This is a genomic window from Xanthomonas sp. DAR 35659, assembly GCF_041242975.1.
Classification (GTDB): Bacteria; Pseudomonadota; Gammaproteobacteria; order Xanthomonadales; family Xanthomonadaceae; genus Xanthomonas_A; species Xanthomonas_A medicagonis.
Genome location: NZ_CP162488.1, coordinates 1,236,683 through 1,464,367 on the forward strand (window position 1 = coordinate 1,236,683; position 227,685 = coordinate 1,464,367).

192 protein-coding genes, 1 tRNA gene and 3 pseudogenes (2 of these 196 only partly in view) are annotated in these 227,685 nt (G+C 69.0%); 112 read left to right on the forward strand and 84 right to left on the reverse strand.

Annotated elements, in window-relative coordinates; translation table 11 throughout:
• The 19 genes from AB3X07_RS05275 to AB3X07_RS05365 form a co-directional block, all read left to right on the forward strand.
• Positions 1-148 carry the 3' end of a YicC/YloC family endoribonuclease gene (locus AB3X07_RS05275; protein ID WP_369943393.1) on the forward strand. The gene continues 713 nt to the left of window position 1, outside the view, so the window shows 148 of its 861 coding nt (coding positions 714-861); its start codon lies beyond the left edge, outside the window; its stop codon occupies positions 146-148.
• Positions 149-550: 402 nt separating this feature from the next.
• Complete coding sequence (locus AB3X07_RS05280; protein WP_369943395.1) at positions 551-1,141, forward strand: hypothetical protein; 591 nt, start codon at positions 551-553, stop codon at positions 1,139-1,141.
• A gap of 376 nt (positions 1,142-1,517) precedes the next feature.
• Positions 1,518-2,093, forward strand: coding sequence for a hypothetical protein (locus AB3X07_RS05285; RefSeq protein WP_369943396.1), 576 nt, complete (start codon positions 1,518-1,520; stop codon positions 2,091-2,093).
• An 11-nt stretch (positions 2,094-2,104) separates the two neighbouring features.
• Positions 2,105-3,685, forward strand: coding sequence for a phospholipase effector Tle1 domain-containing protein (locus AB3X07_RS05290; protein ID WP_369943398.1), 1,581 nt, complete (start codon positions 2,105-2,107; stop codon positions 3,683-3,685).
• A 635-nt stretch (positions 3,686-4,320) separates the two neighbouring features.
• The gene (locus AB3X07_RS05295; RefSeq protein WP_369943399.1) at positions 4,321-5,718 is read left to right on the forward strand and encodes a hypothetical protein; all 1,398 of its coding nucleotides are present in this window, start codon (positions 4,321-4,323) and stop codon (positions 5,716-5,718) included.
• A 463-nt stretch (positions 5,719-6,181) separates the two neighbouring features.
• The gene (locus AB3X07_RS05300; RefSeq protein WP_369943400.1) at positions 6,182-6,643 is read left to right on the forward strand and encodes an RNA polymerase sigma factor; all 462 of its coding nucleotides are present in this window, start codon (positions 6,182-6,184) and stop codon (positions 6,641-6,643) included.
• Positions 6,644-6,729: 86 nt separating this feature from the next.
• On the forward strand, positions 6,730-6,972 hold the full coding sequence (locus tag AB3X07_RS05305; RefSeq protein ID WP_369943401.1) for a RebB family R body protein: 243 nt from the start codon (positions 6,730-6,732) through the stop codon (positions 6,970-6,972).
• 25 nt (positions 6,973-6,997) lie between these two features.
• A complete protein-coding gene (locus AB3X07_RS05310; protein ID WP_369943402.1) occupies positions 6,998-7,882 on the forward strand; it encodes a hypothetical protein in 885 nt (294 codons plus the stop codon).
• 12 nt (positions 7,883-7,894) lie between these two features.
• Complete coding sequence (locus AB3X07_RS05315; RefSeq protein ID WP_369943403.1) at positions 7,895-8,425, forward strand: hypothetical protein; 531 nt, start codon at positions 7,895-7,897, stop codon at positions 8,423-8,425.
• A 98-nt stretch (positions 8,426-8,523) separates the two neighbouring features.
• The gene (locus tag AB3X07_RS05320) at positions 8,524-8,865 is read left to right on the forward strand and encodes a RebB family R body protein (protein WP_284567340.1); all 342 of its coding nucleotides are present in this window, start codon (positions 8,524-8,526) and stop codon (positions 8,863-8,865) included.
• A 270-nt stretch (positions 8,866-9,135) separates the two neighbouring features.
• Entirely contained in the window at positions 9,136-9,837 is a 702-nt protein-coding gene (locus AB3X07_RS05325) for a hypothetical protein (RefSeq protein WP_369943404.1), read from the forward strand.
• A 347-nt stretch (positions 9,838-10,184) separates the two neighbouring features.
• Positions 10,185-10,811, forward strand: coding sequence for a guanylate kinase (gene gmk / locus AB3X07_RS05330; protein ID WP_369943405.1), 627 nt, complete (start codon positions 10,185-10,187; stop codon positions 10,809-10,811).
• Between the two features lie 112 nt (positions 10,812-10,923).
• On the forward strand, positions 10,924-11,223 hold the full coding sequence (gene rpoZ / locus AB3X07_RS05335) for a DNA-directed RNA polymerase subunit omega (RefSeq protein ID WP_254460572.1): 300 nt from the start codon (positions 10,924-10,926) through the stop codon (positions 11,221-11,223).
• Between the two features lie 103 nt (positions 11,224-11,326).
• Positions 11,327-13,498, forward strand: coding sequence for a RelA/SpoT family protein (locus tag AB3X07_RS05340; RefSeq protein WP_369943406.1), 2,172 nt, complete (start codon positions 11,327-11,329; stop codon positions 13,496-13,498).
• Between the two features lie 232 nt (positions 13,499-13,730).
• The gene (locus AB3X07_RS05345) at positions 13,731-14,114 is read left to right on the forward strand and encodes a RidA family protein (protein ID WP_369943407.1); all 384 of its coding nucleotides are present in this window, start codon (positions 13,731-13,733) and stop codon (positions 14,112-14,114) included.
• Between the two features lie 9 nt (positions 14,115-14,123).
• Positions 14,124-16,280, forward strand: coding sequence for an ATP-dependent DNA helicase RecG (gene recG, locus AB3X07_RS05350; protein ID WP_369943408.1), 2,157 nt, complete (start codon positions 14,124-14,126; stop codon positions 16,278-16,280).
• A 273-nt stretch (positions 16,281-16,553) separates the two neighbouring features.
• Complete coding sequence (locus tag AB3X07_RS05355) at positions 16,554-17,492, forward strand: nucleoside hydrolase (protein ID WP_369943409.1); 939 nt, start codon at positions 16,554-16,556, stop codon at positions 17,490-17,492.
• Between the two features lie 130 nt (positions 17,493-17,622).
• Positions 17,623-17,865, forward strand: coding sequence for a type B 50S ribosomal protein L31 (locus AB3X07_RS05360; RefSeq protein ID WP_369943410.1), 243 nt, complete (start codon positions 17,623-17,625; stop codon positions 17,863-17,865).
• A gap of 293 nt (positions 17,866-18,158) precedes the next feature.
• A complete protein-coding gene (locus tag AB3X07_RS05365; protein WP_184411971.1) occupies positions 18,159-19,448 on the forward strand; it encodes a citrate synthase in 1,290 nt (429 codons plus the stop codon).
• Between the two features lie 68 nt (positions 19,449-19,516).
• Here the strand turns inward: AB3X07_RS05365 and AB3X07_RS05370 are convergent, their stop codons facing one another.
• From AB3X07_RS05370 to AB3X07_RS05380, 3 genes are all read right to left on the reverse strand, one after another.
• Entirely contained in the window at positions 19,517-20,335 is an 819-nt protein-coding gene (locus tag AB3X07_RS05370; protein ID WP_369943411.1) for a DMP19 family protein, read from the reverse strand.
• A 55-nt stretch (positions 20,336-20,390) separates the two neighbouring features.
• The gene (locus AB3X07_RS05375) at positions 20,391-21,038 is read right to left on the reverse strand and encodes a hypothetical protein (RefSeq protein WP_369943412.1); all 648 of its coding nucleotides are present in this window, start codon (positions 21,036-21,038) and stop codon (positions 20,391-20,393) included.
• A 156-nt stretch (positions 21,039-21,194) separates the two neighbouring features.
• Entirely contained in the window at positions 21,195-23,624 is a 2,430-nt protein-coding gene (locus tag AB3X07_RS05380) for a penicillin-binding protein 1A (protein ID WP_369943413.1), read from the reverse strand.
• Between the two features lie 218 nt (positions 23,625-23,842).
• Between AB3X07_RS05380 and AB3X07_RS05385 the strand changes: the two genes are divergently transcribed.
• The 11 genes from AB3X07_RS05385 (at position 23,843) to AB3X07_RS05435 (ending at position 36,136) form a co-directional block, all read left to right on the forward strand.
• Positions 23,843-24,901, forward strand: coding sequence for a pilus assembly protein PilM (locus AB3X07_RS05385; RefSeq protein ID WP_369943414.1), 1,059 nt, complete (start codon positions 23,843-23,845; stop codon positions 24,899-24,901).
• The gene (locus AB3X07_RS05390) at positions 24,901-25,668 is read left to right on the forward strand and encodes a PilN domain-containing protein (RefSeq protein WP_369943415.1); all 768 of its coding nucleotides are present in this window, start codon (positions 24,901-24,903) and stop codon (positions 25,666-25,668) included. The genes AB3X07_RS05385 and AB3X07_RS05390 overlap by 1 nt, the downstream gene beginning before the upstream one ends.
• Positions 25,665-26,339 (forward strand): type 4a pilus biogenesis protein PilO, encoded by a 675-nt coding sequence (locus tag AB3X07_RS05395; RefSeq protein WP_369943416.1) that lies wholly within the window; start codon positions 25,665-25,667, stop codon positions 26,337-26,339. The genes AB3X07_RS05390 and AB3X07_RS05395 overlap by 4 nt, the downstream gene beginning before the upstream one ends.
• Positions 26,336-26,875, forward strand: coding sequence for a pilus assembly protein PilP (locus AB3X07_RS05400; RefSeq protein ID WP_369943417.1), 540 nt, complete (start codon positions 26,336-26,338; stop codon positions 26,873-26,875). Before AB3X07_RS05395 ends, AB3X07_RS05400 begins: the two co-directional genes overlap by 4 nt.
• Positions 26,876-26,895: 20 nt before the next feature.
• Positions 26,896-28,797: a type IV pilus secretin PilQ gene (locus AB3X07_RS05405; RefSeq protein WP_369943418.1), complete on the forward strand. Its 1,902-nt coding sequence runs from the start codon at positions 26,896-26,898 to the stop codon at positions 28,795-28,797.
• A 174-nt stretch (positions 28,798-28,971) separates the two neighbouring features.
• A complete protein-coding gene (locus tag AB3X07_RS05410; RefSeq protein WP_369943419.1) occupies positions 28,972-29,991 on the forward strand; it encodes an AAA family ATPase in 1,020 nt (339 codons plus the stop codon).
• Positions 29,992-30,092: 101 nt separating this feature from the next.
• Positions 30,093-31,049 carry a DUF58 domain-containing protein gene (locus AB3X07_RS05415; RefSeq protein ID WP_369943420.1) on the forward strand — a complete coding sequence of 319 codons (957 nt, stop codon included), beginning with the start codon at positions 30,093-30,095 and terminating at the stop codon, positions 31,047-31,049.
• Entirely contained in the window at positions 31,046-31,495 is a 450-nt protein-coding gene (locus AB3X07_RS05420; protein ID WP_369943421.1) for a DUF4381 family protein, read from the forward strand. Before AB3X07_RS05415 ends, AB3X07_RS05420 begins: the two co-directional genes overlap by 4 nt.
• A 2-nt stretch (positions 31,496-31,497) precedes the next feature.
• Positions 31,498-32,523: a VWA domain-containing protein gene (locus AB3X07_RS05425; RefSeq protein WP_369943422.1), complete on the forward strand. Its 1,026-nt coding sequence runs from the start codon at positions 31,498-31,500 to the stop codon at positions 32,521-32,523.
• Complete coding sequence (locus AB3X07_RS05430) at positions 32,520-34,334, forward strand: vWA domain-containing protein (protein WP_369943423.1); 1,815 nt, start codon at positions 32,520-32,522, stop codon at positions 34,332-34,334. Before AB3X07_RS05425 ends, AB3X07_RS05430 begins: the two co-directional genes overlap by 4 nt.
• On the forward strand, positions 34,331-36,136 hold the full coding sequence (locus AB3X07_RS05435; RefSeq protein ID WP_369943424.1) for a BatD family protein: 1,806 nt from the start codon (positions 34,331-34,333) through the stop codon (positions 36,134-36,136). The genes AB3X07_RS05430 and AB3X07_RS05435 overlap by 4 nt, the downstream gene beginning before the upstream one ends.
• A 188-nt stretch (positions 36,137-36,324) precedes the next feature.
• Here the strand turns inward: AB3X07_RS05435 and fos are convergent, their stop codons facing one another.
• Positions 36,325-36,735 carry a fosfomycin resistance glutathione transferase gene (gene fos, locus AB3X07_RS05440; RefSeq protein ID WP_369943425.1) on the reverse strand — a complete coding sequence of 137 codons (411 nt, stop codon included), beginning with the start codon at positions 36,733-36,735 and terminating at the stop codon, positions 36,325-36,327.
• A 146-nt stretch (positions 36,736-36,881) separates the two neighbouring features.
• On the opposite strand from fos, the gene AB3X07_RS05445 reads away from it, so the two are divergent.
• Both AB3X07_RS05445 and tkt read left to right on the forward strand, forming a co-directional pair.
• Positions 36,882-38,165: a dicarboxylate/amino acid:cation symporter gene (locus tag AB3X07_RS05445; RefSeq protein ID WP_369943426.1), complete on the forward strand. Its 1,284-nt coding sequence runs from the start codon at positions 36,882-36,884 to the stop codon at positions 38,163-38,165.
• Positions 38,166-38,419: 254 nt separating this feature from the next.
• Positions 38,420-40,420 carry a transketolase gene (tkt, locus tag AB3X07_RS05450; protein WP_369943427.1) on the forward strand — a complete coding sequence of 667 codons (2,001 nt, stop codon included), beginning with the start codon at positions 38,420-38,422 and terminating at the stop codon, positions 40,418-40,420.
• A gap of 199 nt (positions 40,421-40,619) precedes the next feature.
• On the opposite strand, the gene AB3X07_RS05455 is transcribed toward tkt, so the two are convergent.
• From AB3X07_RS05455 to AB3X07_RS05485, 7 genes are all read right to left on the reverse strand, one after another.
• On the reverse strand, positions 40,620-41,291 hold the full coding sequence (locus AB3X07_RS05455) for a DUF2894 domain-containing protein (RefSeq protein WP_369943428.1): 672 nt from the start codon (positions 41,289-41,291) through the stop codon (positions 40,620-40,622).
• Positions 41,281-41,931, reverse strand: coding sequence for an OmpA family protein (locus tag AB3X07_RS05460; protein WP_369943429.1), 651 nt, complete (start codon positions 41,929-41,931; stop codon positions 41,281-41,283). Before AB3X07_RS05460 ends, AB3X07_RS05455 begins: the two co-directional genes overlap by 11 nt.
• The gene (locus AB3X07_RS05465; RefSeq protein ID WP_369943430.1) at positions 41,928-44,384 is read right to left on the reverse strand and encodes a DUF802 domain-containing protein; all 2,457 of its coding nucleotides are present in this window, start codon (positions 44,382-44,384) and stop codon (positions 41,928-41,930) included. The genes AB3X07_RS05460 and AB3X07_RS05465 overlap by 4 nt, the downstream gene beginning before the upstream one ends.
• Before the next feature lie 10 nt (positions 44,385-44,394).
• Positions 44,395-45,126, reverse strand: coding sequence for a DUF3348 domain-containing protein (locus AB3X07_RS05470; protein ID WP_369943431.1), 732 nt, complete (start codon positions 45,124-45,126; stop codon positions 44,395-44,397).
• 290 nt (positions 45,127-45,416) lie between these two features.
• On the reverse strand, positions 45,417-46,151 hold the full coding sequence (locus AB3X07_RS05475) for a M23 family metallopeptidase (protein WP_369943432.1): 735 nt from the start codon (positions 46,149-46,151) through the stop codon (positions 45,417-45,419).
• 4 nt (positions 46,152-46,155) lie between these two features.
• Positions 46,156-47,115 (reverse strand): L,D-transpeptidase family protein, encoded by a 960-nt coding sequence (locus tag AB3X07_RS05480; protein WP_369943433.1) that lies wholly within the window; start codon positions 47,113-47,115, stop codon positions 46,156-46,158.
• A 162-nt stretch (positions 47,116-47,277) separates the two neighbouring features.
• Positions 47,278-49,227 (reverse strand): acetyl-CoA hydrolase/transferase C-terminal domain-containing protein, encoded by a 1,950-nt coding sequence (locus tag AB3X07_RS05485; RefSeq protein ID WP_369943434.1) that lies wholly within the window; start codon positions 49,225-49,227, stop codon positions 47,278-47,280.
• A 110-nt stretch (positions 49,228-49,337) separates the two neighbouring features.
• On the opposite strand from AB3X07_RS05485, the gene AB3X07_RS05490 reads away from it, so the two are divergent.
• Genes AB3X07_RS05490 through AB3X07_RS05500 form a run of 3 tightly spaced genes read left to right on the forward strand, consistent with a single transcriptional unit; the run spans position 49,338 to position 51,785 of the window.
• Positions 49,338-49,706 (forward strand): BlaI/MecI/CopY family transcriptional regulator, encoded by a 369-nt coding sequence (locus AB3X07_RS05490; RefSeq protein WP_369943435.1) that lies wholly within the window; start codon positions 49,338-49,340, stop codon positions 49,704-49,706.
• The gene (locus AB3X07_RS05495; RefSeq protein ID WP_369943436.1) at positions 49,696-51,198 is read left to right on the forward strand and encodes a TonB family protein; all 1,503 of its coding nucleotides are present in this window, start codon (positions 49,696-49,698) and stop codon (positions 51,196-51,198) included. The genes AB3X07_RS05490 and AB3X07_RS05495 overlap by 11 nt, the downstream gene beginning before the upstream one ends.
• Positions 51,195-51,785, forward strand: coding sequence for a hypothetical protein (locus tag AB3X07_RS05500; protein ID WP_369943437.1), 591 nt, complete (start codon positions 51,195-51,197; stop codon positions 51,783-51,785). Before AB3X07_RS05495 ends, AB3X07_RS05500 begins: the two co-directional genes overlap by 4 nt.
• Before the next feature lie 121 nt (positions 51,786-51,906).
• Here the strand turns inward: AB3X07_RS05500 and AB3X07_RS05505 are convergent, their stop codons facing one another.
• The 8 genes from AB3X07_RS05505 to AB3X07_RS05540 all read right to left on the reverse strand — a co-directional run bounded on the left by AB3X07_RS05505 (position 51,907) and on the right by AB3X07_RS05540 (position 56,791).
• Entirely contained in the window at positions 51,907-52,464 is a 558-nt protein-coding gene (locus AB3X07_RS05505) for a flavin reductase family protein (protein ID WP_369943438.1), read from the reverse strand.
• 67 nt (positions 52,465-52,531) lie between these two features.
• The gene (locus AB3X07_RS05510; protein ID WP_369943439.1) at positions 52,532-53,149 is read right to left on the reverse strand and encodes a molybdenum ABC transporter ATP-binding protein; all 618 of its coding nucleotides are present in this window, start codon (positions 53,147-53,149) and stop codon (positions 52,532-52,534) included.
• A gap of 61 nt (positions 53,150-53,210) precedes the next feature.
• On the reverse strand, positions 53,211-53,906 hold the full coding sequence (gene modB / locus AB3X07_RS05515) for a molybdate ABC transporter permease subunit (protein ID WP_369943440.1): 696 nt from the start codon (positions 53,904-53,906) through the stop codon (positions 53,211-53,213).
• Positions 53,907-53,915: 9 nt separating this feature from the next.
• The gene (gene modA / locus AB3X07_RS05520) at positions 53,916-54,701 is read right to left on the reverse strand and encodes a molybdate ABC transporter substrate-binding protein (RefSeq protein ID WP_369943441.1); all 786 of its coding nucleotides are present in this window, start codon (positions 54,699-54,701) and stop codon (positions 53,916-53,918) included.
• A gap of 19 nt (positions 54,702-54,720) precedes the next feature.
• On the reverse strand, positions 54,721-55,224 hold the full coding sequence (locus tag AB3X07_RS05525; RefSeq protein WP_369943442.1) for a hypothetical protein: 504 nt from the start codon (positions 55,222-55,224) through the stop codon (positions 54,721-54,723).
• Positions 55,225-55,242: 18 nt separating this feature from the next.
• Positions 55,243-56,076, reverse strand: a complete 834-nt coding sequence (locus AB3X07_RS05530) for an MBL fold metallo-hydrolase (RefSeq protein WP_369943443.1) — start codon at positions 56,074-56,076, stop codon at positions 55,243-55,245.
• Complete coding sequence (locus AB3X07_RS05535) at positions 56,073-56,423, reverse strand: ArsR/SmtB family transcription factor (protein WP_369943444.1); 351 nt, start codon at positions 56,421-56,423, stop codon at positions 56,073-56,075. Before AB3X07_RS05535 ends, AB3X07_RS05530 begins: the two co-directional genes overlap by 4 nt.
• A gap of 5 nt (positions 56,424-56,428) precedes the next feature.
• Complete coding sequence (locus AB3X07_RS05540) at positions 56,429-56,791, reverse strand: rhodanese-like domain-containing protein (RefSeq protein WP_369943445.1); 363 nt, start codon at positions 56,789-56,791, stop codon at positions 56,429-56,431.
• Positions 56,792-56,926: 135 nt separating this feature from the next.
• On the opposite strand from AB3X07_RS05540, the gene AB3X07_RS05545 reads away from it, so the two are divergent.
• The 4 genes from AB3X07_RS05545 (at position 56,927) to trxC (ending at position 62,244) form a co-directional block, all read left to right on the forward strand.
• A complete protein-coding gene (locus AB3X07_RS05545; protein WP_369943446.1) occupies positions 56,927-58,024 on the forward strand; it encodes an efflux RND transporter periplasmic adaptor subunit in 1,098 nt (365 codons plus the stop codon).
• 1 nt (position 58,025) lies between these two features.
• Entirely contained in the window at positions 58,026-61,244 is a 3,219-nt protein-coding gene (locus AB3X07_RS05550; protein ID WP_369943447.1) for an efflux RND transporter permease subunit, read from the forward strand.
• Positions 61,245-61,330: 86 nt separating this feature from the next.
• Positions 61,331-61,810 (forward strand): OsmC family protein, encoded by a 480-nt coding sequence (locus AB3X07_RS05555; RefSeq protein WP_369943448.1) that lies wholly within the window; start codon positions 61,331-61,333, stop codon positions 61,808-61,810.
• Entirely contained in the window at positions 61,807-62,244 is a 438-nt protein-coding gene (trxC, locus tag AB3X07_RS05560) for a thioredoxin TrxC (protein WP_369943449.1), read from the forward strand. Before AB3X07_RS05555 ends, trxC begins: the two co-directional genes overlap by 4 nt.
• Before the next feature lie 123 nt (positions 62,245-62,367).
• On the opposite strand, the gene AB3X07_RS05565 is transcribed toward trxC, so the two are convergent.
• The 3 genes from AB3X07_RS05565 to AB3X07_RS05575 all read right to left on the reverse strand — a co-directional run bounded on the left by AB3X07_RS05565 (position 62,368) and on the right by AB3X07_RS05575 (position 64,654).
• Positions 62,368-63,180, reverse strand: coding sequence for a S1/P1 nuclease (locus AB3X07_RS05565; RefSeq protein WP_369943450.1), 813 nt, complete (start codon positions 63,178-63,180; stop codon positions 62,368-62,370).
• A 105-nt stretch (positions 63,181-63,285) separates the two neighbouring features.
• Positions 63,286-63,906: an OmpW/AlkL family protein gene (locus AB3X07_RS05570; protein WP_369943451.1), complete on the reverse strand. Its 621-nt coding sequence runs from the start codon at positions 63,904-63,906 to the stop codon at positions 63,286-63,288.
• A gap of 118 nt (positions 63,907-64,024) precedes the next feature.
• Positions 64,025-64,654 carry an OmpW/AlkL family protein gene (locus AB3X07_RS05575; protein WP_369943452.1) on the reverse strand — a complete coding sequence of 210 codons (630 nt, stop codon included), beginning with the start codon at positions 64,652-64,654 and terminating at the stop codon, positions 64,025-64,027.
• Between the two features lie 158 nt (positions 64,655-64,812).
• Here AB3X07_RS05575 and gap point away from each other — a divergent pair, with 158 nt between their 5' ends.
• Positions 64,813-65,814: a type I glyceraldehyde-3-phosphate dehydrogenase gene (gene gap, locus AB3X07_RS05580; protein WP_369943453.1), complete on the forward strand. Its 1,002-nt coding sequence runs from the start codon at positions 64,813-64,815 to the stop codon at positions 65,812-65,814.
• 90 nt (positions 65,815-65,904) lie between these two features.
• On the opposite strand, the gene AB3X07_RS05585 is transcribed toward gap, so the two are convergent.
• Together AB3X07_RS05585 and AB3X07_RS05590 are read right to left on the reverse strand one after the other, a co-directional pair.
• Positions 65,905-66,363, reverse strand: a complete 459-nt coding sequence (locus tag AB3X07_RS05585; RefSeq protein ID WP_369943454.1) for a hypothetical protein — start codon at positions 66,361-66,363, stop codon at positions 65,905-65,907.
• 50 nt (positions 66,364-66,413) lie between these two features.
• A complete protein-coding gene (locus tag AB3X07_RS05590; protein ID WP_369943455.1) occupies positions 66,414-66,899 on the reverse strand; it encodes a hypothetical protein in 486 nt (161 codons plus the stop codon).
• 259 nt (positions 66,900-67,158) lie between these two features.
• Between AB3X07_RS05590 and AB3X07_RS05595 the strand changes: the two genes are divergently transcribed.
• Positions 67,159-67,632: a hypothetical protein gene (locus AB3X07_RS05595; protein ID WP_369943456.1), complete on the forward strand. Its 474-nt coding sequence runs from the start codon at positions 67,159-67,161 to the stop codon at positions 67,630-67,632.
• Between the two features lie 319 nt (positions 67,633-67,951).
• Here AB3X07_RS05595 and AB3X07_RS05600 read toward each other — a convergent pair whose 3' ends face one another.
• Positions 67,952-68,734 (reverse strand): TetR/AcrR family transcriptional regulator, encoded by a 783-nt coding sequence (locus AB3X07_RS05600; protein WP_369943457.1) that lies wholly within the window; start codon positions 68,732-68,734, stop codon positions 67,952-67,954.
• A gap of 17 nt (positions 68,735-68,751) precedes the next feature.
• Here AB3X07_RS05600 and AB3X07_RS05605 point away from each other — a divergent pair, with 17 nt between their 5' ends.
• The 5 genes from AB3X07_RS05605 (at position 68,752) to AB3X07_RS05625 (ending at position 72,912) form a co-directional block, all read left to right on the forward strand.
• Entirely contained in the window at positions 68,752-69,846 is a 1,095-nt protein-coding gene (locus tag AB3X07_RS05605) for an alkene reductase (RefSeq protein WP_369943458.1), read from the forward strand.
• A 68-nt stretch (positions 69,847-69,914) separates the two neighbouring features.
• The gene (locus AB3X07_RS05610; RefSeq protein WP_369943459.1) at positions 69,915-70,703 is read left to right on the forward strand and encodes an SDR family NAD(P)-dependent oxidoreductase; all 789 of its coding nucleotides are present in this window, start codon (positions 69,915-69,917) and stop codon (positions 70,701-70,703) included.
• Positions 70,704-70,743: 40 nt separating this feature from the next.
• Positions 70,744-71,529 (forward strand): SDR family NAD(P)-dependent oxidoreductase, encoded by a 786-nt coding sequence (locus AB3X07_RS05615; protein WP_369943460.1) that lies wholly within the window; start codon positions 70,744-70,746, stop codon positions 71,527-71,529.
• A 4-nt stretch (positions 71,530-71,533) separates the two neighbouring features.
• Entirely contained in the window at positions 71,534-71,908 is a 375-nt protein-coding gene (locus AB3X07_RS05620) for a hypothetical protein (protein ID WP_369943461.1), read from the forward strand.
• Positions 71,905-72,912 (forward strand): NADP-dependent oxidoreductase, encoded by a 1,008-nt coding sequence (locus tag AB3X07_RS05625; protein WP_369943462.1) that lies wholly within the window; start codon positions 71,905-71,907, stop codon positions 72,910-72,912. Before AB3X07_RS05620 ends, AB3X07_RS05625 begins: the two co-directional genes overlap by 4 nt.
• 28 nt (positions 72,913-72,940) lie before the next feature.
• Here AB3X07_RS05625 and AB3X07_RS05630 read toward each other — a convergent pair whose 3' ends face one another.
• Entirely contained in the window at positions 72,941-74,017 is a 1,077-nt protein-coding gene (locus AB3X07_RS05630) for a methyl-accepting chemotaxis protein (protein WP_369943463.1), read from the reverse strand.
• A gap of 231 nt (positions 74,018-74,248) precedes the next feature.
• On the opposite strand from AB3X07_RS05630, the gene AB3X07_RS05635 reads away from it, so the two are divergent.
• From AB3X07_RS05635 to pyk, 5 genes are all read left to right on the forward strand, one after another.
• Positions 74,249-76,987 (forward strand): DUF2339 domain-containing protein, encoded by a 2,739-nt coding sequence (locus AB3X07_RS05635; RefSeq protein WP_369943464.1) that lies wholly within the window; start codon positions 74,249-74,251, stop codon positions 76,985-76,987.
• Positions 76,984-78,348 (forward strand): DUF3999 domain-containing protein, encoded by a 1,365-nt coding sequence (locus AB3X07_RS05640; protein WP_369943465.1) that lies wholly within the window; start codon positions 76,984-76,986, stop codon positions 78,346-78,348. Before AB3X07_RS05635 ends, AB3X07_RS05640 begins: the two co-directional genes overlap by 4 nt.
• Before the next feature lie 252 nt (positions 78,349-78,600).
• The gene (locus AB3X07_RS05645; protein WP_369943466.1) at positions 78,601-79,776 is read left to right on the forward strand and encodes a phosphoglycerate kinase; all 1,176 of its coding nucleotides are present in this window, start codon (positions 78,601-78,603) and stop codon (positions 79,774-79,776) included.
• Complete coding sequence (locus AB3X07_RS05650; protein ID WP_369943467.1) at positions 79,773-80,414, forward strand: HAD-IA family hydrolase; 642 nt, start codon at positions 79,773-79,775, stop codon at positions 80,412-80,414. Before AB3X07_RS05645 ends, AB3X07_RS05650 begins: the two co-directional genes overlap by 4 nt.
• A gap of 337 nt (positions 80,415-80,751) precedes the next feature.
• A complete protein-coding gene (pyk, locus tag AB3X07_RS05655) occupies positions 80,752-82,218 on the forward strand; it encodes a pyruvate kinase (RefSeq protein ID WP_369943468.1) in 1,467 nt (488 codons plus the stop codon).
• 152 nt (positions 82,219-82,370) lie between these two features.
• On the opposite strand, the gene AB3X07_RS05660 is transcribed toward pyk, so the two are convergent.
• The 5 genes from AB3X07_RS05660 to AB3X07_RS05680 form a co-directional block, all read right to left on the reverse strand.
• Entirely contained in the window at positions 82,371-83,846 is a 1,476-nt protein-coding gene (locus AB3X07_RS05660) for a DHA2 family efflux MFS transporter permease subunit (protein WP_369943469.1), read from the reverse strand.
• Between the two features lie 22 nt (positions 83,847-83,868).
• Positions 83,869-84,675, reverse strand: coding sequence for an oxidoreductase (locus AB3X07_RS05665; RefSeq protein WP_369943470.1), 807 nt, complete (start codon positions 84,673-84,675; stop codon positions 83,869-83,871).
• 40 nt (positions 84,676-84,715) lie between these two features.
• Positions 84,716-87,784 (reverse strand): efflux RND transporter permease subunit, encoded by a 3,069-nt coding sequence (locus AB3X07_RS05670; RefSeq protein ID WP_369943471.1) that lies wholly within the window; start codon positions 87,782-87,784, stop codon positions 84,716-84,718.
• The gene (locus AB3X07_RS05675) at positions 87,781-88,887 is read right to left on the reverse strand and encodes an efflux RND transporter periplasmic adaptor subunit (RefSeq protein WP_369943472.1); all 1,107 of its coding nucleotides are present in this window, start codon (positions 88,885-88,887) and stop codon (positions 87,781-87,783) included. The genes AB3X07_RS05670 and AB3X07_RS05675 overlap by 4 nt, the downstream gene beginning before the upstream one ends.
• 78 nt (positions 88,888-88,965) lie before the next feature.
• On the reverse strand, positions 88,966-89,583 hold the full coding sequence (locus tag AB3X07_RS05680) for a TetR/AcrR family transcriptional regulator (RefSeq protein ID WP_369943473.1): 618 nt from the start codon (positions 89,581-89,583) through the stop codon (positions 88,966-88,968).
• An 88-nt stretch (positions 89,584-89,671) separates the two neighbouring features.
• Here AB3X07_RS05680 and AB3X07_RS05685 point away from each other — a divergent pair, with 88 nt between their 5' ends.
• Positions 89,672-91,126, forward strand: a complete 1,455-nt coding sequence (locus AB3X07_RS05685; RefSeq protein WP_369943474.1) for an efflux transporter outer membrane subunit — start codon at positions 89,672-89,674, stop codon at positions 91,124-91,126.
• A 365-nt stretch (positions 91,127-91,491) separates the two neighbouring features.
• On the forward strand, positions 91,492-92,496 hold the full coding sequence (locus AB3X07_RS05690) for a class I fructose-bisphosphate aldolase (RefSeq protein WP_184411910.1): 1,005 nt from the start codon (positions 91,492-91,494) through the stop codon (positions 92,494-92,496).
• Positions 92,497-92,621: 125 nt separating this feature from the next.
• Here the strand turns inward: AB3X07_RS05690 and AB3X07_RS05695 are convergent, their stop codons facing one another.
• Complete coding sequence (locus AB3X07_RS05695) at positions 92,622-93,509, reverse strand: LysR family transcriptional regulator (RefSeq protein WP_369943475.1); 888 nt, start codon at positions 93,507-93,509, stop codon at positions 92,622-92,624.
• 162 nt (positions 93,510-93,671) lie between these two features.
• Between AB3X07_RS05695 and AB3X07_RS05700 the strand changes: the two genes are divergently transcribed.
• Positions 93,672-94,808 carry an epoxide hydrolase family protein gene (locus AB3X07_RS05700; RefSeq protein ID WP_369943476.1) on the forward strand — a complete coding sequence of 379 codons (1,137 nt, stop codon included), beginning with the start codon at positions 93,672-93,674 and terminating at the stop codon, positions 94,806-94,808.
• A gap of 358 nt (positions 94,809-95,166) precedes the next feature.
• On the opposite strand, the gene AB3X07_RS05705 is transcribed toward AB3X07_RS05700, so the two are convergent.
• The 4 genes from AB3X07_RS05705 to AB3X07_RS05720 form a co-directional block, all read right to left on the reverse strand.
• Complete coding sequence (locus AB3X07_RS05705) at positions 95,167-95,850, reverse strand: response regulator transcription factor (RefSeq protein WP_369943477.1); 684 nt, start codon at positions 95,848-95,850, stop codon at positions 95,167-95,169.
• 763 nt (positions 95,851-96,613) lie between these two features.
• A complete protein-coding gene (locus tag AB3X07_RS05710; protein WP_369943478.1) occupies positions 96,614-102,289 on the reverse strand; it encodes an MBG domain-containing protein in 5,676 nt (1,891 codons plus the stop codon).
• 13 nt (positions 102,290-102,302) lie between these two features.
• The gene (locus tag AB3X07_RS05715; RefSeq protein WP_369943479.1) at positions 102,303-104,000 is read right to left on the reverse strand and encodes a ShlB/FhaC/HecB family hemolysin secretion/activation protein; all 1,698 of its coding nucleotides are present in this window, start codon (positions 103,998-104,000) and stop codon (positions 102,303-102,305) included.
• 258 nt (positions 104,001-104,258) lie between these two features.
• Positions 104,259-104,804: an O-acetyl-ADP-ribose deacetylase gene (locus AB3X07_RS05720; RefSeq protein ID WP_369943480.1), complete on the reverse strand. Its 546-nt coding sequence runs from the start codon at positions 104,802-104,804 to the stop codon at positions 104,259-104,261.
• A gap of 126 nt (positions 104,805-104,930) precedes the next feature.
• On the opposite strand from AB3X07_RS05720, the gene AB3X07_RS05725 reads away from it, so the two are divergent.
• Entirely contained in the window at positions 104,931-105,452 is a 522-nt protein-coding gene (locus AB3X07_RS05725) for a hypothetical protein (protein WP_369943481.1), read from the forward strand.
• Positions 105,453-105,621: 169 nt separating this feature from the next.
• Here the strand turns inward: AB3X07_RS05725 and AB3X07_RS05730 are convergent, their stop codons facing one another.
• Complete coding sequence (locus AB3X07_RS05730) at positions 105,622-106,128, reverse strand: methyltransferase family protein (protein ID WP_369943482.1); 507 nt, start codon at positions 106,126-106,128, stop codon at positions 105,622-105,624.
• Positions 106,129-106,445: 317 nt separating this feature from the next.
• Between AB3X07_RS05730 and AB3X07_RS05735 the strand changes: the two genes are divergently transcribed.
• The 14 genes from AB3X07_RS05735 (at position 106,446) to xdhC (ending at position 123,123) form a co-directional block, all read left to right on the forward strand.
• Positions 106,446-107,552 carry a nucleoside hydrolase gene (locus AB3X07_RS05735; protein ID WP_369943483.1) on the forward strand — a complete coding sequence of 369 codons (1,107 nt, stop codon included), beginning with the start codon at positions 106,446-106,448 and terminating at the stop codon, positions 107,550-107,552.
• 141 nt (positions 107,553-107,693) lie between these two features.
• Positions 107,694-109,148 carry an AtzE family amidohydrolase gene (locus tag AB3X07_RS05740; protein WP_369943484.1) on the forward strand — a complete coding sequence of 485 codons (1,455 nt, stop codon included), beginning with the start codon at positions 107,694-107,696 and terminating at the stop codon, positions 109,146-109,148.
• The gene (locus AB3X07_RS05745) at positions 109,148-110,728 is read left to right on the forward strand and encodes a gamma-glutamyltransferase family protein (RefSeq protein WP_369943485.1); all 1,581 of its coding nucleotides are present in this window, start codon (positions 109,148-109,150) and stop codon (positions 110,726-110,728) included. Before AB3X07_RS05740 ends, AB3X07_RS05745 begins: the two co-directional genes overlap by 1 nt.
• Before the next feature lie 186 nt (positions 110,729-110,914).
• Positions 110,915-111,844 carry a LysR family transcriptional regulator gene (locus AB3X07_RS05750; protein WP_369943486.1) on the forward strand — a complete coding sequence of 310 codons (930 nt, stop codon included), beginning with the start codon at positions 110,915-110,917 and terminating at the stop codon, positions 111,842-111,844.
• Positions 111,845-112,320: 476 nt separating this feature from the next.
• Entirely contained in the window at positions 112,321-113,541 is a 1,221-nt protein-coding gene (locus tag AB3X07_RS05755) for an allantoate amidohydrolase (protein WP_369944659.1), read from the forward strand.
• A 52-nt stretch (positions 113,542-113,593) separates the two neighbouring features.
• On the forward strand, positions 113,594-114,790 hold the full coding sequence (locus tag AB3X07_RS05760; protein WP_369944660.1) for a pyridoxal-phosphate-dependent aminotransferase family protein: 1,197 nt from the start codon (positions 113,594-113,596) through the stop codon (positions 114,788-114,790).
• The gene (gene puuE / locus AB3X07_RS05765; protein ID WP_369943487.1) at positions 114,787-115,677 is read left to right on the forward strand and encodes an allantoinase PuuE; all 891 of its coding nucleotides are present in this window, start codon (positions 114,787-114,789) and stop codon (positions 115,675-115,677) included. Before AB3X07_RS05760 ends, puuE begins: the two co-directional genes overlap by 4 nt.
• Complete coding sequence (gene hpxZ / locus AB3X07_RS05770) at positions 115,674-116,054, forward strand: oxalurate catabolism protein HpxZ (RefSeq protein ID WP_369943488.1); 381 nt, start codon at positions 115,674-115,676, stop codon at positions 116,052-116,054. The genes puuE and hpxZ overlap by 4 nt, the downstream gene beginning before the upstream one ends.
• Positions 116,051-116,542 (forward strand): 2-oxo-4-hydroxy-4-carboxy-5-ureidoimidazoline decarboxylase, encoded by a 492-nt coding sequence (uraD, locus tag AB3X07_RS05775; RefSeq protein ID WP_369943489.1) that lies wholly within the window; start codon positions 116,051-116,053, stop codon positions 116,540-116,542. Before hpxZ ends, uraD begins: the two co-directional genes overlap by 4 nt.
• Positions 116,539-117,981, forward strand: a complete 1,443-nt coding sequence (locus tag AB3X07_RS05780) for an FAD/NAD(P)-binding protein (RefSeq protein ID WP_369943490.1) — start codon at positions 116,539-116,541, stop codon at positions 117,979-117,981. Before uraD ends, AB3X07_RS05780 begins: the two co-directional genes overlap by 4 nt.
• Positions 117,945-118,310 carry a hydroxyisourate hydrolase gene (gene uraH, locus AB3X07_RS05785; protein WP_369943491.1) on the forward strand — a complete coding sequence of 122 codons (366 nt, stop codon included), beginning with the start codon at positions 117,945-117,947 and terminating at the stop codon, positions 118,308-118,310. Before AB3X07_RS05780 ends, uraH begins: the two co-directional genes overlap by 37 nt.
• A 2-nt stretch (positions 118,311-118,312) precedes the next feature.
• On the forward strand, positions 118,313-119,779 hold the full coding sequence (gene xdhA / locus AB3X07_RS05790; protein WP_369943492.1) for a xanthine dehydrogenase small subunit: 1,467 nt from the start codon (positions 118,313-118,315) through the stop codon (positions 119,777-119,779).
• On the forward strand, positions 119,772-122,099 hold the full coding sequence (xdhB, locus tag AB3X07_RS05795; protein ID WP_369943493.1) for a xanthine dehydrogenase molybdopterin binding subunit: 2,328 nt from the start codon (positions 119,772-119,774) through the stop codon (positions 122,097-122,099). The genes xdhA and xdhB overlap by 8 nt, the downstream gene beginning before the upstream one ends.
• The gene (gene xdhC, locus AB3X07_RS05800) at positions 122,089-123,123 is read left to right on the forward strand and encodes a xanthine dehydrogenase accessory protein XdhC (protein WP_369943494.1); all 1,035 of its coding nucleotides are present in this window, start codon (positions 122,089-122,091) and stop codon (positions 123,121-123,123) included. The genes xdhB and xdhC overlap by 11 nt, the downstream gene beginning before the upstream one ends.
• 526 nt (positions 123,124-123,649) lie before the next feature.
• On the opposite strand, the gene cysK is transcribed toward xdhC, so the two are convergent.
• Together cysK and cobA are read right to left on the reverse strand one after the other, a co-directional pair.
• Complete coding sequence (gene cysK, locus AB3X07_RS05805) at positions 123,650-124,609, reverse strand: cysteine synthase A (RefSeq protein ID WP_369943495.1); 960 nt, start codon at positions 124,607-124,609, stop codon at positions 123,650-123,652.
• Between the two features lie 25 nt (positions 124,610-124,634).
• Complete coding sequence (cobA, locus tag AB3X07_RS05810; RefSeq protein WP_369943496.1) at positions 124,635-125,852, reverse strand: uroporphyrinogen-III C-methyltransferase; 1,218 nt, start codon at positions 125,850-125,852, stop codon at positions 124,635-124,637.
• A gap of 166 nt (positions 125,853-126,018) precedes the next feature.
• On the opposite strand from cobA, the gene AB3X07_RS05815 reads away from it, so the two are divergent.
• The 3 genes from AB3X07_RS05815 to AB3X07_RS05825 all read left to right on the forward strand — a co-directional run bounded on the left by AB3X07_RS05815 (position 126,019) and on the right by AB3X07_RS05825 (position 128,549).
• Positions 126,019-127,002, forward strand: a complete 984-nt coding sequence (locus tag AB3X07_RS05815; protein ID WP_369943497.1) for a LysR family transcriptional regulator — start codon at positions 126,019-126,021, stop codon at positions 127,000-127,002.
• A gap of 327 nt (positions 127,003-127,329) precedes the next feature.
• Entirely contained in the window at positions 127,330-127,884 is a 555-nt protein-coding gene (locus AB3X07_RS05820; RefSeq protein WP_369943498.1) for a hypothetical protein, read from the forward strand.
• Between the two features lie 77 nt (positions 127,885-127,961).
• Positions 127,962-128,549, forward strand: a complete 588-nt coding sequence (locus AB3X07_RS05825; protein WP_369943499.1) for a phospholipid scramblase-related protein — start codon at positions 127,962-127,964, stop codon at positions 128,547-128,549.
• A 387-nt stretch (positions 128,550-128,936) separates the two neighbouring features.
• Here the strand turns inward: AB3X07_RS05825 and AB3X07_RS05830 are convergent, their stop codons facing one another.
• From AB3X07_RS05830 to AB3X07_RS05855, 6 genes are all read right to left on the reverse strand, one after another.
• Positions 128,937-130,136, reverse strand: a complete 1,200-nt coding sequence (locus tag AB3X07_RS05830) for a GAF domain-containing sensor histidine kinase (RefSeq protein WP_369943500.1) — start codon at positions 130,134-130,136, stop codon at positions 128,937-128,939.
• A gap of 70 nt (positions 130,137-130,206) precedes the next feature.
• Positions 130,207-130,881, reverse strand: a complete 675-nt coding sequence (gene arsH / locus AB3X07_RS05835) for an arsenical resistance protein ArsH (RefSeq protein WP_369944662.1) — start codon at positions 130,879-130,881, stop codon at positions 130,207-130,209.
• 47 nt (positions 130,882-130,928) lie between these two features.
• A complete protein-coding gene (arsC, locus tag AB3X07_RS05840; RefSeq protein ID WP_369943501.1) occupies positions 130,929-131,354 on the reverse strand; it encodes an arsenate reductase (glutaredoxin) in 426 nt (141 codons plus the stop codon).
• Positions 131,355-131,383: 29 nt separating this feature from the next.
• The gene (locus AB3X07_RS05845; protein ID WP_369943502.1) at positions 131,384-131,719 is read right to left on the reverse strand and encodes an ArsR/SmtB family transcription factor; all 336 of its coding nucleotides are present in this window, start codon (positions 131,717-131,719) and stop codon (positions 131,384-131,386) included.
• Between the two features lie 105 nt (positions 131,720-131,824).
• Entirely contained in the window at positions 131,825-132,808 is a 984-nt protein-coding gene (locus AB3X07_RS05850) for a DUF6976 family protein (RefSeq protein ID WP_369943503.1), read from the reverse strand.
• Between the two features lie 11 nt (positions 132,809-132,819).
• Positions 132,820-133,041, reverse strand: a complete 222-nt coding sequence (locus AB3X07_RS05855; RefSeq protein WP_369943504.1) for a hypothetical protein — start codon at positions 133,039-133,041, stop codon at positions 132,820-132,822.
• Between the two features lie 312 nt (positions 133,042-133,353).
• Between AB3X07_RS05855 and AB3X07_RS05860 the strand changes: the two genes are divergently transcribed.
• The 3 genes from AB3X07_RS05860 to AB3X07_RS05870 all read left to right on the forward strand — a co-directional run bounded on the left by AB3X07_RS05860 (position 133,354) and on the right by AB3X07_RS05870 (position 137,341).
• Positions 133,354-133,725 carry a DUF2946 family protein gene (locus AB3X07_RS05860; RefSeq protein WP_369943505.1) on the forward strand — a complete coding sequence of 124 codons (372 nt, stop codon included), beginning with the start codon at positions 133,354-133,356 and terminating at the stop codon, positions 133,723-133,725.
• A 113-nt stretch (positions 133,726-133,838) separates the two neighbouring features.
• Positions 133,839-135,854: a TonB-dependent receptor gene (locus AB3X07_RS05865; protein ID WP_369944663.1), complete on the forward strand. Its 2,016-nt coding sequence runs from the start codon at positions 133,839-133,841 to the stop codon at positions 135,852-135,854.
• Positions 135,854-137,341 carry a PepSY-associated TM helix domain-containing protein gene (locus AB3X07_RS05870; RefSeq protein WP_369943506.1) on the forward strand — a complete coding sequence of 496 codons (1,488 nt, stop codon included), beginning with the start codon at positions 135,854-135,856 and terminating at the stop codon, positions 137,339-137,341. Before AB3X07_RS05865 ends, AB3X07_RS05870 begins: the two co-directional genes overlap by 1 nt.
• A 362-nt stretch (positions 137,342-137,703) precedes the next feature.
• On the opposite strand, the gene AB3X07_RS05875 is transcribed toward AB3X07_RS05870, so the two are convergent.
• The 3 genes from AB3X07_RS05875 to AB3X07_RS05885 all read right to left on the reverse strand — a co-directional run bounded on the left by AB3X07_RS05875 (position 137,704) and on the right by AB3X07_RS05885 (position 142,149).
• A complete protein-coding gene (locus AB3X07_RS05875; RefSeq protein WP_369943507.1) occupies positions 137,704-138,444 on the reverse strand; it encodes a phosphoadenylyl-sulfate reductase in 741 nt (246 codons plus the stop codon).
• The gene (gene cysI / locus AB3X07_RS05880) at positions 138,441-140,162 is read right to left on the reverse strand and encodes an assimilatory sulfite reductase (NADPH) hemoprotein subunit (protein WP_369943508.1); all 1,722 of its coding nucleotides are present in this window, start codon (positions 140,160-140,162) and stop codon (positions 138,441-138,443) included. Before cysI ends, AB3X07_RS05875 begins: the two co-directional genes overlap by 4 nt.
• A 118-nt stretch (positions 140,163-140,280) precedes the next feature.
• A complete protein-coding gene (locus AB3X07_RS05885; RefSeq protein WP_369943509.1) occupies positions 140,281-142,149 on the reverse strand; it encodes an assimilatory sulfite reductase (NADPH) flavoprotein subunit in 1,869 nt (622 codons plus the stop codon).
• Between the two features lie 81 nt (positions 142,150-142,230).
• Between AB3X07_RS05885 and cysD the strand changes: the two genes are divergently transcribed.
• The 10 genes from cysD to AB3X07_RS05935 all read left to right on the forward strand — a co-directional run bounded on the left by cysD (position 142,231) and on the right by AB3X07_RS05935 (position 158,144).
• On the forward strand, positions 142,231-143,265 hold the full coding sequence (cysD, locus tag AB3X07_RS05890; protein WP_369943510.1) for a sulfate adenylyltransferase subunit CysD: 1,035 nt from the start codon (positions 142,231-142,233) through the stop codon (positions 143,263-143,265).
• Complete coding sequence (gene cysN, locus AB3X07_RS05895; protein ID WP_369943511.1) at positions 143,265-145,259, forward strand: sulfate adenylyltransferase subunit CysN; 1,995 nt, start codon at positions 143,265-143,267, stop codon at positions 145,257-145,259. Before cysD ends, cysN begins: the two co-directional genes overlap by 1 nt.
• A gap of 158 nt (positions 145,260-145,417) precedes the next feature.
• A complete protein-coding gene (locus AB3X07_RS05900; RefSeq protein ID WP_369943512.1) occupies positions 145,418-148,102 on the forward strand; it encodes a M1 family metallopeptidase in 2,685 nt (894 codons plus the stop codon).
• Positions 148,103-148,260: 158 nt separating this feature from the next.
• Complete coding sequence (locus AB3X07_RS05905) at positions 148,261-148,686, forward strand: hypothetical protein (protein ID WP_369943513.1); 426 nt, start codon at positions 148,261-148,263, stop codon at positions 148,684-148,686.
• A gap of 144 nt (positions 148,687-148,830) precedes the next feature.
• Positions 148,831-149,934 carry an efflux RND transporter periplasmic adaptor subunit gene (locus tag AB3X07_RS05910; protein WP_369943514.1) on the forward strand — a complete coding sequence of 368 codons (1,104 nt, stop codon included), beginning with the start codon at positions 148,831-148,833 and terminating at the stop codon, positions 149,932-149,934.
• On the forward strand, positions 149,931-153,056 hold the full coding sequence (locus AB3X07_RS05915) for an efflux RND transporter permease subunit (protein ID WP_369943515.1): 3,126 nt from the start codon (positions 149,931-149,933) through the stop codon (positions 153,054-153,056). The genes AB3X07_RS05910 and AB3X07_RS05915 overlap by 4 nt, the downstream gene beginning before the upstream one ends.
• A gap of 65 nt (positions 153,057-153,121) precedes the next feature.
• The gene (locus AB3X07_RS05920) at positions 153,122-153,676 is read left to right on the forward strand and encodes a GNAT family N-acetyltransferase (protein ID WP_369943516.1); all 555 of its coding nucleotides are present in this window, start codon (positions 153,122-153,124) and stop codon (positions 153,674-153,676) included.
• Between the two features lie 145 nt (positions 153,677-153,821).
• Positions 153,822-155,279 (forward strand): alanine/glycine:cation symporter family protein, encoded by a 1,458-nt coding sequence (locus tag AB3X07_RS05925; RefSeq protein ID WP_369944665.1) that lies wholly within the window; start codon positions 153,822-153,824, stop codon positions 155,277-155,279.
• A 499-nt stretch (positions 155,280-155,778) separates the two neighbouring features.
• Positions 155,779-156,618: a TrmH family RNA methyltransferase gene (locus AB3X07_RS05930; protein ID WP_369943517.1), complete on the forward strand. Its 840-nt coding sequence runs from the start codon at positions 155,779-155,781 to the stop codon at positions 156,616-156,618.
• On the forward strand, positions 156,615-158,144 hold the full coding sequence (locus AB3X07_RS05935; protein WP_369943518.1) for a carboxylesterase/lipase family protein: 1,530 nt from the start codon (positions 156,615-156,617) through the stop codon (positions 158,142-158,144). The genes AB3X07_RS05930 and AB3X07_RS05935 overlap by 4 nt, the downstream gene beginning before the upstream one ends.
• A 382-nt stretch (positions 158,145-158,526) precedes the next feature.
• Here AB3X07_RS05935 and AB3X07_RS05940 read toward each other — a convergent pair whose 3' ends face one another.
• The 6 genes from AB3X07_RS05940 to AB3X07_RS05965 all read right to left on the reverse strand — a co-directional run bounded on the left by AB3X07_RS05940 (position 158,527) and on the right by AB3X07_RS05965 (position 162,987).
• Entirely contained in the window at positions 158,527-159,588 is a 1,062-nt protein-coding gene (locus AB3X07_RS05940; protein WP_369943519.1) for a LacI family DNA-binding transcriptional regulator, read from the reverse strand.
• A gap of 57 nt (positions 159,589-159,645) precedes the next feature.
• A complete protein-coding gene (locus AB3X07_RS05945) occupies positions 159,646-161,055 on the reverse strand; it encodes a M28 family peptidase (RefSeq protein ID WP_369943520.1) in 1,410 nt (469 codons plus the stop codon).
• Between the two features lie 84 nt (positions 161,056-161,139).
• Positions 161,140-161,358, reverse strand: coding sequence for a hypothetical protein (locus tag AB3X07_RS05950; RefSeq protein ID WP_369943521.1), 219 nt, complete (start codon positions 161,356-161,358; stop codon positions 161,140-161,142).
• An 8-nt stretch (positions 161,359-161,366) separates the two neighbouring features.
• A complete protein-coding gene (mscL, locus tag AB3X07_RS05955; RefSeq protein ID WP_369943522.1) occupies positions 161,367-161,786 on the reverse strand; it encodes a large-conductance mechanosensitive channel protein MscL in 420 nt (139 codons plus the stop codon).
• A 102-nt stretch (positions 161,787-161,888) separates the two neighbouring features.
• Positions 161,889-162,596, reverse strand: a complete 708-nt coding sequence (locus AB3X07_RS05960) for a fumarylacetoacetate hydrolase family protein (protein WP_369943523.1) — start codon at positions 162,594-162,596, stop codon at positions 161,889-161,891.
• 118 nt (positions 162,597-162,714) lie between these two features.
• Positions 162,715-162,987, reverse strand: coding sequence for a hypothetical protein (locus AB3X07_RS05965; protein WP_369943524.1), 273 nt, complete (start codon positions 162,985-162,987; stop codon positions 162,715-162,717).
• Positions 162,988-163,185: 198 nt separating this feature from the next.
• Here AB3X07_RS05965 and AB3X07_RS05970 point away from each other — a divergent pair, with 198 nt between their 5' ends.
• On the forward strand, positions 163,186-163,527 hold the full coding sequence (locus AB3X07_RS05970) for a Rieske (2Fe-2S) protein (protein WP_369943525.1): 342 nt from the start codon (positions 163,186-163,188) through the stop codon (positions 163,525-163,527).
• A gap of 47 nt (positions 163,528-163,574) precedes the next feature.
• Here the strand turns inward: AB3X07_RS05970 and AB3X07_RS05975 are convergent, their stop codons facing one another.
• From AB3X07_RS05975 to thiS, 4 genes are all read right to left on the reverse strand, one after another.
• Positions 163,575-165,443: an SLC13 family permease gene (locus tag AB3X07_RS05975; protein WP_369943526.1), complete on the reverse strand. Its 1,869-nt coding sequence runs from the start codon at positions 165,441-165,443 to the stop codon at positions 163,575-163,577.
• 66 nt (positions 165,444-165,509) lie between these two features.
• The gene (trmB, locus tag AB3X07_RS05980; RefSeq protein ID WP_369943527.1) at positions 165,510-166,295 is read right to left on the reverse strand and encodes a tRNA (guanosine(46)-N7)-methyltransferase TrmB; all 786 of its coding nucleotides are present in this window, start codon (positions 166,293-166,295) and stop codon (positions 165,510-165,512) included.
• Positions 166,296-166,305: 10 nt separating this feature from the next.
• Positions 166,306-167,100, reverse strand: a complete 795-nt coding sequence (locus tag AB3X07_RS05985; protein WP_369943528.1) for a thiazole synthase — start codon at positions 167,098-167,100, stop codon at positions 166,306-166,308.
• Between the two features lie 65 nt (positions 167,101-167,165).
• Positions 167,166-167,366 carry a sulfur carrier protein ThiS gene (gene thiS, locus AB3X07_RS05990; RefSeq protein WP_369943529.1) on the reverse strand — a complete coding sequence of 67 codons (201 nt, stop codon included), beginning with the start codon at positions 167,364-167,366 and terminating at the stop codon, positions 167,166-167,168.
• Between the two features lie 158 nt (positions 167,367-167,524).
• Between thiS and AB3X07_RS05995 the strand changes: the two genes are divergently transcribed.
• The 5 genes from AB3X07_RS05995 to AB3X07_RS06015 all read left to right on the forward strand — a co-directional run bounded on the left by AB3X07_RS05995 (position 167,525) and on the right by AB3X07_RS06015 (position 172,427).
• Positions 167,525-169,345, forward strand: a complete 1,821-nt coding sequence (locus AB3X07_RS05995) for an autotransporter domain-containing protein (RefSeq protein ID WP_369943530.1) — start codon at positions 167,525-167,527, stop codon at positions 169,343-169,345.
• A 253-nt stretch (positions 169,346-169,598) separates the two neighbouring features.
• Positions 169,599-169,672, forward strand: a tRNA-Gly gene (locus tag AB3X07_RS06000).
• 306 nt (positions 169,673-169,978) lie between these two features.
• On the forward strand, positions 169,979-170,620 hold the full coding sequence (locus AB3X07_RS06005; RefSeq protein WP_369943531.1) for a DUF1629 domain-containing protein: 642 nt from the start codon (positions 169,979-169,981) through the stop codon (positions 170,618-170,620).
• Between the two features lie 252 nt (positions 170,621-170,872).
• The gene (locus AB3X07_RS06010; protein WP_369943532.1) at positions 170,873-171,514 is read left to right on the forward strand and encodes a DUF1629 domain-containing protein; all 642 of its coding nucleotides are present in this window, start codon (positions 170,873-170,875) and stop codon (positions 171,512-171,514) included.
• Positions 171,515-171,785: 271 nt separating this feature from the next.
• The gene (locus AB3X07_RS06015; RefSeq protein WP_369943533.1) at positions 171,786-172,427 is read left to right on the forward strand and encodes a DUF1629 domain-containing protein; all 642 of its coding nucleotides are present in this window, start codon (positions 171,786-171,788) and stop codon (positions 172,425-172,427) included.
• Positions 172,428-172,468: 41 nt separating this feature from the next.
• On the opposite strand, the gene AB3X07_RS06020 is transcribed toward AB3X07_RS06015, so the two are convergent.
• On the reverse strand, positions 172,469-172,741 hold the full coding sequence (locus tag AB3X07_RS06020) for a hypothetical protein (RefSeq protein ID WP_369943534.1): 273 nt from the start codon (positions 172,739-172,741) through the stop codon (positions 172,469-172,471).
• 252 nt (positions 172,742-172,993) lie between these two features.
• Between AB3X07_RS06020 and AB3X07_RS06025 the strand changes: the two genes are divergently transcribed.
• Both AB3X07_RS06025 and AB3X07_RS06030 read left to right on the forward strand, forming a co-directional pair.
• A complete protein-coding gene (locus AB3X07_RS06025; protein ID WP_369943535.1) occupies positions 172,994-173,824 on the forward strand; it encodes an alpha/beta fold hydrolase in 831 nt (276 codons plus the stop codon).
• Between the two features lie 151 nt (positions 173,825-173,975).
• The gene (locus tag AB3X07_RS06030) at positions 173,976-176,087 is read left to right on the forward strand and encodes a phosphocholine-specific phospholipase C (RefSeq protein ID WP_369943536.1); all 2,112 of its coding nucleotides are present in this window, start codon (positions 173,976-173,978) and stop codon (positions 176,085-176,087) included.
• Positions 176,088-176,314: 227 nt separating this feature from the next.
• Here AB3X07_RS06030 and AB3X07_RS06035 read toward each other — a convergent pair whose 3' ends face one another.
• The gene (locus tag AB3X07_RS06035) at positions 176,315-178,615 is read right to left on the reverse strand and encodes a TonB-dependent receptor family protein (protein ID WP_369943537.1); all 2,301 of its coding nucleotides are present in this window, start codon (positions 178,613-178,615) and stop codon (positions 176,315-176,317) included.
• A 278-nt stretch (positions 178,616-178,893) separates the two neighbouring features.
• On the opposite strand from AB3X07_RS06035, the gene rimK reads away from it, so the two are divergent.
• The 4 genes from rimK to AB3X07_RS06055 all read left to right on the forward strand — a co-directional run bounded on the left by rimK (position 178,894) and on the right by AB3X07_RS06055 (position 182,530).
• Entirely contained in the window at positions 178,894-179,787 is an 894-nt protein-coding gene (gene rimK / locus AB3X07_RS06040; protein ID WP_369943538.1) for a 30S ribosomal protein S6--L-glutamate ligase, read from the forward strand.
• Positions 179,788-180,052: 265 nt separating this feature from the next.
• Positions 180,053-180,511, forward strand: coding sequence for a hypothetical protein (locus AB3X07_RS06045; protein WP_369943539.1), 459 nt, complete (start codon positions 180,053-180,055; stop codon positions 180,509-180,511).
• 14 nt (positions 180,512-180,525) lie between these two features.
• Positions 180,526-181,203: a response regulator transcription factor gene (locus AB3X07_RS06050; protein ID WP_369944666.1), complete on the forward strand. Its 678-nt coding sequence runs from the start codon at positions 180,526-180,528 to the stop codon at positions 181,201-181,203.
• Positions 181,196-182,530: a sensor histidine kinase gene (locus AB3X07_RS06055; RefSeq protein ID WP_369943540.1), complete on the forward strand. Its 1,335-nt coding sequence runs from the start codon at positions 181,196-181,198 to the stop codon at positions 182,528-182,530. The genes AB3X07_RS06050 and AB3X07_RS06055 overlap by 8 nt, the downstream gene beginning before the upstream one ends.
• A 95-nt stretch (positions 182,531-182,625) precedes the next feature.
• Here the strand turns inward: AB3X07_RS06055 and coaE are convergent, their stop codons facing one another.
• From coaE to AB3X07_RS06070, 3 genes are read right to left on the reverse strand one after another with little or no spacing between them, the layout of a single operon-like run.
• Positions 182,626-183,246, reverse strand: a complete 621-nt coding sequence (gene coaE, locus AB3X07_RS06060; RefSeq protein ID WP_369943541.1) for a dephospho-CoA kinase — start codon at positions 183,244-183,246, stop codon at positions 182,626-182,628.
• 12 nt (positions 183,247-183,258) lie between these two features.
• A complete protein-coding gene (locus AB3X07_RS06065) occupies positions 183,259-184,122 on the reverse strand; it encodes a prepilin peptidase (RefSeq protein WP_369943542.1) in 864 nt (287 codons plus the stop codon).
• Between the two features lie 6 nt (positions 184,123-184,128).
• Positions 184,129-185,388, reverse strand: coding sequence for a type II secretion system F family protein (locus tag AB3X07_RS06070; protein WP_369943543.1), 1,260 nt, complete (start codon positions 185,386-185,388; stop codon positions 184,129-184,131).
• A 387-nt stretch (positions 185,389-185,775) separates the two neighbouring features.
• Here AB3X07_RS06070 and AB3X07_RS06075 point away from each other — a divergent pair, with 387 nt between their 5' ends.
• From AB3X07_RS06075 to AB3X07_RS06090, 4 genes are all read left to right on the forward strand, one after another.
• Positions 185,776-186,177, forward strand: a complete 402-nt coding sequence (locus AB3X07_RS06075; protein WP_369943544.1) for a pilin — start codon at positions 185,776-185,778, stop codon at positions 186,175-186,177.
• Positions 186,178-186,253: 76 nt separating this feature from the next.
• The gene (locus tag AB3X07_RS06080) at positions 186,254-186,676 is read left to right on the forward strand and encodes a pilin (protein ID WP_369943545.1); all 423 of its coding nucleotides are present in this window, start codon (positions 186,254-186,256) and stop codon (positions 186,674-186,676) included.
• 49 nt (positions 186,677-186,725) lie between these two features.
• A complete protein-coding gene (locus AB3X07_RS06085; RefSeq protein ID WP_369943546.1) occupies positions 186,726-188,618 on the forward strand; it encodes a hypothetical protein in 1,893 nt (630 codons plus the stop codon).
• Positions 188,619-188,714: 96 nt separating this feature from the next.
• Positions 188,715-189,875 carry a DegT/DnrJ/EryC1/StrS family aminotransferase gene (locus tag AB3X07_RS06090; protein ID WP_369943547.1) on the forward strand — a complete coding sequence of 387 codons (1,161 nt, stop codon included), beginning with the start codon at positions 188,715-188,717 and terminating at the stop codon, positions 189,873-189,875.
• Here AB3X07_RS06090 and AB3X07_RS06095 read toward each other — a convergent pair.
• From AB3X07_RS06095 to AB3X07_RS06120, 6 genes are read right to left on the reverse strand one after another with little or no spacing between them, the layout of a single operon-like run.
• Complete coding sequence (locus AB3X07_RS06095; protein ID WP_369943548.1) at positions 189,861-191,096, reverse strand: hypothetical protein; 1,236 nt, start codon at positions 191,094-191,096, stop codon at positions 189,861-189,863. The two genes, AB3X07_RS06090 and AB3X07_RS06095, sit on opposite strands and share 15 nt — an antisense overlap.
• Positions 191,096-191,791 carry a class I SAM-dependent DNA methyltransferase gene (locus AB3X07_RS06100; protein ID WP_369943549.1) on the reverse strand — a complete coding sequence of 232 codons (696 nt, stop codon included), beginning with the start codon at positions 191,789-191,791 and terminating at the stop codon, positions 191,096-191,098. Before AB3X07_RS06100 ends, AB3X07_RS06095 begins: the two co-directional genes overlap by 1 nt.
• Positions 191,788-192,708 (reverse strand): hypothetical protein, encoded by a 921-nt coding sequence (locus AB3X07_RS06105; protein WP_369943550.1) that lies wholly within the window; start codon positions 192,706-192,708, stop codon positions 191,788-191,790. The genes AB3X07_RS06100 and AB3X07_RS06105 overlap by 4 nt, the downstream gene beginning before the upstream one ends.
• Positions 192,701-193,849, reverse strand: a complete 1,149-nt coding sequence (locus AB3X07_RS06110; protein WP_369943551.1) for a glycosyltransferase — start codon at positions 193,847-193,849, stop codon at positions 192,701-192,703. Before AB3X07_RS06110 ends, AB3X07_RS06105 begins: the two co-directional genes overlap by 8 nt.
• Positions 193,846-194,571: a class I SAM-dependent methyltransferase gene (locus tag AB3X07_RS06115; RefSeq protein WP_369943552.1), complete on the reverse strand. Its 726-nt coding sequence runs from the start codon at positions 194,569-194,571 to the stop codon at positions 193,846-193,848. The genes AB3X07_RS06110 and AB3X07_RS06115 overlap by 4 nt, the downstream gene beginning before the upstream one ends.
• Position 194,572: 1 nt before the next feature.
• A complete protein-coding gene (locus tag AB3X07_RS06120) occupies positions 194,573-195,430 on the reverse strand; it encodes a glycosyltransferase family 2 protein (RefSeq protein WP_369943553.1) in 858 nt (285 codons plus the stop codon).
• 151 nt (positions 195,431-195,581) lie between these two features.
• Between AB3X07_RS06120 and pilB the strand changes: the two genes are divergently transcribed.
• Entirely contained in the window at positions 195,582-197,321 is a 1,740-nt protein-coding gene (gene pilB / locus AB3X07_RS06125; protein ID WP_369943554.1) for a type IV-A pilus assembly ATPase PilB, read from the forward strand.
• Here the strand turns inward: pilB and AB3X07_RS06130 are convergent.
• From AB3X07_RS06130 to AB3X07_RS06145, 4 genes are all read right to left on the reverse strand, one after another.
• A complete protein-coding gene (locus tag AB3X07_RS06130) occupies positions 197,308-197,643 on the reverse strand; it encodes an addiction module antidote protein (protein ID WP_369943555.1) in 336 nt (111 codons plus the stop codon). The genes pilB and AB3X07_RS06130 overlap by 14 nt on opposite strands.
• The gene (locus AB3X07_RS06135; protein WP_369943556.1) at positions 197,640-197,942 is read right to left on the reverse strand and encodes a type II toxin-antitoxin system RelE/ParE family toxin; all 303 of its coding nucleotides are present in this window, start codon (positions 197,940-197,942) and stop codon (positions 197,640-197,642) included. The genes AB3X07_RS06130 and AB3X07_RS06135 overlap by 4 nt, the downstream gene beginning before the upstream one ends.
• Before the next feature lie 238 nt (positions 197,943-198,180).
• Complete coding sequence (locus tag AB3X07_RS06140; protein ID WP_369943557.1) at positions 198,181-199,569, reverse strand: sigma-54-dependent transcriptional regulator; 1,389 nt, start codon at positions 199,567-199,569, stop codon at positions 198,181-198,183.
• Between the two features lie 75 nt (positions 199,570-199,644).
• Positions 199,645-201,258, reverse strand: a complete 1,614-nt coding sequence (locus AB3X07_RS06145; RefSeq protein WP_369943558.1) for a sensor histidine kinase — start codon at positions 201,256-201,258, stop codon at positions 199,645-199,647.
• A 308-nt stretch (positions 201,259-201,566) separates the two neighbouring features.
• On the opposite strand from AB3X07_RS06145, the gene sucC reads away from it, so the two are divergent.
• From sucC to AB3X07_RS06160, 3 genes are all read left to right on the forward strand, one after another.
• Complete coding sequence (gene sucC, locus AB3X07_RS06150) at positions 201,567-202,736, forward strand: ADP-forming succinate--CoA ligase subunit beta (protein ID WP_010342227.1); 1,170 nt, start codon at positions 201,567-201,569, stop codon at positions 202,734-202,736.
• A gap of 22 nt (positions 202,737-202,758) precedes the next feature.
• Positions 202,759-203,634 carry a succinate--CoA ligase subunit alpha gene (gene sucD, locus AB3X07_RS06155; protein ID WP_026144653.1) on the forward strand — a complete coding sequence of 292 codons (876 nt, stop codon included), beginning with the start codon at positions 202,759-202,761 and terminating at the stop codon, positions 203,632-203,634.
• Between the two features lie 342 nt (positions 203,635-203,976).
• Positions 203,977-206,076: a pyrroloquinoline quinone-dependent dehydrogenase gene (locus AB3X07_RS06160; protein WP_369943559.1), complete on the forward strand. Its 2,100-nt coding sequence runs from the start codon at positions 203,977-203,979 to the stop codon at positions 206,074-206,076.
• A 156-nt stretch (positions 206,077-206,232) separates the two neighbouring features.
• Here the strand turns inward: AB3X07_RS06160 and AB3X07_RS06165 are convergent.
• Positions 206,233-206,496: pseudogene (locus AB3X07_RS06165) on the reverse strand (transposase); the annotation flags it as partial.
• Between the two features lie 264 nt (positions 206,497-206,760).
• Between AB3X07_RS06165 and AB3X07_RS06170 the strand changes: the two are divergent.
• Positions 206,761-208,398, forward strand: coding sequence for an NAD+ synthase (locus AB3X07_RS06170; RefSeq protein WP_369943560.1), 1,638 nt, complete (start codon positions 206,761-206,763; stop codon positions 208,396-208,398).
• A gap of 196 nt (positions 208,399-208,594) precedes the next feature.
• On the opposite strand, the gene egtD is transcribed toward AB3X07_RS06170, so the two are convergent.
• Both egtD and egtB read right to left on the reverse strand, forming a co-directional pair.
• The gene (gene egtD, locus AB3X07_RS06175; RefSeq protein ID WP_369943561.1) at positions 208,595-209,578 is read right to left on the reverse strand and encodes an L-histidine N(alpha)-methyltransferase; all 984 of its coding nucleotides are present in this window, start codon (positions 209,576-209,578) and stop codon (positions 208,595-208,597) included.
• A complete protein-coding gene (gene egtB, locus AB3X07_RS06180) occupies positions 209,575-210,864 on the reverse strand; it encodes an ergothioneine biosynthesis protein EgtB (RefSeq protein WP_369943562.1) in 1,290 nt (429 codons plus the stop codon). The genes egtD and egtB overlap by 4 nt, the downstream gene beginning before the upstream one ends.
• A 152-nt stretch (positions 210,865-211,016) precedes the next feature.
• On the opposite strand from egtB, the gene AB3X07_RS06185 reads away from it, so the two are divergent.
• Entirely contained in the window at positions 211,017-212,213 is a 1,197-nt protein-coding gene (locus AB3X07_RS06185) for an aminotransferase class V-fold PLP-dependent enzyme (protein WP_369943563.1), read from the forward strand.
• Positions 212,214-212,681: 468 nt separating this feature from the next.
• Here the strand turns inward: AB3X07_RS06185 and AB3X07_RS06190 are convergent, their stop codons facing one another.
• From AB3X07_RS06190 to AB3X07_RS06215, 6 genes and pseudogenes are all read right to left on the reverse strand, one after another.
• Positions 212,682-214,130 (reverse strand): glycine betaine ABC transporter substrate-binding protein, encoded by a 1,449-nt coding sequence (locus tag AB3X07_RS06190; RefSeq protein WP_369943564.1) that lies wholly within the window; start codon positions 214,128-214,130, stop codon positions 212,682-212,684.
• A 194-nt stretch (positions 214,131-214,324) separates the two neighbouring features.
• Positions 214,325-215,062 carry an ATP-binding cassette domain-containing protein gene (locus AB3X07_RS06195; RefSeq protein ID WP_369943565.1) on the reverse strand — a complete coding sequence of 246 codons (738 nt, stop codon included), beginning with the start codon at positions 215,060-215,062 and terminating at the stop codon, positions 214,325-214,327.
• Positions 215,063-215,114: 52 nt separating this feature from the next.
• Positions 215,115-215,492: pseudogene (locus tag AB3X07_RS06200) on the reverse strand (hypothetical protein); the annotation flags it as partial.
• A gap of 270 nt (positions 215,493-215,762) precedes the next feature.
• Positions 215,763-216,344, reverse strand: a pseudogene (locus AB3X07_RS06205) (hypothetical protein); the annotation flags it as partial.
• A gap of 122 nt (positions 216,345-216,466) precedes the next feature.
• Positions 216,467-216,925, reverse strand: coding sequence for a VOC family protein (locus tag AB3X07_RS06210; RefSeq protein WP_369943566.1), 459 nt, complete (start codon positions 216,923-216,925; stop codon positions 216,467-216,469).
• Between the two features lie 410 nt (positions 216,926-217,335).
• The gene (locus AB3X07_RS06215; RefSeq protein ID WP_369943567.1) at positions 217,336-218,214 is read right to left on the reverse strand and encodes an outer membrane protein assembly factor BamD; all 879 of its coding nucleotides are present in this window, start codon (positions 218,212-218,214) and stop codon (positions 217,336-217,338) included.
• 115 nt (positions 218,215-218,329) lie between these two features.
• On the opposite strand from AB3X07_RS06215, the gene rluD reads away from it, so the two are divergent.
• From rluD to AB3X07_RS06235, 4 genes are all read left to right on the forward strand, one after another.
• Entirely contained in the window at positions 218,330-219,337 is a 1,008-nt protein-coding gene (rluD, locus tag AB3X07_RS06220; protein WP_369943568.1) for a 23S rRNA pseudouridine(1911/1915/1917) synthase RluD, read from the forward strand.
• Positions 219,338-219,533: 196 nt separating this feature from the next.
• Positions 219,534-220,307 (forward strand): peptidoglycan editing factor PgeF, encoded by a 774-nt coding sequence (gene pgeF / locus AB3X07_RS06225; RefSeq protein WP_369943569.1) that lies wholly within the window; start codon positions 219,534-219,536, stop codon positions 220,305-220,307.
• A complete protein-coding gene (locus tag AB3X07_RS06230) occupies positions 220,292-220,834 on the forward strand; it encodes a DUF4166 domain-containing protein (RefSeq protein ID WP_369943570.1) in 543 nt (180 codons plus the stop codon). Before pgeF ends, AB3X07_RS06230 begins: the two co-directional genes overlap by 16 nt.
• A 4-nt stretch (positions 220,835-220,838) precedes the next feature.
• On the forward strand, positions 220,839-221,264 hold the full coding sequence (locus AB3X07_RS06235; RefSeq protein WP_369944668.1) for a thiol-disulfide oxidoreductase DCC family protein: 426 nt from the start codon (positions 220,839-220,841) through the stop codon (positions 221,262-221,264).
• A 294-nt stretch (positions 221,265-221,558) separates the two neighbouring features.
• On the opposite strand, the gene AB3X07_RS06240 is transcribed toward AB3X07_RS06235, so the two are convergent.
• Both AB3X07_RS06240 and AB3X07_RS06245 read right to left on the reverse strand, forming a co-directional pair.
• The gene (locus tag AB3X07_RS06240) at positions 221,559-223,418 is read right to left on the reverse strand and encodes a methyl-accepting chemotaxis protein (protein WP_369943571.1); all 1,860 of its coding nucleotides are present in this window, start codon (positions 223,416-223,418) and stop codon (positions 221,559-221,561) included.
• 320 nt (positions 223,419-223,738) lie between these two features.
• Entirely contained in the window at positions 223,739-226,168 is a 2,430-nt protein-coding gene (locus tag AB3X07_RS06245; RefSeq protein ID WP_369944669.1) for a glucose/quinate/shikimate family membrane-bound PQQ-dependent dehydrogenase, read from the reverse strand.
• A gap of 534 nt (positions 226,169-226,702) precedes the next feature.
• Here AB3X07_RS06245 and AB3X07_RS06250 point away from each other — a divergent pair.
• Positions 226,703-227,685, forward strand: the 5' portion of a protein-coding gene (locus AB3X07_RS06250; protein WP_369943572.1) for an N-acetylmuramoyl-L-alanine amidase. It continues 58 nt past the right edge of the window; the window shows 983 of its 1,041 coding nt (coding positions 1-983); the start codon lies at positions 226,703-226,705; its stop codon lies off the right edge, out of view.

Sequence of the window (227,685 nt, forward strand, 5' to 3'; positions counted from 1 at the left end):
CCGGCGCCTGGACTTCCTGCTGCAGGAGTTCAACCGCGAGGCCAACACCCTGGGCTCCAAGTCGGTGGACAGCCGCACCTCCAATGCGGCGGTCGAATTGAAGGTGCTGATCGACCAGATCCGCGAGCAGGTGCAGAACCTGGAGTAGGGGCTGGATCGGACAGCTCTCGACGCTATCCCGGAGACGGCTGCAGAGGCCAGGCAGGTTGGCGCATCGCATGCTCTCCGCGGACGGAAGGGCCTGCTTACGAGGTGAGTTCGCCGGCCCGTGGAGGCTTCGACGGCGCCGAAGCTCGACAAGCCGAGCTGAAGGACGTGGTGGGGTCTTCGGTCGGAGTGCGTCGTCAAGCGAACTGCCGACGAATGCGCCGTCGCGATGTGCCGGCGTCATGCCGCCAAGTTGACGCGCATGGATCGCGCGCCTAGCGTAGCCGTTCCGCCGGGCCGGGACAGGGCCCAAGCCACTCCGGGTGGAGTGCGTCCATTCCTGGAATCTGGAGATTTTATGCCGTGTTCTCCCCGGCGTTCAGTTGCGTCTACAAGCATTAGGATGCGTGGCCTGTCTACGTTTTTCGCCGCGTCCTTTTTCCTCGTTGCAGGGTGCCAAACCGCGATGTCCAACCAAGCGACGGCCATCGTGTCCACGCGTGATCCTGAGACCTATCCCCTGCATTTCAAAAGGCACAACTTTGAGGCGTACTGTTACAACACCCGGGATTGCCAAGTGATCTATGCCGGCGTGAATCAAAGCGCGTATGCCACGGGCAAGCCGGCCAGTGCGCCGCCGTCTCCCGATTACCGCAAGAAGTGGCCGTTTGCGTCCCACATCGGCATTCAGAACTTTCCCGAGCCCGCGCGAGTGTCATGGACCGCACTCTCTGGAGAAAGGCTGGAGGCGAGTATCGACCTGGGCGCGATTTTCAAGGAAGAGCTTGTGCTGCATGAAGTGCCCGAAGACGATATCAAGGAGCAGGCCTTCAAAGGGCCGGTGCCGTCGCCGAGCATCTATCTGGAGGTCAATGATCGGACGATCAGCATCTACATGAAAGCGTTGATCCCGACCAAGCATGAGCAGATCCCCGGCGACAAAAATAGCCACTTCCGGAGCGATGTCGTCAACGCCTGGAGCAAGACTTACTGAGGGAGCAGGGCATGGTGGTCGTCGGCTGCTATGACGAGCGCCGGACGGAGGGGCCAGCATCGCGGACATGGGAACTTCGACAGCGCCGAAGCTCGACGAACCAAGCTGAAGGATGCGGTGGGGCCTTCGACCGGGTGGCGTCGTCTAAAGAAGTTCCGACGCATGCGCCATCGCGCCACCTCGCTGGCGTCATGCCGCCAAGTTGACGCGCATGGATCAAGCGCCTACCGTAACCATTCAGCCGGGCCGGGATAGGGTCCAAGCCACTCCGCTGGGAGTGTATGCAACATGCCATCCATGGAATCTGGAGACGTTTATGCCGTGTTCTCCCCGGCGTTCAGCTGCATCCACAAGCACCAGGACACGTGGCCTGTCGATGTTTCTCGCCGCGTCCTTTTTCCTCATTGCAGGGTGTCAAACCGCCATGTCCAACCAAGCGACAGCCACCGTGTCCACGCGCGACCCTGAAACCTATCCTCTGCATTTCAAGCAACACAATTTCGAGGCGCACTGCTACAACACCCTGGATTGCAAGGTCATCTATGACAATGCGAATCAGACGTTGTATGGCACCGGAAAGCCTTCGCCGGCGCCGCCTTCGGATGACTACAGAGAAAAATGGGGCGGCGCTTCTTACATCGGCGTCCGAAATTTTCCTGGCCCTGTCCAAATTGACTGGACTTCGCGGGACGGCGAGGCGCACCGCGCCCAGATTGATCTCAGCGAGATATTCAAGGACGAACTGATTCTTCACCGTACGCCTATTGAAGAAATTCCCGAGAAGGCCTTCAAGGGCCCCGCGGGTGAACCCGACATCTTCGTCGAGGTGAACGATAGAACCGTCACCGTCTACATGAAGATGTTCATCCCGACCAAGGCGCCTCAGATCCCCGGGAACAAGAACAGCCGCTTCCGCGATGACCTGATCAAGGCATGGAGCCGTACGTACTAAGGAGAAGTCCCATGGGTGGCAAGAAGCATGACGGTGAAGCGCACAGTCCAGAAAGCGACGGTCTCCTAAGCGACGGTGTATCGTATTACCCGGCGAGTGTCGAACAGTTGGCTTCGTATCCTGAGGCGAGTAAGTCACTTGGGGATTTCAAGGCGCCGCTCTTGTTCGAGCACGGTAACTCGAACCAAAAAATCTTCGTCGCTGCATTCGACGGCACCGGGAACGATGCAGACAAGGATCCGGCTCACGCGACGAATGTCGCCATGGTCCGTAGCCAGATTCTTGCTCAGAAGAATGCAGGCAACGACCAAGTCGCGGTCGGGTATGTGCCTGGACCCGGCACGCAAGATGGTTTCATTGCCAGGACAACGGATGGTGCCAGGGGACACACCTACGACGCGCGTTTGGAGCAGATGTATCAGCAGTTGATGAGGCAGGCTAGTCGATGGCGTAACGAGAATCCCGATGTGCGGATCTCCGTAGCCGATCTGGGCTTCAGCCGCGGAGCCGAACAGGCGGCGGGATTCGCGCGTCTGGTCCATGAACGGGGGATCCAAGATCCTGCCGCAGCCCAATACCAGCGCGATCGTGAGGGAAACCTGGTTGGATCACCTACCTTCAACCCCGACATCCCGCCGATCGTGCCGCCGGGCCAGGTCGCGCAGGCGGTGGCCCTGTTCGACCCCGTCGGCACCGGTGTTCCTGTCGACGAGAAAGATCGTCGCCTGCCGCCGTCGGTGATTTCCGGCGTGCAGATCATCGCGGCCGACGAGCGCCGCGGTCTGTTCAAGTCCACCCACATCATCGATCCCGGCGTCAGCGAGGACGGCCGCTTCCTGGGCGTGACGGTGGCCGGGGCGCATTCGGATATCGGCGGCAGCTATCACCGCGATGGCCTGGCCATTCGCAGCGGCAACCTGATGACCGATTACCTCAATTCGCTGAGCGATCAGCCCTTCCTGGAAAAGCGCGCCGAACCGTTGGAGCCGGGCCGCAACGTCGTGCACCGCTCCGAGGAAGGCATGCTGCTCTACCGGCTTGGGAGCAAGGTGGATCGTCAGTCAGAGGACGGCTACATCGAACGTCTGGTGCCCAAGGACATGGTGGACAAGGTCAAGGACGCCTACAACGCCGAACCCGTCGACCCGGCACTGAAGGGGCGCTTCGACTATCGCCCAGTGAAGATCGGGGAAACGCCCCCGAGCCAGCCGGCGGAGCGGCTTGCGCAACAGTCCGAGATCGCCGCGCCCACGCCGGCGTTGAGCGGCAAGGACTGGGCGCTGCACGATGCCCTGCGCGAACGCATGCCGCAGCAACATGGTGGGGAGGATCGCCTGATGCAACTGACCTTGAGCGCACGCCAGGCCGGCATCGACGCCGAGAGTCTGAAAGGGGTGCAGGAGGCCAACGGCAAGCTCTGGGTCGTCGGCCAGACGCCGGGCTTCCGCGCGGCGGTGGATCTGGCGCAGCCAGCGCCGGCGGTCCAGGAGTCGGCGCGCGGGCTCAATGAGTTCGAGCGCACACGTCAGCAGGATGCCGAGGTCCAGTCGCGCCAGCAGGACCATGCGCCGCCGCAACAGCGCATGCAGTAGGCCAGTTCGGCCGCCGGGCTGATCCGGCAGCAAGCGACTCGCTGTCGGTAGCGAGCGTCGCAATCGCAAGGCGCAGGCGCAGCGCCTGACACTTGTGGCGTCCAAGGCGCCGAAAACGCCGCCGAGCCGGCGATCGGCAGCGTACAACGCGCCATTCATGTCGCGGTGCGCGCCGAGCGGGACAGCGGCGCGCGCACACAACCGGCGGCGTCTTCGAGTAGCCTCGCCGCTGCAGTCGTTCCCGCATTCGCCAGCGCCACGTAGGCGCCGATGACGAGGATGGTGCGATACCGCCGTCGGCCTGTTACACGTCGTAGTCCGGGGCGATGGCTCCCTGGTCGAGCGCCGCTACAACGGGCTTGACCGCCCTCGGCGGCAACGTCGCGACACCGGCGTCGCATTCTGCGGCGATGCGAGCGCGCTGGCGCAGTTCACGCACGCGGGCTTGCCGCGTCTTCCTGCATAGCACGCCGGCCATGGCGCGACGCCGTCCGCGCCCCAGGCGCGGACCCATCGACCGTAACGGTGCGTGCCCATGCCTCGCCGACGCCGCTTCCATCGCGCGCATGCCGCTGCCGGCCTGGCGCGGCCGTGGGCGACCGTCGGCAGGCGATACCGACCCAAGGAGACGCACTATGAGCGCCATCGTGATCTATGGAGACGCCGTACAGGAAGCCCGCAACCGGATTCGGTCGATGCAGGTGTCCGTGATGTTCAAGACGCTGGACCGGATGACCTTCGCCGAGGGCAAGCAGCATGCGGCGCTGCTGGCGAACGCGATTCTGTCGCCGCAATTGCAGGCGGAAAACCCGGGCGCCGCGGTCAACCTCGAACGCGCCAGGGACCGCATCCGGAACTTCTATTCGAACGACTACGTGCAGGAGGTCTTCGCCCTGGGCGACGCGATCCGCGACCTGGGCGAATACATCGAGAACGGCGGTGCCGGCGCGGCGGTCAAGGAGTTCGAGAACAATCTGCGCAACAAGCCGGCATTCGACAAATCCAGCAATCGGGCGCGGCAGGAAGCGGCGGGCTACGCGCTGAGCGAGTGGCCGCCGCTGGGCATCTTCAAGAATCGCCTGCTCGACCGTAGCGTGGTCAAGTACATGGAGCGCTTCTACGGGCCGTATATCGGCGCGGACATTTCCGGAACCACCACCGACGGCCTAGCGGTGCTGGCGTTGCTGCAGACCGTCATCGACGGCGGCGGACGCCTCGCCGAACAGGCCCAGGCGCAGGCGGCGCTGGGCTGGGAGTTGCCGCCGATCGCGACCATGGTGCTGCAGTACCACCACTCGCTGCTGGAATGCGGCCTGGCCCTGGCGCTGAAGAACAGCGCGGTGCAGAGCGGGCAGGACGCCCCGGTGCTTGGCAAGTTCGACTACTACGATCTGTCCACGCTCGCCGATTCGCGTGTGTTTTCGCCGGTGCTCAAGGTCGGCACTAGCGTACTCAAGCGCGAGTTGGCCGGGCGCCGGCTGGTGGTGCTGCGCGACGCCATCGACATCCAGTCCAGCCCCTACGCCGATTGCGAGGTCGCCTTGCTGGTGGACGGTGCCGACGCGGTGTTCGATATCGGCGCGCAGTACGAGGTCTTCGCCGGGCTGCGCAAGGTCCAGGTGATGAGCGGCGATGGCGTCTATCGCAATGGCGATCCGAGTCTGCTGCAGGTGGCCGAATACTACGCGGCGGATCTGGACGTGCCACCGCTCCACGGCGATGCCGCCGCGGCGCGCAGCCTGGCGAAAATGAACTCGGCGGAACTGAAAGGATTGCCGGGTCTGGCGTTCGACAATCTGGACCGAGCGCTCGCCACCTTGCGGCCGCCACCGCCGGTGGGCGCGCAAGCGGAGCCGGCACCGCCGGTGCTGGCCGCGCCACCCGCTTCCGGCGCCGATGCCGATCCTGATTCCGAGAACTCCGCCGACGGACAGGGGGCTGCCGTGCCTGACGCGGGCAACGACCTGCTATCCAGGTTGAGTGGGATGCAGCCGGCGCAACTGGCTGCGCTGCGCAGGCTGCTGAGCAACTGAGGTGCATGCGGGCGCCCGCAGTGCGGTGCGCCCGTTGTTCGATGCCTCGTGCCGCCGCCGGTCTGCATGGGCGAAGGGCTGCGCAGACCGACGCCGACTCGCACCGCATCTGGTCGGATCCGCGCGCCATGCGTGTGCCACGCTGCACGCGCGCCGCCCGGGCTGCGCTGCCGAGAACGGCGCGATGGCCTTGCTGCGAATCGCGGCCTGCACGCATGCCGCCGCCGCGTCGATGGTTCCCTCGAGCACCGTGGGCGAGCGAATGCCGTAGACAAGTTTTCACAGGCTTCCGGGCCGCACGTCATTTCCCACCGAAGTTCCCGGCATATACGCCGCCACGGACAGGGGAAAGGGAAATGCTCGATAGCGATGCGTCCGTAGGTACGCCGTCCGGCAGCCGCCGGAGGAGATCTGGCAAGGATGGGTGCAATGCGCGAAGGTGCTGCGGGGCAGGGCGATCCGCTTGACCAACGGCAACATCGACGAGGCGGAAGACATTCTGTCCTCGACCATCCTCAGGACCGCCAATCACGTCTTGCTGCACCGGATGCGGGTGCGCGAGCCACGCTCGTTCTTCCTGTGCGCGCTCAACAACGAATTCATCAGCCGTTGCCGCGAGCACGCCTACGAACGCCGTTTGCGCGATTTCCATGCCGACGTGTACAGCGATCTGCTTGCGCCGGATGTCGATCCGGAAAGCGGCAGCGTCGAGAGCACCTGGTCGAACCAGGATGCGCTGGCGCTGGTGGAGCAGACAGTGGCGCGGCTGCCGCCGGAAGGTCGCGAGTTGTTCCGGCTGCGCTTTCGCGAGGATCGGTCCACGGCGGAGATCGCCGCGGTGCTGAACATCTCGCCGACGCTGGTACGCAAACGTGTCCAATTGCTGCGCGAGAAACTGCGTAGCGCGCTGGCGGCCGCGCAATGAGTGCACGCTGACGTTTCACACTCTGGCCGCCGCCGCGTCCAGTGATACGCCCCAGTCAATCCGCCGCTTACCGAGGAATCGATGCCATGGCAGACCAGAACGTCAATGCGCAGGTGACCGATGCAGTGACCCAGACCAACGTCAAGGTGGTGGCCGAAGCGCCGGCACAGGCGATCGCCTCGCTGTATCAGGTGGTCAGCCATGCCACGGGACTGTCGGTGCAGAACGCGGTGCACAGCCAGCAGGCGATGAACCAGATCACCACCGCGATCGTGTCCAAGGCCTGCCAGTTGATCATGGAAGTGGCCGACGGCGGTAGCAAGCCCTAGTCGCTAATCACTGGAGATCTCCGCCATGAGTTGGATAGATCGGCTCTGGAATCGCAAGCTGCCGCTCGCCGGTGTGCCGTCCACCGAAGCGGCATCGCCGGCAAGCGACGACACTCCCGCGCCCGGCACGACCGATCCGGCGCCGGCCGCCGCGCCGGTCGAGCCTGCCGCTTCCGCCGTCGACGATGTGCCGCCGATGCAGGATGAAAACACGGGCGCCGCCATTGCGCCGCAGGCATCGGTGCCTCCAACCGATACGGTGGCCGATGGCGACGCGGACGTTGCCGATGCTCCTGTCGCCAGAGCGGCTTCCATCGCCGCCGCCAATCATGGCGCCGCCGCGGTCGATGCACCGAACGCGGTCGCGGATGGCTCCGATGCCATGGCCAGCGCCAGCGCGAACGCCAGCGGCGACGCCGCGCCAGGCGGGGCAGCAACCACAGGCGCCGCGGGAACCACAGCAGCGGCAAGCAGCACGGGAGCTGCAGGAACGGCGGGAACGACGCCCGGCGGCGCCAGTCCCCCCGCGTCGGCGCCAGTAGACACGTCCGCACTCAACCAGAAGATTGTGCAGGCGGTCGACTTCAGCAACGCGCAGACCGTGCAGTATCTAATGCCGGCGATGATCCAGACCCCGCCCGACGTGATGGCCACGCAGAGCGCGGGGCTGGCGGTGCAGGACGCGGCGAGCTACATGAACGCGATCATGCAGATCGCGTTGGCGGCGCAGGCGGTGATCGCCAAGAAGGCGGCCGAGGGGCCGGTCCAGGCGGCTGCGGAAATCCCGGTGCTGCTGGAAATGCAGAAGATGGTCGCGTCCGCGGTCGAGGTCTACGGCAACGTCAGCCAGGTCGCCGGCACCTCCGCCAAGACCATCGGTAACGCGGTTTCCTCCATCACCAGCGGATAAGGAAGCGTCTGTATGGATCCCACGCATGCCAAGGCGGTCAAGCAGGGCGCCAGCGATGCCGCGCTGTCCCATCTGTTGTCCGCGCAGAGCCAGGTCGAGCAGGCACGCGGTCGCTACCAGGGGTTGCGCGCGTTGCTGCCGTCGATGCTGATGGAAGCGGTGCGCCTGACCCAGGACGAACAACGCGCGGCGGTCGCCGGCCAGTTGGGCCGGGATGCGGCCAATGGCCTGACCCAGCACGCCGAGCATGCATTGCAGCAATTGACCAGGGCGCTGCGCGGCGATCACGAGGCGATGGCGGCGCTGACCCGGCAACTGGATGGCGAGGCCGTACGCATCCATCCGCTGCCCACGTCGACCACGCAACCCGCTGACGACGGTCGTCATGACGACGAGGCGCAGCGCGTCGTCGCGGCGTTGCGCGGCGCGATCGTCGCCGAGGTCGCGCAGGCGATCGAGCTGCAGTTGCAGCCCTTGCGCGCCCAGGTCGAGGCCTTGCTGGCGCAACTGGGCGCCGCAGCGACGCCCTCCGATTCGCGGTGATCGCCATGCCGCGCGAGTTCACACCGTTCCCGCTGTTGCGTCTTTTAAGAGCCGAACGCCTCCGGCTAAACGAGGCCTATCCCGAAGGAGTAGCAACCATGCCCGAGCCCTTGACCGTCAATCCGATGGTGACCGATGCCGTCACCCAGTCCAATGTGAAAGTGGTGGGCGAAGCCCCCGCCATCGCCATCAGCACCCTGTACCAGACGATGGCGCATTCGACCGGCATCCTGCTGCAGAACGCGGTGGCCGCGCAGCAGCAGCAGAACACGCTGGCGCAGGCGGCCACCAACCAGGGCGTCATGCAGATCTACAGCGTCGACACCATGTCCGGTGCCGGCGCCACGGAGAAGGTTGGCCAGTCCGGCGTCGCCGACAACCTGACCAGCCTGCTCACCGTGCTGCAGGCGTTCAGCGGCAACAACGGCGGGCGTGGCTGATCGCGCTACCCCTGCGTTGCCAGGCTCCTTTCCGGGATCCGGAAAGGAGCCTTTCTGTCGTGTCTGGCCGCTGCGCCGAACCTGCCGCATCGACCGCGATCGCGGCGCTGGCGCCCGATCGCTCACGGCCGGCGCGCGCCGGTCGCCGCGCGGCCGCCATCCCTTCGCTGGCCCCGATGGCGGCGCACCGACAGCGCGCGCGACGTCGCCGATCCACGTCACCAGCCGGCCGCGCTGCGCGATGCCGGCCCGGCAGGCGCGGAGGGCGAGATGAGTTCGCGCTGGCGGGAGTCCCGCGCGCAGCTGTCCGCGCATGTGCAAGGCTTGCTCAAGCTCGCCACCACCGCCCTGCCGGCGCTGTACCTGTCCGGTCGCATGTTCGCTGACGCCTACTGGTCGGCACTGGGCATGGGCGCCTTGCCGCGCAGCTACGCCAGCGACGACTACATCTACATGGGCCTGCTGGCGCTCACATGGAGCGCGGCTTCGCTGTTCGGCATCGGCCACGATCAGTGGCCGGCGGTGGTGGCGCTGGGAGGCTTCGGCCTCGGCCTGGCGGCGCTGCTGGGCTGGCATCTGCTCGGTGCGCTGCGCCATTGGCTGCGGCGGCGCGCCGTGGCGCACCCGGCCGGTGGCGAACGGCGCATCTCGGTGGAGACCTTGGTGCTCGCGTTCGCGATGGTGGTGACGCCGCTGGTGCTGGCGGCATTGGCGGCGCGGCAGGAAGGCACCCGCCACGCCAGCCAGCGCATGCGGCAACTGGCCGTCGCGGCGCACTCCGGCGGCATCGCCACGCGCGCGGACACGGCCAGTGCCAGCGCCGGGATACTCGACTGCAACGGGCGCTGGTGCGTGGTGTGGCAGCAGGGTCGGCCGGTCGCCTTGCCGATCGACACGATCCTTTGCATCCACGCGCGACCTGCACCGGCCGATGCGGCGTCCGCGCCGCTCGTGCGGGCGTGTTCGCCCTAGCCGGTGGGTCGCCGCGCCGCGTCGGCGCATCGAGCGGCAGGCGCGGCGAAGCCGGCGCTCGGTGTGATCGCGCATGGGGGCGGCCCCCCAATGGCAGCGACGAGCGCGGTGCTCGATCGAGCGCAATGGTCCGCCGTCGTGCCGGCGGTCGCGGCGGCGCCGGGGCAGGCCGCCGCTGGCCGAGCCGATCCCGGCATCGTGGCAAAGCGCTTTTCGATCATGCCGTTACGTGGCATGGCGGACACGCCCGGGAGCGGTGACCGGTGCCGACGACGGACCGCCGCGCTTGCGGTGGCCGCTGGGACTGGTATCGTGCGCCGCCCGACCGTCGACGCGAGACCCGAGCGATGCGTGGCACTCTCTACATCGTGGCGGCCCCTTCCGGCGCCGGCAAGAGCAGCATCGTCAACGCCACCCTGGCGCGCGACGCGCAGATCGCCCTGTCGATCTCGTTTACCTCGCGCGCGCCGCGGCCGGGCGAGCGCCATGCCGAGCACTACCACTTCGTCTCCGCCGACGAGTTCCAGAGCATGATCGACGCCGGCGACTTCTTCGAGTACGCCCGCGTGCACGGCGACTGGAAGGGCACCGCGCGGCAGTCGGTGGAACCGCAGCTGGCGGCCGGCCGCGACGTGTTGCTGGAGATCGACTGGCAGGGCGCGCGCCAGGTCCGGGCCAAGGTGCCGGACGCGGTCAGCGTGTTCATCCTGCCGCCGTCGCGCGAAGCGCTGGAACAGCGCATGCGCAAGCGCGGCCAGGACAGCGAGGCGGTGATCGCGCAGCGGCTGGCCGCCGCGCGCGAAGAGATGTCGCACTACGCCGACTTCGACTATGTGATCGTCAACGAGGACTTCGACACCGCCGTGGACGAGATGTGCGCGATCTTCGTCGCCAGCCGCCTGCGCCGGCTGCCGCAGCAACAGCGCCACGCGGAGCTGATCGCAGCGCTGCTGTTGGAACAGCCAACTGGCTGATTCCAAAGGAAACTGAACGGGGTCGGGTTGATTTCGGCCGGCCTGCGCCCTACAATCGCCGCCCTTTCCCTCATTCGAGTGCGCGGCCGTCGCCGGCCCGCCGGGAGCCCGCATGGCCCGCATCACCGTAGAAGATTGCCTGGAAGTCGTTAACAACCGTTTCGAGCTGGTCATGATGGCGTCCAAGCGCGCCCGCCAGCTGGCCAACGGCGTGCAGGCCACGCTCGACAACACCGAAGCGGCCGACAAGCCCACGGTGCTGGCGCTGCGCGAGATCGCCGCGCGCAAGATCGACAACGCGCTGATCGACGAAGTCGAGAAGGCCGAGCGCGAGCGCGCCGAGCGCGAGGCGCTGGAGTGGGCCGCGGCCGAGGTCGTGGCCGACGAGGACATGTCCAAGAACGACGACTGATCGCGCCCGCCGCGGTCGTTGCGTTGCCGAAACAGCCCGCACCCGCGGGCTGTTTCGCTTTGGCGGGTTTGCCGTCCACGCGCCGCTGGCATAGTCTTCGCGCATGAACCCAGGCCCTTCCGCCCAGGTCGCCCACGCCGCGCCGTCGCCGGCCAGCGAGGCGGTCCCCGATTACGTCCTGCAACTCGAGCGCAGCGCCAGCTATCTGCCGGCCGAGCAGATCCCGCTGCTGCGCCGCGCCTGGGAAGTGGGCGCGGCCGCGCATGCCGGACAGACCCGCAAGTCGGGCGAGCCCTACATCACCCACCCGGTGGCGGTGGCCGGCGTGCTGGCCGAACTCGGCCTGGACGTGGAAGCGCTGATCGCGGCGATCCTGCACGACACCATCGAGGACACCCCGCTGACCCGCGCCGAACTGGCCGCCGAGTTCGGCGAGGCGGTGGCCGAACTGGTCGATGGCGTCACCAAGCTGGACAAGCTCAAGTTCCGCGACCGCCAGGAAGCGGCCGCCGAGAGCTTCCGCAAGATGCTGCTGGCGATGTCGCGCGACCTGCGCGTGATCATGATCAAGCTCGCCGACCGCCTGCACAACATGCGCACGCTGGGCGCGCAGAGCGCCGAGGCGCGCAGCCGCATCGCCCGCGAGACCCTGGAGATCTACGCGCCGATCGCCCAGCGCCTGGGCATGAGCCTGATGAAGTCCGAGCTGCAGAACCTCGGCTTCCGCGCCCTGCATCCGTGGCGCCACGCGATCATCGAAAAGCACATCCGCAGCCAGCCGGTGGTGCGCCGCGAGTCGATGGCGCAGGTGGAAGTGCAGTTGTCGCAGCGCCTGGCCAAGGAAGGGCTGGAACACCGTCTGGTCAGCCGGATCAAGACGCCGTGGAGCATCTACAACAAGATGCGCGACGAGAACAAATCCTTCGACCAGGTGATGGACGTGTTCGGCTTCCGCCTGGTGGTGCGCGGGGTGCCCGACTGCTACCACGCGCTCGGCGCGGTGCACGCCACGTTCAAGCCGCTGGATGCGCGCTTCCGCGACTTCATCGCCATTCCCAAGGCCAACGGCTACCAGTCGTTGCACACGGTGCTGTTCGGGCCCTACGGTTCGCCGATCGAGGTGCAGATCCGCACCGAGGAGATGGATCTGATCGCCGAACGCGGCGTCGCCGCGCACTGGACCTACAAGTTCGGCGGCGATTCGCCTAACAGCGCGCAGAGCCGCGCGCATGCGTGGATCGTCGAACTGATCGAATCGCAGCGCGCCGCCGGCTCGTCGTTGGAGTTCCTGGACAACGTCAAGGTCGACCTGTTCCCGGACGAGGTCTACCTGTTCACGCCCAAGGGCAAGATCCTGGCGCTGCCGCGCAACTCCACCGCGCTGGACTTCGCCTACGCGGTGCACACAGACGTCGGCAACCGCGCGGTGGCCTCGCGCGTGGACAAGAAACTGGTGCCGTTGCGCACCAAGCTGGTCAGCGGACAGACGGTGGAGGTGATCACCGCGCGTTCGGCCACGCCCAAGCCGCAGTGGCTGGAGTTCGTGGTCAGCAGCAAGGCGCGCACCGCGATCCGCCACCAACTCAAGCAGCTCGAGCACGAGGACGCGGTGCAGCTCGGCCACCGCATGCTCGACCGCGCGCTGGAGGCGATGGACAGCTCGCTGGAGCGGTTGCCGAAGGGGCGCCTGGATTCGTTCCTCAGCGAGCACCGCTATCCGCGCCTGGAGGCCTTGCTGGCCGACATCGCGCTGGGCAACTGGATGCCGAACCAGGCCGCGCAGGCGCTGATGGCGTACGCGGAACTGCGTGGCGGCGGCCACTCCAAGCACTCGCAGGAAAAGATTCTGATCAACGGCACCGAGCGCGGCGTGGTCAGCTTCGCCAACTGCTGCCAGCCGATTCCCGGCGACGACATCATGGGTTACCACACTGCCGGCAAGGGCATCGTGGTGCACCGGCTGGACTGCCCGAACCTGGCCGAACTGCGCAAGTCGCCGGAGCGCTGGGTGCCGATCGGCTGGGACACCAGCGTCATCGGCGACTACGACACCGCGCTGGTGGTGGACGTGGAGAACCGCACCGGCGTGCTGGCGCAGCTGGCCGCGGCGATCGCGCAGAGCCAGTCCAACATCGAGCGCGTGGACTACCTGGACCGCGACTTCAACGCCGCGGTGCTGCGCTTCAACATCCAGGTGCGCGACCGCAACCACCTGGCCGAAGTGATGCGCCGGCTGCGGCGCCTGCATGCGGTGCAAAGCGTGCGGCGCCAATAGGGGGTGCCGGGATTCGGGAAGCAGCGTGCCGGACGAGACACGCCTTTCGTGTAGGAGCGGCTTTAGCCGCGACGCTTTATCGGTAAGGCGCCGCGGCTAAAGCCGCTCCTACAGAAGGCCTGAGCTCGGCCAGCCTCGCGACTCCCCAATCCCGAATCTCCAATCCCGAATCCCGAATCCCCAACCTCGCGGGCCGGCTAAACTAGGCGGACCTTCTTCCAACGGAGTCGCCATGTCCCGCCAGATCATCCACACCGAACAGGCGCCGGCCGCGATCGGCCCGTACTCGCAGGCGGTGCGCGCCGGCAATACCGTGTATTTCTCCGGCCAGATCCCGCTGGATCCGGCCACCGGCGAGATCGTGGCCGGCGACATCGGTGCGCAGGCGCGCCGCGCGTTCGACAATCTCAAGGCCGTGGCCGAAGCGGCCGGCGGCTCGCTGGACCGCATCGTGCGGCTGGGCCTGTACCTGACCGATCTGTCGCAGTTCGCGCAGGTCAATGCGGTGATGCAGGACTACTTCCAGGCACCGTTCCCCGCGCGTTCCACCATCGAAGTGTCCGGCCTGCCCAAGGGCGCCGGGTTCGAGGTCGATGCGGTGATGGTGCTCGACTGACCCTGGCCCGTGCCGCGCGTGCAGAGTCCGGCGCCGGCGCTGTCGGCGGCAGGCGAGGCGCCGTTGTCGGCGCTGCCGGGCGTCGGCCCCAAGGTCGCCGAGAAATTCGCCGCGCGCGGCCTGCTGACCCTGCAGGACCTGTGGCTGCACCTGCCGCTGCGCTATGAGGACCGCACCCGGCTGACGCCGGTGGCGGCGCTGCAGCCGGGGATTCCGGCGCAGGTCGAGGTGCGGGTGGAAGCGGTGGATCGCGGCTTCCGCTATCGGCCGATGCTGCGCGTGGCGGTGGCCGACGACTCGCGCGGCACGCTGGTGCTGCGCTTCTTCCAGTTCCGCGCCGCGCAGGTAGCGCAATTCGCGGTGGGAGCGCGGCTGCGCGCGTTCGGCACGCCCAAGCCGGGCCAGCATGGCCTGGAGATCGTGCATCCGAGCTACCAGATCCTCGGCGCGGAGACCGCCGCAGGCCTGGAGGATCGCCTGGATCCGGTGTATCCGGCGGTCGAGGGCATCGGTCCGGCGACGCTGCGCAAGCTGATCGGGCAGGCGCTGGATCGGTTGCCCGGCGAGGCGTCGCTGGAGCTGTTGCCGGCGGCCATGCTGGCCGAACTCGGCCTGCCGTCGCTGCGCAGTGCGCTGCTGATCGCGCACCGCCCGCCGCCGCAGGCCGACCTGGCCGCGCTCGCCGCGGGCCTGCACCCGGCACAGCAGCGGTTGGCGCTGGAAGAACTGCTGGCGCACCACCTGAGCCTGCGCCGGCAGCGGATCGCCCTGCAACAGCAGCGCGCGCCCTCGCTGCGCGGGCGCGGCCTGCTGGCCAAGCGCCTGCAGCAGTCGCTGCCGTTCCGGCTCACCGGCGCGCAGCAGCGCGTGTTCGCGCAGATCCGCGCCGACCTGGAGCGGCCCTCGCCGATGCTGCGCCTGGTGCAGGGCGACGTCGGCAGCGGCAAGACCGTGGTCGCGGCGCTGGCGGCGATGCTGGCGGTGGACAAGGGCAAGCAGGCGGCGCTGGCGGCGCCGACCGAACTGTTGGCCGAGCAGCACCTGGCGAACCTGCGCGCCTGGCTGGAGCCGCTGGGCATCCGTGTCGCCTGGCTGGCCGGCAAGGTCACCGGCAAGGCGCGCACCGCGGCGCTTGCGCAGATCGCCTCGGGCGAGGCGCAGGTGGTGGTCGGCACGCATGCGCTGATGCAGACCGCGGTGGCCTTCCACGACCTGGCCCTGGCCATCGTCGACGAGCAGCACCGCTTCGGCGTGCACCAGCGGCTGGCGTTGCGCGACAAGGGCGCCACCGGTGCCGGCGTGCCGCATCAGCTGGTGATGACCGCCACCCCGATCCCGCGCACCCTGGCGATGGCCGCCTACGCCGACCTGGACGTGTCGGCGATCGACGAGCTGCCGCCCGGGCGCACGCCGGTGCAGACCATCGTGCTCAGCGCCGAACGCCGTCCGGAGCTGGTGCAGCGCATCCGCGCGGCCTGCGCCGAGGGGCGCCAGGCGTACTGGGTCTGCACCCTGATCGACGAGGCCGAGGACGGCGACAAGCCCGCGCCAGGGCAGGGCGCCGGCACCGGCAACCGCATCGACGCCAGCGCCGCGCAATCCACCTTCGAGACGTTGTCGGCGCAGTTGCCGGAGCTGAAGGTGGGCCTGGTCCACGGGCGCATGAAGCCGGCGGAGAAGCAGGTGGCGATGCGCGCGTTCAAGCAGGGCGAGATCGATCTGCTGGTCGCCACCACGGTGATCGAGGTCGGCGTCGACGTGCCCAACGCCTCGCTCATGATCATCGAGAACGCCGAGCGCCTGGGTCTGGCGCAATTGCATCAGTTGCGCGGCCGGGTCGGGCGCGGCGCGGCCGCGTCCAGTTGCGTGCTGATGTACCAGGCGCCGCTGTCGGCGATGGCGCGGGAGCGGCTGCAGACCATGCGCCAGACCAATGACGGTTTCGTCATCGCCGAAAAGGATCTGGAGTTGCGCGGCCCGGGCGAACTGCTCGGTACCCGCCAGACCGGACTGGCCGCGTTCCGCGTCGCCGATCTGGCGCGCGATGCCGGGCTGCTGCCGCGCGTGCATGCGCTGGCGGACCGGCTGTTGGACGAATCGCCAAGCCTGGCCGACCGCATCGTCGCGCGCTGGGTGGGCGGCGCGGCGCGGTTCGCGGGGGCATGAGGGCCGGGATTCGGCATTCGGGATTGGGGATTCGCAAAAGCGGCATCGCTACGTCTTCGTTCGTACAGGGGCTTCAGCCGCGATGGGGCTTTCCTGGTGACGCCGGTCGCGGCTGCAGCCGCTCCTAAGGACGGAGCGCGGTGGCGCCGCCTTGCGAATCCCCATTTCCGGCTTTCAACAGCCGCAGGCTGGTCATCCCCAATCCCCGCTCCTTCCCATGCCCGCCCCGCGATGCCAGACTCGGCGGCCGAACGGACTGACGAAGAATCACGCATGAGCGACAAGATTCCCTTGCTGATCGATACCGATCCCGGCGTGGACGACGCCCTGGCCCTGTTGATGGCCTTCGCCGACGACCGCCACGCCGTGGTCGGCCTGACCATCGCCGCCGGCAATGTCGGCCTGCAGCACACCGTGCGCAATGCGCTGAAGCTGTGCGAAGTGGCCGGGCGCGAGGACGTGCCGGTATTCGCCGGCTGCGCCGATCCGCTGCTGCATCCGGCGGTGGACGCCGCCCACGTGCACGGCGTGGACGGCTTCGGCGACGTCGGCCTGACACCGGCGGCGCGCGCCGCCGAGGCCGAGCATGCGGCGCTGGCGATCCTGCGCCTGTCGCACCAGTACGCCGGCACGCTGCTGCTGGTCGCGCTCGGGCCCCTGACCAACATCGCGCTGGCGCTGAAGCTGGATCCGACCCTGCCGCAGCGGGTGCGCCGTTTCGTGGTGATGGGCGGGGCGATCACCTGCCACGGCAACATCACCCCGGCCGCCGAATTCAACATCGCCTTCGACCCGGAAGCGGCGCACATCGTGTTCTCCGGCTTTCCGCAGATCGAGGTCGCCGACTGGGAGGCCACCGTCGCCCATGGCCTGCCGCATCGCGAGGTCGAGCAATGGCTGGCGGCCGATGCCGACAAGGCGTGCTTCTACGAGCAGATCTCGCGCAAGACCCGGCTGTGGTCGGAGGATTCGCGCGGCGAGCACTGGTATGCCGCCGATGCGCTGGCGATGGCCTGGGCGCTGCAGCCCGAGGGCGCGCTGGAGGTGCAGGCGCGACCACTGCAGGTGGAACTGGCCGGGGTGCACAGCCGCGGCGCCACCCTGGTCGACTGGAACCGCCAGCTCGGCCTGCCGGACAACACGACCCTGTTGATCCGCTACGACCAGGCCCGTTTCCAGGCGCTGGCGCGCGCGGCGGTCGGGGCGGGCTGAGCCTGCCGCCCCGCCTCCCAGGGAGCGGTGGCTGGCGGCTACATGCAGCGTGTGAATTACACGTTGCGTGTAGGGCGCCAAGGCTGGTATAGTTTCCCTCTTGTCCAGCAGCCCCCTACGGTGCGAGCCCATGAAGGCCGACATCCATCCCCAGTACCGCGACGTCGTGTTCCACGATGTCACCTCCGATTTCAAGATCCTGACCCGTTCGACCATGTCCTCGAAAGAGACGGTCAAGTGGGAAGACGGCGAAGAGTATCCGCTCGTCAAGGTCGAAATTTCCTCGGCTTCGCACCCGTTCTACACGGGCAAGCACAAGGTCATCGACACCAGCGGCCGCATCGACAAGTTCCAGAAGCGCTACGCGCGCTGATCGAACCGTCGAAGTGGTGAAGACGGCCGCGCCCTGCGCGGCCGTCTTTTTTGCGTTTCCGACTTGTCCTCGCTGCCCGGCCACACCGGCGGCTTGCGCACACCTTCCCGTCTTTGGCGATGGCGAGGGTGCAACGCTGTGTTCCCGCCGACCCCATCCGGCGGCGTGTGGACGAGCAACGACTCAAATGCTGCTGTGCGATAATGGCGCGATCCGTGGTTATTGCCGTGGACTTCCTTCACGCGTCTGTTCGCAAAGTACGGGCAGGCGCCTTCCACTGAGGAGCGCACACTGTGTCCGATCTTGATCAGGTCACGCTCAACGCCGGCGACAAGTCGGTCGTTCTGCCGGTACTCAAACCCACCTTGGGCAACGATTGCGTCGACATTTCCAAGTTGACCAAGGAAACCGGGCTGTTCACCTACGACTCGGGCTTCACCGCGACCGCCAGCTGCAAGTCGGCGATCACCTACATCGATGGCGACAACGGCGTGCTGCTGTACCGCGGCTACCCGATCGAGCAACTGGCCGAGAAGTCCAACTTCCTCGAAGTGGCCTATCTGCTGATGAACGGCGAGCTGCCCACCGCCGACGAGTTCAAGAAGTTCGACCACGAAGTGACGCATCACACAATGATGCACGAGTCGCTGAAGAACTTCCTCGGCGGCTTCCGCCACGACGCGCACCCGATGGCGATGATGGCCGGCACCGTGGCCTCGCTGTCGGCGTTCTACCACGACACCCTGGACCTCAACGATCCGGAGCAGCGCCGCCTGGCCGCGATCCGCCTGATCGCCAAGGTGCCGACCATCGCCGCCGCCGCCCACCGTTACTCGATCGGCTGGCCGATCCGCTACCCGCGCAACAACCTCGGCTACGTCGAGCGCTTCCTGCACATGATGTTCGAGGTGCCGAGCGAGCAGTTGGAGATGAATCCGGTCGTGGCCAAGGCGCTGGACCTGCTATTCATCCTGCACGCCGACCACGAGCAGAACGCCTCGACCTCGACCGTGCGCCTGGTCGGTTCCACCGGCGCCAACCCGTACGCCTCGGTCGCCGCGGGAATCACCGCGCTGTGGGGCCCGGCGCACGGCGGCGCCAACGAAGCCGTGCTGAAGATGCTGGAAGAGATCGGCACCGCCGACAACGTCGAGAGCGCCGTGGCCAAGGCCAAGGACAAGAACTCGAGCTTCCGCCTGATGGGCTTCGGCCACCGCGTGTACAAGAACTTCGACCCGCGCGCCAAGATCATCCGCGAGATGACGCACAAGGTGCTGGGCGAGCTGGGCGTCAACGACCCGCTGCTGGAAGTGGCGCTGAAGCTGGAAGAGGCCGCGCTGAAGGACGACTACTTCGTGCAGCGCAAGCTGTACCCGAACGTCGACTTCTACTCGGGCATCATCTACAAGGCGCTGAACATCCCGGTGGAGATGTTCACCGTGATGTTCGCCATCGCCCGTACCGCCGGCTGGGTTTCGCACTGGCTGGAGCAGCAGGTCGACCCGGAAATGAAGATCGGCCGTCCGCGTCAGATCTACACCGGCTACGACAAGCGCGACTACAAGGCCGACGGCCAGCGCTGATCGCGCCCTGTCGCGTGACCGGAAACGCCCCGCGCCGCGGGGCGTTTTCGTTTGTGCCGCCGCTGCCGCTACGGCTCTTCGGGCGCTTCGACCTGCGCGATCACCGCGTGGCTGTCGGCATCGTGCATGCGCGCGATGCCGTCGAGATCGAGCAGGTAGAAGTGGCCGCGATCGGTGAGGAAATGCCAGGCCAGGACCTGCTGGCTGCCGTGCGGGTGGCTGGGGTCGCCGGCGGTCACCCGATCCAGCGCATGCCCGCTCTCGGCGCACAGGCGCCGGATCAGCTTCATGTAGCGCGGCTCGTTGGCCAGCGCCGCGGCGACCCGCGCCGGGCGGTCGGGCAGGGCGGCGGCGCGACGTTCCACTTCGGCCTGCATCTGCGGGATCGACAACACCACCAAGTGCGGATGCGTGCGCAACCAGGCCGAGTTCAGCGCGATCAGGTCTTCCTCGTCCGCCAGCGCATAGAAGGCGCCGCTGTGCCGATCGAGCGCGTCGCGCGCGGGGTTGTCGCCGAAGTAGTCGCCCTCCATGAAGGCCTCCAGCGTGGCGTCGTCCATCTGCTCCAGCAGCGCGCGGCTGGCCGCGTACAGCGCGGCGTGCCGCGGCGCCTGCATCGCGTCGAGCCCGCGGCCGACCTGGTCGAGCACCTCCGGGTCGGCGTTGCAGTTGTAGACGAACTGGGCGAAGCCGCCGTTGTTCACCTGGGCCACGTAGAAGTCCACGTAGTAGCTGCACATCGCGTCGGCGGCGATCTCGTCCGGACGCAGCCACTGGTCGAGCTGGGCATTGATGAAGCTGATGTTGGACTGGATCAGCGCGTAGGCGTCGTCGCTGTCGAAACTGTCGCGCGAGACGACGATGGCGGTGGGCGCGATGGCGGGCATGCAGCGGTATCCGGTGGCGGCAGGGAGATGCCGCGCCGAGTATGCCGCGTGCGGCTCAGCCGCGCTGCTGGTAGTCGGCGATGTCCTGCTCGGTCAGCAGTTGGCGCAACTGGCTCTCGGAGGCGCGCCGCATCGGCTTTTCGTCGACCTGCGACAGCGGCGCCTGGCGCAGCGCGTCGTAGGGCAGCACCGTGAGGTCGAAGGTCAGTTCCTCGGCGGCGAACAGCCACACCGGAAACTCCTCGCTGCGTTCGCGATCCAGGCGCAGCCGGCGCGTGCGCGACTCGGCCGGGATCCGGTGGTCTTCGAGGAAGCGCGCCACCGCGTCGGCATCGTCGCTGTGCAGATGCAACTGCACCGGACTGTTGGCATCGGCGGTGCCCTCGTGCACCGGCCCGACCAAGCGCGGCGCGAAGCCGTGCAGGAAGTCCATCGCGCGCAAGGCGGCCTCGCGGCGCAGGCGCAGGCCGCCGGCGTGGTCGGGCCCGGCGAACAGCCGCTGATACTCGCGTAGCGCGTCCTCGATCTCGCGGTTGCGCGGCAGCGAGGCGTCGTCGTGGATGCCGAGCCGGTCGGCGGCCTTCAGCTTGGCCTGGTGGAAGTCGCGGATGCCGCCCTCGGCCATCAGCCGGGCGGCCTCGTGGGCCAGCCGGCGGCGGCGTTCGTGCGTGCGGGTCTGGGCATGTTGCCGAGCGTGGTGCATGGGGCCACCTCCCTGAAAGCCTGCCCCGACTGTACAACAGCCCCGTGACGCCGACATGCATCGCCGGCGTCGCTGCCGCCTGCGGCTGGCGCCGACGTCAATGGCGGCCGCACCCAAGGGCCGCCATGCTGTCCCGATTCCCGATTCCCAGCCCGATCAGAAGATGTCGAACGCCGCGTCGTCGGTCTTCTGGTCCTGCAGGCCGTAGTCGAACTCCTGGATGCGGTCCATGTCCTCGACCTTGACCCATTCGGTGGCGCCGTTGAGGGTGGCCTGGACCATGCCGGCCGGCGGATCGTTGCTGGCGATCGGCTTGTCCTTCAATGCCACGCGCATGTAGTCGATCCAGATCGGCAGCGCCGCCTTGCCGCCGTACTCGCGGTAGCCGAGCGAACGGAAGTCGTCGCGGCCGACCCACACCGTGGTCACGTACGGGCCGCCGAAGCCGGAGAACCAGGCGTCGCGGTGGTCGTTGGTGGAGCCGGTCTTGCCGCCGACGTCGACGCGGCCGAGCACCTTGGCCGCGGTGCCGGTGCCGCGCTGGACCACGTCGCGCATCATCGACACCAACTGGTAGGCGGTGCGCTCGTCGATCGCGCGCGGCGCCACCTTGGCTTCCGGATCGGTCGCGGGCGCGGTCTCGGCCGGCGCCGCTGCCGCGGTCGCCTCGGGCTTGGGCGCCGGCGGCGGCGTGGCGGCGCCGAAGTTGAAGCCGTCCACCACCTGGCTGGCCGGGGCGACGCTGCCGCCGACGCTGCCGCAGCTGCGGCAGGCGGTGGGCGGATGCTCCTGGAACAGCACATTGCCGTCGCGGTCGGTGACCTTGTCGATGATCCAGGGGTCCACCCGCGAGCCGCCGTTGGCGAACACCGCATAGCCGCGCGCCACCGACAGCGGAGTCAGCGAGGCGGTGCCCAGCGACATCGACAGGTTGGGCGGCAACTCGGCTTCCTGGAAGCCGAACTGGCTGATGTACTTGCGCGCGAAATCCACGCCGATGCTGTCGAGCAGGCGCACCGAGACTAGGTTGCGCGACTGCACCAGCGCCTCGCGCAGGCGCATCGGGCCGCGGAAGCCGCCGCCGTCGTTCTGCGGCGACCAGGTCTTGCCGCGGCGGTCGCGGAACACCACCGGCGCGTCGAGCACGATCGAGGCCGGGTTGAAGCCCTTCTCGAACGCGGCCGCGTACAGGAACGGCTTGAAGCTGGAGCCCGGCTGGCGCCGCGCCTGGGTGGCGCGGTTGAACTTGTTGCCGGCATAGCTGAAGCCGCCGACCAGGGCGCGCAGCGCGCCGTTGCTGGCGTCCAGCGAGACCAGTGCCGACTGCCCGCGCGGCAACTGGGTCAGTTCCCATTCGTCCGGCTTGTCGCCGGCCTGGACCCGCACCAGGTCGCCGCGCTTGAGCAGGGTGGCCGGGCTGCGCCCGGTCCAGCGGCTGGACGCGACCGGCAGCACCAGTTCGGTCTTGTTGCCCAGCACCACGGTGGCGCTGCCGTCGTTGCCGGTGGCCGCGACGATGGCCGGCAGCATGCCGCCCTGCGCGTAGACCCCGGCCAGGTGGCTGGCCAGCGCGGCGGCGTCGGCGTCGGCGGCCACGTCGAAGTGCTTCTCCACGCCGTTCCAGCCATGCCGCCGGTCGTAGATCACCAGGCCCTTGCGTACCGCCTGGTTGGCCGCGGTCTGCAGTTCGGCGTCGATGGTGGTGGTGACGTGGTAGCCCTTGTCGAGCACGTCGCCGCCGAAGCGGGCGATCATTTCCTGGCGCACCAGCTCGGCCACGTACGGCGACTCGACCTCGACCGGGCGCTCGTGCGGCGCGGCGTGCATCGGCACCGCCTTGGCAGCGTCGGCCTCGGCCTGGGTGATGTAGCCCAGCGCGGCCATGCGGCTGAGCACGTAGTTGTCGCGGCGCTGCTTGGCGCGCTCGGGGTTGCTGATCGGGTTGCCGCTGGAGGGGAACTTGGGGATGCCCGACAGCGAGGCCATCTCGTCCAGGCTCAGCTCGTTGAGCTTCTTGCCGTAGTAGTACTCGGCCGCCGCGGCGATGCCGTAGGCGCGGTTGCCGAAGAAGCTCTTGTTGAGGTACAGCTCGAAGATCTCGTCCTTGCTCAGCTCGGCCTCGATCTTGCGCGCCAGCAGGATCTCGGCCAGCTTGCGGGTGTAGCTGTACTCGGAACTCAGGAAGAACTGGCGGGCGACCTGCTGGGTGATGGTGGAGCCGCCCGGCACGCGCTTGTCGCTGGTGGTGGCCAGCAGCCACACCGCGCGCGCGATGCCTTTGTAGTCGACGCCGCCGTGCTGGTAGAAGCGCGCGTCCTCGGTGGCCAGGAACGCCTGCTTCAGCCGCTCCGGCACGTCCTTCATCGTGATCGGATAGCGCCGGGTCTCGCCGAACAGCGCCATCAGCTTGCCGTCGCTGGCATAGACGTACATCGGCTCCTGCAGTTCCACCTGGCGCAGCGTCTGCACGTCGGGGAGCTTGGAGGAAACGACGTAGTACAGCCCGCCGGCGGCGGCGGCTCCGACCAGGACGAGGACGACACACGTGACCAGCGCCCAGCGCAGCCAACGACGAAAACGGGGCATCGACAGAGATTCCGATTGCAGATTTCTTGGGCGCAGAGTATAGAGTACGCCGGGGAACGGCTGGGGCCGATTCCGGGGATGCGAAGGGTTTGCCGCCACAGGACATGCCGCGACCGGGGGGCGCGACGGGTCTGGGGTGGTTGCCAATTGCAAAAAATTCGTTATTAATGCGCGGACGCAAGAGTAGCGTCCAAGTGCCCGTCGGCAGGGGAAAATCCGTGGGGCTTATCCCAAAGAGTCAGCAACCGCTGATCGGCGTCGATATCAGTTCGACCGCCGTCAAGCTGTTGCAGCTGTCGCGTAGCGGCAACCGGTTCCGCGTGGAGCACTACGCCGTGGAGCCCTTGCCGCCGAACGCCGTGGTCGAGAAGAACATCGTCGAGGTCGAGGCCGTGGGCGAAGCGATTCGCCGCGCCGTGACCCGGTCCGGCACCCGCGCCAAGCATGCGGCCGCGGCGGTGGCCGGCTCGGCGGTGATCACCAAGCTGATCCCGATGCCGGCCGAACTGGACGAGAACGAGCTGGAAGCGCAGGTCGAACTGGAGGCGGTGAACTACATCCCGTACCCGATCGACGAAGTGAACCTGGATTTCGAGGTGCTGGGCGTGATCCCCAACAACCCCGAGATGGTGCAGGTGCTGCTGGCCGCGTCGCGCTCGGAGAACGTGGAACTGCGCCAGTCGGCGCTGGAACTGGGTGGCCTGGTCGCCAAGGTGATGGACGTGGAGGCCTTCGCGGTCGAGAACGCGTTCGCGCTGGTCGCCAGCGAACTGCCGGTGGCGGCCGACGGCGTCGTCGCCCTGGTCGATATCGGCGCGACCATGACCACGCTCAACGTCCTGCGCGGCGGCCGCAGCCTGTACAGCCGCGAACAGGTGTTCGGCGGCAAGCAACTGACCGACGAAGTGATGCGCCGCTACGGCCTGACCTACGAGGAAGCCGGCATGGCCAAGCGCCAGGGCGGGCTGCCGGAAAGCTACGAGATCGAAGTGCTGGAGCCGTTCAAGGAAGCGACGGTGCAGCAGATCAGCCGCCTGCTGCAGTTCTTCTATGCCGGCAGCGAGTTCAACCGGGTCGACCATATCGTGCTGGCCGGCGGCTGCGCGGCGCTGGCCGGCTTGCCGGAGATGGTCGAGGAGCAACTGGGGGTGGCGACCGTGGTCGCCAACCCGCTGGCGCAGATGACCCTGGGGCCGAAGGTCCAGGCGCACGCGCTGGCCCAGGACGCGCCGGCGCTGATGATCGCCACCGGCCTGGCTCTGAGGAGCTTCGACTGATGGCAAGAATCAACCTGCTGCCCTGGCGGGCGGAGCGACGCAAGCAGCGCGAGCGCGAGTTCTACTCGATGCTGGGCATCGCCGCCCTGGCCGGCGTGTTGCTGGCGGGGCTGATCTGGTTCTACTACGACGCCCAGATCACCGGACAGAACGCGCGCAACGCCTACCTGCAGACCGAGATCGAGAAGGTCCAGGCGCAGAACAAGGAAATCGACAAGCTCGACGAGCAGAAGCGGCGCCTGCTGGCGCGCAAGCGTGTCATCGAGGAACTGCAGGCCAAGCGCTCGCAGATGGTGCATCTGTTCGACTCGCTGGTGCGCACGATCCCCGACGGCGTGGTGCTGACCGCAGTCAAGCAGGAAGGCGACATCCTGACCCTGGAAGGCCGCTCGCAGTCCAATGCGCGGGTCAGCGCCTACATGCGCAACCTCGAGGGTTCGGGCTGGATGACCAATCCCGAGCTGACGGTGATCGAGGCCAAGGCCCAGGACAAGGAGGCCAGGGGCCCGATCGTCGACGCCAAGGCCCTGCCGTACGCGTTCACCCTCAAGGTCAAGCTGCCGGTTCCGGGCGATACGACGGAGACGCTGCCGGGCGCTGCCGCGCCGGCTCCCGGCGCGCCGGGTACGCCAAGCGCGCCAGGTGCCATGCCGACGGCGCCCGCCGCCGCTCCCGCGCCTGCCGCCCCGACCGCCCCGGCGACGCCGCCGGCCGCCGCGCCGGCCACGCCCGCCGCCAAGCCAGCGCAACAGGGACCGGCGTCATGAGCAAGAAATTCAACGTCAAAGACCTGGACTTCAACAACATCGGCAACTGGCCGCAGCAGGCCAAGATCGGCTTCTGCGTGCTGGTCACGCTGTTCATCCTGATCCTGTCGTGGTTCCTGCTGATCAGCGACAAGCGCGACGAACTCGCCTCGCTGGAGCAGAAGGAAACCGAACTGCGCGGCACGTTCGAGAAGGAGCAGAGCCGCGCGGTCAACCTGGGGCCGCTGAAGCAGCAACTGGCGCAGATGGAGCAAGTGCTGCAGCAGATGCTGCGGCAGTTGCCGAGCAAGACCGAGATGCCCGACCTGATCATCGACATCTCGCAGACCGCGCTGTCCAGCGGCCTGGCCAACGAGCTGTTCCAGCCGGGTCCGGAGTCGCCGAAGGAGTTCTACGCGGAGAAGCCGATCGCGCTGCGCATGGTCGGCAGCTACCACCAGTTCGGCGCCTTCGTCAGCGGCGTGGCCTCGCTGCCGCGGGTGGTGATCCTCACCATGCACGACATCAACCTCAAGCCCAAGGACAAGAAGGCCGGCATCACCGCGCGCGGCGAGCTGGAACTGTCCGGCACGGTCAAGACCTACCGCTATCTGGACGACAAGGAAATGGCGGACCAGGAGAAGGCGGCGGCCGCGGCGAAGAAGGGTTCCAAGAAAGGCGGTGGCGCATGAAGCGGCGTTCCAAGGCGGTCCGATGCCTGGCGGGGCTGGCGCTGGTGGCGCTGCTCGGCGCGTGCGGTCGCAGCGTGACCAGCACACCGGGCGATGCCCCGAACCTGGAGAACTGGGTGAAGGAAGTGCGCGCGCGGCCGGCGCAGCCGCTGGAGCCGCTGCCGGTGATGCAGCAGTTCGAGACCTTCGAATATGCGGCGCAAGGGCTGCGTGATCCGTTCAGCGATGCCTGGACCAGCCCGGACGGCAACAACGGCCTGCGCCCGGACCCGAACCGGCGCAAGGAACCGCTGGAACAGTTCCCGCTGGACGGGCTGAAGATGGTCGGCACGCTCGGCAACGGCGGCGGCCTGGTGGCGCTGGTGATGGCGCCGGACAAGGTGACCTACCGGGTCCGTCCCGGCATCTACATGGGGCAAAGCGATGGCCGCGTGACCGGGGTGCACGAGGATCGCATCGATTTGATTGAACTGGTGCCGGATGGCGCTGGCGGTTGGCTGGAACGTCCGGCCGCCGTAGCGCTGGACGATCAATGATTGATTATGGGGATAGCACGATGACTTTTTCCAAAGCCCTGAGCCTGCGTCCCATCCGGCGCCACGCGACGGTGCGGCTATGCGCATTGGGGTTGGCGGCGATGCTGGGAAGCGCGGCCGTGGCTGGCGGTGCGCTGGCGGCGGCGCCCGCGCCTGGCCCTGCCGCGGCGGCGCCGCAGGCGGCGGCCAAGCTGACGGTGTCGAAAATCGATTTCAAGCGCGGCGATGGCGATGCGGGGCGACTGATCCTGCAGTTCAGTGGCGCTGGCGCCAGTCCCGACCTGCGCACCCAGGGCAATAGCGTGGTGGTGGATGTCGGCAACGCGGCGTTGCCGGCGGAGCTGCAGCGCCCGCTCAACGTCACCGACTTCGCGACCCCGGTGCAGCGCATCGACGCCAAGCCGTATGCCGGCGGCGCGCAACTGGTGCTGAGCACCAATGGCGCCTTCGAGTCGCTGGCCTACCAGTCCGGCAACGAGTACGTGGTGGAAATCTCGCCTCGCGCCGCGGCGCCGGCGGTGGGCGCGGTGACCACCGCCACGGTCAGCCAGGCGGCGGCGCAGGTCGCCGCGCGCGGCTACAGCGGCCGGCCGGTCACGTTCAACTTCCAGGACGTGCCGGTGCGCACGGTGCTGCAGCTGATCGCCGAGGAATCCAACCTCAACATCGTCGCCTCCGACACCGTGCAGGGCAGCGTCACCCTGCGCCTGGTAAACGTGCCGTGGGACCAGGCGCTGGACATCGTGTTGCGCGCCAAGGGCCTGGACAAGCGCCGCGACGGCGCCGTGGTGTGGGTCGCGCCGCAGCAGGAGCTGGCCAAGTTCGAGCAGGACAAGGAAGACGCGCGGATCGCGATCGAGAACCGCGAGGACCTGAGCACCGACTACATCCAGATCAACTACCACAGCGCCACCACGATCTTCAAGGCGCTGACCGAAGCCAAGGGCATCGGCGGCAGCGGCGGTGGCGGCGGTGGTGGCGGCGGGGGTAGCGGCCAGAACGACAATGGGTTCCTGTCGCCGCGCGGCCGCATCGTCGCCGACGAGCGCACCAACACGCTGATGATCAGCGACATCCCGAAGAAGATCGCGCAGATGCGCGAGCTGATCAACGTGATCGACCGGCCGGTCGACCAGGTGCTGATCGAGGGCCGCATCGTCATCGCCACCGACACCTTCGCCCGCGACCTGGGTGCCAAGTTCGGCATCGGCGGCACCCACACCTACAGTGGCAATACCGCGACCGTCGGTAGCGGTGCGACCGGCGGCGGCACCGCTGCCACGCGCGGGCTCAATGTCAATCTGGGTGGAACGACCTTCACCTCCGCGACCAGTATGCCGAGCTTGGCCTATACATTGCTGGGAACCAACTTCAACTTGGATCTGGAATTGTCGGCGCTGCAAGAAGAAGGCCGTGGCGAGGTGATCTCCAATCCGCGCATCGTGACCTCCAACCAGCGCGAGGCGGTGATCAAGCAAGGTAAGGAGTTCGCCTACGTCACCATCACCGGTGGCACCGCCGGGACCGCGGCGACGCCGAACGTGCAGTTCAAGGAAGTGCTGCTGGAGCTGAAGGTCACCCCGACCATCACCGACGACAATCGCGTCTTCCTCAACATGAATGTGAAGAAGGACGAGATCGAACGTTTCGTGATCCTGGAGAACTACGGCACCGTCCCCGAAATCAACCGCCGCGAGATCAACACCGCGGTGCTGGTGGACGACGGCCAGACCGTGGTGATCGGTGGTGTGTACGAGTTCACCGACCGCAGCAGCATCTCCAAGGTGCCGTTCCTGGGCGATATCCCGTTCCTGGGCAATCTGTTCAAGAAGCGCGGCCGCAGCAAGAGCAAGGCCGAGCTGCTGATCTTCGTGACCCCGAAGGTGATGCGCGTGGCCAAGCGCGGGCCTGCCGGCGGTTGAGAAGGGCCGCCGCATCTGGCGGCGGACGCACCATGCCATGCGGGTATTGCGACGGGAGAAGCGGGCGCTTCTCCCGTCGTCGTTTGTGCCGGCGGATGAGGAAAATCTGAATTTGCGACCCGCTTCTTGGGAGCCGGCAGAACCATTTCACCGCCGATCGGTCAAACTCGGCGCATGGACACCACACCCTCGAGCATCGATTCCTCTCCCGCCGCGGCCGAACAGCAGCGCCTCCACGCCGCCTTCCTGGCCCTGCGCGAGGGCCTGACCGAGACCATCGTCGGCCAGTCCGCCTTGGTGGAACGGCTGCTGATCGCGTTGCTCGCCGATGGCCACCTGCTGGTCGAAGGCGCGCCCGGCCTGGCCAAGACCACCGCGATCCGAGCGCTGGCCTCGCGGCTGGAGGCGGACTTCGCCCGCGTGCAGTTCACCCCGGACCTGCTGCCGGCGGACCTGACCGGCACCGAGGTGTGGCGGCCGCAGGAAAGCCGCTTCGAGTTCCTGCCCGGGCCGATCTTCCATCCGATCCTGCTTGCCGACGAGATCAACCGCGCGCCGGCCAAGGTGCAGTCGGCGCTGCTGGAGGCGATGGGTGAGCGCCAGGTCACCGTGGGCCGCCACACCTATGCGCTGCCGAAACTGTTCCTGGTGATGGCGACGCAGAACCCGATCGAGCAGGAGGGCACCTTCCCGCTGCCGGAAGCGCAGTTGGACCGGTTCCTGATGCACGTGCGGATCGGCTATCCGGAGGCTGCGGCCGAGGCCGAGATCCTGCGCCTGGCGCGCGAGCGCGCCCGCGAGACCCTGGACCATGGCGAGACCGCGCCGCCGCGCATGCCGCTGGAGGATGTCTTCGCCGCGCGCCGCGCGCTGCTGTCGCTGCACATGGCGCCGCCGCTGGAGCGCTACCTGATCGAGCTGGTGCTGGCCTCGCGCGATGCCAGCGGCTACGACGCGGCGCTGGCGCGGCGCATCGCGTGGGGCGCGAGCCCGCGCGGTTCGATCGCGCTGGAGCGGTGCGCGCGGGCGCGCGCCTGGCTGGCGGGACGCGACTTCGTGACCCCGGACGACGTGCGCGCGGTGGCGCCGGATGTCCTGCGCCACCGGGTGCTGCCCAGTTACGAGGCCACCGCCGAGGGCTGGGATGGCGGTCGCCTGGTCGCCGCGCTGTTGGATCGGGTGCCGCCGCCTTGAGCGAGCGGCGGCACGAACGCGCGCGGCGGCGGCGCCATACGCCGGTGTGTCTTGGCATGCACCGCGCCGGCGTCGGCGCGACGCGGGCGAGGTAGCGCGCGATGGCCGTGCACACACTGCCATCGCAGACACCGCGCGCCGAACCCGCCAGCGGCGGCGACGGCGTTCGGCCGAGCCTGGCCGAACTGGTGGCGTTGCGCGCCAGCGTGGCGCGGGTGCCGCCGCCGCGGCGCGGGCGCCATGGTCTCAGCGGCAGCGCGCCGGCGGCGCAGCGTGGGCGCGGCATGGAGTACGCCGAGTCGCGCGAGTACGTGGCCGGCGACGACGTGCGCCATATCGACTGGCGGCTCACCGCGCGCAGCGGGCGCACCCACACCAAGTTGTTCCAGGCCGAGCGCGAGCGGCTGAGCCTGATCGTGGCCGACACCGCGCCGGCGCTGTATTTCGGTACCCGTGTGCGCTTCAAGTCGGTGCAGGCCGCGCGCGCTGGCGCGGTCGCGGCATGGACCGCGCAGCGCCAGGGCGATCGCCTCGCCGCGCTGCGTGGCAGCCGCAGCGAAGCGCCGGTACCGCCGGCGGCTGGGCCGCGCGGCGCGTTGCGCGTGCTCGATGCGCTGGCGCGCTGGTACGCGCAGCCGCCGCACGAGGACGCGGGCCTCGGCGTGGCGCTGGAGCATGCGGCCAAGCTGCTGCGGCCAGGATCGCGGCTAGTGGTACTGGCCGATCCCGGCAGCGCCATCGCCATTCCCGCGGCGCGCTGGGCCGGGCTGGCGCTGCACAACGATGTGGTGCTGCTGTTGCTGGCCGACGCGCTGGAGCTGCAGCCGCCACGCGCGGCGCTGCCGTTCTGGGCCGAAGGCCGCCGGGTGGAGGTCGACCTGCTGGCGACCAGCGCGCAGCAGCGTTGGCATGCGCAGTTCGTCGCGCCGCTGGAGCAACTGGCCGCCGAACTGCCTGGCCGTGGCGTGCAGGTGCGCGTGCTGCGCAGCGACGCGGCCAGCGAATCGTGGCTGCTGCCGGCGCCGGCGCCGGCGCCGGGCGCGAGCGCGGCACGATGACCCCGCAACAGTTGCCGCTGCGCGACGTGCACCTGCCGCCGGCACCGCCATGGTGGCCGCCGGCGCCCGGCTGGTGGCTGCTGGGCGCCGCGCTGCTGCTGGCGCTGGGCGTCACCTTGGGCATCTGGGCGTGGCGGCGTGCGCGCCTGCGCCGCTGGCAGCGCCAGTTCGATGCGGCGTTGGCCGCCGACACCGCGCCGGCGCAGGTGGCGGCGATGTCGGAACTGCTGCGGCGCGCGGCGCGGCGCCGCGACCCGGCGGCCGCGGCGCTGCAGGGCGAGCCGTGGCTGCGTTTCCTCGACGGCGGCAAGCGCCAGGAGTTTTCCGCCGGTCCGGGCCGCGTGCTGCTCGACGGTGGCTATCGGCGCGAACTGGATCCTGCGCAGGTGCAGGCGCTGCTGCCGCTGGCGCGGCGCCGCTTCCTCGAACTGATGGGGGGGCGTTGAGCATGGCGACGCTCGGCATCGTCCCGCTGCACTGGCAGGACCTGGGCGATCTGCTGACCGGGTTCGCCTGGCCATGGATGTGGCTGGCGTTGCCGTTGCCGCTGCTGGCGCGCCTGCTGCCGGCGCAACGCGGCAGCGCGCCGGCGTTGCGCGTGCCGTACGCGGCGCAATTGCAGGCGGTGGCCGCGGCACCGGCGCGCGGCGGCCTGTGGCGGGTCGGCCAGTGGCTGGCGTGGCTGGCCTGGATCTGCCTGTGCGCGGCGGCGGCGCGGCCGTTGCAACTGGGCGAGCCGCTGTCGCCGCCGCAGCAGGCGCGGCAGATGATGCTGGCGGTGGACCTGTCCGGCAGCATGAGCGAGCCGGACATGAGCCTGGGCGGGCGCACGGTGGACCGGCTGACCGCCGCCAAGGCGGTGCTGGCCGACTTCCTCGACCGCCGCGACGGCGACCGCATCGGCCTGCTGGTGTTCGGGCAGCAGGCCTATGCGCTGACCCCGCTGACCGCCGACCTGGCGACGGTGCGCGACCAACTGCGCGACAGCGTGGTCGGTCTGGCCGGGCGCGAGACCGCGCTCGGCGATGCGATCGCGCTGTCGGTCAAGCGCCTGCGCGAACAACCGCAGGGCGACCGCGTGCTGATCGTGCTGACCGACGGCGTCAACACCGCCGGCGTGCTGGAGCCGACCAAGGCCGCGGAACTGGCCAAGGCCGAGCGCGTGCGCGTCTACACCATCGCCTTCGGCGGCGCCGGCGCCTATTCGCTGTTCGGCCTGCCGCTTCCCGCCGGCGGCGACGACCAGGTCGACGAGGACACCTTGCGCAAGATCGCGCAGGACACCGGCGGGCGTTTCTTCCGCGCCCGCGACACCGACGAACTGGCCTCGATCTACGCCGAACTGGAACGCCTGGAGCCGGTGCGCTCGGCCGGCCCGGCGGTGCGTCCGCGGATCGAGCGCTATGCGTGGCCGCTGGCGGCGGCGCTGGGACTGGCGCTGCTCTCGTTCATCTGGCCGTGGAGGCGCCAATGAACACGGTGCTCGCCGCGCTGGACGCCTTGCATCTGCTGCGCCCGCAATGGCTGTGGGCGCTGCTGTTGCTGCCGCTGCTGGGCTGGAGCTGGTGGCGCCGGCGCCGCCGCCGCAACGTCTGGCGGCGCGCGGTCGACGCGCATCTGTTGCCGCATCTGCTCGCCAAGGAGGATGGCCGGCGCTCGCTGTCCGGGGTGTGGTGGGCGGCGCTGGGCTACACGCTGGCGGTGCTGGCGCTGTCCGGGCCGAGCTGGCGCCAGGAACAGCAGCCGCTGTGGCAGTCGCGCACGCCGCTGGTGATCGCGCTGGACCTGTCGGCGCGGATCGAGGCCGGCGACCTGCCGCCCTCGCGCCTGCTGCAGGCGCGCGCCAAGCTGGCGACCCTGCTGCGCGAACGCGCCGGCGGCGAGGTGGCGTTGCTGGCCTACGCCGGCGAACCCTACACCGTGGCGCCGCTGACCGACGACGCGGCCAACGTGGCCTTGTTCCTGGACGCGCTGTCGCCGCAGGTGATGCCGGTGCCTGGGCAGCGCAGCGACCTGGCCATCGACTGGGCGGCGCAATTGTTGCGCCAGGCCGGTTTTGCCCGTGGCGACATCCTGCTGCTCAGCGACCAGGCCGACGCGTCTGCGCGGCAGGCGGCCGCGCGCGCGGCCGGGCAGGGTTACCGCGTGTCCGTGCTGGGACTGGGCACCGCGCAGGGCGCGGCGTACCGCGATGGCAACGGTGGCATCGGCCACGCGCAGCTGGATGCGGGCGCGTTGCAGGCGCTGGCCACCGCCGGCAACGGCCGCTACGCCACGCTGGCCCCGACCGATGCCGACCTGCGCGCGCTGGACCTGCTGCAGCCGGCGCAACAGGACGCGACGAGCAGCGGCGAGCGGAGCGGCCGGGTCTGGCTGGACCAGGGCTACTGGCTGCTGCCGCCGTTGCTGCTGCTGGCGCTGTTCGCGTTCCGCCGCCGCAGCGGTGCCGCGTTGCTGCTGTTGGCGCTGTTGCCGCTGGCAGCGCCGCCCCAGGCGCAGGCCGCCAGCGGCGCGACGGCTGGCGCCGCCGCCGCCGGTACTTTGTGGCGGCGTCCCGACCAGGTCCAACAGCAGCGCCTGGATGCCGGCGTGCAGGCCTATCGCAAGGGCGACTTTGCCGCCGCACAGAAACAGTTCGAAGGCATCGACAGCGACCAGGGCTGGTACAACTTGGGCAACGCGTTGGCCCGGCAGGGCCGCTACGACGACGCCATCGAGGCCTACGACAAGGCGCTGCAGCGGCATCCGCGGATGCCCGATGCGCTCGCCAACCGCGCCGCGGTGGAGGCCGCGCGCAAGCGCCAGTCCGAGCAGAATCCGTCCGCGCAGAACAAGCCGGGGCAGCAGGGCAAGGACACGCCGCAGCAGGACCAGAAGGGCCAAGCGCAGCCCGGTGCCGGCGGTACCCCCAAGGACCAGCAGAAGGGGCAGGCCACGCCGCCGCAGCCTGGCGCGCAGGGTCAACCTGGGCAGAAGGATGGGCAGTCGCCCCAGCCGCAGACGCCGAAGGATGCGCCGCCGCCGACGCCGCCCAAGCCCGGCGATGCGCAGGCGCAGCAGCAGGCCGACGCCGCGCAGCGCCAGCAGATGCAGCAAGCGATGGCGGCGCAGCAAGGTGCGGCCGGCAAGCAGGCGGCCGCGGGCGCCGCCACGGAAACGCCGCAGCAGCGCGAACAACGCCAGGCGGTGGAGGCGTGGTTGCGGCGCGTGCCGGACGATCCGGGCAACCTGCTGCGCGCCAAATTCAGGCTCGAACACGAACGCAGGCAGCGGGAAGGACCATGATCGAACGCAAGCAACGCCGCCGGCGCGGTTGCGCGTCCCCCCCGTTCGCGCGGCTGGCCGCCGTAACCCTGTCGGCTGTCCTGGTGCTGCTGGCCGCGCTGCCGGCCGCGGCCGCGACCCGGGCATGGCTGGACCGCGACAACGTGGACGCCGGCGAGGGCGTCACCCTCAACATCGAGACCGACCAGGCCCTGGTCACGCCGGAGTACGCGCCGCTGCAGGCGCAGTTCGCGCTCAGCAACGCGGTCAACAGCCGGCAGATGGAGGTCATCAACGGCAAGGTCTCGGTCAAGTCGCTGTTCGGCGTGGTGCTGACGCCGCGGACCACCGGCACGCTGGAGGTCCCGGCGCTGCGCGTCGGCAACGAGCGCACCGCGCCGCTGCGGCTGCTGGTCGGCGTGACGGCGCCGACGCCGGCGCCAGTGCCGGCGCAATCGCAATCGCAATCGTCGGCCGACAACGGGGGGGGCGCCGATCCGGGGCAGATCGGTAATGCCGACGTCTTCGTGCAGACCCAGGCCGACGACGCGCAACCGTACGTGCAGCAGAGCGTCGGCGTGGTGGTGCGGCTGTACCTGGGCGTGCCGCTGACCTCGGGCGAACTGGACCTGGATCCCCCCGTCGGCGCCGCGCTGCAGCGCCTCGGTGACGACATCCAGAGCCGTCGCGAGATCAATGGGCGCATGTTCACCGTGGTCGAGCGCCGCTTCCTGCTGGTGCCCGAGCGCAGCGGGCCGCTGACCTTGCCGGGCGCACGCTTCCGCGGACGCGGCCCGACCGGCTTTTTCGACGACTACTTCGGCCGCGGCGGCGACCTCAACGCGCGCAGCGCCGCGCAGACCCTGCAGGTGCGCGCGCAACCGGCCAACGCACCGCAGCCGTGGCTGCCGCTGCACGACCTGCGCCTGCGCTACACCGCCACGCCGCAGCGCGCGGCGGTGGGCGAGGCGGCCGACATCGTGGTCGAGGCCAGCGCGCGCGGCGCCACCCAGGCGCAGTTTCCGGAGCTGCCGACGCCCAGCGTCGACGGCGCGCAGGTGTTCGCCGAGCCGCCGCAGTTCGACCAGAAATTCGTCAACGGCAGCCCGCAACTGAAGGTCACCCGGCGCTATTCGATCGTGCCGCAAGCGCCTGGCCCGTTGCGGGTGAGCGGCTTGCGCATGCCGTGGTGGGACGTGCAGGCCGGTGCCGCGCGCGAAGCCAGTGTGCCCGATTTGACGCTACAGGTGCTGCCCGGGCGCGCCGCAGCCGCCGCGCCCGCGCCGCCCTCCAGCGCAGCAGCGCCGAACGTGGACGCGGCGCCGGCCGGCAACGCGGTGACGCCGACGTCGACGGTGGCCGGCCTGCTCGGCGCGTCCCCGCTGTGGATGGGATTGGCGGCGGTGTTCGCCGGCCTGTGGCTGGCGACGCTGCTGTGGGCGTGGCGTCGCGCGCGCCCGCCCCGCGCGGCGGCAGGTGTGCAGGCCGCCAGCGCCGCGGCGACCGCGCCAGCGCCGCGCGCGCGCTACGGTCTGCCCGATCTGCGCAAGGCACTGGATGCCGGCGGCCTGGACGAGGTCGCCGCGATCCTGTGCAGCCAGGCGGGCGTCGCCGACCTCGATGCGCTGCTGCCACGGCTCGACGACGCGGCGCAGCGCGAGGCGGTGTTGCGCCTGCAGCGCGCGCGCTGGGGCGGTGCAGGCGATGTGCCTGGCGCGCGTGGCGCACTGCGCGAGGCGTTCTGGGACGGGCCGCGCCTGCGCGCCGCGCCGCGCAAGCCGGCCAGCGACGAACTGCCGCCGTTGTACCCGCGCGACGCCTGAGGCGCGCACGGGGCACGCCGACTGCCGTTCCCGCGCGCGCGCCGCGCCGCAGGGGACACGGCCGGTGCCCGTCCGCGTGCGCAGTGCGCCGCGCCGCGTCGTTCGCGTTCTGCAGTGAGGGCGTCCAGCGCCTGATACGCCCGGGCGCCACGCGCCATCGTGCGCCGCGACCGCGTGGCAGCACGGCTTCAGTCGAAAAACTGCATCCCCGCATACGGGCGTTCCCGGCAGGCCGCCAGTCGCGACTGCAGGTCGCCGACGTGCGCCTCCAGGCGATGGCCGTCCGGATCGAGAAAATACAGCGATTCGCCCTCGCTGCGGTTCTGTTGCCATCGTTGCGCGCCAGCGGCCTGCAGGCGCTGTTCGAAGCCGGCCAATGCGGTGTGCGGGATCGAGAACGCGTAGTGCGTGTAGTCCGGCTGCGGCGCCGGGCGCCGCTGCGGATCCAGCGACAGGCACAGCCACAGTGCATCCAATGTCAGGTAGGCGCCCGTATCCCAGCGTGCCCTGAGCACGAACCCAAGCGTATCGCGGTAAAACGCAACGCTGCGCGGCAACGCGCGCACGGCAAGGGTGAGGTGGTTGAGACCGGTCAGCATCGCGCGTCCATGGGGGCGGGACACCGGAGTCTAGGGCAGCCGCCGTCGCTGCTGCGCATATCATGTCGCCCGGCGCGCGGTGACGCGCTTGCCGTGCGCCGGTGCCGGTTTGTTAAGCTCGCCGTTCTTCCCTGCAGGCGCACACGATGACCGACACCCCCGTGAAGGCCAAGGCCGGCATGCCGTTGCATTGGAAAATGGCGATCGGCTTCGCGCTCGGCCTGGTGCTGGGCCTGGCGGTGCACATGAGCGTGGGCGGCGACGCGCCGTGGGTACAGACGCTGACCTCCTACCTGACCACGCCGTTCTCCAAGCTGTTCCTCAGCCTGATCTTCATGCTGATCGTGCCGCTGCTGTTCTCGGCGCTGGTGATGGGCATTTCCGAGATGGGCGACATCCGCGCGCTGGGCCGGATCGGCTGGAAGACGCTGGGCTACACGGTGGTGCTGTCCGGCATCGCGGTGCTGCTCGGACTGGTGCTGGTCAACGTGCTCAAGCCGGGGATCGGCGTGGACCGCGAGCTGGCGCAGCAATTGCTGCAGCAGAACGCCGAGCGCGCCTCGCAGATCGTCGACCAGAGCCGGGAGCAGCCGCGCGGCATGGACATGCTGTTGTCGATCGTGCCCGACAACGTGGTCGCCGCCGCCTCCAGCAATGGCGCGATCCTGTCGCTGATGTTCTTCGCGGTGATGTTCGGCGTGGGCATGGTGCTCAGCGACGACGCCAAGGTGGCGACGCTGCGGCGCGGCATCGAGGGCATCTTCGAGATATCGATGACCCTGATCGGGCTGGTGATCCGCCTGGCGCCGTATGCGGTGGCCTGCTTCATGTTCAACCTGGCGGCATTGTTCGGCTTCGAACTGCTGGTGCGGTTGGGCGCCTATGTCGGCGTGGTGGTGCTGGCGCTGGGCCTGCACATGGTGGTGACCTACGGGCTGGCGGTGCGCTTCGCCGGGCGCTCGCCGCTGGGCTTCTTCCGCGGCACCCGCGAAGCCACGGTGATGGCGTTCTCCACCGCCTCCAGCAACGCCACCTTGCCGACCGCGCTGCGCGTGGCCGATGAGATGGGCCTGCCGCACAAGGTGTCGCGGTTCGTGCTCACGGTCGGCGCCACCGCCAACCAGAACGGCACCGCGCTGTTCGAGGGCGTGACGGTGATCTTCCTGGCGCAGTTCTTCGGCGTGGAGTTGAGCATCGCCCAGCAGTGCATGGTGATGCTGGTGTGCATCCTCGGCGGCATCGGCACCGCCGGCGTGCCGTCCGGCTCGCTGCCGGTGGTGGCGCTGATCTGCGCGATGGTCGGGGTGGACCCGGTCGGCATCGGCATGATCCTGGGCGTCAACCACTTCCTGGACATGTGCCGCACCGCGCTGAATGTGACGGGCGACCTGGCGCTGACCACGCTGGTGGCGAAGGGCGAGGAGGGGTGAGGGGCAGGGATTGGGGATTCGGGATTGGGGATTGGTAAAGACGCAGCGCCGCGGTCTGATCCGCCAGACGCTGTAGGAGCGGCTTTAGCCGCGACAGGCGCTATCGGTAATGCCTGTCGCGGCTAAAGCCGCTCCTACAGCTCTGGCGACCTGCGCACCCGTGCCGTTGCGAATCCCCACTCCCGAATCCCCACTCCCCGCCTGTGGGACAATAGGGGGCCCGACGCCTCGCGCCCGCTTCCAACAGACCCTTCATGACGACGCCCACCCGCCGCCAACTCGCCAATGCGATCCGTTTCCTCGCCGCCGATGCGGTCGAGGCCGCCAAGTCCGGCCATCCGGGCATGCCGATGGGCATGGCCGACATCGCCGAGGTGCTGTGGAACGATTTCCTCAGCCACAACCCGAACAATCCGAAGTGGTTCAACCGCGACCGCTTCGTGCTCTCCAACGGCCACGGCTCGATGCTGCAGTACGCGCTGCTGCACCTGTCCGGCTACGACCTGCCGCTGGACCAACTCAAGCGCTTCCGTCAGCTGCACAGCAAGACCGCCGGCCATCCCGAGCGCAGCGAGACCCCCGGGGTGGAGACCACCACCGGTCCGCTCGGCCAGGGCTTCGCCAACGCGGTCGGTTTCGCGCTGGCCGAGAAGCTGCTGGCGCAGCGCTTCAACCGCCCCGAGCACCAGATCGTCGACCACCGCACCTGGGTGTTCATGGGCGACGGCTGCATGATGGAGGGCATCTCGCACGAAGCCGCCTCGCTGGCCGGCACCTGGGGCCTGGGCAAGCTGGTCGCGTTCTGGGACAACAACCATATCTCCATCGACGGCAACACCGCCGGCTGGTTCAGCGACGACACCCCGGCCCGCTTCGAGGCCTATGGCTGGCATGTGCTGCGCGATGTCGATGGCCACGATGCCGACGCGATCAAGGCGGCGATCGAGGCCGCCATCGGCGAGAGCGACAAGCCGACCCTGATCTGCTGCCGCACCACCATCGGGTTCGGTGCGCCGAGCAAGGCCGGCAAGGAATCCTCGCACGGCGCGCCGCTGGGCAAGGACGAACTGGAAGGCGCGCGCAAGGCGCTGCAGTGGCCGTACGGCCCGTTCGAGATCCCGCAGGAGATCTACGACGGCTGGCGTGCCGGTGGCGCCGGCACGCTGCGCCAGGCCGAGTGGGAGCAGGCGTTCGACAAGTACGCCAAGCAGTACCCGGCCGAGGCCGCCGAGCTGACCCGCCGCTCGCACGGCGAGCTGCCGGAGGACTTCATCGCCCAGGCCGACGCCTATATCGCCAAGCAGGCTGCCGAAGCGCAGACCATCGCCTCGCGCAAGGCCTCGCAGATGGCGATCGAGGCGTTCGCGCCGCTGTTGCCGGAACTGGTCGGCGGCTCGGCCGACCTGGCGCATTCCAACCTGACGCTGTGGAAGGCCAGCAAGTCGGTCGCCAGCGACGACCCTAACGCGAACTACGTCTACTACGGCGTGCGCGAGTTCGGCATGACCGCGATCGCCAATGGCCTGGCGCTGCACGGCGGCTTCATCCCGTTCGACGCCACCTTCCTGGTGTTCAGCGACTACGCGCGCAACGGCGTGCGCATGAGCGCGCTGAACCCGGCGCACGCGATCCACGTCTACACCCACGATTCGATCGGTCTCGGCGAGGATGGCCCGACCCACCAGCCGGTGGAGCATCTGGCCTCGCTGCGCTACATCCCCAACAACGACGTGTGGCGTCCGTGCGACACGGTCGAGTCGGCGGTGAGCTGGAAGGCCGCGATCACCCGCCAGGACGGCCCGAGCTGCCTGGTGTTCAGCCGCCAGAACCTGCCGTTCCAGGCGCGCAGCGACGCGCAGATCAAGCAGATCGAACGCGGCGGCTACGTGCTGGCCGATGCCGAGGGCGGCGTGCCGGACGTGATCCTGATCGGCACCGGTTCGGAAGTGGGGCTGGCCGTGGAGGCGAAGAAAACCCTCGATGCCGCGGGCCTGAAGACGCGCGTGGTGTCGATGCCGTCGACCGATGTGTTCGACCGCCAGGACGCGGCCTACCGCGAGTCGGTGCTGCCGAACGCGGTGCGCAAGCGCGTGGCGGTGGAGGCCGGCGTCACCGGCTTCTGGCGCAAGTACGTCGGCCTGGATGGCGCGGTGGTCGGTCTCGATACGTTCGGTGCGTCGGCCCCGGCCGACGAGCTGTACAAGTACTTCGAGATCACCGCCGAGCACGTGGTCGCCGCGGCGAAGGCGTTGTAAGCGACGCGCGCCGCAACGTAAGAACGGGAAGGGCCGGCGTAAGCCGGCCTTTTTCGTATGCGCATCGATCGCATCGCGGACGCGGTCCCAATCGGGTGCCTTTGTAGGAGCGGCTTCAGCCGCGACAGGATCCATCGGCAACGCCTGTCGCGGCTGAAGCCGCTCCTACAGGGGCGATGGTGGCGCTCGGTTGCGCGAATCAGCTTCGCTTGCGCGGCTTGCCGCGCGCTGGCTTCTTGCCGGTCGCGGCCTGTGCGTCCTGCCGGGAGGCGAGTGCGCCGTCCTCATGCATCCGTTCCAGCCACGACAGCGTGTCCACGTAGGCCAGGAAGTGCTGCAGATAGCCCGGCGACAGCGTGCGCATCAGTGCCAGCGCGCGGTGCACCAGCACGCCGGAATTGAGCGGCCCGGCGTCGGAGGGGGCCTGCTGCATCGATTGCCGCAATTGGCTGCGACCGTGCAAGTGGGTCCACAGCCGACGCGCGTCGTCGAGCGCGGGCAGCGGCGCGAATGCGGCCGCTGCGGCGGGCGGTGCATCGCCGTCTGGCGCGTCCAACGCGTTCGGCATGGCCGACGGGAACGCCGCCAACAGTTCACCAAGCGGGCTGCGCGGCGTAGTGGATGCCGCGTCGGCGCGAGTGGCCGCATCGGCGGTGCTCGCCTCGTCCGCCAGCTTGGTCAGTTCGTCGGCATAGGCCGCAAGGCGTGCGCTCAACCGCTGTTCGAGCAGGTGCCGCGCCTGTCCCTGCTGCGCGTCGGTGCGGCGTGCCAGCGCCTCGATGAAGCGCCAGCGCAGCGGGTCCAGGCGCGCGCCGTGCTGCGCCCGCCATGCCGTGACGCGATCGCCCGCCGATGTCGCCTTATCGCGCATGCCGAACCGGCGCGGACTTGCCCAGCTTCGGGACCGGCGCCATCTCCACGCGCCGGTTGCTGGCGCGCCCGGCCTCGTCGACGTTCGGGCTCACCGGTTGCTGCGAACCGAACGCGGCGGCGAACACCGCATCGGCCGGCACGCCTTCCTCGATCAAGGCGCGGGTCACGGTGAGCGCGCGCTGCGCCGACAGTTCCCAGTTGTCGGCGAACTGGCGGTTGCTCTCGCGCACCTGACGGTCGTCGGTAAAGCCGCTCACCATCAGGATCTCCTCGCGCCCCTTCAGGTAGCCGGCCAGCGGCGCGGCCACGCTCTTGAGCAGGTCGCGGCCCTCCGGCTGCAACTGGTCCGAGTTCAACGCGAACAGCACGCTGCCGCGGATGCCGATGCGGCCATCGACCAGGGTCACCCGGCCCGCCGCCAGCGGCGCGGCCAGCGCCTGTTCCAGGGTCTTGCGCTGCCGCGCCTCGGCCTGCCGCTGCCGCACTTCCTCGTCCAGCTTGTGCGAGAGCTGCAATTGCACACCGATCACGCCGATCAGGATCAGCACGAACGCGCCCAGCAGCACCGACATCAGGTCGCCGAACACGGCCCAGATCGGCGCGCCCGATTCGGGATCGATTTCCAGTTCGCCGCTCATGCCGCGTCGGCTCCGCCGTGGGCATGATGACCGGGCAACTGGCGCAGTTCCGCGATGATCTGCTTCTGCGACAGCAGGCTCAGGTCGATCACCTCACGCGCCTGCGCCACGTAGTAGGCCAGTTGCTCGTCGCTGCGCGCCAGCGACTTGTCCAGGGCCTGTTCGATGCTCTGCAGGCGCTCCACCAATGCCGCGTTGGCGTGGCCGAACGCGTCCACCGCGCCGCCGAGCGCATCGCCCAGGCTGGCGACCTCGGTGGCGCCGGCCGCGACCTGCGCGGCGACCTCGCCGAGCTTGCCGGTCTCGGCCTCGAGATGGTCGCTGAAGCGCGTGCCGACCCGGTCGAGCAGGTTTGCCGAGGTCGTGACCAGGGCGTCCACCGCCGCACGTTGCTCGGTGGAAGCGTGGTTCACCGCTTCGAGCAGGGTGTGCAGCGTCTCCAGCAGGCGGCTGCGTTCCTCCAGCATCGCGGTATCGCGGACCATGCTCTCGGAGAGCGTCTGCCGCAGTTCGGCGACGACGTCGGCGGCGGCCTTCGGCGCTGCCGAGGCGGTCTGCACCAGGCGCGAGATCTCGGCGATGGTGGCGCTGGCGTGTTCCTGGGTCTGCGCCGCGATCGCGCCGGCGGTGCGTTCGAGGGTGTCGCAGATGGCCTGCTGCCGCTGCGCGAGGCGTTCGTCGTTGCGCGCGGCCTCCGCGTTGAGGTCGGCGACTAGCGTGGCGAAGGTGGCCGCCCACGTCGCCAGGCGCGCCTCGTCGCGCGCCTGCAGCGCGTCCTGCAGGTCCGCGTGCGACTGCTGCATGCGGTCGAGCAGCGCCGCGGCGCGTTCCTCCAGCGCGGCCGTGGCCGCGCTCAGCGCCTGCGCGTTGTGCTCGGCCAGCGCGGCATTGATCGCATCCTGGCGCGACAGCGCCGCGTTCCAGGCCTGCGTCGCGCCGTCGGCGGCGCTGTCCAGGCGCAGGGCGACCGCGTCCAGCGCCTGCGCGTTACGTGCCGCCAGGCGGTCGTTGAGGGCTTCCTGGCGCGCCAGTGCATCGGTCCAGGCTTGCTTCGCGGCGTCCGCCGCAGTGTCCAGCCGCGTCGCGACCGCGTCCAGCGCCTGCGCGTTGCGCGTCGCCAGGCGGTCGTTGAGGGCTTCCTGGTGCGCCAGTGCATCGGTCCAGGCTTGCTGCGCGGCGTCCGCCGCGGTGTCCAGCCGCGTCGCGACCGCGTCCAGCGCCTGCGCGTTGCGTGCCGCCAGGCGGTCGTTCAGGGCTTCCTGGCGCGCCAACGCATCGGTCCAGACTTGCTTGGCGGCATCCGCGGTTGCATCCAGCCGTGCCGACACGGCATCGAGCAGCCCGCTGGAGCGCGCGGCGAAGCCGTCGCCCGCCGCCTGCAGCGCGCCACGCAGATCCTGGACCAGCGCCTGGTTGCTGCCGCGTTGCTCGGCCAGCGCGGCCTCCCAACTGTGGCTGGCGCGCTCGGCGGCCTTGTCGAAGCCGGCGCTCAGGCCATCCAACTGACGCTGCACCGCCTGGCCGACCTGTTCGTGCAGCGCCACGGTCTCGCGCGCCAGACCGGCCAGCGTGGCCTCCACCACGGGTTGCAGCGCGGCGCCGAGCGCGCGCGCGTTCTCGGTCACGCCGGCCTGCAGCGACTGCTCCAGCGCAGCGGCCAGGCGCGTGTAGGCGGCTTCGGTGCGTGTGTGGAAGGCGTCCTGGTGGCTGGCCAGCCGTTCGCCGCTGGCGAGGCCCTGCTGTTCGATGCCCGCCGCCATCGCCTGCAGCCGGTCGATCAGCGCCGGCATCAGCTCGGTCTGGCGTTGCAAGAGTTTGAACGCTTCGGCGCGTTGGAAGGCCTGCGAATGGGCATGCAGCGTGGTCGCGATCTGCAGGTCCAGCGCCTGCACCGCCTGCGCGCGTTCGCGCCGGCACAGCGCGGCGAGCAGGCCGAGCATCGCCGACGTGGCGACGCCGGCGATGGAGGTGCCGAACGCGAAGCCCAGGCCCTTGACCGGGGCGGCCAGCGAGTCGCGGATGGCCTGCAGGTCGGTCGCGCTTTCCAGCGCCAGGCCGGTGCCGCGCAGGGTCGCCATCATGCCCAGGAAGGTGCCCAGCATGCCCAGCAGGACCAGCAGCCCGACCAGGTACGGAGTCAGCCCCGGCGCCGGCAGGGCCACGCGTTCGCCCTCGATGCGCAGGCGCACCGCGTTGCGCAGGCTCGGGTCCAGGCGCTGCAGCCAGCCGCCCAGGTCGGTCTGCGCGGCGGCGGTGTCGTCCACCGCCTGGGCCAGGCCGGCGGTGGCCTGCCGGTAGCGGTACAGCTCCAGCGCGCCGGCCACGTAGCAGGCGCCGATCAACAGCGCGAAGCACACGCCCAGCGGATTGGAGCCGAGATAGCCCGCGCCGATCCAGCACACGGCGGCGAGGCCGGCCAGGAAGACGACGGAATGGGAGATGGTCTTGAACATGAGGTCTCGGTCAGCGGGGGCTCAGCGCTGCCAGCAGCGCGTCGATGGGATGGAAGCGCACGTCCAGCTCGGCGCGCAGGACATCGCGCATGTCCTGGCGGAACCGCTTCAGCCAGGCGCCTTGGTGCGTCGTCGGGGTGGCGGCGTCCGCCGCGGTGGCGCCGTCCGGTGGGGTCTGCGCGGCCTGGCGCAGGCGTTCGAAATGCCGCTCCAGCAGCGTTGGGACCGTGGCCAGCAGGGCGTGCTCGCGCGGGCTCAGGGTCGATTCCATGACCGCGTCCACTTCCGCCAGCCGCGCCATGTCGGCCGAGCGCCGCGCCAGCGTGTCGCGCAACTGGCCGCGCAGGCGGCCGGTGGCGGTCAGCATCGAGCGCTGCAGCGACAGGTAGCGCTCGCGCAGCGGTGCGTAGTCGCTCGCCGCGTCGGCCTCCGCCGCCTGGCCGTGGCCGCGCGGCTTGCCCGCAGCCCTGGTGAAATCGGCGCCGATGGCGTCCTCCAGCGTCGCGCGCACCCGTGCGCATTCGCCCGCGTCGGTGTCCGCGAACGGGGCCTCGGCGTCGATGGCCGGCAGCTTGCCGTCCAGCGCGCGGGACACGGCGACGGCGCGCGTCCAGTCGATCCATTGGCCGAGGCGGTCGGCCAGCACAGGGCTGGACGGCGCGATCTCGGCTTCGGTGAGACGTGCGAGGAGGCGAATGAACGCCGGGCCCGGGACAGGCGGCCGTGGAAGAGCTTTCGCCATGCGTCTGCGCAAAGCGCGCAATTTTACACGCGAATGACATCCGGGGCCGGGAAATGCCGCGCGGGTCGGTGCGCGCCGACCTGCGCGGTCCGCTGCGGTTCAAGCAGCGGCGAGGGGGGTGGGCGCACCGGGGCGCTGGATGGCGGTCCCGCGCGCCGACGGTGGCTGCGCAGGAGGCAGGCTGGACGGGCGATCCAGAGGTCTGGCCGATGCGCGCCGGATGCGGTCGGCCTGTCTGCGCAGCCTGGCCATCGTCACGCCGCTCCAGCGCCGCCCTCCGCGGCGTCGCGCTACAACTGCTGCTCCCCGCGCAGGACGGGATAGGGATTGAGCGATTCGCCCTTCCACCACTGCCGTTCCGGGCCGAGCCGGTGGATCTCGAAATGCAGGTGCGGCGCGCCGGGGTCGGCGTTGCCGGTGCTGCCGACATAGCCGATCACCTGGCCGCGGCGGATCGCCTGTTGCTCGGCCAGCCCGTCGGCATAGCGCTGCAGGTGCGCGTAGTAGTACGCGTAGCGGCCGCTGGGCTCGAACTGGTACACGGTGAGACCGCCGCGCTCGCTGTCGAACAGCTTCTCCACGCTGCCGTCGGCCACCGCCAGCACCGGCGTGCCGGCGGGCGCCAGGATGTCGATCGCATCGTGCTGGCGGCCCTGGCTGCGGGCGTCGGTGAAGGTGTCCTGCAACTGGTCGCGGCGCACGCCCTGCACTGGGATCAGCAGCGCGGCGGAAGCGCTGTCGTCGGATCCCATGCCTGCCGCAGGCGCGGCGGCGGGCGGGAACGGTGCGGCCCCCGCCGCGGCTGGCGCAGGCGAAGGATTCGCCGTCGCGGCCTCGGTCGGGGTTGGTGCGGCTGCCGGTGCAGAATCGGCCGCGGCACCTGCCGCCGCGGCCACTGCCGGTGTGCCCGCGGCGACGGCGCTCGGCGTGGGACTGGGGCGCACCTGCACCACGCCATCGCGCAGCAGCCAGACACCCAGTGCCGCCGCGGCCACCAGTCCCACCAAGCTCAGCACGGTGCGCATGCGCTCACTCCTGCATGGTGACCGGCACCGAGGCGTTCACCGCCGCGGTCACGGTCAGTGCGTCCCAGTTGGTCAGGCGCACGCAGCCATGCGATTGCGCCTTGCCGACCCGTGCCGGCTCCGGGGTGCCGTGCAGGCCGTAATGGTCCTTGGACAGGTCGATCCACACCTCGCCGACCGGGTTGTTCGGCCCGGCCGCCAGCGTCGCCTTCTTGTCCGACTTGTCGGCATCCCAGAACAGCTTGGGGTTGTAGTGGAAGGTCGGCTGCCGCACCACGCCCTTGATCTTCCAGTCGCCGATCGGCAGCGGGTCGTGCTCGCTGCCGGTGGAAGCGGGGAACTGCGCCAGGATCGCGCCGTTGGCATCGAGCAGGCGCACGGTGGAGTCGGATTTGTCGACCAGCACCCGGGCCGCCTTGGGCAAGGCGGCGGTGCCGAGCACGTTCGGCACCTGCACGCTGGCGCCGGCCTGGGCGAAATCCACCGTCGGATTGAGCGCGCGCAGCAGCGCGGGCGCGGCGTGGAAGCGTTCGCCCAGGCGTTCTTCCACCGATTCGAAGCCCAGCGCCGGCAGCTTGGCCTTCTCCGCGGTGTCCTCGGGGATCTTGGGGAACGGACCGGCGATGTCCTCCGCGGTGAGCGTGTAGGCGACCAGCGCCGGGGCGGTGTCCTGCGCCAGCGCCTGCCAGGTGGCGTCGTCGAGTTCGCCGCTGGCGGGCAATCCGCGCGCGGCCTGGAACCCGGATACGGCGCGGCGCTGGTTGGAGCCGGCCTGGCCGTCGATTTCGCCCGGCGAGAAGTGCGCGCGGTCCAGCAGCACCTGCGCGCGCAGCAGCGAACGCTCGCCACTGTCCGGTACCGGCGCCGCGGCGGCGGCCTTGGCGGGCGGTTGCGCCACGGCGCTGCCGGCGGCGCAGGCCAACGCGGCGGCCAGGCAGGCGAGGGGAAGCGAACGTCGGGACATCGGCGGCTCCGGTGGAAGTTGGCTCCACCATGCCCGCGTGCGGCGACTAGCCCGCGTGAAATCGCTGGCTGCGGGATGACCGCGCCCGCCGATCCCGCTCAGCCGGTGCGCCGCTGCGGCCGCGCCGGCCGCGCGGTCCACGGCGCACGCTCCGCCGCGACATCAGCCCGCCGCGGTCCGCCGCAGCGCGTAGGCCAGCAGCCGCGCCTGCACGCGCTCGCCGAGCCCGCGCGGCGCCTCCAGCGCCATGCGCTGCAGGCACGCCGCATCGCCGGCCTCGCGCGACAGCAGCGCGCGCGCCACGGTGGCGAGCCTGGCGCCGCGGCCTGCCGTGCTGCGCTTGAGCCAGGCCAGCGCGCGCAGCAGGCGCTGCTCGACCGCGGTGAAGTCGCTGCCCAGCGGATAGTCGGGCAGGGTGCCGTCGGCACGGAACGGCGCCAGCGCGGCGCGGACCCGCTCGGCCGTGTTGCGCTGCCAGTGCGCCGGCGCGACGAACGCGGCGCCGAGCTTGCGCGCCTGCCTGGCCTGCTGCAGCAAGGCCGGCTGGAACGCCGCGTCGGCCAGGCCGGTCATCGTGGTCACGCAATCCTCGTCGGTCAGGCCGCGCAGGTCGGCGATGCCGTACTCGTTGATATAGAGGTCGCGCAGGTGGCGCGGGATGGTGGTGTGGCCGTAGTTCCAGCGCAGGTTGGACTGCAGCGCCTTCCCTTCGCCACGGGTGGCGCGGAACATCAGCACGCTGCGCGCGTCGTCCAGCGCATGCGCCATCGCCACGAAGTTGTACTGGCCACCGACGCCCGACACCACGCGGCCGTCGTCCAGTGCATCGGACACCGCCGCGCCGAGCGCGGTGGCCATCATGCAGGAGTTGAAGAAACGCGCCTCGCGCCGCTGCAGGCGGCGCAGCGCTTCGTCGCCGTAGAGCTGGTTGATCGCGCTGATCCGGTGCATGCCGATGCCGGCGCGCGCCTCCGGCGCCATCTCGCGCAACCAGGCGTAGAACTCGGGCGAGCCGAGGTAGAACGCGCCCTGCAGGTATTCGCCGTCGCGCTGCAGCCGCGCGTGGTCGTCGGCGTCGGCGCGGCCGTCGGCCATGCGCTGCATCAGCTCGGCATCGTCGAGCACCTTGCGCCGGATCACGCCGCACTGGACCAGTTGCCGGAAGCCTTCGTTGAGCATCTCGCTGCAGCCGAACAGGCCGACCGAGAACGGCGCCAGTCCGCCGCACTCGCGCACCGCCGGATGCGTCTCCAGCGCCGGATCCAGCGCCGCCAGCACCTGCCGGTAGCGCGCGTTGTCGGTGTGCCGCAGCACCAGCGCGTGGCACAGCGCATCGGCCAGGGTGCCGATGCCGATCTGCAGGGTGCCGCCATCGCGCACCAGGGTGCTGGCGTACAGGCCGATCGCGTAGTCGGCATCGGCCACCGGTTGCCGCGGCAGGCCGAACAGGCGCGGGTACGGGCCCGGCGGGCCGACCACCACGTCGAAGAACGTCGCATCCACCACCGCGCAGCCGCCGATCCACGGCAGCTGCGGATCGATCTCGGCCACCAGCAACGGCCGCGGCAGGCCGCGCCGGCGCACCGCGTCCAGCGTGTCCTGGGTGATGTCGTTGTTGCACGAGAACGACAGGCGCGTGCCGCCGGGTTCGCGCGCGACCTTCTGCACGATCAGGTTCGGCGCGCGCTGCGCCACCGCGTCGGCGGCATGGGTGTAGTTGAGGCTGGTGTAGCCGCGCTGCGCCTGCGCCGAGTGCAGCAGCCCACCGGACTGCATGTAGAACTCCTCGACCTGGATGTGCGCCGGCAGCGCGTCGCGCTGCATGGCCTGCACGTACTTGAGCTTGGGGAAATCGTCGCCGAAATGGCGCTGCACGAACGGGCGCGCGAAGCGTCCTTCCAGGCCGTCGCCGCCGGCCGCCGGCGGGTTCAGCGACAGGGCGGTGTACAGCTGCATCGGCCGCGCCGGATCGGCGGCGACCCGGTCGTAGAGCGCATTGAGCAGGCGGTGCGGCTTGCCGATGCCCAGCGGCGCGCCGATGCGCAATGCGCCGGGAATGCGGTGCAGGATCAGGTCGACGGTGGCGTCGAGGTCTTCGAGGTGGTCGGTCATCGGCATAGCTTAGGCGAGCGCCGCGCTCGCATGCGTCCGCGGTGATGCAAGGCACTTGACAGTCGCATCGTTTACTCGTGTAATCGAAAAAAATTACAGGTGTAAACGGAATGACGATCAGCGATGCCGAAGCCGTGGTGATGCAGGTGCTGTGGGAGCGGCACCCGCTCGGCGCCGAGGAGGTGTTCGCGGCCCTGGCCGGGCACGGCGGCTGGGCCGAGCCCACGGTCAAGACCCTGCTCAATCGCCTGCTCAACAAGGGCGCCATCCGCGCCGACAAGCAGGGTCGCCGTTATCTCTATACCCCGTTGCTGGCCCGCGAGCAGTGGGTGCAGCAGCAAAGCGAAGGCCTGCTCGAACGCCTGTTCGGCGGCCGTGTCGCGCCCTTGGTGGCGCACTTCAGCGAACGCGGCAAGCTGAGCGATGCCGATATCGCGGAACTCAAACGACTGATCCAGGAGCTTGACGATGAGCGTTGAAACGTTCGTGGCAGGGATGTGGGCGACGGCGCTGGCCGGCAGCGCGGCGATCGTGGCGGTGCTGGCGGTGCGCGCGCCGTTGCGGCGCCTGTTCGGCGCGGGGCTCGCCTATGCTGCCTGGGCCATGGTGCCGCTGGCGATGTTCGCGGCGCTGCTGCCTGGCGACGCGCGTCCGTCGTTGCCGTCGTTGGCGCTGCCGCAGGTGTGGGTGGGCGCGACGCAGACGACGGGCATGGCCGGCACACCGATGCCGGGCGCGGACCGGTACGCCGCAGCGTGGTTGTTTGCGCTTTGGCTGCTGGGCGCCACGGCGATGGCCGTGACCCTGTGGCGGCAGCAGCGGCGCTACCGGCGCAGTCTGGGGCAGCTATCGCCCGGCACCGACGGGGTGCTGTACGCGCAGCATGCGCTGCATGGTCCGCTGGTGCTCGGCGCGTGGCGCCCGCGGATCGTGGTGCCGCTGGATTTCGCGCAGCGCTATCCGACTGCGCAGGCGCAACTGGTCCTGGACCACGAGCGCACCCATATCGCCCGCGGCGACACCCGCCACAACCTGGTGCTGGCCGCCTTGCGCTGCGTGTACTGGTTCAATCCGCTGTTGCACTGGGCCGCGGCGCGGTTCCGCTTCGATCAGGAACTGGCCTGCGACGCGGCGGTGCTGGCGCGGCATCCGGCCTCGCGCCGCAGCTATGCCGAAGCGATGCTGCAGACCCAACTGGATGCGATCGCATTGCCGGTCGGCTGCCACTGGCAGGCCGGGCAGACCTTGCGCCAGCGCATCGCGCTGCTGCAACGGCCGGCGGTGCGCGGTTGGCGGCGGCGTGCCGGCATCGCCGTGGTGGCGACGCTGGCGCTGTGCGGGGCCACGGCGGCCTGGGCGTTGCAGCCGCTGCCGGCGTCCTCGTTGGCGAGCAGCGACCGAGCCGCCGGGCTGGCGAAGGCGCAGGTGCCCGACACGGCCGCGCGCGCCTCCGGCGATCAAACACGTTCCGCGCCCGCATACGCTTGGGCCGCCGACGCGGCGGCAGCCTCGGCCAAGCGCGGGACGACGCCGGCCACGCCGCTGGCGATGAATCCACCGGTCTACCCGCGCGAGGCACTGGACAAGGGCGTTTCGGGGAAGGTGCTGCTGCTGGTCGATGTGGACGCGGCCGGCCGCGTCAGCGACGTCGCCCTGTCCGGGCACGGCAGTGGCGATGCCGTGCTGGATCAGGCGGCGATGGCGGCGGCCCGGCAGTGGCGCTTCGTGCCGGCGAAAGCGCGTGGGCGGGCGATCGCCTCGCGGCTGAAGATTCCGGTCAACTTCGACCTGGGGATGCAGCCGGCGGATGCGCCGCCGGGCATGGCCAATGCCGCTCGCTACAACTGGTATCTGCTGGACATGGATGGCGACCCGCGTGACTACCGTTGCGACATCCTCTACACCCCCGGGACCCTGGGCGGAGGCGATCCCCTGTACTGCGGTTTCGCGGTCAAGGTGGCCACGCGATGAGCCTGCGCTGGGTCGGCGTTGCCTTCGCCAGCCTGTGTCTGGTCGGCTGCGCCAGCCAACCGCCGCGCGAGCAGGCGCAGCGGCTGGATTCGGTGGATCAGCGTCTGCTCGCGCCGGGCGGCGATGGCGCCGCCGCTGGTTCGATCACGCCCTACAGGATGCAACCGCAGCAGGTGTTCCGCATGCCGCAGCCGCTGGACGCGGCCACGCCGCAGTTGCCGTCCGATTCGCCGCGACAAACATTGGCGCCGACCACCGTGTGCGTGCGTGTGATCCTGACCGCGCAGGGCGCGGTGCAGCGCAGCGAGCCGCTGCACGATCGCGAGGACTGCAACGCCGGGGCTTTGGCGGACAACGCCGATCTGCTGCAGGCGGTGCAGCAGCAGATCGCGCACTGGCGCTTCGTGCCGGCGGCGATCTGCACGTACACCGATCCGGCGCAACGTCCGGCGGTGGCGGATCGTTGCGACGCTGCGGCCTCGATCGAGGAAGTGCCGGTGACCTTGGCCTATGCGTTCACGTTCGAAGTGCGGCAGGGCAAGGCCAGTGTGCAGGCTGGAGATTTGGGGGGACGTGGGGCGCGTTGAGTGAAGGCGTCGGCGGAGAGCGTAGTGGAAGTGCTTTAGTGCAGGGTCCCCGGTTGAGGCGCCGGTTGTCTGTGAGTGTCTGTCGCGGCTGAAGCCGCTCCTACAGGAGCGCGGGGCTCGGCTACAGCATCTGTGGCTTGAACAGGCGGCGCCGCGAGATCTCGGCACCGGACAGCATGAACTTGCCGTCGCCGCGGTAGTGCAGGGTTTTGGGCAGTTTCGGCGACACGGCGACGTGCGCCTTCACCACTTCCCAGACGAACAGGTTGTGCCGGGCAATGCCGCGGCCGTCGTGCAGGCGGCACTCGAAGCTGGCATAGCACTCGGCGATCAGCGGCGCCTGCACCTGGCTGCCGGCCACCGCGGTCAGGCCGAAGTGGGCGAACTTGTCCACCTGCGCGCCGCTGCTGTTGCCGATGCCGACCACGGTGTCGACCAGGTCCGCGGTGGGCAGGTTGATCGTGCATTGCCGGCTGCGCCGGACCAGGTCGAAACTGTGGTTGGCGCTGGAGATGCAGCAGGCGATCAGCGAGGGCGAGAACTCCAGCACCATGTGCCAGCCCAGGGTCATGATGTCGCGCTGCCCGTTCCATGCCGAACCGACCAGCACCACCGGGCCGGGTTCGAGGAAACGGCGCACCTGCTCGGTCGGATAATCGTGTTTGCGGTAGCGGCGCATGGGGGCGTCCTCGCGGTGGCGACGCGACCAGTCTGGCCGGCGACGGTGAACGCCGCGTCGGCGCGCGCTACTCCAGCCGATGCACCGCATCGGCGATGCGTTCCACTTCCTCGGCCTGGTGGCTCACGTAGAGCATCGGCAGTCTCACTTCATCGCGTACCCGCTGCAGGTACGGGATCAGTTCGGCGCGGCGCGGCGCGTCCAGCGCCGACAGCGGTTCGTCGAACAGCAGGATCGCCGGCTGCGCCAGCAGGGCGCGGCCGATCGCCACGCGCTGCGTCTCGCCACCGGACAGGTTGCCCGGGCGCCGTCCCAGCAGCGGCGCGATGCCGAGCAGGTCCACCACCGCATCGAAGCCGAAGCGCGCGGCCTCGCCGCGGCCATGGCGGCCGTAGCCGAGGTTGCGGCGCACGTCCATGTGCGGGAACAGCCGCGCGTCCTGGAACACGTAGCCGATGCGGCGCCGATGGGTGGGCACGTCGATGCCGGCCGCGCTGTCGTAGAGCACGCGCTCGGCGATGACGATGCGCCCGCTGTGCGGCCGCAGAACGCCGGCGATGGCATTGAGCACGCTGGTCTTGCCGGCGCCGGACGGGCCGACCAGCGCGATCACGCGCGCGGCCTCCTCGATCCGCAGGCGGCGCTGGAAGTGGCCGCGGCGCACGTCGATGTCGATGCTCAGCATCGGCGCGTCCCCGGCTTCGACGCGCTTGGCGGCGCATGCGAGGACACCGAGCGAAACCGGCTCATGCGTCGGCCTCCGGCGCGCGCTGGCGCCGCACCAGCCATTCCGACAGCAGCAGCGCGGCCAGCGAGATCGCCAGCGCCACCGCCGCCAGCCGCCAGATGCCGGCTTCGCCGCCGGGCACTTGCAGCAGGCTGTAGATCGCCGACGACAGGGTCTGGGTTTCCCCGGGAATGTTGGAGACGAAGGTGATGGTGGCGCCGAACTCGCCCAGCGCCTTGGCGAAGGCCAGCGCGGTGCCGGCGACCAGGCCGGGCCAGGCCAGCGGCAGAGTGATGGTGAAGAACACCCGCCAGGGCGCGGCGCCCAACGTGGCCGCGGCCGCCTCCAGGCGCCGGTCGGTGGATTCGAGCGACAGGCGGATCGCGCGCACCATCAGCGGAAACCCCATCACCGCGCTCGCCAGCGCCGCGCCGGTCCAGCGGAAGGCGACCTGCACGCCCAGGTGCTCGAGCAGCCAGGCGCCGACCGGCCCCCGCGTGCCGAGCACGATCAGCAGCGCATAGCCGGTGACGATCGGCGGCATCACCAGCGGCAGGTGCAGCAGCGCATCCAGCAGCGATTTGCCGGGGAACCGGCGCCGCGCCAGCAGCCAGCCGCAGGCCACGCCGAACGGCAGGCTGCCCAGTGCCGCGACCAGCGCGACCTTGACGCTGAGCGCGATCGCGGTCAGTTCCTGCGGGGTGAATGCGAACAACGGCGAAGCTCAGTGCACGAGCGAGAAACCACGGCGCTGGAAGATCGCCTGGGCCGGCGGCGTCCCCAGCCAGCGCACGAAGTCGGCCGCCGCCGGCTGCTTGCTCGCGCGCAGCGTCGCCACCGGATACACGATCGGTGCATGGCTGTCGGCGGGGAACACCGCCACCACCCGCACCTTCGGCTCGGCCTTGGCGTCGGAGCCGTAGACGATGCCCAGCGGCGTCTCGCCGCGCGCCACCAGCATCAGCGCGCTGCGCACGCTCTCCGATTCGGCCAGGCGCGCCTGCACGCCGTCCCATTGCCCCAGCGCCTGCAGCGCGGCGCGCGCGTACTTGCCGGCCGGCACGCTGCTGGTCTGCCCGACCGCCAGGCGGCCCTGCGCGCCAAGCGCCACGGCGAGCGCACCGCGCTTGCGCAGATCCACCTTGATCGTGCTGGACGCGGGCGCCACCAGCACCAGCGTGTTGCCGAGCAGGTTGCGGCGCTGCGCCGGATCGACCAGCTGGCGCTGCTGCAGATAGTCCATCCACTCCAGGTCGGCGGAGAAGAACACGTCCGCCGGCGCGCCCTGTTCCACCTGCCGCGCCAGCGCCGAACTGGCCGCGTACGACACCTGCACGGGCGTGCCGCTGGACCGCTGGTAGGCGGCTGCGGCTTCGTCCAGCGATTCCTTCAGGCTGGCGGCGGCGAACACGGTCAGCGGCGCGGAGGCCGGTTGCGCCCAGGCCGCCGGCGCGGACACGCCGATGGCGAGCGAGAACAGGCACAGCAGGCGGCGTAGCAGTCGGGACATGGCGAGGCTCCTGGAAAAATCAGGGGGTGACGACGGCGATCGACTGTACCTGCCGCACCCAGCGCGCGGGCCGTTGATCCTGCGGCACGATCAGGCGCAGCGGGCCGTCCTCGGCAGCGAGCGGCTTGTCGTCGCAACGATCGACCAGCAGCACGCGGCGCGCGCCCAGCGTCGGGTCCAGTTCGGCCAGGGTGAACACGGCGGCGTAGCCGTCGCGCGCGGCGACTTCGACCCGCCGCTGCAGCTGGGCGCCGCGCAGCGGCTCGGTGGGCATGGCGTGCTGTGCCTGCAGCACGGCGCGTAGCGCCACGCCTTCGCAGTCCAGCGGCTGGCCATGCGCCTGGGCGCTGACCCGCTCGCGCGGCAAGGTGCCCAGCGCGGCGTCATCGAGTGCGATCCGCAGCACGCCGCTGGCCGCTACGGTAGCGGCAACGTCGGCGTGCGCGGGGCGGTCATGCGCGGCCTGCGCCTGCACAGCGGCCAGCGCCAGGCCAAGAACGGCGAAAAGGCGGGATCGGGACATGCCCGCATCCTACCGCCTTCACCGCGGTGCGGCGTGCAGGTCGTCGATGCGGCCGGCCTGGATGTTGGCGCGCACCGACGGCTGCATCAGCCGCGGCGGTGCCAGCGTCGCATCGCGCGCCTGGCGCAGCGCGACGAACGCGGCTTCGTCCACGCCGTCGCGCACGTGGATGTTGTCGCGGCGCTGCGCGCCGATGCTGGTTTCGCAGGCCACCGCGCGGCCGCCGGCGCCGTAGTCGTGGCAGACGAACACACGGGTGGCGGCGGGCAGCGCGTACAGCGTCTGGATCGAGCGGAACAGCGTCGCCGCGTCGCCGCCCGGGAAATCGCAACGCGCGGTGCCGCTGTCGGGCATGAACAGCGAATCGCCCGGAAACAGCGCATCGCCGATCAGGTAGGCGACGCTGTCGTCGGTATGCCCGGGCACCGCGATCACCCGCGCCTGCAACTGGCCGATCGCGAAGCGCTCGCCGTCGGCGAACAGGTGGTCGAAGCCGCAGCGCGCGTCGTCGTCTTCCGCGGCCAGGCCGAACTGCGGCGCGAAGCGCGCACGCACCTGGCGGATGCCGGCGCCGATCGCCAGCGTCGCCAGCGGCCAGCGCCGCTTGAACCATTGCGCGGCGGAGACATGGTCGGCGTGGGCATGGGTTTCCAGGATCCAGCGCAGCTGCAGGCCGCGCGCGGACAGCAGCTCGGCCAGGCCCTGCGCCGGCGCATCGGCCACCGCCGCGGTCTGCGGCTCGAAGTCGAACACCGGGTCGATCACCGCGGCGTCGCGGCCGTCCTCGACCACGTAGCTCCAGGTGCCGGAAGCGGCGTGGTGGAACGGGTGGACGTGCGGGACGTGGCTCATGGCGTGACCTTGGCGGGGAGGGAAGCGCCGGCGCCGCAGTAGATGGCGTGCAAGGTATCGAGGATGCGCTGCGCCGGGCCCGGGGCCAGCGAATAGTAGATGGTCTGTCCGTCGCGGCGGGTCTGCACCAGGCCGTCCTCGCGCAGCAGCGCCAGGTGCTGCGACAGCGCCGACTGGCTCAGGTCCACGCGCGCGTTGAGCTCGCCCACCGACTGTTCGTGATCGACCAGCAGGCACAGCAGCAGCAGCCGCTTTTCGTTGCCCAGCGCCTTCAGCAGGCGCGCGGCCTCGGTCGCGTGCGCCTGCATGGCCTCCGCATCCAGCGTGGGCGTCGCGCGCCGCGCCATCGCGATCAGAACGCGACCGGCAGGCCGGCGGCGGTCCAGCCCAGGAAGCCGCCGTGCAGCGAGCGCACCGCGCTGTAGCCCATCTGCTGCAGGCTCAGCGCCGCCAGCGTGGACCGGCCGCCGCTGGCGCAGTACAGCAGGATCGGGTGGTCGCGGCGGGCCAGGGCCGGGTCGCTGTCCAGGTGGAACTCGAGGATGCCGCGCGGGATGTTGATCGCGTTGGGCAGGTGGCCGACGGCGAACTCGCCGGGTTCGCGCACGTCGATGATCCATTCGCCCGGCAGCGGCCTGGCCGCGGCATCGGTGTCGATTTCGTGGATCTGCGGGCGCGCCCGGTCGACCAGGGCTTGTGCGGAGGAGTGGGGCATGGGGGGCTCCGGTGGATGAATGGCGCCAATCATATCAGTTGACTCTAATATAAGAAAATTCTAATTTATCTCGCAGCCAGCGATCGGTCGCCGGCCGCGACCGCTCCGGTCGCATCCTCGTCCTGGAGTCTCCGCGTGAAGCCGTTTGCCGTCCCACTCGTCCTGGCCGCGTGCCTGTCGCTCGCCGCCTGCGGGCACGAATCCCCCGCCGCGTCCGCGCCGCCGCTGCCCGCCCTGCGGACCGACGTGGTGGCCTATGCGCCAGCCCCGTCGCGTGCCTGGGATGGGGTGGTCGCCGCGGTGGAGCACGCCGACCTGACGGCGCAGACCGCCGGGCGGGTGCGCGACGTGGCGGTGGACGTCGGCGATCGCGTCGCCGCTGGCCAGGTATTGCTGCGGCTCAGCGCGGTGGAGCAGCGCGCCGGCGTGGACGGCGCCCAGGCGCAGTTGCGCGCCGCCGCGGCCAGTGCCGACGAGGCCGAGGCCAGCTACCGCCGCTACGCCGCGCTGGCCGCGGCGCAGTACGTGTCACGGGCGCAGCTGGAGCAAGCCCGCGCCACCCGCGATGCGGCGCTCGCGGCGCGCCAGTCCGCCGCGGCGCAGTTGGCGCAGGCGCGGCAGCCGGCCGATTACACGGTGATCCGGGCACCGTTCGCCGGCGTGGTCAGCGCGCGCCGGGTGCAGCCGGGCGAAGCCGTGGCCGCCGGCCAGGCGTTGCTGGCGCTGTACGCGCCCGGCGCGCAACGCATCGAGGTGCAGGTGCCGCAGTCCGATGCCGCGGCGATCCGCGCAGTGCCGCGCGCGCAGGTGCGGCTGGACGACGGCCGCACGCTGGCGGTGGCGCAGGTGGTGGTGTTCCCGACCGCCGATCCGGACAGCCACAGCGTGACCGTGCGCGTACCGTTGCCGGTGCTGACCCCGGCACCTGCGCCGGGGACCACCGCCAAGGTCGCCTTCGCCGCGCCCGCCGACACCGACGTGGATGCCGGTGCCGGTGCCGACGCGGCCGCGGTGTGGATGCCGCGTGCGGCGCTGCTGCAGCGTGGCGAACTGAGCGCGGCCTATGTGCTTGCCGGCGACCGCCTGCAGTTGCGGCAATTGCGCGTCGGCCGGCAGGAGCCGCAGCGGGTCGAGGTGCTGAGCGGGCTGAAGGCCGGCGAGCGCGTGGCGCGCGATCCGGTCGCCGCCGGGCAGGCGCTGGCCGCGCAGCGGCGCGCGCTGGCGGAGCGCTGAGATGGCCGCGCGTCTTGGCGTGTCCGGCCGCCTGGCGGCGCTGTTCCAGGCTAATCCTCTGACCCCGTTGCTGGCCTTGCTCGGGCTGCTGCTGGGCCTGGCCGCGGTGGCGATCACGCCGCGCGAGGAAGAGCCGCAGATCGACGTGACCATGGCCAACGTGTCGGTGGCCTTCGCCGGCGCCGATGCGCGCGAGGTGGAGCAACTGCTGAGCACGCCGCTGGAACAGAAGCTGGACGAGATCGAGGGGGTCAAGCACGTGTATTCGGTCAGCCGCCCGGGGCTGGCGCTGCTGACCGTCGAATTCCAGGTCGGGGTGCCGCGGCAGGCGGCGCTGGTGCGGCTGTACAACCAGGTCTACTCCAACCTGGACGCATTGCCGCCCGGCGCGGGCGCGCCATTGGTCAAGCCCAAGGGCATCGACGATGTGCCGGTGATGGCGGTGACCCTGTGGAGCGACGACCCGCAGCGCAGCGCGCTGGACCTGGGCGCGGTCGCGCACACCCTGGAAACCGAGCTCAAGCGCATCCCCGGCACGCGCGACATCTACAGCATCGGCGCGCCGCAACGGGTGTTGACGCTGACCCTGGATCCGGCGCGGCTGGCGGCCTACGGCTTGACCGTGTCCGACCTGAGCCAAGCGCTGCAGGCGGCCAATGCGGTGCGCCAGCTCGGCGAGCGGATCGGCAGCGACCGCGCGGTGCCGGTCGTGGCCGGGACCTTCCTGGCCGATGCCGACACCGTGGCGGCGCTGGTGATCGGCATGCACGACGGCCAGCCGCTGCGGCTGCGCGACGTGGCCCAGGTCCGCCCCGGCGCCGACCTGCCGTCCAGCTACGTGTGGTACGGCGCGCCGGCGGCGCGCGGCGGTCCGGCGCAGGGCCGCGCGCCGGCGGTGACCCTCGCCATCGCCAAGCAACCCGGCCGCGACGCCGCCGCGATCACCCGCGCCGTCGCCACGCGCCTGCAGCAACTGCAAGGGCAGACCATTCCGCACGGCGTGCATGCCGCGATCACCCGCGACTACGGCGCCAGCGCCGACGCCAAGGCCGCCAAGTTGATCCACAAACTGGTGTTCGCGACCGGCTCGGTGGTGCTGCTGGTGCTGTTCGCGCTGGGCTGGCGCGAGGCCCTGGTGGTCGGCAGCGCGGTGGTGCTGACCCTGGCGCTGACCCTGTTCGCGTCGTGGGCGATGGGCTTCACCCTCAACCGGGTGTCGCTGTTCGCGCTGATCTTCTCGATCGGGATCCTGGTGGACGACGCCATCGTGGTGGTGGAGAACATCCACCGGCATATGCGCGCCGGCGGCAAGCGCCTGCACGAGGCGATCCCGCCGGCGGTGGACGAGGTCGGCGGGCCGACCATCCTCGCCACCCTGACCGTGATCGCGGCGCTGATGCCGATGGCCTTCGTCAGCGGGCTGATGGGGCCGTACATGCGACCGATCCCGGTCAATGCCTCGGTCGGCATGCTGCTGTCGCTGGCGATCGCGCTGACCGTGACCCCGTGGCTGGCGCTGAAGCTGCTGGCGCGGCATGCGCCGCCAGCCGCCGCCGACGGCGAGGCGACGGCCGCGTCGCCGCGCCTGCAGCGCCTGTTCTCGCGCGTGCTGCATCCCTTCCTCGCCCCCGCGACCGGCGCGCGGCGGCGTGGCTGGCTGTTCGCCGCGGTCGCGGCGCTGCTCGTGCTGGCGGTCGCGCTGGTGGGGCTGCAATGGGTGGTGCTGAAGATGCTGCCGTTCGACAACAAGTCCGAACTGCAGATCGTGGTGGACCTGCCCGAGGGCAGCACCCTGCAGGCGACCGATGCGTTGCTGGCCGACCTGGCGGGCGTGCTCGACCGCGATCCGGACGTGCGCGACTACCAGGCCTATGCCGGCACCTCGGCGCCGGTCAATTTCAACGGCTTGGTGCGGCAGTACTTCCTGCGCAGTGGCAACAATGTCGGCGACCTGCAGGTGAACCTGCTGGACCAGCATCTGCGTTCGCGCCACAGCCACGCCATCGCGCGCGCCCTGCGTGGGCCGTTGACGGCGGTCGCGCGCCGCCACGGCGCGGTGTTGAAAGTGGTGGAGGTGCCGCCGGGCCCGCCGGTGCTGGCGCCGCTGGTGGCCGAAGTGTACGGCCCCGACGACGCGCGCAGCCGGCGGCTGGCGCTGGCGCTGGAACAGCGCTTCCTGCGCACGCCCAACGTGGTCGATGTCGATACCAGCGTGGAGAGCGCCGCCAGCCGCGAGGTGCTCGTCGTCGACCGCGTGCGCGCGGCGCGGCTGGGCGTGACGCAGGCGGCGATCGCCGAGGCGCTGGCGGTGGCGGTACAGGGCGTGGATGCGACCTGGCTGCACGATGGCGCGTCCAAGTATCCGCATCCGGTGCGGCTGCGCCTGCCGGCCGCGGACCAGGCCGGCGTCGCGCGCATGCTGGCGCTGCGCGTGCGCGGCGGCGACGGCCAACTGGTGCCGCTGTCGGAACTGGTCTCGGTGCAGCGCATGCCGTGGGACGGCGCGATCTCGCACAAGGACCTGCGGCCGGTGGTGTACGTCACCGGCGACGAGGCCGGGCGCCTGGACAGCCCGCTGTACGGCATGTTCGACCTGGTCGGGCAACTGCGCCGGCACAGCGTCGACGGTCAGCGGCTGACGCAGCATTTCATCGCGGCGCCGGGCGACAGCGCCGACTTCGCGGTGAAATGGGACGGCGAATGGCAGATCACCTACGAGACCTTCCGCGACATGGGCATCGCCTACGCGGTCGGCCTGCTGTTGATCTACCTGCTGGTGGTGGCGCAGTTCCGCAGCTATCTGCTGCCGCTGGTGATCATGGCGCCGATTCCGCTGACGGTGATCGGCGTGCTGCCGGGGCATGCGCTGCTCGGCGCCCAGTTCACCGCCACCAGCATGATCGGCATGATTGCGCTGGCCGGCATCATCGTGCGCAATTCGATCCTGCTGGTGGACTTCATTCGCCACGCGCTGGCGCAGGGGCGCAGCGCCGAGCAGGCGCTGGTGGAGGCCTGCGCGGTGCGCGCGCCGCCGATCGTGCTGACCGGGCTGGCGGCGATGCTGGGGGCGGTGTTCATTCTCGACGATCCAATCTTCAACGGCCTGGCGGTGTCCCTGCTGTTCGGCATCCTGGTCAGCACGGCGCTGACCCTGCTGGTGATCCCGTTGCTGTACTACCCGTTGGCGCGCCGCGCCGCGGCGGCCACCACGGCGGCGTGACGGCGATGCGCAGGCGCGTCCACGCCGTCTTTGCGGCGCCGGCGTAGAGTCGGCGTTCCCGTTTTCGCCCGTTTCCGGAGACCTGCATGAGCATCGGCGACCCGATCCGCGTCACCCTCGAACAGGAGGCGGATTTCGCGTTCCGCATCCGCTTCGACGAAACCGACCTGGCGCCGCTGCTGGGCGACGAAACCGCGCCGCTGGGCCACGCGCGCGGCCCCAATCCGTCGCGCCTGTTGCTGGCCAGCATCGCCAATTGCCTGGCCGCCAGCCTGCTGTTCGCGCTGCGCAAGTTCAAGAACGATCCGGTCGGCGTGGTCGCGCACATCACCGCCACGCCGATGCGCAATGCCGAGGGCTTCTGGCGCATTCCGCAGGCGTCGGTGGAGCTGCAGTTGCCGGACGGCAACCAGGACTACGCGCAGTTGCAGCGCATCCTCGACCAATTCGAACAGTTCTGCGTGGTCACGCAGAGCGTGCGCCAGGGCATCGACGTGCAGGTCACGGTGAAGGATGCGCACGGCAATGTCCTGCTCGGCGACAAGAGCATCGAGGCCGGCGCGTGAGCGAGCCGCTGCACGTCGCCTGCCCGCACTGCCAGGCGCTGAACCGGGTGCCGGCCGAGCGTCTGGCGGCGGCGCCGCAGTGCGGCCGTTGCCACCGCGCGTTGTTCGTCGGCGCGCCGCTGGCCTTGACCGCGGACAGCTTCGCCGCCCACGCCGAGCGCAGCGATCTACCCTTGCTGGTGGATGTCTGGGCGCCGTGGTGCGGCCCGTGCCGGACCATGGCGCCGCAGTTCGAAGCCGCCGCCGCGCAACTGGAGCCGCAGCTGCGCCTGGGCAAGCTGGATACCGAGGCGCAGCCGGCGCTGGCGGCGCGGTTCGGCATCCGCAGCATTCCGACCTTGATCCTGCTGCGGCATGGCCGCGAACTGGCGCGGCACAGCGGTGCGATCGGCGCCGCCGACATCGTGCGCTGGGCGCGGGCGAACGCGGGTTAGGCCGAGTCGCAGGGGGAATTCGCCCGAACCCTGTAGGAGCGGCTTCAGCCGCGACAGGCCTTACCGACAGATCCTGTCGCGGCTGAAGCCGCTCCTACAGAAAGCAAAAACAGGTTTCGCGCGTTACTTGCCCAGTGCCGCGTTCAGCGTCGCCGCCAGGTCCGCGCCGGCCTGGCGCAGTTGCGCTTCGGCCACCGGGCGCCAGGTCGTGACGTAGTCCGCCGGCAGCTTGGCGCCGGGCGGATAGAAGCCCGGGCGCAGCATGATCCGGCACGAGGCCTCGGCCCAGGCCGCGGCCGGCGGCGGCAGCGCACGGCCCGCCGGCGAGGGCGCCGGCAACGGCTGCGCCTGCAATTGCGCCAGGTACTGCGCCTCGTCCAGGCCGCGGCTGCGCAGCAACCCGCTGTCCCACAGCGAGTGCAGGTTGCTGCCCTTGCCCTCGAACTGGATCTGGAAGGTGTTGGCGCCCTTGTCGTGCGCGTAGCCGGCGTGCAGCGGTTGCTGGATGTCGCCGGCGAAATGCACCACGAACTTCAGCGCCTGCGCGCGTGCGGCCTGCGGCTGGCTGCGATCGGCGAGGATCGCGGTCTGGCGATGCAGCGCCTCGACCACGCAGTTGCCGTCGGGGCAGTCGCGGGTCTGTTCGTAGTGGCACTGGTGTTCGCCGAGGTTGACGTAGTGCCATGGACCGCTGCGCTTGCCCAGCTCCGGGTCGTGTTCGCGCAATTGGTCGGCCCAGTTGGCGACGCCGGCCAGGGTCGGCTCGGCTTCGCCCTGCAGCAATTGCTGGACCTGCGCGCGCGCCTGCGGGGTGAGTTGGGCGTCGGCCAGGTCGGCGACCAGACGATGGCCCAACTGGCCCCAGGCGAAGGCGGCGGACGGGGCGGCGGACAGCGCCGCGGCGAGCGCGGCGGAAACGAAGACGGAAGATTTCATGCGCCGATTCTAGCCGGCGCCGATGACCGTCCCGCGGCGCTGGCGCGCCGTCGTTGCGCCGCCGCTAAGCCTCGCCGCGCGGCGAGGCGTAGCGAAGGCCGCGGATCAGAAGTACATCAGGTAGGCCACGCCGTAGGTGATCGGATTGAGCTTGGCCTCGCCGAGCTTGCCGCCGTTCACTTCCACGTCGCTGCGCATGTTGGTCCAGCGCGCGTCCACGCGCAGCGCGCCGCGCTCGCCGACGGCGAAGTCCACGCCGGCATGCACCGCGGGACCGAAGCTGTCCTTGAACTTGACGTCCTCGCGGGCGAACGCGCCCTTGCCGTCGGTGCCGAGGAAGGTGGTGTAGTTGATGCCGGCACCGACGAACGGGGAAATGTCGCCGTTGCCGTTGAAGTGGTACTGCAGCGAGAACGTCGGCGACAGCGCCCAGGCGCGGCCGATGTCGCCGCCCTGGTCGAGGCCGATCTTCTGCTGCCCGGCCAGGGCCTGGATTTCCAGGCCGAGGTTGCCGCGGAAGAAGTATTCGTAGCTGAACGAAATTGCCGGGGCGGTGTCCGCGCTGAACTTCTGGTCGGTGCCGGTCAGCGTGCCGTTGGAGGAGCTGGGCACCATGCCGTGGATGCCGTAGCTGGTGGTGTAGTGCCCGGCCGATTGCGCGGCGGCGGGCAGGGCGACGGCAGCGAGGGCGGCGACGGCGAGACGGCGGAACAGGCGTGGCTTCATTGGGGACCCCGGTGGACGGCGAGTGGGCGGATGCGAATCCCAGTGCCGGCCCGGCGGCGGCCGATCCACATCCTTGTGGAGCGTAGTCTGCCAGAGAAGCGGCGCCGCCGTGCAGCCCTCAGAACTTCATCACATAGGCCAGGCCGTAGACCAGCGGATCGATCTGCGCGGTGCCCATCTTGGTGCCGTTGACCTTGACCTTGCTGTCGATGTCGGCCCAGCGCAGGTCCACCCGCAGCGCCGACTTGTCGGTCAGGGCGACGTCCAGGCCCACGTGCGCGGCCAGGCCCCAGGAATCCTCCAGCTTGAGCTTGGTGCCGGCCAGCGCGCCGGTGGTGTCCTCGCTGAAGAAGGTGGTGTAGTTGATGCCGGCGCCGACGAACGGGGACACCTTGCCGGCGCTGTTGAAGTGGTACTGCAGCGAGACCACCGGCGGCAGCTGCTTGGTGCTGCCGACCTTGCCGACGCCCTTGACGTCGATGTCATGCTTGAACGGCAGCGCGGCCAGCACCTCGATGCCCAGGTCCTGGTGCACGAAGTATTCGAAGGTGACGGTCGGCTTGATGTCGCTGCCGATGCTCAGCGGCAGCGTGCCGCCGGCCAGCTTGCCGTTGTCGGACTTGGGGTTGACCTGGTGGGCGCCGATGCCGACGGTCCAGTCGCCCTGCGACTGCGCCAGCGCCGGCAGCGCGCACAGGGAGAGGGCGGCCGCCAGGCCGGACAACAGGAGGGGAGAGGTCTTGCGCATGGTGGGGTCTCGGTTGGGTGTGGGCGCAGTGTCGTGCCGCGCGCGCCGCACCGCCTTGATCCTGATCAAACCGCGTGCCGGGCGCGGCACGGCCGGCCTGATAGAATGGCGTCCCCCTTCCATCCGCCGCGTCTGGCGCGGCCGCAGGAGCTACTGAAATGGCAATCAAGGTTGGCATCAACGGTTTCGGTCGCATCGGACGCAATGTGCTGCGCTCGGCGGTACAGAATTTCGGCAGCGACATCGAGATCGTCGCCATCAACGACCTGCTCGAGCCCGACTACCTGGCCTACATGCTGCAGTACGACTCGGTGCACGGCCGCTTCGACGGCGAGGTGTCGGTCGACGGCGATCACCTGGTGGTCAACGGCAAGAAGATCCGCCTGACTCAGGAGCGCGATCCGGCGGCGCTGAAGTGGGGAGAGGTCGGCGCCGAGGTGGTGATCGAATCCACCGGCCTGTTCCTGACCAAGGACACCGCGCAGAAGCACATCGACGCCGGCGCCAAGAAGGTGATCCTGTCGGCCCCGTCCAAGGACGACACGCCGATGTTCGTGTACGGCGTCAACGACAAGACCTATGCCGGCCAGGCGATCGTCTCCAATGCCAGCTGCACCACCAACTGCCTGGCGCCGCTGGCCAAGGTGATCAACGACAAGTGGGGCATCAAGCGCGGCCTGATGACCACCGTGCACGCCGCCACCGCGACGCAGAAGACCGTGGACGGCCCGAGCAACAAGGACTGGCGCGGCGGCCGCGGCATCCTGGAGAACATCATTCCGTCCAGCACCGGCGCGGCCAAGGCGGTCGGCGTGGTGATCCCGGAACTGAACAAGAAGCTGACCGGCATGAGCTTCCGCGTGCCGACCTCCGACGTGTCGGTGGTCGACCTGACCGTGGAGCTGGAGAAGCCGGCCACCTACGCCGAGATCTGCGCCGAGGTGAAGGCGCAGAGCGAAGGCGCGCTGAAGGGCATCCTCGGCTACACCGAGGACAAGGTGGTGGCCACCGACTTCCGCGGCGACGCGCGTACCTCGATCTTCGACGCCGATGCCGGCATCGCTCTGGACGGCACCTTCGTCAAGCTGGTGTCCTGGTACGACAACGAATGGGGCTATTCCAACAAGTGCCTGGAAATGGTCAAGGTGGTGGCGAAGTAAGCCGCCACGCCGCCCACAAAAAAAGCGCCCTCGGGCGCTTTTTTTGTGCTTGCCGGGCGGCGCGGACGCAGTGGCCGGCCGGCGTTGCGCTCACTCGGCCTCGATGCGCATGTCCTCGCCGCTGCCGGTGACCTTGACCCGGCTGCCGACCGCCAGCCCGGCCACTTCGGCGCTGGGCTTGGACACCACCGTCTGCGACTTGTTGTCGAAGCGGATCTTCACCATGTAGTGCGCGGCCGGGCCGTTGCCGACGATCTTGGAACTGACGGTTTCGCCGGCGACGGCGCCGGCCGCCGCTCCGGTGGTCACGCCCATCGAGCTCTTGCTCTTCATGCCGAGCAAGCCGCCGGCCAGGCTGCCGAGGTTGGCGGCGACACCTTTGACTTTCTTGGTTTGCTCGGGCACGTCGTCGCCCTTGTTGTCGATCGGCTCCAGCGCCACGATCTGGCCGTGGCGCGGTCCGGCGGCCAGCGCCGGCACGGCCAGCGCCAGCAGCGTCAATGCGATCGCCGACCAGGCGAGACGGGCGAGCGGTTTCTTTGCGGTCATGGTATTGCCCCTGTGGGTAGGAATCGGAACCCGGCTTGCGTGCGCGGGGTCTACTTCTTTGTCTTCGGCCGGCCCCAGCCGCGGAAGTACGGCTTGCACTTGCTGCCGGCGAAGTCGTAGCGGGTGATGATGCCTTCGGCATTGGCGATGAAGGTGACCTCGCAATGGTGCTCGGCGGGCACGAACACGGTCTGGCTGCGCTGGTTCTGCTCGAAGATCGGCGTGGCCGCCACGCCGTTGCCGCCGGGGCTCATGCCGACGATGTTGCCCTGTTCGGTCCAGTAATCGGTCCGGTAATGCGCCTCGATACCGAAGTTGTAGGTGTAGGCGGTCTCGTGGGTCTCGGTGTTCTCCGAGGTGTATAGACCGCGGTCCACCGGCCATTGCATCATCAGCTCGGCGGCGTCGTGGCCGATCCAACTGCGGGCGATGTCTTCGGGGCTGCCGAACATGTCGGCGGAGGCCGTGGCGGTCGCGCCCAGCAAGCCGAGGGCGCATAGCGCGGGCAGAAGGTGACGGTGGCGAAACATGGGCATTGCGGGAGACGTCCTTGGCGGTGCTGCGATGATGCTGGGTCCGTTGCGCAGCCGTGATAGGCATCACGACGCGCTTGCGCGATTTCTACCACGCCGTCCCGGTGTCGGCAAGCGTCGGTCCTGGATGCGGTTAATGCCGATTCGGTCGTGGACATCGGCGGCGACGCGTGCACTAATGCGCTGCTGCCAGCGGATGTTCCCGCGCTGGTGTTGCAGGCGATGGACAAGGGGGCACTCAATGGATGCAAGGAGCGAGAAGATGCAGATCAACCGTGGATGGGCCGGCGCGCTGGTGCTGGGCCTGGCGCTGGTGGCCGCGCTGCCGATGGAGGCAATGGCCAAGAAACAGAGCGGCACGCCGAGCTGGATGAACGCCGATGGCGAAGTGATCGATTCCTCGAAGGTCGAAGCCGGTTACGGCGAGACCGTCAAGGGCGTCAACGACTACGAGGGCGAGATCACCGGCAAGCCGGCACCGGGCAGCAAGTTCACCCAGCTCAAGATCGGCATGCCGATGAAGCAGGTGACCGACCTGATCGGCGAACCCACCGACCAGGGTTCGTACGTCACCGGCAAGGCCTTCATCCCGTTCTTCTACGGCGGCGATCGCTACCGCTACGAACTGGCCTACAAGGGCCAGGGCCGACTGGTGTTCGCCGGCAAGTCGATGGGCAGCGGCGGCAACCTGATCTGGATCATCCACAATAAGAACGACAGCGGCTACCGCGAGTAAGCGGACGCACCAGCACAGCCCGGGCTGCGTCGCGCGCCCGGGCTTTTTTGTGCCTGGAAACAGGCGGTCGCACGCCCGCTGGCGGCTTGCGCCACGGATGCGGCGGACCCATGGCGGCCGCCCGCGATGCGGATGCAGGTGCCAGGCATGCCGCTGTACTTACAGGGCCCTCACCGGCGCGCTTCACTGGGCGCCGCACTCGTCGCGCAGCGCATGGGCGTGGCGACGCGTTTGCGAGCCGGCAGTGGCGCGGCCTCGGCGGAGCGCCTTCGGCGAGCGCTGGCGACAAGCGCGCCGGCGCCCCGTCGGGCTGCCGCGATCAGGTTCCGCTGCGCGTGCCCGCCGCCGGGGCCGTATCCAGCGCCGCGAGCAGGTTGGCGCGGCACACCGCGAGGATCTCGTCCGCCAGTGGCGAATCGTCCGGGCAGGCGCGGGACATGACGATCGCGCCGAGGGCGTGCGCCAGCATGTCCAGGCGCCTGGCGCGCGCATCGCCGTGGCTGGCGCCGGCCGCTGCATCGTCCTCGCGCTGCAAGGCCGACAGCATGCCTTCGACGCCGTCCGCGAACGCGGCGCGGACCGCCTCCGGCTCGCGCGCGGCGTCGCCGCCCAGCGCGGCCATGGTGCAGCCCGTCGCGCGGGCATCGCGGTGTTCGCGCGAGACGTAGCGGCGCACGAACTCCGACGAATCGACCCCGCCCACCTGCGCCACGGTCTGCGCGATCCCGCAGGCCGTCGCCTCCGCCATCAGGTCGGCCTTGGACGGGAAATGCTTGTAGAAGCCGCCGTGGGTGAAACCGGCGGCGGCCATCAGGTCGGCGACGCCGATCCCCTCGTAGCCGCGCTCGCGGAACAGCGCGGACGCGGTTTCGACGATGTGCGCCCGGTTTGCCTGTGCCTGCGCCTTGCTGACCTTCATCGCGGATGCCTCCGGCGTAGTTGTTTCAAGCGCAAGGATACATTGATGTTGTTCATCATCAAAATATTGACAAATAAGATTACGATCATCATCATTGCGTGGCTTGTTTCGAATCGCCTGTTCCGGTGCCACCCGGCCGATCGCCACGACCCGTCGCCGCGACGCCGATGCGCCTTCCTCCATCGAGGACCACCGCCGCCATGTCCGACACCGCACTGTTCACGCCTTACACGCTGGGCCCGCTGACGCTGGCCAACCGCATCGTCATGGCGCCGCTGACCCGCAACCGCGCCGGCAAGGGCCTGGTGCCCGGCGCGCTGGCCGCCACCTACTACGCGCAGCGCGCGTCCGCCGGCCTGCTGATCACCGAGGCGACGCAGATCTCGGTGGACGCGCAGGGCTACCAGGACACGCCGGGCATCTACACGCCGGCGCAGATCGAGGGATGGCGCGCGGTCGCCGATGCGGTGCACGCCAAGGGTGGACGCATCTTCATGCAGCTCTGGCACGTCGGTCGCGTCTCGCACGTGGATCTGCGGCCGGGCGGGACCGCGCCGGTGGCGCCGTCGGCGATCCCCGCCGCCGCCAAGACCTTCGTCAACAACGGTTTTGTCGACGTCTCCGCGCCGCGTGCGCTGGAGCGCGACGAGCTGCCGCGCATCGTCGACGACTTCCGCCAGGCCGCGGTCAACGCCATCGCCGCCGGCTTCGACGGCGTGGAGCTGCATGGCGCCAACGGCTACCTGCTGGAGCAGTTCATCAAGGACGGCGCCAATCAACGCACCGACGCCTATGGCGGTTCCATCGAAAACCGCGCGCGGCTGCTGCTCGAGGTCGCCGCGGCGGTGGCGCAGGCCATCGGCGCCGAGCGCACCGGCGTGCGCATCTCGCCGGCGTCGCCGGCCAACGGCATCTCCTGCAGCGATCCGCAGCCGCAGTACGACTTCCTCGCCGAGCGGCTCAGCGCGCTGGGCATCGTCTACCTGCATGTGGTGGAGGGCGCCACCGGCGGGCCGCGCGACGTGGCGCCGTTCGACTACGCGGCGCTGCGCAGCCGCTTCAAGCAGACCTATCTCGCCAACAATGGCTACGACCCGGCGCTGACCAGCGCCAGCCTCGCCGCCGGCCGCGCCGACCTGTTCGCCTTCGGCCGCGCGTTCATCGCCAATCCCGACCTGGTCGAGCGCCTGCAGGCCGGCGCGCCGCTGGCCGCGCCGGATCCGGCCACGCTCTACGGCGGCGGCGCCAAGGGCTATACCGATTACCCGACGCTGGCCGAGAGCGCCAGCGGTTGACGCCGCCCCGCATCCCCTTCCGCATCCCCGCGGCCGCACCCTCCCTTTGATCCGAAGAGACCACGCGCATGAACGCTACTTCCACCGTCCTCATCACCGGCGCCTCCACAGGCATCGGCGCCGTCTACGCGCAACGCTTCGCCCAGCGCGGCCACGACCTGGTCCTGGTCGCACGCGACAAATCCCGCCTGGACGCGCTCGCCGCGCGTCTGCGCGAGCAATACCAGGTCGCGGTCGATGTGCTGCAGGCCGACCTCACCGCAACGGCCGACCTGGCCGCGGTCGAAGCGCGCCTGCGCGACGACGCGCGCATCGGCATCCTGATCAACAACGCGGGCATGGCCCAGTCGGGCGGTTTCGCCGAGCAGAGCGCGGACGGCGTCGAACGCCTGCTGGCGCTCAACACCATGGCGCTGACGCGGCTGGCGCTGGCGATCGCGCCGCGGCTGGCGCAGTCCGGCGTCGGCGCGATCGTCAACATCGGCTCGGTGGTCGGCCTGGCGCCGGAATTCGGCATGACCGTGTACGGCGCGAGCAAGGCCTTCGTGCTGTTCCTGTCGCAGGGCATGAGCCTGGAACTGGCGCCCAAGGGCGTCTACGTGCAGGCGGTGCTTCCGGCGGCCACCCGGACCGAGATCTGGGAGCGCGCGGGCATCGACGTCAACACGCTGCCCGAGGTGATGGACGTGGAAGAACTGGTCGATGCGGCGCTGGTCGGCTTCGATCGCCGCGAGCTGGTGACCATCCCGCCGCTGCACGACGCCGACCGCTGGGACGCGCTCGACGGCGCCAGGCAAGCGCTGCTGGGAAGCATCCGGCAGGCCAATGCCGCCGAACGCTACCGGCCGGCCGCCTGAAGGCCGCGGCGCCGCACCTGTCGTCACCGAGGCCACCATCATGGAAACGCAACGCGATTGCTGGGTACTGATCACCGGCGCATCGAGTGGATTCGGCGAGGAGTTCGCCAGGCAGTACGCGGCGCGCGGCCACAAGCTGATCCTGGTCGCGCGACGCCTGGACCGGCTCGATGCGCTGGCGCAGGCGCTGCGGCAGCAGCACGGGGTCGAGGTCCTGGTCGAGCAGGTGGATCTGGCGCAGATCGACGCCGTGCGCCGGCTGCATGCCGACCTGCACGCGCGGGGCATCGAGGTCGAGGTGCTGATCAACAATGCGGGGCACGGGTTGCAGGGGCCGTTCCTGGCCGCTGAACTGGAGCCGGTGCTGTCGATGATCCAGCTCGATATCGCCAGCCTGACCGCGATGACGCACCTGTTCGGCCAGGACATGCGGCGGCGGCGGCGCGGCAAGATCCTGCAGGTGGCCAGCCTGCTGGCCTACCAGGGCGTGGAGGACTTCGCGGTGTATTCGGCCGCGAAGGCCTACGTGCTGCGCTTGGGCGAGGCGCTGCATCGCGAGTTCGCGCGCGATGGCGTCGGCGTCACCACGCTGTGCCCGGGGTTGACCGACACCGGCTTCGCGCGCGTCGCCCAGCAAAGGATCACGCCGCGGTTGAATGCCTTGATGATGCAGACGCCGCCGGTGGTGCGCGCCGGTATCCGCGCGCTGGATGCCGGCCGCATCAGCGTCGTGCCCGGGTTGCTCAACAAGGCGAATGCGGTGTTCATGTGGGCGACGCCGCGCTGGATCCACCAGGCCGTGCTCTCCCGCATCCTCAACCGGTAACCGTATGCGCCTGGGTTTCCGCTCGCTGTCGGTCTGGGTCTCGGTCCTGTTCATGGCACTGGCCTGCGTGTGGATGTTCTCGCCGGGCGCGATGCTGGCGAACTGGAACATCGGCGCCTCGCCGTCGGCCGACCTGGTGGCGCGAAGAGGCGCGGCGCTGTACGCAGGCATGAGCGTGATGTTCTTCATGGCGCGCGGCGCGGCGCCATCGCCGGCGCGTTCGGCCTTGGTGGCGGGGATCGTCACCGCCTGTTCGGTGCTGGCGGTGCTTGGCATCGTCGAGCTCGCCAGCGCTCACGCGGGCCGCGGGATCCTGGTCGCCGTCGCGCTCGAAATCCTGCTGGCGCTCGCATTCGTTTTCGTCGGGGAAAAATCATGAAAGCGTTCTTCATCGAAGGCTATGGCGACAAGCACCCGGGCCGGATCGGCGAGCTGCCCGAACCGGAGGTGGGCGACGACGATGTACTGGTCGAAGTGCATGCCGCCGGCGTCAACCTGCTCGACGCGAAGATCCGCAAGGGCGAGTTCAAGCTGATCCTGCCGTACCGCTTTCCGCTGGTGCTGGGCAACGACGTGGCCGGCGTGGTGTTGCGGGTCGGGGCCGGCGTGCGCCGCTTCAAGCCGGGCGACACGGTGTATGCGCGTCCCGAGCAGACGCGCATCGGCAGCTTCGCCGAGCGCATCGCGGTCAAGGAAAGCGCGCTGGCATTGAAGCCCGCCAACCTCGGCATGGAAGAGGCCGCCTCGGTGCCGCTGGTCGCGCTGACCGCGTGGCAAGCGCTGGTCGAGACGGCGCGTCTGCAGAAAGGCCAGAAGGTGCTGATCCATGCCGGCTCCGGCGGCGTCGGCAGCATCGCCATCCAGCTCGCCAAGCACCTCGGCGCCTTCGTCGCGACCACCACCGGCACCGCCAATGTCGCCTGGGTCAAGGCGCTGGGCGCCGACCTGGTCATCGACTACCGGACGCAGGACTTCGAGACCCTCGTGCACGGCTACGACGTGGTCCTGAACAGCCTGGGCAACGACGTGCTGGAGAAATCCCTGCGCGTGCTCAAGCCAGGCGGCACGCTCATTTCCATCTCCGGCCCGCCGGACCCTGACTTCGCCGTGCGACAAGGCCTGGCGTGGCCGCTGCGGCTGGCGATCCGTCTGCTGAGCGGCGGCATCCGCAGGAAGGCCCGGCGGCACGGGGTGGACTACGCCTTCCTGTTCATGACCGCCAACGGCGAGCAGTTGCGCGAGATCGGTGCGCTGATCGAGGCCGGCAGCATCAGGCCGGTGCTGGATCGGGTGTTCCCGCTGGAGGAGGCGGCGCAGGCCCTGGCCTACGTCGAGAGCGGACGCGCCAAGGGCAAGGTGGTGATCGAGGTCCGCCAGCGCTGAGCGTGGGGCGCTTCGCGCGCGTGTCGCGCTACAGCGCCTGCAGGATCAGCGAGTGCCAGCCGGTGCGGTAGGTCTCGTAACCGGGCGAGGCGGCATGCGCGATGCAGTGCGGGCGCCCGCCCAGATCGCTCAGTACGGCGCCGCGCGGCTGCTTGAACAGCGCGTCGCGGCCGGGGAAATCGAGACGGTCCTGCAGCATGCGCCCAGCCGAATCGGCCAGCACCTGGCCGTGCTGGTCGACAATGCATACCCGGCTGCGGCCCCATTCCTGCTCCGACAGCGGCGTGCGCTGCACCACCGTCTGCGCCAGCGCGTCCCAGCGGAACACGATGCCGAGCACGCCCAGCACGCGGCCGTCGACACGGCCGCCCTCGCGCACGGTACAGGCGTACACCAGCACCCGTTCGCCATCGGCCAGGGGGCTGGCATGCACGTCCTGGAAACCGAACTGCTCGCCGCTGCGGGTACGCACGGCCTCCTCGAACCAGGCCTGCCCGGACACGTCGCTGCCGACCGAGGCGTAGTGTTGCGGCCGGCCGTTGGCGAGGATGCGGCCGTCGTTGCCGGCCAGCACCAGATCGAAATACACCGTGTACGAGTCCAGGATCTGGCCCATGCGCCGCGCGGCGTAGGCCAGTTCGGCGGCGTCGCGGCCGGGCCGCGCGGCGGCGACGATGGCCGCGTCGGTCGCCCACCAGCGCACGTCGCAACTGCGCTCGTAGAGGTTGCGGTCGATCAGGTCGATGTTGCCCAGCGCCAGTTCGCTCAGGCGGGTGTCGCGCACGTTGTCCTGCAGCCGCTGCAGGGTGTGGCCCATGTCGGTGCTGGTGCTGGCGGCGACCCTGTCCAGGTCCTGGGTGGCCTCGGCGACGCGCCGCGACAGCACGTCCATTTCCTGCGCGATCACGCTGAAGCCGCGCCCGGCCTGGCCGATCCGCGCCGATTCGATGCGTGCGTTCATCGAGATCACATGGGTGGTGCGATTGATTTCGTCGATGCGCTGCAGCGACCGGCGCAGCTGTCCGAGCAACTGGTCGGACAGGCCGACGACGGCGCGGATGTGGTCGTCGATGCCTGGTTCGGCGGGGATGGCGGGCAGGTTCATTTCGCGCTGTCGATGGGAGGGGAGGGGGCCGCAGACGCAGACGGGATAAGGCAAGTAGCGGCCGGGCGAAGGCGCGCTTGAGCGCGGCCGCGACGTCCGCCCCGGTCGGGTGGGCGGTGCCGCGCGCGGCCGCGGCAACGGCGATCTCGTCTACCATCTTCGCCAGGTCCGGCGTCGCCGGGCCGCTGGCGCGCCTGCCATGGCGCCGTGTCGCCTCGGAGAGGATGCCGGATGGAGTCGTTGATCGTGTTGGGGGTCTTGGCGGTGCTGGCCGTGCCGGTGCTGCTGATCGTGGTGCTGGTGATGCTGGGCGGCGTGCGCCGGCGGGTGGCGGCGCTGGAAGGGCAGGTGGCGCAGCTGCGCGGCAACGCGGTGCAAGCACCGTTCGCGGGCACGACGGTCGCGGCCGAGCGCGACGCGGCCACCGCCGACCTCGGCGCCGACGCCGGACCCCGCGCCTGGCCCGAGCATCCCGCCGATGCGGTGGCGCCGGCCACGGTGGCGCCGACCGCACCGGTGTCGCCACCGCCTGCGCCACCGCCGCTTCCGCAGACCATGCCGCAGCCGCAGCCATACGCGGCGCGCGGCGCCCAGGCCGCCGACGCGGCGGACGCCGCGGGCGTGCAAGCGGGTCCGCCGCCTGTCGCGGCGCCGCCGCGCGGCCCGGATCCGGTGGAGCGGCTGTTGGGCGGCATCAAGCGCTGGTTCACCGAAGGCAACGTGCCGGTCAAGATCGGCATGCTGGTGCTGTTGGCCGGCGTCGCCGCGCTGTTGAAATACGCCGGCGACCAGGGCTGGCTGCGCATGCCGATCCAACTGCGCTATGCCGGCATCGCCGCCGCGGCGCTCGCCGGCCTGGGCTTCGGCTGGCGCCAGCGCACCCGCAAGCGCAGCTTCGCGCTGGCCCTGCAAGGCGGCGCGATCGGCGTACTGCTGCTGACCGTGTTCGCCGCGTTCAAGCTGTCGGGCCTGATTCCGGCCGGCGCCGCCTTCGGCCTGAGCATCGTGCTGGTGGCGGGCATGTGCGTGCTGGCGGTGGTGCAGGAATCGCGCACGCTGGCGGTGCTGGCGACGCTGGCCGGATTCCTGGCGCCGATCTGGCTGTCCACCGGCAGCGGCAACCATGTCGGCCTGTTCTCCTACTACGCGGTGCTGAACGCGGCGGTGTTCGCGATCGCCTGGTACCGGCCATGGCGGGTGCTCAACCTGCTCGGGTTCGCCTTCACCTTCGGCATCGGCACGCTGTGGGGCGTGCTGCAGTACCAGCCGGCGAAGTTCGCCAGTACCGAGCCGTTCCTGCTGCTGTTCTTCGCCTTCTACCTGCTGATCCCGATCCTGTACGCGCGCCGGCAGCCGGCCGAGCGCGGCGACCTGATCGACGGCAGCCTGGTGTTCGGCACGCCGCTGGTGGCCTTCTCGCTGCAGGCGGGCCTGCTGCGCGGCGAAGGCCTGCCGCTGGCGCTGTGCGCGCTGGGCCTGGCGGCGCTGTACGCGCTGCTGGCGGCCGCGCTGCTGCGGCGCGCGCGCTTCGCGGTGCTCGGCCAGGCCTACGCGGTGCTGGCGGTGGGCTTCGCGACGCTGGCGGTGCCGTTGGCGCTGTCGGCGCGCGCCACCGCCAGCGTGTTCGCGCTGGAAGGCGCCGGCCTGGTCTGGCTGGGCTTGCGGCAACGGCGCTGGTTGCCGCAGCTCAGCGGCGCCGGCCTGCAGATGGCGGCGATGCTCGGCTTCGCGTTCGGGCTGGACATGGCCGGGCACGACACCCATGCGGTGGCCAATGCCACGTTCATGAGCGGCGCGCTGATCGCCGTCGCCGGCTTCGCCAGCGCCTGGAGCTACCGCCGCGCGGGCGCCGTCCTGCCGGCGCTGGGCTACTACCTGTGGGGCCTGGCGTGGTGGTGCGCGATCGGGGTCGCCGAGATCGCGCGCTTCGTCGAGTTCGCCGCGCGCGCCGATGTCTGGCTCGCCTTCGTCGCGCTGACCGGCTGGCTGGCGGCCGAAGTGCATCGGCGGCAGCCGGCGCGCGCGCTGGCGGCGACCACGCTCGGCGCGCTGTTGCTGGCGCTGCCGTTGGCGCTGTTGCAGGCCGATGCGCACGGGCAGCCGTTCGCCGGGCATGGCGTCTGGGCCTGGGCGCTGTTCGCGGCGCTGGGCGTGCGCAGCCTGATCTGCCTGCGTGGCAGTGGCGGCGGCGTGGCCAAGGCGGCGCAGTTCGTGTGGTGGCTGCTGTGGCCGGCGGTGCTGGCGCTGTCGGGCATGTGGCTGGCGCAGCGCTTCGCCTTGGCCGAAGGCTGGCAGTGGGCCGTGCTGCTGGCACCGTGGCTGCTGGTGGCGGCGCTGTCCCTGCTGCGCTGGCGCTGGCTGGCCGCGCCGCTGGGCGCGCCGTTCGATCCGTGCCGCGGTGCGCTGCAGGGCAGCTATTTCGGCCTGCTCGGGGTGGCCTGGCTATGGACCCTGTGCGTACCTGGCTCCAGCGCGCCGTTGCCGTGGGTGGCGGTGCTCAATCCGCTGGAACTGAGTCAGCTGCTGGTGCTGGTATTGGCGGCGCGCTGGCTGTGGTCGCCGACCGCGCCGGCGGCGTTGCGCGCGCGCCGTCTGCCGCTGCTGGCCGGTGGCGGCTTCCTTTGGATCACCAGCGTGACCCTGCATGCGGTGCATTACTGGGGCGGCGCGCCCTGGCACGGACTGCTCGCCGACGGCGTGGCGCAGACCAGCCTGACCGTGGCGTGGAGCGTACTCGGCGTGCTCGGCTGGGTGCTCGGCTCGCGGCGCCGGCAGCGCGGCCTGTGGCTGGCCGGTGCGCTGCTGATGGCGGTGGTGCTGGGCAAGTTGCTGCTGGTGGACCGCGGCAACCTCGGCAACGTCGCCGGCATCGCCTCGTTCATCGCCTACGGCCTGCTGTGCACCGTGGTCGGCTACTTTGCGCCGGCGCCGCCGCGCGCCACCGAACCGGCCGAGGAGGCCCATCCATGAAACGCCTGATGCTTCCCGCGCTGCTGCTGGCCCTGTCGCCGCTGGCGGCATCCGCCGCCAGCCAGCGCAGCGACTATGCGCGGCAATGGCCGCTGACCCTGCAGGATCCGGATGCCGGCGCCTATCGCGTGCAGCTCGACGACGCGGTGTACCGCAGCGCGCATCGCGCGTCGCTGGGCGACGTAGAAGTGTTCAATGCCGCCGGCGACGCCTTGCCGTCGGCGCTGTTCGCCGCCGAACAGGCGCAGGCCACGCCACGCCGGCAGACGCTGCCCTGGTTTCCGCTGCCGCCAGCGACCGCCGCCGGCGACGACGGCCTGGAACTGATCGCCGAACGCGACGCCGACGGCAGCGTGCGCCGCATCCGCACCCGGGTCGGCGGCACTGCCGCGAGCGCCAGCGAGGCCGGATGGCTGATCGATGCCAGCGCGCTGCGCGAACCGCTGCGCGCGCTGTCGCTGCAATGGGACGCCGATGCGCAGCCGCGGCAGGGACGGTACCGGGTCGAGGCCAGCGACGATCTGCGCGACTGGGAGTTGCTGGTGCCCGAGGCGACGCTGGTCGACCTGAGCAACCAGGGCAATCGCCTGCGGCAACTGCGCATCGCCCTGGACAGCCGCGCGCGCTACCTGCGGCTGCTGCCGCTGTCGCCGGCACCGCTGCCGCGGCTGACCGGCGTGGAGGCCGAACTGGCCCCGGCGCCGGTCGTCGCCGACTGGCACTGGCAGCAGTTGGATGCGCTGCAGGCCGATCCGGCGCAGCACAGCTTCGAGTTCGCCTCCCCCGGCCGCTACCCGGTCGCGCAGCTGGATATCGCGCTGCCCGGCAACAGCGCGATCGAATGGCGCGTGCAGAGCCGCGACGACGCCGAGGCGCCCTGGCAGGACCGCGCCGGGCCGTGGGTGGCCTACCAGGTCGGCAGCGGCGCCGGCCGTTCGCCGCCGCAGGCGCTGGCGCAGCCGGTGCGCGATCGCTACTGGCGGTTGCTGGCCACGCAGGATCCGGGCCGGCAACGGCCGGCGCTGCGCCTGGGCTACCAGCCCGAATCGCTGATCTTCCTCGCCCAGGGCACGCCGCCGTACGCGCTGGCCGCCGGCAGCGCGCGCACCCAGCGCGCCGACACGCCGCTGGCGGCCACCCTGCAGGCGCTGCGCGAGCAGCGCGGGCCGCAATGGGCGCCGGCCACCGCCAGCCTCGGCGTGGCGACCCCGCTGGCCGGCGCCGCCGCGTTGCAGGCGCCCGCGCCGGCGCGCGACTGGAAGACCTGGCTGCTGTGGGGGCTGCTGGTCGCCGGCGCGCTGCTCGTGCTGGGTTTCGCCTTCAGCCTGTTGCGCAGGCCCGCGGCGAACGACGCGGGTTGAGCGATCCGCCGCCGCGCCGTTGCGCGCGGCGGTGTTGGCGCGCGTGCGCGATCGGCTCGGCGCCGACGGCTGCGCGCGCAAGCGTCGCGCGGGCCGCGATTTGCCGCTGCGCGGCAAACGCCGGACAATGCGGAGCTTCGTCGCCAGCGCGCGATGGCCGCGGGCGCCTCCACCGGGCGTTGCGCCACTGCCGCCCACGCTGCGCGCAGGACGTCCTTTTCCTCAGCAACCCCACGATAGCGAGCAACCCACATGCCCATCCTGCGAATGACCGATCTCGACCTGTCCGGCAAGCGCGTGCTGATCCGGCAGGATCTCAACGTGCCGATCGACAACGGCCAGATCACCTCCGAGCAGCGCATCCTGGCCTCGGTGCCCACGCTGAAGCACGCGCTGGAGCAGGGCGCGGCGGTGATGGTGACCTCGCACCTGGGCCGCCCCAAGGAAGGCGTGTGGACCCAGGAGGATTCGCTGGAGCCGGTCGCCATCCGCCTGGCCGCGCTGCTGGGCGTGGACGTGCCGCTGGTCCGCGACTGGGTCGACGGCGTGGACGTGCAGCCCGGCAACATCGTGTTGCTGGAGAACTGCCGCATGAACGTCGGCGAAGGCAAGGACGATGAGGCGCTGGCGAAGAAGTACGCCGCGCTGTGCGACGTGTTCGTGATGGACGCGTTCGGCACCGCGCACCGCGCTCAGGCCTCGACCCACGGCGTGATCAAGTTCGCTCCGGTGGCGGCGGGCGGCCCGCTGCTGATGGCCGAGCTGGACGCGCTGGCCAAGGCGCTGGAGCACCCGGCCAAGCCGCTGCTGGCGATCGTCGCCGGCAGCAAGGTCTCCACCAAGCTGGAACTGCTGTCCAACCTGGTCAACAAGGTCGAGCAGTTGATCGTCGGCGGCGGCATCGCCAACACCTTCATCGCCGCGGCCGGGCATCCGGTCGGCAAGTCGCTGTGCGAGCCGGACCTGCTCGACACCGCGCGCCAGATCGTCGCCGACGCCAACGCGCGCGGCGCCGCGATCCCGCTGCCCACCGACGTGGTGGTGGCCAAGCAGTTCATGCCCGACGCCGAGGCCACGGTGAAGGCGCTCACCGACGTCGCCGACGACGACCTGATCCTGGACATCGGCCCGCAGACCGCCGCGCACTACGCCGAGCTGATCGCCAAGGCCGGCACCGTGGTCTGGAACGGCCCGGTCGGCGTGTTCGAGTTCGATGCCTTCGGCAAGGGCACCGAAACCCTGGCGCGCGCCATCGCCGCCTCGCCGGCGTTTTCCATCGCCGGCGGCGGCGACACCCTGGCCGCGGTCGACAAGTACGGCATCGCCGAGCAGGTCAGCTACATCTCCACCGGCGGCGGCGCGTTCCTGGAATTCCTGGAAGGCAAGACCCTGCCGGCGGTGGCCGCGCTGCAGGCGCGCGCGGCGTGAGCGCGGCGACCCTGTTCTTCGATCTGGACGGCACCCTGGTCGATTCGGAGATCGGCATCGTCGGCAGCATCGCACATGCCTTCGCGCAACTGGGGCAGCCGGTGCCGACGCCGGACGCGTTGCGCGACTGGATCGGTCCGCCGTTGCGCGACAGCTTCCATGCGCATTTCGCCGATCCGGCGCTGGTCGAACAGGCGCTGGCGCTGTACCGCCAGCGCTACGACGCGCAGGGCTGGCGCGAACACACCGTGTTCCCGGCCATCGGCGCGGCGGTCGAGGCGCTGGCCGCCGCCGGACACCGCTTCGCGGTGGTGACCTCGAAGAACGAGCGCTTCGCCCGGCGCATCGTCGAGACCTTGCCGTTCGCCGCGCATTTCGAAGAGGTCGTCGGCGCCAGCGACGACGGCCTGCGCCGCTTCAAGTCCGACCTGATCGCCGAGGCGCTGCGGCGGCTGTCGCTGCAGCCGGCGCAGTGCGTGATGATCGGCGACCGGCGCATGGACATCGAAGGCGCCAATCACCACGGCATGCGCAGCATCGGCGTGCTGTGGGGCTTCGGCGACGCCGCGGAGCTGCGCCAGGCCGGCGCCGGCGCGTTGGCGCAGGAGCCGGCGCAGTTGCCGCAATTGCTGGCCTGAGGCGGAAGGTTGGGCCTGGGTGGCGCGGCGGCGCCGTCTGGTCGCCTCCTCCTCCTCCTCCTCCATGGGCCGCGACCGCGTCCCGATGCCATGACGACGTGCCTGCGCGCGTTGCTGCAGAAGTGGCGACAGTGGCCAACCCAGGCACGGTCTGCCGCCCATGTGGCGCATGGCGCGCGTCGCGCGTGAACATCCATGAACACGCGGCCAAGTCCGCATACTGTCCCGCACTGTCCGCAAGACATGCGCGAATCGGTGGCGGTCTATAGCGATTCGCCATCCTGCGGTCGCGGCGCCTGTGCTAGGTTTAGCGGCTTTTCCACGGAATGATGCCGTCATGATCGAACGCCAGCGCCGCACCAAGATCCTCGCCACCCTCGGCCCGGCGACGGATCCGCCGGGTGTGCTCGAGGACCTGTTCCGCGCCGGGGTCAACGTCGTGCGCCTGAACTTCTCGCATGGCGACCCGTCCGGCCAGGCCAAGCGCGCCGCCGAAGTGCGCGCCGCCGCGCAGCGCGTGGGCAGCGAAGTGGGCATCCTGGCCGATCTGCCAGGCCCGAAGATCCGCATCGAGCGCTTCGCCGCCGGCAAGGTGTCGCTGAAGGCCGGCGCGCGCTTCGACCTGGTCGCCGACGCCAATGCGCCGGCCGGCAACGAACACGAGGTCGGGGTCAGCTACCTGGGCCTGCCCAACGACGTCAAGCCGGGCGATGTGCTGCTGCTCGACGACGGCCTGCTGCAGCTGCAGGTGGTCGAGGTCGACGGTGCGCGCATCGTCAACACCGTGCTCAACGACGGCGTGCTGTCCGACCGCAAGGGCCTGAACAAGCAGGGCGGCGGCCTGTCGCTGGGCGCGCTGACCAAGCGCGACGAGGAACTGATCGGCATCGTCGCCAAGATCGGCGTGGACTTCATCGCGGTGTCGTTCTGCCGCAACGCGCAGGACATGCACGACGCGCGCCGCATCGCCCAGTCGCACGGCTGCAACGCCGCGCTGGTATCCAAGATCGAGCGCACCGAGGCGATCGAGAACCTGACCGAGATCGTCGAGGCCTCGGACGTGGTGATGGTCGCGCGCGGCGACCTTGGCGTGGAGATCGGCGACGCCGAGCTGCCCGGCCTGCAGAAGAAGATCATTCGCGAGTCGCTGGCGCAGAACAAGGTGGTGATCACCGCCACGCAGATGCTGCAGTCGATGGTCGAGAACCCGATCCCGACCCGCGCCGAGGTGCTGGACGTGGCCAACGCGGTGATCGACGGCACCGACGCGGTGATGCTGTCGGCCGAGACTGCCGCCGGCGCTTACCCGGTCAAGGCGGTGCAGGCGATGGCGCGGATCTGCTTGGGCGCCGAGCGCCAGTTCGAGATGGATACCGACTTCGAGGCCGCGCAGCGCAACCTCGAGCGCGCCGACCAGGCGATCGCGATGGCGACGATGTTCCTGTCCGAGCACATCGGCCTGAGCGGCGTGGTCACCCTGACCGAATCCGGCGGCACCCCACGCTTCCTGTCGCGGTTCCGTTCGAAGATGCCGATCTACGCGTTCACCCGCCACGACGGCGCGCGCCGCGGCATGGCGATGATGCGCGGCGTGTTCCCGATCAACTTCGACAGCCGCGGCCTGACCCCGCGCGAAGCGGCGCGTGCGGCGATCCGCCTGCTGGTCGAGGCCGAGCGCATGGGCCCCGGCGACCGCGTGGTGTTCACCAGCGGCGAACACATGGAAACCCACGGCGCGACCAACACCCTGCGCCTGCTCGAAGTCGGCCCCGACGGCCGCGCCAGCGGCCTGGGCGAGCTGTAACCGCGCCGGCGTCGCCACGCCGGCCCACGACCGCGCGCTGCCTGCCTGGCAGCGCGCGGTTTTTTTGCCCCGGCTCCAGCGCGGCACTTCGCTGGACGTGCGAACGAGACAGGGAGACGCCGGCAGCACACAGTGCCTCGGCACGCCGGTCCCTAGGGTTTTTCCGGGCTCGATGACGGCGGGCGGGATGTGGCAATGGCCGCGGGCGATGTGTTGACGGGCAGGCACAGCGCCGCGGTGATCAGTGCCAGGCTCATGTGACACAGATAGATCGCATCGAAATCCGAACGCTGCAAGCTGCCGCTGCCGAGCAGCAGCACGGTCAGCGCCACCCCCATGACCGAGCCGATTTGCCGTACCGCCTGATTGACGGCGCCGCCGACGGCGTAATGCTCTGCCGGCAAACGGCTCACCGCGGCGCCGGACAGTGACGGCATGACCATGCCCACTCCGATCCCGCTCAACAGCATCCCAGGCAGCCACTGCGTCACATAGGCCGGTTCGGTGCCAGGCACCAGAAAGAACCAGACGGCGCTGGCCGCATAGATCAGGCAGCCCGCCAGCAGCAGCGGGCGGTGTCCATGCCTGGCCGCCACCCGGCCCGAGAGCGCCGCCGCCGGAACGACCATCAGCGGCCCCGGCGCCATCGCCACGCCCGCCAGCGGCAACGGATATTTCCAGATCGCATTCATGTAGAAAAAGAACGCGAAGAACATCATCGCGAACGCGATGCCAAAGCTGAACGTGGCGAGATTGACGTAGCGATAGGTCGCGTTGCGAAACAAGCGCAAGTCGACCAGTGGGGCAGGGGCGATCCTCGCCCAAACGACAAACCCGACGATGCTCGCCAGTCCGATGCCCGCAGCCGACAGCAGGTTCTGCTGCGACCAGCTAGGCGACTGCGCTTGCACGATGGACAACGCCAACGCGCCGATGCCGACGACCAGCAGACACATGCCGACCAGGTCCAGCGGGCGCCTGGTGGTTGGCTGCCTGGATTCCTGCAGCAGCGCCGCGCCGCACCAGATGGAGAAAATTCCCAATGGAACATTCAGGTAGAACGCCCATTGCCAACCAAGCGCGGCGATCACGAACGATCCCATGCTGGGACCCACGGCCGCAGCCAGGCCGCCGACCGCGCCCCATAGACTGACCGCGACGGCGCGCTTGCTGAGCGGAAATGCCGCCAGCAAGAGCGACAGCGATGCGGGCGTGAGCAATGCGGCGCCCATCGCTTGCAGGCCCCGGGCAATGACCAGCCATTGCACGCTCGTGGCCAAACCACAGGCAACGGAGGCCGCCAGGAACAGCGCGACGCCAAGGAGAAATATCTTCTTGCGTCCATGCGTGTCCGCCAATCCACCCGAGGGGATCAACATCGCGGCATAGACCACGGTGTACGCATTGATCACCCACGACAGGTCTGCTGCGCTGGCCTGCGCAAATCCCGCCCGCAAGGCGCTGAAGGCGGCAAACAGCAGCGTGCCGTCCATCGAGACAAGAAACACCGCCATGCTCACCACCCAGAACACGGGCCACGGCGAAGCGGTGCTGGGTGGCTCGCCAGGCAAGGCTTGGCCCTTCGCGTGGGCCATGGCGTTGTTCGAGTCGCTTTTCGCGTTTTGCATGGTAGGTCGCCGCGGCGTCACCTCAGGCCAATCCGAAGGTCTTTCTCAGGCCTCTTTCGACCGGGCCGGCAGGCATGAATCGGCGCAGTTTGGCCAGCAGCGCGGCCTCGCCGTTGGGCGTGCGGCGCATCTTCCAGGTTCCCAGCGCCGCATCGAGGATCGTGCCGGCCACGCCCTCCGGATCGGGGGCGTTCAGGACATTCTTCTGAATGGCTTGGGACGCGATACCACACTCCCTGCTGTAGTCGGCGATCTTGGACGCCGTCTGCGGCGCATTGAGATCCAGGTTGGTCTTGGTAAAGGACGGCTCCACAAGCGTCACGCGAATCCCGAATTGGCGGACCTCGTGGTCCAGCGTTTCCGAGAGGCCTTCGATGGCGTGCTTGGAGGCGGAATAGAGCGCCATGTAGGGTGCGGGCAAAAAGCCCAGCACCGAGCTGACGTTGACGATCCGGCCGTAACGTCGCTCGCGCATGTGCGGCAGCACCGCCTGGATCGTGCGCAGCAGGCCGAAAAGGTTGGTGTCGAACAACGTCTGGGCTTCCGCGATCGACGTTTCTTCCATTGCGCCGAGCAAGGTCACACCCGCGCTGTTGATCAGCACGTCGATACGGCCGGCTTGCGCAATGATGTTCCGGATGCCGCGTTGCACCGATGCTTCGTCGCGAATATCCATCTCGACGAGCACAACGCCGGCTATCGCCTGCGCTGTTCCGACATCGCGGACGGTTCCGAAGACCTGGCAGCCTTGTTTGGCGAATTTCACCGCAGCGGCGCGCCCGATGCCCGATGACACGCCGGTGATGACAACGACCTTGGAGGTTTCCATGGCAGTTCCTTTCGTGGGTTGAACGGGGGGGAGAAAACGGTCAGTCTTGCGAAGGAACTGGCTTGATCTTGAACCAGATGGAATACATGGCCGGCAAAAACACCAGCGTCAGAATCGTCCCGGCGAGCGTGCCGCCGATCAGCGTGTAGGCCAGCGTTCCCCAGAACACCGAGTGGGTCAGCGGGATGAAGGCCAGGATCGCGGCCAGGGCCGTCAATATCACCGGTCTTGCGCGTTGCACGGTGGCTTCGACGACCGCATTGAACGGACGCAATCCTTCCTGTTCGTTGTGATGGATTTGCCCGATCAGGATCAGCGTATTGCGCATCAGGATGCCCGACAGCGCGATCAGGCCGACCAGCGCATTGATGCCGAACGGTTGCTGGAAGATCAGCAAGGTTGGCACCACGCCGATCAAGCCGAGCGGACTGGTGGCGAAGACCATGACCATGGCCGCGATCGAACGCACCTGCAAGATGATGACGAGCAGGGTGAGCGCGATCATGATCGGGAACAGCGGCAGCATCGCCGTGGTGGCCTTGCCGGCCTCTTCGATCGAACCGGCCTGTTCGATCCGGTAGCCGGAGGGAAGCTTCTGGATGATCGGTTGCAACTGCTTCAACACCGCGGTGGAAACGTCCGGCGGCTGCAAGCCTTCGGCGATGTCGCCGCGCACCGTGATGGTCGGCGTGCGGTCGCGGCGTCGCAGGATCGGATCTTCCGTGCGGACATCGACGCTGCCCACCTGCGACAGCGGAATGCGTTGGCCCGCCGATCCGACCAATGTGAAGCCGGCGATCTTCGCCGGATCGAGACGGATGTCGCCGGCGGCGCGGCCAATCACCTGCACCGAGCGGATATCCTCGCGCACCTCGGTCAGCGGCGCCCCGCTCAGCAGGAATTGCAACTGCGAGGACACGGCGGTGGAGGTCAGCCCGACGGCCTGGAGTCGATCCTGATCGAGCGTGAGGTGCAAGGTCGGAACACGCGGCCCCCAATCCGTGTTGACGGTGCGCATCATCGGACTGGCGTGCATCACGCTTTCGACTTCATTCGCGATCGCGCGCAGCTTGTCCGGGTCCGGCCCCATCACGCGGTACGCGACGGGAAACGGCGAGGGCGGGCCGAACACGATCTGGGTGACGCGCACCCGCGCCTCGGGCGCCAACCCGTCGGCCACCGCCCGGCGCAGCCGGAACTTGAGGGCTTCCCGCTCCTTGTCGTCGCCGGCGAGGACCACGATCTTGGCGAACGCCGGGTCGGGCAGTTCGGGCGCCATGGCCAGGAAGAAGCGAGGCGCGCCCTGGCCGACGTAGGACGTGACGATCCTGGCTTCCTTCTGCTTCGCCAGCCAGGCTTCGACCTTCGCCGCCGCGGCGCTGGTTTGCGCGATGGAGGTGCCGTATGGCATCTGCACTTCGACCAGCACCTCAGGTCGATCGGACGTGGGGAAGAACTGCTTTTTGACCAGGCCCATGCCGACGACAGCCAGCACGAACGTGCCGACCACGGCGCCGGCGACCAGCCATTTGCGTGCGATGACGCGCTCGAGCACCTGCCGGAAGCGGTTGTAGTTGCGGGTGTTGTAGATGGCCTCGTGTCCGCCCTCGACTTTCTTGATATCGGGCAGCAACTTCACGCCCAGGTACGGCGTGAACGCCACCGCCACCACCCAGGAAACGATCAGCGCGATGCCGACGATCCAGAACATGTTGCTGGTGTATTCGCCTGCCGTGGAACGGGCGAATCCATTGGGCATGAAGCCGATGGCCGTGACCAGCGTGCCGGAAAGCATTGGCGCCGCGGTGTGGCTCCAGGCGTAGGCGGAGGCTTTGCTGCGGCTGTAGCCTTCCTCCATCTTCACCACCATCATTTCGATGGCGATGATGGCGTCGTCCACCAACAGGCCCAGCGCCAGGATCAGCGAGCCGAGCGTGATGCGGTCGAAGTTCTTGCCGGTGGCCGCCATGATCACGAACACGGCCGCCAGCGTCAGCGGCACCGCTGCCGCGACCACGATGCCGACGCGCCAGCCCATGCTGAGAAAGCACACCACCATCACGACCAGCAGCGCGACGAAGAACTTGACCATGAACTCGTCCACCGCCGAGCGGATATTGACGGCCTGATCGGTGACGTTGGTCAGTGCCATGCCCAGCGGCAGTTCGGCATTGATCCTGGCGACTTGCGCCTCGAGTGCCTTGCCGAGATCAAGCCCATTCCAGTCGTCGCGCATCACCACGCCCAGCAGCAGCGTCGGCTCTCCGTTGTTGCGCACCAGGAAGGTGGCCGGATCTTCATAGCCACGCTCGACGGTCGCCACATCCGACAGCTTCAGGGTCCGGCCTTGCGCCACGACCGGGGTCTGGCGGATCTTCTCCAGGTTGTCGAACGCACCATCGACGCGAACGAGGACCTGCGGTCCCTTGGTCTCGATGGAGCCTGCGGGCGTCAGCACATTCTGGCTGTTGAGCGCGGCAAAGATGTCCTGCGGAGCGACGCCCAGCGTGGCCAGGCGATCGTGGGAGAACGAGACGAAGATGCGTTCGGATTGTTCCCCGATGATGTTGACCTTTTTCACCCCCGGAACGTGCAGCAACTGCTGGCGCAGCGATTCCGCATCGCGCGCCAGTCGGCGCTGCGGTTCGCCTTTGGCCTTGAGCGCAAAGAGGGCGAACGTCACATCCGCATACTCGTCGTTGAGCATCGGGCCGATGACGCCGGCAGGCAGTTTCTTGGCCTCGTCCCCCAGCTTCTTGCGCGCCTGATAGAACTCTTCCTGGATCGCCGAGGGCGGCGCGCTGTCGCGCAGGGAGAGCATGGTGACGGCCAGGCCGGGGCGCGTGTAGGTTTCCGCGCGGTCGTACCAGCGCAATTCCTGCAGGCGCTTTTCCAGCGGTTCGGCGACCTGATCCTGCATTTCCTGCGCCGTTGCGCCCGGCCAGGCGGTAATGACGGTCATCTGCTTGATTGTGAACGGCGGGTCTTCCGCGCGTCCGAGCTTGAAGAACGCGAGGATGCCGGCCACCGAGACCAGGAAGATCAGGAACAGCGTGACGGAACGCTCGCGGACCGCAAGCGCCGAAAGATTGAAGCGCCCCTCGCTCATGGACGCTCTCCGGCCGCCATCGCGTCGCCCTGGCCCATCGGCCTGACCGCCTCGCCTTCGCGAAGCAGGTGCGCACCGAGCGATGCCACCTGGTCGCCGACCTTGAGATCACCTTTCACCTGCGCCACGTCGTCCGACAGGCCTAGCACCTGCACGGGGCGCCACACCGCTTTTGCAGGCTTGCCTTCGATGGTCCACACACCCGGCCCCTTGCCTGGATCGAACAATGCGCCGATCGGGACCTGCAGCGATGGCGTGGATGCCTCGCCGTCCTGGATAGCGACGGTGACGGTGGCGCCCAACGGCGCCTGCGCCAGTGCACCGCCGAGCACATACCTGGCTTCGTAAGTGCGGGTCACACGATCCGCGGCATCGGAAAGCTGCCGCAGCGTTGCCGGTTCGGCGGACTGCCGGTTGCCGTACAGCGTCGCTTGCGCGGTCGATCCTATGACTGGCCGCAGCGTCTCGGGCAGATGCACGATGGCTTCGCGCTGGCCGGCCCGTGCCAGGCGCACGACCGGCTGCCCGGCGCTCACCACTTGCCCCGGCTCGGCAAGCGTCTCGACCACGACGCCATCTGCATCGGCAAGCAGGAGCGCATAGCCCGACGCATTCCTGGCGACGTCGGCCTGCGCTTCGGCGGCCTTGAGTTGCGCGCGCGCGGAGTCGGCCGCGGCTTTGATTTGATCGTATGCGGATGCCGACACAGCGCCTTCGGCGACCAGGTCGCGGTAGCGCGCTTCATCGTCGGCGGTTTGTTTCGCGCGCGCTCGCGCCGCGGCCACCGCTTCCTGTTGCGCTTGCGCCTGCAAGCCGAGGTCGATTGGGTCCATCCGCATGAGCGGCTGGCCGCGCCGGACGGTCTGCCCCGTATCGACGAGGCGTTCCAGCACCTTGCCCGAGACGCGAAAGCCCAGGTCGCTTTGAACCCGGGCCGCCACGACCCCGCTGAACGCGCGCGACGTGGCGGGTGCACCCTCGACGGTCCCGATCCTGACTAGCGGAGCCTCCGTGCGCGGGTCGGAGGGGTGGCCGTCACCGCATGCCGTCAGGGCAAGCGGCAACAGGCAAACGGCAAAGGAAGCGAGCTGGCGCCGGAACATGGGAACCCTTCTTGGCGAAGAAAACGTGTTCCCATCTTATACTTGTGACCAATCTAGTCAATAGTCACATCGTTCGGATTACGGTGCCAGGCTGCGCAGTATCAGGTTGGATAGCTGGGCCGTCGCCTCGGCCGCGTTGTCCAGGTTGTGCTGCAGCTGCAGCGGATTGATGTACGGACGCATGACCAAGTAGATGGCATTGACCGTTTCATCCAGCGGGGTCTTTCGCTCGAATTCCCCCGCTTGGCGGCCATCGCGCACGATCTGCAGCACCATGGCCTTGAGCCGGTCTTCGTATGCGCCAACAGACGGCCACGACTCGCTGGCCGAGGTCGCGGCGATGTCGTAGAGCTTGCGATCGTGGAAGAACAGATAGCTGCCAGCCTCCACCACGGCCTTGAACACCCGGCGCAGTCGCTCGGGGGCGGCGGGAACGTCGGCCACGGCGTCATCGACGGCGGCCATGATGGTGCTCAGGCGATTGGCGCAGATGACCTCGCCGATCGCCTGTTTGGAGTCGAAGAACTTGTAGATATAGGCCTTGGAGAAGCCGATCGCCTTCGCCAGATCGGAAACGGTGGTTTTCTCATAGCCGTAGCGGCCGAAATAGTCGGTCGCCGCCTCGACGATCTGGGCGCGGACGTCATGATCCGAAGGCCCCCGAAGTTGGGGTGCGGGAGTGTGTGCTTTCGTCATTGCGCCAGCTTACCGGTGGCACCCATCATTGACAACAAGTGACCATTTTGTATTATGGTCACGACGTGTCCGCCTCCTAAGGATCCTCATGTTGCCCCGTCGTTCCTTTGCGCTTTTCCTCTGCACCGGCCTGATGGCCGGTTGCGCGGCAGGCCCGGACTATCGTCGTCCGGATGCGCCCCTGCCGAGCCATTACATGGGGCAGGCCGAACCGGGGCGTGCTGCATCCGCCTCCGAACTGGCGGCCTGGTGGCAGGGGTTCGACGATCCGCTGCTTGCGCACTTCGTCTCCTTGGCGCTCGACCAGAACCTTGACCTGGCGCAGGCCGCCGCCCGTGTCGGCCAGGCGCGCGCCGGACTTGGCGCCGCCAATGCGGCCTTGCGTCCGGCGGGCGCGATCGACGGTTCGGCCGCTCGCGCCCGCCAGTCGCTCGAAACCCCGCTGGGACAAGTGCTCGCGTCCACGCCCGGATACGACAGGTGGGGAAATGCATACGAAGTCGATCTAGGGGCGAGCTGGGAGCTGGATGTTTTCGGTGGCCGGCGGCGTGGCCGGGAAGCGGCACTGGCCGACTACCAGGCCTCGCAGGCCGGGGCCGTTGCGACACGGCTGGCGGTCGCTGCGCAGACAGCGGACATCTACGTCGCCATTCGAGGCTTGCAGGCCCGCCTCGGCATCGCCCGCCAGCAGGTCGAGATCCAGCAAGACCTGCTGGCGAAGGTCAATCTGCTGTACGGCAAGGGACTGGCTGCCGACTACCAGGTCCGGCAGACGGAGGGTGCGTTGTCGCAGGTGCAAGCGACGCTCCCCGTGCTGCAGGCGGGGCTCGATGCATCGATGAATGCATTGGACGTGATGCTCGGTGTTCCGCCAGGCACGCATCGCCCCGAACTCGAAACCGTCGCCCCGATTCCCGCAACGCCGCGAATCGCCGAGATGGGGTCGCCGGCCGACCTTCTGCACAGGCGCCCCGACCTGATCGTGGCCGAACGCCGGCTTGCCGCGTCCAATGCCCGCATCGGCGAGGCGGTCGCCGAGTACTATCCCAAATTCTCGCTGAGTGGCTTGCTGGGCAGCGCCACGGCGATTTCCAGCGGCAATCTCTTCAGCAGCGGCGCCAGCCAGACGTCGGCCGTGCTGGGGTTGAGGTGGCGCCTTTTCGACTTCGGCCGCATCAGTGCGCAGATCGATCTTGCCAAGGCGCAGGATGCCGAAGCATTGGCCGCATACCGCCAAGCGGTTCTTAGCGCGACCGAGGATGTCGAGAACGCTTTTTCGGCATTGCTCAATCGCGGGGAACAGGCCGCGACGTTGGCGCAAGGCGAGGCCGCGCTTTCTCGTGCAAGGGCATCCTCCTTCGCCGCCTATCGGCGAGGGGCCGCGAGTCTGATCGACGTGTTGCATGCCGACGCGTCGCTTTTGCAGGCATCGGACGCGAGAGCGCAGGCGCAGACCGAATCGGCGCGTGCCGCCGTCGCGGCATTCAGGGCGCTTGGAGGCGGCTGGCAGCCCACGCGATCGGACACGATGATGGCCCGCTAGTGCGTGGGCAAGCCAGCATTGGCGTCACGCGGTATCCGGCGACAGGTCGCAATCCAGGTGGCAGATCGGCACGGAACTACGTCCTCCGCGCTGCTTCCTCGCCGTAGCGGAAGAATCCGGCTTCGCCCGCGCTCGGATGGGGTGCCCCGATCTCATGCATGCCCGGCGCCTTCAGGGCGAAGGACGCCGGATTCGGGAGGGGCGGCGCGGCTGGCACCGTGCCGCCGAAGCCAGGCGAGGGGAGGAGGATTTTCCGCCGGCGGCATCGCGTCCACCGGATGGAAACGGTTGCAGGCATTCCGTGAAGGAATGGGCGGCGTTCGCCGCGATATACTTGCGTTTTCCCCCCGTGCCATAGGAATTCCATGAGCATCGAACAGCTTGCCGAAACCGCACAGGCGATGGTCGCCCCGGGCAAGGGCATCATCGCGATCGACGAATCCACCAGCACGATCGCCAAGCGCTTCGCCGGCGTCGGCATCGAGAATGTCGAAGAGAACCGCCGTGCCTACCGCGAGCTGCTGCTGACCACGCCGAAGCTGAGCGACCACATCTCAGGCGCGATCCTGTACGATGAGACCATCCGCCAGAAGACCAAGGACGGCGTGCCATTCCCGAAGTACATGGCCGAGCACGGCATCATCCCCGGGATCAAGGTCGACAAGGGCACGCATCCGCTGGCCGGCATGCCGGGCGAGCTGATCACCGAAGGCCTGGACGGCCTGCGTGCGCGCCTGGAGGAGTACTACAAGCTCGGTGCGCGCTTCGCCAAGTGGCGTGCGGTGATCACCATCGGCGAGGACATCCCGTCGGGCGTGTGCATCGAGACCAACGCGCATGCGCTGGCCCGTTACGCCGCGCTGTGCCAGGAGCAGGGCTTGGTGCCGATGGTGGAGCCGGAAGTGCTGATGGACGGCGACCACGACATCGAGACCTGCTACGAGGTCACCGAAGCCACGCTGCGTTCGCTGTTCGGTGCGCTGTACGAGCAGAACGTGGTGCTGGAAGGCACCATCCTGAAGGCTTCGATGGTCATCGCCGGCAAGGGCTGCGACGAGCAGGCCAGCGTCGAAGAAGTGGCCGAGTCCACCGTGATGTGCCTCAAGAGCACCGTGCCGGCGATCCTGCCGGGCATCGTGTTCCTGTCCGGCGGGCAGACCGACGAGCAGTCCACCGCGCACCTCAACGCGATGAACCAGCTCGGTACCCTGCCGTGGCCGCTGAGCTTCTCCTACGGCCGCGCCATGCAGCAGGCCGCGCTGAAGCTGTGGTCGCAGGACATGAAGGGCAACTTCGCCAAGGCGCAGCAGGTGGTGTACGAGCGTGCCAAGGAGAACGGCCTGGCCGCGCTGGGCAAGTGGCAGGGCTGAGGTCGGACCTGTCGTTGCAGTGAGCGAGAACGCCGGCGCATGCCGGCGTTCTTCGTTTCGCGGCGCCCGCCGCGTTTCGCGTTGCAGCCTTCGTTCGAACCCGCTATCCGCTCGGCGTACTTCGCTCAGCGAACCGGGCACAGCCGTTGCACGAGGTAGTCGACGAAGCACCGAACCCGCGCCGGCATGTGCGTCCCGCCGACGAACACCGCGTGGATCTCCTCGCCGTCGCCCGGATTGAACGCCTGCAGGAGCGCCACGAGTTGGCCGGCCTGGATCGCGTCCTGCGCGGTTTCGGCGCATACCCGCGCGATGCCGAGGCCTTCGATGGCGAGCTGGCGTTGCGTCTCGCCATTGTTGGTTTCCACGCTGCCCTTGATCGGCAGCGCGTAGTCGCGCCCCTCCTTGCGGAACGGCCAGGTCGGGGCGGCGCGCTTGAAATTGAAGCCGATGCAGTCGTGCTGGAGCAGATCCTCCGGGACGAGCGGCGTGCCGCGGCGCCCCAGATACTCGGGCGAGGCCACGATCACCTTGTGGGTCTGGCCGAGCTTGCGCGCGGTCAGCGGGCTGTCCGGGAGCGGGCCCAACCGCACCGCGACGTCCGCCTGGCCTGCGGCGATGTCGACGACGGCATCGGTGGAGATCACTTCGAGCAGGATGCCGGGATGGCGCTGGATGAAATCGGCTAGCAGCGGTACCACGAACATGCGTCCATACGTGAGCGACAGGCTCACGCGCAGCCGCCCCTTGGGCGCGCTCTGATCGGCGATCAACTGCTCGGTCTCTCGCAGGTCCGCCATGATCCGCCGCGCGGACGACAGGTAGGTCGCGCCTTCCGGCGTCAACGTCAGCGAGCGCGTCGTGCGCAGCAGCAAGCGCACGCCAAGGCGCGCTTCGATCCGGTCGACCACCCGGGCGATGGACGATGGCGCCAATTTCAGCCGTCGCCCCGCTGCCGAGAAGCTGCCGGCCTCGGCCACCAGGGTGAAGACTTCCAGGTCGGCGATGTCCATCTGGGCACCTGTGCGAAAAACGCAAAGGATTTTACGGCGAATGCCGTATAGACGCGGCGAGCGGTCGATCCCTATCGTTGCGTCGGCCGAAGAACTCCGATTCCAGTCCAGCCGACGCCCGACCAGGACGTGGCGGTCGACGCCAAGACATGAGGTAGCCAGATGATTTCGCCGTACACGATCCACATTCCCGACGCGCGGCTCGCTGCCATCCAGGCAAGCGTGGAAGCCTACGACTGGACCCAACTCGCCGATGCCGGCGGATGGAGCGCAGGGGTCGGGATCGACGACCTCAAGCGGCTCGTCGCCTACTGGCGGGATCGCTACGACTGGCGGGCGATCGAACGGCGTCTCAACCAGCTTCCCAACTTCACCGCCGATGTGGAGGACGAGCGCCTGCATTTCGTGCATCTGCGCGGCGACAGATCCAAGCCGCCGCTGCTGCTCCTGCATGGCTGGCCGGGCTCGTATCTCGAATTCGAGCGGCTGCTTGCGCCGCTGGTGGCCGATGGGCACGACGTCGTGGTGCCGTCGTTGCCAGGTTTCGCGTTCTCCCAGCCGATCACCGGCGTCATCGGGCCGCGTCGCGCCGCCGGCCTCCTGCACGCGCTGATGGTCCAGCTGTTCGGCCAGACGCGTTACATCGTCCAGGGCGGCGACTGGGGCGCGCATATCGCCAGTTGGATGGCCTTTCTGCGGCCGGATGCGCTGCTCGGCTTCCACATCAACATGGTGAGCATCTTCGCCAGCGATGCCGCGGCCAGCACCGCGCAGGAGCGGGACCTGATCGCCCGTCGCGACGCGATTCTCGACCTGGAGACCGGCTATTCGCACCAGCAGCGCACGCGCCCGCAGACATTGGGCGTGGCGATGGCCGACAGCCCGGTCGGCGTGGCGGCCTGGATCCTCGAGAAGATCGGCAAGTGGGCCGATCTTCCGACCACCGCCGATGGCTGGCCCGACCTCTGGAGCAAGTTTTCCGAGGAGGAACTGCTCACCAACATCATGTTGTATGTCGCACCCGCGGCGGCCGTCACCGCGACCTGGATCTATCTCGGCCAGCAGTTGGAAGGGTCGGACCGCTTTCCTCCCGGCACGCGCATCGGGGTCCCCACCGGCGTGGCGGCCTTTCCCGATCCGGTGTTTCTGCCGACGCCGCGCACGTTCGCGGAGAAGACGTACTCCATCGTGCATTGGAGCCAGATGCGCGAAGGCGGCCACTTCGCCGCCTGGGAGGCGCCGCAGCGGATGCTCGACGATCTGCGTGCCTTCGTCGCTACGGTCTTGGCGCGCTCCTGACGGAGCGGGGGCACGAAGGGGGCGGCTTGGCACCGCACGACGCCGCTGCCGGGCGCCTGGCCCGGCTTGCTTGGCCGTTATCCGCGCATCACGCCGCGACGCTGGCGGACCGCACTTAGGGCAGCGCTACAGACACGCCTTGCGATGATGTCGTTGCAGGCGAGCAGGATGATGTGCTTCTGGGCACCGGGCAGGGCTAGTGTTCTGCCAGCGCTTGCGAAAAAAGCGGGCGTTGCCCGCGTTTTTCGTTTCGCTTCCCGCTTTTCCGCGGACCCGGGATCGCCTGACGCGGAGCGGCCGAAACGGTGGGCGAGGGGGCCCAGCGGAGGACGACGTCGGCGCCCGGCTCGGCGTGCGCTCAAGGCGCCAAGACGGCCGGCGCGTGGAAGCGATAGCCGCTGTTGCGCAAGGTCTTCACCGGTAGCGGACGTCCGCTGATGTCTTCCACGCGGCGGCGCAGCCGGTAGATCTGCGTGTCCAGCCGGCGCCGGTCGTAGTCGAGGAAATTCATCCCCAACGCCTCGGCGATCTCGCGATGGCCCACGCTCTCGCCGGCATGCCGCATCAGGCAGGCCAGCACCAGCAGGTCGTGGCGCGAGAGCGGCACCGGCGGCGCATCCGGCACCTGCAGGCGCGCCGCGCCCATCTCCAGGACCCAGTGCGTCGTCGGCGGCGGCAACGCCAGGCGCCGGCCGAGCGCGGCCAGGGTCGCGGCCAGTTCGTCCAGGTCGGTGTTCTTGCCCAGGTAGTGGTCCGCGCCGACGTCCAGGCCGGCGACGCGATCGCTGCCGGTGTTGTAGGCGCTCAGCACCACGATGCCCAGGCGATGCCCGGCATCGCGAAGGGCGCGGATCAATGCCAGGCCGTTGCCGTCGGGAAGGCCCACGTCGATCACCGCCAGCGCGTGGCGCGCCGGATCGAACGCGCGCCGGAAGGCGGCGATGCTGTCCACGCAGGTGGCGACGTAGCCGAGACCGTGCAGGAACTCGCCCAATTCCTCGCGCAGGGCGGGCTCGTCTTCCAGCAAGATCACTTCGGGCATCGCAACGGATCCTTGTGCAGTGCGGTTTGCGTCAACGTCATCGGTCGGCAATGGTGCGGGATTGCGCATGATGTCGCAGTGCGCTCAACGGCTTGTGAGCACCTCTGCGTTGTGGGCGCGTTTGCGCGCCTAGCCGCGCAAACGGCGGCAACGATACCTGCGCCGTGCTCCAGAATGCGAGAGGCCGTCTGTAGCGCCTGACTATCCGCACCGCCGGCTCGTGCTGGGCAGGCCGCATCCGCGCCGGAGTCTACGCGCTGGCGGTGGCCGCACCGCGGGCACCGTGCGGTGCGACGGCTGCCGAGCGCCGATACGGTGGTGTCTGGTGGGCAGGTGCGCGAGTGCGCAATGCCGTTCCGGCGATACGCGGGTCTATGCGCGCCGATGGCGTCGCCTGGTGCGCTCGGGAGAGCGCCGAGAACGTGTCGTAGCGCAACTGGGCGGGTGAACCGCCGCACCCCGTTGGCCCCATTCGCGCCCGCAATGGGGCAACCGCGCCGTATTGCTGCAGTGCAGAGCAAGAACGCGCGGATTACGCGCCTGAATGTCTGCAGCGGCTGCCGCTCGACAGCCAGTCGCGACGCGAGTGGCGGCGGGTCGGCCTGTGTTTCGGCCTCGGTCGCTGCTTTGCCTGGATCTGTGGCGACAGGCCGCACGACGGCCTGTCGGTGCGGCCGCCGGCACGCCGCGCGGACCGACGCGCGCCGTCATCACGGCAGTGCCGCGGCGAGACGCCGAGGCACTGCCGCTGCGGCCGCCCTGCTTACTGCTGGATGATGCAGGTTTCCGCTGGGGCGGCCGAGCTGCCCTGGCTGCAGGCGATCGCCGGGGTGCGGATACCGCCATCGACGATCAGGATCGAATCGCTGGCGGCGGTCGCACTGCCGTTACCGCCGGCCTGCGCGGCCGCAGCCAGTGCCTTGGCGGTGTCGTCGGCGTCCTGCGAATTTGCCGACGTCCCACTGCCGGCATCGCTACTCGCTGCGGCGACGGCGACCGAACTGTTGATCGCTTGCACGGTCGTGGTGGTCAGCTGGACACCGGCACCACCGCCATCGCCGCTGCCGGCGACGACGTTCAGCCGACCATCGACGTAATCGATGGCGTAGTTCGACAGCCCTGTGCCGGTGGCGCCGGACGCGGTGATGGCGTAGCTGCCGACCGCCGCGCCGGCGTTGGCGCCGGCGCTGCCCAGGGCGACGCCGGAGACGGTGTCGCCATTGAGCAGGCCGGAGACGCGATAGTCGGTCAGGTTGGCGATGCTGCCGACGGTCTTGCTGGCGTCGCTGGCGACGATGCGCAGGGTGGCCGGATCGACGGCGAGGCTGCCATCCACGTACTGGATCACGTAGTTGGACAACCCCGCGCCGGTGGCAGCGGAGGCGCCGATGGCGTAGCGCCCGACCGCCGCGCCGGCACCGGCACCCGCACTGCTCAAGGCAACGCCGGCGATCGTGTCGCCGTTGACCAGGCCGGAGGCGCTGTAGCCGGTGAGGCCGATGCTGCTGCCGTAGGTCTTGCTGGCGTCGTTGGCGACGATGCGCAGGGTGGCCGGATCCACGCGGAGGCTGCCGTCGACATAGTCGATGACGTAGTTGGACAACCCCGTGCCGGTAGCGCCGGACGCGGTGATGGCGTAGTTGCCAACCGCCGCGCCGGCGCCGGCACCGGCGCTGCCCAGGGCGACGCCGGACACCGCATCGCCGCCGATCAGGCCGGAGACGCTGTAGCCGCCCAGGTTGGCGGTGGTGCCGTAGGTCTTGGTGGCGTCGGTGGCCGTCACCCGCAGCGATGCCGGGGTGATGGTGATGCCGCCGGACGCCACGTAGCCGATGTCGTAGCCGTGCTGCGAGGAGGACAGGCCGCCGATCCGCAGGGTGCCATTGCCGGTGGTGTAGCTGCCGGCGCCATTGCCGGCGGTCGCGTACGTCAGCGAGGACCCGAACAGCAGGGTCGGGTCGAAGACGCCGCCAACGGTGTAGGACCCGATCGCGCCGCTGACGCCGTTGCCGTCGTAGGTCTTGTCGACGCCGGAGACGCTGGTGGTGACCGTCAGCGGGGTCAGGAAGCTGCGCAGCAGCGGCGTGCTCATGTGTTCGTACAGGCGCCAGGTCAGGCCGGTGCCGCCGCGGTCGTCGATCGCCCAGCCGGCATCGGTGAAGGTGGACAGGGTGTTGAGCGCGCTCCACGACCTGCCGCCGCTGATCGCGTCGATGCTGCCGCTGTTGCTGCCCACCAGGCCCAGGCCGCCGTTGATCGGATTGCCGCTGTTGTCGGTGGCGAAGAAGCTGGCATTGATGGTGCCGTTGTCGTTGGTGCCGACCAGGCCGCCGACGGCGTTGTTGCCGCCCACATCGCCGATGGCGTAGCTGGTGTTGATGGTGCCGCCTTCGTTGTAACCGACCAGGCCGCCGAGATGCTCGGTGCCGATCACTTGGCCCGTGGCATAGGCTGCGTTGATGCTGCCGACTTCGTTGTAGCCGACCAGGCCACCGGCGAACTCGGTGCCGGCCACGAAACCGGTGGCATAGACCCGGGTCAGGACGCCGCGATTGTTGTACCCGACCAGCCCGCCGATGAACGACGTGCCGGAGACATCGCCGATGGCATAGGCATCGCTGAGGCTCGTGTTGAAGACGTTGCCGACTAGTCCGCCGACATAGCTGACGCCGGACGCACTGCCGGTCGCGCTTGCGTTCGCGGTGGTGCCCCTGACCGCCAGGCCGATCAGCCCGCCGACGTAGGTCGTGCCGGAGACGCTGCCGCTGGCCTGCACGTTGGCGATGGTGGCGTTGGACGCCTGGCCGAGCAGGCCGCCGGCATGCGTGGTGGTCGCGGTGACGGTGCCGCTGGCCGATGCGTTCTGGATCGAGCTCTCGTTCGTGTTGCCGATCAGGCCGCCGACGTGGTCGCCGCTGGCGGTACTGGTGCTGGTCGCGCTTCCGCTGGCATGCACGTTGTTGTAGTTGCCCTGGTAGTCGTTGCCGACCAGGCCGCCGACGCTGCTGCCGCCGGAGACCGTGCTCGACGAGGACGAGGCGCCGATCGTGCCGGCGTTGTTGCTGCCGATCAGGCCGCCGACATAGTTGCCGCTGTAGGGGCCGCCGCTGCCGACTACGCTGCCGCCGGTGCGCGCACCGAGGATCGTGCCGGCATCGTTGAAGCCGACCAGGCCGCCGATGAAGTTGCCGGTGCCGCTCACGTTGCCGTCGACGCGGATGTCGACGAGCGTGCCGGCATTGAGGCCGGCGACGCCGCCCACATACGCGCTGCCCGCGATGCTGGCGCCGGTCAGGGTCAGGTTGCCGATCCGGCTGCCGAGGCCGGTATTGCCGAACAGGCCCACGTAGTACGCACCGCCGCGTGCGATGGTCAGCCCGGAGACCGTGTGGTTGCCGCCGTCGAGGCTGCCGGTGAAGGTCGCGCCGTTGTCGCCGACCGGGCTGAAGCCGGCGTTGCTCCACATCCCGCTGGCATTGCCGCCGGTGGTCTGGCTGGCATCGATGTCGGCGGACAGGCTGTAGTTGGCCGCCAGGTTGTAGGCCATCAACTGCAACTGATGCGCGTTGCCGATGCTGGTGCTGTACTCGCTGGCCAGGAACGGGCGCGTCTGTCCCTCGATCATGATCCAGGCCGGGTTGCCGAGGCCATCGCTGGCGACGTAGACGTTGCTGCTGCCGCTAAGCAACGACCAGGTGCCGAGATTGCCATAGGTGGTGTGGCTGTAACGGTTGCTGCTGCCGAAGCTGGTCAGATTGGTGGCGCTGCCGCCGCCGCTGCCCATGGCATTGGCCTGGCCGGTGCTGCCGACGTCCCATGACCCATTGCTGACGCTGCCAGCATTGGCGCCGATCAGTCCGCCGACGTTGTTGGTGCCGCTGACGGCACCGGTGGCGTAGCTGTTGCTGACGCTGGCGGAGGTGACGGCCGCGCCGCCCGGGTTGTTGACGCCCACCAGCCCGCCCACCGAGGTCGGCGCGGTGACGCTGCCGGTGGCGTAGGTGTTGGCGATGGTGCTTTGGTAGTTCATGCCGACCAGCCCGCCGACCATGGAGCTGGTGCCGATCACGCCGCCGCTGGCATAGCTGTTCTTGATCGTGCCGGCGTTCTGGCTGGTTCCGACCAGCCCGCCGACCGAGTTGGTGCCGCTCACGTTGCTGGTGGAATAGGTGTTGGTGAGGGTGCCGCCGTCGTTGTAGCCGACCAGGCCGCCGATGTTGCTGGAGCTTCCGGTCACGCTGCCGGTGCTGTGGGAATTGCGGATCGTGCCGCTGACGTTGTTGCCCGTCACGCCGCCGACCGTGCTTTGCCCGTTGACGCTGCCGTTGAACACGCCGTTGTCGATCAGGCCCAGGTTGTAGCCGGTCAATCCGCCGATCCCGCCGGAGGTGCCGCTGACGACACCGTCGACGGTGACGTTCTTGATCGCGCCCTGGTTGTAGCCGACCAGGCCGCCGACGTAATAGCCGCCGGAGATGGAGACGTTGCCCAGGTGCAGGTCGCGGATGACGCTGTTGCTGCTGGTGGTGCCGAACAGGCCGACATAGCCGCTGGCGCCGGAAATCGTCAGGTTGTTGAGGCTGTGGCCCATGCCGGCCAGCTTGCTCTGGAAGGACGACACCAGGGCGCTGCTGCGGGTGACGCCACCCAGGTCGATGTCCTGGGCCAGCGCGTAGGCGCCGGGGGTGTTGAAATAGATGGCCGCGTCGGCCAGCGAGTGGATCAGCCGGTAAGCCTGGCCGTTGATGGCCAGGCTGGCCTGCGCGCCGCCGAGCGAGACCGGCGCGTTGACGTAGTAGTCGCCCGTGCCGCCGACGCTGCCGTTTTCGTTGTAGCCGCCGTAGTTCAGCACCAGTCCGGCGCTTGCGCCGGTCGCGGTGACCGGCGCATTGAGGTAGATGCTGTGGTACGCGTCCAGGGTCAGCGTGGAGTTGCCACTCCAGGTGAGCGCCGAGTTCACGTTGATGTCGCCGCTGCCGTTGCTCACGGTGCCTGGGCCGCTGGCGGTGGTGAGGCTGGTGAGCAGGGTGACGTTGGTGCCACCGTTCAGCGCGCCGTTGATGGTGCTGGCAGCCGCGCTGTCCACGGTCAGATCTTCCGGATCGACCAGCCAGGTGCCGGCGCTGCCGTGGCCGGCGCCCTTGGCGCCCACGGCGATGCCGGAAAAGTCGACGGTGTGTCCGCTGGTTTCCAGCAGGCCGCCGTTACCGCTGCCGGCGGCATTGGCGCGCAGCGCGCCATGCACCGCGGTGTGGCCATCGGACCACACCACGATGGAGCCGCCGTTGCCCTGGGCAGTGGCGCTGGCATCGAGCACCGCGCCGTCGGCGACGCTGGCCGCGCTGGCGTGCTGCAACTGCTCGCCGCCCTGGTAGCCGCCGCCGATGCGAATGCGGCCGCCGGCGTCGCGGCCGCTGGCATCGATGCGGCCAGCGACGTCGATCGCGCCGTCGGTCAGCAACTGCACGCTGCCGCCGCGCGTGCCGGAGACATCGATGCGGCCGCTGCTGGCGATGTCGCCGCCGCTGGCGACCAGGCGCACGCTGCCGCCCGAGGTATCCACGCCGGAGGCTTCGAGCGCACCGGTGTTGTTGACCAGCAACTGCGACAGGCCGGTGCTGGCCGCCTGCAGCAGGATCTGCCCGCCGTTGGCGCGCAGGGTGCCGCTGTTCTCCACCGCCGCCGCGCCGCCGTCCGCCGCCTGGCTGGCGGCGCGCATCTGCAGGCCGATCGCGCCGGACGCGTCCATCGTCACCTTGACCTGATCGGCCGAGAGCAGGCGCACGGCGCCGCCGTCGGCGCGGATCGTGCCGCTGTTGGCGACATGGTTGCCGACCAGGTTGACCGAGCCGCCGTTGCCGGCGGTGATGCTGCCCCGGCTGACCACGCTGGCGGCGGCGCCGTCGCCGCGGCCGAGCAGGTAGCCCGCATCGTCCTCCCCGACCAGGCCCAGCGAACTGGCGACCAGGCCGCCGACGTTCACCTGCGCATGGTGGCCGAACAGGATGCCGGCCGAGTTGATCAGGAACACGTTGCCGTTGGCGCGCAGGCTGCCGTCGATGACGCTGGCGCCGTGGCTGGCGTCGATCAGGTTCAGCGCCACCGCCGAACTGGACGGCTGCGCGAAGACCACGCTGACGTCCTTGCCGACGTTGAAGCTGTTCCAGTTCAGCACGGCCTTGGCGGCGTTCTGGTCGATGCGCAGGGTGCCGCCGTTCTGCGACACGGTGGCGCCGGTGGCGCTGGACAGCGACGGAACGCCGCTGGCGTGGGCCGGCGCGGCCAGCGCCCAGGCCAGGGCCAAGGGCAGCAGCGGTGCGGCCAGGCGCACGGCGCCGGCACGGCTGCCACCGCCGCCGGCATGGCCGGTGGCGACTTCGGAGGCGACCTGGAGCACGCCGAGCTGGCGGTTGAAGACGAGGCGGTAGATGCGGTTCATGGTGGTCCCCAGGTCAGAAGGTCAGGCCGAAACGGGCCCAGTAGCGCACGTCCTTGCCATCGGCCGGATCGGTGCCGCCGGTCGGCTTGGCCGCGGCCAGGTCCAGGGTCAGTCCCTGCCAGTGCGGAAGGCGCAGGTTCAGCCCGACGCCCGGTCCCTGGAATGTGGTGACGCTGTCGTACACGGCGCGGTTGGCGCCGTTGGGATAGACCCGGCCGTAGTCGTAGAACACGCTGGCGGTCAGCAGGTCGCCCCAGGGGCGGCTGCCGAACGGCGAGGCGACGCCGGCGAAGCCCGGCGCGTCGACCTGGTACTCCAGGCTGGAGTCGAAGCCGCGGTCGCCCAGGGCACTGCCCAGGGCGAAGGCGCGCACGCTGGTCGGGCCGCCGAGCGAGAGCTGTTCCAGCGGGGTCAGCGCGTCGTCGCTGTACTGGCCGTTGAGGCGCAATTGCAGGCGCTGGGTGGCGGTCAGGCCCTGCAGGCGGGTATAGCCCAGGCGCGCGACCACGAAATGGCGGTCGTGCTCGGGGTACAGGTAATCGGTGCGCGGCGAGTCGTCGTCGAGCGCGCCGCGCACGCTGAGCTGGAGCATGTCGATGGCATGCCGTGCGCGATCGTCGTGGCGCAGCGCCATCCCCAGTTCGAGCACGTCGAACTTCTGCTTGGACAGCAGCACGCCCAGGCCCTGGATGCGCGAACTCTCCTGCACCAGGTGCAGCCAGCTCTGCATGCGCCAGGCATCGGTGTTGCGGAATTTCCAGTCCAGGCCGAACGCGGTCTGCACGGTCGGCCCCTTCAGGTCGAGCGCGGCGAACGCGCCGGTGTTCAGATCCACCACGCTGCGGGTGTAGGCAGCGCTGACGCTCAATCCGGAGACATCGGCGATCGGCGCCTGATAAGCGAGGCTGCCCTGCCAGGTGTTGGCCGGGTCGAGCGCATAGGCGTAGCTGGCGGACAGGTGGTCGCCGAGCCCGAGCGGGTTGTTCCAGTCCACCCCGAGTTGGGCGCGATAGCGGCCGATGCTCGGGGTGCCGTAGTTGCTGGCGCCGAGGCTGATCTGCAGCGGGCGCTCTTCGCTGGCCTGGATCACCACGTCGGTCTCGCCGGGCTGCGCCCCGGGCTTGAGCACCGAGGTGACCGAGACGCCGGGCAGGTCGCGGGCGTACAGCAGCGCCGACTGCAGGTCCTGCTGGCGCAGGATCTGGCCTTGCAGCGCCAGCGCCGGGCTGGCGATGAGGCGGTCGTCGTAGCGGCGCGCGCCCTCGACCGTGATCCTGCCGACCCGGCCTTCGGCGACGCGGATCTCGACCACCTGGTCGGGGCCCAGGGTCTGCACCGGCAGATAGGCGCGGGCGACCAGGAAACCGGCCTCCCGGTAGGCCTGGGTCAGCGTATCGGCGATCTGCTGCAACTGGGCGAAGCTGAGCCGGGCCGGCACGATGCCGCCACCAAGCGCGCGCAGGCGCGCGTCGGCCAGCGCCTGCAGGCGAGCACCATCGATCTGCTGGCGCGGGTGGTCGCCGACCCCGGTTACCCGGATCGCCTGCACCGTGATCGGCGCCGTCGCCGTGGCGGACGCGTCCGGGGCGGTCGCGGCGTCCTGGGCAAGGGCCGGCGCGCAGCTCAGGGTCAGCGCCAGGCCGGCGGCCCAGGGCAGGGCGTGCAGCGCGTTCGCCAGTGCACTGGGACGCAGGCGGCAGGAGATCGTCATGATTGTTAAGGCTTCGTTAGTGTGAAGGCTCGCGCAATTTAGCCTCCCCACTGCCAGTCAATCTGAGCGAATCTGAGCGAACGCCCTCTGCGCCTGGCGTCCCCTGACAGCGGTGTCCGGGAATCACCTACACGTGCTGGAAGCTACCGAGTGAAGGTGATCGCATGGCCGCGATCACCGCTGGCACGCCCGCATGAGGGGGCCGTGCGCTCGCCGCTGCCAGATGCCTGGCCCGGCGTCCCTTGCGTCGGTCAGGACTTACGCCGCGACGCTGGCGTACTGCACTTCGCGCAGCGCCTGCCGGTAGGCCTTGGCAGTGGCGTCGTTGTAGGCGACCAGGATGATGCGCTTGGGCACCGCGTGCGCCTTCTGCCAGGCCTCGGTCTCGGCCACCGCGATGCGCGCGGCCTGTTGCAGCGGGTAGCCATAGACGCCGCAGCTGATCGCCGGGAACGCCACCGAGTGCAGGCCCATCTGTTCGGCCAGGCGCAGCGAGCGCCAGTAGCAGTTGGCCAGCAGCGCCGGTTCGTCGTGCGCGCCGTCGCGCCAGACCGGGCCCACCGTGTGCAATACGTGGCGTGCCTTGAGCCGGTAGCCGGCGGTGGCGCGGACTTCGCCCACCGGGCAGCGTACGCCGGGCTTGAGTTGCGGCAGGGCCAGACATGCTTCCAGCAGTTGCGGGCCGGCGGCACGATGGATCGCGCCGTCCACGCCGCCGCCGCCCAGCAGCGACTCGTTGGCGGCGTTGACGATGGCGTCCACGTCCAGTTGGGTGATGTCGCCTTGCCAGATTTCGATGTTCATGCGGGGATCTTTATGGGATTCCAATGATGGAAACGTGATGAAGGCGGCGTCCCGGCCGCCGCCGCGCAACGGCGGCTTAACCGGGCAACGGCAAGACTGCGCCGTCCCCATCTCAGCGCCTGCGACATGCACCCGATCCAGCCCCCACCCGCCGTCGCCGAGGCGCTTGCGCGCGGCGAGATCATCAAGGCCATCAAGCTGTGGCGCGATCACAGCGGCGTGGACCTGCGCAGCGCCAAGCAGCAGGTGGACGCGTGGCTGCAGGCCGGCGCCTCGCAGGCGGTCGCCGAGATGCTGAACCGGCAGGCGGGCGGCGCGGCCACGGCCATCGCCGCCACCGATCCCGACGGTTTGCCGCCCGCCGCGCAGCTGGCCTTGGCCCAGGGCCAGATGCTGCAGGCCATCAAGCTGACCCGCGAGCAGTACCCGGGGATGGGCTTGCGCGAGGCCAAGGACCTGGTCGAACGGCACCGCGATCGCGAGGGTGGCCTCGATCCCGACCATGCGCATGCGCGTGCGCCCGATCGCAGCGCTCCGCCGGCAGGGACGTCGCCGACGGTCGCCAGCGGCGATCGCGCGGGCACGTGGTGGTGGGGGGCGGTGATCCTGCTGGTCGCGGCGGCGGTGTTCTGGTGGCTACGCCGCTAGCGCGACGCGTCGCGGACGGCGCCGGACACGGATCAAGCCAGGGGAATGCCGGGGCGGTGGGCGAGGCGGATGCGCCACCGCTTCCGGCCACGGTCGCAAGGATCCTGCCGCAGCGACGAGGACATCGCCGCCGTCGCGGCGCAGAGCGTCCCGGCGCCCGCACCGCGGTCTATAGCCAGCGCTTCACCTGTCGGCAATAGCGGTCGTAGGCGCTGCCGAAGCGCTCGCGCAGGCGCGCTTCCTCGAACGGGATCACCACCCGCTGCAAGGCCAGCAGCGGCAACGGCAACAGCAGCAGCGCCCACGGCCAGCCGATCTGCACGCACAGGCCGGCGTAGCTCAGCACCAGGCTGACGTACATCGGGTTGCGCGTGTGGCGATACGGCCCGCGCACCACCAGGCTGGACGGATCGCGCTCGGGCAGGATGGTGGTGCGGCGTTGCGCGAACAGCACGAAGCAGGCCAGCGCCAACACCAAGCCGGCACCGGCGGTGATGCCGCCTGCGATCTGCATCCAGGCCAGCGCATCGCCTTGCGGCAAGGGCAGGGCGAGCAGGTGTTGCAGCACGGCGCCGAGCAGCAGCGCGACGAAGAAGTGCGCCGGCGAGGTCGAACGCACCAGCAGCGGCACGCGCGCAGGGCGGCAGGCGTCCTGCTCCGAAACTCGATTGCTCAACGCTCCCACTCCAGATGCCATGCGTCCAATGTCCGCTACTTTACCGTGCGCCCGGCACCGTGTCCGACGCCGGAGGGCGTGGATGCTGCCGCAAGGCGCCGGCGCCGGGGATGCGCGCACGTCGGGCACGCGCCGCCATGCGCGACACGCGCAATCGCCCGCGGCAGGCCGCAGCGCCGGGAACGCGTGGCGATGGCGCCCGCGGCAGCAAACGCCTTACCCTACCGGCCCGATCCGATGCAGGCGTTCGCCGGTGCATCGGCATCGCGTTCGTTCCGCGACGCGCCACCGCATTCCTCCCACCTCACTTTCGATCCATGTCCCTTTCGCCTACGTCCTCCGACACCGCCTCCGTTCCACGCCGCCGCGTCATCCTCGAAGACGACATCGACGGTTTCACGCCGGCGCAGTTGCTGTTGCTGCAATCGCCCGAGGTCGAGGTGCTGGGCATTTCGGTGGTCAGCGGCAACATCTGGCGCGACGCGGCGCTGGCGCATACGCGGCGCCTGCTGGAGATCGCCGGCCGCGGCGATGTGCCGGTGCTGGCCGGCCCGGTGCAGCCGCTGCTCAACAGCGAGGTGGCGACCGAGCGCTGGGAAGCGCTGTACGGCAAGTTGCTGTGGAAGGGCGCGTGGACCCGGCAGTGGGTGGAGCACGACACCGTGCAGAGCGCGCCGCGCTACCACGCGCACGACGTGGTGCCGGACCTGGCGCTGGGCAATCCGTCGGTGGTGCCGGTCGCCGACGAGCCGGCGGCGTTGTTCATGCTCCGCAAGGTGCGCGAGTTTCCCGGCGAGGTCAGCATCGTCGCCACCGGGCCGCTGACCAACCTGGCGCTGGCGCAGCGGCTGGACCCGGAGTTCGCCTCGCTGGCCAAGGAATTGGTGTACATGGGCGGCAGCCTCAATCCGCGGCAGCGCCGCGACAGCGTGTCGGCGGCCCAGTTCGCGCGCGAGTTCGTCAACTCGCCGCGGCGCGAGTTCAACATCCGCTGGGATCCGGAAGCGGCCAGCATCGTGATGCGTTCGCCGTGGCGCAGGATGGTGATGGTGCCTGTGGATCCGTCCACCGCGACCGAGCTGACGCCGCAGTTGCTGGCACGGATGAGCGCCGCCGACACCCCGATCGGGCATGCGCTGCGCCGGCGCGAGCCGGGCTTCCCGATGTGGGACGAACTGGCCGCGGCGGTGTGGCTGCGGCCGGAACTGGCCACGCTCACCGAGACGCTGTACGTGGACGCCAACACCGAGTTCGGCGCCGGCTACGGCGACATCCTGTCGTGGGCGCCGGGCTACCAGCCGGGCCTGGGCGAGCAGGCGCAGCAGGTGGTGCGCGAGGTCGACGTCGACGCCATCGAGCAGTTGCTGGTGGAACGGTTGACCGCGCCGCAGCCGCCGGCGCTGGGCGTGCCGCTGCCGGGCTGAGCGCGCCGCGGCGCACCCGCCGCGTGGCCGTGGCGCTGCGCCGCGGGTGGGCCGCGCGCTTGCGCGATGCGTGCGTCGCAGGCGACGCTGCGGTGGCGCCGGCCGGTTCCGTCCGGCTCCCTCCCCACCGAGACGCCCTACATGCAGATTCCCGCGACCTGGCAAGCCGGCATCCAGCGCAATACCGAACTGCTGCTCGGCTATGCGCGGCTGCTGGAGGCGTTCCAGCCGCCGCCGGCGGCGCCGGTCGCGGACGGCGCCGGCCAGGTGGCGGCGCTGGTCGCAGCCACGCGCGCGGATGGCGGCGCGGCGCTGCGGCATGCCCAACACGCGCTGGCGCAGATCGCGCAGGAGAATCCGCGGCTGTGTGCGGTGACGCGGTCGCTGCCGGCGCGGGCCGAGGCCGATGCCGCGCGCGTGCAGGCGGTCCTGGCCGGCGGCGGCGATGGCGGCGCGCTGGCCGGCGTGCCGTTCGTGGTCAAGGACTTGTTCGACGTGGCCGGGCTGGCGACCACCGCCGGCGCCGCGCTGCGCGCCGACGCGGCGCCGGCCATGCGCGATGCGGCGGTGCTGCGGCGGCTGGGCGCCGCCGGCGCGGTACTGGTCGGCACCGCCAACATGGACGAGTTCGCCTACGGCTTCGCCACCGTCAATGCGCATTACGGCACCACCGCCAATCCGCACGACGTGCAGCGCCTGGCCGGCGGTTCCTCCGGCGGCTCGGCGGCGGCGGTGGCCGCGCGCTGGGTGCCGTTCGCGCTGGGGTCGGACACCAACGGTTCGATCCGCGTGCCGGCGGCGCTGTGCGGGATCTACGGCCTGCGCCCCAGCCACGCCAGCCTGGACCTGGACGGGGTGTTTCCGTTCGTCGACGCCTTCGACACGGTGGGGCCGTTCGCGACCACGGTGGCGGACCTGCGCGCGGTGTACGCGGCGATGCGCGGACAATCAGTCCCCGCGCTGGAGACCGCCGGGCTGCGCGTGGCGCGGCTGGGCGGCTGGTTCCAGCGCAATCTCGATCCGGAACTGGAGGCCGGCCTGGCCGCGCTGCACGCCGCGCTCGGCGGCGGCCCGCTGCGCGAGCTGCCGCAGGCCGAACGCGCGCGCGCGGCGGCGTTCGTGCTGACCGCGGCCGAAGGCGGCTACCGCCACCGCCAGGCGCTGGCGACGGACGGCGCGCGCTTCGATCCGGCCACGCGCGATCGCCTGCTCGCCGGCTTGCAGTTGCCGGCGGCGGCGATCGCCGATGCGCACCGCTTCGGCGACTGGTTCGCCGACGCGATGCGGCGGCTGTGGGACGAGGTGGACGTGCTGCTGGCGCCGGCCACGCCGTGCGTGGCGCCGCGCGCCGACCAGGACACGATCCTCATCGACGGCGTGGCGGTGTCGGCGCGCGCCAACCTCGGCGTGTTCACCCAGCCGCTGGGCCTGGCGCGCTGTCCGGTGCTGGCCGCGCCGCTGTATCGCCCGGGGCGGCTGCCGCTGGGCGTGCAACTGATCGCCGCGCCGGGACGCGAGGACCGCCTGTTCGCGCTCGCCGCGCAACTGGAGCGCGATGGCCTGATCGGGTCCACCCCACCGCCGGAGTCGCGCTGATGTTGCAGACCTTGCGTTCCCGGCGCGGCATGGTGGTCGCGCCGCACCATCTGGCCGCGCAGGCCGGCCGCGACGTGCTGCGCGACGGCGGCACCGCGGTGGAAGCGGCGGTGGCGACCGCGGCGTGCCTGGCGGTGGTGTATCCGCACATGACCGGCATCGGCGGCGATGGCTTCTGGCTGATCGCCGAGCCCGACGGACGCGTGCATGCGATCGACGCCTGCGGCCGCGCCGCGCAGGCGGCCACGCTGGCGCACTATGCCGGCCAGGGCGCGATCCCCTGGCGCGGTCCGGGCGCGGCCAACACCGTCGCCGGCACCGTGTCCGGCTGGGCGCTGGCGTTGCGCCAGGGCGGCGGGCGCCTGCCGCTGGCGCGGCTGCTGGAGGAGGCCATCGCGCACGCCGACGCCGGTGTGCCGGTGACCCTCGGCGGCGCCGACGTCGCCGCGCGCAAGGGCGCCGAACTGCGCGCCCAGCCGGGCGCCTACGCCGCGATCTTCGAGCCCGACGGGCAGCCGCTGCGCGAAGGCGCGCTGCTGCGCCAGCCGCAGTTGGCCGCGACCTTGCGGCGCCTGGCCGTGGCCGGCCTGGACGATTTCTACCGTGGCGCGCTGGCCGCGGAGATCGCCGCGGATCTGCAGGCGCTGGGCAGCCCGCTGCGCGCCGCCGACCTGGCCGCGCACCAGGCCGAGGCCGGGTCGCCGTTGTCGGTGGCGATCCGCGGTGCGCGCCTGTACAACCATGCCCCGCCCACCCAGGGCCTGGCCTCGCTGCTGATCCTGGCCCTGTTCGATCGCCTGGCCGTGGCCGACGCCGATGGCTACGCGCATGTGCATGGCCTGGTCGAGGCGACCAAGCAGGCGTTCCTGGTGCGCGACGCGCATGTCGGCGACCCGGCCTGGATGACCCTGGACGCGCAGGCGCTGCTGGACGATGCCGCCGCGCTCGACGCCATGGCCGCGCGCATCGACCCGGCGCGCGCGCTGCCGTGGCCGCAGCCCGCGCATGCCGGCGACACCGTCTGGTTCGGCGCGATCGACGGTGCCGGCCGCGCGGTCAGTTGCATCCAGTCCACGTATTTCGAGTTCGGCTCGGGGCTGGTGCTGCCGCGCAGCGGCATCGTCTGGCAGAACCGCGGCTGCAGCTTCCGCCTGGCCGCCGACGGCTGGAATGCGCTGGCGCCGGGGCGCAAGCCGTTCCACACGCTCAATCCGGCGCTGGCGCGGTTCGACGACGGCCGGCTGATGGTTTACGGCACCATGGGCGGGGAGGGCCAGCCGCAGACCCAGGCGGCGGTGTTCAGCCGTTACGCGCGCTTCGGCATGCCGTTGCAGCAGGCGGTCAGCGCGCCGCGCTGGCTGCTCGGCCGCACCTGGGGCGAGGACAGCACCTCGCTGAAGCTCGAAGACCGGTTCGACCCTGCCGTGGTGCGGGCATTGCACGAGGCCGGCCATGTGGTGGAACGGCTGCCGCCCTTCACCTCGGTGATGGGCCACGCCGGCGCATTGGTACGCGAGGCCGACGGCACCCTGAGCGGCGCCAGCGATCCGCGCAGCGACGGCGCGGTGGCCGGGTGGTAGCCGCCGGGGCGACGGCGTCGTGGACGACCCATTTCGACCCATGCGCGCGCTGAGCCACACACGGTCGCTGCTGGCCGCGCTGGCGGGCGCGACGCCCGCGGCCGCGGCGCGCTTCCGTACTATGGACGCGCATGCCGCCGCGCGCTGTGCCGCGCGCCCGGCCCCGACAGGACCCCTGCTGCCGCCATGCTGACGTTTTCCCGCTTCACCCGCTATTTCATGGAAGTGGCGCACTGGCGCAGCATCCGCCGCGCCGCCGAAGCCCTGCACGTCTCGGCCTCGGCGATCGACCGGCAGATCCTCAAGGCCGAGCAGGAACTGGGCGTGCAGTTGTTCGAGCGGCTGCCGGGCGGGTTGCGCCTGACCAGCGCCGGCGAACTGCTGCTGGTGGACGCACGGCGCTGGGAGAAGAGCTATCGGCGCACGCTGGAGCAGTTCGACGAACTCAAGGGACTGCGCCGCGGCCACGTCGACATCGCGATGATCGACGCGCTCGGCGACGGCATCGTGATCGAAGCGGTGGCGCAACTGCTGGAGGCGCATCCGGGCATCACCTTCAGCCTGCAGAGCGAGGACAACCAGAAGGTCGCCGACAAGGTCATCGCCGCGGAGGTGGATTTCGGCCTGCTGCTGGATCCGGTCAGCGGCATCGACCTGGACGTGGTCGCCTTCGCCGAGATCCCGTTGGGCATGTGCATGCCGCCGGGGCATCCACTCAGCGCCCGGGGCAGCCTGCAACTGACCGAGGTGATCGACGAGTACCGCCTGCTGCTGCCGGCCGCGCCGCTGATCGTCAACGAGCACGCCAAGGTGGTCTACCAGCGCCAGCACATCGACACCCGCCGCTGCATCCGCTGCAACGACGTGCGGGCGTTGCGCGCGCTGGTGCGGCAGGGCGTGGGCGTGGGGCTGCTGTCGCAACTGGACGTGCTGCCGGACCTGGCCGAGGGGCGCCTGGCCTTCGTGCCGTTGCGCGCCGGCCTGGCCAAGCCGATGACCCTGTCCTTGTGCGTGGCCCCGCAGCGGCAACTGTCGCGGGCCGCGCAGACCATGCTCAAGGCCCTGGCGCCGCGGGTGGAAACGATCCTGGAGCCGCGCTCGGGGCGTAGCGCGTAGCGCGAATCGCAGCGCGGCGCCCGTACCCTCATCCGCCCCTTCGGGGCACCTTCTCCCGAGGGGAGAAGGGAGCAGCCACTAGCCCCTCTCCCGTCGGGAGAGGGGTTGGGGTGAGGGTCCGGCGCGAAAGCGACTCGCAGAGTCAGGTACACGAGCCTTCGCCCCGCACCGGCAGCGATGGCGCCCCGGGAGGCGCCATCGGCTTGCGTTGCATTTTTTGCAATGCGTCCACGCGAAAACGGCGTTTGCCTGCATTCGTAGTGCTTCGTATAGTGCCTTCGACCCTCAAAAATCGCTGATTTCCTATCCAATCCATTGAATTAAATTGATTTTTTCGAGCCGATCCGGGCGCCGGCGTCTGCCCCTCCTTCCTTCGTGACCGCGCCATGTTCGCCAGCCACGTCCTTCCCACCTCCAATGCGCCCGCGCCAGCGCCGGCCGTGGCGACGCCTGCGGCGAGCGCCGGCCTGCGCGCGGTGGCCCGCTGCGATGCGCTGGGCATGCAGCCCTACAGCGACACCGCCGAGGGCCTGTTTCGCGGCTGGCTGAGCCCGGCGCATCGCGCCACGCTGGAGGCGGTGAGCGGGTGGATGGCCGAGGCCGGGTTGCAGCCGCGCATCGATCCGGCCGGCAACCTGGTCGGGCGCTACGAAGGGGCCACGGCGCAGGCGCCGACGCTGCTGATCGGCAGCCACCTGGACAGCGTGCGCGATGCTGGCCGCTACGACGGACCGCTCGGGGTCATGCTCGGCATCGAATGCGTGGCCGCGCTGCATGCGCAGGGGCGGCGCCTGCCGTTCGCGATCGAGGTGATCGGCTTCGGCGACGAGGAAGGCTCGCGCTTTCCCGCGTCGATGCTGAGCAGCCGCGCCGTGGCCGGCACGCTGGACCCGGCGGCGCTGCAGGTGGTCGACCCCGATGGGGTGCCATTGGCCGATGCGCTGGCCGCATGGGGCCTGCACGTGGATGCGTTGGCGTCCGCGGCGCGCGCGCCCGGCAGCGTGCTGGCCTACCTGGAAGCGCACATCGAACAGGGCCCGGTGCTGGAGGCAGAGGGCCTGCCGCTGGGCGCGGTCACCGGCATCGCCGCGCAGCACCGCTACCGCGCGGTGCTCGGCGGCCGTGCCGGGCATGCCGGCACCACGCGCATGGACCTGCGCGCCGATGCGCTGGCCGCCGCCGCCGAGTGCGTGCTGGCGGTGGAAGCGGTGGCGCGCGCCGGCAGCCCCGACCTGGTGGCCACGGTCGGACGGCTGCAGGTGGCGCCGGGCGCGGTCAACGTGGTGCCGGGGCGGGTCGAGTTCTCGATCGACGTGCGCGCCGGCGACGACGCCACCCGCGATGCCGCCGCGGTGGCGATCGAACGGCGGCTGCAGGCCATCGCCGCGGCGCGCGGCGTGCAACTGGAGCTGCGCTGCGTGCAGGACCTGCCGGCCAGTCCCTGCGATCCGCGCCTGGTCGCCGCGCTGGAAACGGCGATCGCCGCGCAGGGCATCGCGCCGCGGCGGCTGGTGTCCGGCGCCGGCCACGATGCGATGGTGATGGCCGCGCTGTGCCCGACCGCGATGCTGTTCCTGCGCTGCGCCGGCGGCGTCAGCCACCACCCGGCCGAACACGTGGAGCCCGCCGACGCCGACCTGGCGGTGGCGGCGATGCTGCACTTCATCGAGTCACTGGGAGAGACGTTTGTCCGTTGAGCCGCTGCCTGCCGACCTGTTCGGCGAAATCGACCCGCCGCAGCGCCTGTTGATGGGGCCGGGCCCGGTCAACGCGCATCCACGCGTGCTGCGCGCGATGTCGGCCGACCTGCTCGGCCAGTTCGATCCGGAAATGACCGGCTACATGAACCAGGTGATGGCGCTGTACCGGCCGCTGTTCGGCACGCGGAACCACTGGACGTTCCTGGTCGACGGCACCGCGCGCGCCGGCATCGAGGCGGCGCTGGTGTCGCTGGTGGCGCCGGGCGATCGCGTGCTGGTGCTGAACTTCGGGCGTTTCGGCCTGCTGCTGGGCGAGATCCTCGGGCGCATCGGCGCCGTGGTCGAGAACGTGGAGGCGCCATGGGGCGAGGTCGTGCCGATGCAGGCGGTACGCGATGCGATCGAGCGCTTCGCGCCGAAGATGGTCGCCTGCGTGCACGGCGACACCTCGACCACGATGGCGCAGCCGCTGGACGGGCTCGGCGCGCTGTGCCGCGCCGCCGGCGCGCTGTCCTATGTCGATGCCACCGCGACCATCGGCGGCATGCCGATCGCCAGCGACGCCTGGGGCGTGGACGTGGTCACCGGTGGCCTGCAGAAATGCCTGGGCGGACCGTCCGGCTCGGCGCCGATCACGGTGTCCGCGCGCGCGGCCGAGGCGATCTTCGCGCGCCGCCACGTCGAACGCGGCATCGTCCGCGCCGACATCGCCAACGGCGCCGGCATGCGCATCGGCTCGAACTACTTCGACCTGGCGATGGTCATGGACTACTGGTCCGACAAGCGCCTGAACCATCACACCGAGGCCACCAGCATGCTGTACGCGGCGCGCGAATGCGCGCGCGTGGCATTGCAGGAAGGGCTGCCGGCGCGCTTCGCCCGCCACGCCGCGGCCGGCCGCGCGGTCGCCGCCGGGGTGCGTGCGATGGGCCTGCAGGTATTCGGCGACGACCGCCACCGCATGAGCAACGTCACCGGCGTGGCGATCCCCGCCGGCATCGACGGCGAGGCGGTGCGGCGGCGCCTGCGCGAGGATTTCGAGATCGAGATCGGCACCGCGTTCGGGCCGCTGCAGGGCAAGCTGTGGCGGATCGGCGCGATGGGCTACAACGCGATGAAGCACAAGGTGCTGATCACCCTCGGCGCGCTGGAAGCGGTGCTGCGCGCCGAAGGCCATGCCTGCGCGCCCGGCGCCGGCGTGGACGCGGCGTTGGCGGCCTGGCACGCGGACGGAGCGCAGGCGTGAGCGCGGCGCGCGATCTGGTCGGCTACGGCGCGCAGCCGCCGGACCCGCAGTGGCCGGGCGGCGCGCGGGTAGCGTTGCAGTTCGTGATCAACTACGAGGAAGGCGCCGAGAACAGCGTGCTCAACGGCGATGCCGGCTCCGAGGCGTTCCTGTCGGAGATGGTGGGCGCGCAGAGCCATCCGGGCGCGCGCGCGATGGCGATGGAGAGCCTGTACGAATACGGCAGCCGCGCCGGGTTCTGGCGGCTGCAGCGGCTGTTCGCCGCGCGCGGCGTGCCGGTGACGGTGTTCGGCGTGGCACAGGCGCTGGCCGCCAACCCCGCGGCGGTGCGGGCGATGCAGGACGCGCAGTGGGAGATCGCCAGCCACGGCCTGCGCTGGATCGACTACCAGCACGTGCCGGAAGCGACCGAGCGCGCGCACATCGCCGCGGCGGTCGCGTTGCATGCGCAGGTCACCGGCGCGCGTCCGCTGGGCTGGTACCAGGGCCGCAGCAGCCCGAACACCGCGCGGCTGGTGGCCGAGGAGGGCGGCTTCGTCTACGACGCCGACAGCTACGCCGACGACCTGCCGTACTACGACCGCCGCCACGGCCGCGCGCAACTGGTGGTGCCCTACACGCTGGACGCCAACGACATGAAGTTCGTCGCCTACAACGGCTTCGCCGACGGCGAACCGTTCTTCCGCTACCTGCGCGACGGCTTCGAGCAGTTGTGCGCCGAAGGCGGCCGGATGATGTCGGTGGGCCTGCATGGCCGCATCGCCGGGCGCCCGGCGCGCGCGCTGGCGTTGGCCCGCTTCGTCGACCACGCGCTGGCCAGCGGCCAGGCGTGGATCGCGCGGCGCATCGACATCGCCAGGCACTGGCAGCAGGTGCACCCGGCATGATCGTCGACGCGCCCGAGGTGCTGGCCGAGGTGCGTGCGGCGTTCGCCGCCTACGAGCGCGCGCTGATGGACGACGACGTGGCCGCGCTGGACCGCCTGTTCCACGATGCGCCGACCACGGTGCGCTACGGCATCGGCGAGGTGCTGTACGGCGCCGCGGCCATCCGCGCGTTCCGCCGCGCGCGCGGCGGCTCGCCGCCGCGGCGGCTGGGGCGGGTGCAACTCGTCGCCTACGGCACCGACTTCGCCACCGCCGACGCCGAGTTCTTCCGCGAGGGCTCGACCCGGCGCGGCCGCCAGAGCCAGAGCTGGGTCCGCTTCGCCGACGGCTGGAAGGTGGTGTCGGCGCACGTCTCGCTGGAAGGAGACCACGCATGAACCTGGCCGACTGGAACGCCCTGCCGGCGGCGGACTTCGTGGCGCGGCTGCGCACGCTGTTCGAGCATTCGCCGTGGGTGGTGGAACGGGCCGCGGCGCAGCGTCCGTTCGCCGACCTGCACGCCGGCCTGTTGCAGGTGCTGCATGCGGCCAGCCCCGACGAACAACTGGCGCTGATCCGCGCCCATCCGGAGCTGGCCGGCAAGGCCGCGCTCGGCGGCGAGCTGACCGCCGCCTCGGCCGCCGAACAGGCCCACGCCGGGCTGGACAGTCTGAGCGCCGAGGAATTCGCCCGCTTCCACGCGCTCAATGCCGCCTACCGGGCGCGCTTCGGCTTCCCGTTCGTGATCTGCGTGCGCCTGACCGACAAGGCCGGGATCCTGGCGGCGATGCAGGCGCGGCTGGACAACACGCGCGAGGACGAGACCGCCACCGCGCTGGCCGAGATCGGGCGGATCGCGCGGCTGCGGCTGGAGGCGCTGGCATGAGCGCGGCCGGCGGCGGCTTGCAGGCGCTGGCCGCGGAGGTCGCGCGCGACCTGCAACGGCTCGGCCTGGGCGGCCCCGACTGGACCCGCACGCCGCGCCATGCCGACGGCCATGTCTACGACGTGGTCGTGGTCGGCGGCGGCCAGAGCGGGTTGGGCGCGGCGTTCGGGCTGATCCGCGAGCGCGTGTCCAACCTGCTGGTGATCGACGAGAACCCGGCGGGCCAGGAGGGGCCGTGGGTCACCTACGCGCGCATGGTCACCCTGCGCACTCCGAAGGAACTGAGCGCGCTGGATTTCGGCATGCCGTCGCTGACCTTCCGCGCGTACTGGGAGGCCAGGCACGGCGCCGCGGCCTGGGACGCGCTGGGCAAGATTCCGCGCGCCGACTGGATGGACTACCTGCGCTGGTACCGCGAGGTGCTGGCCCTGCCGGTGCGCAACCAGGCGCGGTTGCTGCGCATCGAACCGTTGCCGGCGCAGCGCCTGCACCGCCTGCACCTGGCCGGCGGCGACTGCCTGCTGGCGCGCAAGGTGGTGCTGGCGACCGGGATCCAGGGCGGCGGGCAATGGCATGTGCCGCCGCTGGTGGCGCGGACCCTGCCGCGGCAGCGCTACGCTCACACCTCCGAGCCGATCGACTACGCGGCGCTGGCGGGGCGGCGCATCGGCATCCTCGGCGCGGGCGCCTCGGCGTTCGACAACGCCCACTACGCGCTGGCTGCCGGCGTCGGCGAAGTGCACGTGTTCGTGCGCCGCAACTGCTTGCCGCGGATCAACCCGATCCGGCACATGGAGCGCAGCGGCATCATCCCGCGCTTCGCCGCGCTGCCGGATGCGGACAAGTACGCGATGATGGCGCGGTTCTTCGACCACAACCAGCCGCCGACCAACGACACCTTCGACCGCGCCGCGGCCTGGCCCAACTTCCGCCTGCACCTGGGCAGCCCGTGGCAGCAGGTGGCCGCGGACGGCGATGGCGTGGCGGTGACCACCCCGCACGGCTGCGAGCGTTTCGACTTCGTGGTGCTGTCGACCGGCCTGGTCACCGACCCGGCGTTGCGCCCGGAGCTGGCGGCGGTAGCCGACGGCATCGCGCGCTGGTCCGACCGCTACCGGCCGCCGCCGGCGCAGGCGGTGCCGCTGCTCGACGCGCATCCCTACCTAGGGCCGGGCTTCGAGTTGCAGCCGCGCACGCCGCAGCATGCGGTGCTGCTGCACGGCCTGTTCGCCTTCAACTACTCGGCGCTGCTGAGCCTGGGGCTGTCGGCGGCGGCCCTGTCCGGGCTGCGGCATGCGCTGCCGCGCCTGGTGAAGGCGGTGGCCGACCAACTGTTCCTGGACGACCGCGAGGCGATCGTGGCGGACTACATGAGTTACGCCGAACCCGAATTCGTCGGCCAATGGCCGCTGCCGCAGCTGGAGCAACGCGCCGGATGACCACGCTCTCGACCCATGTGCTGGACCTGAGCCGCGGCGTGCCCGCGGCGGGCATGGCGGTGCGCCTGTGCGCCGGCGAGCGCGTGCTGCATGACGACCTCACCGATGCCGACGGGCGCTGTCCGGCGCTGCGCGCGCTGACCCTGGCTGCCGGCACGTATCGCCTGGAATTCGCCGTGGCCGACTACTTCCGCGGCCAGGGCGTGGCGTTGCCGGAGCCGCCGTTCCTGGAGGTGGTGCCGATCGTGTTCGGGATGACCGCTGCCGGGCACTACCACGTGCCGCTGCTGGTCTCGCCGTTCGGCTATTCCACCTACCGGGGCAGTTGAACATGGACGCGGTGCGATTCCTGCTCGATGGTCAGGTGCAGACGCTGGAGGCGGTGGATCCGACCGCCAGCGTGCTCGAGTTGCTGCGTTACCGGCTCGGTCGCACAGGCACCAAGGAAGGCTGCGCCGAAGGCGATTGCGGCGCCTGCACCGTGCTGGTCGGCGAACTGGACGGCGCCGACGGCGCCGAGCGGGTGCGCTGGCGCGCGCTCAACGCCTGCATCCTGTTCGTGCCCATGCTCGACGGCAAGGCGCTGCTCACCGTGGAGAGCCTGGGCGCCGGCGCGGCGCTGCACCCGGTGCAGGAGCAACTGATGCAGTGCCACGGCACGCAGTGCGGCTTCTGCACGCCCGGCTTCGTGATGTCGCTGTACGCGCGCAGCATCGGCGCGCTGGGCACCGATGCCGCGCTGACCGACGTGCTGGCCGGCAACCTGTGCCGCTGCACCGGCTATGGCCCGATCCTGCAGGCCGGCGCGGCGGTGCCGGCCGTGCCGCGCGACGATGCGGCCACCGTGGCCGCGCTGCGGGCGCTGCGTCGCGACACCGCATCGATCCAGACGCACGCCGACACGCATGCCGGCCGCGTGCGCCGCGGCACCGCGCCGCGCAGCGCCGACGCGCTGGCGGCCTTGCTGCTGGAGCGGCCCGAAGCGCGTCTGGTCGCCGGCGCCACCGACGTCGGCCTGTGGGTCACCAAGCAGCAACGGGTGCTCGACGATGTGGTGTTCATCGGCGACATCCCCGAGTTGCGCGAACTGCACGACACGCCCGACGGCCTGCACATCGGCGCCTGCGTGCGCTACAGCGAAGCCCAGGCCGCATTGGCCGCGCTGCACCCGGCGCTGGGCGAACTGCTGCGGCGCATCGGCGGCACCCAGGTGCGCAACGCCGGCACCATCGGCGGCAACATCGCCAACGGCTCGCCGATCGGCGACATGCCGCCGGCGCTGATCGCGCTCGGCGCCACCCTGACCCTGCGCCGCGGCGTGATCCGGCGCACGCTGCCGCTGGAGGATTTCTTCCTGAGCTACGGCCGGCAGGCGCGGATGCCCGGCGAGTTCGTCGAAAGCGTGTACGTGCCGCGTCCGCGCGCGGGCACGCTGTACCGGGCGGACAAGCTCAGCAAACGCTTCGACAGCGACATTTCCGCGGTCTGCGGCGCCTTCGCGCTGGAGATCGCCGACGGCACGGTGACGCACGCGCGCATCGCCTTCGGCGGCATGGCCGGTATCCCGCAGCGCGCGCACGCCGCCGAGCGGGCCCTGCTCGGGCAGCCGTGGAGCGCGGCCACGGTCGCCGCGGCCGGCGCCGCGCTGGCGCAGGACGTCAGCCCGCTCAGCGACGTGCGCGGCTCGGCCGGCTACCGCCTGGCGGTCGCGGCGAACCTGCTGCAACGGCTGTGGCTGGCGCAGCAGCATCCGCACGCGCCCCTGTCGGTGCTGGCGCCGGAGCTGGCCGATGGCTGACGGCATGCCGCTCGACGCCGCCGCGCCGCAGGTGCACCGATCACTGCGCCACGACAGCGCGCACGGCCACGTCAGCGGCCAGGCGCGCTACATCGACGACCTGCCGGAGCCGCCCGGCCTGCTGCATCTGGCCTTCGGCCTGAGCGCGCAGGCGCATGCGCGGGTGCTGCGGCTGGACCTGGATCCGGTGCGCGCCGCGCCCGGCGTGGTGGCGGTGTTCGCCGCCGCCGACATTCCCGGCGAGAACAACGTCGCGCCGGTGGCGCATGACGACCCGCTGTTCGCCGGCGACACGGTGCTCTATCACGGGCAGCCGCTGTTCGTGGTGGCTGCCGACAGCCACGCCGCGGCGCGCCGGGCGGCGCGGCTGGCGGTGGTCGACTACGCGCCGTTGCCGGCGCTGCTGAGCATCGCCGACGCGCGCGCGGCCGGCGCGGCGCTGGAGCCGGCGCAGCGCATGGCGCGCGGCGGCGACGTCGACGCCGCCTTGGCCGCGGCGCCGCGGCGCTGCAGTGGCGCGCTGCAGATCGGCGGGCAGGAGCACTTCTATCTGGAAGGACAGATCGCCGTGGCCCTGCCCGGCGAGCAGAGGCAACTGCACGTGCTGTCCTCGACCCAGCACCCCAGCGAAGTGCAGCACCTGATCGCGGCGTTGCTGGGACTGTCCAGCGCCGACGTCACCGTGGAAGTGCGGCGCATGGGCGGTGCCTTCGGCGGCAAGGAAACCCAGGCGGCGGCGCCGGCCGCGGCCTGCGCGCTGGTCGCCGCGCTGACCGGGCGCCCGGCCAAGCTGCGCTACGACCGCGACGACGACATGCGCATCACCGGCAAGCGCCACGACTTCCAGGTCGAGTACGCGGCCGGTTTCGACGACGACGGCCGCCTGCTGGCGTTGCGCCTGGAACTGGCCTCGCGCTGCGGCGCCACCACCGATCTGTCGCTGGCGATCAACGACCGCGCCATGTTCCATGCCGACAACTGCTACTGGCTGCCGGTGGTGGAGATCGTCTCGCACCGGCTGCGCACGCACACCGTGTCCAACACCGCGTTCCGCGGCTTCGGCGGCCCGCAGGGCATGCTGGCGATCGAACGCGTGCTGGATGCGGTCGCCGCCGCGCTGGGCCGCGATCCGCTGCAGGTGCGCCGCGTCAATCTGTACGCGGCGCCGGCGCGCAACGTGACGCCCTACGGCATGACCGTGGCCGACAACGTGGCCCCGGCGTTGATCGAGGAACTGGCCGCGCGCACCGGCTACGCCGCGCGGCAGGCGGCGGTGGCGGCGTTCAACGCGCGTCACCGCGTGCTGAAGAAGGGGCTGGCGCTGACCCCGGTGAAGTTCGGCATCAGCTTCACCACCAGCCATCTCAACCAGGCCGGCGCGCTGGTGCTGGTCTACGCCGACGGCTCGGTGCAGCTCAATCATGGCGGCACCGAGATGGGGCAGGGGCTGATGATCAAGGTCGCGCAGATCGTCGCCGACGTGTTCGGCATCGACGTGGCGCAGGTGCGCATCACCGCCACGCGCACCGACAAGGTGCCCAACACCTCGGCCACCGCGGCGTCCTCGGGCACCGACCTCAACGGCATGGCCGCCTACAACGCGGCCAGCGCCATCCGCGCGCGCCTGGCCGCGCTGGCCGCCGAGCGCGGCGGCGTGACGCCGGAGCAGGTCCGCTTCGCCGGCGGCGAGGTGGTCGCCGGCGATCTCGTGCTGGCGTTCGGCGCGCTGTGCCGGCAGGCGCACATGGCGCGCATCTCGCTGGCCGCCAGCGGCTACTACGCCACGCCCAAGATCCACTACGACCGCGCCAGCCACCGCGGCCGGCCGTTCTATTACTTCGCCTACGGCGCGGCGCTGAGCGAAGTGGTGATCGATACCCTGACCGGCGAGCATCGGGTGCTGGCGGTGGACGTGTTGCACGACGTCGGCCGCTCGCTCAATCCGGCCATCGACCTGGGCCAGATCGAGGGCGGCTTCATCCAGGGGTTGGGTTGGCTGACCACCGAGGAACTGGTCTACGACGCGCAAGGCCGGCTGCTGACCCATGCGCCGTCCACGTACAAGATTCCCACCGCAGGGGATCGCCCGGCGCGCATGCGGATCGACCTGTGGGACGCTGGACGCAACGACGAGCCGACCATCCACCGCTCCAAGGCGGTGGGCGAGCCGCCGTTGATGCTGGCGATCTCGGTGTTCTCGGCGCTGACCCAGGCGGTGGCCGCGGCGGCGCCCGGCCCCGGCCTGCCGGCGCTGGACGCGCCGGCCACCCCGGAACGCATCCTCGCCGCGATCGCGGCACGGCGCGCCGATGCGCGCTGACTGGAGCCTGCAGGCGGAAGCGGCGCTGGCGCGCGGCGCGGCGGCCCTGGTCACGGTGCTGGCCACCGCCGGCTCGACCCCGCGCGAGGCCGGCACGCGCATGCTGGTGACCGCCGACGGCACCCTCGGCACCATCGGCGGCGGCGTGCTGGAGTGGCGCGCCAGCGCCCTGGCGCGCGCGCTCCTCGCGCAGCCGCCAGGGAGTTGGCAGGTGCAGGACTACACGCTGGGCGCGGTCGCGCCGGCGCGCTCCGTGCGCTGCAGCGGTCGTTGCGGCGACTGCGTGGCGCACGCCCAGGCCGACGATCTGCTCGGCCAGTGCTGCGGCGGCCGCGTGCGCCTGTTGCTGGAGCGGCTGGACCCGGCGCGCAGCGATTGGCTGCGCCAGGCGACGCTCGGCCGCACGTTGCTGACCCGGTTGCGGCGCGCTGATCTCGAACATTCCATCGGCGATGCGGCGCCGCAAGCGCTGTCGCTGCGGGCGCCGGCGCCCGCGGCGGGCGCCTTGTTGGCGCAGGCGATCGGCCCGCGCTGTACGCCGCTGTCGCTGTTCGGCGCCGGCCATGTCGGCATCGCCATCGCGCGCGCGCTGCACGGCTTGCCGTTCGCGCTGGCCTGGTCCGATTCGCGCGCCGACCTGGCCGCCGCGGCCGGCGCGGAGCATCTGCAGGAAGCGGCGCTGCTCGCGCATGCCGCGGCGGCGCCGGCCGAGGCGATGCTGCTGATCCTGACCCACGACCACGCGCTGGATTATCGGCTCACCGCGGCGGCGCTGAGCGGCCAGGCCTGCTTCGTCGGCCTGATCGGCTCGGCGTCCAAGCGCGCGCGGTTCCTGTCGCGGCTGCGCCACGACGGCCTGGGCGAGGCAGCACGGACGCGGCTGACCTGCCCGATCGGCTTGCCCGGCATCCACGGCAAAGCGCCGGCGGTGATCGCGATCGCGGTGGTCGCGCAGTTGCTGCAGCGTGCGTCGGCGAACGACGCCGTGTCGCTGCCACTTCCATCCGCGCTCGCTGTGCGCTGACATCGCCATCGTGGACGCGTCGCTGCGTGGCCTGTGGCGATCCGTCACGAAGAATGAAGTGTGGGAGGTTCGGACTTCGGACACGGTCCGTCGGGGCTGAAGCCCCTCCTACAGTGCACCAGCCAACTCGCCGCAAGCCCCTGTAGGAGCCCCTGTAGGAGCGGCTTCAGCCGCGACGAGCGAAGCGGTGCGCTTTCCGAAGGCGCAACGCGTCGGAACTGAAGTCCCTTCCACAAATGCATCCAGCCAGCTCGCCGCAAGCCCCCTGTAGGAGCGGCTTCAGCCGCGACGAGCGAAGCGGTGCGCTTTGCGATGGCGCAACGCGTCGGTGCTGAAGCCCCTCCTACAGTGCACCAGCCAGCTCGCCGCACGCCCCTGTAGGAGCGGCTTCAGCCGCGACGAGCGAAGCGTGGCAGGTTCGGACTTCGGACACAGTCTGTCGGGGCTGAAGTCCCTCCCACAGTCACCCGAATGACGCGCCGCCATTGCATGACGACGCGGCTGCATCGCCGCGTCGCCACGCCGCTTACGGCAGACCGGCCAGCCAGTCGTCGTCGCTGCCTTCGTTGATGTCGGCGAACAGCGGCGTGGAGAAGTAGCGCTCGCCGGTGTCCGGCAGCATCGCCAGGATCACCGCGCCGGGCGTGGCGGCTTCGGCCACGCGCAGCGCGGTGGCGACGGTGCCGCCGCCGGAAATGCCGGTGAAGATGCCTTCCTCAGCGGCCAGGCGGCGCGACACCGCGATGGCATCGGCGTCCTCCACGCTCAGCACCTCGTCGTAGACCTCGCGGTTGAGCACCTCCGGCACGAAGTCCGGAGTCCAGCCCTGGATCTTGTGCGGCTTCCACTCCTGGCCCTGCAGCAGCGCGGCGCCGGCCGGCTCGGTGGCGGTGATGCGCACGTCCGGGCGCGCCACCCGCAGCACTTCGCCGACGCCGGTGAGGGTGCCGCCGGTGCCCCAGCCGCTGACGAAATGGTCGAGCCGGCGGCCGGCGAAATCGCGCAGGATCTCCGCGGCGGTGGTGCTGCGGTGGTAGGCCGGGTTCGCCGGGTTGGCGAACTGCCGGGCCAGGAACCAGCCGTGCTGCCTGGCCAGTTCCTCGGCCTTGCGCACCATGCCGCTGCCGCGCTCGGCGGCCGGGGTCAGGATCACCTTGGCGCCATAGGCGCGCATCAGCTTGCGGCGCTCGATCGAGAAGGTCTCCACCATCGTCGCCACGAACTTGTAGCCGCGCGCGGCGGCGACCATCGCCAGGGCCACGCCGGTGTTGCCCGAGGTCGCCTCGACGATGGTGTCGCCGGGCTTGAGCAGGCCCCGCGCCTCGGCGTCGAGCACGATCGCCAGGGCCAGGCGGTCCTTGACCGAGCCGCCGGGGTTGAAGGCCTCGACCTTGACGTACAGGTCCACGTGCGCCGGCGCCAGGCGGTGCAGCTTGACGATCGGGGTGTGGCCGATGGTGTCGAGGATGTTGTCGTAGATGGCCATGCGTGGGGTCTCCGGAAAGTGCGGGTCAGGCGGCGTGGGCCAGGGTAGGCACGGCCGGCGTCGGGGAAGGTGAGGGCGCCGCGCCCAGCGGCGCGGTGCCGAACCAGTGCAGGGTCGACGCCAGCGCGGCCACCTCGCCCAGGATCAGCAGCGCCGGCGAACGCACCTGGTGCGCGCGGGCGGTGTCGGGCAGGTCGGCCAGGGTGCCGGTGATCACCCGCTGTTCGGGGCGCGAGCCGTTTTCGACCAGCGCGAACGGGGTGTCGGCGGCGCGGCCGGCGTGCAGCAGGCGCGCGCGCACCGTGTCCAGCCCGGCCACGCCCATGTACACCGCCAGGGTCTGCCGTTGCTGCGCCAGCGCGGCCCAGTCCAGCGTGTCGAACGAATCCTTGCAGTGCGCGGTGGCCAGGCGCAGCGACTGCGCATGGTCGCGATGGGTCAGCGGGATGCCGGCATAGGCCGCGCAGGCCAGTGCCGCGGTGATGCCCGGCACCACCGCGTAGGGCACGGCGTGCGCCCGCAGATATTCCAGTTCCTCGCCGCCGCGGCCGAACACGAACGGATCGCCGCCCTTCAGCCGCACCACCCGGCGTCCGCGCCGCGCGTGCTCCAGCAGCAGCGCGTGGATCTGCTCTTGGCGCACGCTGTGGCCGTCGGCCGACTTGCCGACCTCGATCCGCTCGGCGCTGGCCGGCAGCAGGTCCAGGATCGCGGCGCTGACCAAGCGGTCGTGCAGGACCACGTCGGCGTGGCGCAGCGCGTGCAGTGCGTTGAGGGTCAGCAGGCCGGGGTCGCCGGGGCCGGCACCGACCAGGGTCACGCTGCCGGGGCGGATCGGCGGCGCCGCTGCCGCGGTGGCGGGCGCGTCGACGCCAACGCTGCCGGGATCGGCCGGCGTGGGCAGGGCCAGCGGCTCGGCGGCGCCGGGCGCGACCTGCGACAGCACCCGCTGCGCGGTGGCGGCCTGCAGCGCCAGCCGGTTCACCGCGGCGTCGTCGCTGGCGGCGATCAGGTACCACGTCGCGTCCAGCCAGGCGGCATCGAAGCGGCCGCGCAGCCACTGGAGGCGTCCGGCGTCGGCCCAGGCCTGCAACCCCGGGCTCAGCGCCAACGCGCCCACGCGCGGCGCGGCGCCGGCGGCCAGCAGCGCCTGCACCTGGCGCTCGGCGGTCGCGCCGCCGCCGACCACCAGCACGGGCCGCTGGCGCAGGTCCGGATACAACGCGATCGGGGCAGGGCTCACGGCGGTCGCAGCGCAGGAAGGAAGGAGGGCATGACCGTAGCGCCGGCTTATAGCGCCAGGAAATGACTTCATCCTTCTGCCAGATAGCTTTCGGTTATAAGGTGGATGCCGCATTTCCACTACAGTCGAGGCTGCTCCCGCCAGGCGGCGCCTCGCCCTCGTCCCGATGACGCTGACCCAACTCCGCTATCTCGTCGCCATTGCCGACGCCGACCTCAACATCACCCTGGCGGCGGCGCGCGTGCATGCCACGCAGCCGGGGCTGTCCAAGCAGCTCAAGCAACTGGAGGACGAGCTGGGCTTCCTGCTGTTCGTGCGCAAGGGCCGCAGCCTGGAGACGGTGACCCCGGCCGGGCGCGAGGTGATCGAACGCGCGCGCGCGGTGCTGGCCGAGGCCAACAACATCCGCACCTACGCCGCCAACCAGCGCCGCGAGAGCCAGGGCCAGTTGACCCTCACCACCACCCACACCCAGGCGCGCTTCGTGCTGCCGCCGGCGGTGGCGCAGATCAAGCAGGCCTATCCGCAGGTCAGCGTGCACCTGCAGCAGGCCGCCGAGAGCGCCGCGCTGGACCTGCTCAGCCAGGGCGACGCCGACATCGCCATCGTCAGCACCGCCGGCAGCGCGCCGGGCGCCGGCATCGCGGTGCCGCTGTACCGATGGCGGCGGCTGGTGCTGGTGCCGCGCGGGCACCCCTTGGATGTGCCCAAGCGGATCCCGGACATGGCCGCGCTGGCCGCGCAGCCGCTGATCAGCTACGAATCCTCCACCCGTGCCGGTTCCTCGCTGCAGCGCGCCTTCGGCCGGCTCGGGCTGGAGCCGAGCATCGCCCTGACCGCGCTCGACGCCGACCTGATCAAGACCTACGTGCGCGCCGGTCTCGGCGTCGGCCTGCTGGCGGAGATGGCGGTGCATGCCGGCGATACCGACCTGCGCGCCTGGCCGGCGCCGCCGGAGATTCCCGAGTGCATCGCCTGGGCGGTGCTGCCGCGCGACCGCGTGCTGCGCGACTACGCGCTGGAACTGGTGCACGTGCTGGCGCCGCAGATCGACACCCGCGACCTGCGCCGGGTGATGGAAGGCAACCAGGAGCCCGACTGGCCGGCCCCGCCGAGTTGGGAAGAGCTGACCCAGACCATCACCAGCTAGAAGCTGGGAGTCGGGAATCGGGATTGGGGAATCGCGAGCGGCGCGACGTGCTCGATGCGTCGATTGGCTTCGGACGGACTTCCGAGCAAAAGAAGTGGAGTAAGGGCAACGGCATCGCGGCCTGCGCTGGAATGCTGGAATGAAGGCCCCGCACCGGCGTGGTTGCCTGCCGCGCGCGTTGCCGCGGCCCGGGCCGCGGCCTATGATGCGCGCCGGCAAGGCGCTGTCGCCCGGAATTCCCGTGCGCCGCGGCTGCCGCATTCACGGACGAACGGAACAGCGCCTGCACGCCGGGCGCGCTCCGATGCCGATCACCAGGGGGAAAGGATGGCAGCTTGTGCATGTTGTGACGCGACCGTGCTGTTCGGCGGGACGCGGGTGGGCGATCGGCGCTATTGCAACGCGCATTGCGCGGCGCGCGGCCCGCTGCAATCGGTCCTGCCGCACGTCCCGCAGGACGCCGCGCGCGAGCAGGCGCTGCAGATCTTCCGCGGGCGCTGCCCGCACTGCGCCGGCCCGGGTCCGGTGGACGTGCATGCCGCGCACACGATCTGGTCGGCGGTGGTGCTGACGTCCTGGCAGAGCACCCGCCTGTTCGCCTGCCGCGCCTGCGCGACCAAGCAGCAGGCGCTGGCCGCGCTGAAGTCGCTGCTGCTGGGCTGGTGGGGGATTCCCTGGGGCGTGCTGGGCACGCCGATCACGCTGGGGCGCAATCTGTATGGGATGGCGACGCAGCGCAACCTGCGCGCGCCGTCCGCGGCGTTGGTGCAGCAGGCACGGGTGGTGCTCGCCGCGCGCATGATCGAGCAGGCGCGCGAGGATCAGGCGCGGGCACAGGCCGCCGCCGCCTCGCACCAGCCGCCGCCGCTGCCCGGCGCCTGAGCGCCGCCCCGTTTCGTCCCGCATGCGGTCGCGCCGGCGCGCCGCGCGGCGTTCTTTTCCCAAACGCAAGGAAGTCCATGCATCCCGTCCTCCAGCAGAACCTGTTCTTCGTCAAGGAACAGGTCGGCATGTTCAAGGCCGCCAACAACTACGACGTGTTCGACCCGCAGAGCAACCAGAAGGTGCTCGAATGCCGCGAGCCGAACCTGGGCCTGTTCACCAAGATCTTCCGTTTCAGCGACTACAAGCGGATGACCCCGTTCCAGGTGGAGGTGCGCACCCCGAACGGGCAGAAGGTGCTGACGGTCAAGCGTGGTTTCTCGCTGTTCCTGTCCAAGGTCGAGGTGCTCGACGAGCACGATCGCCTGGTCGGCACCTTCAGCCAGAAGTTCTTCTCCATCGGCGGCAAGTTCGACGTGCTCGATGCGCGCGAGAAGCTGGTGTGCACGCTGCGCGGCAAGTGGACCAGTTGGGACTTCCGCTTCGTGCAGGGCGAGCGCGAGCTGGCGCGCGTGTCCAAGAAGTGGGCCGGGTTGGGCAAGGAGCTGTTCACCTCGGCCGACAACTACATGCTGGCGATCGAAAACGCGGTGCCGGCCGAGGACGACGTGCGCATCCTGATCATGGCCGCGGTGTTGTGCATCGATATGGTGTTGAAGGAGTGATGGAGCCGGGGGGATGAAGCCGGGAATGGGGAATCGGGATTGGAGATTCGTAAAAGCGGGATTCCGGCAGCGGCTGCATCCCGGCCCTCCACACTGAGCGGAGTGGCCGTTGTGGGAGGGACTTCGGTCCCGACTGCATGCTGCGGGAAGACTTCAGTGCCTCATCTGGTTCTCCCGAGGCCTATTGCGATGAGCGGCCGCCGGGTAGGAGCGGCTTCAGCCGCGACGGGCATTCCCTTTGCCCTTTAGCGCGTCGCCTTCGCTTGTCCAAGGCAATGTCGAGCCGCTTCACCGCCGCAGCTGCAGCCATGCCGGATACGTCCCTTCTCCCCCCCGGGAGAAGGTGCCCCGAAGGGGCGGATGAGGGGACGGGCGCCAGTGCGCCGCTCAGGCGTCCGCGGCCGGCAGCCGCACGGTGAAGCGGCTGCCGTGGCCGGGCTGGCTGTGCACTTCGACGCTGCAGCCCAGCGTCTCGGCGGTGCGGCGCACGATCCACAGCCCCAGGCCGAGGCCCTCGCTGTGCGGATCGGCCTGGCGGAACGGCTGGAACAACTGGTGCAGGCTGTCGCGGTCCATGCCGATGCCGCTGTCGATGATCTCCACCAGCACCTGATCGCGCCGCCGCCGGCAGCCGATCAGCACCGAGCCGTGCTCGGTGTACTTGACCGCGTTGCCGAGCAGGTTGCCGAGCAGGGTGGCCAGCAGCGTGGGGTGGCTGCGCACGCGCAGCGCGGTCGGCACGTAGCGCAGGCGCAGCCCCTTGGCCGTGGCCCGCGGCCGCCAGGTGTCCAGGATCGGGCCGAGCAGTTCGGCCAGCCCGACCGTGCCGAGCGCCGGCAGGCTGTGCTCGGCGCCGGCGACCGCGCTGGCGGCCAGCTCGTCCAGCCCCGAGGCGACCTGGTTCAGCGCCTTGCGCGCCTCGTCCAGCGGCGCGCTGTCGGCGACATCGAGCTGACGCTGCAGCTTGGTCAGTGCGTAGGAGGCGGTCCGCAGCGGGGTCTTCAGGTCGTGGCCGGCGACGGCCAGCAGGCGGCTGCGGTAATGGTTGGCCTCCTGCGCCTTCGCCAGCGCCTTGCGCAGTTCCAGTTGCGCCATCGTCTGCCGGGCCAGGGCGCGCAGCGCCTCCATCTGCTCGTAGGTGAGCTGCCGCGCGCGCCGATCGAGCACGCAGACGGTGCCCAGCGGCAGGCCGTCGGCGGTCTTCAGCAGCGCGCCGGCGTAGAAGTGCAGGCGTTCGTCGCCGGTGACCAGCGGGTTGCTCGCGAAGCGCGGATCCTCGCGCGTGTCCGGCACCAGCAGCAGGTCGTCCTCCAGCAGCACATGCGCGCAGATCGAGGTGGCCAGCGGGGTTTCCCGCGCGCCCAGGCCGATCTCGCTCTTGAACCACTGCCGCTCGCTGTCGATCAGGTTGACCACCGCGATCGGGGTCTGGCAGATCAACGCCGCCATGCGGGTGATGTCGTCGAAGGCCGGCTCGGGCGGCGTGTCGAGGATCGCGTAGCTGCGCAGGGCATCCAGGCGCAGCGCCTCGTTGGGCGGTTTGGCGGCGCAGTACGCGGGGCCGGCGGCGGGTTCGGCGGGAAGCATGCGGCGCGGCTCGGTGACGGTCAGTGGCGCAGTCTATGGGACGCATCACGGTTTTTTGGCGACGCCGTCTTCACGCGGGCGCGACGCTCGTGGCCGGCGCGGCGCCGGAGGCCGCGGCCAGTGCCCCGGTTCCGCTCCCGGACAGGTGCTCGCTGTAGCGATCCACCAGATAGGGCGCCAGTTGGCGCGTGAGCAGGGTGAACTTGACCAGTTCCTCCATCACATCCACCACCCGTTCGTAGTACGCCGATGGACGCATGCGTCCAGGCGTGTCGAATTCCTGCCAGGCCTTGGCCACCGACGACTGGTTGGGGATGGTCAGCATGCGCATCCAGCGGCCCAGCACGCGCATCTGGTTGAGCGCGTTGAACGACTGCGAGCCGCCGGACACCTGCATCAGCGCCAGGGTCTTGCCCTGGGTGGGGCGCAGGGCGCCCTGGCTGAGCGGGATCCAGTCGATCTGCGCCTTGAGCACCGCGCTCATCGCGCCATGCCGTTCCGGCGAGGACCAGACCATGCCTTCGCTCCACAGAGCCAGTTCGCGCAGTTCCTGCACCTTCGCGTCGCTGTCCGGGGCGGCGTCGGGCAGCGGCAGTCCGGTCGGATCGAACAGGCGCGTCTGCGCGCCCATGGCCTGCAGCAGCCGCGCCGCTTCCAGCGCCAGCAGCTTGCTGTAGGAACGCTCGCGCAGCGATCCGTACAGCAACAGGATGCGCGGCGCCAGCGGCGGCCAGCGCCAGGGGATCCAGGCGCGCGAATGCGGCCGGGTCCAGGTTCGGCAGATCGGACAGGTCAACCGACAAGGCGGCCGTCCGCATCGATCAGCGGTTCGCCGTCTTCCTTGGCGAAGGCGCCGCGCTGCGGCGAAGGCAGGATCTCCAGCACCGTCTCCGAGGGCCGGCACAGGCGGGTGCCGAGCGGGGTGACCACGATCGGCCGGTTGATCAGGATCGGGTGCCGCAGCATCGCGTCCAGCAGCGCGTCGTCGCTCAGCGCAGGGTCGTCGAGGCCTAGTTCGGCGTAGGGCGTGCCCTTCTGCCGGATCGCCTCGCGTAGCGGAATGCCCATGGCCGCGATCAGCGCCTGCAAGGTGGCGCGGTCCGGTGGGGTCTTGAGGTATTCGACCACGGTTGGTTCGGTGCCGCTGTTGCGGATCAGGCCCAGGACATTGCGCGAGGTGCCGCAGGCGGGGTTGTGATAGATCGTGATGGCGCTCATCGGAACTCGGTGCGGTAGGGAGGGCGAGGTCATGCGTGTTTCGCGGATTTCGGAGTGGTCGTCGGCGGCGCGGCGGGCGACGGCCAGTTGCCGCCGCCGCAGTTCTCGGTCAGGAACCCGATCAGCGCGTCCATGCGCGCGTAATCGGCGCGCAGCCGGATCACCCGGCCCTGGCGTTCGTCGACGATCAGACCGGTGCCGCGCAGGACGTTCAGGTGGGCGGTGAGCGTGGCCGGCGCCAAGCTCAGCGCGGCGCGCAACTCGCCGACGACCATGCCCTGCGGCCCGGCCTGGACCAGGGCGCGATAGGCGGCAAGCCGATGCGCATGGGCGCGCAAGGCGGTAACGATGTTGCTGGCGCCCATGATTCGATAATTCCAGAAGCAATGAAATGAGGCAAGCCGGGACGCGCTCCCGAAACGACGACGGGCGCATCGCTGCGCCCGTCGCGGTAACGCCTTGCGCCGGCGTCAGGCCGGCATGTCCTCGATCTGCAGGTACACCATGGTCTGGTTAAGCAACTGGTAGGCCACTTCGCCGAAGGTCACTGGCCCGATCAGCTCGCCGGTGCGCTTGCCCTCCAGCTCCGAGTACAGGAAATTGAGGATGCAGTTGCAGCTGAACTCGGGACTGCGCACCGTCTGCGGCAACTGTCGCGAGAACTCTTCGACGTAGTTGGCCACCGGTGCGGCGATGCGGTACTCCACGCCGCGGAACACCGGCGCGTACAGGGTGACCTTGCGCCCGTCCTGGTCGATCGACTGGATGCTGGCGTTGATCTTCTCCCCGTTGTAGTCGGCGACCAGCGGCAGGCGCACGTCGATCTGGTTGCGGGTCAGGTAATCGGCGAAGTCGTGTGGCTGGCCGTTGATCAGGGCCTGGCCGACATCGAAGCCGTCCTGCGCGAAGGTGATCACGTCGCCGTCGCCCTGCTCGAAGCAGTTGACGATGCCGACCGAGACCATCTTATCCTCCGGCAGGGTCGCATGCAGCGCCACGCAGCCTTCGCTGTAGGACTTGCCGCTGGTGCCGTCGTAGATCCGCGGCGCCACTTTGCCCAGGTCCGCGAGGTCCACGCCGGACACCCAGCCGACGATGTTCTTCATAAACAGGCCAGGATAGTCGGGCGACTCCTGCGCGTAGCGCACGTGCGCCTGGCTGGTCGCCGGCAGGATGATGACGCTGAAGCCGTGATCGGGCGAGTCGCTGGCGATGGACGGCAGTTCGTCCGGTCCGTACCAGCGCACGCGCGAGGCAACGACGCAGGGGTCCTGCTCGCTGACGAAGATCAGGTCGCGGCTGTGGGTGCCGCCCTGCTTGTCCATGAAGTAGGGAATGGTGCCGCCGATCCAGTTGCCCGTGGGCAGGCCGTCGAGCAGGGCCTGGTCGCCGGCCAGGTACAACGTGGCGCCGGACTGGATCTTCTGAGCGGCTTGGTCGCGTGTCATCAACATGTCGTTGCTCCTCAGAAGTGGGACTTCAGTTCGGCCGAGTAGAGATTTTCGTACTTGCTGAAGAAGGCGTGCGCCTCGTCCACGCAAGCCTGCACGTTCTGCGGCGACGGGTCGCTTTTGATCCTGCGCGCGCATTGGCTCAGCATCATGTTCCCGGCGAATACCTTGAACTGCAGGTTGGACTCGCCGCGAAGCAGCGGAACCCATTTGGGATGGCTTTTGCTTGGAATCATCTTCGTCCTCCTCGGGTGACGTCGTTCGAATGGCCGGCGCCCAGGCGCGGCTCCGGTGCAGGTATCGACGCCGCGCCACCGAGCTTGAGCTCACCGCCTGGCTGTAAGCGGTTTCCGTCGCCGAAGTGGCGAATGGGTCACTGCTGCGGCCCGATCGCTGCGCGGCGCGCGGGCGGGGGGGGGGGAGCGGGTCTTGCTTGTCCCTGTGCGGCGATGCCTGCGTCAAGCTGTCGCAGGGTCTACCCTGCGCGCGGCCGCAGGCCCTAGACTGCCGCCGTGATCCGTCGCCGCCCGTCGCAGTCGCCCTGGGCCATGCTCGCCGCTTTGGCGATCGTGCTGATGCTGGTTGCGCCGTTGCTGAGCCGTTGGCAGCAGATGCAACCGCGTGCGATGGCGGCCGACGCCGGCGCGCTGTGCACCAGCCGCGGCTTGCAGTGGCCGCTGCCGCCCGTGGCGACGGCGGCGCTGCATGCGGGCGCCCACGATGCCGACGGCGCGATGCCGCACGAGCACGCCTGCGACTACTGTCTGCTCGCCGCGCGGCTGTTGCCGTGGTTGGCGGTGTTGCTGGTGCTGCTGCCGTGGTTGCGCCACCACGCGCCCCCTGCGCTGCCGCGGCCGCCGGCCGTCGCGGCCGGAGTATGGCGCGCGCACGCGGCACGCGGACCACCCCTGTTCTCCTGACCACGCGTGGATGTTCCTTCGTGCCGCGGCCTCGCCGCGGCACGTCTTCGTGTTTGATGGAGCCATCGATGATCCGTTTGCTTTCCATGCCGCGCATGGCGGCGTGCCGCTGCGTGTGTCTTGCCGCCAGCGTGGCGCTGCCGGCGCAGGCCGCCGACCGCGCCGCGCAATCCACCCCGGGCGATTCCGCCCTGACCCTGGGCAAGGTCCAAGTCACCGCCGACCCGTTGGCGGCGCCGGCCGCGCGCAGCGTGCTGAGTTCCGTGGACATCCTCGGCGGCGATCTGCTGCAGGACCAGCACGTGGACTACAGCTGGGAACTGCTGATGCGCGCGCCGGGGGTGCAGGTCACCCAGTTCAAGATGGGCACCGACGCCGGCCGCTTCTCCTTTCGCGGCTTCAACGGCGAGGGCCGGGTCAACGCGGTCAAGCTATTGATCGACGGCGTGCCAAGCAACGACAACGCCGGCGGCATGCCGTACCTGGACGCGGTATTCCCGCTGGACATCGCCGCGATCGAGATCGTGCGCGGCACCAACGATCCGCGCTACGGGCTGGATGCCATCGCCGGCAGCGTCGACGTGATCACCCGCAGCGGCGGCAACGACGGCCGCGCCAGCGTCACCGTCGGCAGTTTCGGCACGCGCGAGGTACAGGCCAGCCAGGGCATCGAGCGCGGTGGCTGGAGCCAGAACTACTTCGCCGCCTGGCGCGACAGCGACGGCTATCGCGACCACGCCGACGCGCGCAAGCGCGCCTTCGCCGGCAAGTGGTTCTACACCGCGCCGGACGCGGCGTGGCGCGCCGGGCTGAGTGCGCGCTACTACCGCAACGCGGCGCTGGAGGCCGGCTACCTGGACTACGCCAGCGCGCAACGCGCGCCGCGCAGTTCGCCGGACTACGCGCGCGACGATCGCAGCGAACGCCAGACCGGGCAGGTGAGCCTGCATCTGGACGCGCAGTTGGCGGACGCCCTGCAGGGCAATGCCACGCTGTACTGGAATCGCTACCAGAACCAGCGCTGGGTGCGCTTCACCGCCGCCGGTGCGCAGCAGGAGCGCGACACCGACGAAACCCAGCGCGGGTTCCTGGCCAAGGCCAGCTGGCGCCCCGACGTGACGTGGGCCACGGCCTTCGCGCTGGAAGGTGGCATCGACGGGCAATGGCAGGACAACACCTCGCAGCGCTACCGCACCGTGGCGCGGGTGCGTACCGCGCCGTTGCGCGACTGGGACTTCGACCTGGACACGCACGGTGCCTACGTGCAGGCGCTGATCCGCCCGTTCGCGCGCCTGCAACTGGTGCCGGGCTATCGCGTGGACTGGGTGGACGGGGACTTTCGCGACCGTCTCGGCGGCGCGCGCTATCCGGCCTACGCCTACGGGGCGATCAAGCAGCCCAAGCTCAGCGCGGTGTTCGCGTTGACGGCGCAGACCAGTGCCTACGCCAACGTCGGCCGCACCTTCCAGATCGGCAGCGGCAACGGCGCCTACCGCAGCCAGCCCGGCAACCTGGCCCCGTCGTACAACGATGGCTGGGAAGCCGGCCTGAAATTCGCCGATGGCCGGCGCCTGGATGCGCGGCTGGCGTACTGGGAACAGCGCGCATCGGACGAGGTCGCGACGGTCCTGGGCGTCAACGGCAGCGTCGGCACCGGCGAGGTCGGCAACGTCGGCAAGACCCTGCGCCGCGGTTGGGATGCGCAGCTGACCCTGCGTCCGGATGCGGATTGGACGCTGTGGATGGCGTACTCGCGGCAGCGCGCGACCATCGTCACCCCCGATCCCAGCGCGCCGGCCACGCGCGGCAAGGAAATCGAGAACGTCCCGCGCTACCTGGCCAATGCCGGCGTCGACTGGCAGGCCACGCCGCGGCTGAAGCTGTCGGCATGGGGCAATGCCCAGGGCGACTACTACGTGGAGCGCAGCAACACGCTGGGCCGCTACGGCGGCTATGTCCTGGCCAACGTCGGCGCGACCTGGGCGTGGGATGCGCAGCGCGCGCTGTCGCTGCAGTTGAAGAACCTGACCGATCGCCATTACGTCTACGCCTGGTACGACAGCGGTTCGTCCGGCTACTCGCCCGGCGACGGCCGCGCGCTGTACGCCAGCCTGAGTTGGGGGTGGTGATGGGCGCGCCGACGGCGACCGCGGTGGCGCCCGCGCGCTTCTACCGCGCGGTGTGGCGCTGGCATTTCTATGCCGGCCTGCTGGTGCTGCCGTTGCTGGCCTGGCTGGCGTTGACCGGGGCGGCGTTCGTCTACCAGCAGCCGATCGATGCGTATTTCCATCGCGCATTGAAGACGGTGCAGGTGCCGGCGGATGCGCAGGCCGCCACGCCGCAGCGGCTGCTCGATGCCGCGCTGGCGGCGCAACCGGGCCAGCCGCTGCGCTATGCGCCGCCGGCGCGTCCCGATGCGTCGGCGGAAGTGACCGTGGGCACGGCCGACGGTCGCCGCGTGGTGGTGTACGTGGACCCGTACCGGGCGCGGGCGTTGGGCAGCCTGCCCGAGCACGGCACCGTGGCGTGGACGATCCGGCGCCTGCACAGCCTCGCCCTGGTCGGGCCATGGGCGAGTGCGTTGATCGAGGTGGCCGCCGGCTGGGCGATCCTGCTGGTGCTGACCGGCGCGTACCTGTGGTGGCCGCGCGGCCGCCGCGGCGGCGTCACCGCGCTACGTGGGCGGCCGCCGCAGCGCGTGTTCTGGCGCGACCTGCATGCGCTGACCGGCAGCGTGGTCGGGGCGATGCTGCTGTTCCTGGCGCTGACCGGGATGCCGTGGTCGTGGTTCTGGGGCGCGCAGGTGAACCGCCTGGCCAACGGCCATCACTACGGATATCCGGCCGGACTGCGCGTGGACCTGCCGTTGTCCACGCAGCGGCTGAGCGATCAGGAGGTGCCGGCCTGGTCGTTGCGCCAGGCGCGCGTGCCGGCGTCGCAGTTGCCGCAGGCTGCGTCGATGCCGATGCCGATCCAGGAAACGGAGACGCAGACGGCGCCCTTGCCGGCAATGCCGGGCGTGACCGATGCGCGAGGCGATGCGCACGACGAGCACGCCGGGCACGGCGGCATGGCGATGGATGCGATGGCGCAGGCGCCTGCGGCACCGGGCGGGATCGGGCTGGATGCGGCGGTGACGCGGTTCCAGGCGCGCGGTATCGCGGCCGGCTACAGCGTGGCGCTGCCGCGCGGGGCGCGTGGCGTGTACACCGCGTCGGTGTATCCGCCGGCGTTGGCGCAGCAGCGGGTGATCCATCTCGACCAATACAGCGGCAAGGTCTTGCTGGACATGCGCTATGCCGATTACGGACCCATGGCGAAGGCATTGGAGTGGGGCATCAACGTGCATCTCGGGCAGCAGTACGGCACGTTCAATCAGCTGCTGCTGATCGCCTCGTGCGCAGGGATTCTGCTGTTGTGCGCGAGCGCGGTGCTGATGTGGTGGAAGCGCCGTCCGGCGGGTGGGCTGGGTGTGCCGCCGTTGCCCGAGGACCGGCGGACCTTGCGCGGCGTGGTGGCGCTGCTGGCGCTCGGCGGCGCGGTGTTTCCGCTGGTCGGGGCGTCGCTGCTGCTGATGCTGGCGCTGGACTGGTGGTGGGTGCTGCGGCGGGAGTGAGGTGGTGCGGCTGGAGGGTCTGTGCGCCGTCGGGGCATGGCGCCGACAGGTGGCTGGAATCGGAAGATGCATCGCTTCGCTTCGTCGCGGCCGAAGCCGCTCCCGAAAGGCTTCCGAGGCGTGCCGAATGGGTACGCCGTGGGAGGGACTTCAGTCCCGACTGTTTCCGGCACCGGATGGCTGGATGGCTTCGTTCGTCGCGGCTGAAGCCGCTCCTACATTGGTGTGCGGAGAGTCGGCTGGGCACTGTAGGAGCGGCTTCAGCCGCGACAGGTAGCCGAGGGACCAGGGACAGTCCCGAACCCTCGGATGCCGGAAGACACATCGCGGCGCAATCGCGACCGACGTCGCGCCCGCATCGCTCAGATGTCCTCGTGGATGCCGCACTCGCGCTTGAGGCCGAAGAAGCGGGTGTCTTCCTCGCGCATGCCCGGTTCCCAGCGACGGGTGGTGTGGAAGTCGCCGATCGAGACGTAGCCCTCGTCCCACAGCGGGTGATAGGGCAGGCCGTGCTGCTGCATGTACTGCCACAGGTCGCGGTCGCTCCAGTCGGCGATCGGGTTGATCTTGTAGCGCTCGCCGCGCTTCTGCACGAACGGGGTCTGCGCGCGGCTGTCGGATTGGCTGCGGCGCAGGCCGGTGAACCAGGTGCCGACCTTCAGTTCGTCCAGCGCGCGACGCATCGGCTCGACCTTGCGCAGGTTGTTGTACTGCTCGATGCCGACCATGCCCTGTTCCCACAGCCGGCCGTGGCGCGCTTCCATCCAGGCGCGGCTGACCAGCGGCCGATACACCTTGAGGTTGAGCTTGAGGCGGTCGGTCAGCGCATCGGCGAAACGGTAGGTCTCGGCGAACAGATAGCCGGTGTCGATCAGGATCACCGGGATATCCGGCAACTGCTGGGTCAGCAGGTGCAGCGTCGCCGCCGACTGCGCGCCGAAACTCGACGACAGCGCGGCCTCGGCCGGGCCGTGTTCGAGCGCCCAGGCCACGCGCTGCGGCGCGGTCATCGGCGCCAGCAAGGCGTTGACCGCGTCGAGGTCCCAGGCCGGCGCCGGCGCGTTGGCGGAGTCGTGTGCGGTGGAGGCGGGCAGGGCGCTCATGCGTGCAGTTCCGAAGGAATGAGGTGGCGGTGGGTGGGATAGGCGGGCAATGCGACCAGGCCGCTGCGGTGCAGGAAGTCGCCGAAGCCTTCGCCGCTGTCGCGTTCGCTGGCGTAACGCGCGAACAGCGGGTCCAGCGCGTCCAGGATCTCCGGTTCGGCGATGTTCTCGCGGTACAGCGTGTTCAGGCGCTGGCCGCGGTGATCGGCGCCGAGCATCAGGTTGTAGCGGCCGGGCGCCTTGCCGACCAGCGCGATCTCGGCCAGATACGGCCGCGAGCAGCCGTTCGGGCAGCCGGACAGGCGCAGCAGGATCGGCGCCTCGCGCAACCCATGCCGGTCGAGCAGCGGCTCCAGCTTGGCGGCGAAGTCGGGCAGGTAGCGTTCGGCCTCGGCCATCGCCAGGCCGCAGGTCGGCAGCGCGACGCAGGCCATCGCCGCGCGCGCCAGCGCGGTGCGCGCCTGGTTGCCGGCGTCCAGCGCGTGCGCGCGCACCAGGATCTCGACCGCCTCGCGCAGGGCGGCGGGAATGCCGGCGATGACCAGGTTCTGGTTGGCGGTCATGCGGAAGTGCGCGCCGTCGCCGTCGCGCTGCAGCAGCTCGGCGATGGCGCGCAGGCCGCTGAGGTGGCGCGCGCCGTCGTCATGGTCGGCGATGCGCCCGGCCGGCAGCGACAGGGTCAGGTGCGCACGGCCGTCCTCGCCTTCGCTCCAGCCGTAGCGGTCGCCGTTGTGGTCGAAGGCGAACGCGCGGGTCGGCTGCAGGCGCACGCCGGCGCGGCGTTCGATCTCCGCCACCACCGTGTCCAGGCCGTGATCGTCGATGGTGTACTTGAAGCGCGCGCGCTTGCGCACCTCGCGGTTGCCGAGGTCGCGCTGGGTGGTGACCACGGCGGTGGCGACGTCGATCAACTGGTCGCGCGTGATGAAGCCGATCACGTTGGCCACGCGCGGGTAGGTCTCCGCGTCGCCGTGGGTGGCGCCCATACCGCCGCCGATGCTGACGTTGTAGCCGGCCAGGTCGCCGTCGGCGCCAGCCACGCCGATGAAGCCGAGGTCGTTGGCGAACACGTCCACGTCGTTGATCGGCGGCAGCGCGAAGCCGATCTTGAATTTGCGCGGCAGGTAGGTGTCGCCGTACACCGGCTCCTGTTCCTGGCCGCTGCCGGCGACCTGCTCCTCGTCCAGCCAGATCTCGTAGTAGGCGCGGGTATTGGGCAGCAGGTGTTCGGACACGCGCGCGGCGTCGGCGTACAGCGTGGCGTGCGCGCGCGAGGCCAGCGGGTTGGCCGCGACCTGCACGTTGCGGTTGACGTCGCCGCAGGCGGCGAGGGTGTCGATCAGCGCGGCGTTGATCGCCTGCATCGTGGCCTTGAGTTCGCGCTTGATCACGCCGTGGAACTGGAACGCCTGGCGCGTGGTCACGCGCAGCGAGTGGTTGCCGTAGGTGGTGGCGATGGCGTCGAGCTTGCGCCACTGCTCGGGCGTGATCACGCCGCCCGGCGTGCGCGTGCGGATCATGAACTGGTAGGCCGGCTCCAGCTTCTGCCGGCGCCGCTCCTCGCGCAGGTCGCGATCGTCCTGCTGGTAGCTGCCGTGGTACTTGATCAGAGTCTGATCGTCCTCGCGCAGCGCCCCGGTGACCGGATCGGCCAGGCTCTGCAGCAGCGAACCGCGCAGGCGGCGGCTTTCGGCCTTGATGTCTTCGACGTTGCTCATTGGGCTGGGAATCGGGAATGGGGAATGGGGAATGGCAAACGCGGAGGGCGGGGGCTGCGGGAAGCGTGTCGGAGCCGGCTGTCATCCATTCCCGATTCCCGTATCCCGATTCCCGGCCTCAATACACATCGCGCGCATACCGTCCCTCCCGCTGCAATGCCGTGAGATAGGCGGCCGCGTCCTCGGCGCTGTGCGCGCCGTGTTCGGCCACGATCTGCTGCAGCGTGGCGTGCACGTCCTTGCCCATGCCGATCGCGCCGCACACGTACAGGTGCGCGCCGTTCTGCAGCCAGTCGTAGACGTCGCGGCCCTGTTCGCGCAGGCGCTGCTGCACATACACCTTCTGCGGCGCGGCGGCGGTCACCGGCTGCACGTCGCGCGAGAACGCCAGGTCCAGGCGATGCAGCTCGCCGCTGCGCAGCGCCTGCTGCCACTCAGCCTGGTACAGGAAATCGCGGTTGAAATGGCGGGCGCCGAAGAACAACCAGTTGCGGCCGCTGGCGCCGCTCTCGGCACGTTCCTGCACGAAGCCGCGGAACGGCGCCACGCCGGTGCCGGGTCCGATCATCAGGATGTCGCGGCTGCCGTCGGTGGGGACGCGGAAGCGTTCGTTGGGTTCGACGTAGACCGCGGCGCTGTCGCCTTCGGCCAGACTGGCCAGATGGCCGCTGGCCGCGCCGCCGTGGGCGTGGCCATGCGCCTGGTAGGCCAGCACATCGACGGTGAGGTGCACTTCGTCGCCGACCCGCTTGCGGCTGGAGGCGATCGAGTACAGCCGTGGAGCCAGGGGCCGCAACGCGTCGAGCAACGCGCGGTGGTCCCAATCCGCCGGCCAGCGGCGCAGCACGTCGATCACTTGGTGATCGGCCAGCAACGCCGCCAGGCCGGCGGTCTGGGTGGGGTCGAGCAGCTGGTCCAGCGCCGCCGCCGCCGCGCGCCGGGCGACCGCGGCCAGGAGCGGCCGCGAGGCCCGGGTCAGTTCGCGGTGCGCGGCCAGCCACTCGTGCAGGGGGAGAGTGTCCGCATCGACGGTGACGTCCGCATGACCGTCCAGTCGCGTCGCCGTCAAGATCGCCTCGACCAGCGCGGGCGGATTGCGGTGGCGGATGCCCAGCGCGTCGCCCGGCTCGTAGTGCAGGCCGCTGCCGGCCAGCGACAGTTCCAGGTGGCGCACGTCCTTGTCGGCCGCGCCATGCGCGGCATAGCGCGGCCCCTTGAAGTCGCGGCCGCTGATGCGCTGGTTGGCCAGCACCTCGGCGGCGAACGGACGGGTGTGGCTCCAGGTGGCGCTGCCGGCGCCGCGCAGCGGGGCCACCGTCGCCGACGGCGTGGCCGGGTTCTTCAGCACCTCGCGCGCCTGCGCCAGCGCCTGCGCGCGCCACGGCGCGGCCACGCTGTCGATGTCCAGGTCGGCCTCGCCCAGCGGCAGCAGCCGCTGCGCGCCGAGCTCGGCCAGGCGCGCGTCGATGCGCTTGCCGATGCCGCAGAAGTCGGCATAGCTGGAATCGCCCAGGCCGAGCACCGCGTACTTCAGTTCCGGCAGCTTGGGCGCGCGGCGCCCCTGCAGGAACTCGACCAGGCCGATCGCGTCGTCCGGCGGATCGCCTTCGCCCTGGGTGCTGATGACCACGTACAGCAGGCGCTCGCTGACCAGCTCGCGGGTCGGGTAGGCGTCGGCGCGCAGCAGGCGCACGCTGAGCCCGGCGGCCTCGGCCTCGGCGGCGAGCTGCTCGGCGGCGCGGCGGGCGTTGCCGGTCTGGCTGCCGTAGACCACGCTCAACCGCTGCGCGCCCTGGCCGGCCGCGGCGCCGCCGGGCAGCACCGCCAGCGAGGGTGGCGCATGGCCCTGGCCCTGCGCCAGGCCGGCGGCATAGCCGGACAGCCACCACAGACTGGCCGCGTCCAGGCCCTCCACGGTCCGCGCCAGCAGCGCCTTGCGCTCGTCGGGCAAGGGGCTGGGCGGCAACGCGGGCGAGGCGGCGGTCATGACCGGTCCGGGTGGGAAGAAGGGATGACCGATGTTAGGGAAGCGTTGCGCGGCGCAGAAAGGAGCAGGGGTTATCGGCTTATGCCCCCCGCTTATTTCTTCGCCTGGCGTGCGCATCACACACTGCCGGCCCCGGTCGCCCCAGGCGGCATGGGCGCTGCTACCCTCGGCATGGTCCCTCCCTCGATGAGCCTCGCGTTGTCCCCGATCCGTTCTTCCGCCCTGTCCCATCTCGATCGGCTCGAGGCCGAAAGCGTCCATATCCTGCGCGAGGTGGCGGCCGAGTTCCGCAATCCGGTGCTGCTGTATTCGGTGGGCAAGGACAGTTCGGTGCTGCTGCATCTGCTGCTCAAGGCGTTCGCGCCGGCGCCGCCGCCGATCCCGCTGCTGCACGTGGACACGCGCTGGAAGTTCCGCGAGATGATCGCCTTCCGCGACCGCCGCGCCGCCGAGACCGGAGTGGACCTGCGCGTGCACATCAATCCCGACGGCGTCGCCCAGGACATCGGCCCGATCAGCCACGGCGCCACCGTGCACACCGACGTGATGAAGACCCAGGGCCTGAAGCAGGCGCTGGACCAGGGCAGGTTCGACGCGGCGATCGGCGGGGCGCGCCGCGACGAGGAGAAGGCGCGGGCCAAGGAGCGGGTGTTCTCGTTCCGCAACGACAGGCACCGCTGGGATCCGAAGAACCAGCGTCCGGAACTGTGGAACCTGTACAACGCCCGCGTGCATGCCGGCGAGAGCGTGCGCGTGTTCCCGCTGTCCAACTGGACCGAACTGGACATCTGGCTGTACATCTACCGCGAAGCGATCCCGGTGGTGCCGCTGTATTTCGCCGCCGAACGCCCGGTGGTGGAGCGCGACGGCATGCTGATCATGGTCGACGACGCGCGCCTGCCGCTGCGCGCGGGCGAAGTCCCGCACCTGCGCCAGGTGCGCTTCCGCACGCTGGGGTGCTATCCCCTGACCGGCGCGATCGAATCGCAGGCCGACACCCTGGAGAAGATCATCGCCGAGATGCTGCTGGCCACCACCTCGGAGCGGCAGGGGCGGGTGATCGACCAGGATCCGGGCGCGTCGATGGAGAAGAAGAAGTTGGAAGGGTATTTCTGATGGGCCGGGAGTCGGGAATGGGGAATGGGGAATCGCAAGTGCAAAAGCAAGAAGCCTCGCCATCGGATGACTCGCAGGAGACTGCCGTTTCCATTCCCCATTCCCCATTTCCCATTCCCGGCGAAGGCGACACAGTCGCCGCCTACCTGCAGCAACACGAACAAAAGCCGCTGCTGCGCTTCATCACCTGCGGCAGCGTCGACGACGGCAAGAGCACGCTGATCGGGCGGCTGCTGTACGACAGCAAGCGCCTGTTCGACGACCAACTCGCCGCGCTCAGCGCCGACAGCCGGCGCCATGGCACGCGCGGCGGCGAGATCGACTACGCGCTGCTGCTCGACGGCCTGGCCGCCGAGCGCGAGCAGGGCATCACCATCGATGTCGCCTACCGCTACTTCGATACCGACCGGCGCAAGTTCATCGTCGCCGATTGCCCCGGCCACGAGCAGTACACCCGCAACATGGCCACCGGCGCGTCCACCGCCGACGTGGCGGTGGTGCTGGTCGATGCGCGCAAGGGCCTGCTGACCCAGACCCGCCGGCACAGCTACATCGTGTCCCTGCTCGGCATCCGCCACGTGGTGCTGGCGGTGAACAAGATGGACCTGGTCGGTTTCGACCAGGCCACCTTCGACGCGATCGCCGACAGCTACCGGGCGCTGGCCGCGCAACTGGGCATCGCCCAAGTGCACTGCATTCCGCTGTCGGCGCTCGACGGCGACAACCTGTCGCAGCGTTCCGCACGCACGCCGTGGTATGCCGGCCCCTCCCTGCTCGCCTACCTGGATGGCCTGGACCTGGCCGCGCGCGACGCCGACAGCGGCTTGCGCCTGCCGGTGCAGTGGGTCAACCGCCCGAACCAGCAGTTCCGCGGCTTCGCCGGCACGCTCGCGGCGGGGCAGGTGCGCCCGGGCGATGCGGTGGTGGTGCTGCCGTCGGCGCGCCGTTCCACCGTGGCACGGGTGCTGGACGGCAAGGGCGACGTGGACCAGGCCGTGGCCGGTCAGGCGGTGACGCTGACCCTGACCGACGAGATCGACATCAGCCGCGGCGACGTGATCGCCGCCGCCGGCGATCCGCCGGAGGTGGCCGACCAGTTCGCCGCGCACGTGCTGTGGATGGACGATGCCGCGCTGCTGCCCGGGCGCCCGTACTGGCTCAAGCTCGGCACCCGCACCGTGTCGGCCAGCGTCAGCGAGATCAAGCACCGCATCGACGTCAACACGCAGGAGCGGCTGGCGGCCAAGCGCCTGGAATTGAACGAGGTCGGCTACTGCAACCTGGCGCTGGACGAGCCGGTCGCGTTCGCGCCGTACGCGCGCAACCGCACGCTCGGCGGCTTCATCCTGATCGACCGGCAGAGCAATGCCACCGTCGCCGCCGGCACGCTCGACTTCGCGCTGCGCCGCGCCGGCAACGTGCACTGGCAGCACCTGGACGTGGACAAGGCGGCGCGGGCGCGGATCAAGGGCCAGGCGCCCAAGGTGCTGTGGTTCACCGGCCTGTCCGGCGCCGGCAAATCCACCATCGCCAACCTGGTCGAGAAGCGGCTGCACGCGCAGGGCCGGCATACCTTCCTGCTCGACGGCGACAACGTGCGCCATGGCCTCAACCGCGACCTGGGCTTCACCGACGAGGACCGGGTGGAGAACATCCGCCGCGTCGCCGAGGTGGCGCGGCTGATGGCCGATGCCGGGCTGATCGTGCTGGTCAGCTTCATCTCGCCGTTCCGCGCCGAGCGTGCGATGGCGCGCGCGCGCTTCGAGGACGGCGAGTTCGTCGAGGTGTTCGTGGACGTGCCGCTGCAGGTGGCCGAGGCGCGCGACGTCAAGGGGCTGTACGCCAAGGCGCGCGCCGGGCAGATTCCCAACTTCACCGGCATCGATTCGCCGTACGAGCCGCCGGCGCAGCCGGAACTGCACCTGCGCGCCGATGGCGACAATGCCGAGGCGCTGGCGGCGCAGGTGCTGGCCTGGCTGGACGCGCGCGACTGAACCAGACGTGGGCCGCTGCGCACACCTGACGCGCGCCGCGTTCCGTCGCGCGTGCGGCGATCGGTGCCAGCGCGCTGGCGTGCGCGCAACCGAAGCCAGGTGACACCCGGTGCCGCGCGTGCTTAAGTCGGCGGCTTCCTGCCGTCGAAGAGTCGCCCATGGCCCGTCCGTCGCTCACCGTGTTGTCCTCCCTGCTGGCGCTGTGTTGCGGCGCGGCCTTCGCGCAGGCACCCGATGCCGTGCCCAGCGGGCGCCTGCCGTCCTGGGCGGTGCCGGAGCACTACACGCTCGACCTGAGGATCGACCCGGCGCAGCGCGACTTCAGCGGCGTCGCCACGATCCGCGTGCGCCTCGCGCAGGCCTCCGACCATCTGTGGCTGCACGGCAAGGAGTTGCGGGTGACCAAGGCCACCGTGCGCGGCGCCAACGGCGCCCCGTTCGCGGTGCGCTACGCGCAGGCCGACGCGCAGGCCGGCGTGGCGCGCATCGCCTTCGGGCGGGTGCTGCAGCCGCAGCAGCTGACCCTGGAGATCGCCTACCGCGCGCCGCTCAACCAGCAGTTGCAGGGCCTGTATCAGGTCGACTATCAGGGCCAGGCGTACGCGATGACGCAGATGGAGCCGATCAGCGCGCGCTATGCGTTCCCCGGCTTCGACGAGCCGTCGCTGAAGACGCCGTTCGCGCTGCGCCTGACCGTGCCCGAGGCCGACCAGGCCCTGGCCAACACCCAGGCCACGGCCACCGTGCCGGCCGGCAAGGGCTGGAAGACGGTCCAGTTCGCCGAGACGCCGCCACTGCCGACCTATCTGGTCGCCTATGCGGTGGGTCCGTGGGACGTGGTCGATGCGGCCCCGATGCCGGCCACGCCGCAGCGCGCGCAGCCCACGCCATTGCGCGGCATCGCCGCGCAGGGCCAGGGTCCGCGTATCCGCCGCGCGCTCGCGCAGACCCCGGACATCGTCGCCGCGCTCGAGGACTACTACGCGTTCGGCTATCCATTCGACAAGCTCGACCTGGTGGCCGCGCCCGATTTTTCCGCCGGCGCGATGGAGAACCCGGGCTTCGTCACGTTCCGCGACTGGCTGCTGTTGCTGGACGCCGATTCGCCGCGGCGCAACGTCAAGGGCTCGTTCAACGTCACCGCGCACGAACTGGCGCACCAGTGGACCGGCGACACGGTGACCATGACCTGGTGGGACGACCTGTGGCTCAACGAAGCCTTCGCCACCTGGATGCAGCAGAAGCTGACCATGCAGTTGCGCCCGCAGTACCACGCCGACCTGGACCGCGTCGCCGCCGCGCACGAGGCGATGGACAACGACAGCCTGGTCAGCGCGCGCAAGATCCGCCAGCCGATCACCGGCAACGGCGACATCGAGACCGCGTTCGACAGCATCACCTACAAGAAGGGCGCGGCGGTGCTGGGCATGTTCGAGGCGTTCGTCGGCGCCGACACGTTCCGCAGCGGCATGCGCCGCTACATCGCCGAACACCGCTTCGGCAACGCCACCGCCGACGATCTGATCGAGGCGATCGCGCGCGCCGCCGGCAAGGGCGAGGGCTTCAAGGCGGCGTTCCGCAGCTTCCTCGATCAGCCCGGGGTGCCCTACGTGCAGGCCCGGCTGGAGACCGGCGCGCAGGGCACGGCGCTGCGCCTGCACCAGCAGCGCTATCTGCCGCTGGGCTCCAGCGGCGAGGCTGCGCGCCAGTGGGGCCTGCCGGTGTGCGTGAAGTACGGCACCGCGCAAGGCGCGCGGCGCGCCTGCACCATGCTGACCGGCGCCGACGGCCGCATCGTGCTGCAGGGCGCGGACCGCAACAGTTGGGTGCTGCCCAACGCGGAGGGCGCCGGCTATTACCGGTTCGCGCTGCCGGCCGCGCAACTGGCGACCCTGGGCCATCACCTTGATGCGCTCGGCGATGCCGAAAAGCTGGCCTACGCCGATGCGGTGGATGCGGCGTTCCGTCGCGGCGAGCTGGACAGCGCAGCGGTGGTCGCGGCGATGCGGCAACTGGCGCCGAGCGCGGCGGCACCGGTGGCAACCGCCCTGGTCGATCGCTTCCAGTGGATCTGGCGCGTGCTGGCGTGCCAGGACGGGCAGCGCGCGGCGCTGCGCCAGCAGGCCGAGCAGGCCTTCGGCGCGCGGCTGCAGGCGCTGGGCTACCACCGCCGCGCCGCCGACAGCGACGACGATGTGGCGCTGCGCGCGCAACTGGCCGAGCTGCTCGGCGTGGAACTGGCGGTTCCGGCGGTGCGCCAGGCACTGCTGGCGCAAGGCGATGCGGTCCTGGCCGGTGACGGCCACGGCCACGGTCCCGACTTCGCCGCCGCCGATCCGGACCTGCTCGGCAGCGCGCTGGCGGTGGCGCTGCGCGAGCGCGGCGAACCGGCGGTGGACGCGCTGCTCGCGGCGCTGCGTCACCATGGCGAACCGGCGCAGCGCAACGCCATGCTGGAGGCGCTGTCGAAGCTGCGCGATCCGCGGCAAGTGCAGAAGGTGCGCGATTTCGCGCTGACCGATGCGGTCAAGGTTGGCGAGATGGCGACCGTGCTGATGGGCGCGCACGACGATGCCGCGACCCACGCCTCGATGTGGCCCTGGTACACCGCCAACTTCGACCGGCTGGTGGCGCGGTCCGGCTCCTTCGATGGCGGCCGCCTGCCGGCGCTGGCCGCGTCCGGCGGCTGCGAGGTGGCCGAGGCCGAACGCCTGCAGGCGTTCTTCGCGCCGCGCCTGCGGCAGCTCAGCGGCGCCGATCGCGGCCTGGCGCAGACCACCGAGACGATCCGGCTGTGCAGCGCGTTGCGGCAGGCGCAGGACGGCGCCGCGCACCCGCGCTGAGGCCGCGTCGCGCAGGCCGCGGTTGCCTGCGGCCGCCAGGCTGCGCATGCTATGCCGGCAGGGATGCGGTGGGTATCCGGGGCGACCGCTGCGGAGGCCGTGCCCTCGCGGTCGCGGCGCGCAGCGCGCGGCGGCCGCACGACGTTCAGGGGGAACGCGTGGATCCGAAGATGCAGGCCTTGCTGGCCAAGACCAATGTGGCCGAACTGGTGGCGCCGGCGCCGGCGGAACAGGTGACCGATCAGCCGGTGCGTCCGGAACCGCCGCCGACGCAGCGTCCGCTGCATTCCACCACCGACCCGTTCCAGTACCACCTGGCCACCACCGAGATCGTCGGCAAGCTGCAGGATCGACGGACCAAGCCGGCGCTGCGCGTGTTCGCCTGGCTGGTGTTCGGCGTGCCGATGGTGCTGTTCGGCCTGCTGCTGTTGCAACTGACCTGGTACGACGGCGCGCTGCAGCAATGGCGGATTCCGCACGACCTGGGCCAGGGCGTGCGCGCGCTGCTCGGCACGGCCGCGGCGCTGGCGTTCATGGCGGCGTATCCGTTCTTCACCCGACGCCGCACGCCCGCGCCGGGCTGAGCCGCGACGCCAACGCCGCCCGCCGGCGCGCACGTCGCGGCGCGGCGTAGCGCGCCGGCAAGGGTCGTTGGTCATGCCGTGGCGTGTCCACGGCCGTCACGCCGCGCCGTTACACTGGGGCCGACCTCACGCGCCGGGATCCCCATGCCGCACCGACCACGCGCCGGCGTCCGCCTGGCGTGCCTCGTCTCGCTGTCCATCGTGCTGATCGGCTGCGGCAAACCGCCCGCGCCGGCCAAGTCCGCCGACGAGGTCCCGGTGACCCTGCAGACGGTGGCGCCCCGGCCGTGGAGCGACAGCCTGTCCTCGCTGGGCACGGTCAAGGCCCGCGAGTCGGTGACGCTGACCGCCAAGGTCAGCGAGATCGTGGAGCGGGTGCACTTCGAGAGCGGCCAGGAAGTGGCCGCGGGCGCGCCGCTGGTGACGCTGCGCGGGCAGGGCCAGCAGGCCGCGCTGCGCGAGGCCGAGGCCACCTTCACCGAAGCCGAGCAACTGTACCGGCGGCAGAGCGAACTGGTCGGGCGGCAACTGGTCTCGCGCGCGCAACTGGACACGCAGCGCGCGCTGCGCGACGCCGCCGAGGCGCGGGTGCTGCAGATGCGCGCGGACATCGGCGACCGCAGCGTGCGCGCCCCGTTCGCCGGCGTGCTCGGCCTGCGCCAGATCAGCCCGGGCTCGCTGCTGACCCCGGACGCGACCATCGCCACCCTCGACGACGTGGCGCGGGTCTACGTGGATTTCCAGGTGCCGGAAGCGGCGATGGCCTCGGTGTCCGTCGGCGACAAGGTCGGCGGCGCCAGCGTGGCGTATCCGGGGCGCAGTTTCGAGGGCGCGGTCAGCACCATCGACGCGCGCGTGGACAGCGCCACCCGCGCGATCACCGTGCGCGCCGATTTCGACAATGCCGACCGCGCGCTGCGCCCGGGCATGCTGATGGACGTGCGCCTGTACCGGCCCGAACGGCAGGCGCTGGTGATCCCGGAGATCGCGGTGGTGCAGGTCGGCCGCGACGCCTTCGTGTACCGCGTGGCCGCGGACGGCAAGGTCGAGCGCGTGGACGTGCGCACCGGCGTGCGCCGCAGCGGCCTGGTCGAGATCCTCGAGGGGCTGGAGGCCGGCCAGCGCATCGTCGTCGACGGCACCGGCAAGTTGCGCCCGGGCGTGGCGGTGGTCGATGCCGCGTCCACGGCCGCTGCCGCTTCCAAGCCGCCCGGCGCCGCCAGCGGCGCTGCGGAACGCGCGCGATGAAGCTGTCCGACGTCTCCATCACCCGGCCGGTGTTCGCCGCGGTGATGAGCCTGTTGCTGGTGGTGCTGGGGGTGATGGCGTACAGCCGGCTGACCCTGCGCGAGTTGCCGGCGATCGACCCGCCGATCGTGTCGGTGGAGGTGCGCTATCCCGGCGCCTCGGCGGCGGTGGTGGAGAGCCGCATCACCCAGGTGCTCGAGGATGCGCTGGCCGGCATCGAGGGCATCGAGACGATCGAGGCGCGCAGTTCCAACGGCGTGGCCGACATCAGCATCGAGTTCCGCGCCAGCCGCGACATCGAGGCCGCCGCCAACGACGTGCGCGACGCGGTCAGCCGGGTGCTCGACCGCATGCCGGACGAGGCCGATCCGCCGGAGATCGCCAAGGTCGAGGCCGACGCCGACGCGATCCTGTGGCTCAACATGAGCTCCAGCACGATGGACGCGCTGCAGCTGTCCGACTACGCCGAACGCTATGTGGTCGACCGCCTGTCCAGCATCGACGGCGTCGCCCAGGTGCGGCTGGGCGGGCGCCAGCGCTACGCGATGCGGATCTGGCTGGAACGCGACCAGCTCGCCGCGCGCGGGCTCACCGTCGCCGACGTGGAGACCGCGCTGGCGCGCGAGAACGTGGAACTGCCGGCCGGGCGGCTGGAATCGGCCGACCGCGACTTCACCCTGCGCGTGGAGCGCGGCTACCGCACGCCGGCCGACTTCGCCGCGATCCCGCTGCGCAAGGGCGAGGACGGCTACGTGGTGCGGCTGGGCGACGTGGCCAAGGTGGAACTGGCCTCGGCCGAGCGCCGCGCCTACTTCCGCAGCAACGGCGTGCCCAACGTCGGCCTGGGCATCGTCAAGACCTCCACCGCCAACAGCCTGGACGTGGCCCGCGCCGCGCGCGCGGCCGCGCAGCAGATCCAGCAGACCCTGCCAAAGGGCACCAACATCTTCGTCGCCTTCGACAGCACGGTGTTCATCGATGCCTCGGTCGAGCGCGTGTACCACACGCTGATCGAGGCGGTGGTGCTGGTGCTGGTGGTGATCTGGCTGTTCCTGGGCAGCGTGCGCGCGGCGCTGATCCCGGCGGTGACGGTGCCGGTGTGCCTGATCGCCGCGTTCATCGCGCTGTACGCGTTCGGCTTCTCGATCAACCTGCTGACCCTGCTCGCCCTGGTGCTGTGCATCGGCCTGGTGGTGGACGATGCGATCGTGGTGGTGGAGAACATCCAGCGCCGCGTGGACCTGGGCGAACCGGCGCTGGTCGCGGCGCGGCGCGGCACCGCGCAGGTCGCCTTCGCGGTGATCGCCACCACCGCGGTGCTGGTGGCGGTGTTCCTGCCGGTGGGCTTCCTGGAGGGCAACACCGGGCGCCTGTTCCGCGAACTGGCGGTGGCGCTGGCGGCGGCGGTGGCGATCTCCGCCTTCGTCGCGCTGACCCTGACCCCGATGATGTCCTCCAAGCTGCTCAAGGCGCACGCCAGGGAGACGCCGAACCGCCTGCATGGCTGGATCGATGCGCGGCTGCGCGGCGTCAGCGAGCGCTACCGGCGCGTACTCGAGCGCCATGTCGGCCGCTACTGGCTGTTCGGCGCGCTGCTGCTGGCGGCGGTGGCGGCCAGCGCGCTGCTGGCGCGCTACATCCCCTCGGAACTGGCGCCGGCCGAGGACCGCGGCTCGTTCCAGGTCATGGTCGATGCGCCCGAGGGCGCCGGGTTCGACTACACCGTCGGGCAGATGCACCAGGTGGAGCGCGTCCTCGACCGCTACCGTGGCGAGGGCAAGCCGATCCGGCGCGCCAACCCGCGCGTGCCCGGCAGTTTCGGCGCCAGCGAGGAGATGCATACCGGGCGGGTCAGCGTGTTCCTGCAGGACTGGGGACAGCGCGACGTCGCCACCGCCGACGTCGCCGCGCGGCTGCAGCAGGAACTGGCCGCGCTGCCCGGCGTGCGCGCGCGCACCCAGGTCGGCGGCGGCCTGGTCAACAGCCGCGGGCAACCGTTCCAGATCGTGCTCGGCGGCCCCGACTACGCCGAGATCGCGCAATGGCGCGACCGCATCCTGGCGCGCATCGCCGACAATCCCGGCCTGGTCGGCGCCGACTCGGACTACAAGGAGACGCGCCCGCAGATGCGGGTGGAGATCGACCGGCAACGCGCCGCCGACCTCGGCGTGCCGGTCACCGAGATCGGCCGCGCGCTGGAGACGCTGATGGGCGCGCGCCAGGTCACCACCTTCGTCGACAACGGCGAGGAGTACGACGTGATGCTGCAGGCCAGCCGCGACGGACGCGCCAGCCCGGACGACCTGGCCGCGATCCGCGTGCGCGCCGACAACGGCCAACTGATCCCGCTGTCCAACCTGGTGAGCCTGCGCGAGGTGGCCGAGCCGGGCAACCTGCACCGTTTCAACCGCCTGCGCGCGATCACCATCAACGCCGGCCTGGCCCCGGGCTATCCGCTCGGCGAGGCGATCACCTGGGCGCAGCAGGTGGCGCGCGAGGAACTGCCGGACTACGCGCAGATCGACTGGAAGGGCGAATCGCGCGAGTACCAGAAGGCCGGTGGCGCGGTGTTGCTGACCTTCGCCCTGGCGCTGCTGATCGTCTACCTGGTGCTGGCCGCGCAATTCGAGAGCTTCATCCATCCGCTGGTGATCATGCTGACGGTGCCGCTGGGCGTGCTCGGCGCGCTGATCGGGCTGGCGCTCAGCGGCGGCACGCTCAACCTGTTCAGCCAGATTGGCATCGTGATGCTGGTCGGGTTGGCGGCCAAGAACGGCATCCTGATCGTGGAGTTCGCCAATCAGTTGCGCGACGAGGGCCGCAGCGTGCGCGCGGCGATCGTGGAGTCGGCCGCGGTGCGCCTGCGGCCGATCCTGATGACCTCGCTGGCCACCGTGGTCGGCGCGATCCCGCTGGTGGTCGCCGGCGGTCCCGGCTCGGCCAGCCGCGCCACCATCGGCATCGTGGTGATCTTCGGCGTGTCGGTGTCCACGCTGCTGTCGCTGTTCGTGGTGCCGGCGTTCTATGCGCTGCTGGCGCCGTACACGCGCTCGCCGGACGCGTTGAAACAGCGCCTGCGGCAACTGGAGACGGAAACGCCGTCGGTCGGCGGGCACGCCTAGCGGCGTGCCGCTGCGCGCCGGCGGCGGCGCTATGCTGCGCGTGCCGCCGATCGCGAGGAACGCTCATGCATGCCGTTGCCGAAGACCGCTGGCGCGATCTGCGCCTGGACCTGGACGATCTGCGCCTGCGCCGCTGGCGCGGCGACGACCTGCCGGCGCTGCTGCGCCATGCCGACGATGCGCAGGTGGTGCGCGGGCTCAGCGACCGCTTCCCGCATCCGTATACGCGCGCCGACGGCGAGGCGTTCCTGGCCGGACGCGTGATCGACCTGGCGCATCCGCTGCTGGCGATCGAGATCGACGGCGAGGCCTGCGGCAGCATCGCGGTGCGGGTCGGCACTGGCGAGCGCGCGCACGTCGGCGAACTGGGCTACTGGCTGGGGCGGCGCTACTGGGGCCAGGGGCGCATGACCCGCATCGTCGCCGCCTATCTGCACTGGGCGGTGCCGGCGCTGCGCCTGGCGCGTATCGAGACCAGCGTGCTGGACATCAATCCCGCCTCGGCGCGGGTCCTGGAGAAGAACGGTTTCGCGCGAGAAGGGGTGCGCCGCGGCGCGATCCGCAAGCACGGGCGCCTGCACGACCTGCATCTGTTCGGGCGCCTGTACGCGCCAGAGTGAAACCTGGGTTCGGAAGTCAGCGCCGATTCATGCACAATCGAGATTGCCCCCGCACGTGGGGCGTCCTTCTTGGGTCTCGGGGAACTGCGTGGAATCGATCATCACTGCATTGAACGGCTTGATCTGGAGCAAGGCGCTGATCTTCATGTGCCTGGCCGCCGGCCTGTACTTCACCATCCGCACCCGCTTCATGCAGGTGCGCGGCTTCGTGGAAATGCTGCGCCTGACCATCGGCGGGCAGAAGTCCGACGCCGGCGTGTCCTCGTTCCAGGCGCTGGCGATGTCGATGGCCGGACGCATCGGCATCGGCAACATCGCCGGCGTCGCCACCGCGATCGCCTTCGGCGGGCCGGGCGCGATCTTCTGGATGTGGGTGATGGGCTTCTTCGGCGCCTCCACCTCGTACATCGAATCGACCCTGGCGCAGATCTACAAGGTCAAGGACGCCGACGGCCGCTACCGCGGCGGCCCGGCCTACTACATCGAGAAGGCGATGGGGCTGAAGTGGTACGCGCTGCTGTTCGCGCTGGCCACCATCGTCGCCACCGGCTTCCTGATGCCCGGCGTGCAGGCCAACGCGATCGCCGACAGCGTGGTCAACGCCTGCCGCGGCGGCGCGCTGTGCGGCCCGCTCGACGGCCAGTGGCTGGGCCTGCCGGCGGCGCAGGCGCTGAAGCTGGGGATCGGCGCGAGCGTGGCGCTGCTGCTGGCGGTGATTATCTTCGGCGGGGTCAAGCGCATCGCCAACTTCGCCGAGATCGTGGTGCCGTTCATGGCGCTGGGCTACATCCTGATGGCGGTGGTGGTGATGGTGCTCAACGCCGAGCGGGTGCCGGAGATGTTCTCGATCATCTTCCGCAGCGCGTTCGGCGCGCACGCTGCTTTCGGCGCCTTGCTCGGGCTGGCGGTGGAGTGGGGCGTCAAGCGCGGCATCTACGCCAACGAGGCCGGGCAGGGCACCGGCCCGCACGCCGCCGCGGCGGCCGAGGTCTCGCATCCGGCCAAGCAGGGCTACGTGCAGGCCTTCGCGATCTACTTCGACACGATGATGGTGTGCACCGCCACCGCGTTCCTGATCCTGGCCACCGGCAAGTACAACGTCTACGCGCCCAGCGGCGGCGAGCACCTGTTCGCCGGCCTGCGCGGCGTGCAGGAAGGGCCGGGCTACGCGCAGGCCGCGGTGGACGCGATCCTGCCGGGTTGGGGCGCCGGCTTCGTGGCGCTGGCGCTGTTCTTCTTCGCCTTCACCACGATCATGGCCTATTACTACATGGCCGAGACCAACCTCAGCTACATCAACGGCAACCGCCGGCGGCCGCTGACGGTGCTGGTGCTGCGGCTCGGCATCCTGGGCATGGTGATCTTCGGCGCCTTCCACGACGCCAAGCTGGCCTGGTCGCTGGGCGACATCGGCGTGGGCCTGATGGCCTGGCTCAACATCATCGCCATCCTGATCCTGCAGAAGCCGGCGCTGCTGGCGCTGCGCGACTACGAGCGCCAGAAGAAGGCCGGGCTGGACCCGGTGTTCGATCCGCTGCCGCTGGGCATCAAGAATGCCGATCTGTGGCACGAGCGCCTGCACCCGGCGCCGCGCAACGGTTGATCGGCGCGCCGGCGGGCGCGGGGCGGGGCGGCGCGACCGGGCCGGGTCGCGCGGCCACGTTCCTGGCGTTGCGTCGGCACGCATCGATCGCACGTCGACGGCCCCTGGCGCCGCGCGCCGCGCCGCGATGGCCGCTCCGCGTGCGGCCATCGCGTGGCATTGAAGTCAAACCCGCGATGGGCATCGTGCGCCGGCGGCGCGCGTGCGACCCCGGGATGCGACGGCGCCTTGCAACGCATCGCGTTTCGCGCGCGCCGCCGCATCCGCCACGCACCGTGCCTCGGTCCCTCCGACGCGTGGACTCTCGCGCTGCCGGGCCAGCGCTCCGCTTTGCGTAAGGCGGCTTTCCCCCGTCGATCCCGAGGATGAGCGAGAATTCCCCGGTCGCGCCGAGACGGCGCGTTGCCGTTGCGGTCCAGGAGACCTTGCCCATGTGCCATGTCCTTTCTTCCCCTCGCGCCGCCGTCCGCGCGCCGGACGCACCGTCGAGCGTGCCGCGATGACCAATCCCTGGGGCAATCGCCCACGCGGCCCGCGCCCGCCGGCGCCGCCGGAACGCAGCGCCGCCGTCCCGCGCGCGGCCGACGCCAATCGCGGCGAACTGCGCCTGTACGGGCTCAATGCGGTGCGTGCGGTGCACGCGCGGCGGCCGGACGCGATCCGCAAGCTGTACCTGGCCGAGGCGCGCATCCCCGCGCTGCAGCCCCTGCTCAAGTGGTGCGTGGCGAATCGCGTCGGTTACCGGGTGGTGGACGAGGCCGATCTGAACAAGCTGGCGGCCAGCGCGCACCACGAAGGCGTGGTCGCCGACGTGCTGCGCGAGGAGCCCGCGCCGCTGGCGGCATGGCTGCAGGCGCTGCCCCCGGGCCCGGCGCTGGCGCTGTGGCTGGACGGGGTCGGCAATCCGCACAACTTCGGCGCGATCCTGCGCTCGGCCGCGCATTTCGGCGCCGCCGCGATCCTGCTGCCGGACACGGCGACGCTGGCGCTGTCCGGCGCCGCCGCGCGCGTGGCCGAGGGCGGCGCCGAAGCGGTGCCGCTGGTACGGTTGCCGGCGACCGAGCAGGCCCTGGCGCAGTTGCGCGCGGCCGGCTTCGCGCTGGCGGCGACGCTGGTGGACGGCGGCGAGAACGTGTTCGCCGCGGCGCTGCCGCCGCGCCTGGTGTATGTGATGGGCGCCGAGAGCGCGGGCATGGACCGCGACTTCGCCAAGGCCTGCGAACTGCGCCTGTCGATTCCCGGCAGCGGCGCGGTGGAGAGCCTCAACGTGGCCGCGGCCACGGCGGTGCTGCTCGGCGCCTGGCGCAGCCGCATCGGGCACGCGGGAGCGCGGCGATGAGGCGGGCATGGCGAGGTCTGGCGGGCGCATGCCTGCTGGCGCTAGCGCCTTGGGCCGCGGCGATCACGCCGGCCGATGACGCGCCGACGGCCACCGCCGCCGCGCCGCAGGTGACGCTGGCCGCGGGCACCCTGCGCGGCCAGGTCCAGGCCGACGGCAGCGTATTGTTCCGCGCCATCCCGTTCGCCGCGCCGCCGACCGGCGCGCGGCGCTGGCGGCCGCCGCAGCCGCCGGCGCGCTGGCACCGCGTGCGCGATGCCCGCCAGCAGGCGCCCAACTGCGCGCAGCCGGCGATCGGCTGGAACACGGCGTTCGCGCAGCGTTCCAGCGAGGACTGCCTGTACGTGGAAGTGCAGACCCCGCAGCTGGACCCGGCGGCCAGGCGCCCGGTGATGGTGTGGATCCACGGCGGCGCCAACATCGCCGGCGGCGCCGACATCCTGCCGTCCTCGCTGGTGCAGCAGGACGTGGTGCTGGTCACCGTGCAGTACCGGCTGGGCGTGTTCGGCTTTCTGTCCTTGCCCGAGTTGAGTAAGGAGTCCGGCCGGCACGGGTCCGGCAACTACGCCTTGCTCGACCAGATCGCGGCGCTGCGCTGGGTGCGCGACAACATCGCCCGCTTCGGCGGCGACCCGGCGCGGGTGACGATCTTCGGCCAGTCGGCCGGCGCGCAGGACGTGGGCCTGCTGCAGCTGTCGCCGCTGGCGCGGGGCCTGTTTCGCGCGGCGATCGAACAGAGCGGCACCGCCGGCTTCGGCCTGCCGCCGCGCAGCCTGGCCGAGAACGAGGCGCTGGGCGCGACGATCGCGCAGCGTGCCGGGGTCGCGCCGAAGCAGCGCCTGGCGGCCTTGCGCCGGTTGCCCGCGGATGCCGTGATCGCGGCGGCACAAGGCGTCGACGTACCGGCGTTGGACGACGACGGCTACGTGTGGCTGCAGGCCATCGTCGATGGCCACGTGCTGCCGCGCGCGCCGGCGGCGCTGCTCGCCGACGCCACGCAGCCGCGCGTGCCGCTGCTGCTCGGCAGCGTCGCGCAGGAGCTGACCTACGGTGGCGCCGGCGCGGCCGAGGCGCGGCTGCGCCGCGACTACCCGGCGCAGGCCGCGCAGGTGCTGGCGGCGTACCACGGCCCCGCCACCGCGCCGGACCCGCGCTACGGCGACGCGGCGATGCAATTGGCCACCGACCTGACCTTCCGCTGCCCGGCGCTGGCGGTGGCGCGCGCGCAGATGCGGCACGACGCGCCGGTGTGGCACTACGAGTTCGATCTGGCCGCGCCTGGCGGCCGCGTGACCCACAGCGCCGAATTGCCGTTCGTGTTCAAGGGCCTGCCGATCGGGCAGCCGCCGTTGAACCTGCAACGCTACTGGGCCGCGTTCGCGCGCAACGGCGACCCCAACGTCGCCGGCCTGCCGCAGTGGCCGGCGTTCGCGCCGACCCAGGCCTCGTTGCGTTTCGACCAGCACGGCGCGCAGGCGCTGACCGGCCTGCGGCGCGAGCCCTGCGCGCTGCTCGATCTGCCGTAGTCACGCATGGCGCGCTGCATCCGGTGCCGTGCGGCGCGGCGCGCACGGTCCGCGCGATGCGCTGGTGGGAGCGACTCGGTGGCTGGCGTGGGCGCCGCGTTCGCCATGGGCGGCGTGGCGTCGCGACCGTTTCATTTCCCTGTCGCGGCTGAAGCCGCTCCTACAAAAGGCGAGCGCCCCTGTAGGAGCGGCTTCAGCCGCGACAGGAAACCGGACACGCCGGCGATGTCCTACCGCGCAGATTCCGAACGCGAGGGTTTTCGGGGTTCCCTTCAGTCGCGCCGACCGTTACCGGGCACGCCGCCGCGGCTGATGGCCAACGCCACCCGCCACGGCGTCCGCGAGTTCCACCGCAGGCAGGCCGGACGCCGCCCGCCACCCGTCACGACGTCGCGACCGCCCCCGCGGGCGGCGCCGTCGAGCCGCGCGTCACCAGCGTGTACTTCATCACCTGGTGCACGCCGCGGTTGGGCAGGCCGTCGCGGCGCTGACGAATCTCGCCGAGCAGCAACGCGACCGCGGCGCGGCCCATCGCGGCGACGGGTTGATGGATGGTGGTCAACTCCGGCCAGATCGTGGTCGCCACCGGGGTGTCGTCGAAGCCGGCGATCGACAGGTCCTCGGGCACGCGCAGGCGCAGGCCGTAGGCGATCGCGACCGCGGCCGCGGCCATGTCGTCGTTGCTGCACAGGATCGCGCTCGGGCGCGGCGTGGCGTGCAGCAGCGCGGTCGCGGCGAGCAGGCCGGAGCGGTAGGTGAACAGGCCCTCGGCCACGCGCGTGGGCGCCACCGGCAGCCCGGCCGCGGCCATGGTGTCGAAGAACGCGCGGCTGCGCAGCGCGCTCGGGGTGTGCTTGGGGTCGCCGCTGATGAAGCCGATGTCGCGGTGGCCGAGGTCGATCAGATGCTGGGTGATCGCGCAGGCGGCCTGGTAGTCGTCGATGCGCACCGAGCTGACGCCGGGCAACGGCGCGCCGGTGGCGACCGCGACCACCGGAATGCCGCGCGCATCCAGTTCGGCGATGGTCTGCTGCGAATCGCACAGCGGCGGCGGCAGGATCACCCCGTCCACGCCACCGTCGAGCAGGCGCTCGGTGGCCGCGCGCTGGCTGCCCATGTCGTCGCTCTTTTCCACCAGCACCTGGCTGCCGTCCAGGCTGCTCTGCTCGAGGATGCCGAGCATGAACTGGTTGAGATAGGCCGCGCTGGGATTGCTGTAGAGCACGCCGATCCGCGCCAGGCTGGCGGTGCGCAAGGAGCGTCCGGCCAGGTTGGGCCGGTAGCCCAGCGTCTTGATCGAGGCCTCCACGCGCTCGCGCATCGCCGCGCCCACGCGCGGGTGGCGGTTGATCACGCGCGAGGCGGTCATCGGCGAAACCCCCGCGTGTCGCGCCACATCCAGCAGCGTCACCGCCGAGCCTGTCCGACCTTGCCGTTTGCCCATCGTGGTCCTGGCATTGCGAAAGGAACCTGCGCGCATCCCCGCGGCAGGCCTGGCAGCTTACTCCCTGGGCGGTTCCACTGTCTTGGCCTGGCTGCCGAAGCCGCCGTCCGCTTCCGCGGCCAGGTAGGCGAACACCGCGTAGGCGGCGACGTTCTGCGCCAGCGCCTTGGGGTCGATCTTGTCGAGGGTGTCGTCGGCGGTGTGGTGCAGGTCGAAGTAGTCGCTGCCGTCCTGCGCCAGCCACGCCCAGGCGCCGCCCTTGGCGGCGAGCGGACCCACGTCCGGGCCGGGGCCGCCGGCATCCGGCGCATAGGCGATGCCCAGCGGCGCCAGCGCCTCGGCGATCTGCCGGGTCGCCTCGCGCGAGCCGGCGGCGTCGCCGGAGCCGGTGTTGAACGCATAGATGCGGCCGGCGCCGAAGTCGCTCTCGGCGGCGATCTGGTGCAGCGCCACGTCCTTGGCGTGCGCCTGCGCATAGGCCTTGCCGCCGTAAAGTCCCTGTTCTTCGTTGGCGAAGGCGACCACGCGGATGGTGCGCTTGGGCGCGCGCTTGAGCTGGCCGATCAGGTGCCCGGCGGCCATGCTGATGCCGACCCCGGCGCCGTCGTCGATCGCGCCGGTGCCCAGGTCCCACGAATCCAGGTGGCCGCCGATCACCACCACGTCCTTGGGCTTGCTGCGCCCGGTGATCTCGCCGATCACGTTGTAGGAGGTGGCCTGGCCGTCCCAGCCGCAGTCCAGCGCCAGGCGCAGCCGCACCGGGCCGCGTGCGACCAGCCGCGCCAGTTGGTTGGCGTCGGGCACCGACAGCGCCGCCGCCGGGACCGGGGTCAGGCCTTCCTCGAAGCGGGTGATGCCGGTGTGCGGCACGCGGTGCGAGTCGGTGCCGGCCGAGCGCATCACGAACCCGATCGCGCCCTTGCGGATCGCCTCCGACGGCCCCTTGCTGCGCACCGCGCCGCCGTTGCCGTAGTCCTTGCCGTCGCGGGTGCGCAGCATCTGGTAATCGACGAAGGCGATCTTGCCGCGCAGCGCGTCGGCCGGCGCGGCCTGCAGTGCGGCCAGATCGGCGAAGCGCACCACCTCGGCCTCGACCGTGCCGCCCGGGCTGCCGCCCAGCGCGGTGACGTGCAGCGGTTGCGCGTGCGCGCCCAGCACCTGCGCCTGTTCGCCGCGCCGCTCCCATTTCGGGAACGTCACCGGTTCGGTCCACACCTTGTCGAAGCCCAGCGCCTTGAATTTGGCGGTGGCCCATGCCACCGCGCGCGCATCGGCGTCGCTGCCGGCCATGCGCGGGCCGATCTCGGTGGTCAGCGATTCGACCACCTTCCAGCCGGTGTCGTCGGCCAGCGCCCGCTCGCGCAGCGTCGCGGCGGTGGACAGCGCCGCGTCCGGAATGCGGGTGGTGTCCGCCGCGGCGGCGGGCGCGGTGGCGAGGAGGGCGGCGATGACGACGGCAAGACGCATGGGCGATTCCGCGAGCAGGGCAGGCCACGAGCTTAGCAGCGCGTGGCCTGCCTGCGGTCGCGCAACGGGGTGCCTAGAACTCAATCACGCAGTGGGAGGAGGATAAATCGTTTCCGGATCCACCTTGTCGCCAAGACGCACCACGTCGTTTTCCTGAGCCATCCATGTTTTGCCATCGACGTAGATCGCGTACCAGAGGGATGCGCCGGTTTCCGAAAAACCGACGACCACCCCCTCACGAGAATCCAGTTCCGACAGAGTCGGATCCTTGGACGAAATTCTCACGCGTTCGAAGTGTTCCATACAGTCGACTACTTGGACGCGGCATCCTGCTTCAACGCATCGCGGATCTCGCGCAGCAGCAGCACTTCCTCGCTCGGTGCCTTGGGCGCCGGCGGTTCCTTGCGCGCGATGCGGTTGATCGCCTTGACCACCATGAAGATGGCGAAGGCCACGATCAGGAACTGGATGATGGTGTTGAGGAAGTCGCCGAAGCCGATCACCACCGGCGGCACTTCCTTGCCGGCCGCGTCCACCGTCGCCGCCTTCAGCGTCCACGCCCAGCGCGAGAAGTCCACGCCGCCGGCGAGCATGCCGATCGGCGGCATGATGATCTTCTCCACCAGTGCGGTGACGATCTTGCCGAATGCCGCGCCGAGCACCACGCCGACCGCCAGGTCCAGCACGTTGCCGCGCATGGCGAATTCCTTGAATTCGCGGATCATGCCCATCGGAGGCTCCTCAATCGTTGCGCGGGCCGGTCGCCGCCGCGCAAGCCTAGCGCAATCGTCGTCGTTCGCCGATCACGCCGCATGGATGCCGCGGCGCGCGACTCAGCCGACGATGACGCCGTGGCGTTCGGCCACGTTCTCAAGGCGCGCGCTGAAGCGGTCGCCAGGCTGCAGCGCGGCCACGCCGGCGGGCGTGCCCATGAATACCAGGTCGCCGGCGCGCAGCGCGAACAATTTCGACAGTTCGTGCAGGATCTCCGGCACGTTCCAGATCATCTGGTCCAGCAGCGACTGCTGGCGCACCTGGCCGTTGACCTCCAGCGACAGGTTCAGCGCCTCCAGCGCACCCACTTCGCCGGCCGGGATCAGCTCGCTGATCGGCGCGGAACGGTCGAAGCCCTTGGCGATGTCCCAGGGCAGGCCCTTGGCCTTGGCCGCGGCCTGCAGGTCGCGGCGGGTCAGATCCAGGCCGACGCCGTAGGCCAGCACCAGCGACGCCGCGTCCTCGGCGCCGAGCACGCCGGCCGGCGCATCCTGGCCCAGCGCCACCACCAGTTCCACCTCGTGGTGCAGGTCGCTGGTCGCGCTCGGGTAGGGGATGGAGTCGCTGCCGATCACCAGCGCATCGGCCGGCTTCATGAAGAAGGTCGGTTGCCCGCGCTCGGCCTTGGAGGCGGGCGCACTGGCGCCCATTTCGCGCGCATGGTCGGCGAAGTTGCGGCCCACGCAGTAGATGCGGTGCACCGGAAACAGGCCCAGCCCGCGCACGGGAACGCGCGGCGCCTCGGCAGCAGCAAACAGGTCTTTCATGAGCATGCATCCAACCAGAAGGGATGCAGCAGTCTACCGCGATGGGTTCAATCCAAATCCAAGGGGCATACGGAACCCGCTTTTGCGATTCCCCAATCCCGATTCCCCAATCCCGGCTTTACAGCGGCAAGGCCGGCTTGCGCACCACGCGATACTCGCCGTCGACCACGCGCGAACGCGGCGTGGCCGCGCGCTTGCCGCGCTGGCTCAGCAGCTTCACCGCGATGCCGCCGAGGATCATCGCCGCGCCGACGAACACGCTGACGAACACCAGGCCCGCGAGGATCGCCAGGCCCAGCAACCCGACCGCCAGCTTCACCAGCGGATGGCGCGGCTTGCGCGGCGCGAACACATGCCGGAACTGGTCGAAATTGAAGACGCGTGCACGCATGGCAGAAGTCTGTGTCAGTTGGAACCGATGGCGCAGTATCGGCCCTGTCTTCTGTGACGGAGTGAAAAGTTCGTTAAGTGGAAAATTAACACTTGTCGGGTCAAGGCCTTGCATGTCGTCGCCAGGTGAAGCGCGGCCGCGCTGCGGTGCCCGGACATGCAAGAATGGCGGCCCTTTCCGCGTCGTCGCAGGGTGTGCATGACCGCGTCATCTTCCGCCGCACTCGCCCGCCTGGAGCACCTCGCGCCGGGCGACCTGGCCGAGGCCGAAGCCCACATCGGCGAGGCGACCGAATCGCTGCTGCTGTATCGCGACGGCGACGGCGTGCGCGCCTGGTTGAACGTGTGCCCGCACGCCGGCCGCCGGCTCGACTGGGCGCCCGGGCAATTCCTCAAGAGCCGCGAGGGGCATGTGGTCTGCGCCGCGCATGGCGCCGCGTTCGAGCTGCAGCATGGTGTCTGCGTGTCCGGGCCGTGCCGCGGGCAGAGCCTGCTCGCGGTGGCGGTGGCGGTGCGCGGCGGCGAGGTGGTGCTGGCCTGAGCGACGCGGCGCGCCACCGCGCGCCGTGCGAATGAGGGTGCCGCGTCCTACAACGCGTCCCACCACGCCATCGACATCAGGTTGACCAGCAACACCACCACCGCGGTGTAGATCAGCGACAGCGGCCCGCCGACCCGCCACAGCTCGCGCGGCTGGTAGTTGGCCGGGCCGGTGATCATCGAGATCACCGGATTGGACGCGGTCATCAGATTGTTGGACGCCGACAGCGCCACGATCAGCGCGAACGCGGTGGGGTTGCCGCCGGCGGCCAGCGCCAGGTTGACCGCGATCGGCACCATCACGATGGTCGCGCCGACATGGCTGATCACCAGCGAGAACGCGGTGGTCAGCAGGCCCAGCGCGATCTCCAGCGCCCACACCGGCACGCCCTCGGGCAGGCGCGCGATGGTGTGGCCGGCGACCCAGGCGGCCGCGCCGCTGCTGTCCATCGCCCAGCCCAGCGGGATCAGTCCGGCCATCATGAAGACGGTCTTCCAGTTGATCGAGGCGTAGGCCTCGTCCATGCGCAGCACCCCGGTCAGCAGCATGCCGGCCACGCCGGTCATCAGGGTCAGCGCCACCGGCAGCTTGGAGGTCAGCGCGATCAGGATGGTCAGCGCGAAGATGGTCATCGCGATCTTGAACTTGTGCGGGCGGTGCTCGCCCTTCGGATAGTCGGTGACCACCACGAAGTCGCGGCTCTCCGAGGCCTGCGCCAGGTCCTGCCAGATGCTGTGGAACACCAGCATGTCGCCGGCGCGCAGCGGCACCTTGCGCACGTCCTCGCGGATCACTTGCTTGTCGCGGTTGATCGCCAGCAGGCTGATCCCGGATTGCTTGCGCAGGCGCAGTTCGGCCGCGCTCTTGCCGATGAAGCGCGAGGTCGGCGGGATCACCGCCTCGGAAATGCCGGCGCGGCTGGGGTTGAACAGGTCGCCGAGGTTGCGCAGCCGCGAGGACAGGCGCAGGAACTGGTTCTGCGCGAAATCGGCGACCTGCTGGCGCGCGCCCATCACCCCGAGCACGCTGCCGACCCAGATGCGCATGTCCGCCGGCGGCGCCAGGCGCGTGTCGTTGCCGGTCTTCAGGGCCAGCAACAGCGGCGCGTCGTGCACCGTCTCGGCCTCGCCCAGGGTCATCCCGACCAGCGGGCTGTCGGCGCTGACGATCAGCTCGAACACGTCGCCCTCGATGCCGTAGGTGCGGGCGAAGTAGCTCTCGGTGCGCGCCGGGGTGACCCCGTCGTTGATCAGTTGTTCCTCCTCCATCAGCGCCTTGTCGCCGCGCACGCGGAAGTAGATCAGCGAGGCCAGCAGCAGCGCCACGCCGATCGGCAGCGGCGCGAACATGCGCAGCGGCTCGATCGTGGCCATGCCCGAGGGCAGGTTGTTGTTGGCCGACTGCAGCAGGTCGTTGAGCAGGATCAGCGGCGAGTTGCCGACCATGGTCAGCGCGCCGCCCATCACGATCGCCGCGGCGATCGGCAGCAGCAGCCGCTGCAGGGTCAGGCCGGTGCGGCCGGCCAGGCGCGAGGCCACCGGCAGGTACAGCGCCATCACCGAAGGGTTCTGCATGAACGAGGAATTGAGCCCGGCGATGGCGGTGGTCAGCAGCATCAGCCGCTCCTCGACCCCGCGCGCGCGGCGCATCAGCCACGAGGCCAGCCGGTTCAGCGCGCCGGTGCGCTCCAGCCCGGCGCCGAGGATGGTGGTGGCGATGATGCTCATCACCGCGTTACCGGAGAAACCGCTGAACAGCTCCTCCGGCGGGATCAGCCCGGTCACGCCCAGCACCACCAGCACCACCAGCGCCACCACGTCGGCGCGGATGCGCTCGAACACGAACATCGCCATCGTGAACCCGACCAGCCCGAGCACGAGCTTCATATCGGTGGTCAGCGTCAGCGCGGTGTCCATTGGGGGCCGGGAGTGGGGAATCGGGAATGGAGAATGGCAGAAGCGGCGGGCCGTCGCAGGTCGTCGTTACGGGGAAGCCGCAGGCGAGGGCGGTTTCGATTCCCCATTCCCCATTCCCGACTCCCGGTCGTACAGCAAATCCCACACCCCATGCCCCAGCTTCTGCCCGCGCGTCTCGAAGTGGGTCTGCGGGCGCCAGTCCGGGCGCGGCACGTGGCCGCGCGGGCCGGCGCGGTTGACCAGGCCGGGGGTGGCGTCGAGCACGTCCCACATCTGCTCGGCGTAGTCGGCCCAGTCGGTGGCGCAGTGCAGGCGGCCGCCGTCGCGCAGCTTGCGCACCAGCAGCGCGGCGAACGCCGGCTGCAGCAGGCGGCGCTTGTTGTGGCGCTTCTTGTGCCAGGGGTCGGGGAAATAGATGCGCACTTCGTCGAGCGCGCCGTCGGCGATCTCGTGTTCCAGCACTTCCACCGCATCGTGGTGGTACAGGCGCACGTGGGTGCTGCCGTCGGCGTCCAGCGCATTGAGCGCGCGGCCCACGCCGGGTGCGTGCACTTCGATGCCGATGTAGTCGCGCTGCGGATCCTGGCGCGCGGCGAAGCGCAGCGCCTCGCCGTTGCCGAACCCGATCTCCAGCACCTTGGGCGCGCTGCGGCCGAAGGTGGCGTCCAGGTCGCGCGGCTGGCCGGCGTAGTCCAGGCCGAAGCGCGGCCACAGGTCGTCGAACGCGCGCTGCTGGGCGGGGGTGAAGCGGCCCTGGCGCAGCACGAAGCTGCGCACCTGGCGGCGCCCTTCCTCGACGGTGAAGGGCTTGGGTGGCGTCTTCGCGCCGCTGCTGAAGAACGGATCGGTCATGCCCGCGGCCTCACCCGATCAACCCATCGACCGGCGAGGAGGCGCTGGCGTAGCGCTTGCGCGGGATGCGCCCGGCCAGGAACGCCTCGCGGCCGGCCTCCACCGCCTTGCGCATGGCGCTGGCCATCAGCACCGGGTTGCGCGCGCCGGCGATGGCGGTGTTCATCAGCACGCCGTCGCAACCCAGCTCCATCGCGATCGCCGCGTCCGAGGCGGTGCCGACGCCGGCATCCACGATGATCGGCACCTTGGCGTTGTCGATGATCTCCAGCAGGTTGTAGCGGTTCTGGATGCCCAGCCCGGAGCCGATCGGCGCGGCCAGCGGCATCACCGCCACGCAGCCGATCTCCTCCAGGCGCTTGGCCAGGATCGGGTCGTCGCTGGTGTAGACCATCACCTCGAAGCCGTCGGCGACCAGGATCTCGGCGGCCTTGAGGGTCTGCACCACATCCGGGAACAGGGTGCGCTGGTCGCCCAGCACTTCCAGCTTGGTCAGGTTGTGGCCGTCGAGCAGTTCGCGCGCCAGCCGGCAGGTGCGCACCGCGTCCTCGGCGGTGTAGCAGCCGGCGGTGTTGGGCAGGATGGTGTAGCGCTCCGGCGGCAGCACGTCGAGCAGGTTGGGCTCGCCCGGGGTCTGGCCGATGTTGCTGCGGCGGATCGCCACGGTGACGATTTCCGCGGCGGCGGCTTCGGTGGCCAGGCGGGTCTGTTCGAGATCGGCGAACTTGCCGGTGCCGGTGAGCAGGCGCGAACGGTAGGGTTTGCCGGCGATCACCAGCGCATCGTGGGGGGCGGGAGCGTTCATCGCCGGATTATCGCCCATCGCCGCGGCGCTGCCGAGCCGGCGTGCGTCGCGCGCCGCGCCCGGATTCAGCCGCCGCCCAGCGCGTGCACGATCTCGACCCGGTCGCCGTCGTGCAGCGCGTGCCCGGCATGGGCGCCGCGCGGCACGATCGCGCCATTGACCTCGACCGCGACCCGGCGCTGCGCCAGGCCCTCTTCCTGCAGCAGGGTGGCGACCGTGGTGTCGGCGCGCAGCGCGCGCGGTTGCCCGTTCAATTCGATGTTCATGCCATCATTGTGCAACGTGCGCCGTCCTGTGCGCGACGTATTGCGGCAGTGCAACGTGAGCGCATCGGGCAGAGGTGGAATCATGCCCGCCATGCGGCTGCGTATGTTCTGCCGTACCCGAGTCACCTTCATCACCGTAATCGCCCGGGAGGGCATCCATGACTTCGTCCATCCGTCCACTCCGCTCGCTGCTGGCCGCCGCGATCGTGCTCGCCGCCGCGCCCGCGTTCGCGCAGCCCACCTACAGCCGCACCGTGTTCATCGGCGACAGCCTGACCGACGCCGGCTACTACCGGCCGCTGCTGCCGGCCTCGGTGCAGGCGGTGACCGGCCAGTTCACCACCAATCCGGACTGGGTCTGGGCGCAGTACGTGGCCGACTACTACGGCACCAACGGCCATGCCAACGGCAACGGCCAGATCGGCGACAACTACGCCGCCGGCAATGCCCGCGTCGGCGTGGCCAACCCCAGCGCGCTGGGCGTGGCGCCGTCGCTGGCGACGCAGACCGCCAACTACCTGGCCGCCAACGGCGGCAAGGCCGATCCGAACGCGCTGTACAGCGTGTGGGGCGGCGCCAACGACCTGTTCGCCATCGCCGGCGGCGCGCCGGTGCAGGCCACCATCGGCAATGCGGTCGCCTCGGAAGTGGGCGTCGTCGCCAGCCTGCAGAACGCCGGCGCGCGCTACGTCATGGTCAGTAACCTGCCCGACGTCGGCCTCACTCCGCGCTTCCGCGCCGGCGGCACCGCGGCGATGGCGCAGGGCACCGCGCTGGCGACCGCCTACAACACCGCGCTGTTCTCCGGCCTCGAGAGCGCCGGGCTGCGGGTGATCCCGGTCGACACCTTCCACCTGCTGCAGGAAGTCGTCGCCAGCCCGGGCACCTACGGTTTCAGCAACGTCACCGGCACCGCCTGCCAGCCGCAGGTCACCGCGCAGTCGCTGACCTGCAACCCGACCAGCTACGTCAGCGCCGACGCGGCCGACAGCTATGTCTTCGCCGATGGCGTGCACCCCACCGGCCGCACCCACGAGATCCTGGCGCAGTACGCGCTGTCGATCCTGGAAGGCCCGCGCACGCAGCAGGTGCTGACCCACTCGGCCGCGGTCACTGGTCGTTCGCGCGCCGACCAGGTCGCCTGGCACGTCGATGGCCGCCCGGAGGCGGACGGCGTGCGCTGGTGGGGCAACCTGCGCGGCGACATGCAGCGCTACCAGCACGGCGACCTGTACGACGGCCTGGCGCCGGCCGGCCTGTTCGGTGTGGACTGGTCGCGCGGCGACTGGGTGTTCGGCGGCTTCGGCGGCTTCGGTCGCGTGGATGCCGACTTCGGCAACCGCGGCGGCGACTACACCCAGGACGACAGCACCCTGGGCGGCTTCGCCGGCTGGTACGGCGAGCACGCCTGGGTCAACGCCCAGGTCAGCTACACCTGGCTGAGCTACGACGTCACCCGCAAGGTCAACCTCGGCCCGGCCACCATCGACCACAAGGGCTCGCCGGACGGCAGCAACCTGACCGCGGCGCTTCAGGGCGGCTACGAGTTCGGCGAAGGCACGTTCAAGCACGGCCCGGTGGCCGCGGCGATCTGGCAGAAGGTCAAGCTCGACGGCTACAGCGAGAGCAACCCGAACTCCAGCGCGCTGGGCTACTTCGACCAGGACGTCGAGTCGCTGGTCGGCCGCATCGGCTGGAAGGCCGGCCTGGATCTGGGCGCGGTGAAGCCGTACCTGCAGGCGACCTACGACCACGAGTTCAAGAAGGGCGAGGAAGCCACCGCGTGGCTGCAGACCATGCCCGACCTCGGCGGCTACGCGGTGCCGGGCCTGAACTTCGACCGCAACTACGCCTCGGTGGTGCTGGGCGCGCGGACCAAGCTGTGGGGCCTGGAGAGCAACGTCGGCATCGCCGCCACCACCGGCCAGAACCGCGCGCACGACACCTCGCTGTTCGTGAACTTCGGCGGCAGCTTCTAAGCACTGCGCCTGTTGCCTGCCTTGCCCGGCCGCGTGCCGGGCAGGGTAGGAGCGACGACGTACGCCGAGGCGGCATGCTTGTTGTGGAAGGGGCTTCAGTCCCGACGCCTCGGTCTCGAGGCGTCGGGACTGAAGCCCCTTCCGCATTTCGCGTCCACGCTTGCGGGCCGTCTTGGATCGCGGCGCGCCGCGAGCCGTATCGCGCCGATTTCTTGCGCAACCCCCGGCGCAGCGCATAGACTGCACCGGCAACGCGGGCGTAGCTCAATGGTAGAGCTGTAGCTTCCCAAGCTACTGACGTGGGTTCGATTCCCATCGCCCGCTCCACTGTTCCAACTCGGTCCGCAAGTGACTGGCTGGGTTGAAGATTCTGGTCGATCGATGATCCGGGCGATGCCCTCAGAGGTATCAATCGAGGTATCAATCTTGCGCAAGCCTCTGACGATGGCGCGCTCAGCCGGCCTGTAGACGCGCTTCCTTTCTGCGCCAAGCCGCGCTTGTTGAACACAGCAGCAGAGGCGGTGGCACGAGAGCCAGGACACGTCGTTGTTATGTGTGCCCGAGCAGGGGGGGCGACAGTGCGGATCCCGCCCGCACGTCGCATGACATGAGCCTACGGACGCTGCGAAGCGCATGGAAACGATGACGACCAATCAGCCCAGGAAGGGCGAATTCTTCCAGCTGGAGCCGGATGCGCGGCGTGGAGGCAAAGGCCACGGCGTGGTGTTTGAAAACGAGAACGTGCTGCGAACGCCGCCGCGCCTCATCGTGAAGCCGAAGGAAGGCGGGTTCCCGCTATTGCGCGAACTACCACGCTTGGTTCATCACCCCCGCGAAGGCGTGCTGCCCCAAGACCTGGAGGGTGGCTTCAGTGGCTATTGGTTGGTTTCCGAGCGTCTGCGCCGCGTGATGCAGTCGGTGGATGCGAGCGCTTTCGCCTTCGCCGACACCGACTATCGCCTGGCCGATGGCTCCAAGGGGCCGACCGTCTTTCTCTGTGATGTCGTCCGCAGACTGGATGCGTTGGACGAAGAGGCCTCTCAGCTCAACATCGAGATCAGCGACGAATACGAGGCTGGGAAATACTACAACCTCACCGGCGACATCAGGCTGGCCTTCCGGCGGGATGTGCTGGGTTCCGCACATGTTTTCAGGTTGTCCTTTCATGGGCGTGTCTTCTGCGATAAAGCGTTCAAGCAGGCTGTCGAGGTCGCGGGCATCGTCACGCGGAGCAAGTCCAATGGGCTTTGGTTTGACGACGTGGTGAACTGCTAATCCGCGAATAGGGCATCCGAACGCTGTAATTCACGCAGGGGAAGAAGGCCTGATGCATGACAAACACATTGGGCTGCGAGCGCACGAGGGTCGGACCCGGGGCGCGGCTAGCCCCGCAGCGGCACGCTGGCTTTCCCGCCCTGGTGGATCGAATGACGGTGGGCTGGACGCAGCCTTTCCCTGCCCAGGTCGGCGATCATGGCCTTGGATTGTTCAACGGGATGGAGACCCTGCCGTGGGTGGGACGCAAGCATGGAAACCGCGATGACCAGTCCGCCCAAACCGGGTGCCTTCTACATGTGCATATCGGACATCGAGAGCGACAGGCCGCGCTGCGGGATGAGGTTCGACAACCTCCGCCAGTTGCTTTCGCCGTCCTGTGTGAATCTGCGCCCGTACGAAGGCGGCTTTCCTTCAATGCTGGAACAACCGCGGATGACCTATGACCCCGGCGCAGGCCCTGAGCCTCGCGATCTGGAGGCGGGGTTCGGCGGCTACTGGTTGGTGTCCGAGCGACTGCGTGATGTCATGTGCTCGGTCGATCCAGGCGCCTTCGCGTTCGTCGAGGTGGATTGCCGTCTGGCCGATGGCGCCCAGGGACCGCGTCGCTTTCTGTGCGACGTTGTCCGAGAACTGGATGCCTTGGACGAGGCAGCGTCTAGGTTGAAGATCAAGGTCGATGACGAGTATGTGCGTGGGAAGTTCTATTCCCTCGGCGGGGGAGCCAGCCTGGCCTTTCGGAGTGACGTATTGGGGGCGTCGCATGTGTTCCGGGTGCCATTCAATCCATCGGTGTTCTGCGATCGGACGTTTAAGGTGGCGCTTCACGATGCCGGGATATCCGACGACGCGGAAGTCAGTGGGATCTCTTTCATCGACGCATCGGACCTCTGACACCGCACAGGAAGATTCATTCGGTGGCTGGCCAGTTGGACTACGCGCCACGAGCATCGGATCGGGCGCTCGGCGAGCGCATCTCCTGTAGTCTTGAGAATGAGGTATGGGCCGGTGGCGGCCGGTTGGCCGCTGCGTCATTCGGGCGCGGTGGAGGCGGCGGCAACGAGGTGATGGCTGCGTCACTTTGTCTGCCCGGGCAGTCGTCGATAGGGCCGGATTTCAGTCCGGTGGTTTGCGCGAACATGAGCCTATGAGTGGGGCGCGATGCATGGAAACTAGGGTGACCAATAAGCCCAAAAAAGGGGCGTTCTTTGAACTGCTGCCGGATGTTCGGCGTGGGGGAAAAGGTCACGGCGTGATCTTCGAAAATGAGAAGGTCCTGTTGACTCCGCCAAGGCTTATTTTGCAGCCGGACGATGGTGGGTTTCCTCCTTTGAAGGAGACGCCGCGCTTGATCCACGATCCAAAGAAGGGGGCGCTGCCTCAGGATCTTGAGGGCGGCTTCAGTGGCTACTGGCTCGTCTCCGAACGACTTCGCAACGTGATGGAGTCGGTCGATGCGGATGCGTTCGTCTTCGCTGATGTCGACTACCGCCTGGCCGATGGTTCCAAGGGGGCGACTGTTTTCCTCTGTGATGTCATCCGCACGTTGGATGCATTGGACGAGGAGGCCTCGGAACTCGATATCAAGGTCAGCGACGACTACGAGGCGGGGAAGTACTACAGCCTGGCGGGCGGCAGCCGCCTGGCTTTCAAACATGATGTGCTTGGAAAGGCCCATGTCTTCATGCTCCCTTTCCATGGTGGCGTCTTTTGCGATCGGGTGTTCAAGGATGCGGTCAAGGCGGCAGGAATTGGCGGTCGTGGGCGTTCCGAAGGGCTGTGGTTCTACGACGTCGTGAATCGCTGAGGCGCCGCGCGCCGGTGCGGCGGCGCGAGCGAGCGCCTCGCTCAGGATTGCGTGGCGATGGCGAATGCGTCGAGCTGGTGCTGCGGCATGCTGCTGTTGTTGAGGATCACCACCGTCTCGTGGGTGTCCAGGCGATGCGCGAGCAGCGAGCGGTAGCCGGCGGTGTTGCCGGTCTCCCAGGCGTAGGTCCGGGGCTTTCCGCGCAGCGTCAGTGTCTTCACGCGGCCGCCGAGCGCATATTCTTCCGGCATTTCAACGGTGTTGAGTTGGCGCAGCGACGCCGGCGACAGCGCCTGCGATAGCGAGAGCCGCAAGAGCGGCGGATCGTTCCGTCGCCGCGGATTTGCAGATTGGGCACCGCCATCCAAGAACTTCTACGACGCGATGCCTACGATGGCCGCTGGCGCAGGTACCGACGGCAGGGCCCACGGCGACGCGCCGAGGGCGACACGGCATGGTGCATCGCGCCGTCGTCTACGGCGGCAATCCCGACCCGGGAACCCGCCGGTCCAACAGGTCATCCATCTGTGCCCGCACTTCCTCCCTCATCCAACAAAGGCAAAGCCATGAGCACGATCACCACCAAAGACGGCGTCGAGATCTTCTTCAAGGATTGGGGTCCCAGGACCGCGCAGCCGATCTACTTCCACCATGGCTGGCCGCTGTCGAGCGACGACTGGGACGCGCAGATGCTGTATTTCCTCGGCAAGGGCTTCCGCGTCGTCGCCCACGACCGGCGCGGCCATGGCCGGTCCAGCCAGGTCGGCGACGGCCACGACATGGCGCATTACGCCGCCGACGTGGCCGCCGTCGTCGAGCATCTGGACCTGCGCAATGCGGTGCATATCGGCCATTCGACCGGTGGCGGCGAAGTGGCGCGCTACGTCGTCGCCCACGGCAAGGGCCGCGTGGCCAAGGCGGTGCTGATCAGCGCGGTGCCGCCGATCATGCGCAAGACCGCGGCCAACCCCGATGGCGTGCCGATGGAGGTGTTCGACGGCATCCGCGCCGGCCTGGCCGGCAACCGCGCCCAGTTCTACCTGGATTTCGCCAGCGGTCCGTTCTACGGCTTCAATCGTCCAGGCGCGAAGGTGCTGCAGGGCACGATCCAGAACTGGTGGCGGCAGGGCATGCTCGGTGCCGCCAAGGCGCACTACGACGGCATCAAGGCGTTCTCGGAAACCGACTTCACCGAGGATCTCAAGGCGATCGACGTGCCCACCCTGGTGCTGCATGGCGACGACGATCAGGTGGTGCCGATCGCCACGACCAGCGAGCTGACGGTGAAGCTGTTGAAGGACGGCACGCTGAAAGTCTATCCAGGCTATCCGCACGGCATGTGCACCACCCACGCCGAGGTGATCAACCCGGACCTGCTGGCCTTCATCCAGGCCTGAATCGGCCGCGGCGGAGGGCACCCTGCTCCCGTCGCGAGATCAGCACTGCGCGCATCGGCGTGATCCGGTGCGCGCAGCGTGCCCGCTGCGCACCGTGCGCCTGTCAAACCCGCTTCATCCGCCGAAGCTACGCTGATCGGCCAGTGAGCGCATGCTCGTCGCCGGACCCAGCCTCGTGGTCGAACACAGTCGTCGCCGTTTCCTTGCCCGTGCCTCCCTGGCCCTCGGCGCCGGCGCGGCCATGCCGCTGCTGCCCGGCGTGATCCGCAGTGCGCTGGCGGTGCCGCCTGCACGCGTCACCGGCACCGTGCAGGACGTGCAGCATGTGGTGATCCTGATGCAGGAGAACCGCTCCTTCGACCACTACTTCGGCTGCCTGCGTGGCGTGCGCGGCTTCGGCGACCCGCGGCCGCTGCGTCTGCCCAGCGGGCGCCCGGTCTGGTACCAGCCGGAGGCCGGCGGCGGCGACGGCTACGTGTTGCCGTTCCGCCTGAACGGCCGGACCAGCAGCGCGCAGTCGATGGAGGGCCTCGACCACCATTGGAAGGGCTCGCACGACACCTGGAAGCACTACGACGCCTGGATCGCGCAGAAGACGCCGATGACCATGGGCCACTTCCAGCGCGAGGACCTGCCGTTCTACTATGCGCTGGCCGATGCCTTTACCATCTGCGACGGCTACCACGCCTCGCTGTTCGGCCCGACCAATCCCAACCGCATGTACATGTTCACCGGCACCAGCGGCCTGAGCGTCGGCAACGATGGCGAGCAGGCGGTGAACAACCGCGACGACGGCAACTGGACCGCCGACATGGCGCGCGACAACCCGGCGTTTCCGGGCTACACCTGGACCACCTACTCCGAACGCCTGCAGCAAGCCGGGATCAGTTGGCAGGTGTACCAGGAATTCGACAACTACGGCGACAACAGCCATCCGTACTTCGCAAATTTCCGCAATCTCGACCGCGCCTCTCCGTTGTACCGCCGCGGCCGCGCGATCGTGCCGGGTTCCACTGCCGACAACGCCAAGGCCTCGCGCGGCGAGCACCTGCTCGCAGCGTTCGAACGCGACGTGCGCAGCGGCACCTTGCCGCAGGTGTCGTGGATCGTGGCGCCATATCTGCTCAGCGAGCACCCCCAGGCCACCCCGGCCTATGGCGAGTCGCTCAGCGCGCGCCTGCTGGAGGTGCTGGCGGCATCGCCGGAGGTCTGGTCCAAGACCGTGTTCCTGATCAACTACGACGAGAACGACGGCTTTTTCGACCACGTGCCGCCGGCGCTGCCGGCGACCGATCCGGCGATCGGCGCCAGCAACGTCGATCTGCGGGGCGAGGACTATCACGGCGTTCCGGTCGGTCTCGGTCCGCGCGTGCCGATGCTGGTGGTGTCGCCGTGGAGCCGCGGCGGCTGGGTGAATTCGCAGGTGTTCGACCACACCTCGGTGATCCGCTTCCTGGAGCGCCGCTTCGCCGTCGCCGAACCCAACATCGGCCCCTGGCGGCGCGCGATCGCCGGCGATCTGACCTCGGCGCTGGACTTTGCCGGCCACGACGATGCGCGTGTCGCCCTGCCGGACACGCGTGATTTCATCGCCCGGGTCGATGCCACCGCGGCGCTGCCGCCGCCGCAACGGCCGGCGCAACAGACGCTGCCGGCGCAGGAACCCGGGCAGCGCCCGGCGCGCGCGCTGCCCTACGACTTCGACGTGCGCCTGCAGGCCGATGCACAGGGCCTGGCGTTGCGGATGCGCAACCGCGGCGCGGTGGGCGTCGCGCTGAACGCCTACGCCGACGGCCGCGACGCCGGGCCATGGTTCTACACGGTGGCGGCGGGCAGCGAACTGCGCGACGTGCGCGCCTGGCGTGGTGCCGCGGACGACCCTGGCTACGTGTTGCGCGTGCATGGGCCCAACGGCTTCCTGCGCGAGTTCCACGGCGATGGGATGGCCGATGCCGGATTGCGGGCCGAGGCCGACTATGAGGCGGCATCGCAGTGCCTGCTGCTGGAGCTGCACAATGGCGGTGCGCAGGCGTGCCGGCTGCGGCTCCGCGATGGCTACCGCGACGGGGCGGAGCAGGCGTTGGTGCTGGCCGCCGGCGAACGCCAGGTGCTGCGCTTCCCGCTGCAGGGCCAGCATCATTGGTACGACCTGGAGATCGCCAGCGACAGCCTGCCGCACTGGCGCCGGCGCCTGGCCGGACATATCGAGACCGGCCGCCCGAGCATGAGCGACCCGGCGATCGGCCGTGCTGTCGTTGGTTAGCCGCAAGCCCGTTTTGTCGGCGATGGCGGCCGTGTGTCGCGGCTGAAGCCGCTCCTGCAGAAGCCGCGCACCGCGCTCTTGTAGGACCGGCTTCAGCCGCGACACACGGCCAGCGACGCCATCAATCCCGATCGAACGGCGCTTCTTGCGGAGCTTCCCTGAAACGCAAGACGCCGCCGCTACGTCCGCAGCGGCGGCGCCAAGGCCATCCCTGGCCTCGCCTCACCTCAGAACTTGCCGCTGAAGGTGACGAAGAACTGCCGCGGCGCGCCGGCCATCAGCGTCTGGTTGTAGCCGTTCGGATCGGACACCACGTAGCCGTTGGTGCCGACCGTGGCGAAGTAGCGCTTGTCGAGCAGGTTGGTGACGTTGGCGCTCAGTCCCAGGTTCTGGAACATGCCGACTTCGCCGAAGTCATAACCCGCGCTCAGGTCGAAGCGCCAGTAGCTCGGTACCGACGAGTCGTTGAGGTAGCTGATGTAGCGGCGGCCGGTGTACTTGCCGTCCAGCGCCGCGTGCCAGCCGGCGTTCTCGTAGGCCAGGCTGCTGGAGAACATCCATTCCGGGATGCCGACCACGCGCTTGCCGGAGGTGGCCACCACGCCGCCGTTGAGGTAGTCGTCCTGATAGGTGGAATCGTCGTAGGACAGCGAGTTCAACCAGCGCAATTGCGCGATCGGGCGCCACATCACCGCCAGGTCGGCGCCCTGGCTGCGCACCGAGCCGACGTTGTTGAGCGTGGCCGAGCAGGTCTGGATCGCGCTGCACGGCGAGGTCACCAGCAGGCGGTCGTCGAAGGTGGTGTGGTACAGCGCCAGCGACGCCTCGATGCCGTCGCCGCGCACGCGATAGCCCAGTTCGTAGGTCTGCGCGGTTTCCGGTTCCAGCGAATGCCTGATCGCGTCGAACGCCGCCTGCGATTCCTGGAACGGGGTGAAGCCGAAGCCGGCCATGTTCTTGTTGTAGGACGCGTAGAGTTCCTGGTGCTCGTCGAGCTTGTAGTTCACGCCCACCTGCGGCAGCAGGTCAGAATCGGCCTTGATCTCGCCGGCCGCGTAGGAGGTGGTCGGCACCAGCGACCGCGAGGTGGTGTCCACCTGGAGCTTCTTGGCGCCGAAGTTGATGGTCAGGCGCTCGTCGAGCAGGCGCAGCGTGTCCTGCGCGTAGAACATGCGCGTGTCGGTGTCGTAGTGCTGGGCGAAACCGCGCGCGAACAGGGTGCCGGACTTGTTGAAGTAGTACAGATCGGTGAACGGACCATCGAGCAGGAAGTAGTTGCGCTCCTGCACGGTCTTGGCGTTCTGGTACCAGCCGCCGATCTCGATCTCGTTGCCGGCCACGGTGAAGTTCAGCGACGCGGTCACGCCATGCCGGTTGAGCCGATAATCGGTGGTGCGCATCGACAGCGGCACCGTGGCCGAGGACGCCACGTACGGCGTGGTCCATTGCCCTTCGCCGTTGTTGTCGTGGTAGTAGCCTGCCAGGTTCAGCGTGGCGTTGCCGCCCAGGTTGAACGTGCCGCTGAGCGCGGCCAGGTTGTCGTCGCGCAGGCCGGCGCCGGAGTAGTAGGACGCGTCGGCCTTGCCATAGTCGGCGGGCAGGGCGTTCAGGGACGCCGGATAGCTGCCGTTGCCGTTGAGCGCGTTGGCGATCTGCACGGCGCTGTTCCAGTCGGGCATCAGGTAGTCCCAGTCCCAGCCCAGCGCCTTCTGCGAGGTCAACGACAGATCCATGATGTCGTATTCCTTGCGCTTGGAGCTATCCAGGAACAAGCTGATCCGGTTGCCGTCGCCCCACTGGTACAGCGCCTTGAGATTGGCCTGGTTGTATTCGTTGTTGCCGTAGCCTTTCCACTTGTCCACCTCGCCGTGCACGATCGAGGTGTACATCGAGAAGCCGTTGATGTCGCCGATATCGCCGCGCAGGTAGGTGCGGCGGGTGGAATCGGAGCCGAAGGTCTGGCTGAAGCGGATGCCCGGCGTGGCATCCGGATCGTCGGAGTAGTAGCGCACGGTGCCGCCGAGGTTGCTGCTCGACGCGGTGCCCAGCGCGCCGGCGCCCTGCGACAGCTCCACCGAGCCGACATTCTCGGAGATGATCGCGCGGGTCACCTGCAGGCCGTCGCTGACGCCGTAGTTCATGGTGCCCAGCGGCACGCCGTCCAGGGTGAAGCCGAGGCGGCTCTGGTCGAAGCCGTGCAGGCTGATCGCGGTCGACCACTCGTAGGAGCCCCACGCATCGGCCGACTGGAATTGCACGCCCGGCAGCTTGTCCAGCACCTTCAGCGCGCTGGTGCCGGGTGCGGTGAGGCCGATGTCCTCGCGGGTGATGCGCTGCACCTGGCGGGTGGCGCCGGTGGACACCACGGTGATCGCATCGAGCATCGTCGCGTCGCTGCTGCTGCCGGCGCTGGCCGTGGCATCGGCGTCGGCCGGCACGGTTTCGGCCAGTGCGGCGAAGGCCGGCAGCGCGGACGCGACGGCGAGCACCAGCGCATGCAGGCGCAAGGGTCTGGAGGTGGAGATCATCGAAATTCCAATGGGATGGGGGGAGGCATGGCCTGCTTGCCGTGCGTGGCGTGACCAGCGCACGGCCGGCGTGGCTCGCCCGTCACGATGCAACGGTTTTGTGAAGGTTTCGGGGCGGTCCCATGTCGGCTGTGGGACAGGCGCGAGGCGCCGATCGCGTGCGCGGGCCTGGCGCCGATCGGCCGCGGTACGCCGGCCGCCAGGCCGCTGCGTCGGACTTCCCGCGCCGCCGACGGCGCAACGTATGATGCCGGGCCAGCCACCGCCGTCGCGCTTCGATGAAACTCGCCATCCTGTCCCGCAACACCAAGCTGTATTCGACGCGGCGGCTGGTCGAGGCCGGTCGCGAACGCGGGCATACGGTGCGCGTGCTCGATCCGTTGCGCTGCTACATGCGTATCGCCGCGGGCGCCTTCACCATGCACTACAAGGGCAAGCCGATCACCGGCTACGACGCGGTGATCCCGCGCATCGGCAATTCGGTCACCCGCTACGGCACCGCGGTGCTGCGCCAGTTGGAGATGATGGGCGTGCGCACGCCCAACCCGTCCGACGCGATCCTGCGCGCGCGCGACAAGCTGCGCGCGCACCAACTGCTGGCGGCGAAAGGCATCGACATGCCGATGACCGTGTTCGGCGACAACCCGGACGACACCGGCGACCTGCTGTCGATGCTGGGGCCGCCGCCGCACGTGGTGAAGTTGAACGAAGGCACCCAGGGCACGGGCGTGATCCTCACCGAGAAGACCAGTGCCTCGCGCGGCGTGGTCGAGGCGCTGCGCGGGCTGTACGCCAACTTCCTGGTGCAGGAGTTCATCGGCGAGGCCGAGGGCGCCGACCTGCGCTGCTTCGTGGTCGGCAACCAGGTGGTCGCGGCGATGCGCCGGCAGGCGCCGGAAGGGGACTTCCGCTCCAACCTGCATCTGGGGGGCAGCGCACTGGCGGCCACCGCCAGCCGCACCGAACAGGAGGTGGCCGTGCGCTCGGCCAAGGCCCTGGGCCTGGGCGTGGCCGGGGTCGACCTGATCCGCTCGCGGCGCGGCCCGCTGGTGCTGGAGGTCAACTCCACCCCCGGCCTGGAGGGGATCGAGGCGGTCTGCGGCCAGGACATCGCCGGCAAGATCATCGACCACCTCCAGGTGATCCAGATCCGAAAGAAATCAGTCACTTGAAGCAATGTCCGCGCCTCCGTTCTGGCTTAACGCCGGTTTAATTCCGCCCTGCGTATGCTTCGTCGGACCGCAGCTCTGCCCTCCTCAGCAGGAACGGTAATCGGGATATATCTTTCGGCCCAGGCGGCCTTGCCGCCTGGGCCTTTTTGTCGCCGCGGTTCGGCGTCGCGGCACCCGACTGTGGCGGGAAGCCATGCAACTTGCGGCGCCGTTCGCTGCGGGGCTACATTGTGATTTACGCCACCAAATCGTCTAGGGGACAGGGATGAAGCAACTGATCGGGGTGATGTTGGGGATGGTGCTCGCGTGTTCGGCCGTGGCTGCGCCGAAAGGTGAGGCGCCCATGAACGTGAAGAAATCGTTCGCACAGCAACTCAGTACAATTCGCCAGCAGTTGGACGACGGCAAGACCTATGCCGAACTCAGCGCGGAGAATCGCAGCAAGGTGGAAGCCGCACTGTCGCGCATGGCGACCGTGCTCGATGCCCATCCCGACGTGAACACGCTGCGCGAGGAGGACAAGGTGGTGTTGTTCAACGATCAGGAGACGGTCAACGCGCTGCTGTCCAAGGCAGCGGCGGACAGCCGCCTGATCTGCAGGCGCGAGGCGGTGACCGGCGCGCTGCGCACCACGACGCAATGCAGGACCGTGGCGGAGCGCCGCCGCGACAACGAGGATGCGCAGGAACTGATGCGGCGCAATCCAACTGGCAAGTACGACTGACGGGGTAAATGTTGGTGCGAATTCTAGTAATCGAAGACAACAGCGACATCGCGGCCAACCTGGGCGACTACCTCGAGGACCGTGGGCACACGGTCGATTTCGCCGCCGACGGCGTCACCGGCCTGCATCTGGCGGTGGTGCACGAGTTCGACGCGATCGTGCTCGATCTCAACCTGCCGGGCATGGACGGCATCGAAGTGTGCCGCAAGCTGCGCAACGAAGCGCGCAAGCAGACCCCGGTGCTGATGCTCACCGCCCGCGACTCGCTGGACAACAAGCTGGCGGGCTTCGATTCCGGTGCCGACGACTACCTGATCAAGCCGTTCGCGCTGCAGGAAGTGGAGGTGCGGCTCAACGCGCTGTCGCGCCGCGGCAAGGGCGTGCACACCCGCGTGCTGGAGACCGGCGACCTGGAGTACAACCTGGACACGCTGGAAGTGCGGCGCCAGGGCAAGCTGTTGCAGCTCAATCCGACCGCGCTGAAGATCCTGCAGGCGCTGATGGAGGCCTCGCCCGCAGTGGTGACCCGGCAGGAACTGGAAACCCGCGTGTGGGGCGAGGAACTGCCGGATTCCGATTCGCTGCGCGTGCACATCCATGGCCTGCGCGCGGTGGTGGACAAGCCGTTCGACGTGCAGATGATCCAGACCCGCCACGGCATCGGCTACCGCATCGCCGCGCCCGATGCCTGAAGCGGAGGCGTTGCCGCGGGCGGTGCGGCGGCGCGGGCGTTACCGCCGCCGCCTGCGCAGCCGCATCATCCTGTCCTTCGTGCTGTTGGGCTTCGGCCTGACCGCCCTGTTCGCGTTCGCCACCAACTGGGCGCGGGCGCGGGTGGAGAACCAGCTGGTCGAGGACGTGATGAACCGCAACATGGAGGCGTCCTGGCGCAGCTATGTGGCCAGCGGTGGACGCAACCTGGACATCCCGGTCCAGCAGATGAAGGGCTTCGTCTATCGCCCCGACAAGCTCGATGGCCTGCGCCGCGATTTCCCGGAGTGGGAACGCCTCAGCGACGGCATCCACATGCTGTCGGGCACCGATGCCGATGGCCAGCCGTTCGCCTACAAGGTCGGCGTGCGCAAGACCCCCAACGCCTGGTTCTTCATCGCCTACGACCTGACCCAGACCATGCGTGGCGAGGTGCAGCTCAAGCGCACCCTGATGCTGTCGGTGCTGGTCTTCAGTGCGCTGTCGCTGGTGATCGGCTGGTGGTCGGCGTCGCGGGTGATGCGGCCGGTATCGGACCTGGCCGCGCGCCTGCGCGCCTACCGTGGCAGCAGCGATCCCAAGCCGCTGGCGCCGCACTTTCCCGACGACGAGGTCGGCCAGTTGGCCGAAGCGCTGGACGACTATTCGGCGCGCCTGACCGAAGTGGTGCAGCGCGACCGCGAGTTCAACGCCGACGTCAGCCACGAACTGCGCACCCCGCTGGCGGTGATCCGCGGCGCCACCGAACTGCTGCTGACCCGGCCCAATCTCGACGAGAAGGTGCTGCAGCGCCTGCAGCGCATCCAGCGCGCCGAGCAGCAATGCAGCGATCTGATCGGCTCGCTGTTGCTGCTGTCGCGCAACGAGCGCGGGCAGGGCAACAGCAACGTGGCCAAGGTCGCCGAGCAGCTGATCGAATCGCACCGCGCGCAGTTGGGCGGCAAGCCGCTGCAGTTGATCCTGGAAGGCGAGCGCAATCTCAGCATCGACGCGCCCGAGGCGGCGCTGTCGGTGGCCTTGGGCAACCTGATCGGCAACGCGGTCAAGTACACCCAGGAAGGTCAAGTGGTGGTGCGGGTGCTGAGCGACGCGGTGCAGGTGATCGACTCGGGCCCGGGCCTGAGCGAAGAGGATGCGGCCAAGCTGTTCCAGCGCGGCTACCGTGGCACCCATGCCGGGCACTCGCAGGGCGGCGGCATCGGCCTGTCCATCGTCAGCCGTTTGTGCGACCTGTACGGCTGGCAGGTCAACGTGCGCCCGGGCGCCTCGAAGGGCGTGGTGGCGACGCTGTGGTTCAAGCCCGCCTGAATCGCTTTTGTAGGAGCGGCTTCAGCCGCGACAGCATCCTTCCGTAGAGTCCGTCGCGGCTAAAGCCGCTCCTACAAAAAGCTGCGTTGCCGCGGTTACGCGGCCTTCGCCGCGGCCAATGCGCGGTAGCGCTGATCCAGCGCATCCGCCGCCGCCTGCAGCCGCGACGCATCGCCATCGTTGACCACGACGTCGTCGGCGATCGCCAGCCGTGCCGCGCGCGTGGCCTGCGCCGCGATCATCCGTTGCGCCAGTTCGGCGGTGATGCCGTCGCGCTGCATCAGGCGCGCATGCTGAAGCGCTTCGGGCGCATCGACCACGACGATCCGGTCCAGCCATGGATACGCCGTGCGTGCGCCGACTTCGGTCAGCAGCGGGATCGCCGCCACGGCATAGGGACTGGTGGCTTCCCGGCACGCTTGCTGCAACAGCATGCGGATCGCCGGATGGGTGATCGCCTCCAGGTCGCGACGCGCCTGCGGATCGTCGAAGATGCGTTGGCGCAGCGCCGCCCGGTCGAGGCTGCCGTCCTCGCGCAGGATCTGTGGGCCGAAACGGGCGACGATCCGCGCGAGCGCGGGATGCCCTGGTGCCACGACGGCGCGGGCGGCCACATCTGCATCGGCCACCACGATGCCCTTGGCCTCGAAATGGCGGCTCAGCGCGCTCTTACCGGAGGCGACGCCGCCGGTCAGGCCGACGATGAACTCGCTCACCGCGTCATCCGCTCAGCGCAGCCCGGACCAGCGCATATAGGTGTCGATGATTTCCGTGCCCCAAAAGAACGTGATCCAGCCGGCGATGGCCAGATACGGGCCGAACGGAATGGGCGTGGCGCGGTCGCGGCCCTTGGCCGCCAGCCAGAGCGAGCCGAGGATCGCGCCGACCAGCGAGGAGATCAGGATGGTCGGCAGGATGCCTTTCAAACCGCACCACGCGCCGATCGCCGCCAGCAACTTGAAGTCGCCATGGCCCATGCCTTCCTTGCCGGTGATCTGCTTGAACAGCCACCACACCGACCACAGCGACACATAGCCGACCGCCGCGCCGAGCAGTGCCGGCTTGGCCGGCATATACAGATTGTCCATGCTGCCGACCAATCCCAGCCACATCAGCGGCAGGGTCAATTGGTCCGGCAGCAATCGGGTGCGCAGGTCGATCCCCGACATCGCCACCAGGAAGCAACTGAACACGATCGCGCCGAAGCCCTGCCAGCCGAAGCCGAAGCGCCAGACGCTGGCGACCACCAGCAGGCTGGTCAGCAGCTCCACCAGCGGATACTGGATCGAGATCGGCGCATGGCAATGCCGGCACTTGCCGCGCAGGGCCAGCCAACTGAACAGCGGGATGTTCTCGTACCAGGACAGCTTGTGCTTGCAGTGCGGGCAATGCGAGGGCTCGACCACGATCCCGGGCGGCGGCGGATCGTAGAGGTCCGGCAACTCCAGGATCTCGCGCGAATCGCGCTTCCACTGCCACTCCATGCGCTTGGGCAGGCGCAGGATCACCACGTTGAGGAAACTGCCCACCAGCAAGCCCAGCCCGGCCGCGGCGGGAAAGCCGAGAACGGGGTGTTGATCGAGAAATGCCATTAATGCTTATCCAACGACGGAGGCCAGCTTGAAGATGGGCAGGTACATGCCGATGACCATGCCGCCGACGATGGTGCCGATGAAGACCATGATCAATGGCTCGATCAGGCTGCTCAGCGCATCGACCGCATTGTTCACTTCCTGCTCGAAGTACTCGGCCACCTTGAACAGCATCGCATCCAGCGCACCAGCCTCTTCGCCAATGGCCGTCATCTGGATGACCATATGCGGAAACAGGTTGGCCTGCTTCATCGCGACGTTGACCGGGTAACCGACGGCGACGTCGTCACGCATGCGCAGCACGGATTTCTCGTAGACGCTGTTGCCAGTGGCGCCGGCGACGATGTCCAGCGCCTCGACCAGCGGGACGCCGGCGCGGAAGGTGACGCCCAGCGTCCGCGAGAAGCGCGCCACCGAACTGTTGTGCATGATCTGGCCGATGATCGGCACCTTCAGGATCAGCCGGTCCATGCCGTGCTGCATCGACGGCGAGCGCTTGTAGGCAAAGATGAAGCCGACGATGGTGCCGACCAGGACAAGCAACAGGATCCACCAATAGGCGACCATGAAGCGCGATGCGGCGACGATCATCTGCGTAAATGCCGGCAACTCCGCACCGAAGCCCTTGAATACGTCCTCGAACTGCGGCACCACCCAGACCAGCAGGATCGAGCTGACCAGCAGCGCGACCGCCATGACCATGGCCGGGTAGAACAAGGCCTTCTTGATCTTGCCCTTCAGCGCTTCGATGTTTTCCTTGTACGTCGCGACCGTTTCCAGCACGGTTTCGAGCACACCGGCGCCTTCGCCGGCCTTGACCAGGTTGCGGTAGAGCTCGTCGAACTGGACGGGATGCTTGCTGATCGCCTCGTAGAGCGAGGAGCCGCCCTCGATGTCGGTACGGACCTGGTCCACCATCTTCTTCATGCGCGGATTCTTGTGCCCGCTGGCGATGATCTCCAGCGACCCCACGATCGGGACGCCGGACTTCATCATGGTCGCCATCTGGCGGCTGAAAAACGCGATGTCTTTCGGGGTGATCTTGCTACCGGCGGCACCGAAGAGCGGCTTGGGCTTGGGTTTGACCACCGAGGGCGTGATGCCCTGGCGGCGCAACTCCGCGCGCAGCAGGTTGGCGTTCTTGGCGGTCTGCTCGCCCTTCATCTTGACGCCGCGCTTGTCCGTCCCTTCCCAGACGAACGGCACCTGCTGGCTGGTGCCGCGCGCCACGGGCTGTTTGGATACTGCGCTACGAGTTGCGGACATCGGATGTGCTCCCCGTCCAGCCATCCCCAGGCGGACATGCCAGGCATGGTATCGGTTTCCGCAGCGTATGGCATCCAGGCTCAGGAGGAGGCGGAGCGTCCGGATGGGGAGGGTGGAGCTAGGATGTGCTGACGTTGAGCGTCACTTTGTGACCTGTTTTGGCATAGGGGTAGGCCCATCGCAAATCCACTCTTTGCCTATGTTGCCTGGCATTCGATGGGGGCATCATGTGCCCCGGGGAGCTTGAGGTGCGCGTGGGTAGGTTGGCACGCACCCTGCTTGCAATACCCGCACGTGGCGCTCTGCCGCGCGGCGCTCGAGGGGTAGGATGCTCCGCGGGCCGAGTGTCTGCCAAACGTAAACACCACCATCTCTAGGGGATTCACTATGAAGAAGCAGCAGGGCTTTACCCTGATCGAACTGATGATCGTGGTCGCGATCATCGCCATCCTGGCCGCCATCGCGCTGCCGGCTTACCAGAACTACGTGCGCAAGTCGCAGGTCACTGCGGCGCTGTCCGACATCACTCCGGGCAAGACGCAGTTCGAAGTCAAGATCAACGAAGGTAGTGGCTTTGGCACCACTGGTAGTGCTATTGGCCTGCAGGACACGACTAGCCGTTGCTCTGCCATTGCTGTTAACCCGAGCGACACTGGTAGCATCACTTGCACCATGATTGGCGGCGCAGGTGTAGGTGGAAATACGATTGCTTGGACGCGCAACAGCTCCGGTAACTGGCGCTGCTCTACCACCGCTGATGCCAAGTATCGTCCTAGCACCTGTCAGTAACAGCTGTTCGGTTTGGAAAAGCCCCGCAGTTGCGGGGCTTTTTTTTTAAGGTGACATCATCTAGCTGGGGAGCAAGATGAACGTTTCGAGGCGAAAGTTAGATGGTTTCACTTTGGTCGAAATTATGATCGTTGTTGCGATCATCGCCATACTGGCCGCTATCGCCTTGCAGGGTTACGCGCTGTACGTGACGAGGTCGCAGGTGGTTGCAGGACTCGATGAAATTCGGGCTGGAAAAACGGGTGTCGAACTGGCGTTTAATGAAGGTCATGCATCGGAAGTAGAAGCTGCTTATATAGGATTGCAAGCGGCCACTAAGCGTTGCTCGGCTATAGTCGCTTCGCTCTCCGCAACGGGCGATGGATCCATCTCTTGTACGCTTCTGGGTAATGATGCGATCGTAGGTAAAGACATTAAATTGACGCGTAGCGTCTCGGGATCTTGGACTTGTAATGCCAGTGAATTGCCAGCGAGCTATCGGCCTGAAGAATGCGGCTGAGAAAGTGGACTCTCTGGTGATGGCTGAAATGTAACCGGGATAGAAGGTGATGCTTAAAAGATCTATTGGCAATAAAAATGCCGGGCTATTCATATGGGTGGCTGGTGTCTTTATCGCATTGGCCGCCATTCTTGTATATTGGCCCGGCCTTTCTGGTCCGTTTGTTTTTGATGACTACTCAAATATCGTAAGTAATACAAAGGTGCACGCGAAAAATTTGGACCTATCAAGCTTGGTGGAAGCCGCCAAAGGCTATGAGCCGGGCCAGATAGGTCGGCCTTTAGCGACGATGAGTTTCGCAATAAATTATTATTTTTCTGGCGAAAATCCTTGGAGCTACAAGCTGACAAGTGTGATCGTTCATGCCGTTAATGCTTTGTTGGTGTTTTTTTTGCTTTTAGGCATTATGCGCATAAAGGTGCTGGCTGAGAACGGCCGCGCAATCTTCTGCGCAGCAGTAACGCTAGCCTGGGCAATACATCCTCTGCAGGTGTCGACTGTCTTGTATGTTGTACAGCGGATGGAGATGCTCTCACTTACATTTGTACTTGTGGGATTGATCTTGTATGTAGCCGGTCGTCGTCGCCAGATCGAGGGCATAGGTGGTGCGTGGTTGGTATTTTCCTCGGCCCTAATTGCTGCTTTGGGTATTGCAGCCAAGGAAACTGCTGCACTATTTCCACTCTATACATTGGCACTAGAGTTAACTGTTCTTGGCTTTGGCGCACAAGACAGTCGGCTGAGGCGATTCTATAAGGTGTCGTATCTCCTGGCCTGTGTAGCTGGCGTTATATTATTTTTTGTATGGGTGTTGCCATCTGCAATGGGCGATGATGCCTTCAGTAATCGCAACTTTACCCTGGCTGAGCGGTTACTTACCCAGTTCAGGGTGGTTCCGATGTACCTTGGGGAGATAATCCTTCCAATTCCCTCGCATCTGAAGTTTTATTACGACGCCTACCAGAAGTCCACGGGGCTATTCTCGCCCATTTCCACCGCCCTTGGGGCGGCTTTCATCCTGGGTCTGATGTCGGCTGCTTGGATGCTCCGCCGGAAAGCTCCCATTGTCTCACTTGGCATCCTGTGGTTTTTTTCTGCACATTTTCTGACAAGTAATGTGCTGAACTTGGAGCTGGCTTTTGAGCATCGAAACTATTTTGCTACTCTGGGCGTGCTGCTTGCTGTAGGTGACCTGATCTGGCGAATTAAACTTCGGGACGGGCCAGCGTTGAAGTACGTTGCCGTAATCGCTTTGCTAGCCACCATAATGGGGCTTTCACTTATTCGCTCGGCGACTTGGGGTAACGAGCTTTTGTTGCGCAATGAGTTGGTTGACATCAATCCAGATTCGCCTCGTGCTGGAAATGATCTTGCCGCACTGCTGGTTGCCATGGCTAACGGTGATCCGACTTCTCCACTCTATAGTATGGGAAAGCAACAGTTCGAACGAGTTGCAAGTCTACCTGGAGCTTCTCCATTAGCGGAGCAGGGACTGATCTTGATGGCGGCCGTACATGGGCAGCCCGTTGAGGATGCTTGGTGGGAGGCGATGATTCTAAAGATAAAGAATCAGCCGTTATCACCCGAGCAGCTGATGGCGGTAAGCGGATTGCTGAAACAGCGATATGAGGGTGTACAGCTCGATGACAAAAACCTATCAAGAACATATTTGGCTCTATTGGATAGGAAGCCAGGTCAAGCATTTCTATATGCTCAGTTTGGAGACTATGCGCTAAAGTATTTAAGCGATGAGAATCTAGCAGATAGGATGTTCGTCGAGGCAATAAATCATTCTAAAAATGACAGGATCTATGCGAACATTGTTTTGTCAGGATTGCTTAAAGACGGCTATGTCCGTCAAGCTGAAAAGGTATTTGTTCGTGGCTCTCAGCTTGGTCTCTTTGACACGAATGAAATGCCCTCTGGGGAAGCATTGCGTTAGTACGGGCCAGCGGGCACATTCAAATGTGTGTTGGATTCGGCGTGGCTACGCTTGAGATTTGTTTAACCATCCATGCTGGCGTTGAGGCGGAGTGAAATGGTAACTGGGCAGGACTTTTTGACCTTCGGATCTCCGCTCATTCAGGATGAGGAAATCCAGGAGGTAATGGCATGCATGGAATCAAGTTGGCTGGGGACAGGGCCGCGCGTAGCTAGATTTGAATCTGAGTTCGCAGCTTACAAAGGAGTCAATGCTTCGCAGGTGGCAGCGGTGAATTCGTGTACGGCCGCGTTGCATGTGAGTATGATTGCAGCTGGATTGGATCAAGGCGCAGAAGTTGTTACGACGCCCCTTACGTTCTGTGCGACCATTAACGCAATAATCCATTCGGGACTTACTCCGGTTCTGGCAGACGTGGATCCTGAGACACAATGTATTTCGCCTGCTGCCATTGAGGCGGCAATTACTCCAAAGACTCAGGCGATCTTATTGGTACATTTTGCTGGGCGCCCGTGTGAGATGGATGAAATAACAGCGATCGCTGAAAAGCATCGGTTGGTAGTTATCGAGGATTGCGCGCACGCTATTGAAACAGAGTTTGATGGTCGTAAGGCCGGGACATTGGGTGATTTTGGTTGTTTTAGCTTTTACGCCACTAAGAACGTCACCACTGGTGAAGGCGGAATGGTAGTTGGGAAAAGTGAAGCCGCCATTTCTAGGGCGCGTGTTCTGGCCCTGCATGGGATGAGTAAGGATGCCTGGCATCGTTTCGGCGACGAAGGATATAAGCACTATCAGGTGGTTGAGGCGGGTTTTAAATACAATATGATGGATCTGCAGGCGGCGATTGGTATACACCAGTTGGCGAGAGTGGCATCCAATTGGAGGTTGCGTGAGCTACTTTGGAATCGCTATATGAAGGAGCTCGGAGATCTTTCGCTGGGCCTTCCGGCCGCGCCCGCTCCCAATACCGTGCACGGATATCATCTCTTCACTGCAATGATTGATGTGGAAAGATGCGGCCTATCTCGCGATACATTTCTCGCTGGGATGAATTCCAAGGGTATCGGCACTGGTGTTCATTATGTCTCTATTCCTGAGCATCCATATTACCAAGAGCGTTTTGGGTGGGCACCAGAACAGTGGCCTAATGCTATGAAGATAGGCCGTCAAACAGTGAGTTTTCCACTATCACCAAAAATTTCAGAGCAAGACGCGACAAGGGTGATAAGCGCGGTGCACTCAATTTTGACGTGACACTCTTTGCCGGATGTGCAGTTTTTGGATGAAACGAGCCAGTAAACGCCATCGTATTCCTGGCAATGAACTGCCAAAACCCGCAACAGTGGTGGTTTTCTTTGTTAGTTCATTAACGAATTCCATTGTGTGCCTTGCTGAGCATTCGCCCTTGCTTAGGGCGACCAAGAATCTCTCAAGCTGCATCCAATGGAAGTATTCATCTCCGAATGTGGTTTTTTCGATTTTGTTGCCATTTAGAGCGGCAATGGAGCTTGCAACGATAGGGAATCCAGACCGCTCCATAAGACCTATTTGCAACCATGGTCTAGTGTTAAATTCAATCAGCTGCGCTATTCCCTGCGCGTCTGGCAAGTATGACAACTCGCAAACACCTATGATTTCGAACGCGTCCATGATACTTGTGGCTGAGGGCAGCAGGTCGTTGTGTTCGTCTATGCAAACCCAATACGCTGTCCCCCCTGTTGATGGGTATTTTGCCCTTTCGATAACCTGGCGAGCTTGAACGTGGCCATGCTGATCGCGAACAGCACAGACGCTCCGTTCTCGATTCGGTCCCGTATTAAAGCGCGGTTGCGCGATCCAGCGCTCACTGATTGCCCAGGCATTGCTTAAGCGGGTTACAATGGAGTTAATGCTCTCACTATGATCTTGTTGGGTAACTATCTTTGTGCCGCTGTTTCCAAGTGGCGATAGGTCCATGTGGATAGGTTTTAGTGCTGGTTTGAAAACGGCATCCAATCCTAGTTTTTCAATGGCTGCCGGTGCTTGCGTTGGGTCATCAAGTACGATCGACGTGGAGACGCAAGTCCCCCTCCCCCTGGTTGAGGCGAATTCGATGATCTCTGCTTTGTCCAAGCCTCCCATTCGTAAAGCCCTTGCTCGTGAAAATTCGCCATATTTTAGTACTTCATCTCGGCATTCATTGAGTAAGCGCAAGCCGCCATCTTCAGTCGGAAAAATTGGTAGTTTACGTGCCGCAAGATTGGATAACTTCGATAAGGTCCCAATAAATTTTTCGGGGAGGGCGTCCCAGTTGTGCAAAAGATGCGAGAGGTCGACGATGCCAACGCACGCAGGTGTATCTCGCAAAATGCTATTGGCAACCAGAGATAAAACAACATAACGCTTCCCAGCCACTTGTGCTGCTTCCGCCAGCGCTAGGCCAACAATTTCCGATCCGCCGCTAATAATTATAAAATCAGGTGGCTCGATGTTCATCATTTCTTATAGATAAAAAGATAGTTGTGATAGCTAAAGCGTGGGGGTGCCTTCTTTTTTGCCATTCGACTCAACTCCCATTCCGCTATGGCCGTAAACCAGCTCCTTGGTATAAGGCCATATCGAATAAGATAGATAGCCGGCCAACGACTGGCGCGGATGGGGGTTTTTATAATTAGGTTTAATCCGGCTTGGGAAAAAGTCTCTTCAAACCAGGGCTCTTGTAGGTAGCGATCGTCACCGGTTCGGATGTTTTCGATCACCACCAAATTGCCACCAGGTTTGACAAACTTAACGGCGTCACGGCAGATTTTGGCTTTCCCGAGTAGGTGCACCATGCGTGCTACGCCAAATAAGCAAACCAGATCAAATGATTCGTCCCGAAAGGGAAGTTGGGGAAGTGCTGCGTTGACTATTCCGACATACTGCGATTTTTCGGAAATGAATTTTAGAATTCGCAAAGACGGATCCAAGCCAATTACGTCATAGCCCAGCTCACCTATCACCTTGCCCATTCGGCCTAATCCACATCCTATATCCAAGGCGTAGCCTCTGCTTGGCCTCAAATACAGTTGTATGGCGCGTTCGTGCAAAATTTGAATGTACTCACTTTTGCGCCCGATACTATCAGCAGGGTCGGCGAGATTATTTCCGTCATCGTCGAATAAGGGTGCTTTGCCCCGGCCGTGACTCATTGGCTCTCCCTATAGGGTGCAAAGACTAATCCAAGAACAATGTCGGCTACCAGTAGTGATACTCGCCCAAGTACGGCTAAACCAGCGATCGCGTCAGCAGGAAAGTGACTTGCCATCAGCATGAACATCAATTCTCGGACACCAATGCCGGATGGGGTTATAACGCTGACATATCCGAAAAACCAAGCCGCCGTGTAGATGCCGCAGAGCCACACTCCATCCGCTGCTGTGAGCCCCGGCCATGCTATCCCGTAGGCAGACCACGCAAGCAAGTAGACCAGCCAGCTTGCTGTAAACCAACACCAAATGTCACGCTTTAGGCGTGATTTGGCCATCGCAAAAGGTTGTAGGGCATCGCATATACGTGATGTGGCATTGCCTGGAAGATGTCGCGCCAGCTTGATTATCGCGGTCATTGGTCGGGCGTTCCATAGGCACAGGTACAGCGTCAATCCTATGCCAAAAATGAGCATCCCAATTTTCAATTGAAACATTGTCCCAATGACTGTGGCGGCGACCCAAATGGCAAAAGCCGTTGTTAACGCCATATATGTTGCGTTGATGCTAATCCATTCGGCAAGGCTGGCGGATGTTCCGGTCCCTGATTGGTAGGCGATACCCCAAATTCGTCCTGGAAGATGCTTCATTAACTGTCCGGTGAAATACAGGTGTGCCAGTGACGTGCGTTTGTATGTGTGCGGTCGAATCTCAGCAAAGAGAGCGCGAAATCCTTCGAAAGCTAGGTAGCTAGATAAAGGGCATCCCATCAATCCCACAACTATCCAGCCTAGCTTTAGATGCGGAAGGCTGTGGCTCAGTGCGGGAAATGATTTCCATAATAGGTAGCCTGTCCATATCAGTGATGCCAGCGCAAGAGGCATGAGCAGCCACTGCAATCGGCTACGTTTCTTACGCATGTCCCACCAAGGAATCATGTATTTTTAAAGAAATTGCCGACAGGTCGAACTGTGTCGCGAGCTCGGTCATCCCGTTTGAAAGTTGGTAGGGGGTTGAATGGAGCGCAACCCTTATCGCATTATGGAAGGAGGGAGCATTTAAATTTTCGGCCAGAATTCCACCTGGCTTCTGTGCTAGTAGAGCTGGGATGTCTCCTGCCGGCATGGCGATTACGGGGCACTGCAACTTCATTGCGTCGGAGAAAATAATCGGGATACTTTCTATTCTTGATGGAATTAATAGCCAATCAGCACTGACTATGGCTCCTTCCGCAGAATTGCGATCCAGGAAGCCCTTGAGAACTACCGGCCTTCCTGCGGCCTTCAATCTCTGAACACTGGATTCGATCAATTTTTGTTCAGGTCCGCCGCCACAGATATGTAACACCTCAATGCGTTTCCAATCATCCTCGTTTAATAAATCGATTGCTTCCAAAAGTAGATCCGCACCCTTGTTTACATGCCATCGTCCTAGAAAAAGCAAGCGATATGGTGGCGCAATGCGAAGCGGTTCTATGCGTATCTGTGTGACTTGCCTAGTACTCGGTAGAAAATCAACTTCCCTTCCAGCAATGGCTTTAGTTTCCTCGGCAAGCTTTAAGCCATCAGACCAACAGTGGCGAGCATCTTGCAGTACTCTGCGCAAAAATGATTTGACAATCGGGATGCGTCCTAGGCTCCATATGTCGCTCCCTAAAGTCCATACGGAGTAGTCGACGTCATACTTACGAGCGCAATACCTGGCCCATTCGCCACATGGCAGTGCCCATAGCGCCAGAATGTGAGTTGCCGAGCCATCCTCCAGAGATGCGGCAGTAGCCGAGCGGCCTGTACGCATAACCTTCAGGATTCGCCATGCGTCTGCAGGATTCCAAAGCTTGAGGGTAGACAGAGGTTGGTCGGGAGTTTGATATCGAAAGATTTCGATGCCTTCGTGCCACTGCTCCCTTTCTGTTTTACGACCAGGTGCAACCACTCTCACCCGCGTCAGCTTACTGAGTTCAATAGCTAAATCTGCGACGAACGCGCCAGCCGCCTCGCTTCCGTCTCCAGAGATTGGAAAAGACGACGTGACAATCACCAATGTGGGTGGCTTGCTCATTTTTTGTATGCTTTAACACTGTAGCCGGCCGTCAGAGCGGGCCATGACGGAAGCATCCAGCCAAACAGGCGACCGCCAATGTTGATCAAGGGAACCATCAATGAAAGAAGTGGCAGCAGGATTAATGCTGGGTGCCGCTTGGTAAGCGCTGTGCTATACATGCCGCCAATCGCGAGATTGCACAGCAATGCTGCTGTTTCCGCGCTTCCAAGCGTGGGGGTTGGGGGCTCCACGATCATCCCTGCACGCTCAAGGTCGCGCAGCAGGCCATAACAAGTCGGACGCTGGTAATCATGCGGAGCATCGTGCACTGGGTAGAGGAAAGGGACGCTAAGAAGTAGTACGCCGCCGGGCTTCAGAACCCTTGCAATTTCTGCTATGGCGCACACCGGGGTTCGCAGGTGTTCTAGGACTTCCAGCATCAAGATGGTATCTACTACACCATCTTGTAATGGAAGGTGTGCCGCGTCAGCGAATAGGGTTGGACACGATCCATACATCTTTCCACCTGTCATTGGGTAATCTAGGCTGATGTATTGGCAATGCTCAGGAATGTATTCATTTATCCACTGATCTGCACAGCCTATATCCAGTATCACGCCGCCTGCATTCTGGCCGACCCATGTCCCCGTTCTTTTTTTGGAATTGCTAAGTAGCCACTGTGGGTGCAGTGGAGTAAATGCAACAGGCTTTAACCAGCGGCGGATAGAGGCGGCCTGCATATCAACTGTCGCGCCGATAGGTAAGGTTCGTAATCTGCTCGGAAATCAGCCCGATCAAAAAAATGATCACCGCAGCGCTGAACAACAAGGTGCTCATGTTGGTAAAACGATGCATGGTCGTAAAGGTGTAGCCGTAATAAACGAGCCCGAGTACAAAAAAAGCTATCGAAACAGGCATGAACAGCTTCAGCGGCGAATACAGCGTGGCGATCTTGAAGATGATCAGCAGGAATCGGACGCCATCCTTCAGTGGGCGGATGTGGCTGCCGTTGCCGACACGCTTCGCCACCGGGATTGGCACGTAAGCTACCGGGTAGGCGCTGCGGAAGAACGCCATCGTGCTGGTGGTGGGGTAGCTGAAGCCGTTCGGAAGCAGGTGAAGGAACTCGCGGAACCTCTCGGCGCGCACCGCGCGGAAGCCGGACGTGAGGTCTTTCACCTCAAAGCCGGTCATGCGGCTTGCTAGCCAGTTGTAGAAGCGGTTGGCCAGGCCGCGATGCACGCTGGCCTGGCCACTGCTGTCGCGCGCGCCAACGACCATGTCGTAGCCTTGGCTGAGCTTGACTAGCAGTTTCTGAATGTCGGCGGGGTCGTGCTGACCGTCTGCGTCCATGAACACAAGGATGGTCCCACTCGCTGCGCGCGCTCCACGCTTGATCGCAGCGCCGTTGCCCATCGAGTAGGGGCTGGTAACGACCCTGGCGCCGTGTTCGCTTGCCACCAATGCCGTCGTGTCAGTGGAGCCGTCGTCGACCACGATGATCTCGGCATCCGGCATCTGTTCGCGTAGTCGGGGCAGCGTGCGTGACAGGCCGGCCTCCTCATTCTTTGCCGGCAGGATGATGCTGATCTTGTCCAAAGGTCGACCCCTATGTCCCCATGACTATGTTAATCGCAGTTGCGACCGGATTCATGGCGTGTCGCGGCAGGGCCTGTCGCATGCCTCTCTACCAGGGGCGATTGGATAGGAATTGCAGTATCTTTGGTCGGTAAGAATGGGGGCATGTCCTATGAACGCAGCTGTCTCGGCCAATCTCGTCGGCATCACCGGCATCGCACGCCGCCTGGTCCAGGACGGCGCCATCGAGGAGGCCGCCGCGCGGACCGCCATGGCGCATGCCGCGGAGGCCAAGATCCCGCTGCCGCAGTGGTTTTCGGAGAAGAAGCTGGTCACCGCGGCGCAACTGGCGGCGGCCAATGCGGTCGAGTTCGGGATGCCGCTGCTGGACGTGTCGGTGTTCGACGCCAACCAGAGCGCGATCAAGCTGGTCAGCGAGGAGCTGTTGCAGAAGCACCAGGTGCTGCCGCTGTTCAAGCGCGGCAACCGCTTGTTCGTCGGGGTCAGCAATCCGACCCAGACCCGGGCGCTGGACGACATCAAGTTCCACACCAACCTGACCGTCGAGCCGATCCTGGTCGACGAGGACCAGATCCGGCGCACGCTGGAGCAGTGGCAGGCCAGTAACAACGCCATCGGCGATGCGCTGGGCGACGACGACGAGGGGATGGGCAACCTCGAGGTCGGTGCCGGCGACGAGGACATGGGCGGCAGCGGCGACACCGGCGTCGATGCCAAGGGCGACGATACGCCCGTGGTCAAGTTCGTGAACAAGGTGCTGGTCGATGCGATCCGCCGTGGCGCTTCGGACATCCATTTCGAGCCGTACGAGGACGACTACCGGGTGCGCCTGCGCATCGATGGCCTGCTCAAGAGCGTGGCCAAGGCGCCGGTCAAGCTCAACCAGCGCATCGCCGCGCGCCTGAAGGTGATGTCGCAGCTGGACATCGCCGAGAAGCGGGTGCCGCAGGACGGGCGCATCAAGCTCAACCTGTCCAAGAGCAAGCAGATCGACTTCCGCGTCAGCACGCTGCCGACGCTTTTCGGCGAGAAGATCGTGCTGCGTATCCTCGACGGCAGCGCGGCCAAGCTGGGCATCGACAAGCTCGGTTACGAGCCGGAGCAGCAGAAGCTGTTCCTGGACGCGATCCACAAGCCCTACGGGATGGTGCTGGTCACCGGCCCCACCGGGTCGGGCAAGACGGTGTCGCTGTACACCGCGCTGGGCATCCTCAACGACGATACCCGCAACATCTCCACCGCCGAGGATCCGGTTGAAATCCGCTTGCCCGGGGTCAACCAGGTCCAGCAGAACAACAAGCGCGGCATGACCTTCGCCGCGGCGTTGCGCTCGTTCCTGCGCCAGGATCCGGACATCATCATGGTGGGCGAAATCCGCGACCTGGAAACCGCCGAGATCGCGATCAAGGCGGCGCAGACCGGCCACATGGTGCTGTCCACGCTGCATACCAACGATGCGCCGCAGACCATCGCGCGCCTGATGAACATGGGCATCGCGCCGTACAACATCACCAGTTCGGTGACGCTGGTGATCGCGCAGCGCCTGGCGCGGCGGCTGTGCAACAACTGCAAGCGGGTGGCCCCGACCATGCCGGAGAACGCGTTGCTGAAGGAGGGCTTCACCGAGGCCGAGATCGCCGCCGGCATCCAGCTGTACGAGGCGGTGGGCTGCGACGAATGCACCGAAGGCTACAAGGGCCGCACCGGCATCTACCAGGTGATGCCGATGAACGACGAGATCGCGGCGATCGTGCTGCAGGGCGGCAACGCGATGGACATCGCCGAGGCCGCGCAGAAGATCGGGGTCAAGGACCTGCGCCAGTCGGCGCTGCTCAAGGCGCGCAACGGCATCACCAGCCTGGCCGAGATCAACCGCGTCACCAAGGATTGAGCGGGAGTGGGGTCCAGCCTGCAGCCGCTGAATGCGTGACGGCTGGCTTCGCGGTCAGTTCGATCCCAAGCGCCTTCATCACGGCCAGGGTGGTCCGCAGCGTCGGATTCCCGTCCTCGCTGAAGGAGCGATAGAGCTGTTCCCGGGAAAGGCCGGTTTGTCGCGCGATCTGGGTCATGCCCTTGGCTCGGGCAACGATGCCAAGGGCGTGGGCGATGAAGCCGGGGTCGTTGGTCGCGAAAGCGCCCGCCATGAAGTCGGCAATCGCCTGGTCGGAGTTCAAGTCTTCGGCCGGATCGTAGGTGGTCAGGTTTTGGGTCATGGTAATTGGCTCCATTCGTCGGCAAGGCGTTTGGCGGTCTTGATGTCCTTCGCTTGCGTGCTTTTGTCGCCGCCGCACAGCAAGACGATGATCGTGTTGCCACGTCGCTGGAAATACACCCGATAACCGGGGCCGTAGTGGATACGGAGTTCGCTGATGCCTTGCCCGACCGGCTCCGTATCGCCCGCGTGGCCATAGGCAAGTCGGGTCAAGCGCAAGGCAATCGCGGTGCGGGCGCGCTCGTCTTTCAGCCTCGTGCGCCACTTGCGAAAGGTCTCGGTCTGCTTGAGTTCGATCACGGCTCAAGTGTAGTTCAAAAAATACAGGCCTGCCAGGTGTTGTGGGCCTGCTGAGATCGATCGTTGTAAAGAATTGAGGTGCCGGGATTCGGCATTCGGGATTGGGGATTCGCAAATGCGGCGCAACGACGCTTCACCTGGGCCTTGACCCGGCTTTGTTGCTTTGGGGAACCCGGCAGAAGGCCGGAGCGCTCTGCTTTTACGAATCCCCACTCCCGATTCCCCATTCCCGGCTTTCCTACTCCATCCCCAACTTCTTGAGCTTGTAGCGCAGCGCGCGGAAGGTGATGCCGAGCTGGGCGGCGGTGCGGGTCTTGTTCCAGCGATTCTCCTCCAGCGCCTTCTGGATCGCGGCGCGCTCGAGCTGCTCGATGTAGGAGGGCAGGGCGGAGGAGGTCGGGTCGATGTCGACCACGCCGGGCGGTAGCGCCGGGGCGGCTTCGGCCGCGGCGCGGGCGCTGTTGCCGGGCTGCGGCAGGTGCAGGTCGGCGGCGCCGATCTGGTCGTCCTCGGCCATCGCCAGGGCGCGTTCGAGGATGTTCTCCAGTTCGCGCACGTTGCCGGGGAAGGGGTAGCGGTTCAATGCGTCCAGCGCCGATGGCGACAGCAGCGGGGTGATCCGGCCGTGGCTCTTGGCCAGCCGCGCCAGGATCGCCGCGGCCAGTTGCGGCAGGTCGCCGCCGCGCTCGCGCAGCGGCGGCACGCGCAGTTCGATGACGTTGATGCGGTAGTACAGGTCGTGGCGGAAGCGGCCCTCGGCGACCAGGTCGGCCAGGTCCTTGTGGGTAGCCGAAAGGATGCGCACGTCGGTCGGAACTTCGACCGAGGCGCCGACCGGGCGCACCGATTTCTCCTGGATCGCGCGCAGCAGCTTGACCTGCATCGGCAGCGGCAGTTCGGCCACCTCGTCCAGAAACAGGGTGCCGCCGTGCGCGGCCTGGAACAGGCCGGCCTGGTCGGCGTGGGCGCCGGTGAAGCTGCCCTTGCGGTGGCCGAAGAATTCGCTTTCCATCAGTTCGGCGGGGATCGCGCCGCAGTTGACCGGCACGAACGGCCCGGCCGCGCGCGCGCCCTGTTCGTGGATGGTGCGCGCGACCAGTTCCTTGCCCACGCCGGACTCGCCCAGGATGTAGACCGGCGCCTGGCTGCGCGCGACCTTGGCGATGGTGGCGCGCAGTGCGTCCATCGCGGTCGAGGCGCCGAGCAGGCGGCTGGCCTGCTCCGGCGGCGGCGCCGGCGGCGCGGGGCGTTCGCTGTTGTTGAGTTCCAGCGCGTGCTTGACCAGGCCGCGCAGCACGTGGATGTCCACCGGCTTGCTGACGAAGTCGAAGGCGCCGGCCTTCAGCGCTTCCACCGCCAGGTCCATGCTGCCGAACGCGGTGATCATCGCCACCGGGGTGCGCGGGTAGTGCTTGGCGATTTCGCTGACCAGTTCGATGCCGTTGCCGTCGGGCAGGCGCATGTCGGTGATGCACAGGTCGTAGGGATTGCTGGCCAGCAGTTCGCGGGCCTCTGCCAGGTTGGCCGCGGTGCTGATGCGCAGCCCCATCCGGCCCAAGGTCAGCACCAGCAACTCGCGGATATCGCGTTCGTCGTCGACGACCAGGGCGCTTCGGGTTTCGTTCATGTTGGGAAAAGATAGCCCAGGTCCGGGGGAATGCGCCAATTTATCGACGCGGGCGAGCGCATGACGGAGCGATTCTCAACCAGAGAGCATGGTGTGCGGCCCGGGCAGGACCACGCGGAAGCAGGCGCCGCCCGCCGGCACCGGCACGTACTCCAGCCGCGCCTGGTTGGCCCGGCACAGCTCGCGGGCGATGTACAGGCCCAGCCCGGTGCCGTGCTCGGAGGTGGTGAAGAAGGGGCGGAACAGTTGCGCGGCCACCGCGTCGGGGATGCCGGGGCCGCGGTCCATCACGTCGACGATCGCGTTGCGCTCCTGCACCGCCACGCGCAGCCGCACCCGCGCCGGCTCCTCCATCACCCGGCCGTACTTGAGCGCGTTGTGCACCAGCGCGCTGAGGATCTGGTGCAGGTGCTTGGGATCGACCAGCGCCTGCACCGGTTGCGGGGACAGGATCGCTTCCAGGCTGTCGGTCTCGATCGACAGGGTCTGCTTGTACTCGAGCACGAAGCGGCGCACGAACACGCCCAGGTCCAGGTTCTCCGGATTGGAGCGCTCGCGCCGGGCCAGGCCCAGCACGCTCTCGACGATGCCGTTGGTGCGTTGGCACTGCAGGTGGATGATCTGCAGCAGGCGGCGGTCGGCATCGCCGATCGCCGGCGACTCCTCGAGTAACTGCGAGGCGTAGCTGATCGCCGCCAGCGGGTTGCGGATCTCGTGCGCCAGGCTGGCCGAGAAGCGGCCCAGCGCCGACAGGGTCAGCGACTCGGCGCGGCGCGACACCACCGTGGCATCGTCCAGGAACACCAGGGTCAGGTCGCCTTCCTTCAGCAACCGGGCGAAGCGCGGTTGCACTTCCGGCTGGTCGGGCGACAGCTGCAACGGGGTCTCTTCCTGGTTCCAGCCGTTGCGCCAGCGCTGCAGGCGCCGCGCTAGTTCCGGCGCGGCGCTGAGCAGGTCCAGGCGGCCGCTGGCGCTGTTGCCGTCGGCATCGCCGAGCAGCGCCGAAGCGGCCTCGTTGGCCAGGGTCACCCGGTTCTGCGCATCCACCACCAGCACCCCGGTGCGCATGCGACGGATGATCAATTCGTTGATTTCGTAGAGATTCTCGACCTCGGCGCCGCGCTGGTCGGCCAGGGTCTGGCTGCTGCGCGCGCGCTGCCCGATCTGGTAGCAGATGTAGGCCACGGCCAGGTAGCTGGTGGCGAACATCGCCAGTTCGGCCAGGCTGCGGGTGTTCTCGCCGCCGTCCAGCGAGGTCCACAGGTATTCCAGCACGGTCGCCGCGGCGGCGATCACGGCGACGCCGAAGCCGTAGCGCAGCCGCAGCAGCATGGCCGCGGCGGCGACGTTGAACAGCAGCATCATCGCGATGCCGGCGTTGGCCGCCGGCAGCGCATGCGCCGCCAGGGTGGCGGCGACGATGTCGGCGGTCGCGCTGCAGGACACGATCAGGGTCAGGTAGCGTTCGTTGCGGCCCCACAGCAACAGCAGCAGCGCCACCACCAGGTAGGCGCCCGCCAGCCCGGCCGCCAGTTGCGGGAAACGCGGTGTGCCGACCAGGGTGCTCAAGGGGCTGAACACCAAGGCCGCGATCAGCCCGGCCACCAGCACCCGGTACAGCGCGAAGAAATACAGTTCGCGGCGGGGGATGGACTCGATACGGTCGATGAGCGAAGCGCTTGCGGGCAAGCCGGACTCCAGCCAGGCGGCAGACGGCGCGAGTATAGGCGCGGCGCCGGGGAATGCGATGGCGGTCCGGGTCCGGGGCGCCAGCACCGGCCGGTGCAGGGCCTGCGCGGGTGCCGGCGGCCCGGTCCGCGCGCGTCGTCAGGCCCGTCTGGACGCGCCGCGTCAAGCCGCCATGGGCGGGCGCGGACCGGCGCTTTTGCGCCGCCGCCCAGGGTCGGCGACAATATGCGGCCCGTCCGTACCGCTCCCGGCCGCCACTCAGGTTCCGGATCGCTGCGGGACGGTCGTTCCTTTTCCCACGGTGACGCATGAATTTCCACGAATATCAGGCAAAACAACTGCTTGCCGAGTACGGCATCCCGGTCCCGGCCGGCAAGGTCGCGGCGACTCCGGAAGAAGCGGTTGAAGCCGCCAAGTCGCTTGGCGCTGGCCCTTGGATGGTCAAGGCGCAGATCCACGCAGGTGGCCGCGGCAAGGCCGGCGGCGTCAAGTTCTGCAAGACCACCGACGATGTGAAGGCCGTTGCCGAGAAGCTGCTCGGCACCAAGATGGCCACCTACCAGACCGCCGGCGTCGAGCTGCCGATCAACCTAGTGCTGGTGACCACCGCCGGCGAGATCGTCAAGGAGCTGTACCTGTCGGTGCTGGTCGACCGCGGCACCCGCACCATCAGCTACATCGCATCGAGCGAAGGCGGCATGGAAATCGAACAGGTCGCCGCCGAGACCCCGGACAAGATCCACACGCTCAACGTCGACTTCGTCGAAGGCGTACAGGGTTACCACGGCCGCGACATCGGCTTCAAGATGGGCCTGACCGCCAAGCAGGCCGGCCAGTTCGCCAGCATCATGGTCAACCTGTACCGCATCTTCAACGAGAAGGACCTGGCGCTGGTGGAGATCAATCCGCTGGCCATCCTGGACGACGGCAACCTCTACGCGCTGGACGGCAAGTTCAACAGCGACGACAACGCCAACTTCCGCCACAAGGAACTGGTCGCCATGCGCGACAAGTCCCAGGAAGACGAGACCGAAGTGACCGCTTCGGAGCTGGACATCAACTACGTCACCATGGACGGCAACATCGGCTGCATGGTCAACGGCGCCGGTCTGGCCATGGCGACCATGGACGTGATCAAGCTCAACGGCGGCGAGCCGGCGAACTTCCTGGACGTGGGCGGCGGTGCCAACAAGCAGCGCGTGATCGAGGCGTTCAAGCTGATCCTGTCCTCGGACAAGGTCGAAGGCATCTTCGTCAACATCTTCGGTGGCATCGTCCGCTGCGACATGATCGCCGAGGGCATCATCGCGGCGGTCAAGGAAGTGGGCGTCAAGGTTCCGGTCGTGGTGCGCCTGGAAGGCACCAACGTGGAAGAGGGCAAGCAGCTGCTGCGCGACAGCGGCATGGCCATCATCCCGGCCGACAACATCAACGACGGCGCCAAGAAGGTCGTTGAAGCTGTCAAGAACGCCGCCTGATCCACGACACCAAGGAACTCCAATGTCTGTTTTGATCAACAAGAACACCAAGGTAATCGTGCAGGGCTTCACCGGCCAGCAGGGCACCTTCCACGCCACCCAGATGATCGAGTACGGCACCCAGGTCGTCGGCGGCGTCACCCCGGGCAAGGGTGGCACCACCCACATCGACCTGCCGGTGTTCAACACCGTGGCCGATGCCGTGCAGAGCACGGGCGCCGACGCCTCGGTGATCTACGTGCCGCCGCCGTTCGCGGCCGATGCGATCCTGGAAGCGGCCGCCGCCGGCATCAAGGTCATCGTCTGCATCACCGAAGGCATCCCGGTGCTGGACATGCTGCGCGTGAAGAACGTGCTGACCCGCTCCTTCCCGGAGACCGTGCTGATCGGGCCGAACTGCCCCGGCGTGATCACCCCGGGCGAGTGCAAGATCGGCATCATGCCGGGCCACATCCACAAGCCGGGCAAGATCGGCATCGTCTCGCGTTCGGGCACGCTGACCTACGAAGCGGTCAAGCAGACCACCGAAGTCGGCTTGGGCCAGTCCACCTGCATCGGCATCGGCGGCGACCCGATCAACGGCCTGAACTTCGTCGACTGCCTCAAGCTGTTCAACGAGGATCCGCAGACCGAAGGCATCATCATGGTCGGCGAAATCGGCGGCGACGCCGAGGAAGCCGGTGCCGAGTACATCGCCAAGCACGTCAAGAAGCCGGTGGTCGGCTTCATCGCCGGTGCGTCGGCGCCGGCCGGCAAGCGCATGGGCCACGCCGGTGCGATCGCCTCGGGCGGCAAGGGCACGGCCGAAGGCAAGTTCGCGGCGATGGAAGCCGCTGGCGTCAAGACCGTCCGCTCGCCGGGCGACCTGGGTGCGGCGATCGCCTCGCTGGTGAAGTAAGCCGTTAGCGCCGCGGCAGTGATTCGCCTTCGGGTGCGTCGCTGTCGCAGCTGCTGTCCGGAAAGGCCTCGCGCGAGCGAGGCCTTTTTTTCGTTTCCGGAGGCCTGGTGCGCGGGACGGCGGCGGTATCCGTGGTGGGGCGGGGCGGGTCGGACGGCCGCGCGATGCCGCCGGCCAGCTCCTGCGCAATCAAGCGTTTGCGCCATCCCCGCGGTCGCCACTCGTCCCTGTGCTCCCGCCACTGGTCCCCCGGCCTGGCAATGCCGTCCCTGCGTTGCTGACACGGCCCTGGGCAGTGCCCACACTGGCGCCACTTTCTTCGGCAGCGACAGGAGCGGATGCGTGATCAGGCGATGGTGGGCAGCGGTATGCGGGGCGGGCGTGGCGATGGGCATCGGCGGCATCTGCGCGGCGGCGCCGGGCGACTGGGCCAATTACGCCGGCGCGCCGGGCGGCGGGCAGTATTCGCCGCTGACCCAGATCACCCCGGACAATGTCGGCCGGCTGCGCATCGCCTGGTCGTTCCGTACCGGCGAACTCGGCGCGGGCCTGCCCGATCCGGAACGGCGTCGCTTCGAGGCCAATCCGCTGGTGCTGGGCGGGCGCATGTACCTCACCACCGGGACCGGCATCGCGTTCGCCCTGGATGCGGCCAGCGGCCGCGAATTGTGGTCGTTCGACGCCAAGGTCGCGCGCGACAAGCACTACAGCGACCCGGCCTCGCGCGGAGTGACGTTCTGGCGCGACTCCCAGGCCGCCGCCGGCGCATGCCGCGAGCGCATCGTGTTCGGCACGCTGGATGCGCGGCTGATCGCACTGGATGCGGCCGACGGCCGGCCCTGCACCGGATTCGGCAAGGACGGCACGATCGACCTGCACGCCGGGGTCGATGTGCACGATACGGCCAGCGACGCCTGGTCCAACTATGCGGTGACCTCGCCGCCGGTGGTGGCCGGCGACGTGCTGGTGGTCGGCAGCTCGATCGGCGACAACCGCGGGCATGCGCTGGAGCAGGGCGTGGTGCGCGGCTACGACGCGCGCAGCGGCCGCGAATTGTGGCGCTGGGACCCGGTGCCGCGCGATCCGGCCAAGGCCACCGCCGCGGGCTGGCAGCCGGAGCAGGCGGCCACGGTCGGCGGCGGCAATGCCTGGGCGCCGCTGTCGGTGGATCCGGCGCTGGGCCTGGTGTACGTGCCGACCGGCTCGGCCAGTCCCGACTACTACGGTGGCGAGCGCCTCGGCGACAACCGCGATGCCGACTCGCTGGTGGCGCTGGACCTGCACAGCGGGCGCCGGGTGTGGGCGCAGCAGTTGGTGCATCACGACCTGTGGGACTACGACCAGGCCTCGCAGCCGGTGCTGACCACGGTGCAGACCGCGCAAGGCCCGCGCGCGGCGGTGCTGCAGGCGACCAAGACCGGCTTCCTGTTCGCCTTCGACCGCCGCGACGGCACGCCGCTGTTCCCGATCAGCGAGGTGCCGGTGCCGGCCTCCGACGTGCCGGGCGAACGCGCCTCGCCGACCCAGCCGATGCCCGAGCCGGGGCTGCGTCTCGCGCGGCATACCCCGCTGACCGCCGCCGATGCCTGGGGGGCGACTCCCGCCGCGCGCCGCGAATGCGAAGCGCTGATCGCCGGGCTGCGTTCGGAAGGGTTGTTCACGCCGCCCAGCGTACGCGGCACGATCGCGCTGCCGGGCTGGGCCGGCGGCGTGAACTGGGGCGGCATCGCGGTGGATCCGCAGCGGCAGCTGGCGATCATGCCGGTGTCGGACCTGCCGATGCAGGTGGCGTTGATTCCGCGCGAGCGGTTCAGCGAGGCGGAGCACGCGCGCCATCCGGACCAGCAGTTCAACGACATGGAGGGCACGCCGTACTACATGCGCCGCGGCATGCTGAGCTCGTCCGGGGGCATTCCCTGCGTCAAGCCGCCGTGGGGGAGGCTGGTGGCGGTGGACCTGCGCACGCGCAAGATCGCCTGGGAACGCCCGCTCGGCACCTTGGAGGAGAAGCTGCCGTGGCTGCCGCTGGACGTGGGCACGCCGCTGCTCGGCGGCGCGGTGACCACCGCCAGCGGCCTGACCTTCATCGCCGCGGCCGCCGACTCCCGCCTGCGCGCGCTCGACAGCGCCACGGGCGAGACCCTGTGGGATGCCAAGTTGCCAGCCGGCGGCCAGGCCACGCCCTCGGTCTATGCGGTGGGTGGCAAGCAGTACGTGGTGATCGCCGCGGGTGGACGCGAGGGCATGGGTACGATGGGCGACTACGTGGTGGCCTATACGCTCGATGGCGAGGGCAAGGAGGTGGTGTTCCAGCACGGCGTCGCCGCGCGCATGGCGACGCTGGCCGCGGTCGCGTTGGCGCTGGTCGCGGGTGTGGTGGCGGTGTGGCGGCGCTGGCGCCGGCGGCGCCGTGCACGGGCTGGCAATCGCGGCAACGGCTGATGCGATGCGCGAAATGCCGCTCCTTGTAGGAGCGGCTTCAGCCGCGACGCGCGGTCTGTCAGCGCCCGACTTCGGAGCCAGTCGGGACTGAAGCCCCTCCCGCAATGCACCCAGCCCGCCTTCGGCATGCTGCTCCTTGTAGATACCGTCTTCCCCCTAACAGGCAAGGGCCTTTTGAGGGTCGAAGGGCGTGCGCGATTTGAGCACGCCGTAGGCGATATGCAGCAGCTTGCGCATGGCGGCGCAGATGATCTGCTTGTTGGCCTTGCCGCGTTCGCGCAGGCGTTGTTTCAGCGCACGCACGACCGGGTTGTGGGTCATGGCGACCAAGGCCGGCAGGAACAGGCCGGCGCGCAGGCGTGGGGAGCCGGTACGGGAGATGCAGACCTGCCCCTTGCGCTTGCCGGACTCCTGCAGCCGCGACGCGCGATCTGTCAGCGCCCGACTTCGAAGTCAGTCGGGACGGAAATCCCTCCCGAAGTGCAGCCAACGGTCATTCCGCGTGCCGCTCCACCGGTGACGCGCACAGCATGAGTGGGAGAGCCGGATCGTCGGCCGCGGTGCAGCGCTACACTGCGCAGTGTCGCCGTGCGCAGGTAGGCCCGTTGCCGCGGGCGCCGCGCCGCGCGCGGCCGGCGCCCGCGCGATCTCCGCGCTTCCCCTCCCGCTCCTGCAAGGTCGTCCATGTCTCCTTCCCTTCGCATCGCCATGGCCCAGTTCGATTTCCCGGTCGGCGCCGTGGCCCAGAACACCGATCGCATCGTCGCGATGATCGAGGAGGCGCGCGACGAGTACGGCGCCGACATCGTGCTGTTCCCGGAACTGGCGGTCAGCGGCTATCCGCCGGAGGATCTGTTGCTGCGCCCGGGCTTCCTCGCCGAGTGCGAACTGGCGCTGCAGCGCATCGCGGTGCGCGTGCGCGGCATCGTCGCGGTGGTCGGCTGGCCGCAGAGCGCCGGCAGCGTGGTCTACAACGCGGCCAGCGTGCTGCGCGACGGACGCATCGAGGCCACCTACCGCAAGCGCGAACTGCCCAACTACGCGGTGTTCGACGAGCGCCGTTACTTCGACGTCGATCCGGATGGCGGCAGTTGCGTGTTCGAGGTCAAGGGCACGTCGGTCGGGGTGGTGATCTGCGAGGACCTGTGGTTCCCCGAGCCGCTGGCTGACACCGCGCGCCACGGCGCCGAACTGGTGCTGGTGCCCAACGCCTCGCCGTTCGAGCGTGGCAAGCACGCGCAGCGCGATGCGCTGCTGGCCGAACGCGTGCGCGAGACCGGGGTGGCGCTGGCCTATCTCAACGTCGTCGGTGGCCAGGACGCGCTGGTGTTCGATGGCGCCTCGGTGGTCGCCGACGCCGACGGCAGCGTGCACCCGGCCGCGGCCGCGTTCACCGACCAATGGCTGGTGGTCGACTACGCAACGCAGGCGCGCGCCTTCACCCCGCTGCGCTGGATCGACGACGGCGACGAGAGCATGGACGCGCTGGCCTGGCGCGCGGTCGTGCGCGGGCTGCAGGACTACTGCCGCAAGAACCGCTTTTCCAAGGTGTGGCTGGGCCTGTCCGGCGGCATCGATTCGGCGCTGGTACTGGCGATGGCGGTGGATGCGCTAGGCGCGGACAACGTCACCGCGGTGCGCCTGCCATCGCGCTACACCGCCGGCCTGTCCAACGATCTGGCCGATGAGCAGTGCCGTGCGCTGGGAGTGAAGTTGGAGACGGTGGCGATCGAGCCGGCGTTCGAGGGTCTGCTGCAGGCGCTCGGGCCGCTGTTCGAGGGCACGCAGCCCGACATCACCGAGGAGAACCTGCAGTCGCGCAGCCGTGGTGTGATCCTGATGGCGCTGGCCAACAAGTTCGGCGGGCTGCTGCTGACCACCGGCAACAAGAGCGAATATGCGGTCGGCTACGCCACCATCTACGGCGACATGTGCGGCGGCTATGCGCCGCTGAAGGACCTGTACAAGACCGAGGTGTTCGGCCTGGCGAAATGGCGCAACACGGTCGGTGGCGCGCCGGTGATTCCGCCGGCGGTGATCGCGCGGCCGCCGTCGGCGGAACTGCGCGCCAACCAGACCGACCAGGACTCGCTGCCGCCCTACGACGTGCTCGACGGCATCCTGTACCGCTTCGTGGACCAGGAACAATCGCGCGACGAGATCGTCGCCGCCGGGTATGCCGCGGACGTGGTGGACCACGTGGTGCGATTGGTGCGCATCACCGAATGGAAGCGGCACCAGGCCGCGCCGGGGCCGAAGGTGTCGCGGCGCGCGTTCGGTCGCGAGCGGCGTTATCCGATCACCAATGGGTATCAGGGATAGCAGGGGTTGCGTGGCGGTCTTGGTGGGTGGTGGATCGGCCGCGGTGGGTGTCTGTCGCGGCTGAAGCCGCTCCTACAGGAGCGGCGAGGCGATCAGTAAACGCTTCGATCTTGGTAGCGCGTGCCAGCGCGGCGCGCTATCCGTTCGCGCAAATGCGCTTGCCAATCCCAATTCCCGATTCCCCACTCCCGGCCCTTCAGACCGCCTGCAGCAGGCGCAGCCCGAACGCATCGCCCTGCGCGTTCCAGCCATGGCTCACGCGCAGGCCGGCGGCGGCGGCCATCTCGCCGAAGCTCTGGTCGGTGTACTTGTGGCTGTATTCCACCTGCATCGCTTCGCCGGCGGCGAAGTCGAAGTGGCGTCCGCCCACGCTGACCCGCTGCGCGCGCTGGCTGACCAGGGACGTCTCGATGCGCTCGCGTTCGCGCGCGTACACCGCACGATGGCGGAACTGCTCCAGGTCGAAGTCGCTGCCGATCTCGCGGTTGAGGCGGCGCAGCAGGTTCACGGTGAACGCAGCGGTGACGCCGGCGGCATCGTTGTAGGCCGCTTCCAGCATCGACACGTCCTTGACCAGGTCGATGCCGATCAGCGCGCAGCCGTCCTGCCGCATGGTCGCGCGTATCGACGCCAGCAGTTGGATGCCATCCTCGCGAGTGAAGTTGCCCAGCGTGGAGCCCGGGAAGAACACCAGCGTGCGGCGCGCGCCGCGCTGCGGCGCGGGCAGCGCCACCGGCGCGGTGAAGTCGGCGCAGACCGGCAGCATCTGGATGTGCGGAAAGCGCTCGGCCAGGCGCGCGGTGCTGGACATCAGCATGTCGCGCGAGATCTCGATCGGGGTGTAGGCCACCGGCGCGCGCAGGCCGTCCAGCAGCAGTTCGGTCTTGCGCCCACTGCCGCTGCCCAGTTCCACCACGTGCGCGCCGACGCCCACCGCCTGCGCGATCGAGGGCATGCGTGCCTCGAGCAATTCCAGCTCGGTGCGGGTCAGGTAGTACTCCGGCTGGCGGGTGATCGCCTCGAACAGGCGCGAGCCTTCGGCGTCGTAGAAATACTTGGATGGCAGCTGCTTGGGGCTGCGCGACAGGCCGGCGATCGCGTCGGCGGCGATGTCGCCCGCTTGCGGATGCAGGTCGGTGAGGGCGGCTTCGGTCAGTGCACGGGCGGTCGCGGCGTTCATACGGTGTCCTTGGCCAGGCGCACGCCGGCGAATTGCCACCGCGCATCGGAGGGGAAGAAATTGCGGTAGCTGGCGCGGATGTGCGCCTGCGGCGTGGCGCAGCTGCCGCCGCGCAAGACCCATTGCGCGTTCATGAACTTGCCGTTGTATTCGCCCAGCGCGCCCTCCCACGGGCGGAAGCCGGGGTAGGCCAGATAGGCGCTGCCGGTCCACTCCCAGACGTCGCCGAACAACTGCTGCAGGCCCGCATCCGCGGAGGGCGCGGACCGCGGATGCAGCGCATCGCGCTCGACGAAGTTGCCGGCGATGGCGACGCCGGTGGCGGCCTGTTCCCATTCGGCCTCGGTCGGCAGGCGCGCCCCGGCCCAGCGCGCGTAGGCGTCGGCCTCGAACAGGCTGATGTGGCACACCGGCGCGTGCGGATCGCGTTCGCGCCAGCCGCCGAGGGTGAATTCGCGTGCGCCGTCCGCGTGCCAGTACAGCGGCCGCTGCCAGTCCTCGGCGCAGCGCTTCGTCCAGCCGTCGCTGAGCCACAGGGCGACGTTGCGGTAACCGCCATCGGCGATGAAGTCGGCATACTCGGCATTGCTCACCGGACGGCTGGCCAGCGCATGCGCCGGCACCAGCACGCGGTGCCGCGGCGATTCGTTGTCGTAGGCGAAAGCGTCCTGCGCCGGCCAGCCGGGCGCGCCGATCTCGCACACCTGCTCGTCGCGCTGGATCCAGCGCAGCGCGGTGGCCGGCGCGTGCGCCGTGGGCAGGTCCTGGCGATAGGCCGGGGCCAGCGGATTGCTCCAGAACGCATGCTTGATGTCGGTCAGCAGCAATTCCTGGTGTTGTTGCTCGTGCTGCAGGCCCAACTCCAGCACCTGCAGCGTCTGCGCGGACAGGTCGCCGGCCTGCAGCCGCGCCAACACGCGCGCCTCGACCTCGGCCCGGTAGTCGCGCACCTGCGTCAGCGATGGGCGCGACAGCACGCCACGGCGCGGTCGCGCATGCATCGGGCCGACGCTCTGGTAGTAGCTGTTGAACAGGTAGTCCCATTGCGGATCGATCACGCGATAGCCGGCGTCGGTGGCCAGCACGAAGCGTTCGAAGAACCAGGTGGTGTGCGCGAGATGCCATTTGGCGGGACTGGCATCGTCCATGCTCTGCACCATCGCGTCTTCCTCGCTCAGCGGCGCGGCGAGCACGCTGGTGCGGTGGCGCACGCTGCGAAAACGCGTCGCCAGCGGCACGCTGGACGCTGCGGGCGAGGGGGATGCCGCCAGGGAGGTCGCTTGCATCGGCCAAGCTTAGGGGACGGCCGTGAATGTCCCGTCATGCGTGGTGGAACGTCGCGTTACGCTTGTGTCTGTTCTGCGATGGGAGCCCACTCTCCCGCTCGCGCCACCAGGACCGACCGCACATGTCCACGTCAGACCCATCCCACGCATTCATGTCCGCGTCCACGGGCGGTGCCGCCGTGCCGGTCGGCGTGGTCGACCTGGCCGAGGCGGCGCGCGCCTTCGTCCTTCCCGACGGGGTGCGCTATCTGGATACCGCCAGCAAGGGGCCGCGGCTGGCCAGCGTGCTTGCCGCCGGGCAGGCGGCGCTGGCCGATGCGATCGCGCCATGGACGCTGTCCTTCGACGCCTGGCGCGCGCAGATCGAGGAACTGCGCGCGCTGGTCGCGGCCACCGTGTTCGCCGGCGACAGCGACGGCGTGGCGATGGTGCCGTCGGCCGCCTACGGCCTGGCCATCGCCGCGCGGCAGGCGCCGCTGGCGCCGGGCGAGGCGGTGTTGCTGCTCGACGGACAGTTTCCGTCCAATCTGCTCGCCTGGCAGCAGCGCTGCGCCGAGACCGGTGCGCATCTGGCGGTGGTGCGGCGCGGGCCGGGCCAGGATTGGACCGCGGCGGTGTTGGAGACGCTGGAGGCGCAGCCGCGGGTGCGCGTGGCGACCTTGCCCAACGCCTATTGGCGCGACGGCAGCCTGCTGGATCTGGACCGGATCGCGCCGCGCGTGCACGCGATGGACGCGATGCTGGTGCTGGATCTGAGCCAAAGCCTGGGCGTGCTGCCGGTGCGGCTGGACGCCTGGCGGCCCGATTTCGTGGTCTCGGTCGGACACAAATGGCTGCTCGGGCCGATGGGGCTGGCGTGGTTGTGGGCCTCGCCGCACTGGCGCGCGCATGGGGTGCCGTTCGAGCAGCATTGGCAGGCCCGCGATCCCGGCGCCGACTGGCACTTCCCGGTCGAGGCGCCGCCGCCGTTCCGCGCTGGCGCGCGCCGCTTCGATGCTGGCGGCGTGGCCGATCCGTTGCGCCTGGCGATGGCCAGCGCGGCGTTGCGGCAGTTGCAGCACTGGCAGCCGGCACGGATCGCGGCACAACTGGGCGCGCTCGGTGCGGCGTTCGAGGAGGAACTGCGGGCGCAGGGTGCTGGCGACTGGACGGTGCCGGGACATGCGCCGCACCTTGGCGCGCTGCGTCCGCCCGCGGCGGCGATGCAGGCGTTGCTGCCGTGGCTGCAGCGCGCCGAGGTGATCTGCACGCATCGCCACGGTGCGTTGCGCATCGCGCCGTATCTGCAGCTGACGCCGGAGGCGATGCGTGCGCTCGCGCGGGAGATGGTTGCTGTGGTGCGCGGGTGAGTGTGGCTTTGGTCCTGGAAGAACTTGCAGCCAGGTTACTTGGTGCACTGCAGTCCCGACAGCGAGCTGACCCGGGATGTGCACCGCTTCGTTGGTCGCGACTGAAGGGCACCTCTAATAACGTCGAAAAGTGTCCTGTAGGAGCGGCTTTAGCCGCGACGAGGCGTTCCCGGTAAAGCCTGTCGCGGCTAAAGCCGCTCCTACAGGGGCTTGCAGTGCGCTGCTGGGGTCATGCAGAGGATTTTCGGTTCCAACGTTCACCGGGCCGGACGGCTTGCCGCTTCGCTTGTCGCGGCTGAGCCGCGCCTACAGGGGCGTGCGGCGAGTCCGGTGGGTGCGCGGTGGGAAGGCTTCAGTCCCGACGGGCCGACGCCGATCGTCGGCCGGTGCCACGCTGCGCTCGATGGGAGGAGCGCACGAGCGCTTTCGCTAGTTGTACTGATCGAGCGGCGCCTGGACGCGCAGGCTTCAGCGCCGCGCCGCCAGGCGCAGGCCGCGCGGGGTCAGCACCCGCTCCAGGATCTCGAACAGGCCCTGCACCAGCAGCGCCAGCGCCGCCGCCGGCACCGCGCCTTCCAGGATCAGGCCCAGGTCGTCCAGGCGGATGCCGGTGAGGATCGGCTGGCCGTAGCCGCCGGCGCCGATCAGCGCGCCCAGGGTGGCGGTGCCGACGTTGATCACCGCCGCGGTCTTGATGCCGGCCAGGATGGTGCGCAATGCCAGCGGCAGTTCGATTCGCAACAGCCGCGTGCCCGGCGGCAGGCCGATCGCCGCGGCGGTCTCGCGCAGTTCGCGGGCGATGCCGGTCAGGCCGGCATGGGTGTTGCGCACGATCGGCAGCAGGCTATACAGGAACAACGCGGCGATCGCCGGTTTGGCGCCGATGCCGAACAACGGGATCATGAACACGAACACCGCCAGCGACGGCAGCGTCTGCAGCACGCCGGTCAACGACAGCACCAGCTGGCCGAGCCGCGGCCGGTACGCGGCGAGGATGCCCAGCGGCAGCGCGACCAGCAGGGCCAGGCCCAGCGACAGGCCGACCAGCGCCAGGTGTTCGCGCGTGCGCTGCAGTCCCCGCACCAGCCGGCTGTCCTGCGCCGGCGCGGCGATGCCCAGCCACTGCGCGGCGATCGCGCTTTCGGCGCGCTTGTCGAGCTTCGCTTCGGCATTGAGCCGTTGCATCGTCGCCGCGTCGATGCGCCCGCCCAGGCCTTGCAGCGCCTGTACGAAGCGCGGCGCGCGTTGCGCCAGGTCGGCGCGGTACAGGAACACCGCGGCGTAGCGCGGGAAATAGTGGCGGTCGTCCTGCAGCACCAGCAGGTCGTGCGCCGGGATCTCGGCGTCGGTGCTGTACAGGTCGGTGAGGTCGATCGCGCCGCTGTCCAGCGCGCGATAGGCCAGGTCGTGGTCGAGTCCGGTCGGGGTCTGCGGCAGGCGGTAGGCGTCGCGCACCCCGGGCCAGCCGTCGGCGCGCGAGATGAATTCGTTGCTGAGCCCCAGCTTCAGCGTCGGATGCGCGGCCAAGTCGGAGAGGCGGGCGATGCCCAGCGCCTGCGCGCGCTGCCGGCGCATGCCGAACGCATAGGTGTTGTCGAAGCCCAGCGGTGCGCTCATCGCCAGCCCGCGCTGCGCCAGCGCGCGGCGCAACGCGGCGTCGTCGGCGTCGGGCATCTGCAGGAGTTCGGCGGCCAGGGTGCCGGTGTACTCGGCATAGGCATCGATCGACCCCTGCTCCAGGGCGCGCCACAGGATGCGGGTGCCGCCGAGCTGGCGCCGGTGTTCGACCTCCACGCCGGCCTGGCGCCCGGCGCCGGCGGCGATCTCGCCGAGGACCACCGCCTCGGTGAAGTTCTTGGAACCCACCACCACCTTCTCCGGCGCCGCGCCGGCCACGCCGGCGAGCAGGGCGAGCATTGCCGCGAACACCAGCAGCGCCGAAGCGCGCAGCCGCCGCGCGATCCAACCGATGCCGCGCAGTAGCTGCGATCGCCGTCCATGCAGGGGGGCGAGGTGGTCGCATGGCATGGCGCCGTGACGTGTTTGTTGCCGCGGCCCGCAATCCACCGATGCGTGCCTCGGTCGCGACCAGACTATCCCGCCGGCCGCCCTCACCGCGCGTCTTCCAAGGTGCGTTGCGCGTGCAGGAACTGGCCGACGAAAGGCTCGGCCGGCGCGTCCAGCAAGGTGCGCACGCTGCCTTGTTGCACGATGCGCCCGCCGCGCATCAGCACCAGCGTATCGCCCAGGTAGGCGGCCTCGGCGACGTCGTGGGTCACCAGCACCACGGTCTTGCCCAGCAGGGCGAACAACTCGCGCATCTGCGTCTGCAGTTCGTGGCGCACGATCGGATCGAGCGCGCCCAGCGGCTCGTCCAGCAGCAGCACCGGCGGGTCCAGCAGCAGCGCGCGGATCAGGCCGACGCGTTGGCGCTGGCCACCGGACAATTCGGCCGGATAGCGCGCCAGCAGCACGTCCGGCAGGCGGCATAGCGCGGCCAGCTCGTGCAGGCGCGCATCGATCCGCGATCGCGCCCAGCCCAGGGTCCGCGCGAGCAGCGCGGCGTTGTCGCGCGCGCTCAGGTGCGGGAACAGCCCGCCTTCCTGGATCACGTAGCCGATGCGGCGGCGTTGCGCCAGCAGGGTGGCGCGGCGCAGCGGCTCGCCCTGGAAGCGGACTTCGCCGGCGTCCGGCCACTCCAGCCCGAGCAGCATGCGCAGCACGCTGGACTTGCCGGCGCCACTGGGGCCGATCAGCGCGGTGGTGCGGCCGGGCGCGATGGTCAGATCGACCCGGTCCAGCGCGAGCGTGTCGCCGTAGCGGCGGGTGACCTGGTGCAGTGCGAACATGGCCGAAGCATAGCCGCAGGCCGCGACCACGCCGCGCGAAGACGGCGCGGCTTCAGCGCGTGGCGGCGTCGGTCAGCAGGTCCAAGGTCGGTTTCGGCCGGCTCAGGTCGTACATCAGGCCGAAATGGGCTTCCGCGCCCTGCTGGTCCGGCTGGTCGAGCAGTTCGTAGAGATTGATCTCGGCGACCACGTCGGCATAGTCGCCGCGCAGCGTCTGCAGCAGCTCCGCCACGCTGTCGTAGCAGGCGCCGTCGCCAGGGTGGCCGCCATCGGTGGTGCCGGTGTACACCTCGGCGCAGTTGAGCTCGTTGACGTACACCTTGGTGCCGTATTTCTGCGCGGCGGCGCGCAACTGCCCCAGGTACATCCAGTAGCCGCGTTCCCCGTGGAAGGCGTAGTAGTGGAAGCTGATGCGGTCGAAGTCGAAGCCCTAGGGCATGCCATCCCTTCCCGAGCATGCCGCGTTGGGTCTGGTAGGCGCGCCGCCGGCGTTGCGTGGCGAAGCGCCTGACTGGCCGTCAGGTCAAGCCGCGCGGCGCTGGCGGCGCGCCTACCAGACCCAACCCGAAGGGCCGCGGTTGCGCGCGCCCGTGGCCGCGTCATCGCTCGGGCGTGGACCGACGTCCACTTCCTCGCTCTTCCTTGCCACGGGCACGCGCAACCGCGGCGCGGCATGCTCGGGAAGGGATGGCATGCCCTAGGCCTTGGCCTGGCCCAGGAACCACAGCGAGCCGTTGCGGTCGCCGGGGCAGCGCGCGTTGGCCGAATGGTCGTCGCTGTTGCAGGCGGTGATGTTGATGGTGAACTGCAGGCCGGCGCCCAACTCGTCGGAGGCCTGCTTCATGCCGCGGTACATGGTGGTCATCGCCGCGATCCGCGCCGGGGCGGCGGCGCGGTCCAGATCCTGCTCGTTGCCGATCTCCCAGACCTTGATGTCGTTGGCATAGCGGCGTGCCAGCGCGTATCCGGCCTCCTGCGACATCGGATACACCATCGGCTGCAGTGCGATGCCGTAGCGGCGCGACAGCAGCACCAGCCGATCGAGCACGGCGAAGTTGCGCGGATCCACATCGAGGCGGTAGCTGCGCAGGTTGCGTTGGTCGAGCAACTGGAACACCGCCTCGGCCTGGCTCAGCGGATAGGCGGGGCGGTCGTCGTGGCCGTTGACCCCGAACACGATGGCCGGCACGGCGGCGCTGCGCTCGGCGGCACCGGCGGGCAGGGCGGCGCCGAGAGCGAGGTCGAACGACAGGAGCAGCAGAGCGGCGAGCAAGCGGGACATGGCGCGTCTCCTGGCGGGGCCGGCGAGCGCTGCGGCGACGGACGGCGCTGTTCTTGTAAGCATGAGTTGTCCGCTGCAACGGCAGCGCTCATAACATGGAGGTGGGGGCGGTTGGCAGGAAGCTACTGATTCGCCTGCATCAGTTCCAGAGTGATATGGTCTGGCCCAGTCACATACACAACCAGAGTTCCCTTGCGTGGTCCTGCGGGAATCGGTTGAGGCTTGCCTCTTGCTTGCCAGCCCGCTTGCTCGATGCGTCCAAGGACGGCGTGCATGTCTTGCACTCTCAATGCCAAATGCGCCGAGCCAATCGCTGATGCCGTAGGTGGGGTGATGCCGTGGCGGTCGCCCTGCGAATACTCCAGCAACTCTATTCGGCTGCCATCTGGACCTTTGACGATCGCTGTTCGCACGTTCGGATCGGCGGTGCCGGTGACTTGCAAAAGGAATTGCCCGCCCATTTCCGACTGACGTTCAAGAGTGAACCCGAGTCCAATTGTCCAGAAGCGAATGGCTTCTTCCAATGAGCTGACTGCGAAGCCAATATGATCGACTGCATGCACCATGTGGTCGGAATTCATCAAATGATCCTTTAAGGGTCGACGGGCCAGGTGTGAGCTTGCGCAGCACGGCGCATGCCCCTGAAGGAAAGCGGACATGCCATGCCTCCCGTCCTCGGTCAACGTATGTCTTGATCAACAGGCGCTACAGGCGCACAGCAACGGCGGGCGAGTGGATCGAGCCTAGCAAGCGCAGCGGCGCCGGTGCACAGCGGCTGGGCGCTGCACCACAGATCGCGACGCTGGCGGTGGCCAGCGCCAGTGGCCTGTGACGCTCTCCAGGCCGCCGCCGCTGGCGGTTGCTCGGACAGCCGCGGTCCCGCATGGACGCCGGCGGCCGGTGGGCATGGTTGCGCCAGCAACGCCGTGGCCGCCAAAACGCGACAGGGGCCTTTCGGCCCCTGTCGGTGTGCATCCGGTCGCGCGATGGATCAGCGCGCCATCTGCGAGTTGGCCTGCCCGGTGGAGGCCGACTTCTCGCCGGCGAACGGGTTGAGCTTGCGGATCATCCACGGGTACTTGGGCCAGTTGCCGCTCAGCCACGGGTGCTGGGGATCGTTGAGCTCCAGCACGCGGCGGGCGTCGTCGGCCAGCGGCTTGTTGCCCAGGTGGGTGTAGGCCTCGGCCAGCACCGCCACCGCGTCGTACTGGTAGGCGCTCTGCGGATAGGTTTCCAGCAGGTAGGTGGCGCGGCCGGCGGCCGAGACCCAGGCATCGCGGCGCAGGTAGTACAGGGCGTTGTCCAACTCCTGCTGGGCGAACACGTTGCGCAGCGCGATCATGCGCTGGCGCGCATCGGCGGCGTAGCGGCTGTTGGGATAGCGCTCGGCGACGATGTTGAAGTCGGCGTAGGCCTGCTGCGGCGTGGACAGGTCGCGGCGGCTCGGGTCCAGCGACCACACCCGGCGCAGGAACACCGTGTCGCGGTTGCTGTTGGACAGGCCGCGCAGGTAGTACATGTAGGCGATGTTGCGGTGGGTCGGGTAGGTGCGGATGAAGCGGTCGATGCTGGACACCGCATCGTCGTGCTTGCCGGCCTTGTACTGCGCGTAGGCGCTTTCCATCATCGCCTGCTCGGTGTACTGCCCATACGGGTACTGCGCGATCAGGCGCTTGAAGCTGCCCTCGGCGCCGGCCCAGTTGCCGCTCTCCATCTGCGAGTGCGCCTTCTGGTACAGCTGCTCCACCGGCATCCCTTCCTCGGGATTCTTGTTCTTCTGGCGGTGGCAACCCGTCGCCACGACGGCCATGACCAGGATCAGGGCGATGAAACGGACGTGCGCGGAGAGCGGGACGGAGCGTCGGATCATGGGTTCGGGCGGGACACGTCAGGAATGCGAAGGGGCGATGATAGCCTAGTGGCCTGTCCGGCGACTGACTATGGCCGCCGCGGCCCTCCCTTTCCGACGTAGCCGTGCCCTTTTCATGCCCAATACCCTCCCGGACTCTCCCGAGGACGCCGCCCCCGACGGCCCGCGCCAGGCGCGGGTGCCCGACCATGCCGCCGGCCGCCGCTTCGACGCGGTGCTGGCCGAGCTGTTTCCCGAATTCTCGCGCTCGCGCCTGGCCGAATGGATCAAGTCCGGCGACGCGCTGCTGGACGGCGCCCCGGCGCGGCCGCGCGACGCCCTGCGCGGCGGCGAGATCGCCAGCCTGCACGCGGTCCTGGACACCCAGACCCACGCCCTGCCCGAGGACATCCCGCTGGAGGTGCTGTACGAGGACGACCAGGTCATCGTGCTGAACAAGCCGGCCGGGCTGGTCGTCCATCCGGGCGCCGGCAACCCCAGCGGTACCCTGGTCAACGCCCTGCTGTACCGCGATCCGTCGCTGGCGGCGCTGCCGCGCGCCGGCATCGTGCACCGCCTGGACAAGGACACCAGCGGCGCGATGGTGGTGGCGCGGACCCTGCCGGCGCATACCTCGCTGGTGGCGCAGCTGTCCGCGCGCGACGTGCACCGCCAGTACCTGGCGGTGGTGGCCGGGCCGCTGGTCTCCGGCGGCACCGCCAACGCGCCGATCGACCGCCACCCGCGCGACCGCCTGCGCATGGCGGTACGCGAGGACGGCCGCGACGCGGTCACCCACTACCGGCTGCGCGAGCGCTTCCGCGCCCACACCGCGCTGGAATGCCGCCTGGAGACCGGGCGCACCCACCAGATCCGCGTGCACATGGCGCATCTGAAGCACCCGATCATCGGCGACCCGCTGTACGGCGGGCCGCTGAAGCTGCCCAAGGGCGCCACCGAGGAGCTGATCGCCGAGTTGCGCGGCTTCAAGCGCCAGGCGCTGCATGCCGAGACGCTGGAGTTCAAGCATCCCGTGCATGGCGAGCCGGTGCGCGCCACCGCCGCGGTGCCGGCCGACCTGCAGCGCCTGTTGGCGGCGCTGCGCGTCGACTCGCAGTTGGCCGCCGCGCAGGCGCGGCGCTGAGCATGGGCGCGCTGCCGGGCCAGGCCTGGACGCGCGCCGGCGGCCCAGCCGCCGCGGCGCGCGCCTCGCGTCCGCGTGGCCGCAGCACAGGCGGCGCGTCCGCCGCCACGGGGCGGGCCGGCGGGCAGGGCAGCCATCGCCTGCTGCCGGCGTGCGCGGTCGCCACCCCCGTGGCGCCGGCTCGGCGGGCGCGCGCATGAGCGATTTCGTGCTTCCCGCCGAGTGGCCGACCCCGCCGCGGGTACGCGCGCTGACCACGCTGCGCCACGGCGCCGGCGCCTCGCTGCCGCCGTTCGACCGCTTCAACCTGGGCAACCGTACCGCCGCCGAGGGCGACGATCCGGACACGGTGCAGCGCAACCGCGACGAACTCGCCGCGCGCCTGGCGCTGCCAACGCCGCCGCACTGGCTGCGGCAGGTGCACGGCGTGCAGGTGCTGCGCTTCGAGCGCCCGCCTGCCGCCATCGGCATCGACGCCGAACCGACCGCCGACGCGGCGGTCACCGGCGTGCCCGGGGTGGTGCTGGCGATCCTGACCGCCGATTGCCTGCCGGTGGTGTTCGCCGCCCGCGACGGCAGCGAAATCGGCGCCGCGCATGCCGGCTGGCAGGGCCTGGCCGCCGGCGTGCTGGAGGCCACGGTCGCCGCGCTGCGCACCCCGGCGGCGCAGCTGCAGGCCTGGCTGGGGCCGGCGGCGGGGCCGGACGCCTACGAGATCGGCAGCAACGTGCGCGATGCCTTCCTCGCGCACGACCCGGCCGCGGCCAGCGCCTTCGTCGCGACCCGTCCCGGCCATTGGCGGGTGGATCTGTCTGCGCTGGCGCGGCAACGGCTGGCCGCGGCCGGGGTGCCGGCCGCGCAGGTGCACGGCGGCGGCCTGTGCACGATCACCGACGCGCGGCGCTTCTTTTCCTATCGCCGCGATCGCCGCAGCGGCCGCATGGCGACGCTGGCGTGGATCGGGGACTGAGCGCGCCGCTGTTCGCGCAGGTGCTCGGCGCGGCGTTCGCGGGGCTGCCGCCGGCGCTGCGCGCGCTGCATTCGGTGCCGCAGCGGCAGCGCTACGTGGGCCATGCCGAGGTGCGCCGCGGCCGGCATCCGTTGCTCCCGCTGTGCGCGTGGTTGGCGCGGCTGCCGCCGGCCAGCGCCGCCACCCCGGTGGAGGTGACCTTCAGCGCCGACGCGCGCGGCGAGCGCTGGGAGCGCCGCTTCGGCGCGCACGCGATGCCGTCGCGGCTCTGGCTGCGGGACGGCCGGCTGCGCGAGCGGCTGGGCGCGGTCGAGTTCGAGTTCGCGTTGCGCGTGGACGGTGCGGCCATCGTCTGGAGCGCCACGCGCGCCTGGGCGTTCGGCGTGCTGCCGCTGCCGCGGCGCTGGCTGGCCGGGGTGCACTGCCGCGAAAGCGAGCACGCCGGCCGCTATGCGTTCCTGGTCGAGGTGGCGCTGCCGTGGATCGGTCCGTTCATCCGCTACGAGGGCCTGCTTGACCCGGCCTGAGCCGATGCGCGCGCCACTGCCGGCGCCGGACGCCGGTGGCGCGATCGTCGTGTTCGACGGCGTGTGCCTGCTGTGCAGTCGCTGGGTGCGCTTCCTGTTGCGGTTCGATCGCCGCGGCCGCTACCGCTTTGCCTCGGTGCAATCGGCCAGTGGCCGCGCCTTGCTGCAGGCCAACGGGGTGGATCCGGACGACCCGCTGTCGTTCCTGCTGCTGACCCCGCAACGCGCGTGGACCGATTCGGACGCGGCGATCGGCGTGATCGCCGGCCTCGGCGGCGCCTGGCGCGTGGTCGCGCTGCTGCGGCTGGTGCCGCGGCGCTGGCGCGATGCCGCGTACCGGGTGCTGGCGCGCAACCGTTATCGCTGGTTCGGCACTTCCTCGCAATGCTTCCTGCCCGACCCGGAGCAGCGTTCGCGTTTTCTGGAGTGAACGCGCGTCGGTGCCGTCCGCGCGTTCCGTGTTCCTGTCGCGGCTGAAGCCGCTCCTACAGGCGCGCCGCGGTTTCTTGTAGGAGCGGCTTCAGCCGCGACAGAAAAACGAAACTGCTGCGATGCCAAGGCGTCCATGGAGAACGCGGCAGCCACCCCTGCGATCGCCGCACCCCGGTTCGCCTTCGTGATGTTCTGTGATCGAGAAAATCCCACGTGCCGGGTCCGCGTCGAGCGCATCGGCATGCTTCCCGGATGACTGCAGCATCCCCGAAGCCGGCGTACCCGCGACGCCCTAGCCCGTGCCGCGCAGCAACGCGGTGACGTTGCCGGCGCCGGCCTGCGCGCCGGCGTTGCGATCGATGCGGAACACCGCCACCGCGGTGGCCAGGCTGCCGGCCTGTTCCTCCATGCTACGCGCGGCGGCGGTCGCTTCCTCGACCAGCGCGGCGTTGCGCTGGGTCACTTCGTCCAGTTGCATCACCGTGCGGTTGACCTGCTCGATGCCGCTGGACTGTTCGGCGCTGGCGGCGCTGATCTCGCCGATCAGCCCGGTCACCCGCTGCACCGCGCCGACGATCTCGTGCATGGTCGCGCCGGCGCGGTTCACCAACTCCGCGCCGAGCGTGACCTTGCGCGTGGAATCCTCGATCAGTTGCTTGATCTCCTTGGCCGCGTCCGCCGAGCGCTGCGCCAGCGAGCGCACTTCCGAGGCGACCACGGCGAAGCCGCGGCCCTGTTCGCCGGCGCGCGCCGCCTCCACCGCGGCGTTGAGCGCCAGGATGTTGGTCTGGAAGGCGATGCCGTCGATTACGCCGATGATCTCGCCGATGCGCTGCGACGAGGTGCTGATCGCGCCCATCGTCGCGATCACCTCGTCCATCACCTCGCCGCCGGAGCGGGCCACCTCGCCGGTGCGTTGCGCCAGGCCGTTGGCCTGCTGCGCATTGTCGGCGTTCTGCTTCACCGCCGAGGTCAGTTCCTCCATCGCGCTGGCGGTTTCCTCCAGGCTCGCCGCCTGCTGCTCGGTGCGGTCGGACAGGTCGGTGTTGCCGGCGGCGATCTCCACCGCGGCGCGGCGGATCGCCTCGGCCGCGCTTTGGATGCCGACGATGATCTCGGTCAATCTGGCCACGGTGCGGTGGGTGTCCTCGCGCAGGCGCGCGAACACGCCCTGCGCCTGGCCGTCGATGCGGTGGGTGAGGTCGCCTTCGGCGAGCGCGGCCAGCGCGCTGGCCAGCGCGGCGAGGTTGCTTTCCACCGAATCGGAAATGCGGTTGACGCCTTCGGCCAGCGCCTTGAGCACGCCGTCCATCGCCGCGGTGTCGAGACGGCGGCTGAAATCGCCGTGCGCGGCGGCCTCGATCACCGTGGTCAGCGCCTGCTCGGCGTTCACCTGCGCGGTCACGTCCTCCCATTGCGCGATGGTGCCCAGGCGCACGCCCTCGGCGCTGGTGATCGGGCTGTAGACGAAGTCGATCTGGCGGCCGAAGAACGGCGCGCGCACGCGCTTGGAGCCGGTCAGCGCGCGCATGCGGTCGATCGCGGCCTGGCTGTCGGGATAGATGTCGCCGATGCTGCCGCCGACGAAGCGCTCGGCGCGGAACTCGGGGCGGAAGCTCTGCACGTCGGGTTCGATCGCGCGCAGCATCTGCAGCAGCTTGCGGTTGGCGAAATGCACGCGGCCGTCGTCGTCGGCGATGCGGACCATGGTGTCCAGGTCGTCCAGCGCCTGCAGCACGAAGCGGCCGCGGCGCAACTCGGCCTCGGTCTGCGCCTGGCGCTCGGCCAGCCGCGCCTGCGCGGTCTGCAATGCGCGCAGCAGCGCCGCGTCGGCCGCGTCCGCGGCGCCATCGAGGCGTTGCTCGAAGCGGCCTTCGCCCAGCGCCTGCACCGCCTGCAGCGCGCGCTGCGACGGCGCCGCGCGCCGCGTGCCGGCCCAGGACAGTGCCGCCACCAGCAGCGCCGCGGCGGCCAGTGCCGGCGCCAGGCGCGCCAGCGCCGGCCCGTTCGGCCCAAGCTGGCGGCCGACGTGCAACGCGTACAGCGCCATCGCCAACAGGCCGAGCGCATAGGCCAGGGCGAGCAGCAACGGGCGCGGGGGCAGGCGGAGGCGGCCGATCGGGCGAGGGGATGCGGCGTCTGGCAAGGTCATGGCGGCTACCGGCTGGGAAGGTCGGCGCGATCCGCTCGCGTCGACAAAGTGAAGAAATATGCCCCTCAGTATCGGCCCGCAGGTCCGCGTGCTTGACCGCCGCACAGACCGCTCGTCGGAAATATCGCGCCAGAATCGGTGAGATAGGTCGCTGAAAACGTTCCATTTTTTGCTGCGACGCAATAGAGCGCTCGGCGAGGTCGCTGCTTCCGCTACGCGCCTGCGCGCGAACGCGCCGCTGTTGGCCGCGTAGTGCGCCGAGCACAAAAAAACCGGCCGTCTTGCGACGGCCGATCGGGTGCATCGGAAGCGGACCGGCGTTACTTCGCCGGCGCGGCGTCCGGCAGGGTCCAGGCGATCACGCTGTCGCCGGGCTTGGTCTCCATGCGGTCGTGGCCGCCGATCGCGGCGACGATGTACTGCTTGCCGTCCACCGTATAGCTCAGCGGCGCGGCCTGCGGGCCGGCCGGCACCCGCACTTCCCACAGCAGCTTGCCGGTCTGGGTGTCGTAGCCGCGCAGGAAGTTGTCCAGCGCCGCGCCGATGAAGGTCACCCCGCCGGCGGTGGCCAGCGAACCGCTGTTGTTGGGCGTGCCCAGTTCGAACTTCATCTTCGACGGGATGCCCATCGGGCCCTGGTCGTAGCCGGTGCCCAGCGGACGCCGCCAGATCACCTGCTGGGTGCGCAGGTCCACCCCGGAGATGTAGCCCCACGGCGGGGCGATGCACGGCGTGTTCAGCGGCGACATCCACGGTTCCTTGCGCGCGCCGTAGGCCAGGCCTTCCTGGGCCATGTAGCCGGGCGTCTTGCTCTTGCCGTTGAACACAGAGACCACGCCGAGGGCGTTCATCTTTTGCCGTGGGTACACGTTCTCGGTGTACGGCAGGCGGTTGCTGTTCATCACCATGATGCCGCGCTGCAGATCGACCGAGACGCCGCCCCAGTTGATGCCGCCGTGGTTGCCGGTGAACGACAGCGATCCCTGCAGGCTGGGCGGGGTGAACATGCCTTCGTAGCGCAGCTTCTTGAACTGGATGCGGCAGGCCAACTGGTCGAACGGGGTGATGCCCCAGGCGTCGGATTCGACGATGGTCTCGTAGTCCTTGCTCGGCGCGCCGACGGTATTGGGCATGCCCGGCGACACCGGCTGGGTCTTGGCGGTCCAGTCGCCGTGGTCGGTGCCCTGCGGCACCGGCAGTTGCCGCACCGGCATGATCGGCTTGCCGGTCTCGCGGTCGAGTACGAACACCTGGCCGGACTTGGTCGCCTGGATCACCGCCGGGCGCGTGCCGCCACCGGGGACCGGGAAATCGACCAGGTTCGGCTGCGGGCCGATGTCGTAGTCCCACAGGTCGTGGTTGACGGTGCGGAAGTGCCAGCGCTCCTTGCCGGTGGCCGCATCCAGCGCGACCAGCGAGGCGGTGTACTCCTCCTCCTGGGGAGTGCGGCCCTTGCCGAAGAAGTCACCGGAGGCGTTGCCGGTGGGCAGGTAGACCAGGCCCAGTTCGTCGTCGGCGGCCATCAGCGACCACACGTTCGGGGTCGAGCGGGTGTAGGTCTGGCCGGCCGGCGGCGCGGCGTCGATCGCCGGGTTGCCCAGATCCCAGGCCCAGCGCAGCTGGCCGCTGACCGCGTCGAAGGCGCGCACCACGCCGGACGGCGCGTCGCGTTCCTGGCCGTCGCGGACCTGGCCGGTGGGCTGGATCACCACGCCGCGCATCACCACCGGCGGCGAGGTCGGGCCGACGAAGCCGGGCTTGGTGTTGCCGGTGTCCTTGTTCAGGTCGACGTAGCCGTGGTCGCCGAAGCTCTCGCACAGCTTGCCGGTGGCCGCGTCGAGCGCGCCCAGGCGCCCGTCCACCATCGGCCAGAAAATGCGCTTGGCGCATTCGGCGACCGGGGTGGTGGCCTCGAAATAGGACACGCCGCGGCAGGTGGTGGCGGCGACGCCGGCCATCGCCTTGGGGTTGGTCTTGGGATCGAAGCGCCAGCGCTCCTTGCCGGTGGTGGCCTCGACCGCGATCACTTTCTGCGTCGGCGTGCAGATGTAGACCAGGTCGCCGACCTTCAGCGGGGTGTTCTGGAACGCGTAGCCGAGCTTGGAACCGGCCGGCTTGAGGTCGCCGGTGTGGAATTCCCAGGCGATCTTCAGGTCCTTGACGTTGTCCGGGGTGATCTGCGCGCCCGGGCTGTAGTGGTTGGACAGGTTGGAACCGGCGTAGGCGGTCCAGTCGCCGGCATCGTGGTTGGCGGCGACGTTGCCGTCGGGGCTGCGCACCGTGGCGCGGCTGAACGCGGCCTGCGGCCGCTGCGCGGCCAGCGCCGGATTGGCCAGCTCGATCGTGCGCGGGAACAGCAGCGGCGCGAACACCAGCAGCGCACCGAGCACCGGCAGCACGCCGGCGACCAGCGCGTAGCCCAGGCCGGACAGCGGCGCCAGGCGCCGGCGCGCGACCTTCCAGAACGGCAACAGCAGCAGGCCCAGCACAGAGATCATCGCCAGGCGCGGGATCAGCGCCCAGCCGTCCAGGCCGACCTCGGCCAGTGCCCAGGCGATGGTGGCGGCCAGGGTCAGGCCGAACAGCCAGAGCCCGGCGCGGCGGCCGAGCGCCAGCAGCGCGCCGGAGATGGCCAGGGCGAGGCCGGCCAGCAGGTAGTACCAGGAGCCGCCGACGGCGACGAGTTGCCCGCCCATGAAGGCGAGCGCGAGGCCCAGCAGGGCGATGACCACGGCATACGCGGCGAACAGCCAGCGGCCCGGTCCGTGTTTCGGAGAATGATCGGTCATGGAGGGAGAATGTCTGACGAGGATCCGGGTTCGCTGCGGGAACTGCCGCGGTGCCAGGCGGATCGTGAAGGGGAGGAGCAGGCGCGGGCACGGTCTGAGCGGCGGCCCTGCGCACATCGGCAACAGCGCGCCACCCCTCCCAGGGTGCAGATAACGGCGCGATGCGTATCGCGATTTTAAGCGATGCCGGTGTGCTGCCCGTGACGGCGGACGGAACCTTGCGTCCCGTTCCGCGCACGCTGCGGACCCGGCAGCGGGATTGGGACTGGCATCACTGCCTGGCACGCGCCGGTACCACGGGCGTGTGCGCCTGCGTGATGCGTGCCCGAGCGCGGAGGACCACCGCATGGCATGGTACGGACGCGCTACCGGCCCGTTCCGCGCGCGCATGTCGCGTCCAGGTTCGGGCGACGAGGCGGTGGGCCGCCTCGCTGCTCCCGGACTCCATCGATTCAGCCACGTTGCGCCGACCCAAGGACCAAGAAGGATCTTGCGATGGCCAATCCGCCGACCGTTCGACTTCCCAGCGACCCGCTCCATCCCGACCACGAGATGTACCAGCGCCTGCTGACCGGGGTGCAGGACCTGCATATCGGCACGCCGGAGCAGAACGCCAATCTGGCCGCCGCCTTGTACGCCGATCTGCGCGCGCGGCAACCGCATATGACGGCGCGCGATATCGGCCAGGTCGTGGCGGGCGATCCGAGTGCGCCACGCCCTTCGGTGATGGTGCTGCCGAGGCCGGGCTACCACACGCACGATCCCGATCCCGCGGCATTGCGGTTCGGCGCGCCGATGGAGGCGGCCGCGCGACCCGCGCAGCAATCGCTGGCGCCGTTCGGGCGCGAGACCACGATCGGTCGGGACGGCTTCCTGACCGATCCGGGCATCACCCGCACGCCGGTCGCAAAGATCGAACATGGCGCCCTGCCGCAGGTGAATGGCATCGTGCTGCACCGGACCGACTCCACCACGGCGGCCGGCACGCTCGCTACCTGGCGGACGCGCGCGGCGGCGACCGGGGCGCACTTCCTGATCGACACCGACGGCACCATCCACCAAACCGTCAGCGTCGACAGGCAGGCCTGGCACGTGGGCCCGGTGCGTTCGCGCGGCGAAGTGGAGGGCACGATCACGCCGGGCGACCAGCGCCAGCTCGATACCGCCAGGGGCACGACGCCCGAGTGGCGTGAGGCGGCGGTCAAGGCGGTCAATGCCGTCGAAGCCACGCGTCCGTATCCCGAGCGCTACCCGACCAACGGCGACAGCGTCGGGATCGAGGTCGTCGGTCGCTACAACGCGGCAACGCATTCGTGGGATCCGCCGACCGCCGCGCAGCAGGCGTCCATTCAACGGCTGGTGGGAACCTTGCAGCACAACTTCGGACTAAACGACCATGACGTGTATCAGCACGATGTCATCTCGCGCAAATCGCCTGGGGAAGGCGCAGGGCTTTACCCGCCTGCCGTGCCTGCTGC

Excerpts from the sequence above, each read along its gene's own strand:
- AB3X07_RS05280 (WP_369943395.1), top strand. The coding sequence starts at position 551 with ATGCGTGGCCTGTCTACGTTTTTCGCCGCGTCCTTTTTCCTCGTTGCA.
- AB3X07_RS05285 (WP_369943396.1), top strand. The coding sequence starts at position 1,518 with ATGTTTCTCGCCGCGTCCTTTTTCCTCATTGCAGGGTGTCAAACCGCC.
- AB3X07_RS05290 (WP_369943398.1), top strand. The coding sequence starts at position 2,105 with ATGGGTGGCAAGAAGCATGACGGTGAAGCGCACAGTCCAGAAAGCGAC.
- AB3X07_RS05295 (WP_369943399.1), top strand. The coding sequence starts at position 4,321 with ATGAGCGCCATCGTGATCTATGGAGACGCCGTACAGGAAGCCCGCAAC.
- AB3X07_RS05305 (WP_369943401.1), top strand. The coding sequence starts at position 6,730 with ATGGCAGACCAGAACGTCAATGCGCAGGTGACCGATGCAGTGACCCAG.
- AB3X07_RS05310 (WP_369943402.1), top strand. The coding sequence starts at position 6,998 with ATGAGTTGGATAGATCGGCTCTGGAATCGCAAGCTGCCGCTCGCCGGT.
- AB3X07_RS05315 (WP_369943403.1), top strand. The coding sequence starts at position 7,895 with ATGGATCCCACGCATGCCAAGGCGGTCAAGCAGGGCGCCAGCGATGCC.
- AB3X07_RS05320 (WP_284567340.1), top strand. The coding sequence starts at position 8,524 with ATGCCCGAGCCCTTGACCGTCAATCCGATGGTGACCGATGCCGTCACC.
- AB3X07_RS05325 (WP_369943404.1), top strand. The coding sequence starts at position 9,136 with ATGAGTTCGCGCTGGCGGGAGTCCCGCGCGCAGCTGTCCGCGCATGTG.
- gmk (WP_369943405.1), top strand. The coding sequence starts at position 10,185 with ATGCGTGGCACTCTCTACATCGTGGCGGCCCCTTCCGGCGCCGGCAAG.
- rpoZ (WP_254460572.1), top strand. The coding sequence starts at position 10,924 with ATGGCCCGCATCACCGTAGAAGATTGCCTGGAAGTCGTTAACAACCGT.
- AB3X07_RS05340 (WP_369943406.1), top strand. The coding sequence starts at position 11,327 with ATGAACCCAGGCCCTTCCGCCCAGGTCGCCCACGCCGCGCCGTCGCCG.
- AB3X07_RS05345 (WP_369943407.1), top strand. The coding sequence starts at position 13,731 with ATGTCCCGCCAGATCATCCACACCGAACAGGCGCCGGCCGCGATCGGC.
- AB3X07_RS05355 (WP_369943409.1), top strand. The coding sequence starts at position 16,554 with ATGAGCGACAAGATTCCCTTGCTGATCGATACCGATCCCGGCGTGGAC.
- AB3X07_RS05360 (WP_369943410.1), top strand. The coding sequence starts at position 17,623 with ATGAAGGCCGACATCCATCCCCAGTACCGCGACGTCGTGTTCCACGAT.
- AB3X07_RS05370 (WP_369943411.1), bottom strand. The coding sequence starts at position 20,335 with ATGCCCGCCATCGCGCCCACCGCCATCGTCGTCTCGCGCGACAGTTTC.
- AB3X07_RS05375 (WP_369943412.1), bottom strand. The coding sequence starts at position 21,038 with ATGCACCACGCTCGGCAACATGCCCAGACCCGCACGCACGAACGCCGC.
- AB3X07_RS05380 (WP_369943413.1), bottom strand. The coding sequence starts at position 23,624 with ATGCCCCGTTTTCGTCGTTGGCTGCGCTGGGCGCTGGTCACGTGTGTC.
- AB3X07_RS05390 (WP_369943415.1), top strand. The coding sequence starts at position 24,901 with ATGGCAAGAATCAACCTGCTGCCCTGGCGGGCGGAGCGACGCAAGCAG.
- AB3X07_RS05395 (WP_369943416.1), top strand. The coding sequence starts at position 25,665 with ATGAGCAAGAAATTCAACGTCAAAGACCTGGACTTCAACAACATCGGC.
- AB3X07_RS05400 (WP_369943417.1), top strand. The coding sequence starts at position 26,336 with ATGAAGCGGCGTTCCAAGGCGGTCCGATGCCTGGCGGGGCTGGCGCTG.
- AB3X07_RS05405 (WP_369943418.1), top strand. The coding sequence starts at position 26,896 with ATGACTTTTTCCAAAGCCCTGAGCCTGCGTCCCATCCGGCGCCACGCG.
- AB3X07_RS05410 (WP_369943419.1), top strand. The coding sequence starts at position 28,972 with ATGGACACCACACCCTCGAGCATCGATTCCTCTCCCGCCGCGGCCGAA.
- AB3X07_RS05415 (WP_369943420.1), top strand. The coding sequence starts at position 30,093 with ATGGCCGTGCACACACTGCCATCGCAGACACCGCGCGCCGAACCCGCC.
- AB3X07_RS05420 (WP_369943421.1), top strand. The coding sequence starts at position 31,046 with ATGACCCCGCAACAGTTGCCGCTGCGCGACGTGCACCTGCCGCCGGCA.
- AB3X07_RS05425 (WP_369943422.1), top strand. The coding sequence starts at position 31,498 with ATGGCGACGCTCGGCATCGTCCCGCTGCACTGGCAGGACCTGGGCGAT.
- AB3X07_RS05430 (WP_369943423.1), top strand. The coding sequence starts at position 32,520 with ATGAACACGGTGCTCGCCGCGCTGGACGCCTTGCATCTGCTGCGCCCG.
- AB3X07_RS05435 (WP_369943424.1), top strand. The coding sequence starts at position 34,331 with ATGATCGAACGCAAGCAACGCCGCCGGCGCGGTTGCGCGTCCCCCCCG.
- fos (WP_369943425.1), bottom strand. The coding sequence starts at position 36,735 with ATGCTGACCGGTCTCAACCACCTCACCCTTGCCGTGCGCGCGTTGCCG.
- AB3X07_RS05445 (WP_369943426.1), top strand. The coding sequence starts at position 36,882 with ATGACCGACACCCCCGTGAAGGCCAAGGCCGGCATGCCGTTGCATTGG.
- tkt (WP_369943427.1), top strand. The coding sequence starts at position 38,420 with ATGACGACGCCCACCCGCCGCCAACTCGCCAATGCGATCCGTTTCCTC.
- AB3X07_RS05455 (WP_369943428.1), bottom strand. The coding sequence starts at position 41,291 with ATGCGCGATAAGGCGACATCGGCGGGCGATCGCGTCACGGCATGGCGG.
- AB3X07_RS05460 (WP_369943429.1), bottom strand. The coding sequence starts at position 41,931 with ATGAGCGGCGAACTGGAAATCGATCCCGAATCGGGCGCGCCGATCTGG.
- AB3X07_RS05465 (WP_369943430.1), bottom strand. The coding sequence starts at position 44,384 with ATGTTCAAGACCATCTCCCATTCCGTCGTCTTCCTGGCCGGCCTCGCC.
- AB3X07_RS05470 (WP_369943431.1), bottom strand. The coding sequence starts at position 45,126 with ATGGCGAAAGCTCTTCCACGGCCGCCTGTCCCGGGCCCGGCGTTCATT.
- AB3X07_RS05475 (WP_369943432.1), bottom strand. The coding sequence starts at position 46,151 with ATGCGCACCGTGCTGAGCTTGGTGGGACTGGTGGCCGCGGCGGCACTG.
- AB3X07_RS05480 (WP_369943433.1), bottom strand. The coding sequence starts at position 47,115 with ATGTCCCGACGTTCGCTTCCCCTCGCCTGCCTGGCCGCCGCGTTGGCC.
- AB3X07_RS05485 (WP_369943434.1), bottom strand. The coding sequence starts at position 49,227 with ATGACCGACCACCTCGAAGACCTCGACGCCACCGTCGACCTGATCCTG.
- AB3X07_RS05490 (WP_369943435.1), top strand. The coding sequence starts at position 49,338 with ATGACGATCAGCGATGCCGAAGCCGTGGTGATGCAGGTGCTGTGGGAG.
- AB3X07_RS05495 (WP_369943436.1), top strand. The coding sequence starts at position 49,696 with ATGAGCGTTGAAACGTTCGTGGCAGGGATGTGGGCGACGGCGCTGGCC.
- AB3X07_RS05500 (WP_369943437.1), top strand. The coding sequence starts at position 51,195 with ATGAGCCTGCGCTGGGTCGGCGTTGCCTTCGCCAGCCTGTGTCTGGTC.
- AB3X07_RS05505 (WP_369943438.1), bottom strand. The coding sequence starts at position 52,464 with ATGCGCCGCTACCGCAAACACGATTATCCGACCGAGCAGGTGCGCCGT.
- AB3X07_RS05510 (WP_369943439.1), bottom strand. The coding sequence starts at position 53,149 with ATGCTGAGCATCGACATCGACGTGCGCCGCGGCCACTTCCAGCGCCGC.
- modA (WP_369943441.1), bottom strand. The coding sequence starts at position 54,701 with ATGTCCCGACTGCTACGCCGCCTGCTGTGCCTGTTCTCGCTCGCCATC.
- AB3X07_RS05525 (WP_369943442.1), bottom strand. The coding sequence starts at position 55,224 with ATGTCCCGATCCCGCCTTTTCGCCGTTCTTGGCCTGGCGCTGGCCGCT.
- AB3X07_RS05530 (WP_369943443.1), bottom strand. The coding sequence starts at position 56,076 with ATGAGCCACGTCCCGCACGTCCACCCGTTCCACCACGCCGCTTCCGGC.
- AB3X07_RS05535 (WP_369943444.1), bottom strand. The coding sequence starts at position 56,423 with ATGGCGCGGCGCGCGACGCCCACGCTGGATGCGGAGGCCATGCAGGCG.
- AB3X07_RS05540 (WP_369943445.1), bottom strand. The coding sequence starts at position 56,791 with ATGCCCCACTCCTCCGCACAAGCCCTGGTCGACCGGGCGCGCCCGCAG.
- AB3X07_RS05550 (WP_369943447.1), top strand. The coding sequence starts at position 58,026 with ATGGCCGCGCGTCTTGGCGTGTCCGGCCGCCTGGCGGCGCTGTTCCAG.
- AB3X07_RS05555 (WP_369943448.1), top strand. The coding sequence starts at position 61,331 with ATGAGCATCGGCGACCCGATCCGCGTCACCCTCGAACAGGAGGCGGAT.
- AB3X07_RS05565 (WP_369943450.1), bottom strand. The coding sequence starts at position 63,180 with ATGAAATCTTCCGTCTTCGTTTCCGCCGCGCTCGCCGCGGCGCTGTCC.
- AB3X07_RS05570 (WP_369943451.1), bottom strand. The coding sequence starts at position 63,906 with ATGAAGCCACGCCTGTTCCGCCGTCTCGCCGTCGCCGCCCTCGCTGCC.
- AB3X07_RS05575 (WP_369943452.1), bottom strand. The coding sequence starts at position 64,654 with ATGCGCAAGACCTCTCCCCTCCTGTTGTCCGGCCTGGCGGCCGCCCTC.
- gap (WP_369943453.1), top strand. The coding sequence starts at position 64,813 with ATGGCAATCAAGGTTGGCATCAACGGTTTCGGTCGCATCGGACGCAAT.
- AB3X07_RS05585 (WP_369943454.1), bottom strand. The coding sequence starts at position 66,363 with ATGACCGCAAAGAAACCGCTCGCCCGTCTCGCCTGGTCGGCGATCGCA.
- AB3X07_RS05590 (WP_369943455.1), bottom strand. The coding sequence starts at position 66,899 with ATGCCCATGTTTCGCCACCGTCACCTTCTGCCCGCGCTATGCGCCCTC.
- AB3X07_RS05595 (WP_369943456.1), top strand. The coding sequence starts at position 67,159 with ATGCAGATCAACCGTGGATGGGCCGGCGCGCTGGTGCTGGGCCTGGCG.
- AB3X07_RS05600 (WP_369943457.1), bottom strand. The coding sequence starts at position 68,734 with ATGGAGGAAGGCGCATCGGCGTCGCGGCGACGGGTCGTGGCGATCGGC.
- AB3X07_RS05605 (WP_369943458.1), top strand. The coding sequence starts at position 68,752 with ATGTCCGACACCGCACTGTTCACGCCTTACACGCTGGGCCCGCTGACG.
- AB3X07_RS05610 (WP_369943459.1), top strand. The coding sequence starts at position 69,915 with ATGAACGCTACTTCCACCGTCCTCATCACCGGCGCCTCCACAGGCATC.
- AB3X07_RS05615 (WP_369943460.1), top strand. The coding sequence starts at position 70,744 with ATGGAAACGCAACGCGATTGCTGGGTACTGATCACCGGCGCATCGAGT.
- AB3X07_RS05620 (WP_369943461.1), top strand. The coding sequence starts at position 71,534 with ATGCGCCTGGGTTTCCGCTCGCTGTCGGTCTGGGTCTCGGTCCTGTTC.
- AB3X07_RS05625 (WP_369943462.1), top strand. The coding sequence starts at position 71,905 with ATGAAAGCGTTCTTCATCGAAGGCTATGGCGACAAGCACCCGGGCCGG.
- AB3X07_RS05630 (WP_369943463.1), bottom strand. The coding sequence starts at position 74,017 with ATGAACCTGCCCGCCATCCCCGCCGAACCAGGCATCGACGACCACATC.
- AB3X07_RS05635 (WP_369943464.1), top strand. The coding sequence starts at position 74,249 with ATGGAGTCGTTGATCGTGTTGGGGGTCTTGGCGGTGCTGGCCGTGCCG.
- AB3X07_RS05640 (WP_369943465.1), top strand. The coding sequence starts at position 76,984 with ATGAAACGCCTGATGCTTCCCGCGCTGCTGCTGGCCCTGTCGCCGCTG.
- AB3X07_RS05645 (WP_369943466.1), top strand. The coding sequence starts at position 78,601 with ATGCCCATCCTGCGAATGACCGATCTCGACCTGTCCGGCAAGCGCGTG.
- pyk (WP_369943468.1), top strand. The coding sequence starts at position 80,752 with ATGATCGAACGCCAGCGCCGCACCAAGATCCTCGCCACCCTCGGCCCG.
- AB3X07_RS05660 (WP_369943469.1), bottom strand. The coding sequence starts at position 83,846 with ATGCAAAACGCGAAAAGCGACTCGAACAACGCCATGGCCCACGCGAAG.
- AB3X07_RS05665 (WP_369943470.1), bottom strand. The coding sequence starts at position 84,675 with ATGGAAACCTCCAAGGTCGTTGTCATCACCGGCGTGTCATCGGGCATC.
- AB3X07_RS05670 (WP_369943471.1), bottom strand. The coding sequence starts at position 87,784 with ATGAGCGAGGGGCGCTTCAATCTTTCGGCGCTTGCGGTCCGCGAGCGT.
- AB3X07_RS05675 (WP_369943472.1), bottom strand. The coding sequence starts at position 88,887 with ATGTTCCGGCGCCAGCTCGCTTCCTTTGCCGTTTGCCTGTTGCCGCTT.
- AB3X07_RS05680 (WP_369943473.1), bottom strand. The coding sequence starts at position 89,583 with ATGACGAAAGCACACACTCCCGCACCCCAACTTCGGGGGCCTTCGGAT.
- AB3X07_RS05685 (WP_369943474.1), top strand. The coding sequence starts at position 89,672 with ATGTTGCCCCGTCGTTCCTTTGCGCTTTTCCTCTGCACCGGCCTGATG.
- AB3X07_RS05690 (WP_184411910.1), top strand. The coding sequence starts at position 91,492 with ATGAGCATCGAACAGCTTGCCGAAACCGCACAGGCGATGGTCGCCCCG.
- AB3X07_RS05695 (WP_369943475.1), bottom strand. The coding sequence starts at position 93,509 with ATGGACATCGCCGACCTGGAAGTCTTCACCCTGGTGGCCGAGGCCGGC.
- AB3X07_RS05700 (WP_369943476.1), top strand. The coding sequence starts at position 93,672 with ATGATTTCGCCGTACACGATCCACATTCCCGACGCGCGGCTCGCTGCC.
- AB3X07_RS05705 (WP_369943477.1), bottom strand. The coding sequence starts at position 95,850 with ATGCCCGAAGTGATCTTGCTGGAAGACGAGCCCGCCCTGCGCGAGGAA.
- AB3X07_RS05710 (WP_369943478.1), bottom strand. The coding sequence starts at position 102,289 with ATGAACCGCATCTACCGCCTCGTCTTCAACCGCCAGCTCGGCGTGCTC.
- AB3X07_RS05715 (WP_369943479.1), bottom strand. The coding sequence starts at position 104,000 with ATGACGATCTCCTGCCGCCTGCGTCCCAGTGCACTGGCGAACGCGCTG.
- AB3X07_RS05720 (WP_369943480.1), bottom strand. The coding sequence starts at position 104,804 with ATGAACATCGAAATCTGGCAAGGCGACATCACCCAACTGGACGTGGAC.
- AB3X07_RS05725 (WP_369943481.1), top strand. The coding sequence starts at position 104,931 with ATGCACCCGATCCAGCCCCCACCCGCCGTCGCCGAGGCGCTTGCGCGC.
- AB3X07_RS05735 (WP_369943483.1), top strand. The coding sequence starts at position 106,446 with ATGTCCCTTTCGCCTACGTCCTCCGACACCGCCTCCGTTCCACGCCGC.
- AB3X07_RS05740 (WP_369943484.1), top strand. The coding sequence starts at position 107,694 with ATGCAGATTCCCGCGACCTGGCAAGCCGGCATCCAGCGCAATACCGAA.
- AB3X07_RS05745 (WP_369943485.1), top strand. The coding sequence starts at position 109,148 with ATGTTGCAGACCTTGCGTTCCCGGCGCGGCATGGTGGTCGCGCCGCAC.
- AB3X07_RS05750 (WP_369943486.1), top strand. The coding sequence starts at position 110,915 with ATGCTGACGTTTTCCCGCTTCACCCGCTATTTCATGGAAGTGGCGCAC.
- AB3X07_RS05760 (WP_369944660.1), top strand. The coding sequence starts at position 113,594 with ATGGGGCCGGGCCCGGTCAACGCGCATCCACGCGTGCTGCGCGCGATG.
- hpxZ (WP_369943488.1), top strand. The coding sequence starts at position 115,674 with ATGATCGTCGACGCGCCCGAGGTGCTGGCCGAGGTGCGTGCGGCGTTC.
- uraD (WP_369943489.1), top strand. The coding sequence starts at position 116,051 with ATGAACCTGGCCGACTGGAACGCCCTGCCGGCGGCGGACTTCGTGGCG.
- AB3X07_RS05780 (WP_369943490.1), top strand. The coding sequence starts at position 116,539 with ATGAGCGCGGCCGGCGGCGGCTTGCAGGCGCTGGCCGCGGAGGTCGCG.
- uraH (WP_369943491.1), top strand. The coding sequence starts at position 117,945 with ATGGCCGCTGCCGCAGCTGGAGCAACGCGCCGGATGACCACGCTCTCG.
- xdhA (WP_369943492.1), top strand. The coding sequence starts at position 118,313 with ATGGACGCGGTGCGATTCCTGCTCGATGGTCAGGTGCAGACGCTGGAG.
- xdhB (WP_369943493.1), top strand. The coding sequence starts at position 119,772 with ATGGCTGACGGCATGCCGCTCGACGCCGCCGCGCCGCAGGTGCACCGA.
- xdhC (WP_369943494.1), top strand. The coding sequence starts at position 122,089 with ATGCGCGCTGACTGGAGCCTGCAGGCGGAAGCGGCGCTGGCGCGCGGC.
- cysK (WP_369943495.1), bottom strand. The coding sequence starts at position 124,609 with ATGGCCATCTACGACAACATCCTCGACACCATCGGCCACACCCCGATC.
- AB3X07_RS05815 (WP_369943497.1), top strand. The coding sequence starts at position 126,019 with ATGACGCTGACCCAACTCCGCTATCTCGTCGCCATTGCCGACGCCGAC.
- AB3X07_RS05820 (WP_369943498.1), top strand. The coding sequence starts at position 127,330 with ATGGCAGCTTGTGCATGTTGTGACGCGACCGTGCTGTTCGGCGGGACG.
- AB3X07_RS05825 (WP_369943499.1), top strand. The coding sequence starts at position 127,962 with ATGCATCCCGTCCTCCAGCAGAACCTGTTCTTCGTCAAGGAACAGGTC.
- AB3X07_RS05830 (WP_369943500.1), bottom strand. The coding sequence starts at position 130,136 with ATGCTTCCCGCCGAACCCGCCGCCGGCCCCGCGTACTGCGCCGCCAAA.
- arsC (WP_369943501.1), bottom strand. The coding sequence starts at position 131,354 with ATGAGCGCCATCACGATCTATCACAACCCCGCCTGCGGCACCTCGCGC.
- AB3X07_RS05845 (WP_369943502.1), bottom strand. The coding sequence starts at position 131,719 with ATGGGCGCCAGCAACATCGTTACCGCCTTGCGCGCCCATGCGCATCGG.
- AB3X07_RS05850 (WP_369943503.1), bottom strand. The coding sequence starts at position 132,808 with ATGTTGATGACACGCGACCAAGCCGCTCAGAAGATCCAGTCCGGCGCC.
- AB3X07_RS05855 (WP_369943504.1), bottom strand. The coding sequence starts at position 133,041 with ATGATTCCAAGCAAAAGCCATCCCAAATGGGTTCCGCTGCTTCGCGGC.
- AB3X07_RS05860 (WP_369943505.1), top strand. The coding sequence starts at position 133,354 with ATGCTCGCCGCTTTGGCGATCGTGCTGATGCTGGTTGCGCCGTTGCTG.
- AB3X07_RS05870 (WP_369943506.1), top strand. The coding sequence starts at position 135,854 with ATGGGCGCGCCGACGGCGACCGCGGTGGCGCCCGCGCGCTTCTACCGC.
- AB3X07_RS05875 (WP_369943507.1), bottom strand. The coding sequence starts at position 138,444 with ATGAGCGCCCTGCCCGCCTCCACCGCACACGACTCCGCCAACGCGCCG.
- cysI (WP_369943508.1), bottom strand. The coding sequence starts at position 140,162 with ATGAGCAACGTCGAAGACATCAAGGCCGAAAGCCGCCGCCTGCGCGGT.
- AB3X07_RS05885 (WP_369943509.1), bottom strand. The coding sequence starts at position 142,149 with ATGACCGCCGCCTCGCCCGCGTTGCCGCCCAGCCCCTTGCCCGACGAG.
- cysD (WP_369943510.1), top strand. The coding sequence starts at position 142,231 with ATGCCCCCCGCTTATTTCTTCGCCTGGCGTGCGCATCACACACTGCCG.
- cysN (WP_369943511.1), top strand. The coding sequence starts at position 143,265 with ATGGGCCGGGAGTCGGGAATGGGGAATGGGGAATCGCAAGTGCAAAAG.
- AB3X07_RS05900 (WP_369943512.1), top strand. The coding sequence starts at position 145,418 with ATGGCCCGTCCGTCGCTCACCGTGTTGTCCTCCCTGCTGGCGCTGTGT.
- AB3X07_RS05910 (WP_369943514.1), top strand. The coding sequence starts at position 148,831 with ATGCCGCACCGACCACGCGCCGGCGTCCGCCTGGCGTGCCTCGTCTCG.
- AB3X07_RS05915 (WP_369943515.1), top strand. The coding sequence starts at position 149,931 with ATGAAGCTGTCCGACGTCTCCATCACCCGGCCGGTGTTCGCCGCGGTG.
- AB3X07_RS05920 (WP_369943516.1), top strand. The coding sequence starts at position 153,122 with ATGCATGCCGTTGCCGAAGACCGCTGGCGCGATCTGCGCCTGGACCTG.
- AB3X07_RS05925 (WP_369944665.1), top strand. The coding sequence starts at position 153,822 with ATGTGCCTGGCCGCCGGCCTGTACTTCACCATCCGCACCCGCTTCATG.
- AB3X07_RS05930 (WP_369943517.1), top strand. The coding sequence starts at position 155,779 with ATGACCAATCCCTGGGGCAATCGCCCACGCGGCCCGCGCCCGCCGGCG.
- AB3X07_RS05935 (WP_369943518.1), top strand. The coding sequence starts at position 156,615 with ATGAGGCGGGCATGGCGAGGTCTGGCGGGCGCATGCCTGCTGGCGCTA.
- AB3X07_RS05940 (WP_369943519.1), bottom strand. The coding sequence starts at position 159,588 with ATGGGCAAACGGCAAGGTCGGACAGGCTCGGCGGTGACGCTGCTGGAT.
- AB3X07_RS05945 (WP_369943520.1), bottom strand. The coding sequence starts at position 161,055 with ATGCGTCTTGCCGTCGTCATCGCCGCCCTCCTCGCCACCGCGCCCGCC.
- AB3X07_RS05950 (WP_369943521.1), bottom strand. The coding sequence starts at position 161,358 with ATGGAACACTTCGAACGCGTGAGAATTTCGTCCAAGGATCCGACTCTG.
- mscL (WP_369943522.1), bottom strand. The coding sequence starts at position 161,786 with ATGGGCATGATCCGCGAATTCAAGGAATTCGCCATGCGCGGCAACGTG.
- AB3X07_RS05960 (WP_369943523.1), bottom strand. The coding sequence starts at position 162,596 with ATGAAAGACCTGTTTGCTGCTGCCGAGGCGCCGCGCGTTCCCGTGCGC.
- AB3X07_RS05965 (WP_369943524.1), bottom strand. The coding sequence starts at position 162,987 with ATGCGTGCACGCGTCTTCAATTTCGACCAGTTCCGGCATGTGTTCGCG.
- AB3X07_RS05970 (WP_369943525.1), top strand. The coding sequence starts at position 163,186 with ATGACCGCGTCATCTTCCGCCGCACTCGCCCGCCTGGAGCACCTCGCG.
- AB3X07_RS05975 (WP_369943526.1), bottom strand. The coding sequence starts at position 165,443 with ATGGACACCGCGCTGACGCTGACCACCGATATGAAGCTCGTGCTCGGG.
- trmB (WP_369943527.1), bottom strand. The coding sequence starts at position 166,295 with ATGACCGATCCGTTCTTCAGCAGCGGCGCGAAGACGCCACCCAAGCCC.
- AB3X07_RS05985 (WP_369943528.1), bottom strand. The coding sequence starts at position 167,100 with ATGAACGCTCCCGCCCCCCACGATGCGCTGGTGATCGCCGGCAAACCC.
- thiS (WP_369943529.1), bottom strand. The coding sequence starts at position 167,366 with ATGAACATCGAATTGAACGGGCAACCGCGCGCGCTGCGCGCCGACACC.
- AB3X07_RS05995 (WP_369943530.1), top strand. The coding sequence starts at position 167,525 with ATGACTTCGTCCATCCGTCCACTCCGCTCGCTGCTGGCCGCCGCGATC.
- AB3X07_RS06005 (WP_369943531.1), top strand. The coding sequence starts at position 169,979 with ATGGAAACGATGACGACCAATCAGCCCAGGAAGGGCGAATTCTTCCAG.
- AB3X07_RS06010 (WP_369943532.1), top strand. The coding sequence starts at position 170,873 with ATGGAAACCGCGATGACCAGTCCGCCCAAACCGGGTGCCTTCTACATG.
- AB3X07_RS06015 (WP_369943533.1), top strand. The coding sequence starts at position 171,786 with ATGGAAACTAGGGTGACCAATAAGCCCAAAAAAGGGGCGTTCTTTGAA.
- AB3X07_RS06025 (WP_369943535.1), top strand. The coding sequence starts at position 172,994 with ATGAGCACGATCACCACCAAAGACGGCGTCGAGATCTTCTTCAAGGAT.
- AB3X07_RS06030 (WP_369943536.1), top strand. The coding sequence starts at position 173,976 with ATGCTCGTCGCCGGACCCAGCCTCGTGGTCGAACACAGTCGTCGCCGT.
- AB3X07_RS06035 (WP_369943537.1), bottom strand. The coding sequence starts at position 178,615 with ATGATCTCCACCTCCAGACCCTTGCGCCTGCATGCGCTGGTGCTCGCC.
- rimK (WP_369943538.1), top strand. The coding sequence starts at position 178,894 with ATGAAACTCGCCATCCTGTCCCGCAACACCAAGCTGTATTCGACGCGG.
- AB3X07_RS06045 (WP_369943539.1), top strand. The coding sequence starts at position 180,053 with ATGAAGCAACTGATCGGGGTGATGTTGGGGATGGTGCTCGCGTGTTCG.
- AB3X07_RS06055 (WP_369943540.1), top strand. The coding sequence starts at position 181,196 with ATGCCTGAAGCGGAGGCGTTGCCGCGGGCGGTGCGGCGGCGCGGGCGT.
- AB3X07_RS06065 (WP_369943542.1), bottom strand. The coding sequence starts at position 184,122 with ATGGCATTTCTCGATCAACACCCCGTTCTCGGCTTTCCCGCCGCGGCC.
- AB3X07_RS06070 (WP_369943543.1), bottom strand. The coding sequence starts at position 185,388 with ATGTCCGCAACTCGTAGCGCAGTATCCAAACAGCCCGTGGCGCGCGGC.
- AB3X07_RS06075 (WP_369943544.1), top strand. The coding sequence starts at position 185,776 with ATGAAGAAGCAGCAGGGCTTTACCCTGATCGAACTGATGATCGTGGTC.
- AB3X07_RS06080 (WP_369943545.1), top strand. The coding sequence starts at position 186,254 with ATGAACGTTTCGAGGCGAAAGTTAGATGGTTTCACTTTGGTCGAAATT.
- AB3X07_RS06085 (WP_369943546.1), top strand. The coding sequence starts at position 186,726 with ATGCTTAAAAGATCTATTGGCAATAAAAATGCCGGGCTATTCATATGG.
- AB3X07_RS06090 (WP_369943547.1), top strand. The coding sequence starts at position 188,715 with ATGGTAACTGGGCAGGACTTTTTGACCTTCGGATCTCCGCTCATTCAG.
- AB3X07_RS06095 (WP_369943548.1), bottom strand. The coding sequence starts at position 191,096 with ATGAACATCGAGCCACCTGATTTTATAATTATTAGCGGCGGATCGGAA.
- AB3X07_RS06100 (WP_369943549.1), bottom strand. The coding sequence starts at position 191,791 with ATGAGTCACGGCCGGGGCAAAGCACCCTTATTCGACGATGACGGAAAT.
- AB3X07_RS06105 (WP_369943550.1), bottom strand. The coding sequence starts at position 192,708 with ATGCGTAAGAAACGTAGCCGATTGCAGTGGCTGCTCATGCCTCTTGCG.
- AB3X07_RS06110 (WP_369943551.1), bottom strand. The coding sequence starts at position 193,849 with ATGAGCAAGCCACCCACATTGGTGATTGTCACGTCGTCTTTTCCAATC.
- AB3X07_RS06115 (WP_369943552.1), bottom strand. The coding sequence starts at position 194,571 with ATGCAGGCCGCCTCTATCCGCCGCTGGTTAAAGCCTGTTGCATTTACT.
- pilB (WP_369943554.1), top strand. The coding sequence starts at position 195,582 with ATGAACGCAGCTGTCTCGGCCAATCTCGTCGGCATCACCGGCATCGCA.
- AB3X07_RS06130 (WP_369943555.1), bottom strand. The coding sequence starts at position 197,643 with ATGACCCAAAACCTGACCACCTACGATCCGGCCGAAGACTTGAACTCC.
- AB3X07_RS06140 (WP_369943557.1), bottom strand. The coding sequence starts at position 199,569 with ATGAACGAAACCCGAAGCGCCCTGGTCGTCGACGACGAACGCGATATC.
- sucC (WP_010342227.1), top strand. The coding sequence starts at position 201,567 with ATGAATTTCCACGAATATCAGGCAAAACAACTGCTTGCCGAGTACGGC.
- sucD (WP_026144653.1), top strand. The coding sequence starts at position 202,759 with ATGTCTGTTTTGATCAACAAGAACACCAAGGTAATCGTGCAGGGCTTC.
- AB3X07_RS06170 (WP_369943560.1), top strand. The coding sequence starts at position 206,761 with ATGTCTCCTTCCCTTCGCATCGCCATGGCCCAGTTCGATTTCCCGGTC.
- egtD (WP_369943561.1), bottom strand. The coding sequence starts at position 209,578 with ATGAACGCCGCGACCGCCCGTGCACTGACCGAAGCCGCCCTCACCGAC.
- egtB (WP_369943562.1), bottom strand. The coding sequence starts at position 210,864 with ATGCAAGCGACCTCCCTGGCGGCATCCCCCTCGCCCGCAGCGTCCAGC.
- AB3X07_RS06185 (WP_369943563.1), top strand. The coding sequence starts at position 211,017 with ATGTCCGCGTCCACGGGCGGTGCCGCCGTGCCGGTCGGCGTGGTCGAC.
- AB3X07_RS06190 (WP_369943564.1), bottom strand. The coding sequence starts at position 214,130 with ATGCTCGCCCTGCTCGCCGGCGTGGCCGGCGCGGCGCCGGAGAAGGTG.
- AB3X07_RS06195 (WP_369943565.1), bottom strand. The coding sequence starts at position 215,062 with ATGTTCGCACTGCACCAGGTCACCCGCCGCTACGGCGACACGCTCGCG.
- AB3X07_RS06210 (WP_369943566.1), bottom strand. The coding sequence starts at position 216,925 with ATGAATTCCGACCACATGGTGCATGCAGTCGATCATATTGGCTTCGCA.
- AB3X07_RS06215 (WP_369943567.1), bottom strand. The coding sequence starts at position 218,214 with ATGATCCGACGCTCCGTCCCGCTCTCCGCGCACGTCCGTTTCATCGCC.
- rluD (WP_369943568.1), top strand. The coding sequence starts at position 218,330 with ATGCCCAATACCCTCCCGGACTCTCCCGAGGACGCCGCCCCCGACGGC.
- pgeF (WP_369943569.1), top strand. The coding sequence starts at position 219,534 with ATGAGCGATTTCGTGCTTCCCGCCGAGTGGCCGACCCCGCCGCGGGTA.
- AB3X07_RS06235 (WP_369944668.1), top strand. The coding sequence starts at position 220,839 with ATGCGCGCGCCACTGCCGGCGCCGGACGCCGGTGGCGCGATCGTCGTG.
- AB3X07_RS06240 (WP_369943571.1), bottom strand. The coding sequence starts at position 223,418 with ATGACCTTGCCAGACGCCGCATCCCCTCGCCCGATCGGCCGCCTCCGC.